Annotated in this window: 203 protein-coding genes and 3 tRNA genes (2 of these 206 only partly in view); 103 read left to right on the top strand and 103 right to left on the bottom strand. The window is 36.9% G+C overall.

The window, feature by feature from the left end; all coding sequences use genetic code 11:
* The 5 genes in view from J8L70_RS04515 to serS are tightly spaced (at most 8 nt apart) and all read left to right on the top strand, a layout consistent with a single transcriptional unit that may run on beyond the window.
* On the top strand, positions 1-2,167 hold the 3' portion of the coding sequence (locus J8L70_RS04515) for a DNA translocase FtsK 4TM domain-containing protein (protein ID WP_211054283.1). Its footprint begins 317 nt before the window's first position; the window shows 2,167 of its 2,484 coding nt (coding positions 318-2,484); the start codon falls outside the window, past its left edge; the stop codon is at positions 2,165-2,167.
* Positions 2,167-2,793 carry an outer membrane lipoprotein chaperone LolA gene (lolA, locus tag J8L70_RS04510; RefSeq protein ID WP_211054282.1) on the top strand — a complete coding sequence of 209 codons (627 nt, stop codon included), beginning with the start codon at positions 2,167-2,169 and terminating at the stop codon, positions 2,791-2,793. The genes J8L70_RS04515 and lolA overlap by 1 nt, the downstream gene beginning before the upstream one ends.
* On the top strand, positions 2,786-4,129 hold the full coding sequence (locus tag J8L70_RS04505; protein ID WP_211054281.1) for a replication-associated recombination protein A: 1,344 nt from the start codon (positions 2,786-2,788) through the stop codon (positions 4,127-4,129). Before lolA ends, J8L70_RS04505 begins: the two co-directional genes overlap by 8 nt.
* Positions 4,122-4,502 (top strand): fluoride efflux transporter CrcB, encoded by a 381-nt coding sequence (crcB, locus tag J8L70_RS04500; protein ID WP_211054280.1) that lies wholly within the window; start codon positions 4,122-4,124, stop codon positions 4,500-4,502. The genes J8L70_RS04505 and crcB overlap by 8 nt, the downstream gene beginning before the upstream one ends.
* Positions 4,503-4,510: 8 nt before the next feature.
* Positions 4,511-5,815 carry a serine--tRNA ligase gene (serS, locus tag J8L70_RS04495; RefSeq protein WP_211054279.1) on the top strand — a complete coding sequence of 435 codons (1,305 nt, stop codon included), beginning with the start codon at positions 4,511-4,513 and terminating at the stop codon, positions 5,813-5,815.
* Between the two features lie 66 nt (positions 5,816-5,881).
* Here the strand turns inward: serS and J8L70_RS04490 are convergent, their stop codons facing one another.
* On the bottom strand, positions 5,882-7,069 hold the full coding sequence (locus J8L70_RS04490; RefSeq protein WP_211054278.1) for a PQQ-dependent sugar dehydrogenase: 1,188 nt from the start codon (positions 7,067-7,069) through the stop codon (positions 5,882-5,884).
* Here J8L70_RS04490 and J8L70_RS04485 point away from each other — a divergent pair.
* Positions 7,054-7,506: a hypothetical protein gene (locus J8L70_RS04485; RefSeq protein WP_211054277.1), complete on the top strand. Its 453-nt coding sequence runs from the start codon at positions 7,054-7,056 to the stop codon at positions 7,504-7,506. The two genes, J8L70_RS04490 and J8L70_RS04485, sit on opposite strands and share 16 nt — an antisense overlap.
* Before the next feature lie 21 nt (positions 7,507-7,527).
* On the opposite strand, the gene J8L70_RS04480 is transcribed toward J8L70_RS04485, so the two are convergent.
* Complete coding sequence (locus tag J8L70_RS04480; RefSeq protein ID WP_211054276.1) at positions 7,528-8,730, bottom strand: Nramp family divalent metal transporter; 1,203 nt, start codon at positions 8,728-8,730, stop codon at positions 7,528-7,530.
* Positions 8,731-8,894: 164 nt separating this feature from the next.
* Entirely contained in the window at positions 8,895-10,154 is a 1,260-nt protein-coding gene (locus tag J8L70_RS04475) for a valine--pyruvate transaminase (RefSeq protein ID WP_211054275.1), read from the bottom strand.
* 247 nt (positions 10,155-10,401) lie between these two features.
* Between J8L70_RS04475 and J8L70_RS04470 the strand changes: the two genes are divergently transcribed.
* Together J8L70_RS04470 and J8L70_RS04465 are read left to right on the top strand one after the other, a co-directional pair.
* A complete protein-coding gene (locus tag J8L70_RS04470) occupies positions 10,402-11,454 on the top strand; it encodes an endonuclease/exonuclease/phosphatase family protein (protein ID WP_211054383.1) in 1,053 nt (350 codons plus the stop codon).
* 168 nt (positions 11,455-11,622) lie between these two features.
* A complete protein-coding gene (locus J8L70_RS04465) occupies positions 11,623-12,045 on the top strand; it encodes an MAPEG family protein (RefSeq protein ID WP_211054274.1) in 423 nt (140 codons plus the stop codon).
* 62 nt (positions 12,046-12,107) lie between these two features.
* Here the strand turns inward: J8L70_RS04465 and J8L70_RS04460 are convergent, their stop codons facing one another.
* From J8L70_RS04460 to J8L70_RS04450, 3 genes are all read right to left on the bottom strand, one after another.
* On the bottom strand, positions 12,108-13,955 hold the full coding sequence (locus tag J8L70_RS04460) for an ABC transporter ATP-binding protein (RefSeq protein ID WP_211054273.1): 1,848 nt from the start codon (positions 13,953-13,955) through the stop codon (positions 12,108-12,110).
* A 61-nt stretch (positions 13,956-14,016) separates the two neighbouring features.
* Positions 14,017-14,835 carry a hypothetical protein gene (locus J8L70_RS04455; protein ID WP_211054272.1) on the bottom strand — a complete coding sequence of 273 codons (819 nt, stop codon included), beginning with the start codon at positions 14,833-14,835 and terminating at the stop codon, positions 14,017-14,019.
* A 16-nt stretch (positions 14,836-14,851) separates the two neighbouring features.
* On the bottom strand, positions 14,852-15,631 hold the full coding sequence (locus tag J8L70_RS04450; RefSeq protein WP_211054271.1) for a hypothetical protein: 780 nt from the start codon (positions 15,629-15,631) through the stop codon (positions 14,852-14,854).
* Positions 15,632-15,749: 118 nt separating this feature from the next.
* On the opposite strand from J8L70_RS04450, the gene J8L70_RS04445 reads away from it, so the two are divergent.
* Entirely contained in the window at positions 15,750-17,150 is a 1,401-nt protein-coding gene (locus J8L70_RS04445; RefSeq protein WP_211054270.1) for a M28 family metallopeptidase, read from the top strand.
* A gap of 19 nt (positions 17,151-17,169) precedes the next feature.
* Here J8L70_RS04445 and J8L70_RS04440 read toward each other — a convergent pair whose 3' ends face one another.
* The 5 genes from J8L70_RS04440 to mnmA all read right to left on the bottom strand — a co-directional run bounded on the left by J8L70_RS04440 (position 17,170) and on the right by mnmA (position 22,160).
* The gene (locus J8L70_RS04440; RefSeq protein ID WP_211054382.1) at positions 17,170-17,628 is read right to left on the bottom strand and encodes a GNAT family N-acetyltransferase; all 459 of its coding nucleotides are present in this window, start codon (positions 17,626-17,628) and stop codon (positions 17,170-17,172) included.
* Between the two features lie 137 nt (positions 17,629-17,765).
* Positions 17,766-18,917 (bottom strand): cupin domain-containing protein, encoded by a 1,152-nt coding sequence (locus tag J8L70_RS04435; protein ID WP_211054269.1) that lies wholly within the window; start codon positions 18,915-18,917, stop codon positions 17,766-17,768.
* A gap of 141 nt (positions 18,918-19,058) precedes the next feature.
* The gene (gene purB, locus J8L70_RS04430; RefSeq protein WP_211054268.1) at positions 19,059-20,429 is read right to left on the bottom strand and encodes an adenylosuccinate lyase; all 1,371 of its coding nucleotides are present in this window, start codon (positions 20,427-20,429) and stop codon (positions 19,059-19,061) included.
* Positions 20,430-20,460: 31 nt separating this feature from the next.
* On the bottom strand, positions 20,461-21,063 hold the full coding sequence (gene hflD / locus J8L70_RS04425) for a high frequency lysogenization protein HflD (RefSeq protein WP_211054381.1): 603 nt from the start codon (positions 21,061-21,063) through the stop codon (positions 20,461-20,463).
* A complete protein-coding gene (gene mnmA / locus J8L70_RS04420) occupies positions 21,060-22,160 on the bottom strand; it encodes a tRNA 2-thiouridine(34) synthase MnmA (RefSeq protein WP_211054267.1) in 1,101 nt (366 codons plus the stop codon). The genes hflD and mnmA overlap by 4 nt, the downstream gene beginning before the upstream one ends.
* Before the next feature lie 340 nt (positions 22,161-22,500).
* Between mnmA and J8L70_RS04415 the strand changes: the two genes are divergently transcribed.
* Entirely contained in the window at positions 22,501-23,736 is a 1,236-nt protein-coding gene (locus J8L70_RS04415) for a sensor domain-containing diguanylate cyclase (protein WP_211054266.1), read from the top strand.
* A 10-nt stretch (positions 23,737-23,746) separates the two neighbouring features.
* Here the strand turns inward: J8L70_RS04415 and J8L70_RS04410 are convergent, their stop codons facing one another.
* The 7 genes from J8L70_RS04410 to J8L70_RS04380 are packed head-to-tail and all read right to left on the bottom strand — an operon-like array spanning position 23,747 to position 26,867.
* Positions 23,747-24,184, bottom strand: coding sequence for an NUDIX hydrolase (locus J8L70_RS04410; protein ID WP_211054265.1), 438 nt, complete (start codon positions 24,182-24,184; stop codon positions 23,747-23,749).
* Complete coding sequence (locus J8L70_RS04405; protein WP_211054264.1) at positions 24,177-24,842, bottom strand: pseudouridine synthase; 666 nt, start codon at positions 24,840-24,842, stop codon at positions 24,177-24,179. The genes J8L70_RS04410 and J8L70_RS04405 overlap by 8 nt, the downstream gene beginning before the upstream one ends.
* Positions 24,842-25,171, bottom strand: coding sequence for a TusE/DsrC/DsvC family sulfur relay protein (locus tag J8L70_RS04400; RefSeq protein ID WP_211054263.1), 330 nt, complete (start codon positions 25,169-25,171; stop codon positions 24,842-24,844). Before J8L70_RS04400 ends, J8L70_RS04405 begins: the two co-directional genes overlap by 1 nt.
* Positions 25,172-25,174: 3 nt before the next feature.
* Entirely contained in the window at positions 25,175-25,441 is a 267-nt protein-coding gene (locus tag J8L70_RS04395; protein ID WP_211054262.1) for a DsrH/TusB family sulfur metabolism protein, read from the bottom strand.
* Entirely contained in the window at positions 25,438-25,794 is a 357-nt protein-coding gene (tusC, locus tag J8L70_RS04390; RefSeq protein ID WP_211054261.1) for a sulfurtransferase complex subunit TusC, read from the bottom strand. The genes J8L70_RS04395 and tusC overlap by 4 nt, the downstream gene beginning before the upstream one ends.
* Positions 25,791-26,144 carry a sulfurtransferase complex subunit TusD gene (gene tusD, locus J8L70_RS04385; protein WP_211054260.1) on the bottom strand — a complete coding sequence of 118 codons (354 nt, stop codon included), beginning with the start codon at positions 26,142-26,144 and terminating at the stop codon, positions 25,791-25,793. The genes tusC and tusD overlap by 4 nt, the downstream gene beginning before the upstream one ends.
* A gap of 57 nt (positions 26,145-26,201) precedes the next feature.
* Positions 26,202-26,867 carry a Bax inhibitor-1/YccA family protein gene (locus J8L70_RS04380; protein ID WP_211054259.1) on the bottom strand — a complete coding sequence of 222 codons (666 nt, stop codon included), beginning with the start codon at positions 26,865-26,867 and terminating at the stop codon, positions 26,202-26,204.
* Between the two features lie 297 nt (positions 26,868-27,164).
* Here J8L70_RS04380 and J8L70_RS04375 point away from each other — a divergent pair.
* The 21 genes from J8L70_RS04375 to J8L70_RS04275 all read left to right on the top strand — a co-directional run bounded on the left by J8L70_RS04375 (position 27,165) and on the right by J8L70_RS04275 (position 56,197).
* Positions 27,165-27,255 (top strand) — tRNA-Ser (locus tag J8L70_RS04375).
* Positions 27,256-27,334: 79 nt separating this feature from the next.
* A tRNA-Ser gene (locus tag J8L70_RS04370) sits at positions 27,335-27,425 on the top strand.
* Positions 27,426-27,560: 135 nt separating this feature from the next.
* Positions 27,561-27,941 carry a hypothetical protein gene (locus J8L70_RS04365; RefSeq protein WP_211054258.1) on the top strand — a complete coding sequence of 127 codons (381 nt, stop codon included), beginning with the start codon at positions 27,561-27,563 and terminating at the stop codon, positions 27,939-27,941.
* 128 nt (positions 27,942-28,069) lie between these two features.
* On the top strand, positions 28,070-28,528 hold the full coding sequence (locus J8L70_RS04360) for a GAF domain-containing protein (protein WP_211054257.1): 459 nt from the start codon (positions 28,070-28,072) through the stop codon (positions 28,526-28,528).
* Entirely contained in the window at positions 28,528-28,806 is a 279-nt protein-coding gene (locus J8L70_RS04355) for a hypothetical protein (RefSeq protein ID WP_211054256.1), read from the top strand. The genes J8L70_RS04360 and J8L70_RS04355 overlap by 1 nt, the downstream gene beginning before the upstream one ends.
* A gap of 15 nt (positions 28,807-28,821) precedes the next feature.
* Entirely contained in the window at positions 28,822-29,466 is a 645-nt protein-coding gene (proQ, locus tag J8L70_RS04350; RefSeq protein ID WP_211054255.1) for an RNA chaperone ProQ, read from the top strand.
* 27 nt (positions 29,467-29,493) lie between these two features.
* Entirely contained in the window at positions 29,494-31,518 is a 2,025-nt protein-coding gene (gene prc / locus J8L70_RS04345; RefSeq protein WP_211054254.1) for a carboxy terminal-processing peptidase, read from the top strand.
* A 217-nt stretch (positions 31,519-31,735) separates the two neighbouring features.
* Positions 31,736-33,199, top strand: a complete 1,464-nt coding sequence (gene nhaC, locus J8L70_RS04340) for a Na+/H+ antiporter NhaC (protein WP_211054253.1) — start codon at positions 31,736-31,738, stop codon at positions 33,197-33,199.
* Positions 33,200-33,245: 46 nt separating this feature from the next.
* The gene (pepN, locus tag J8L70_RS04335; protein WP_211054252.1) at positions 33,246-35,837 is read left to right on the top strand and encodes an aminopeptidase N; all 2,592 of its coding nucleotides are present in this window, start codon (positions 33,246-33,248) and stop codon (positions 35,835-35,837) included.
* Positions 35,837-36,058, top strand: a complete 222-nt coding sequence (locus J8L70_RS04330; RefSeq protein ID WP_211054251.1) for a DUF2835 family protein — start codon at positions 35,837-35,839, stop codon at positions 36,056-36,058. The genes pepN and J8L70_RS04330 overlap by 1 nt, the downstream gene beginning before the upstream one ends.
* Positions 36,059-36,304: 246 nt before the next feature.
* Entirely contained in the window at positions 36,305-38,401 is a 2,097-nt protein-coding gene (locus J8L70_RS04325) for a DUF1302 domain-containing protein (protein ID WP_211054250.1), read from the top strand.
* Between the two features lie 13 nt (positions 38,402-38,414).
* Positions 38,415-39,779, top strand: a complete 1,365-nt coding sequence (locus J8L70_RS04320) for a DUF1329 domain-containing protein (RefSeq protein ID WP_211054249.1) — start codon at positions 38,415-38,417, stop codon at positions 39,777-39,779.
* A 111-nt stretch (positions 39,780-39,890) separates the two neighbouring features.
* Complete coding sequence (locus J8L70_RS04315) at positions 39,891-40,883, top strand: YCF48-related protein (protein WP_211054248.1); 993 nt, start codon at positions 39,891-39,893, stop codon at positions 40,881-40,883.
* The gene (locus J8L70_RS04310; RefSeq protein ID WP_211054247.1) at positions 40,883-43,213 is read left to right on the top strand and encodes an MMPL family transporter; all 2,331 of its coding nucleotides are present in this window, start codon (positions 40,883-40,885) and stop codon (positions 43,211-43,213) included. Before J8L70_RS04315 ends, J8L70_RS04310 begins: the two co-directional genes overlap by 1 nt.
* Before the next feature lie 205 nt (positions 43,214-43,418).
* A complete protein-coding gene (locus tag J8L70_RS04305) occupies positions 43,419-48,260 on the top strand; it encodes an NAD-glutamate dehydrogenase (RefSeq protein ID WP_211054246.1) in 4,842 nt (1,613 codons plus the stop codon).
* Positions 48,261-48,382: 122 nt separating this feature from the next.
* A complete protein-coding gene (gene pyrD / locus J8L70_RS04300) occupies positions 48,383-49,393 on the top strand; it encodes a quinone-dependent dihydroorotate dehydrogenase (RefSeq protein ID WP_211054245.1) in 1,011 nt (336 codons plus the stop codon).
* A gap of 123 nt (positions 49,394-49,516) precedes the next feature.
* Positions 49,517-50,047, top strand: a complete 531-nt coding sequence (locus J8L70_RS04295) for a cell division protein ZapC domain-containing protein (protein WP_211054244.1) — start codon at positions 49,517-49,519, stop codon at positions 50,045-50,047.
* 130 nt (positions 50,048-50,177) lie between these two features.
* A complete protein-coding gene (rlmKL, locus tag J8L70_RS04290) occupies positions 50,178-52,295 on the top strand; it encodes a bifunctional 23S rRNA (guanine(2069)-N(7))-methyltransferase RlmK/23S rRNA (guanine(2445)-N(2))-methyltransferase RlmL (protein ID WP_211054243.1) in 2,118 nt (705 codons plus the stop codon).
* Positions 52,288-52,524 (top strand): glutaredoxin family protein, encoded by a 237-nt coding sequence (locus tag J8L70_RS04285; protein ID WP_211054242.1) that lies wholly within the window; start codon positions 52,288-52,290, stop codon positions 52,522-52,524. Before rlmKL ends, J8L70_RS04285 begins: the two co-directional genes overlap by 8 nt.
* A gap of 14 nt (positions 52,525-52,538) precedes the next feature.
* Positions 52,539-54,452 carry an ABC transporter ATP-binding protein gene (locus tag J8L70_RS04280; RefSeq protein WP_211054241.1) on the top strand — a complete coding sequence of 638 codons (1,914 nt, stop codon included), beginning with the start codon at positions 52,539-52,541 and terminating at the stop codon, positions 54,450-54,452.
* A gap of 11 nt (positions 54,453-54,463) precedes the next feature.
* Complete coding sequence (locus tag J8L70_RS04275) at positions 54,464-56,197, top strand: DUF3466 family protein (protein WP_211054240.1); 1,734 nt, start codon at positions 54,464-54,466, stop codon at positions 56,195-56,197.
* 37 nt (positions 56,198-56,234) lie between these two features.
* Here the strand turns inward: J8L70_RS04275 and J8L70_RS04270 are convergent, their stop codons facing one another.
* Together J8L70_RS04270 and J8L70_RS04265 are read right to left on the bottom strand one after the other, a co-directional pair.
* A complete protein-coding gene (locus J8L70_RS04270; protein ID WP_211054239.1) occupies positions 56,235-57,401 on the bottom strand; it encodes a putative manganese transporter in 1,167 nt (388 codons plus the stop codon).
* Positions 57,402-57,472: 71 nt separating this feature from the next.
* Complete coding sequence (locus J8L70_RS04265) at positions 57,473-59,095, bottom strand: M28 family metallopeptidase (protein WP_211054238.1); 1,623 nt, start codon at positions 59,093-59,095, stop codon at positions 57,473-57,475.
* Between the two features lie 106 nt (positions 59,096-59,201).
* Between J8L70_RS04265 and J8L70_RS04260 the strand changes: the two genes are divergently transcribed.
* The 4 genes from J8L70_RS04260 (at position 59,202) to J8L70_RS04245 (ending at position 65,183) form a co-directional block, all read left to right on the top strand.
* Positions 59,202-60,014 (top strand): DUF3025 domain-containing protein, encoded by an 813-nt coding sequence (locus J8L70_RS04260; RefSeq protein WP_211054237.1) that lies wholly within the window; start codon positions 59,202-59,204, stop codon positions 60,012-60,014.
* Positions 60,011-60,799, top strand: coding sequence for an ATP-binding cassette domain-containing protein (locus J8L70_RS04255; RefSeq protein ID WP_211054236.1), 789 nt, complete (start codon positions 60,011-60,013; stop codon positions 60,797-60,799). The genes J8L70_RS04260 and J8L70_RS04255 overlap by 4 nt, the downstream gene beginning before the upstream one ends.
* Positions 60,792-62,000, top strand: coding sequence for an ABC transporter permease (locus J8L70_RS04250; RefSeq protein ID WP_211054235.1), 1,209 nt, complete (start codon positions 60,792-60,794; stop codon positions 61,998-62,000). The genes J8L70_RS04255 and J8L70_RS04250 overlap by 8 nt, the downstream gene beginning before the upstream one ends.
* Positions 62,001-62,129: 129 nt before the next feature.
* Entirely contained in the window at positions 62,130-65,183 is a 3,054-nt protein-coding gene (locus J8L70_RS04245; protein WP_247664679.1) for an ATP-binding protein, read from the top strand.
* Between the two features lie 59 nt (positions 65,184-65,242).
* Here the strand turns inward: J8L70_RS04245 and J8L70_RS04240 are convergent, their stop codons facing one another.
* The 4 genes from J8L70_RS04240 to J8L70_RS04225 all read right to left on the bottom strand — a co-directional run bounded on the left by J8L70_RS04240 (position 65,243) and on the right by J8L70_RS04225 (position 69,160).
* Positions 65,243-66,967, bottom strand: coding sequence for a proline--tRNA ligase (locus J8L70_RS04240; protein WP_211054234.1), 1,725 nt, complete (start codon positions 66,965-66,967; stop codon positions 65,243-65,245).
* Positions 66,968-67,055: 88 nt separating this feature from the next.
* Entirely contained in the window at positions 67,056-67,760 is a 705-nt protein-coding gene (tsaA, locus tag J8L70_RS04235; RefSeq protein WP_211054233.1) for a tRNA (N6-threonylcarbamoyladenosine(37)-N6)-methyltransferase TrmO, read from the bottom strand.
* A gap of 143 nt (positions 67,761-67,903) precedes the next feature.
* Entirely contained in the window at positions 67,904-68,473 is a 570-nt protein-coding gene (locus tag J8L70_RS04230; RefSeq protein WP_211054232.1) for an outer membrane beta-barrel protein, read from the bottom strand.
* A 222-nt stretch (positions 68,474-68,695) separates the two neighbouring features.
* Positions 68,696-69,160 (bottom strand): acyl-CoA thioesterase, encoded by a 465-nt coding sequence (locus tag J8L70_RS04225; RefSeq protein ID WP_211054231.1) that lies wholly within the window; start codon positions 69,158-69,160, stop codon positions 68,696-68,698.
* 198 nt (positions 69,161-69,358) lie between these two features.
* Between J8L70_RS04225 and J8L70_RS04220 the strand changes: the two genes are divergently transcribed.
* From J8L70_RS04220 to J8L70_RS04195, 6 genes are all read left to right on the top strand, one after another.
* Positions 69,359-69,811, top strand: a complete 453-nt coding sequence (locus J8L70_RS04220; RefSeq protein ID WP_211054230.1) for a DUF3859 domain-containing protein — start codon at positions 69,359-69,361, stop codon at positions 69,809-69,811.
* Between the two features lie 106 nt (positions 69,812-69,917).
* Positions 69,918-71,504: an ABC-F family ATPase gene (locus tag J8L70_RS04215; protein WP_211054379.1), complete on the top strand. Its 1,587-nt coding sequence runs from the start codon at positions 69,918-69,920 to the stop codon at positions 71,502-71,504.
* A gap of 326 nt (positions 71,505-71,830) precedes the next feature.
* Positions 71,831-72,313, top strand: coding sequence for a 5-(carboxyamino)imidazole ribonucleotide mutase (gene purE / locus J8L70_RS04210; RefSeq protein ID WP_211054229.1), 483 nt, complete (start codon positions 71,831-71,833; stop codon positions 72,311-72,313).
* 2 nt (positions 72,314-72,315) lie between these two features.
* Positions 72,316-73,464 (top strand): 5-(carboxyamino)imidazole ribonucleotide synthase, encoded by a 1,149-nt coding sequence (locus J8L70_RS04205; protein ID WP_211054228.1) that lies wholly within the window; start codon positions 72,316-72,318, stop codon positions 73,462-73,464.
* A gap of 165 nt (positions 73,465-73,629) precedes the next feature.
* Positions 73,630-74,793, top strand: coding sequence for an endonuclease/exonuclease/phosphatase family protein (locus J8L70_RS04200; protein ID WP_211054227.1), 1,164 nt, complete (start codon positions 73,630-73,632; stop codon positions 74,791-74,793).
* Positions 74,794-74,921: 128 nt separating this feature from the next.
* The gene (locus tag J8L70_RS04195) at positions 74,922-77,414 is read left to right on the top strand and encodes a prolyl oligopeptidase family serine peptidase (RefSeq protein WP_211054226.1); all 2,493 of its coding nucleotides are present in this window, start codon (positions 74,922-74,924) and stop codon (positions 77,412-77,414) included.
* A gap of 77 nt (positions 77,415-77,491) precedes the next feature.
* Here J8L70_RS04195 and rrtA read toward each other — a convergent pair whose 3' ends face one another.
* Positions 77,492-78,085 carry a rhombosortase gene (rrtA, locus tag J8L70_RS04190; RefSeq protein ID WP_211054225.1) on the bottom strand — a complete coding sequence of 198 codons (594 nt, stop codon included), beginning with the start codon at positions 78,083-78,085 and terminating at the stop codon, positions 77,492-77,494.
* Positions 78,086-78,173: 88 nt separating this feature from the next.
* Between rrtA and ggt the strand changes: the two genes are divergently transcribed.
* Both ggt and J8L70_RS04180 read left to right on the top strand, forming a co-directional pair.
* Complete coding sequence (gene ggt, locus J8L70_RS04185) at positions 78,174-79,943, top strand: gamma-glutamyltransferase (protein WP_211054224.1); 1,770 nt, start codon at positions 78,174-78,176, stop codon at positions 79,941-79,943.
* A gap of 133 nt (positions 79,944-80,076) precedes the next feature.
* Positions 80,077-81,771, top strand: a complete 1,695-nt coding sequence (locus J8L70_RS04180) for an NAD-dependent malic enzyme (protein WP_211054223.1) — start codon at positions 80,077-80,079, stop codon at positions 81,769-81,771.
* Positions 81,772-81,893: 122 nt separating this feature from the next.
* Here J8L70_RS04180 and J8L70_RS04175 read toward each other — a convergent pair whose 3' ends face one another.
* The gene (locus J8L70_RS04175) at positions 81,894-83,240 is read right to left on the bottom strand and encodes a DUF2254 domain-containing protein (RefSeq protein ID WP_211054222.1); all 1,347 of its coding nucleotides are present in this window, start codon (positions 83,238-83,240) and stop codon (positions 81,894-81,896) included.
* A 139-nt stretch (positions 83,241-83,379) separates the two neighbouring features.
* Between J8L70_RS04175 and J8L70_RS04170 the strand changes: the two genes are divergently transcribed.
* From J8L70_RS04170 to J8L70_RS04160, 3 genes are all read left to right on the top strand, one after another.
* Positions 83,380-83,757: an MAPEG family protein gene (locus tag J8L70_RS04170; RefSeq protein WP_211054221.1), complete on the top strand. Its 378-nt coding sequence runs from the start codon at positions 83,380-83,382 to the stop codon at positions 83,755-83,757.
* 78 nt (positions 83,758-83,835) lie between these two features.
* Entirely contained in the window at positions 83,836-84,480 is a 645-nt protein-coding gene (locus tag J8L70_RS04165; RefSeq protein ID WP_211054220.1) for a sulfotransferase, read from the top strand.
* Positions 84,481-84,560: 80 nt separating this feature from the next.
* Complete coding sequence (locus J8L70_RS04160) at positions 84,561-85,133, top strand: tRNA-(ms[2]io[6]A)-hydroxylase (RefSeq protein ID WP_211054219.1); 573 nt, start codon at positions 84,561-84,563, stop codon at positions 85,131-85,133.
* Between the two features lie 65 nt (positions 85,134-85,198).
* Here the strand turns inward: J8L70_RS04160 and J8L70_RS04155 are convergent, their stop codons facing one another.
* From J8L70_RS04155 to J8L70_RS04145, 3 genes are all read right to left on the bottom strand, one after another.
* A complete protein-coding gene (locus J8L70_RS04155; RefSeq protein ID WP_211054218.1) occupies positions 85,199-85,615 on the bottom strand; it encodes a VF530 family DNA-binding protein in 417 nt (138 codons plus the stop codon).
* A gap of 75 nt (positions 85,616-85,690) precedes the next feature.
* Entirely contained in the window at positions 85,691-86,689 is a 999-nt protein-coding gene (locus J8L70_RS04150; RefSeq protein WP_211054217.1) for an MDR family oxidoreductase, read from the bottom strand.
* A gap of 45 nt (positions 86,690-86,734) precedes the next feature.
* Entirely contained in the window at positions 86,735-87,370 is a 636-nt protein-coding gene (locus J8L70_RS04145) for a TetR/AcrR family transcriptional regulator (RefSeq protein WP_211054216.1), read from the bottom strand.
* Between the two features lie 275 nt (positions 87,371-87,645).
* Between J8L70_RS04145 and rmf the strand changes: the two genes are divergently transcribed.
* Positions 87,646-87,816 carry a ribosome modulation factor gene (gene rmf / locus J8L70_RS04140; protein WP_211054215.1) on the top strand — a complete coding sequence of 57 codons (171 nt, stop codon included), beginning with the start codon at positions 87,646-87,648 and terminating at the stop codon, positions 87,814-87,816.
* A gap of 50 nt (positions 87,817-87,866) precedes the next feature.
* On the opposite strand, the gene fabA is transcribed toward rmf, so the two are convergent.
* Positions 87,867-88,382 (bottom strand): bifunctional 3-hydroxydecanoyl-ACP dehydratase/trans-2-decenoyl-ACP isomerase, encoded by a 516-nt coding sequence (gene fabA, locus J8L70_RS04135; RefSeq protein WP_211054214.1) that lies wholly within the window; start codon positions 88,380-88,382, stop codon positions 87,867-87,869.
* A 204-nt stretch (positions 88,383-88,586) separates the two neighbouring features.
* Here fabA and J8L70_RS04130 point away from each other — a divergent pair, with 204 nt between their 5' ends.
* The 3 genes from J8L70_RS04130 to J8L70_RS04120 are packed head-to-tail and all read left to right on the top strand — an operon-like array spanning position 88,587 to position 90,692.
* Positions 88,587-89,444 carry a 6-carboxytetrahydropterin synthase gene (locus J8L70_RS04130; RefSeq protein WP_211054213.1) on the top strand — a complete coding sequence of 286 codons (858 nt, stop codon included), beginning with the start codon at positions 88,587-88,589 and terminating at the stop codon, positions 89,442-89,444.
* Positions 89,437-90,255, top strand: coding sequence for a M23 family metallopeptidase (locus J8L70_RS04125; RefSeq protein WP_211054212.1), 819 nt, complete (start codon positions 89,437-89,439; stop codon positions 90,253-90,255). Before J8L70_RS04130 ends, J8L70_RS04125 begins: the two co-directional genes overlap by 8 nt.
* A gap of 5 nt (positions 90,256-90,260) precedes the next feature.
* On the top strand, positions 90,261-90,692 hold the full coding sequence (locus J8L70_RS04120) for an acyl-CoA thioesterase (protein WP_211054211.1): 432 nt from the start codon (positions 90,261-90,263) through the stop codon (positions 90,690-90,692).
* A gap of 94 nt (positions 90,693-90,786) precedes the next feature.
* Here the strand turns inward: J8L70_RS04120 and J8L70_RS04115 are convergent, their stop codons facing one another.
* From J8L70_RS04115 to J8L70_RS04095, 5 genes are all read right to left on the bottom strand, one after another.
* Positions 90,787-92,109, bottom strand: a complete 1,323-nt coding sequence (locus tag J8L70_RS04115) for a Na+/H+ antiporter NhaC family protein (protein ID WP_211054210.1) — start codon at positions 92,107-92,109, stop codon at positions 90,787-90,789.
* An 8-nt stretch (positions 92,110-92,117) separates the two neighbouring features.
* Positions 92,118-94,082, bottom strand: coding sequence for a DUF3488 and transglutaminase-like domain-containing protein (locus J8L70_RS04110; protein WP_211054209.1), 1,965 nt, complete (start codon positions 94,080-94,082; stop codon positions 92,118-92,120).
* Complete coding sequence (locus J8L70_RS04105; protein ID WP_211054208.1) at positions 94,079-94,837, bottom strand: DUF58 domain-containing protein; 759 nt, start codon at positions 94,835-94,837, stop codon at positions 94,079-94,081. The genes J8L70_RS04110 and J8L70_RS04105 overlap by 4 nt, the downstream gene beginning before the upstream one ends.
* A gap of 224 nt (positions 94,838-95,061) precedes the next feature.
* Positions 95,062-95,967: a MoxR family ATPase gene (locus J8L70_RS04100; RefSeq protein ID WP_211054207.1), complete on the bottom strand. Its 906-nt coding sequence runs from the start codon at positions 95,965-95,967 to the stop codon at positions 95,062-95,064.
* An 8-nt stretch (positions 95,968-95,975) separates the two neighbouring features.
* A complete protein-coding gene (locus tag J8L70_RS04095) occupies positions 95,976-96,356 on the bottom strand; it encodes a response regulator (RefSeq protein ID WP_211054378.1) in 381 nt (126 codons plus the stop codon).
* 625 nt (positions 96,357-96,981) lie between these two features.
* On the opposite strand from J8L70_RS04095, the gene J8L70_RS04090 reads away from it, so the two are divergent.
* From J8L70_RS04090 to J8L70_RS04050, 9 genes are all read left to right on the top strand, one after another.
* Positions 96,982-97,818, top strand: a complete 837-nt coding sequence (locus J8L70_RS04090) for a hypothetical protein (protein ID WP_188161733.1) — start codon at positions 96,982-96,984, stop codon at positions 97,816-97,818.
* Positions 97,819-97,876: 58 nt separating this feature from the next.
* A complete protein-coding gene (locus J8L70_RS04085) occupies positions 97,877-99,067 on the top strand; it encodes an SIR2 family protein (RefSeq protein WP_211054206.1) in 1,191 nt (396 codons plus the stop codon).
* Positions 99,064-100,887, top strand: a complete 1,824-nt coding sequence (locus tag J8L70_RS04080) for an ATP-binding protein (protein WP_211054205.1) — start codon at positions 99,064-99,066, stop codon at positions 100,885-100,887. The genes J8L70_RS04085 and J8L70_RS04080 overlap by 4 nt, the downstream gene beginning before the upstream one ends.
* 595 nt (positions 100,888-101,482) lie before the next feature.
* On the top strand, positions 101,483-102,814 hold the full coding sequence (locus tag J8L70_RS04075; protein WP_211054204.1) for a hypothetical protein: 1,332 nt from the start codon (positions 101,483-101,485) through the stop codon (positions 102,812-102,814).
* A 144-nt stretch (positions 102,815-102,958) separates the two neighbouring features.
* Positions 102,959-104,263, top strand: coding sequence for a sugar ABC transporter substrate-binding protein (locus J8L70_RS04070; protein ID WP_211054203.1), 1,305 nt, complete (start codon positions 102,959-102,961; stop codon positions 104,261-104,263).
* A 118-nt stretch (positions 104,264-104,381) separates the two neighbouring features.
* The gene (locus J8L70_RS04065; RefSeq protein WP_211054202.1) at positions 104,382-105,254 is read left to right on the top strand and encodes a sugar ABC transporter permease; all 873 of its coding nucleotides are present in this window, start codon (positions 104,382-104,384) and stop codon (positions 105,252-105,254) included.
* 3 nt (positions 105,255-105,257) lie between these two features.
* On the top strand, positions 105,258-106,088 hold the full coding sequence (locus J8L70_RS04060) for a carbohydrate ABC transporter permease (RefSeq protein ID WP_211054201.1): 831 nt from the start codon (positions 105,258-105,260) through the stop codon (positions 106,086-106,088).
* Positions 106,089-106,099: 11 nt separating this feature from the next.
* Positions 106,100-107,101 carry an ABC transporter ATP-binding protein gene (locus tag J8L70_RS04055; protein ID WP_211054200.1) on the top strand — a complete coding sequence of 334 codons (1,002 nt, stop codon included), beginning with the start codon at positions 106,100-106,102 and terminating at the stop codon, positions 107,099-107,101.
* Positions 107,102-107,260: 159 nt separating this feature from the next.
* On the top strand, positions 107,261-108,220 hold the full coding sequence (locus tag J8L70_RS04050; RefSeq protein WP_211054199.1) for a sugar-binding transcriptional regulator: 960 nt from the start codon (positions 107,261-107,263) through the stop codon (positions 108,218-108,220).
* A gap of 600 nt (positions 108,221-108,820) precedes the next feature.
* Here J8L70_RS04050 and J8L70_RS04045 read toward each other — a convergent pair.
* Positions 108,821-109,312, bottom strand: coding sequence for a GNAT family N-acetyltransferase (locus J8L70_RS04045; protein ID WP_211054198.1), 492 nt, complete (start codon positions 109,310-109,312; stop codon positions 108,821-108,823).
* A gap of 74 nt (positions 109,313-109,386) precedes the next feature.
* Here J8L70_RS04045 and J8L70_RS04040 point away from each other — a divergent pair, with 74 nt between their 5' ends.
* The 3 genes from J8L70_RS04040 (at position 109,387) to gloA (ending at position 112,146) form a co-directional block, all read left to right on the top strand.
* Positions 109,387-109,584, top strand: coding sequence for a hypothetical protein (locus tag J8L70_RS04040; protein ID WP_211054197.1), 198 nt, complete (start codon positions 109,387-109,389; stop codon positions 109,582-109,584).
* A gap of 284 nt (positions 109,585-109,868) precedes the next feature.
* Positions 109,869-111,389 carry a hemolysin gene (locus J8L70_RS04035; RefSeq protein ID WP_211054196.1) on the top strand — a complete coding sequence of 507 codons (1,521 nt, stop codon included), beginning with the start codon at positions 109,869-109,871 and terminating at the stop codon, positions 111,387-111,389.
* 229 nt (positions 111,390-111,618) lie between these two features.
* On the top strand, positions 111,619-112,146 hold the full coding sequence (gene gloA / locus J8L70_RS04030; RefSeq protein ID WP_211054195.1) for a lactoylglutathione lyase: 528 nt from the start codon (positions 111,619-111,621) through the stop codon (positions 112,144-112,146).
* Between the two features lie 46 nt (positions 112,147-112,192).
* On the opposite strand, the gene J8L70_RS04025 is transcribed toward gloA, so the two are convergent.
* The 5 genes from J8L70_RS04025 to bioB all read right to left on the bottom strand — a co-directional run bounded on the left by J8L70_RS04025 (position 112,193) and on the right by bioB (position 117,486).
* On the bottom strand, positions 112,193-113,671 hold the full coding sequence (locus J8L70_RS04025) for an FAD-dependent oxidoreductase (RefSeq protein ID WP_247664677.1): 1,479 nt from the start codon (positions 113,669-113,671) through the stop codon (positions 112,193-112,195).
* Between the two features lie 102 nt (positions 113,672-113,773).
* Positions 113,774-114,460 (bottom strand): dethiobiotin synthase, encoded by a 687-nt coding sequence (bioD, locus tag J8L70_RS04020; protein WP_211054193.1) that lies wholly within the window; start codon positions 114,458-114,460, stop codon positions 113,774-113,776.
* 4 nt (positions 114,461-114,464) lie between these two features.
* The gene (locus tag J8L70_RS04015; protein WP_211054192.1) at positions 114,465-115,301 is read right to left on the bottom strand and encodes a methyltransferase domain-containing protein; all 837 of its coding nucleotides are present in this window, start codon (positions 115,299-115,301) and stop codon (positions 114,465-114,467) included.
* Positions 115,298-116,446, bottom strand: coding sequence for an 8-amino-7-oxononanoate synthase (locus J8L70_RS04010; RefSeq protein ID WP_211054191.1), 1,149 nt, complete (start codon positions 116,444-116,446; stop codon positions 115,298-115,300). The genes J8L70_RS04015 and J8L70_RS04010 overlap by 4 nt, the downstream gene beginning before the upstream one ends.
* Positions 116,443-117,486, bottom strand: a complete 1,044-nt coding sequence (bioB, locus tag J8L70_RS04005) for a biotin synthase BioB (RefSeq protein ID WP_211054377.1) — start codon at positions 117,484-117,486, stop codon at positions 116,443-116,445. The genes J8L70_RS04010 and bioB overlap by 4 nt, the downstream gene beginning before the upstream one ends.
* 96 nt (positions 117,487-117,582) lie before the next feature.
* Between bioB and bioA the strand changes: the two genes are divergently transcribed.
* From bioA to J8L70_RS03975, 6 genes are all read left to right on the top strand, one after another.
* Positions 117,583-118,884: an adenosylmethionine--8-amino-7-oxononanoate transaminase gene (bioA, locus tag J8L70_RS04000; RefSeq protein ID WP_211054190.1), complete on the top strand. Its 1,302-nt coding sequence runs from the start codon at positions 117,583-117,585 to the stop codon at positions 118,882-118,884.
* A gap of 223 nt (positions 118,885-119,107) precedes the next feature.
* On the top strand, positions 119,108-119,920 hold the full coding sequence (locus tag J8L70_RS03995; protein WP_211054189.1) for a hypothetical protein: 813 nt from the start codon (positions 119,108-119,110) through the stop codon (positions 119,918-119,920).
* Positions 119,921-120,958, top strand: coding sequence for an extracellular solute-binding protein (locus J8L70_RS03990; protein WP_211054188.1), 1,038 nt, complete (start codon positions 119,921-119,923; stop codon positions 120,956-120,958).
* Positions 120,958-122,457 carry an iron ABC transporter permease gene (locus J8L70_RS03985; RefSeq protein WP_211054187.1) on the top strand — a complete coding sequence of 500 codons (1,500 nt, stop codon included), beginning with the start codon at positions 120,958-120,960 and terminating at the stop codon, positions 122,455-122,457. The genes J8L70_RS03990 and J8L70_RS03985 overlap by 1 nt, the downstream gene beginning before the upstream one ends.
* 12 nt (positions 122,458-122,469) lie before the next feature.
* Positions 122,470-123,480: an ABC transporter ATP-binding protein gene (locus J8L70_RS03980; protein ID WP_211054186.1), complete on the top strand. Its 1,011-nt coding sequence runs from the start codon at positions 122,470-122,472 to the stop codon at positions 123,478-123,480.
* Positions 123,481-123,505: 25 nt separating this feature from the next.
* On the top strand, positions 123,506-124,135 hold the full coding sequence (locus tag J8L70_RS03975; RefSeq protein WP_211054185.1) for a Vat family streptogramin A O-acetyltransferase: 630 nt from the start codon (positions 123,506-123,508) through the stop codon (positions 124,133-124,135).
* Between the two features lies 1 nt (position 124,136).
* Here J8L70_RS03975 and J8L70_RS03970 read toward each other — a convergent pair whose 3' ends face one another.
* Positions 124,137-124,571 (bottom strand): ATP-binding protein, encoded by a 435-nt coding sequence (locus J8L70_RS03970; RefSeq protein ID WP_211054184.1) that lies wholly within the window; start codon positions 124,569-124,571, stop codon positions 124,137-124,139.
* 257 nt (positions 124,572-124,828) lie between these two features.
* Between J8L70_RS03970 and asnS the strand changes: the two genes are divergently transcribed.
* From asnS to J8L70_RS03955, 3 genes are all read left to right on the top strand, one after another.
* Positions 124,829-126,226 carry an asparagine--tRNA ligase gene (asnS, locus tag J8L70_RS03965; protein ID WP_211054183.1) on the top strand — a complete coding sequence of 466 codons (1,398 nt, stop codon included), beginning with the start codon at positions 124,829-124,831 and terminating at the stop codon, positions 126,224-126,226.
* Between the two features lie 228 nt (positions 126,227-126,454).
* Positions 126,455-126,889, top strand: a complete 435-nt coding sequence (locus tag J8L70_RS03960; protein ID WP_211054182.1) for a MerR family DNA-binding transcriptional regulator — start codon at positions 126,455-126,457, stop codon at positions 126,887-126,889.
* A 532-nt stretch (positions 126,890-127,421) separates the two neighbouring features.
* Complete coding sequence (locus J8L70_RS03955; RefSeq protein WP_211054181.1) at positions 127,422-128,300, top strand: LysR family transcriptional regulator; 879 nt, start codon at positions 127,422-127,424, stop codon at positions 128,298-128,300.
* A gap of 326 nt (positions 128,301-128,626) precedes the next feature.
* Here J8L70_RS03955 and msrA read toward each other — a convergent pair whose 3' ends face one another.
* Positions 128,627-129,907 (bottom strand): peptide-methionine (S)-S-oxide reductase MsrA, encoded by a 1,281-nt coding sequence (gene msrA / locus J8L70_RS03950; RefSeq protein WP_211054180.1) that lies wholly within the window; start codon positions 129,905-129,907, stop codon positions 128,627-128,629.
* 172 nt (positions 129,908-130,079) lie between these two features.
* On the opposite strand from msrA, the gene pxpB reads away from it, so the two are divergent.
* From pxpB to J8L70_RS03930, 4 genes are all read left to right on the top strand, one after another.
* Positions 130,080-130,745: a 5-oxoprolinase subunit PxpB gene (gene pxpB, locus J8L70_RS03945; RefSeq protein WP_211054179.1), complete on the top strand. Its 666-nt coding sequence runs from the start codon at positions 130,080-130,082 to the stop codon at positions 130,743-130,745.
* The gene (locus J8L70_RS03940; RefSeq protein WP_211054178.1) at positions 130,742-131,677 is read left to right on the top strand and encodes a biotin-dependent carboxyltransferase family protein; all 936 of its coding nucleotides are present in this window, start codon (positions 130,742-130,744) and stop codon (positions 131,675-131,677) included. Before pxpB ends, J8L70_RS03940 begins: the two co-directional genes overlap by 4 nt.
* Positions 131,678-132,010: 333 nt before the next feature.
* Positions 132,011-133,678, top strand: a complete 1,668-nt coding sequence (asnB, locus tag J8L70_RS03935; RefSeq protein ID WP_211054177.1) for an asparagine synthase B — start codon at positions 132,011-132,013, stop codon at positions 133,676-133,678.
* A gap of 408 nt (positions 133,679-134,086) precedes the next feature.
* Positions 134,087-135,679: a BCCT family transporter gene (locus J8L70_RS03930; protein ID WP_211054176.1), complete on the top strand. Its 1,593-nt coding sequence runs from the start codon at positions 134,087-134,089 to the stop codon at positions 135,677-135,679.
* A 176-nt stretch (positions 135,680-135,855) separates the two neighbouring features.
* Here the strand turns inward: J8L70_RS03930 and J8L70_RS03925 are convergent, their stop codons facing one another.
* The gene (locus tag J8L70_RS03925; protein ID WP_211054175.1) at positions 135,856-136,863 is read right to left on the bottom strand and encodes a rhodanese-related sulfurtransferase; all 1,008 of its coding nucleotides are present in this window, start codon (positions 136,861-136,863) and stop codon (positions 135,856-135,858) included.
* A 208-nt stretch (positions 136,864-137,071) separates the two neighbouring features.
* On the opposite strand from J8L70_RS03925, the gene J8L70_RS03920 reads away from it, so the two are divergent.
* Together J8L70_RS03920 and J8L70_RS03915 are read left to right on the top strand one after the other, a co-directional pair.
* Positions 137,072-138,400 carry a DEAD/DEAH box helicase gene (locus tag J8L70_RS03920; protein ID WP_211054174.1) on the top strand — a complete coding sequence of 443 codons (1,329 nt, stop codon included), beginning with the start codon at positions 137,072-137,074 and terminating at the stop codon, positions 138,398-138,400.
* Positions 138,401-138,402: 2 nt separating this feature from the next.
* Complete coding sequence (locus tag J8L70_RS03915; protein WP_211054173.1) at positions 138,403-139,233, top strand: S1-like domain-containing RNA-binding protein; 831 nt, start codon at positions 138,403-138,405, stop codon at positions 139,231-139,233.
* 37 nt (positions 139,234-139,270) lie between these two features.
* On the opposite strand, the gene J8L70_RS03910 is transcribed toward J8L70_RS03915, so the two are convergent.
* The 10 genes from J8L70_RS03910 to gyrA form a co-directional block, all read right to left on the bottom strand.
* Complete coding sequence (locus J8L70_RS03910; RefSeq protein ID WP_211054172.1) at positions 139,271-139,645, bottom strand: hypothetical protein; 375 nt, start codon at positions 139,643-139,645, stop codon at positions 139,271-139,273.
* 88 nt (positions 139,646-139,733) lie between these two features.
* Positions 139,734-140,441, bottom strand: a complete 708-nt coding sequence (gene pyrF / locus J8L70_RS03905) for an orotidine-5'-phosphate decarboxylase (RefSeq protein WP_211054171.1) — start codon at positions 140,439-140,441, stop codon at positions 139,734-139,736.
* Between the two features lie 40 nt (positions 140,442-140,481).
* On the bottom strand, positions 140,482-141,618 hold the full coding sequence (lapB, locus tag J8L70_RS03900) for a lipopolysaccharide assembly protein LapB (RefSeq protein WP_211054170.1): 1,137 nt from the start codon (positions 141,616-141,618) through the stop codon (positions 140,482-140,484).
* A gap of 2 nt (positions 141,619-141,620) precedes the next feature.
* On the bottom strand, positions 141,621-141,899 hold the full coding sequence (locus J8L70_RS03895; RefSeq protein ID WP_211054169.1) for a LapA family protein: 279 nt from the start codon (positions 141,897-141,899) through the stop codon (positions 141,621-141,623).
* Positions 141,900-141,919: 20 nt separating this feature from the next.
* Positions 141,920-142,207, bottom strand: coding sequence for an integration host factor subunit beta (ihfB, locus tag J8L70_RS03890; protein WP_211054168.1), 288 nt, complete (start codon positions 142,205-142,207; stop codon positions 141,920-141,922).
* 62 nt (positions 142,208-142,269) lie between these two features.
* Positions 142,270-143,937 carry a 30S ribosomal protein S1 gene (gene rpsA, locus J8L70_RS03885; RefSeq protein WP_211054167.1) on the bottom strand — a complete coding sequence of 556 codons (1,668 nt, stop codon included), beginning with the start codon at positions 143,935-143,937 and terminating at the stop codon, positions 142,270-142,272.
* Positions 143,938-144,033: 96 nt separating this feature from the next.
* Positions 144,034-144,744, bottom strand: coding sequence for a (d)CMP kinase (cmk, locus tag J8L70_RS03880; protein WP_211054166.1), 711 nt, complete (start codon positions 144,742-144,744; stop codon positions 144,034-144,036).
* Positions 144,745-144,851: 107 nt separating this feature from the next.
* Complete coding sequence (gene aroA, locus J8L70_RS03875; protein ID WP_211054165.1) at positions 144,852-146,129, bottom strand: 3-phosphoshikimate 1-carboxyvinyltransferase; 1,278 nt, start codon at positions 146,127-146,129, stop codon at positions 144,852-144,854.
* Positions 146,129-147,211, bottom strand: a complete 1,083-nt coding sequence (gene serC / locus J8L70_RS03870) for a 3-phosphoserine/phosphohydroxythreonine transaminase (RefSeq protein ID WP_211054164.1) — start codon at positions 147,209-147,211, stop codon at positions 146,129-146,131. Before serC ends, aroA begins: the two co-directional genes overlap by 1 nt.
* A gap of 106 nt (positions 147,212-147,317) precedes the next feature.
* A complete protein-coding gene (gene gyrA, locus J8L70_RS03865; protein ID WP_211054163.1) occupies positions 147,318-150,017 on the bottom strand; it encodes a DNA topoisomerase (ATP-hydrolyzing) subunit A in 2,700 nt (899 codons plus the stop codon).
* A gap of 178 nt (positions 150,018-150,195) precedes the next feature.
* Between gyrA and ubiG the strand changes: the two genes are divergently transcribed.
* The 6 genes from ubiG (at position 150,196) to J8L70_RS03835 (ending at position 156,864) form a co-directional block, all read left to right on the top strand.
* Positions 150,196-150,906, top strand: a complete 711-nt coding sequence (gene ubiG / locus J8L70_RS03860) for a bifunctional 2-polyprenyl-6-hydroxyphenol methylase/3-demethylubiquinol 3-O-methyltransferase UbiG (RefSeq protein WP_211054162.1) — start codon at positions 150,196-150,198, stop codon at positions 150,904-150,906.
* Positions 150,906-151,577 carry an HAD-IA family hydrolase gene (locus J8L70_RS03855; RefSeq protein WP_211054161.1) on the top strand — a complete coding sequence of 224 codons (672 nt, stop codon included), beginning with the start codon at positions 150,906-150,908 and terminating at the stop codon, positions 151,575-151,577. The genes ubiG and J8L70_RS03855 overlap by 1 nt, the downstream gene beginning before the upstream one ends.
* A gap of 411 nt (positions 151,578-151,988) precedes the next feature.
* Entirely contained in the window at positions 151,989-154,271 is a 2,283-nt protein-coding gene (gene nrdA, locus J8L70_RS03850; protein ID WP_211054160.1) for a class 1a ribonucleoside-diphosphate reductase subunit alpha, read from the top strand.
* A gap of 65 nt (positions 154,272-154,336) precedes the next feature.
* Positions 154,337-155,467: a class Ia ribonucleoside-diphosphate reductase subunit beta gene (gene nrdB / locus J8L70_RS03845; protein WP_211054159.1), complete on the top strand. Its 1,131-nt coding sequence runs from the start codon at positions 154,337-154,339 to the stop codon at positions 155,465-155,467.
* Positions 155,467-155,736, top strand: a complete 270-nt coding sequence (yfaE, locus tag J8L70_RS03840) for a class I ribonucleotide reductase maintenance protein YfaE (RefSeq protein ID WP_211054158.1) — start codon at positions 155,467-155,469, stop codon at positions 155,734-155,736. Before nrdB ends, yfaE begins: the two co-directional genes overlap by 1 nt.
* A gap of 132 nt (positions 155,737-155,868) precedes the next feature.
* The gene (locus tag J8L70_RS03835) at positions 155,869-156,864 is read left to right on the top strand and encodes an alpha/beta hydrolase (RefSeq protein WP_211054157.1); all 996 of its coding nucleotides are present in this window, start codon (positions 155,869-155,871) and stop codon (positions 156,862-156,864) included.
* 46 nt (positions 156,865-156,910) lie between these two features.
* Here J8L70_RS03835 and J8L70_RS03830 read toward each other — a convergent pair whose 3' ends face one another.
* Entirely contained in the window at positions 156,911-157,324 is a 414-nt protein-coding gene (locus tag J8L70_RS03830; RefSeq protein WP_211054156.1) for a tetratricopeptide repeat protein, read from the bottom strand.
* Between the two features lie 151 nt (positions 157,325-157,475).
* On the opposite strand from J8L70_RS03830, the gene J8L70_RS03825 reads away from it, so the two are divergent.
* Together J8L70_RS03825 and J8L70_RS03820 are read left to right on the top strand one after the other, a co-directional pair.
* Positions 157,476-157,874 (top strand): YkgJ family cysteine cluster protein, encoded by a 399-nt coding sequence (locus J8L70_RS03825; RefSeq protein WP_211054155.1) that lies wholly within the window; start codon positions 157,476-157,478, stop codon positions 157,872-157,874.
* Positions 157,875-158,009: 135 nt separating this feature from the next.
* Entirely contained in the window at positions 158,010-160,409 is a 2,400-nt protein-coding gene (locus tag J8L70_RS03820; protein ID WP_211054154.1) for a TonB-dependent receptor, read from the top strand.
* 280 nt (positions 160,410-160,689) lie between these two features.
* On the opposite strand, the gene J8L70_RS03815 is transcribed toward J8L70_RS03820, so the two are convergent.
* The 3 genes from J8L70_RS03815 to J8L70_RS03805 form a co-directional block, all read right to left on the bottom strand.
* On the bottom strand, positions 160,690-161,310 hold the full coding sequence (locus tag J8L70_RS03815) for an FKBP-type peptidyl-prolyl cis-trans isomerase (protein WP_211054153.1): 621 nt from the start codon (positions 161,308-161,310) through the stop codon (positions 160,690-160,692).
* 69 nt (positions 161,311-161,379) lie between these two features.
* Complete coding sequence (locus J8L70_RS03810) at positions 161,380-161,763, bottom strand: hypothetical protein (protein ID WP_211054152.1); 384 nt, start codon at positions 161,761-161,763, stop codon at positions 161,380-161,382.
* Between the two features lie 51 nt (positions 161,764-161,814).
* A tRNA-Ser gene (locus J8L70_RS03805) sits at positions 161,815-161,905 on the bottom strand.
* A gap of 168 nt (positions 161,906-162,073) precedes the next feature.
* Between J8L70_RS03805 and J8L70_RS03800 the strand changes: the two genes are divergently transcribed.
* The 5 genes from J8L70_RS03800 (at position 162,074) to fur (ending at position 164,568) form a co-directional block, all read left to right on the top strand.
* Positions 162,074-162,835 (top strand): alpha/beta fold hydrolase, encoded by a 762-nt coding sequence (locus J8L70_RS03800; protein WP_211054151.1) that lies wholly within the window; start codon positions 162,074-162,076, stop codon positions 162,833-162,835.
* Positions 162,836-162,924: 89 nt separating this feature from the next.
* Positions 162,925-163,146 carry a DUF2788 domain-containing protein gene (locus J8L70_RS03795; protein ID WP_211054150.1) on the top strand — a complete coding sequence of 74 codons (222 nt, stop codon included), beginning with the start codon at positions 162,925-162,927 and terminating at the stop codon, positions 163,144-163,146.
* A gap of 2 nt (positions 163,147-163,148) precedes the next feature.
* The gene (gene ybfE / locus J8L70_RS03790) at positions 163,149-163,427 is read left to right on the top strand and encodes a LexA regulated protein (protein ID WP_211054149.1); all 279 of its coding nucleotides are present in this window, start codon (positions 163,149-163,151) and stop codon (positions 163,425-163,427) included.
* Between the two features lie 12 nt (positions 163,428-163,439).
* Complete coding sequence (fldA, locus tag J8L70_RS03785; protein ID WP_211054148.1) at positions 163,440-163,967, top strand: flavodoxin FldA; 528 nt, start codon at positions 163,440-163,442, stop codon at positions 163,965-163,967.
* Between the two features lie 157 nt (positions 163,968-164,124).
* Positions 164,125-164,568, top strand: a complete 444-nt coding sequence (gene fur / locus J8L70_RS03780) for a ferric iron uptake transcriptional regulator (RefSeq protein WP_211054147.1) — start codon at positions 164,125-164,127, stop codon at positions 164,566-164,568.
* A gap of 68 nt (positions 164,569-164,636) precedes the next feature.
* Here the strand turns inward: fur and glnS are convergent, their stop codons facing one another.
* From glnS to sdhC, 9 genes are all read right to left on the bottom strand, one after another.
* Positions 164,637-166,301, bottom strand: a complete 1,665-nt coding sequence (glnS, locus tag J8L70_RS03775; RefSeq protein WP_211054146.1) for a glutamine--tRNA ligase — start codon at positions 166,299-166,301, stop codon at positions 164,637-164,639.
* A 293-nt stretch (positions 166,302-166,594) separates the two neighbouring features.
* A complete protein-coding gene (gene sucD, locus J8L70_RS03770; protein ID WP_211054145.1) occupies positions 166,595-167,467 on the bottom strand; it encodes a succinate--CoA ligase subunit alpha in 873 nt (290 codons plus the stop codon).
* Entirely contained in the window at positions 167,467-168,633 is a 1,167-nt protein-coding gene (gene sucC, locus J8L70_RS03765) for an ADP-forming succinate--CoA ligase subunit beta (protein ID WP_211054144.1), read from the bottom strand. Before sucC ends, sucD begins: the two co-directional genes overlap by 1 nt.
* A 176-nt stretch (positions 168,634-168,809) precedes the next feature.
* Positions 168,810-170,300 (bottom strand): 2-oxoglutarate dehydrogenase complex dihydrolipoyllysine-residue succinyltransferase, encoded by a 1,491-nt coding sequence (odhB, locus tag J8L70_RS03760; protein ID WP_211054143.1) that lies wholly within the window; start codon positions 170,298-170,300, stop codon positions 168,810-168,812.
* Positions 170,301-170,303: 3 nt separating this feature from the next.
* Positions 170,304-173,123: a 2-oxoglutarate dehydrogenase E1 component gene (gene sucA, locus J8L70_RS03755; protein WP_211054142.1), complete on the bottom strand. Its 2,820-nt coding sequence runs from the start codon at positions 173,121-173,123 to the stop codon at positions 170,304-170,306.
* An 89-nt stretch (positions 173,124-173,212) separates the two neighbouring features.
* Entirely contained in the window at positions 173,213-173,929 is a 717-nt protein-coding gene (locus J8L70_RS03750) for a succinate dehydrogenase iron-sulfur subunit (RefSeq protein WP_211054141.1), read from the bottom strand.
* A gap of 10 nt (positions 173,930-173,939) precedes the next feature.
* Entirely contained in the window at positions 173,940-175,712 is a 1,773-nt protein-coding gene (gene sdhA, locus J8L70_RS03745) for a succinate dehydrogenase flavoprotein subunit (protein WP_211054140.1), read from the bottom strand.
* Positions 175,713-176,060, bottom strand: coding sequence for a succinate dehydrogenase, hydrophobic membrane anchor protein (sdhD, locus tag J8L70_RS03740; protein ID WP_211054139.1), 348 nt, complete (start codon positions 176,058-176,060; stop codon positions 175,713-175,715).
* The gene (gene sdhC / locus J8L70_RS03735) at positions 176,051-176,428 is read right to left on the bottom strand and encodes a succinate dehydrogenase, cytochrome b556 subunit (protein WP_211054138.1); all 378 of its coding nucleotides are present in this window, start codon (positions 176,426-176,428) and stop codon (positions 176,051-176,053) included. Before sdhC ends, sdhD begins: the two co-directional genes overlap by 10 nt.
* 415 nt (positions 176,429-176,843) lie before the next feature.
* On the opposite strand from sdhC, the gene J8L70_RS03730 reads away from it, so the two are divergent.
* From J8L70_RS03730 to J8L70_RS03720, 3 genes are all read left to right on the top strand, one after another.
* A complete protein-coding gene (locus J8L70_RS03730) occupies positions 176,844-178,130 on the top strand; it encodes a citrate synthase (RefSeq protein ID WP_211054137.1) in 1,287 nt (428 codons plus the stop codon).
* 113 nt (positions 178,131-178,243) lie between these two features.
* Positions 178,244-179,470 carry a SufS family cysteine desulfurase gene (locus J8L70_RS03725; RefSeq protein WP_211054136.1) on the top strand — a complete coding sequence of 409 codons (1,227 nt, stop codon included), beginning with the start codon at positions 178,244-178,246 and terminating at the stop codon, positions 179,468-179,470.
* 13 nt (positions 179,471-179,483) lie between these two features.
* Positions 179,484-179,900: a SufE family protein gene (locus tag J8L70_RS03720; RefSeq protein ID WP_211054135.1), complete on the top strand. Its 417-nt coding sequence runs from the start codon at positions 179,484-179,486 to the stop codon at positions 179,898-179,900.
* A 9-nt stretch (positions 179,901-179,909) separates the two neighbouring features.
* Here the strand turns inward: J8L70_RS03720 and tcdA are convergent, their stop codons facing one another.
* The 7 genes from tcdA to J8L70_RS03685 are packed head-to-tail and all read right to left on the bottom strand — an operon-like array spanning position 179,910 to position 187,137.
* On the bottom strand, positions 179,910-180,704 hold the full coding sequence (gene tcdA, locus J8L70_RS03715) for a tRNA cyclic N6-threonylcarbamoyladenosine(37) synthase TcdA (protein WP_211054134.1): 795 nt from the start codon (positions 180,702-180,704) through the stop codon (positions 179,910-179,912).
* Positions 180,705-181,379 carry a TIGR01621 family pseudouridine synthase gene (locus J8L70_RS03710; RefSeq protein WP_211054133.1) on the bottom strand — a complete coding sequence of 225 codons (675 nt, stop codon included), beginning with the start codon at positions 181,377-181,379 and terminating at the stop codon, positions 180,705-180,707.
* 14 nt (positions 181,380-181,393) lie between these two features.
* Positions 181,394-182,149 (bottom strand): 3-deoxy-manno-octulosonate cytidylyltransferase, encoded by a 756-nt coding sequence (gene kdsB / locus J8L70_RS03705; RefSeq protein WP_211054132.1) that lies wholly within the window; start codon positions 182,147-182,149, stop codon positions 181,394-181,396.
* Complete coding sequence (locus J8L70_RS03700; RefSeq protein WP_211054131.1) at positions 182,137-182,334, bottom strand: Trm112 family protein; 198 nt, start codon at positions 182,332-182,334, stop codon at positions 182,137-182,139. Before J8L70_RS03700 ends, kdsB begins: the two co-directional genes overlap by 13 nt.
* Positions 182,324-183,304, bottom strand: coding sequence for a tetraacyldisaccharide 4'-kinase (gene lpxK / locus J8L70_RS03695; protein WP_211054130.1), 981 nt, complete (start codon positions 183,302-183,304; stop codon positions 182,324-182,326). Before lpxK ends, J8L70_RS03700 begins: the two co-directional genes overlap by 11 nt.
* A gap of 2 nt (positions 183,305-183,306) precedes the next feature.
* The gene (gene msbA / locus J8L70_RS03690; RefSeq protein ID WP_211054129.1) at positions 183,307-185,046 is read right to left on the bottom strand and encodes a lipid A export permease/ATP-binding protein MsbA; all 1,740 of its coding nucleotides are present in this window, start codon (positions 185,044-185,046) and stop codon (positions 183,307-183,309) included.
* A 60-nt stretch (positions 185,047-185,106) separates the two neighbouring features.
* Positions 185,107-187,137 (bottom strand): DNA internalization-related competence protein ComEC/Rec2, encoded by a 2,031-nt coding sequence (locus J8L70_RS03685; protein ID WP_348772128.1) that lies wholly within the window; start codon positions 187,135-187,137, stop codon positions 185,107-185,109.
* Positions 187,138-187,353: 216 nt separating this feature from the next.
* Here J8L70_RS03685 and J8L70_RS03680 point away from each other — a divergent pair, with 216 nt between their 5' ends.
* A complete protein-coding gene (locus J8L70_RS03680; protein WP_211054127.1) occupies positions 187,354-187,863 on the top strand; it encodes a DUF2062 domain-containing protein in 510 nt (169 codons plus the stop codon).
* A gap of 69 nt (positions 187,864-187,932) precedes the next feature.
* On the opposite strand, the gene astE is transcribed toward J8L70_RS03680, so the two are convergent.
* The 7 genes from astE to J8L70_RS03645 form a co-directional block, all read right to left on the bottom strand.
* Positions 187,933-188,988, bottom strand: coding sequence for a succinylglutamate desuccinylase (gene astE / locus J8L70_RS03675; protein ID WP_211054126.1), 1,056 nt, complete (start codon positions 188,986-188,988; stop codon positions 187,933-187,935).
* A gap of 68 nt (positions 188,989-189,056) precedes the next feature.
* Entirely contained in the window at positions 189,057-190,694 is a 1,638-nt protein-coding gene (gene pgm, locus J8L70_RS03670; RefSeq protein WP_211054125.1) for a phosphoglucomutase (alpha-D-glucose-1,6-bisphosphate-dependent), read from the bottom strand.
* Between the two features lie 9 nt (positions 190,695-190,703).
* Positions 190,704-191,285 (bottom strand): replication initiation negative regulator SeqA, encoded by a 582-nt coding sequence (gene seqA, locus J8L70_RS03665; protein WP_211054124.1) that lies wholly within the window; start codon positions 191,283-191,285, stop codon positions 190,704-190,706.
* A gap of 116 nt (positions 191,286-191,401) precedes the next feature.
* Complete coding sequence (locus tag J8L70_RS03660; protein ID WP_211054123.1) at positions 191,402-191,779, bottom strand: hypothetical protein; 378 nt, start codon at positions 191,777-191,779, stop codon at positions 191,402-191,404.
* Positions 191,780-192,012: 233 nt separating this feature from the next.
* Positions 192,013-192,561, bottom strand: coding sequence for an NAD(P)H nitroreductase (locus J8L70_RS03655; RefSeq protein ID WP_211054122.1), 549 nt, complete (start codon positions 192,559-192,561; stop codon positions 192,013-192,015).
* Between the two features lie 89 nt (positions 192,562-192,650).
* Positions 192,651-193,340, bottom strand: coding sequence for a DoxX family protein (locus J8L70_RS03650; RefSeq protein ID WP_211054121.1), 690 nt, complete (start codon positions 193,338-193,340; stop codon positions 192,651-192,653).
* A gap of 86 nt (positions 193,341-193,426) precedes the next feature.
* On the bottom strand, positions 193,427-195,388 hold the full coding sequence (locus J8L70_RS03645; RefSeq protein WP_211054120.1) for an NADPH-dependent 2,4-dienoyl-CoA reductase: 1,962 nt from the start codon (positions 195,386-195,388) through the stop codon (positions 193,427-193,429).
* Between the two features lie 197 nt (positions 195,389-195,585).
* On the opposite strand from J8L70_RS03645, the gene sppA reads away from it, so the two are divergent.
* Positions 195,586-197,451 (top strand): signal peptide peptidase SppA, encoded by a 1,866-nt coding sequence (gene sppA, locus J8L70_RS03640; RefSeq protein WP_211054119.1) that lies wholly within the window; start codon positions 195,586-195,588, stop codon positions 197,449-197,451.
* 69 nt (positions 197,452-197,520) lie between these two features.
* On the top strand, positions 197,521-198,531 hold the full coding sequence (gene ansA, locus J8L70_RS03635) for an asparaginase (protein WP_211054118.1): 1,011 nt from the start codon (positions 197,521-197,523) through the stop codon (positions 198,529-198,531).
* A gap of 63 nt (positions 198,532-198,594) precedes the next feature.
* Here the strand turns inward: ansA and gndA are convergent, their stop codons facing one another.
* The gene (gene gndA / locus J8L70_RS03630; protein WP_211054117.1) at positions 198,595-199,968 is read right to left on the bottom strand and encodes an NADP-dependent phosphogluconate dehydrogenase; all 1,374 of its coding nucleotides are present in this window, start codon (positions 199,966-199,968) and stop codon (positions 198,595-198,597) included.
* A gap of 453 nt (positions 199,969-200,421) precedes the next feature.
* Between gndA and pyk the strand changes: the two genes are divergently transcribed.
* A complete protein-coding gene (gene pyk / locus J8L70_RS03625; protein WP_211054116.1) occupies positions 200,422-201,858 on the top strand; it encodes a pyruvate kinase in 1,437 nt (478 codons plus the stop codon).
* Between the two features lie 68 nt (positions 201,859-201,926).
* Here pyk and J8L70_RS03620 read toward each other — a convergent pair whose 3' ends face one another.
* The 10 genes from J8L70_RS03620 to thrS form a co-directional block, all read right to left on the bottom strand.
* Positions 201,927-202,751 (bottom strand): LytTR family DNA-binding domain-containing protein, encoded by an 825-nt coding sequence (locus J8L70_RS03620; protein ID WP_211054115.1) that lies wholly within the window; start codon positions 202,749-202,751, stop codon positions 201,927-201,929.
* Positions 202,748-203,821: a histidine kinase gene (locus tag J8L70_RS03615; RefSeq protein ID WP_211054114.1), complete on the bottom strand. Its 1,074-nt coding sequence runs from the start codon at positions 203,819-203,821 to the stop codon at positions 202,748-202,750. The genes J8L70_RS03620 and J8L70_RS03615 overlap by 4 nt, the downstream gene beginning before the upstream one ends.
* Positions 203,822-203,980: 159 nt before the next feature.
* Positions 203,981-205,537, bottom strand: coding sequence for a SulP family inorganic anion transporter (locus J8L70_RS03610; RefSeq protein WP_211054113.1), 1,557 nt, complete (start codon positions 205,535-205,537; stop codon positions 203,981-203,983).
* Between the two features lie 111 nt (positions 205,538-205,648).
* Positions 205,649-206,107, bottom strand: coding sequence for an Lrp/AsnC family transcriptional regulator (locus J8L70_RS03605; protein WP_211054112.1), 459 nt, complete (start codon positions 206,105-206,107; stop codon positions 205,649-205,651).
* A gap of 101 nt (positions 206,108-206,208) precedes the next feature.
* Entirely contained in the window at positions 206,209-206,850 is a 642-nt protein-coding gene (locus J8L70_RS03600) for an MBL fold metallo-hydrolase (protein WP_211054111.1), read from the bottom strand.
* Between the two features lies 1 nt (position 206,851).
* Entirely contained in the window at positions 206,852-208,669 is a 1,818-nt protein-coding gene (locus J8L70_RS03595) for a M14 family metallopeptidase (protein WP_211054110.1), read from the bottom strand.
* Between the two features lie 163 nt (positions 208,670-208,832).
* Positions 208,833-209,195: a 50S ribosomal protein L20 gene (gene rplT, locus J8L70_RS03590; RefSeq protein WP_211054109.1), complete on the bottom strand. Its 363-nt coding sequence runs from the start codon at positions 209,193-209,195 to the stop codon at positions 208,833-208,835.
* Positions 209,196-209,210: 15 nt separating this feature from the next.
* The gene (gene rpmI, locus J8L70_RS03585; protein WP_004587840.1) at positions 209,211-209,411 is read right to left on the bottom strand and encodes a 50S ribosomal protein L35; all 201 of its coding nucleotides are present in this window, start codon (positions 209,409-209,411) and stop codon (positions 209,211-209,213) included.
* A gap of 211 nt (positions 209,412-209,622) precedes the next feature.
* The gene (gene infC / locus J8L70_RS03580) at positions 209,623-210,183 is read right to left on the bottom strand and encodes a translation initiation factor IF-3 (RefSeq protein ID WP_211054108.1); all 561 of its coding nucleotides are present in this window, start codon (positions 210,181-210,183) and stop codon (positions 209,623-209,625) included.
* Between the two features lie 62 nt (positions 210,184-210,245).
* The gene (thrS, locus tag J8L70_RS03575; RefSeq protein WP_211054107.1) at positions 210,246-212,156 is read right to left on the bottom strand and encodes a threonine--tRNA ligase; all 1,911 of its coding nucleotides are present in this window, start codon (positions 212,154-212,156) and stop codon (positions 210,246-210,248) included.
* A 418-nt stretch (positions 212,157-212,574) separates the two neighbouring features.
* Between thrS and J8L70_RS03570 the strand changes: the two genes are divergently transcribed.
* Entirely contained in the window at positions 212,575-213,021 is a 447-nt protein-coding gene (locus J8L70_RS03570; protein WP_211054106.1) for a DUF3010 family protein, read from the top strand.
* Positions 213,022-213,097: 76 nt separating this feature from the next.
* Here J8L70_RS03570 and J8L70_RS16130 read toward each other — a convergent pair whose 3' ends face one another.
* The 5 genes from J8L70_RS16130 to J8L70_RS03545 form a co-directional block, all read right to left on the bottom strand.
* A complete protein-coding gene (locus J8L70_RS16130) occupies positions 213,098-215,434 on the bottom strand; it encodes a response regulator (RefSeq protein ID WP_211054105.1) in 2,337 nt (778 codons plus the stop codon).
* A 170-nt stretch (positions 215,435-215,604) separates the two neighbouring features.
* Positions 215,605-216,849: a lipoprotein-releasing ABC transporter permease subunit gene (locus J8L70_RS03560; RefSeq protein ID WP_211054104.1), complete on the bottom strand. Its 1,245-nt coding sequence runs from the start codon at positions 216,847-216,849 to the stop codon at positions 215,605-215,607.
* Positions 216,839-217,537, bottom strand: a complete 699-nt coding sequence (gene lolD / locus J8L70_RS03555) for a lipoprotein-releasing ABC transporter ATP-binding protein LolD (protein ID WP_211054103.1) — start codon at positions 217,535-217,537, stop codon at positions 216,839-216,841. Before lolD ends, J8L70_RS03560 begins: the two co-directional genes overlap by 11 nt.
* Positions 217,530-218,747 carry a lipoprotein-releasing ABC transporter permease subunit gene (locus J8L70_RS03550; RefSeq protein ID WP_211054102.1) on the bottom strand — a complete coding sequence of 406 codons (1,218 nt, stop codon included), beginning with the start codon at positions 218,745-218,747 and terminating at the stop codon, positions 217,530-217,532. The genes lolD and J8L70_RS03550 overlap by 8 nt, the downstream gene beginning before the upstream one ends.
* Before the next feature lie 120 nt (positions 218,748-218,867).
* The gene (locus J8L70_RS03545) at positions 218,868-219,737 is read right to left on the bottom strand and encodes a LysR family transcriptional regulator (RefSeq protein ID WP_211054101.1); all 870 of its coding nucleotides are present in this window, start codon (positions 219,735-219,737) and stop codon (positions 218,868-218,870) included.
* A 127-nt stretch (positions 219,738-219,864) separates the two neighbouring features.
* Between J8L70_RS03545 and J8L70_RS03540 the strand changes: the two genes are divergently transcribed.
* Entirely contained in the window at positions 219,865-220,986 is a 1,122-nt protein-coding gene (locus J8L70_RS03540) for an S-(hydroxymethyl)glutathione dehydrogenase/class III alcohol dehydrogenase (protein WP_211054100.1), read from the top strand.
* Between the two features lie 65 nt (positions 220,987-221,051).
* Positions 221,052-221,894 (top strand): S-formylglutathione hydrolase, encoded by an 843-nt coding sequence (gene fghA, locus J8L70_RS03535; RefSeq protein ID WP_211054099.1) that lies wholly within the window; start codon positions 221,052-221,054, stop codon positions 221,892-221,894.
* Here the strand turns inward: fghA and J8L70_RS03530 are convergent.
* Positions 221,848-222,222, bottom strand: a complete 375-nt coding sequence (locus tag J8L70_RS03530; RefSeq protein ID WP_211054098.1) for a hypothetical protein — start codon at positions 222,220-222,222, stop codon at positions 221,848-221,850. The genes fghA and J8L70_RS03530 overlap by 47 nt on opposite strands.
* A gap of 252 nt (positions 222,223-222,474) precedes the next feature.
* On the opposite strand from J8L70_RS03530, the gene J8L70_RS03525 reads away from it, so the two are divergent.
* Together J8L70_RS03525 and J8L70_RS03520 are read left to right on the top strand one after the other, a co-directional pair.
* Positions 222,475-222,891: an MgtC/SapB family protein gene (locus J8L70_RS03525; protein ID WP_211054097.1), complete on the top strand. Its 417-nt coding sequence runs from the start codon at positions 222,475-222,477 to the stop codon at positions 222,889-222,891.
* Between the two features lie 145 nt (positions 222,892-223,036).
* Positions 223,037-224,221, top strand: coding sequence for an acyltransferase family protein (locus J8L70_RS03520; RefSeq protein ID WP_211054096.1), 1,185 nt, complete (start codon positions 223,037-223,039; stop codon positions 224,219-224,221).
* A gap of 59 nt (positions 224,222-224,280) precedes the next feature.
* On the opposite strand, the gene J8L70_RS03515 is transcribed toward J8L70_RS03520, so the two are convergent.
* The gene (locus J8L70_RS03515) at positions 224,281-225,306 is read right to left on the bottom strand and encodes an energy transducer TonB (protein ID WP_211054095.1); all 1,026 of its coding nucleotides are present in this window, start codon (positions 225,304-225,306) and stop codon (positions 224,281-224,283) included.
* Between the two features lie 173 nt (positions 225,307-225,479).
* Positions 225,480-227,387, bottom strand: coding sequence for a beta-ketoacyl synthase (locus J8L70_RS03510; RefSeq protein ID WP_211054094.1), 1,908 nt, complete (start codon positions 227,385-227,387; stop codon positions 225,480-225,482).
* A gap of 189 nt (positions 227,388-227,576) precedes the next feature.
* Here J8L70_RS03510 and J8L70_RS03505 point away from each other — a divergent pair, with 189 nt between their 5' ends.
* Entirely contained in the window at positions 227,577-228,524 is a 948-nt protein-coding gene (locus J8L70_RS03505; protein ID WP_211054376.1) for a helix-turn-helix domain-containing protein, read from the top strand.
* Positions 228,525-228,568: 44 nt separating this feature from the next.
* Here the strand turns inward: J8L70_RS03505 and J8L70_RS03500 are convergent, their stop codons facing one another.
* The 3 genes from J8L70_RS03500 to J8L70_RS03490 form a co-directional block, all read right to left on the bottom strand.
* Positions 228,569-228,904, bottom strand: a complete 336-nt coding sequence (locus J8L70_RS03500) for a zinc ribbon domain-containing protein YjdM (RefSeq protein WP_211054093.1) — start codon at positions 228,902-228,904, stop codon at positions 228,569-228,571.
* Between the two features lie 147 nt (positions 228,905-229,051).
* Positions 229,052-229,375, bottom strand: coding sequence for a hypothetical protein (locus tag J8L70_RS03495; RefSeq protein ID WP_211054092.1), 324 nt, complete (start codon positions 229,373-229,375; stop codon positions 229,052-229,054).
* A 199-nt stretch (positions 229,376-229,574) separates the two neighbouring features.
* Positions 229,575-230,686 carry the 3' portion of a glucan biosynthesis protein D gene (locus tag J8L70_RS03490; RefSeq protein WP_211054091.1) on the bottom strand. It continues 427 nt past the right edge of the window, so the window shows 1,112 of its 1,539 coding nt (coding positions 428-1,539); its start codon lies beyond the right edge, outside the window — the gene reads right to left on this strand; its stop codon occupies positions 229,575-229,577.

Below are 230,686 nucleotides of genomic sequence, written 5' to 3'. Positions count from 1 at the left end.
TGCTTTGTTTTTAACATCCGCATCTGCCATTTGCAGTATTAACTTTGATGATATTTACACTTTTTCTTCGGGAGGGGTTGTAGGTGATGTTATTGCAAGTGCCATGATGCCTGCTTTTAATTTTACCGGTACATCAATTTTATTATTGTGTTTTTTCTTTGCGGGTTTGACTTTATTTACCGGCGTATCTTGGGTTCAATGTGTTGATTATTTAGGTGATACGGTTGTTAGACTTTATCTTTTTTTAACAACATATTTAAAAGACTGGCTTAATCGAGAACGTGAGGCTAACAATCATGATAATGAGCTAGATGAACAAGCAAAAATCAGTGCTGAGCCTGAAGTTAAATCATCTAAACCTCAAATAAATAAGCCATTTATCGAACAACAACCTGCTGAACCTAATTCTGTTAATACTGGGTTTGTTCCTGCATTTGACGAAATAGATGATATTTTAGATCAAGAAATTACAACATTTAGTGCAATAGATGATGAGCCTATGGACACAGCCGCAGCGCTCAATGCGCTTGACCAAAGCCAAGTCATAGAGCCTGAAATTCAACCGACCACGGTTATTTCGCCAGCGCCCCCATTACCTAAAGCAAAACCAGCTTATCAGCCGCCACCTACCGCGAAAGAAAAGTTTGAACAGCTATTAGAGCAAGAGCCGCCAGCAGGCCCGCTCCCATCATTAGATTTATTAGATAGAGCAGATAAAGCCAAAAACCCAATTTCAGCGGAAGAGTTAGATGCGGTATCGCGATTGGTAGAAACAAAGTTACTTGATTTTAATGTACAAGCGGCTGTTGTTGGTGTTTACCCAGGTCCGGTTGTTACACGTTTTGAACTTGATTTAGCACCTGGAATAAAAGTATCAAAAATTACCGGCTTAGCGAAAGATTTAGCGCGTTCGCTTTCTGCCATAAGCGTACGTGTTGTCGAGGTTATTCCGGGTAAAACATATGTTGGAATAGAGCTACCGAATAAACACCGTGAGATAGTGCGTTTATCAGAAGTGATTGATGCCCCTAAATTTGAACAAAACCCATCACCATTAACGATGGTATTAGGTAAAGATATTGCCGGTGAGCCAGTATGTGCCGACTTAGGAAAAATGCCCCATTTATTAGTAGCGGGTACCACAGGTTCAGGTAAATCAGTGGGTGTTAATGTCATGATTTTAAGTTTGCTCTATAAATCTGGCCCTGAAGATGTCCGCATGATCATGATAGATCCAAAAATGCTTGAGTTATCGGTGTACGAAGGCATTCCACATTTATTGTGTGAAGTAGTCACCGATATGAAAGAAGCGGCCAATGCACTTCGTTGGTGTGTAGGAGAAATGGAACGTCGTTATAAATTAATGTCAGCGTTAGGTGTGCGTAATCTTAAAGGTTACAATCAAAAAGTACTTGATGCTAAAGAGGCGGGTTACCCGATCATGGACCCTCTTTTTAAAGATACAGATGGCATGAAAGATGGCCCTGATGAGCTTGATAAGCTCCCAAGTATTGTGGTTGTTATTGACGAATTTGCCGACATGATGATGATCGTTGGTAAGAAAGTTGAAGAATTAATTGCACGTATAGCACAAAAAGCCCGTGCTGCGGGTATTCACTTAGTGCTAGCAACGCAACGTCCATCAGTGGATGTAATAACCGGTTTAATAAAAGCAAACATACCTACAAGAATGGCGTTCCAGGTATCAAGTAAAATTGATTCGCGTACTATTTTAGATCAACAAGGTGCTGAAAACCTATTAGGCATGGGGGATATGTTGTATTTACCGCCGGGAACAAGTGTGCCGGTACGTGTACATGGCGCTTTTGTTGACGATCATGAAGTGCATGCTGTTGTCAGTGATTGGAAAGCACGTGGTAAACCAAATTATGTTGATGAAATATTAAATGGTGAAGCCACCGAAGATATTTTATTACCTGGTGAGGCAAGCGAAAATGCCGATGAAGAGTCAGATCCTCTTTATGATGAAGCGGTGTCATTTGTAATTGAAACAGGCAAGGTCTCTGTATCATCTGTTCAGCGTAAACTACGTGTTGGCTATAATCGAGCAGCACGTTTGGTTGAACAAATGGAAACTTCTGGCATTGTTAGCGCACCCGGACACAATGGTGCTCGTGATGTATTAGTGCCTAATGGAGCAAATTAATGAAAAAATTTAACCGTATATTATTAACACTTAGCTGCGTTTTTAGTGCATCCGTGTTTGCGGATGACACTCAAGCACTGCAAAATAAGTTAGCAACACTAAAGAGCTTTAAAGCACAGTTTGTACAGCAAGTAACAGATCATCAAGGTCAAGCTGTGATGCAAGGTACAGGGAGTATTGCTTTAAAGCAGCCAAGTATGATCCGCTGGCAACAAGTTTCGCCCGACGACACTTTGTTTGTATCGAATGGACAAAAAACGTATTACTTTGATAGTTTTGCTGAGCAAGTAACCATTATGGATACACGCAGTTTAATCGACTCAACTCCTTTTGTGTTACTTACTTCAAAAGATCCCAAGCAATGGGAAAAATACAATGTAATACAAACGGATAATGGTTTTAGTGTGACGCCAAATAAAGGCATTGAAAGTCAAGTTGAGCAACTCGACATAACCTTTAATGACAGCCAGCAAGGCTTAGCCTCATTAGTTGTTATGGATAATTCAGGTCAGCATTCTGAGTTTACTTTTAGTAACGCACAGGTAAATACAGTATTAGATACAAACACTTTTGAATTTACACCACCCGAGGGTGTTGAAATAGACGATCAGAGTAACGGTGAATAATTTAGGTTTTAATTTTGGGCCGGATGTGCGCCCATTAGCAGCGCGAATGCGCCCGACAACGTTAGATGGTTATATAGGGCAGCAACATTTATTAAGTACAGACAAGCCTCTGCATCAAGCGATTGTAGCAGGGCGTTGTCATAGTTTGATATTGTGGGGCCCTCCGGGTGTGGGTAAAACAACATTGGCTCAAATCATTGCTAATCATGCCGATGCTGCTTTAATACAGCTTTCAGCTGTCACAGCGGGTGTAAAAGATATTCGAGACAGTGTCATACAAGCGCAAGATAACTTAGCCTCCCGTGGACAGCGAACACTGATGTTTGTTGATGAAATACATCGTTTTAATAAATCGCAACAAGATGCATTTTTACCGCACATAGAAGATGGCACGTTTATTTTTGTAGGCGCTACCACAGAAAATCCTTCATTTGCCTTAAATAATGCGATTTTGTCTCGAGCCCGTGTTTATGTATTAAAATCACTTCAAGAGAGTGATTTATATAATGTTATAGACCGTGCTCTAAAGCTTGATGAGCAATTAAATCAAAAAAAAATAATTATTGCTGACAATGCTAAAAAAGCACTTTGCCAAGCCAGCGCAGGTGATGCACGTAAAGTACTGAACTTGTTAGAACAAGCAGTGGATTTAACAACTGATAAAAACGGCACATTAAATATTGATGAACACGTTCTAAGCCAAGTATTACCCACACATTTAGCAAAGTACGATAAAGGGGGAGATGAGTTTTACGATTTAATTTCCGCTTTTCATAAATCAGTGCGAGGGAGCTCGCCAGATGGTGCACTGTATTGGTATGCAAGAATTTTAGCTGGTGGAGGAGACCCTCTTTATGTTGCTAGGCGGTTGCTTGCTATTGCTACTGAAGATATTGGTAATGCCGATCCTCGTGCGATGGAAGTCGCACTCAATGCGTGGGATATTTTTCAACGCGTTGGCCCTAAAGAAGGTGAACGAGCAATTGCACAGGCAACACTTTATATGGCAAGTGCCCCTAAAAGTAATGCGGTGTATATGGCCTTTAACCAAGCCAAAGAGGATGCCAAAAATAAACCAAGTTATCCGGTACCAGAGCACTTACGTAATGCCCCAACAAGTTTAATGAAAGATTTAGGTTATGGGGCGCAATATCGCTATGCGCATAACGAAGAAGGTGCATTTGCAGCAGGTGAGAAGTATTTGCCGAGCGAGATACAACATACGCAATATTACGTGCCGACAGAGCGAGGCCTTGAGCAAAAAATTAAACAAAAGCTCGAATATTTAAAAGCGCGAGATGCACAAAGTCCAGTTAAGCGATACGAAAATGATTAAACTTTATATGATGATTGCCTTTGGTGGAGCATCTGGAGCCTGTTTACGGTTTTTTATTAGCGAAACCATGTTAAAACTACTCGGTAGGGGATTCCCTTTTGGGACGTTGACAGTTAATATTCTGGGTTCATTGTTAATGGGCATATTGTACGGTTTGATAGATAAACAAATTATCACGGTGAGCCCCGCCAAAACTCTTATTGGTATTGGCTTTTTAGGTGCGTTAACCACCTTCTCAACATTCTCAATGGATTCATTGTTGTTATTACAACAAGGCCACTTTATTAAAATGGCCCTTAATATCATCTTAAACGTGGTGGTGTGTATTTTTATGGCTTGGCTGGGCCTTCAGCTGGTAATGCAAAAAGGTTAAAAACTAACATGTTAGATTCTAAATTTTTACGACAAGACATTGAGCAAACTGCGGCACGTTTGGCTGCGCGTGGTTACGAACTTGATGTTGCAACACTTACAGAACTTGAAGAAAAACGCAAAACATTACAAGTAAAAACGCAAGAGCTTCAAAGTCAACGTAACGCCAGCGCAAAAGCCATTGGCCAAGCAAAAGCAAAAGGTGAAGACGCACAGCCACTGCTTGATGCAGTGGCAAATTTAGGTAGCGAATTAGACGCGACTAAAAAAGCGCAAGACGAAGTGTTAACCGCAATTAACGACATCGCACTAGCCATTCCAAACTTGCCAGATGAATCAGTACCAGCAGGTGCAGATGAAGACGACAATGTTGAAATACTTACTTGGGGCACGCCGAAAAAGTATGAGTTTGATGTAAAAGATCACGTAGATGTTGGGCAAGACCTAAACGGCTTAGACTTTGAAATGGGCGTTAAAATCAGTGGCGCACGCTTTACTGTAATGCGCGGCCAAGTAGCACGTATGCATCGTGCATTAACGCAATTTATGCTTGATACCCATATAGATAAAAATGGCTATACAGAAATGTATGTCCCTTATTTAGTTAACAGTGCAAGCTTGTACGGCACCAGCCAATTACCAAAATTTGCAGGTGATTTATTCCATACCTTAGGGCTTGTCGATGATGATGGGGTTCAACAAGCTGGTTTTAGCTTAATTCCTACCGCTGAAGTACCCCTAACAAATAGTGCACGAGATGAGATTTACGATGAAAGTGATTTGCCAATTCGTTTAACCGCACATACACCTTGTTTTAGAAGTGAAGCCGGCAGCTATGGGCGCGATACACGTGGTTTAATTCGTCAACACCAGTTTGATAAAGTCGAGCTTGTACAGCTTGTTAAGCCTGAGGATTCAATGCAAACCCTTGAAGAGCTAACAGGCCACGCGGAACAAATCTTACAAGCACTTGAGTTACCTTATCGTAAAGTTATTTTATGTATGGGTGATATGGGCTTTGGCGCAGCTAAAACGTATGACTTAGAAGTTTGGTTACCGGCACAAGACACATACCGAGAAATTTCATCATGTTCAAATATGGTTGATTTTCAAGCGCGCCGTATGCAAGCACGCTTTCGTCGTGAAGGTGCTAAAAAGCCAGAGCTATTACATACACTAAACGGTTCTGGTTTAGCGGTTGGTCGTACACTTGTTGCTATACTAGAAAACTACCAACAAGCCGATGGCTCGGTTGTAGTACCTGAAATTTTACGCCCTTACATGGGTGGACTTGAAGTGATAGGTAAACAATAATTTACCACGCTTAAGTGATTAAATTAACAAAGCCGCTGTTTATTATAAACCGCGGCTTTTTTTTTATTATTCGGGTTTAAATATCATCAGTTTTGCATCTTTCCCATCGGTTAATACAGCAATATTACCTTCAGTTGTTACATACACATTTCTTAATCTGCCCGATGCCTCTGGAAATACATGAGTCTGGGTAAACGCACCATCAGCTAAATTGACACTATAGAGTTTTTGATCGACCAATGTACTGATAAGTACCTGCTTTTGTAATGATGGAAAGGCAGTATATTTAGCACTGTAATACGCCATGCTTGATGGCGCGATTGAAGGAGTCCAATCCACACTTGGTTTTTGCATACCTTTATATTCGGTAAAGGGGGAAATTCGCGCTTGCGAGTAATCCCTACCATAAGTGATTACCGGCCATCCGTAATTAGTGCCTGGGGTTAAATAATTTAGCTCGTCGCCACCGGCGGGGCCATGCTCGTGGCTAATAATTTGCTGTGTATCATCATCGTACACTAAACCTTGTGGGTTTCGGTGACCGAGCGAATAAATAGCGTGTGCACGTGGGTTTGTATGATTAATAAAAGGGTTATCTTTAGGGGGCGTGCCATCTAGATGTATACGCAATATTTTACCCAGTTGGCTGGTGATCACTTGTGCTTGCTCTCTAAAATCAAAGCCATCTCCGGTTGAGAATAATAGCGTGTTGTCAGGTAAAATAAGAGCTCGCCCTGCATAATGTTGTGGTGTATTTTTATCTGTTGCGACTTTATAAATAACAGTGGGTTTTGAAAAGTGCGTACCATTAAACGACGTTTTAGCAATAACAAGGCGATTAGCCTGTGCATTGCCTTGGGCGTATGTAATAAAAACATTTTTTGAAGTATTAAAGTCGGGGGCGAGTACAATATCGAGCAAACCGCCTTGGCCAGCAACGTATAACCCTTCAAGATTTAAATTTACTCTTATTTGCTGATTGTCTTTTACAATTACGACGTGACCATCTCGCTCAGTAATTAACCATATGTCATTGGGCAGTTTTACCATACTCCAAGGCGAGTGTAAGTGATGAGCGAGTGTGTGAGTGTGGTATTGCACTTTAGGTAATATATTTGCATTAGCGATAGATGAAAAAAAACCGATAAACAAAAATAGCACTAATTGAGAGAGACGTTGTTTACGCTTCAAGCCTTTGCTAATGTAAGACAAAATTTTTACTGTAAATTGAGATAGCTGTGGCATTTTTAACACGTTTGCTTCCATCATTTTTAATTTCTTGGTTACTTGCATTTACTCTTGCTAGCTTGTTTCATAGTCAATACGTTGTCAATCAATTAGTTAATGTTGGCGTAGTGGTTAAGTTTAGTGATCGTATCAATTTAACCTTTGATGATTGGTTTGGCTTATTACCAACCTATGGCGCTATTATTGGTATTGCATTGGCGATTGCTTTTATTGTCACCGTTAAATTAAGTAAAAAATTGCCCAATTATACGATGGCATTATTTATTCTTGCGGGTGTCAGCGCTTTTGCCGTGATATTAGCTTTAATTGAATCGATTATGAATATTCATATTATTGCAGGTGCACGAGGGTGGGGGTTTTATATGCAATTACTGGCGGGCGGTATAGGTGGGGGGGTGTTTGCTAAGTTAATTCCCAGCTATCTGTGTCAAGCTGAGAACTAACTTATATTGATGTTTAAAAGGCTAATTAAAAATTAAGCTAAATAACTTATAACTACTCAAAGCAAAAATAAGTATTAAAACGGGGAGCGTAACGAGGTTTATAACCCAAGAACTGGTATAGCTTCCCATTACCGATTTTTTGTTTACAAGCCACACAAGGTAAGTGCTTATTATAGGCAATAATAAACCATTAGCGGCTTGTGCAAATATAATCACCGCCACAGGGTCTAAATTTAGTGATGCCACTACCGCACCAAATAATAAAATAACAATAGCGACGGCTTTAAAGCGGGCGTGTTTCATATCGCTAGACCAGCCTAACATTCCACATACAGCATACGCCCCTGCAATCGGTGCAGTGATTGCACTTGTTAACCCCGCAGAAAATAAACCAATTGCAAAAAAGTAATGGGCAGCATGACCAAGCAATGGCTCAAGTTGCACCGCCATGTTTGCTGCGCTAATTTTACCTGTATCAGTGCCATAAAATGCAACTGATGCGGTAGATAAAATCGCTAACGTGATTACACCGCCTAAGGTAATTGAGAGGCTAGTATCTAAATTATTTTGCTTTATTGATTTTTTAATATCACGACAACTATCGTGTTGCTTTGCTAGTACACCCGAATGTAGAAATAAATTATAAGGGACTATGGTTGTACCTATTAGTGCAAGTATTGTGGTAATTGAACCATCTGGTATTTTGGGTACAAAGCCATGCAATACATTACTTATTGCTGGACCTGCCATCACAAGGGTAGAGATAAAGACTAAACTCATTAAAATAACCAATAAGATCAGTATATTTTCAATCATTTTATGTTTACCACTAAACAATAATATTGCACTGAGTAATGCTAATAATGGAGTCCACAAATGAGCAGGGACCATAGGCAGTATCTCTATTAAACCTAAACTTGCCCCAGTTAAATTTCCTGCTTCATAGGCTGCACTCCCTACGCCAATAGCGCTAATAACTAAAATAACGGCAAGGGATTTGAACAGCGGGGTTTCGATATGAGCCCTAAGTGCTTGTGCTAAATCTTTTCCTGTTGCCAGGCCAAGTCGCGCCGCCATTGATTGAAGTAATATAGTGGCAATAATTGAAAATACTAATGTCCAAATTAATGCAAAACCAAAATTTGCACCTGCGACACTTGCCGTTGTAATAGTACCGGGGCCAATAAAGGCAGCGGTAACAAGTAATCCTGGTCCTAAACGCATATGTTAACCCTTATTTTTTGTTTTTCTGTGGTATTACAGCGAATAATAGCTAGATTAATATAGTCAGATCAATCTAGGTTTGTGGTATTACTTTACGCTAAGCAACCTTAATAAAACAGTTATTACAATAAAAAATAAAGGGTTATACATATAGTATTTCGTTTTTATAAAAGGGCTTTAATTGATTTTAGTCCTTTTTTTAACGTTGCTTCATCGGTAGCGTAGTTAATACGAATACATTGATGTTTATGCTCCCAGCTATCTTCTATGCCAATAAAAAAGTTATGTCCGGGTATAATATATATATCTTGTGCTTTTAATTGTTGATATACGTCTTCGCTTGTTAAGTGAGTATCTTTTAACCATAGCCACATAAAAAATGCGCCTTCAAGCTTATGTAAATAAACTGATGAATTAGCAAAAATGTCATTAAATAACGAAACGGCTACCTGTGCTTTTTGCTGATAATACGGAAGCACGGTGTTTTTACATAAAGGCAGAAGTTCGTTGTTGTTAATTAAGCGGGTAACAAGCGATGGACCCATGGCATTAGGTGATAACACCATTGCCCCATTTATACGGCCAATGGCTTGGATCATATCGCGATTAGCTAAGACAATACCCGTACGCAAACCTGGTAAACCTAATTTGGAAAGAGACATACATAAAATTATATTTGTATTCCATGTAAGGCTCGCTTGTGTATAAATACAGCCGGGAAAAGGGTCGCCATAGGCATTATCTATAATAAGTGGGATATTATACTTTTGCGCTAATGCATCGAGACGTTGCACTTCTTCGTCTGTAATAACATTCCCCGTTGGGTTAGTAGGACGAGAGACACACAATGCATTTATGCTGTTATCTGTTTCAAGCGTATTTTCAACGGCTTCGAAATCAATAATATATTTAAATTGCTTTGCATTATTGCCGGTATCTAAAATAGCGATGTGTGGTTTGATAGCCACAAACATGTCATCGCTTAACCCTTGATCCGCATAGCCAATATACTCAGGTGCAAGAGGAAATAATATACGCTTTGTGCTTCCGTCAGCCATTTTTCCAGCCAACATATTAAACAACACAAAAAAGTTAGCCTGACTGCCATTTCCTAATGCGATATTTTCGGCCGTTATAGGCCAATTAAACGCATTATTAAGTTGTGTTGCTAATGCGACTCTAAATTCATCATTACCTGTTGGCCCGTCGTAGGAGCCAAATACATGAGACATTTTGTCGGCGCTTATTAATGTGTTTAATTCATTTATAAAAATTTGATTAATTTGTGGAATTTGAGCGGGGTTACCCCCCCCTAACATGACGATATTAGGGTTGTTACTATTTTTTGCATTACCTAAGTCTTCCATTAACTGAGTAATACCATTAGGGCGTGTAAATTTAGTGCCAAAGTGTGAATAAATCATAATTTAAATAGATGCTGAGAATTAATAACGCAGTATAACGTAAATAAAAGGCTTAAATTGCATGATGAGAATTATTCACTTTTTAGGCTTTTATTAATGTTGGGAGTATAATAAATGGATATGAAAATATTAGGTTTATATTATCAGTAGTTTAAAATTAACATCACAAACCAATTACTTAAATGAACTACCTCAAAACGAAGAAGGTGAGTTAGTAGAGGCGATTATAAAAAATACTCAACTTAAAATAGCTACGTTTAATTTATTTAATTATCTTGAGCCACCAAATGCCTACTATGACTTTGAGCGAATTTATACCGCAGAGCAATGGCAAAGAAAACAACGTTGGATTGTTGATTACATCACTGAGACCCAACCCGATGTGATCGCATTTCAAGAGGTGTTTAGTATCGATTCGCTAAAAAAATTACTTTTAGAGAATGGCTACGAGTATTTTTCAACGGTTGATACACCTCAAATCATAGATGATTTTATCTATAAAAGTCCGGTCGTGGCGATAGCTGCTAAATATCCAATAGTTGAAGTAGCAGCCGTTGCCCACAGTCGTGAATATGTGAATGCGCTTGGTCTTAACCATGGTTTTGAATTTAGCCGTAAAGTACTTAGGGCGACAATCAATTTACCACATATTGGTTACACAGATTGTTATGTTGTGCACTTAAAGTCTAAGCGTTCAATGATTGAAATAGATGATGTTAATCATGCCTTGTCACCTGAAAAAAATATTATTGAAATATTAAAAGCGACAGTTGCGGGAGGGTGGGGCGCAACAATTCAACGCGGCAGTGAAGCCACATTATTAATGTTAGCAATGATTGAACAGCGTAAGAAAACTAATCAACCAATGATATTAATGGGGGATTTTAATAATGATTTAACTGATGGCGTGCTAAATCACTTATTAACGAACTCTTTGCGATTTGCGCCTCAAATGGATACCAAGGCTTACCTTGCAAAATATTGTTTAAATGATGCATGGAATTTATTTGAAAATAGTCGATTAAATCAAGCCATCCTCAGTGATTTGATAGCCGATACACAAGCTAATACTTTAAATACCGGCTTGGTACGTAAAGCAACACATTATTATGGTGCTAATAGTAATGTACTTGATTATATTTTATTGTCGTGTGAATTTGACTCACGTTGCCCCGATAACTTTTTTGATGTGAGTGAACATCATACTTACGATAGACATTTACTCAATCCAGAGTATGAAAAGGATGATTTAACAACCGATCATGCCGTAATATGTATCACATTAACTTTGCGTAACTAAAACAGTGTAGTTAAGCATGTAATTACGAGAATGTGATTTGTATTATTTACATTAACAGCCCGATGTAAAAAACAATAAACTTCAAAATCAAGTGTTTAGTGTTGGTGTTGAAATTGCTTAATAGTTCTTTAATCATATTTATAAGTAACAAAGCAAAGGAGCTCCCGTATGACATCTGCACTCATTTATACTTACACTGGCTTTTACATATATTTAATAATGTTAGTCACTCAATGGGCTGTGGCTACTTTTAGTAAAGCTAAGGCACCCAATGCCATACCCGGTAAAATCAGTGATGATTTATCACATGATAGCTTTATTTTCAGAGCTCATCGTACTTTTCATAACACGCTTGAAAATAGTGCATTATTTGTTGCGACTGTGTTGTTTGCTATGGCAATTAATTATCAAAGCATGGCGTTTTCGTTATGTGTTTGGGTGTATGTTATTGCACGTATAATTCATATGGTTTTATATTACGCCATTGCAACAGAGAAAAACCCAAGCCCTCGTACCTATTTTTTCTTAATCAGCTTATTAGCTAATTTAGTGATGTTAGTGTTAATAGGCATTCGGTTATACATGTATTAATTGAGGTGTTAAAACGAAGAATACACGGTCGTATTCTTCGCTTATATTCTTAATGCTTGCTTTTAATCTGTGGCAATAAAACCACCTGTTTGATGTGTCCAAAGGGATGCATAAATTCCCCCTTTAGCGATTAACTCTTCATGAGTTCCTTGCTCTGCAACCCCTCCGTTATCAAGTACAATCAGTCTATCCATTTGTGCAATGGTCGATAACCTATGTGCAATAGCAATAACGGTTTTGCCTGTCATTAAATCATCAAGACTTGCCTGAATCGTGGCTTCTACTTCAGAATCGAGTGCGCTGGTGGCTTCATCAAGTATTAAAATGGGGGCATTTTTTAATAATACACGAGCAATAGCGATACGTTGACGTTGTCCACCTGAAAGGGTGACACCGCGTTCTCCAACTTGCGCATCAAAGCCTTTATTACCTTCACTATCTTCTAAGTCATAAATGAACTCAAGGGCTTTAGCTTGTTGGGCAGCCTTTAGCATGTCAGTCTCGGTTGCATCTGGTCTACCATATAAAATATTGTCTTTTACAGAGCGATGAAGAAGAGAAGTATCTTGAGTTACCATCGCTATATATTTACGTAAACTCTCTTGAGTGACTTGGCGAATATCTTGGTCATCAATTTTTATATGACCTGAGTCTGTATCATAAAAACGAAGCAGTAAATTAACCAGTGTTGACTTACCTGCACCAGAGCGACCAACTAAACCAATTTTTTCGCCAGGTTTAATCGTTAAATTTAATCCATTCATCACTGGGCCACGATTTTTCTCGTTAGCCGCTTTGCCATAATTAAACGCTACATTTTTAAATTCGATCTTGCCATGATTCACTCTCAATGTATTTGCATTAGGGGCATCGTCAACCGTTATTGGGTTTGATAGTGTTTTCATTCCGTCTGTGGCTGTACCAATGTTTTCGAATAAACTGCTTATTTCCCACATGATCCATTGCGCCATACCGTTTAACCTTAATGATAAGCTAACAGCAATAGCGATTGCTCCAGCGCTAATGGCGCTCAATGACCACAAATATAATGATAAAGCGGCAACACTAAATACTAATAAATAGTTTAACGAGTTGATTGCAAAGTTAAGGCTTGTGACTAAGCGCATTTGCTTGTACACCGGTTGCAAAAACACATCCATACTTTGTTTTGCATATTGCTCTTCACGTTGAGTGTACGAAAATAGTTTAATTGTTGCTATGTTAGTGTAGCTATCAACAATGCGTCCGGTCATTTGTGAGCGTGCATTTGCTTGCGAGCTGGCAATTTTTTTAAGTTTAGGTACAAAATAAAGCTGTATCGCAGTATAAATTATTAGCCAAATAAGTAATGGCACCATTAAGCGCCAATCTGCTTCGGCAACTAAAAATACCATCGCACCAAAATACACGACAATGTACATCAAAACATCGAGCAATTTCATGACCGCTTCACGAACAGCTAATGATGTTTGCATTACTTTAGTGGCAATGCGTCCTGCAAATTCATTATGATAAAAACTAATACTTTGACGTAATAAATAGCGATGAGCAGACCAACGTATAGACATTGGATAATTGCCTAGTAACGCTTGATGTAAAATTGCGGCATGAAAAAAAACAACAATAGGTAATACAACTAGCAGCATAATAGCCATTTTTATAAGTTCAGGCTTTTTCTCTAAAAATAAGGTCTCCGGTGTGTAAATACTTAACCAGTCGACTAGCTCGCCCATATAACTAAATAATGATACTTCTAAGATGGCTAATAAAGCGGCGCTAATAGACATAAGAACTAAAGGAAGTTCCATGCCTTTTGTGTAATGTCGGCAAAATGCAAATAAAGTTGCGGGCGGTTGAGAAGGTTTTTCCTGAGGAAATGCGTTGGTCATTCTTTCAAATAATCGATACATTATAAAAACTTAAATGGTATAAAGGGAAATATCATACCATTTAAGTTAGGTTTTTAAATGATTAAAATGGGCGTGACAACGCAAAACCTTCGATCATATATAAGTCATCATATCGTAATCCGCCGTTACCATACGGGCGCTTGTGTGGGCCGGTATTACAATTAGCTAAAAAGTAAATGAGTGGCTGTTCACGCTTCATTCTAAAACTGGCATCTTTATAAACGAGTGTTTGCTGATTAAATTCGCCGCCTTTAACATATACATCGTATTTTTGTCCGCCTTGTTTTATTGGCGCGTTATTCACTACATACCAAATTTCATACCATGTATCGGGTTGTAAAGGTTTGGCCGATTGAGCACTGTTATAATTTCTTATGTTGGCATAGCCCTCATTTGTTTTAACCATTAAAGCACCATCATTTTTAAATCCATTAGATTCTGCTTTATCTGTCACTCTTAGGGTGGGTTCGAATGCGTCATAACCGTGTTTATTAATTTCATGCGGCTGTAAATTACTTAAACCAAAAGCATGGTTGTTTGGAAATGACTCTACATTAATACGCACATAAAACGTATATGTTTCACCAAGCTGGACAGGGGTAGGGAGCTTTTTATAACTGAGCGCTTTTCGATTACCAATAATGCCATCGGCGGCGGGTTTTTTTAATAGGTAATTATTTTCTATACTTTCAGTTTCGATAACCGTTACTTGTGGGTTGGCTATATGTGGCTTTGTTTGATTTTGTGTATCAACTTGATACCAACTCTTTAAATTTGTTTGAAAGTCGTCTATTTTTTCCCAATTATTAGTGACTGGGATCTGAGTACAGGCAACAGTAAAAGTGGCTAATATTAAAATGATCAGTGAACGTGCATACATAGTGGATACCTAAAAGTTATGGTTCGATAGCATGAATGGTTTTTATAGCTTGCGGTAATTCATGTGTAATTAGATTGAGTTTTTTATTTTCGCGTACATTATTTATGTTTACGTGCGTTAAAGGGGACTGACTGGCTAAAAGTACAATATTTTTGTATTGAGTAAATTCGATTAGTTTTATATACGGGAAATTCTGTTTAATTGTGCAAAGTAAATTTTGTAATTTTAACGGCGAATCAAAACTCAAATTAGCACTAATGATGGTGTTTATTTTAGCGCTAAATTTAAGTTGCTGCCAAAACTGCGCTGTTTCAATAAAATCTAAGTGCTGTTGATCACTAAATATATCAATTATTATTATATCGAATTGAGACGTGTTTGTTGCTAAATATGATTGTGCACATTGGTTAACAACTTTTGTTTCATTAGGTAAATTAAAATATTGTTGTGCTAATGCAATTATAGTCGGGTTCAGCTCTACGGTGGTGATAGCATTGAGTGAAATGAGCTTATTGTTGTGTAAATAGCGTAGTGTTCTATCAATATTTGCACATCCTAAACCTAAATTAAGTACTTTTAATTGTTGGGTTTGCTGTAATAAGAATAAAAGCAGCGATTTTATAATCGGTGAATAGGCAATCTCTGGCTGTGTTTTTTTGATTATTCCTTGTATTGACACATCACTAAATTTAAGCCAAAAGTAATCATCATTTTCATAAACGAATATATGGCCAAACTGACTGTTATTTTGATAAATAAGATACTGCGCGTTGCTTTGGTTAATTAAGTGTTGCATTTTCTTCTTCGTTGTAAGTTCAAATAGTGATACCGTTTTCTTGTCGCTTTATCTCAAAGCAGTTGCAGTAGGTATTGGCTTAGGTAAAGTTAAATGACTACTTTACTGGAATATAACAATGAATTTAGCTTTTAAAAATAATTTTAACAAATCATTACGCTATTGCTTTGTCACAACATGTACATTACTTGCTATCCCAAGCTTTGCAAGTAGTACCCTGACACAGCAACAGTCTTTACATGCGATTGCTGCAGATATTTCAGCAAACCGCCTTGAGCAAGATGTGTCTAAACTGGTGAGTTTTGGTACTCGTCATACCTTATCAGAAACTCAATCAGATACTAGAGGGATTGGCGCTGCTAGACGCTGGATTAAAGATGAGTTTGCGAAAATTTCAGCACAATGTGGTGGCTGCTTAGAAATTATAGAAGTTAAGCAAACTATCTCAGGTGAAAAGCGAATTCCTAACCCGGTAGAAGTGGTTAATATTATTGCGATTCAACGAGGAAAATCTGATCCTAATCGAATGGTTATTATGTCGGGTGATATAGACTCTCGGGTCAGTGATGTGATGGATTTTACCAGTGACTCACCTGGTGCAAATGATAATGCAACAGGCGTTGCAGGGGTGATAGAATCAGCACGGGTGTTGAGTAAATATAAGTTTAATGGCTCGATTGTTTATGCTGCGTTATCAGGTGAAGAGCAGGGGCTGTTTGGTGGTAAAATTTTAACGCAATATGCAATTGATCATAATTGGCAAGTTCATGGGGTATTGAATAACGACATGATTGGTAACATAGCAGGTGTAAATGGGGTGATTAATAACACCACAGCGCGCTTGTTCTCAGAAGGTACCCGTGTTGTAGAAACACCAGAACAAGCTCGTGTGCGTCGCTTTACTGGTGGTGAAGTGGATTCGGCAAGTCGAAACTTAGCTAGGTACATCGATAAAGTGGCTGATGACTATATTCCAAATTTAGATACTATGTTGGTATACCGCTTAGATAGATTTGGTCGAGGGGGGCACCACCGACCTTTTAACGATGCTGGGTTTGCCGCTATACGTATTATGGAAACGAATGAAAACTATAATCGACAGCATCAAGACTTACGTACAGAAAATGGGATTGAGTACGGTGATACAATTGCGGGCGTTGATTTTAATTATACAGCAAAACTGACATCTCTAAATGCGGTCAGTTTAGCTGCGATGGCGTGGGCTCCTGCGCCCCCTAAAAACGTTAAAATTAGTGGTGCAGTCTTACCAAGTACCACTTTAAGTTGGCAAGCGCAAAATAATGAGAATATTGCTGGATATAAAATTTATTGGCGTTACACCAGCGAACCACAATGGCAATATAGTCGGTTTGTAGGAAGTGTAAACACGGCAACGTTAGAAAACATTGTAATTGATAATTATTATTTTGGGGTTGCGGCTGTAAATAAACAAGGTATTGAGTCTCCTGTCGTATTCCCTGGAGATGTTGGGTCTTTTGATCATGCTATTACACCTTAATTCAGGGTATACCGGTTCATTAATGTACTAACGTAAATGGTGTAGTCTGAAAATGTGAAATGGGGCATTGTAGTTTTTGTCTTGCAATGCCTGCTTCCATAAATACATTGCCATTTGGATTGAAGCCGCTGTCGGTAAACTTTTTCACTTCTTGTAAAATACAATTTATGCTTATTTCTTTTAAACCATTTTGCTTGGCTATGGATACTAATTGATTTAATAAAGGTTGATAAACTTCGGGGATTCTATAATCAGGTAAAACAGCAACTCTACCAAGTAAGCCATCTGCGCACAGTCTACCCGTTGCAATTGGTTTGTTTAGCTTATCAGAAACTAATACATGATGTGCATGGTTATCTTTATGATCAAACTCTACTGTTTTAGGTATATGTAATTCATAAACAAACACCTTCTCTCGGATTTGTCGTAATATATTTTCGCACGTATGCCAGTTTACTTGTTTTACACAATAATCCATACCATCCACCAAACTAATAAACATATGTTGTTGCTATTAATAATGGCAAATAATAGTTATAAATCAAATCGTTCAGTAATTGGGTACAGCTGAATGAGCGTTAAAGATCATTTTAATAAAAGAAAATAGAGTGCAGACTACTCTGCACTAAACCAAATTCCTTGGTTAATAAGTGTTGTTAGTAATGTGATAAATTCCTCACTAGGAGATAAATTATATAACTCATTAGTTGCTACAATTAACTGATCGGTAAGGGCTCTTACAGCGGCTAAATCTGCTTTGTGTAAAAGGTAGTTTTCACCATTAATACTCAGCGTTATATCATCATTATTTAATTGATAAATAGCACGTGTTCCACCTAAGCGTTCAAGCTCTATATTTTCATGCTCAAGGGTATGCATTAACTGCTCTTCGCTAATTAAGTCTTCAAGCGGTGCAAGGTCCATTTCGTGCTTAGGTTGGCTCAATGTGGTACCTAGCCATTGATTAAAGAGTTCTTCATCTTCTAATAAGGATTTCATTAAGGCTTTAATATTGTTGACTTCAGCCTTAGTCACTTCGCCTTTAGATTTTCTTGGGGCTATATTGGCATCACAGTAACGCGTTTGGCCGCTATCTGTATCTATAATATGATCTGCAAAACTTGAGAGTAAATCTTGCTGATTAGGTGCCCTAAAGCCAATTGAATAGTTAATGGCATTTTCAACCGCATAGCCCTCATGAGGACAGCCCGGGGGAATATACAAAATGTCACCGGGTTGTAATATGCAATCAATTACAGCGTCAAATTGCTCAACCTGAAGTAAAATTTTGCTTTTTGTAAATTGTTTTAAGTTATTATCTTTTAAACCTACTCGCCAATGTCGACTTCCTTGGCCTTGTACGATAAATACATCATATTGATCTAGATGAGGGCCGACTCCACCTTGTGGGGTAGAATAACTTATCATTAAGTCGTCTATACGCCAATTAGGGATAAAACGAAAAGGTTCCAATAGCTGCGCAGCGTCGTTATGCCAATGATCTACAGCTTGCACTAACAAAGTGGAATTCGTAGGCGTTAATAACGAAAAGTCTTCAAACGGGCCTTGATGTGCTTGCCATTGATCGTTATGGTTTGTAATTAAGCGCGACTCTATACTTTCTTCCATCGCTAACCCTGCAAGCTCATTCGCATCAATAGGGTCAACAAAGTCAACAAATCCCTGTTTAATTAATAATGGCTTTTTTTGCCAATATTGAGATAAGAATGTCTCTATTGTTAAATCGTTAATTTTTAATTGATACATATAAATTACCTAGACACTGCAAGCATTGTAATTGCAATGTGTACTTTTGGTTAGTTTAATAACAAGAAGCAGAAGTTAAATACTATTTAAAACTAAAAAAGCGAAAGGCTAGCCTTTCGCTTTCATTATTGAGCTTAAAAATTAAGCTAAGTTATCGATGAACTCAACAGCACGACCAATATAATTGGCAGGTGTTAATTTTTTCATTTCAACTTTTGCGTGATCTGGCAAGTCTAATCCATCGATGAATTGAGCCATAATCTCTTGATTAACACGCTTACCACGGGTTAAATCTTTAAGCTTTTCATAGGGCTTTTCAATGCCATATTTACGCATGACTGTTTGGATCGGCTCTGCAAGTAATTCCCAGTTTTGATCTAACTCATCAAGCAAACGTTGCTCGTTAACTTCAAGCTTACTGACACCCTTTAGGGTTGATTGATAGGCAATAAGCGCATAACCCATACCTACACCTAAGTTACGTAATACGGTAGAATCTGTTAAGTCACGTTGCCAACGAGATACCGGCAATTTTTGCGCAAGATGTGAGAAAATTGCATTGGCTAAGCCTAAGTTACCTTCAGAGTTTTCAAAATCGATTGGGTTAACTTTATGTGGCATCGTTGATGAACCAATTTCACCCGCAATTGTTTTTTGTTTAAAGTGGTTTAATGCTATATAACCCCAAACGTCACGATCAAAATCTAACAATATAGTGTTGAAACGCGCAATGGCATCAAATAACTCTGCAATGTAATCATGCGGCTCTATTTGTGTTGTAAATGGGTTAAATGTTAAACCTAGGCTTGTCACAAAATTATCGGCATGAGTATGCCAATCATAGCTTGGGTAGGCGCTTAGGTGGGCATTATAATTTCCTACGGCACCGTTAATTTTACCTAGCATTTGTACTTGTGCAATTTGATCGCGTTGACGCTTTAAACGCATATACACATTAGCAAACTCTTTACCCATTGTTGATGGCGTCGCTGGCTGACCATGTGTACGCGTCATCATCGGAACGGCTTTATACTCTATCGCTTTTTCTTTGATGGCATTAAGAAGCTGGTCGCAATAAGGTAACAAAACATTGTCACGTGCCTGTGTAAGCATTAAACCATGCGAAAGGTTATTAATATCTTCTGAGGTACAAGCAAAGTGAATAAATTCGTTAATTGCGTGTAACTCTTCGTTATTAGCAACTTTTTCTTTTAATAAATATTCAACGGCTTTTACATCGTGATTAGTTGTACGCTCAATATCTTTAACTCGTTGTGCATCTGCTTCACTAAAGTTATCAACAATCGCGTTTAATAATTCGTTTGCTTGTTCGCTAAATGCAGGGACTTCTTGTATTTCGCTTGCTTCAGCTAAGGCTTGTAACCAACGCACTTCAACGGTAACGCGGTATTTAATTAAGCCAAATTCGCTGAAAATACTGCGTAGTTCAGTGGTTTTGCTGCCGTAGCGACCATCCACTGGAGAGATAGCGGTTAACGCTGAAAGCTCCATAATAACTCCTAATTTTAGTTTGAACGATAATTTATATATGTGTATTTGCTATGGCGAGTATTTTTCTTTTTGCAAAGAAAAATTGACGGCGTTTACCGCCCATTTGACGCCATAATACAGCGGCACGAATTCCACTTAACAATAAAGTACGAATTTTGTTTTGGGTATGCTGCTGTTTTAATAACTCGGGTTTACCATAAACCTGTATTCGATGCCCAAGGGGGCTCAGCACCGACGAGTATATATCTGCTAAACCGGCAACAACGGTGTCATCGGTTATAGAGAAATGATCTAAGCGTCGATGAATATCATCGATGCGTTTTGCTAATTCATTTAATGCATTTTTATTGTTATTTAATACACGCTCTAGCTGCATTAGGCTGCTAACGTATTTAACAATTTCTACGTCCTTTTGCGCACCCGCTGTTAGTTGAGAATGCAACACTTTGTAGCCATCAGATAAACTGTCAGTATCTTTGTATATATCTTCAGGAGAAGGGGGAGACATTTCAATGATACTATTTAATAGCACTTTAAATTGCTGCTCGTTACAACTACCAAATTGAGCGATCTTCTGTACTTGTTTTGCTGCAAGACACATAGCCGCAAGCGCCATTACTTGGTGTTCCATTATTTGATCACCGAATCAATAATACCGCCACCTAAACAGACATCATCGGCATAAAAAACAGCAGATTGTCCGGGTGTGACTGCTTTTTGTGGTTCATCAAACAACACGCGGGCAATATCGTCTTCGCCGACTAACAGCGTACAATTTATATCTTCTTGGCGATAACGCGTTTTAACGGTACAGCGTGTGGTGCCTTTTGGACCCATTCGATCAACCCAGTGTAATTGGTTTGCATTAAACCCATTACTATAAAGGCGAGGGTGATCTTTACCTTGGCCGACAACAAGCACATTGCGCTCTATTAATTTATCAACGACATACCAAGGCTCTCCAGAGCCTTCTTTCATGCCACCAATTAACAATCCTTTACGCTGGCCTAGTGTGTGGTACATAAGACCTTCATGTTGGCCCAACACATTGCCTTCGGTATCTTCTATGTCGCCAGGTTGTGCGGGTAAAAACTTTTGTAAAAAGTCTTTAAATTTTCGCTCACCAATAAAGCAGATACCGGTACTGTCTTTTTTATCGTGGGTAATTAAGTCTTGTTCTTCAGCTATTTTACGTACTTCGGGTTTTGCAATGTCGCCCACTGGGAATAAGGTTTGTGCAATATGTTCATGGCTTAATGTATACAGAAAATAACTTTGATCTTTGTTGTCATCTAAACCGCGACACATAACATATTTATCATCACGTAATTGACGACGCACATAATGCCCCGTTGCAATAAAGTCAGCCCCAAGTGCTTGAGCTGCAAATTCTAAAAAGGCTTTAAATTTAATTTCTTTATTACACATTATATCGGGGTTAGGTGTACGACCAGCTTTGTATTCAGCTAAAAAATACTCAAAAACATTGTCCCAGTATTCAGATGCAAAGTTGACAGTGTGAAGCTCAATACCGAGTTTATCGCAAACCGCTTGTGCATCTTTTAAATCTTCTGCTGCTGCACAATATTCGTCATTATCATCTTCTTCCCAGTTTTTCATAAACAGGCCTTCAACTTGATAACCTTGCTGTTGCAATAAGTAGGCTGAAACTGAAGAATCTACACCGCCGGACATCCCAACAATGACTTTAATATGACTATTTTCGCTCATTAATAATTTCGCTTATACAAATGACTGATAAAACCTTAGATAAGGCCGGGATTATAGCACGTATTTATCGCTCGCTAAAAGATGATATCCGCCTAATACACAGAAATAATATTTTATATTATATAGCGTTATTATTTAATTTTATCTGATTTAAATCATTGCTTAGATGGCTTGGGTATAAACGAAAAAAGATAAATACAACATAAAGGATTAGTTATATGGTTGTATAAATTTATTTTATAGATACAATAAATTAAACATTGTATCGAATTTAAGTGCTGCAAACCAGTGATTGTACAGTTTTATGGGATTGTTGGTGCGTTATTATAAGGATGTATAAATGAAATACGATATTCAAATGAAAAAGGTGAAGAGCTTTATTGATTTACATGCCAAAGCGCTTAATAATGATTCGAGTAATGAAATAATAAAAAATGAAGCATATTTACTTTTCTATCAATCAATTAAAGTATCTAACCCGCCTATATACGAGGATCCGAATCCTATTTCACAATTTTTTTTAAGATTAAAGCATGGTTATCACGGTGATTTAAAAAATATACTTAGCATTGTTGAGTTATTAGAAAATTGGTGGTTGGAGTGGCATTTTTCATTAATTATGCAAGCAAAGCTTAATCAACTTAACCCGCAGAAAATAGATAATAGTGATGCGCTTGATTTAAATGAGCAGAGTCATTTTAATCACCTTTTTGCACATATTCCTATTCCTATTTGTAATGTGTCTTTAAAAACAGGCAAGGTGATCCGAATTAATCAACGCTTCACTGATGTGTTAGGTTACACATTAGAGGATATTCCAGATATAGATACTTGGTTTGTTGTTGCTTACCCCGATAGCCATTATCGTAATTATGTCATTTCGTTATGGAATGAAGCTATAAAAGTTAAATCAATAGAAAATAAAAATAACGATGTTAATAATTATTGTATTCGCTGTAAGTGCGGTGAAGAAAAAATGATGGATGTTTCAGGTATTGTTATTGGTGATGAATATATGGCCGTGTTTAGTGATGCAACAGAACATCTGCAAGCAAAGGAAATTTTAACCACAATGGCTTTTTTAGACTCACTCACTAAAATTGCTAATCGTCGAAGGTTTGACGAACTACTTAATCAAGAGTTTAAAAAAGCGGTAGTTAGCAAAACAGACTTATCACTTATCATGATTGACATCGATAACTTTAAATTATTTAACGATCGTTACGGACATGTGGCAGGCGATAAATGTATTCATGATATCGCACAACAAATCGCTGCTGAGGTTTCTCGTACTGAAGATTTTGTTGCGCGTTATGGAGGGGAGGAGTTTGCAGTATTGTTACCTAATACAGACCTAAAAGGCGCTTTGTTCGTTGCAGAACAAATACAAAAAGCCGTAGAGAATTTAGCAATTGCACACCTTGATAGTTTTACTGGCGTTGTTTCTATTAGCATGGGAATAGCAATGATTAATGAGCAGATTAAAACGCAAACATTATTAGTTGATGCTGCTGATAGCGCTTTATATTATGCAAAAAAACAAGGTAGAAATTGTATTGCTTTGAGTAAACATTAAAGCAGGGTAGCTAGTCGGTAATAAAGTCTAAAGAGATGTGTGGCTTAATTAAACTATCTTCAATGCATTTTAAAACTAACGGGCTACGAAGCGGTAAATGCTGGATTTCATCAAGTGAAAACCAATCGGCACTGATAATATCTTGATCTTGCGGCGACGTGAATTTAGGCTCTGTTGTTAATAAAAAATTGAAGCAAAAACGTAAATAATGTACTCCATTAGGGGCGTGAAAATTATAAATACCTAACAATGACGTTGCCTGTAATATTAAACCAGTTTCTTCAAAAAGCTCACGTTGTGCAGCGTCTATTAATGTCTCATCTTTTTCTAGATGCCCTGCAGGTTGGTTGTAACAAATCCTTTGCGTAAACTTATCTCGTTCTTTAACCAGTAAAAATTTATTTTTATAACTTACAATTGCTGCAACGGTTACGTTAGGTTTATGCATGTTCGTTAACTACTTTGTATTGTCCATTGTCAATATCTTTTAAAGTATATTGCCCGATGCTATAACGAATTAATCGCAAAGTAGGGTGACCAACATGGGCCGTCATTCTTCTAACTTGACGATTTCTACCTTCTGTCAGTGTAATACTTAACCAACTGGTGGGGATTGCTTTTCGTTCTCGAACCGCGGGGGTACGAGGCCATAAAGAAGGTGCTGGCATTCTTTTTATGTGTGCAGGTAGTGTTAAACCATCTTTGAGATTTACGCCATTAGTTAACGAATTAATTGCATTATCATCAGGGATCCCTTCAACTTGCACCCAGTACGTTTTACTGGTTTTTTTATTAGGGGCTGTGAGTTTATTTTGTAATTTTCCGCAATTTGTTAATAATAATAGACCTTCACTATCTCTATCTAACCGACCTGCGGCATAAACGTCTTTAACATCAATATAATCGCTTAGTGTGGCTCGGTTATTCTCATCTGTAAATTGGCACAATACATCAAAGGGTTTATTAAAAAGCACTATTTTTCGTTCATGCTCAGGTATTGCAGGTTTAATATCGCGCTTTTGATTTAGCGGCTTTTTTACTTTACCACGAGAGTAACTGCGACCTGTTGTACGCTTGGTTGTTGCTGGCTTTTTATTATTTTGCATTAGATACACCGGGCTGGTTTTGGTAAGCCAGCAATTTTTGTTGCCTGTTTAGCGGGGCCTTTTGGAAATAACTTATACAAATACATGCTGTTTCCCTTATCTTCGCCTAATGCTTTAGCCATTGCTTTTACCAGCATTCTAATTGCGGGGCTGGTGCCGTATTCAATATAAAAATTTCTAACAAATAATATAACTTCCCAATGTTGCTCTGTTAAAGTGATATTTTCTTGGTCAGCAAGAAGCAATGCTAACTCTTCAGTCCATAAAGTGTGGTCAAGTAAATAGCCTTGTTTATCGGTGGCTACTGGGGTGTTATTTATTTCAAGCATATGTTACCAAGTAATTGATTGGTGGGTTGTTACACATAAATCTACAAATTCAGTATAGCTAATAAGTTGATCAATCGATGTATAATTAACTGCACGGGCTAATGCATCTTCTTCTAGCAAAAGTAAGGTCGGTGATAGTTGACGAAATTGGGTTATATCGTAACAAGCATCGCTAACTAATAGAATATTATCATGTGGCTGTATGATGTTTATTAATTGTTCAATAGAATAATAATTTACTGGTTTAGAAAAAATATGTAACGTCGTCATAAGGTCACCACGTACTGTTGACGTTGGATTAATTGTTGTTGCTGTTGAAAATTTAAACTACTCGCTTGGATAATGAGATCATCTGTGCTTAAGCCATAATCAAAAAGTGATTTTTCGCAAACATAAATGTTTTCTACATCATAAATCTCAAGTGTTTTTATATTTTTAAAAAAATCTTTCATCCCTAGGGACTCAGTCGATTGCTGCGCCTTTAAATTAAGCACGGCAGAACCACTTAATAACCAGCTGATGTTTTGATCAACAGCGGCAAAAATAAGCGCCATATCCAGTGCATCGCGTGTATGCATGTTATGAAATGGGCTCGATTTGCTCATTATTAAAATATTTTTCATTTAAACTGTACCCATTTATCCGCATCACTTGCTAGCATGGCAAATTCGGCTAAACCAGCCACATTAAATACACCCGTATTTTCTATATCTAATCCACGTTTTTGTGCTGCAGTAATACAAAACGTCAGGTTAATACCTAAATTGGCTATATTTTGCCATAGAGAGGGTATATTTAATTCATCGGTTGCTAATTCAAAAGTAGGTGAAGCGTGAAAAACGGCATCTTGATATAAAAAAATAGTGTTAACCGTGTGCCCTTGATTAATACATGCATTTACAAATTTAGCTAAGCGCTGAGTGGTATCATGATCTGAAGGTGCGCTATGCATAGATATTACAAACTGAGCCAAAACAGTGATCCCATAAAAAAGCCCCAATTAAGGGGCTATTTTAACAGAACTATTTAATTAGTCATCACTTGCGCCAAGAAGGTGAAGTAAAGAAGTAAATAAATTATATACATTTAAATATAAAGAAACGGTTGCACGGATATAATTAGTTTCACCGCCGTTAATTATTCTGCTGGTATCAAATAAAATGAGACCCGACATGATTAATACTACAGCAGCATTCATTGCCATGAAGACCAGTGTACTACCTAAAAAGATATTAACGATGCTCGCGATGATAACAACGATTAAGCCAACCGTTAAAAAACCACCCATAAATGAGAAGTCTTTTTTAGTGTTAAGTGCATAAGCAGATAAACCGAAGAATATTAACGCGGTTGAACCTAAAGCTTGCATAATCAGCATAGGACCATTTGGCATTGCTGCATAATAGTTAAGCATTGGTCCAAGGCCTGCGCCCATTAAACCAGTAAAGGCAAATACCCAGTACACGCCTGATGCAGACTCGGCTTTTTTGTTAATTACAAATAACAGACCAAATGAAATTAATGAAAATACTAATCCCATAAAATAAGGTAATTGCATTGCCATTGAAATACCCGCGGTAACAGCGCTAAAAGCTAACGTCATACCAAGTAGTAGATAGGTATTTTTAAGCACCTTATTTGTTTCTGTTGTCGTCATTACTGGCTTTGCAGTAGTAAACGAATTATTAAATGCCATTGTTAAACTCCTAGAGTTAATAAGTTTTTATAATTTACTATTAGTAAGATTATCAATTCTTATATATTTGGGCAAACGTTTGTAGTTCAATAGTAAAAACGCATTTTATTTTAAGCCTAATATAAGGCTACTTTAAGATAACGGCTCGTGTGGGTTGTAATATGATATTTCACTTGAGTTAAAAATAAACGGTTTGTTTTAACATTATACAAATTAGTGTTTTTTTAAGCAGTTAAACAGTTTTTTTAAAAAAAAGCTTCACAAAAGCCCAGGCTTTCCCTATTATGCAGGCCGTGCGGAGAGATGGCAGAGTGGTCGAATGCACCGGTCTTGAAAACCGGCATAGGTTTGTAGCCTATCTAGGGTTCAAATCCCTATCTCTCCACCATCTAATTTTTATTTAATTGTACCTTGTACGATTAAATTTATAGTTAAAAATACACTCTTATTTTTAACTTATGTGTTTTGGAGAGATGGCAGAGTGGTCGAATGCACCGGTCTTGAAAACCGGCATGGGTTTGTAGCCCATCTAGGGTTCAAATCCCTATCTCTCCACCATTATTTAAACCCACTATTTTATAGTGGGTTTTTTTATGTCTTAAATTCACTATTTACGACTATAGTCTCGCTTTATCCTTTTACTTGCTTAGTGCATGCTTAACTTGAACTAAGTTTAACGTTGAAGGATGACTTATGAAGCATCAACTGGCTAAAAGTGTAGGGCTTTCTTTATTATCCCCTATCATTATGGGAACGGTATTAGGGTGCTATTACGCGATTATTTTACCGAGTAACCCAATTAATACTTTTTTTCAATTATTAATTAATGCAATCGCCAATGCACATATTGTTGGCTTGACTATGGCTGCATTTGTTGTCCCCGGATATTTACTTATGTTTAGGTACGCAAAAGTAAATTATTCAGGCGTTCTTACATTAGGGCTTTTAGGTGGTGCCGTGTTTAGCTTTTTATTAAGTGCCAGTAATGGAGAAATATTTTTAATAAATAGTATTATGTCTGGATTAGCTGCAGGTTTGTTTTTGTTCGGATTACGCAATTATAAACAAAAGTAATTGCAGAAATATTGAGCATATGCACTGTAAATCAATGCATTTTCCCTTTTTTTCCCGCCAAAAGGTTCCAATTTTTATTTACAAAGAGTACCTTTACCCACTGTATGTTTTATAAGAAGTAGTTTGGTATGAAAAAAGTTGAATTTTACCAGTCATTAGTAAAGCAAACTGAATCGTTAATTGCTGACGAATCAAATGTAATTGCTAATATGGCTAATATTAGTGCATTGTTATTTAATTCATTAGATGATGTTAATTGGGCTGGTTTTTACTTTTTAGATTCGCCAACAGAATTAGTTCTTGGTCCGTTTCAAGGAAATCCTGCATGTATTCGAATCCCTGTAGGGAAAGGTGTATGTGGAACTGCTGCTGCAACGTTAAGGACTCAATTAATTGAAGATGTGCATGCATTTGAGGGACATATTGCGTGCGATGCTGCATCGAATAGCGAAATAGTGATTCCTATTTTAAAAGAGGGGAATTTAATTGCTGTTTTAGATATTGATAGTCCTACTATTGCACGATTTGATATGGATGATAAAACAGGTTTAGAGGCATTAGTTAAGTGCTTTGAGGCCTGTTTATAATGAAAGATTTGCTAAATGTTCAAGACTACCTGTTTGCGATTGTCGATGTAGGCGATTGGGAAGGGGAAGAAGAACGTGTTGCAGAAACACTCAATGATTTAATTCACATTGCATGGGAACGTCTACCAGATGATTTGGAATGTGAATTAATCGATGAAATTATTAATGGTATTTGGGAACACCTTCGAGGTGATTTAGCGGTAATTGAAGCTGATTTCGAAGAGTTGACCGACTGGGTAACACACTATGTTGATTCGTCTTTAGACGAAAAGGTATAAAAAATAGGTTCTAAAATGGAAACCACAAACAAGCTAAAAGATATAAAAGAAGTATTGGAGTTCTTATACCAAGAATTTCCACAATGTTTTAAACAAAAAGACGGTATTAAACCGCTTAAAGTCGGTATATTTAAAGATATAGCTGAACGAATTGAAGGCTCTGAAAAAGTAAGCAAGACACAAGTACGTCAAGCTCTTAGAAAGTACACTTCAAATTGGCGTTATCTTGAAGCCGTAACCAAGTCTGATTTTCGTATTGACCTTGATGGTAATCAAGGTGAAAAAGTAGAACAAGAACATATTGACCATGCTCAAAAAGCGTTAGAAGAAAGCCGAGCTAAGCTAGCTAAACGTAAAAAGCAACAACGTCCACGTCAAGATTCTGAAGCTAAATCTTTTAAGAAAAAACCAGCACACACTGCAAAATCTGGCGATAAAAGAAACACATCGTCTAACAAAGCAGCAACTCCAGCAAAGCGCTCTGGAAAAGTTGAACCTTTGCCTGCAAGTGAGGTCAAGGTTAATAATAAGGTTAAAGTTAAACTTGGCCAAGCACTTGTTAATGCAGTCATTACTGAAGTAAACAAAGAAGAAATTCATGTTGAATTAGTAACAGGTATGCAAGTAAAAACAAAAGCTGACAGCTTATATATCATATAAGCTGCTACTAAAATTAAGGAGTTGTGTATGAGTAAAAAGTTTACGCTCATTCCGTTAGTTGCTACCCTGTTTTCAGGTTCATTATTAGCGTCTGTCGATGCTGTTAACATTGATGACTTACCGGTTTTAAAGCAAGAAAGTCAACATAGCACAGCCAGTAAACGAGTCGCGAACTTATTTGCTCGTTCTCATTATACTCCTGTTCGTTTTAACGATGAATTATCTGCAAAGGTATTTGATCGTTATCTCGATTCCCTCGATTTTAATAAAAGCATATTTTTGGCAAGTGATATTGCTGCGTTTCAAAAGTACAAAAATGATTTTGATAATGCATTAACAACAGGAAAACTTGGCTTTACCTATGATATTTTCAATCTCAGTTTACAACGTCGTTTTGAACGCTATGATTACTCATTAGCATTACTCGAAACGCCGATGTCGTTTGAAAAACCAGACGAGTACTTCTTTGATAGAGAAGATGCAAGCTGGCCTACGACACAAGCTGAATTAGATGAAATTTGGCGTGAGCGTGTAAAATACGATGCCCTACGTTTAAAAATGACGGGTAAAGATTGGGAAGGCATTAAAAAAGTTTTAGTTAAGCGTTATAAAAATGCTCAAAAACGTTTAGTGCAATCAAATTCTGAAGATGCTTTTCAAATTGTCATGAATTCTTTGGCGCGTAGTATTGAAGCGCATACTTCTTATTTATCACCTCGACGTGCTGAACAGTTTAAGATGGATATGGATCTTGAGCTAGAAGGTATCGGTGCTGTATTGAGCCCCGATGAGGATTATACTGTTATACGTAGCTTAGTCCCTGGGGGCCCTGCGGATAAAACAGATCAGATTAAAGCCGACGATAGAATTATTGGTGTTGCACAAGATGGCAAAGAATTTGTTGATGTGATTGGCTGGCGTTTAGATGATGTGGTTGATTTGATTAAAGGCCCTAAAGGTACCAAGGTTCGACTACAGTATTTAAAAGGTGTTGATGATCATGGTACACCAAAAGTGGTTGAGATTGTTCGTGATAAAATTCGATTAGAAGATCGCGCTGCAAAATCAGAAGTCTTTGAAGCTCAATACTCTAATTTAACCACTAAAATTGGGGTGATTGAAATACCTGGATTTTATAATAATCTTTCTAAAGATGTTAAAGTTGAGTTGGCTAAATTAAAAGAAGAAAATGTAGCCGGTATTATTATTGATTTACGCCAAAATGGCGGTGGGTCGTTATATGAAGCGACTCAATTATCGGGTTTGTTTTTTGATCAAGGCCCTGTAGTACAAATACATACTTCGAATAACCGTGTAGAGCAGCAAAAAGACAGAGACGGGGTTACCTATTATGATGGACCATTAACGGTATTAGTTGATCGTTATAGTGCGTCAGCCTCTGAAATTTTTGCCGCAGCAATGCAAGATTATGGTCGTGCAGTGATTATTGGTGAACAAACCTTTGGTAAAGGGACGGTTCAACAACACAAAGGGTTAGCTCGTGCGTATGACTTATTTGAAAACCCATTTGGTAGTGTGCAATATACGATAGCTAAGTTTTATCGAATTAATGGCGGTAGCACACAACACAAAGGTGTCATTCCTGATATTTCATTTCCATCAGCGATTGATCCCGCACAGTGGGGTGAAAGTAAACAAGACAATGCATTACCTTGGGATAGCATAGCAAGGGCTCAATATAGCAAGCTCGGTAATTTAACACCGATGATAAGTTATCTACAAAAACAGCATGATGAAAGAATTAAAACAGAACCTGAATTCAATTATGTATTAGATGACATTACTCGCTATAACGAAGAAAAAGATAAAAAAACAATATCTTTAGTTGAAAGTACACGCTTAAAAGAAAAAGATGACGGTGAAGCACGTGCACTTAAACGCACAAATCAACGTCTTGTTCGATTAGGTGAAAAAGAAATAGAAAATTTAGATGATGCCCCTGAGGTTCTTGATAAATTAGACCCGTTTTTAGAAGAAACAGCGCTAATTATGCAAGATTACATTAACTTTAGTCGTGTCGCCAAAAAGTAAAATATTTACTTTTTATAAAAAAAGGTGCTTCTAGCACCTTTTTTTTGCTTTATTTTAAATTGTATAAATAAAACTATTTTAGTTGCACGAATAGCCAATTAATTATATTCATTTAATATTACTTAATGGTTATAATAATTTATATAACAATTACATTGAGTTTAAACTCTTGTAAAACAATAAAAATTAACACATAAAGTGTGTAGGAGTTTCTCAATTGGAACCAACTGAACAGATTAAATTAAAAACCCCAAGTTTCTTTGATGCTTTAGTGCCTATAACCGTTTTGATTTGTTTATTAGGGGCTGCTGTTTACTTATTTGGAGACGATTCTTCATCGGGGCCAAACCAAATTGCTTTATTATTCGCAACTTTTGCTGCTGCTTTAGTTGGTTTAAAAAATGGCTATACTTGGAAAAAATTAGAGGAGGCGATGATTGAAGGTATTACATTATCGCTAGGCGCTATTTTAATCCTATTGATGGTTGGCGCCTTAATAGGTACATGGCTTTTGTCTGGTACTGTTCCCACCCTTATTTATTATGGCTTACAAGTTATAAACCCAAGTTGGTTTTATGCCGCTAGTTGCTTAATTTGTGGCATTGTTGCAATGAGTATTGGTAGTTCATGGACTACAGCGGCTACCATTGGTGTTGCTTTACTTGGGGTTGCTACCGGATTAGGGTTAGATCAAACGGTCACTGCAGGAGCTGTTATTTCTGGGGCTTATTTTGGTGATAAATTAAGCCCACTTTCAGAAACAACTAACTTAGCCCCCGCTGTTGTTGGCGCTGATTTGTTTGAACATATACATCATATGCTATGGACCACTGTACCGAGTTTCGTAATTGCTTTAATCATTTTTATTGTTATGGGTTTTAATGCAACAGCGACAACTGAAGCAGGGCGTTTAGATGAAATAACACTAATACTCGAACAAAACTTTAACATTGGTTTTGAAATGCTAATTCCGTTAGTTGTTTTATTAGTATTAGCAATTAGAAAAATGCCCGCATTTCCAGCGATTGCAATTGGTGCAGTAGTGGGGGCAATTTGGGCTATGTTATTTCAAACTGATTTGATCGCTACACAATTAGATAGAACGCAAGGTGAGTTAGTTGGGTATTTTAAACTTATTTGGACTACTTTCTTTGATGGGTTTAGCATTTCGACCAACGATGAAAAAATGGACTCATTACTCAGTGGGGGTGGAATGTCGGGCATGCTTACCACAACATGGTTAATTATGACTGCATTGATGTTTGGCGCTATTATGGAAAAAACAGGGCTATTAGATATTTTTGTTCAAAGTATTTTAAAAATAGCTAAAAGTACGGGGTCATTGGTTGCTTCAACTATCGCTACATGTATCGGGACTAATTTAGTTGCTGCTGATCAATATATTGCAATTGTTGTCCCTGGTCGTATGTTTAAAGAAGAATATAAAAACCGAGGACTAAAGCCGGTTAATTTATCGCGTACACTTGAAGATGGTGGCACAATTACAAGCCCATTAATTCCATGGAATACCTGTGGTGCTTATATGCAAAGTGTATTACTTATAAACCCATTTGATTATGCACTTTATGCTTTCTTTAATTTAATTAACCCCGTGTTAGCTATTATCTATGCCTACTTAGGTATTAAAATTTTACGTATAAAGCCAAAACAATCAGTTTAATTTTATTTATGACTCCCAGTGCGGAGTCTTTTTTTTGGAGTGAACAGTGAGCGCTATTTCTAAACCAACAGCACAATATTTAAAAGATTATAAAGCTCCCAATTTTACTATTAATCATACAGATCTTACTTTTGAACTCGATTCGAATGAGACAATTGTTAGTTCAAAATTAAATGTAGAAAGGGTTTCAAGTGATAATTCGGCATTGGTTTTGGATGGTATCGATTTAACGTTTATTAGCTTAAAAGTGGATTCAAAAGACTACGCTGATTACACATTAACTGATGAGCAGTTAATTATTAATAATCTCCCAACGCATTGTCTGCTTGAAATAGTAAATAAAATATCACCCCAGACGAACACTTCACTTGAAGGTTTATATTTAACTGCTGGCGCATATTGTACTCAGTGTGAAGCGCAGGGTTTTCGAAAAATCACTTATTATATGGACCGCCCTGACGTTCTATCAAGTTTTGATGTGATGATTATTGCACAGAAGAAACTGCCTCACTTATTATCTAATGGTAATATGCTTGACTCAGGCGAGCTCGCTGATGGGCGTCATTATGCTAAATGGCAAGATCCTTTTAAAAAACCAAGTTATCTATTTGCTTTAGTGGCGGGGGATTTTGATGTTGTTAATGACACTTATATCACGCAAAGTGGTCGCAGTGTTGAGCTTGCTTTATTTGTTGATAAAGGCAATCTAGATAAAACTCATCATGCCTTAGCATCATTAAAAAAAGCAATGCAATGGGATGAAGAGCGTTTTAACCTTGAATACGATTTAGATATTTATATGATTGTAGCCGTTGATTTTTTTAATATGGGCGCAATGGAAAATAAAGGCTTAAATGTATTTAACAGTAAATGTGTATTAGCCAATCAAGAAACAGCAACAGATAAAGACTTTCATACCATTGAATCGATAGTTGGTCATGAGTATTTTCATAATTGGACCGGTAACCGCGTAACGTGCCGCGATTGGTTTCAATTATCTCTAAAAGAAGGGTTAACTGTTTTTAGAGATCAAGAATTTAGCAGTGATTTAGGATCACGGGCTTTAAATAGAATTGATGCAGTAAAAGTAATGCGTACACATCAATTTAATGAAGATTCAGGACCGATGTCACACCCAATTCGCCCTGAAAAAGTGATTGAAATGAATAACTTTTACACAGTAACTGTTTATGACAAAGGCGCTGAAGTTATTCGTATGATGCATACTTTACTCGGAGAACAAAACTTCCAAAAAGGAATGGATTTATACTTTGATCGTCATGATGGTCAAGCTGTAACGTGTGATGATTTTGTCAGCGCGATGAGCGATGCTTCTGCAATAGATTTAACGCAATTTAAATTATGGTACAGCCAAGCTGGTACAGCGAAGCTAGTTGTATCACAACAATATGATGAAGCTAATAATTGTTTTAGTTTAACGATTGAGCAAAATAGTCCAGAGAACTTCCCTGAGAATAAACCTTTACATATTCCATTTGCAATTGAGCTACTCGATAATAAAGGTAATCATATTACGCCAGTTCAAGACAATGAGAAAACAGGGGGGGTACTTGATGTGACAAAACAATCACAAACATTCCACTTTGTTGAACTATCACATCGCCCAGTGTGTGTATTGCTTGAAGACTTTTCAGCACCTTGTTTACTCGAACAAAATACCAGTGATGAAGATTTATTGCATATTATGCGTTTTGCACGCAGTGAATTTTCTCGTTGGGATGCACAACAGCAACTTTTTATTAATCAAATTAAACTCGCTGTTGATGATGAAAGCGTCGAATTGAGTACCGCGCTGATTGATGCTCTAGCATTACTTGTTAGTGAACAAAAGGGCGACTTAGCCTTGATTGCGGAATTATTAAAGCTTCCGAGCTTTGATACATTAGCTGCCCATTATGAGGTAATACCTGTTGAAAAATTAGTCGGTGCTATTTCGCGCTTTGAGCTTCAATTAGCAACACAACTGAACAAGGTACTATTATCTTGTTATGAGCAATTGCATGATGATGGCTCTGTTAGTGCTGATGCTGTTGCTGTTAGAGCCCTTAAGCAAGTATGTTTACATTATTTAGCTCAAACAGAATCAGAACAAGCTGCGGCATTATTAAATGATGCGGCAAAGTCTAATAATATGACAAATGTTCTTGCTGCATTAAGTGCGTTAGTGAAAGCCGAACACCCTTTAGCGAAAAAATTACTAGATATATTTGACAGTCAATGGCGTCATGATGTTCTTGTTATGGATAAATGGTTTGCCTTACAAGCTATGCAGCCCAATGATAATGCAGTAGATAATATTATTGCTTTATACGAGCATCCTTGTTTTGACTTTTCAAACCCGAACAGAGTGCGAGCATTAGTGGGTAGTTTTAGTCATTTTAATACCGCTCAATTTCATCGTGCAGATTTTAGCGGCTATAAGTTGTTAGGTGATTTATTGATTAAATTAAATGCGATAAATCCGCAAAATGCATCAAGAATGCTAACTCCCTTTATGTCATGGAAACGTTATGATAAAAAACGAGGGCAGGCTATGAGAATCCAACTTCAAAGATTAGCCGACTTAGCGCAATTGAGCGATGATTTATATGAAAAGGTAACAAAAGCGTTAGCCTAGTGATTGAATATTATTTTTCATTAAACTTTAGTTATAAACACTGTATGGACTATTACAATGGTAAGTATACGTCTGTACAAGTGACAGAAGATGGCGGTAAACATATTCGTTTTAGCGCTAGTCATTTACGGCCTTTTATTTCTAGTTTAGGAGTAAGAGGTCGTTTTAGATTAATATTAACTTCCCAAAACCAGTTTGTACGGCTTGAAAAAGTGGCTTAAAAACCCACTTCCTTCCCTTTAATAGATAAAAATATTGCTTAATTGTTAATTAGAATTTGTTCTATTGTTAATTTGCGTGTATAAATTATCTGGTACGACGTCTTACGTTAACGTAAATATTTAGCTGAAAAATAGATAGATCTTAATTATGTATGATATATTTAACTAAATATTTACAGGTATTTTATATTTTTATACTGACAATTTGACCACACAAATAATGACCCGCCACAAGGGGGATACACAATGTTAAAAAAATCGCTTTTTGTTAAAAACAAAATTGCATTAGGTTTAACGACTGCAATGTTAGGCTTTACAACCGCTACCGTTCAAGCCGTAAGCTTCGAAGCGGGTGGCTTTGATATTACATTTGATTCTACTTTTTCTTATGGACAAAGTATTCGTGTAGAAGATAGAGATTTTTCGTTAATTGGTAAAAGTAATAATCCTGCTTTTAATTGGCAAGGTTACAATGCTGTTACGAATACCGTTTATACAGCGCAAGATGTATGGGCTCAACCAGGATCTTATTCAAATAACGGTGACGCGGGTAACTTAAATTTTGATAGTGGAGATTCTTTTTCACGTTTATTAAAAGGGACTCATGATTTATCGATAAGCAAAGATAACTATGGCTTGTTCACTCGCTTTATGTATTTTTATGACTTTGCTTTGATGGATGGCGATTATGCATATACAAACCCTACGTCAGGTGACACGGTTGACCCTTGTGATGATGTAGACACGAAAGCGCAAAGTTGTGCTGATATTCGTTTACTCGATGCTTATGTTTGGGCAAATTTTGATTTAAATGATGGTCAAAACCCTTTATCGATTAAATTAGGTCAACAAGTAGTTAACTGGGGTGAAAGCACGCTTATTTCACACGGTATTAATGTAAACCCTGTAGATATTGACCGTTTAAAAGCCCCTGGTGCTGAATTAAAAGAAGCATTTATCCCTGTGGGTATGTTATGGGCCTCGTTAGGTATAACTGAAAATATCACTTTAGAAGGTTTTTATCAGTACCAATGGCATGAAACACGTTTACCGGCCTCTGGCAGCTATTTTTCTACTAACGATTTTGCTGCGGATAATGGGTATCAACAAAATGTACAATTAGGATTTACGTCTAACCCAGATATTGATTTAGCGTTTTTAACCGATAGTTTAAATAATCTCGTCACGAGCTATGCGCAGGTTGCTGCCGCAAGTGGCATTGACCCTAGCAGTGCTGAAGGGCAAACATTACTCGCCACCATGTACTTAGCATACCCATCTAAAGTTGCGCTAAAAGGTAAAGGCAGCGAAGGTGAAATTGAGCCAGAAGATGGTGGTCAGTACGGTTTACGTTTAGGGCTATTTTTACCTGAGTTAAACGACACTGAAGTTGCTTTTTATCATGTTAATTACCATAGCCGTAGACCCTTAGTTTCTGGTCGAGTCTCTGATTTTACTACAAGTGCGCTACAAGCTGATTTAGCAATGATTTCATCGACTACAATCACTGAAGATAATATTCATGAATTAGCTGCTTTTTCGTTAGCTAAAAATGAATACCCTGAAGATATTAAGCTATACGGTTTAAGTTTTAATACAACGATTGGTGAAACTGCATTTGCAGGTGAATTTACTTTTCGTAAAGATGAACCTCTGCAAGTTGATGATGTTGAGTTATTATATGCAGCGGTCCCTGAACAGCTCGCTTATGCCGGTTTACGTCCAGAACTTGCCGGTATTTCACAACTTAGTGTAGGTGATAACACTAACTTTGTTGCACCAGGTGAATTAGCGCAAGGTTTCATTGAGCGTGATACATCACAAATACAATTTACTGCCACCCATTTGTTTGGCCCTTCTTTAGGCGCTGATAGTTGGGCTGTTGTTGGTGAAGTGGGTGTCGTTCAAATTCATGATATGCCTGATTATGACGTAATGAGATTAAACGTATCTGGTACAGGTAGAAGTGGCGTTATTACCGGCCCCGGTACAAGCGATTACTCAACACTTCATTTAGGTCTTTCAAATGGACCTGAAGAAAAACAATTTGCTACCGCTTCTTCTTGGGGTTATAGACTCATAGCAAAGGGTGACTATTATAATTTGTATAATGGAATTAATTTTTCACCACGATTTGTATTTTCTCATGATGTAAATGGTAATACCCCCGATCCTATGTTCTTGTTTATTGAAGATCGTAAATCATTGGGTGTAACAGCAAACTTCAATTACCAAAATGCATGGTCACTCGATGTTAGCTACAACTCTTTTTGGGGCGGTGGTGATACAAATACCTTTGCTGATCGTGACTACATTTCATTTAATTTAAAATATTCTATTTAAGGGCATTGTGATTATGTTTAAAAAGCCTACTTTGATTGCTACCGCATTTTGCAGCTTGTTTTCAACTTCTGCTGTGTTAGCTAAAATTTCTGCTGAAGATGCAGCGCGTTTGGGTCAAGACTTAACTCCATTAGGCGCACAATTAGCTGCTAATGAAGACGGGTCTATTCCTGCTTGGAATGGCGGTATTACTCAAGCACCCAAAGGATACGAACAAGGAATGCATCATATTGATCCCTATGCTGCAGAAAAACCTTTATTTACTATAGATAAATCAAACATAGCTCAATACAAAGATAATTTGAGCCCTGGTCAGATAGCGTTATTTGAAGCTTACCCAGATAGTTTTAAGATGCCTGTTTATAAAACACATCGCTCGGCGTCATACCCACAGTTTGTTTACGATGCCACTAAAAAGTACGCGACTTCTGCAGAGTTAGTAGAAGGGGGTAACGGAATAAAAAATACTGCAATTGGTATTCCTTTCCCAATCCCAAAAACTGGCTTAGAAGCAATTTGGAATCACTTGTTACGTTATCGTGGTTTATCTATTGAACGCTTTGGTGGCCAAGCTGCACCAACTGCATCGGGTTCGTATAACTATGTTGGCTTTGATGAGAAATTATTAGTTAAATACTCAGATCCAAGTGCAACTGCTGAGCAGTTACAAGATTCAAATATTTTATTTAAATTTAAGCAAAAAGTAACTAAACCAGCCCGTTTAGCCGGAACAGCATTGCTTGTTCATGAAACAATGGATCAGATTTTAACGCCACGCCAAGCGTGGACTTATAATTCAGGTCAACGTCGTGTTCGCCGTGCACCAAATGTTGCATATGATGCTCCAGGAACTGCGTCAGATAGTTTACGTACGACCGATGATTTCGATATGTTTAATGGCTCACCTAATCGTTACACTTGGACCTTAAAAGGTAAAAAAGAGCTTTATATTCCTTATAACAGCTACAAGTTACATAGTGACGCGTTAGAATATGATGATATTTTAAAACCTGGTCACATCAATCCACAGCATACTCGATATGAAAAGCATCGCGTTTGGGTTGTTGAGGCTAATTTAAAAGACGATACACGCCATATTTACAAAAAACGTGTTTTCTATATCGATGAAGATAGCTGGCAAGTACAAGTTGCCGATATATATGATAACCGTGACCAACTATATCGCGTTGCTATGGCGTATGGTTTAAATTATTACGAAGTACCAACACAGTGGAGTACTTTAGAGGTTTATCATGATTTAAACTCTCGTCGCTATTTAGCTATCGGTTTAGATAACCAAGAAAAGATGTATGATTTTTCAGGTTCATTTAAAGATAATGAATTTACTTCTAGCGCACTTCGTCGCGAAGGTCGTTAACTTTATTAGGCACTAAACAGTATTGTGTTTAGTGCCTAGCATTTCCATATGTTTGTTATTCTCAACAAGCTTTACTCATACAATCTCTCATAGTACAAAGCGAATATATTTATGAAGTTTTTTGTTTGCGCTACACTTTTAATTAGCTCAGTATCACTTGCCAATGAGCTACCTTTACCTGCTATTAGTGCTTCTCAAGCACAAAATACCTTATTAACCGATATTACAAAAACAACAAATCAGTTTGTAGCTGTTGGCAAGCATGGCACGGTTATTACCAGTTCCAACGCACTGGATTGGAAGCAGGCTGAGCATGTACCTACTCAAGCTTTACTAACCGCTGTTGATTTTAGTGATGCCGATAATGGGTGGGCATGTGGCCACGATGCTACAATTATTCATACTGGCGATGGGGGTGACAGTTGGGAACTTCAACAGTTTTTGCCGGCACTTGATAAACCGTGTTTAGACATTCTTTTTACTACTAACTCAATGGGTTTTGCCGTTGGGGCTTATGGTATGTTTTATCAAACTCTCGATGGTGGTAAGCAATGGCAGCCTCGCTTTTTATCATCATTACTTTACCCAGAAGATCAAGCATATTTAGATGATTTAAAAATTAATGACCCTGAAGGCTATGCTATTGAGACAGCTTCTATTTTACCTCATTTTAACCGGATCGAAAAAACGCCTACAGGTCTAATGATTGTCGGTGAGATGGGGGTAATGGCACACAGTAATGATAATGGTCAATCGTGGCAGCGATTAGATGAAATTTACCCAGGCTCTTTTTTTGCTTTAAATGAAAATAATACACAACGAGTTGTTGCTGGGTTACGCGGTAATATTTTTACCCAATCTTCAGCGGGTGGTCAATGGGAGCATATTAAAAATACAAAAACGGCTACGATTAACAGCATCATCAGTTATAACAACTCTTGGTTATTACTTGCAAATAGTGGTGTTATTTATACTTTATCTGAAAACCAATTAACGTATCAGCAAAATGCGGATGCAAAGTCTATTTTATCCGCTGTTGTCGACAAAAATAAATTAATAATGACAACCGAAAACGGTATTAAAGTGAAGGAGTTAACCCCTTAATGCGCGCTTTTTTAAATTCTATAGAACAGGTTGTGTTTAAAAACCGCTTGTTAATGGTTATTTTGTTTGTAGTTATTACCTGTGGGTTGTTTTATAAGGCAACACACATTCAACTAGATGCTTCATTTAATAAAAATATCCCGCTAAATCATGATTATATGAAAGTATACACAAAACATGAAAAACAGTTTGGTGGGGCAAACAGCATCTTAATTTCGGTTTGTGATGCAAATGGTAATATCTTTAATCCTGAATTTTTTCAGCAGTTAAAGGCTGTTCACGATCAGTTATATTTTATACCCGGCGTGAATCGTCCATTAGTTAACTCCATCTTTTCACCGAGTGCACGTTTTGTTGAAGTGGTTGAAGATGGTTTTGCCGGGGGGCCAATTATTCCCGCTAATTTTAAACCAAATGAACAAGGCTTAAGTGTTGTAAAACAAAATATTGAAAAAGCAAAAGTAGTGGGACGGATGATTGCCAGTGATTACTCTTGTGCCATGGTAAGTGCGCAATTGCTTGAAACTGACCCCCAAACTCAAGAAAAATTAGATACTTTAGCTTTTTCAGACAAACTAGAGTCGCAATTAAGAGAGCCTTTGAGTACTGAAAATGTCAGCATTCATATTATAGGCTTTGCTAAAATGGCAGGCGATATTGCTGAGGGAGCAAAAGGGGTTTTAGTGTTTTTTGCTATTGCCATTGCCTTTACTTTTATTATGGTTTGGCTATTTTGTGGCAGTTTAAAACTCACCATTTTACCGGTGATTTGTTCAATTATTGCAGTGGTTTGGCAATTGGGTTTGCTTTCTAGTTTAGGTTTTGGGCTTGATCCTATGTCTATCCTCGTGCCATTTTTAGTTTTTGCCATTGGGGTTAGTCATGGTGTGCAAATGATTAATGCAATTGGTAAAAAAGTGAGCGAAGGGAGCGATACTTATTCGTGTTGTAAAGCGAGTTTTACTGCGTTGTTAATACCTGGGGGTATCGCATTACTATCTGACACGGTTGGTTTTTTAACGTTATTAACTATCGATATTGGAATTATTAGAGAATTAGCGATTACCGCAAGCTTAGGGGTTGCAGTCATTATCTTTACTAATTTAATTTTATTGCCTGTGTGGGCCTCTTATATGCACTTTGAAAATACAGTCCATATACAAGCGGGCAATAAAGAAAAACCGAATACTTTTGATTTATTAAGACATATCTTAGTAAAAGCAACAGATAGAAAAAATGCGTCTGTAATCATTGGCTTTACGTTAGTGTTATTTGCTTTTGGCTATTACCAAGCAGATAAAATGAAAATTGGTGATTTACATGCCGGTGCACCTTCTTTACACCAAGATGCGCGTTATAACCAAGATACATTTTTAATTTCAGATAGGTATACAATATCTTCAGATATTCTAAAAGTCATTGTAGAAGCATACCCTGCGGCCTGTACTGAACATGATGTTATGCAACGTATTTCACGTTTTCAATACAAGATTGAAAATGTAAATGGTGTGCAATCTGCAGTAAGTTTAAGCTCTGTGGCACAATCAGTGAATGCCGGTTATAACGAGGGGAATTTGAAATGGCAAAGTCTTCCACGTAATTCAGCGAGTTTGGTTCAAGCAACATCACGTGTAGAAACAAGTACAGGGTTACTTAACGGCGATTGCTCTGTTATGCCAATCATCATATTTTTGGAAGATCATAAAGCGCAAACGATCAATCATGTTATCGATAAAATTAAACATTTTAGTGAACAAAAAAATACAAGCACACTGGCGTTTAAACTCGCTTCAGGGCCTGTAGGTGTTATGGCCGCTACAAACGAATCGGTGGCTGCTGCACAAATTCCTATGATGCTTTATGTATATGGCGCGGTGATTATTTTATGTTTAATTAGTTTTAGAAGTGTAAAAGCGACTATTGCCGTCGTTTTGCCTCTTTATATAGTCTCGACTTTAGCGCAAGCATTAATGGTTCAATTGGAAATAGGACTAACGGTATCTACCTTGCCTGTTATCGCACTTGGTGTTGGTATTGGGGTTGATTATGGGATCTATATATTGTCATCGATGATGGGGCAGTTAAAACATAATGTACCATTGGCAGTAGCCTATAGAAATGCACTTGTAGAACGTGGTAGTGCGGTGTTGTTTACGGGTATTACACTGGCAATTGGAGTAAGCACATGGATATTTTCCGATCTTAAGTTTCAGGTCGATATGGGAATTTTACTTACCTTTATGTTTTTAGTGAATATGATAGGTGCCGTGGTGTTACTTCCGGCAATTGGTAGTTTCTTGTGGACCGACCAGAAAAATAAAAGTGAATAATTTTGCTGTAAAATAGCGTGTATACTAATTTATATCTATATTTTGTGAATAGTTGAGCAAATAGTTGAAATGCTTAAAATCTTTTCATCAAAAAGGCTGTTCATTAGCTGTAAAAGGGTTAGAATTTATCTGACTCCACACATTTATAAATAGCTGTACACGTATACTGCTTTAAATAAAGCAGTAACAGATTAAGGAATATACAATGACACGAAATGTAGGCCAAGCTTCGGTTATCTTAGATAATGTCTGTAAGCTTATTCAAAAAAAAGTTCATGCTGACAGTGTGTTACTCGTTGAAAGTTTTGCCAAATCCTTGTACAGCAATATGTCTAAACAAGATTTGGCTAATCGCAATGACAGTGACTTATACGGGGCTGCATTAAGCCTTTGGAATTCGCTAGAAAAAAACACGACTGATAGTGCGACTATTCGTGTTTTTAACCCTGAAGTATCAAAAGATGGATGGCAATCTTCACACACGATTGTTGAAATCATCGCAAAAGATATGCCTTTTTTAGTCGATTCGGTACGTATGGCAATGACGCGTCAAAATATTGCGTCGCATTTATTACTCCATTGCCCGTTAAAAATTAAACGCGATACTCATTGTAAAATTACTGCGTTATCAAATTTAAAAGATCAGCAAGAATTATCCTCGACTAAAACCGTATTTTTTATTGAAATTGACCGTTTAACTGATGAAGAGGTTATTGCCTCTTTTAAAACAGAACTTGAATCTGTTTTAGTTGATGTGTCGGTTGCGGTTGAAGATTGGCAACCTACACGTAAAAAGCTGATTGAAGTCACTAAACAGCTGGCTAAAAGAACGAATGTAAAAAATAAAAGTGAACAAGAAGAAACAATCGAGTTTTTAGACTGGTTAGCAAAAGATAATTTCACTTTAATGGGTTATCGCCAATACGAATTATCTCCTGTGCAAGGTGATTATGAATTAAGCGGGTTAATGGATACCAGCTTAGGTTTGATGAAACATACAACGGAAGAACATTCGCGTTTATTATCTGAATTACCCGAAGTAGCTAGATTAGAAGCTCGTAGTGCTAATTTATTAATATTAACTAAAACGAACTCGGTATCACGGGTACATCGTCCTGCTCATATTGATTACGTGGGTATAAAACGTTTCGATGATGAAGGTAATGTTATTGGTGAAGATAGATTTATCGGGTTATTTTCTTCGAGTTTTTATAATAACAGCGCAGCAGATGTTCCGGTTCTAAAAAGTAAAATTAATCGCATAATGGAACAATGTGTATTTGCAAAAGGCACACATGCTTACAAAGCGGTACTTAATATTTTAGAAACGTATCCTCGAGATGAGTTACTTCAAGCGCGCGAAGATGAATTGCTAGATGTAGCAACCGGTGTTTTACAAGTTCAAGAGCGTGATATGTGTCGTCTATTTGTTCGTAAAGATGCATATGGTCGATTCTTTTCTTGTATGGTGTATGTTCCCCGCGAGCGTTATAACACCGCACTGCGTTATGAAACACAAAGTATTTTAGCAAATGCGTTTAATTCTGACGAAAAAGTTGAATTTACTACTTTCTTTTCTGAGTCAACACTGGCGAGAACACATTATACCGTTCGTGTGACCGATAATAATATTGAATATAAAGTGAAAGACATCGAAAATAACTTAATAGAAGCGGCCCGTACCTGGGAAGATAAATTACAATCAGCATTATTAGAAGCGGTAGGTGAAGCTCGCGGCAATGAACTCAATAGAAAGTACGCAACTGCCTTTGCACGCTCTTATAAAGATGAAGTTTTACCAAGTGCTGCTGTAGTCGATATTGAAAAGCTAGAACTGCTTAGTGACGAAAACAAATTAGAGATGTTGTTTTACCGTCCACAAGAAGAAGCCAATACAAACCTTGTTCGTTTGAGCTTGTTTCATAAAGACGAACCTATTCATTTATCTGATGTAATGCCAATGCTCGAAAACTTTGGTTTACGTGTGATTGGTGAAACCCCTTATTCTGTTAAAACCAGTGATGGTCGAATTAACTGGATTATGGACTTCTCTATGCTTATTGATAGCAAAGGGATGGCCGATTTTGATCAAGTTTCTGCACGTTTTCGTGCTGCACTAACAAATGTATGGAATAACCGTTTAGAAAATGACGGATTTAATCGTCTGGTATTAATGGGCGGATTAACAGGCCGTGAAGCTTCTATATTACGTGCTTATGCTAAATATATGCGCCAAATTGGGGTGACTTTTTCACAAAGTTACATAGAAAGCACATTTGCAAATTATCCTAATATTGCAGCGCAGTTAGTTAAACTGTTTTCAACTAAGTTTTGTGTTAAAAATCCAAGTAGTGAAAAAGCATTTGAAAAGCTGACAAATCAAATTTACCTTGCGCTTGAGAATGTAGCAAATCTTGATGATGACCGAATTATACGTTATTACGTTGATATGGTCGCAGCAACATTACGTACTAACTATTATCAAAAAGACAGCACTGGAGAATTTAAATCTTATATTTCGTTTAAAGTGCAGCCTAGTTTAATCCCTGATATGCCATTGCCTCTTCCGGCATTTGAGATATTTGTATACTCACCACGTGTTGAAGGTGTTCATTTACGCGGTGGTAAAGTGGCACGTGGCGGATTACGTTGGTCAGATAGACGCGAAGATTTCCGTACTGAGGTTTTAGGTTTAGTAAAAGCCCAACAAGTTAAAAATACCGTGATAGTTCCAGTGGGCTCTAAAGGCGGTTTTGTTTGTAAACAATTACCAAGTGGACGAGACGCGTTTATAAAAGAAGGCCAAGAATGTTATAAAATATTTATTCGTGGCTTATTAGATATCACGGATAATATTCTTCGTGGTGAAGTTGTCCCTCCTATTGATGTTGTTCGACATGATGAAGATGACCCGTATTTAGTGGTCGCTGCAGATAAAGGGACCGCCACTTTCTCTGATATTGCGAACGGTATTGCAGATGAATACAAATTTTGGCTAGGGGATGCATTTGCATCAGGTGGCTCAGTCGGTTATGACCATAAGAAAATGGGGATCACGGCTAAAGGGGCGTGGGAATCAGTAAAACGTCATTTTCGCGAAATGGAAATAGATTGCCAAACTACCGATTTTACAGCGGTTGCTATCGGTGATATGGCCGGTGATGTATTTGGTAATGGTATGCTACTTTCAAAGCATATTCGTTTGCAGGTTGCTTTTAATCACTTACATATTTTTGTTGATCCAAATCCTGATTCTGCCACGACCTATCCTGAGCGTGAGCGCTTGTTTAATTTACCGCGTTCATCGTGGGAAGATTATAATAAAGATTTAATTTCAGCTGGCGGGGGGATCTTCTCGCGAGCAGCTAAGTCTATCTCTCTTAGTCCAGAAATGAAGAAAATGCTAGGCACTAAAAAAGCCACTATGACGCCAAATGAATTAATTAAAGCATCATTAATGATGGAATTTGATTTGCTTTGGAATGGGGGTATCGGTACTTATATTAAACATTCAAAAGAAACCGATGCCGATGTAGGTGACCGTGCAAATGATGCATTGAGAATTAATGGCTCACAACTGGGTGCTAAAATTTTAGGCGAAGGCGGAAACCTAGGAGCTACACAATTAGGTCGCATTGAATTTGCTGCAAAAGGCGGGCGTGTTAATACCGACTTTATTGACAATGTTGGTGGTGTAGCGTGTTCAGATAACGAAGTTAATATTAAAATATTACTTAATGGTTTAGTTGCTGAGGGTGATTTAACACGTAAGCAACGTGATACATTATTGTATTCAATGACAGATGAAGTTTCTGAGTTAGTTTTAAACGATTGTTACCGCCAAACTCATACATTATCAATTACTCAATCTAAAGGTGTGTCTACCCTTAAAGAAAAAGTAAGGTTTATTCATGCACTTGAAAAAGATGGTAAGCTAAACCGTGCCATTGAGTTTATTCCTTCAGATGAAGAATTAGCCGAACGAGCAGCCGCGGGTAAAGATCTCACTAGACCTGAGTTATCAGTATTGGTTTCGTATGCAAAAATGGTTCTTAAAGAATCATTAGTGACAACCGAAATTACTGAAAACCCTTACTATCGTCAATTATTAGTTAATTCGTTTCCATTACCTCTTCGTGAAAAATTTAACGAAGCTATGGATAACCATCCGCTTCGTAAAGAAATTATTGCCACTAAATTAGCAAATAACATTGTTAATGATATGGGGCTAAATTTCATGGTTCGTATGCATGAAGAGACTGGGGCGTCAGAAGCTGAAATTGCAATTTGTTATTCTATCGCCAGTGCGATTTTTAATATGCCTGAGCTATGGACGAAAATTAGTGATTTAGATAACCAAATTCCAGCCACTGTGCAAACAGAAATGTTGTATCAACTTCGTCGTACCGTAAGGCGTGCAACACGTTGGTTCTTACGTCATCGCAATAAGTCTCTTAGTATTTCACAAGCGATTGAATACTTTGAACCAACCTTTGCAGATTTAAGTGCTAACTTGACCACTTATATGGAACAAACAGAAGCAACGCGTATTGTTACTGAGTCTGAAAAGCTAGTACAAAGTGGCGTACCGTTACCTATAGCTGAACGAATTGTTGCTTTATCAAGCGTATTTTCGGCGATGGATTTAGCTGAAATAGCGAACAGTTCTGGGCGTGGTATTTCAATGGTTGCTAATACCTACTTTAAATTAGGTGCTCATATGGGGCTGCATTGGTTCTTAGAACAAATCACTAAACAACCAGTTGCTAATCATTGGCAAGCACTTGCAAGGGCATCTAATCGAGAAGAGCTTGATTGGCAGCAACGCATTCTTTCTGAAGTTGTTTTAAATAGCTTTGAAGGTGATGAGAAAAACGTAGATGCGCAGATAGACGAATGGATGGAGCTCAATGAACAATTACTTCGTCGTTGGAAACAAATGCTTACAGAGTTTAAAACATCTCAAAGCCATGATTTTGCGAAATTCTCAGTTGCCCTTAGAGAGCTTATGTTATTAAGCCATAATTGTGATACATCAAACTGTTAAAATGAATTATTTTTATTATTAGATATCATTAATTCAATATAAGTTAGTTGTAAAATTGTTATACAATACCCCAGCCTTGACTGGGGTATTTTTTTGTCTGAAATAAATAAGAGGAATATTACATGTTTTACGATTTAGCTCGCCGTTTTATGTTTACTCAAGATGCAGAGTGGGCACATGAATTTGCTCTTAATAATTTACGCCGTTATGCCAATACCCCAATTAGTGCAGCATGGAAGCAAAGTATAGAAAATAAGCCGGTTAATTTTTTAGGATTAGAATTTAAAAACCCGGTTGGGCTGGCTGCAGGATTAGATAAAGACGCACAGTGCATAGATGCATTTGGCCAAATGGGCTTTGGTTTTGTTGAAGTAGGAACCGTGACCCCTAAAGCGCAAATAGGCAATGAGAAACCACGTATATTTAGATTACCTGAATCGAATGCAATTATTAATCGAATGGGCTTTAACAATAAAGGGGTCGATAATTTAGTTAATAATGTAAAAGCCTCTCACTATAAAGGCATTTTAGGTATTAATATTGGTAAAAATAAAGATACGCCTAATGAGAAAGGAAAAGATGACTATATTCACTGTATGCGTAAAGTATTTGAACATGCATCCTATATTACCGTTAATATCTCATCTCCTAACACGCCTGGATTACGAGATTTACAATATGGCGAAGCGCTAGATGACTTACTCCAATCTTTGAAAAATGAACAATTAGACTTAATTGCACATCATAATAAGCACGTACCTATGCTTGTAAAAATAGCTCCCGATTTAGATGATATTCAAATTCAACAAGTCAGTGAGTCACTGCTTTCAAATAAGATTGATGGTGTTATTGCCACTAATACAACATTGTCTCGTGCAGCAGTTCAAGGACAGCAATATGCTCAAGAGGCTGGTGGGTTATCTGGTCAGCCGGTTAGAACTCGCTCAAATGAAGTAGTGGCTGAACTTAAACGATTAACCAAAGGCCAGTTGCCCATAATTGGTGTGGGTGGGATTGATGATGTGGCATCAGCCCACGAAAAGTTTGATGCAGGTGCGCAATTAGTACAAGTTTATACCGGATTTATTTACAAAGGACCTAAATTAGTTAAATCGATCGTTAATAGCTTATAAGGATCAGTTATCTAAGCTTTTGATCATTAAATAAATGTTCTAAGAAAATATTTAATAAATGATTAAAAGCAAGTATACTTTGTATTCAAGTTTTAATTATTTTGCAATAAAAGTGAGTAGGACATGTTACAAGCATCAAAAAAATGGAAGTGGATTGCTTGTCCAGTTAAAAATCGTTTACTTATTGATTTAGGTGATGATATGCAATTGTGTACCCCATACAAACTGCGCCAGCTTACTCACTTTGTTAAATCAAATCCGAACTTTAGCCTTGAAGATGCGGGTTTTTATCAACAAGTATTTCACTACCTCGCAAGTTTTAATATTTGGAATGAGGCACAAATATGCCAAATTGCACTCAATGCAACCGCGGTTAAATTTTATTTACAACCTGTATTAGCGAAAAGTTGGTTTTTTAAACAGTACACAGCCAAAGATCCCAGCGTAGAAGCTATTGTTAAATTAGTATCTAAAGAGCAATCAGGTGATTTTTTAATTATTGACCACGAAAAAGATGCCTCTGTATGTATAAACCTCAGCAAAACATTCTCTTTAGATGAAAATTTAAGTTTAGAGCAGTTTGAAGTGATTAAAGTATTAAATAATCGCGTCCATCCTATTTTGCATCACAACAGTTCCATCCAATCAGCCTAAGCTTTTGCTTCCAGCAAATTTATAGAATCTATTTTACCTCGTATTTTATTTAAATGAGCCTTTGTTTTGGCGTGTTTGTGTAACAACCTATGATATAATCCTGCGCAATTAGCTATTAAGGGTTACTACTTTGCAATTTATCGCACTTACTTCTATCGGAATCGAAAATTTATTAGTTGAAGAACTTACTGAACTTGGCGCAGCAGTGTCTAAGCAAACGGTTGGATCTGTTCGCTTTGAGGCGGATTCATTATTGGCACAAAAAGTCTGTTTATCAAGTCGTTTTGCCACTCGTATTTTGATGCTCATTGAAGAAAAAGAAGGCGTAAATGATAAAGAAAGCCTTTATAACTTTGCACGATTACAACCTTGGCAAGAGTGGTTTGGCCCTTCGCAAACTTTTGCTGTTGATTTTAATGGGACTAATGACGCATTAAAAAATACTCAGTTTTCGGGCTTAGTGATAAAAGATGCCATTGTAGATTATTTTAATGATCTTTATGAACAACGTCCTAATGTTGATAAACAAAATGCCAATGTAAGAGTTGTTGCCAGACTAAGCCGACAAGGCGTCGCAATGTATATTGACTATTCGGGTCCTCGACTTTCAGAGCGTGGTTATCGTCAAGGTCAAGGTAAGGCGCCAATCAAAGAACATTTAGCTGCGGCAATCATTAAACGCAGTGGCTGGCTTGATGATGTAAAGCAACCACTTTTCGATCCCTGTTGTGGTGCCGGTACTATTTTAATTGAAGCTGCTGGTATGGCGCGTAATGAAGCCCCTGGTTTATTTAGAGAAGGTTTTGCATTTGAGCGTTTGCCAAGTTTTCGTGCTGCAAAATATAAAGCATTAAAAGAAGCGTTATTTGATCAAATAACAGATCCTAAATTATGGCTTATTGGGCATGATTATGATGCAAATGTACTTAATAAAGCGATTGAAAATGCAGAACGTGCTGAATTAGATTCTGTCATTAAATTTAAACAAAGTGATGCAACAAAACTCACTGCGGTGGCTAAACTGCCAGGAGTGGTTATTTCTAATTTACCTTATGGTGAACGTATTGGATCGATGGCTGAGTTGGTTGATTTACATCGCAGTTTAGGTGTGGGCTTTAAAAAGCATTTTAATCACTGGAAACTCGCCTTGTTAGGGATGGATGAAAGCTTATTTAAACTTTTAAAATTAGTTAAGCAAAAGCGCTATAAGTTTAAAAATGGGCCATTAGATGTTGAATTAAATTTATATCAATTAAATGATAAGCAAGTCAGTTTAACCACTGAAGATAAACCGGCACTTAACTTTGAAGGTTCTATTTCATTTGCTAACCGACTTAAAAAGAATAAACAAGGTTTAAAAAATTGGTTAAAGCAAAATCAAGTACATGCATATCGTGTTTATGACGCTGATATCCCTGAATATAATGTTGCTGTTGATATATACGATGATTCAGCTGTTATCTTTGAATATGCTGCACCGAAAGAAATAGATGACAAAACAGCACAAAAGCGCTTACAAGATGTAATTACATTAACAGCCCAACAATTAAATATTTCACCCGATAAAATTGCTGTGAAAGTGCGTAAAAAACAAAAAGGCGATGAACAATATACCCCTGCAGCTAAACAAAATAAAACACAAGTGGTTGAAGAGTTTGGTGCTAAGTTTAAAGTTAATTTATTTGATTATTTAGATACAGGTCTGTTTTTAGATCACCGCTTAGCCCGTCGGTATATACAAGAAAATGCGAAAGATAAGCGTTTTTTAAACTTATTTGCTTATACAGGCACGGCATCCGTTCATGCAGCACTAGGTGGCGCAAAAGCGATTACCACGGTTGATTTATCTAAGACATATTTGAAGTGGGGGCAAGATAACTTTGATCTTAATAATATTAGCAATACCCGTTACCGCTTCGAACAAGCCGATTGTTTAAAATGGCTTGAATATGCTACCTCTCAATATGATTTAATCTTTTTAGATCCACCAACGTTTTCAAATTCAAAAAGAATGAAAGATGCATTTGATGTGCAACAAGATCATATTAAATTACTAACGTGGGTGAAAAAGATTTTAAGCCCATCGGGTACTTTAATTTTTTCTAATAACAAACGCGGCTTTGTAATGGATGAAGTAGGATTAATTGGCCTTGGACTTAAAGCGATTAATATTTCTGATAAAACATTATCACCTGACTTTAAAAGAAATAAGCAAATCCATAATAGTTGGTTAATTACACATGGCTAATTTGACTTTATATCACACAGATGGCTGTCATTTATGTGAAAACGCGTTGGCAATTATTAGCGCTATATTAACTGATGATAAGTTGTTATTGGTTGATATTATTAGTGATGAAGATTTAATAAAACAGTATCAAACAACGATACCGGTATTAAAGTCTGACAACGAAAAACAGCTTTTTTGGCCTTTTGATGAAAGTGCTGTCATTGAATTTCTTAGAAAAGAAAAATAAGAGTAAAAATAACTATGGATTTAATTCGAATTTCTAAAGCCCAATTAGCTTACGGTACACATCCTTTATTAGATAATGCAGATGCAGTCATTGAAAGTGGAGAAAGGGTATGTATTGTTGGGCGTAATGGTGCAGGTAAATCTACTTTATTAAAAGTGCTCGACGGGCAAGTAACCTTAGATGATGGTGAAATTAACCAGCTAGGTGGATTAAAAATTTCACGTCTTGAGCAAGATCCCCCAAAAGGTGCAAACGGGACGGTGTTTGATTATGTTGCCCAAGGTATGCCTGACATTGCTAATCTTTTAATCGATTATCATCATGTTAGTAATGAATTGCAAACTGACTGCACTGATAAGTTATTAAATAAATTAGAACGCTTATCAACCCAATTAGAAGCAGCAGATGGTTGGCGTTTTGATAGTCGGATACAATTAGTATTAACGCGTTTAGAGCTTACGCCTGAAGCAAAACTAGAATCTCTATCGGGTGGCTGGCTTAGAAAAGTGGCTTTAGCAAGAGCCTTAGTGAGTGAACCTGACTTATTACTACTTGACGAACCGACTAACCATTTAGATATGACTAGCGTTATGTGGTTAGAGCAGTTTTTAAAAGAATTTAAAGGCGGTATCGTATTTATATCACATGACCGTGCGTTTATACGTGCTGTTGCCACGCGGATTTTAGATTTAGATCGTGGCAAGTTAATTTCATACCCTGGTGACTATGCAACGTATTTAGAACAAAAAGCACATGATATAAAAGTTGAAGAAGCACAAAATGCGTTGTTTGATAAACGTTTAGCTGAAGAAGAAGCTTGGATCCGGCAGGGCGTTAAAGCACGAAGAACGCGCAACGAAGGGCGAGTGCGAGAACTAAAACAACTAAGAAATGAGCGTAAACAACGAATTGATCAAGTCGGTAAAACTGACTTTAATATCGAGAGTGCAGATCGCTCGGGTAAACTTGTTTTTGAGGCAAAACATTTAAATCATGCATTTAAAGATAAAGTTATTGCAGATGACTTTTCTACGTTAGTTATGCGCGGCGATCGAATTGGACTGGTTGGTCCAAATGGTATTGGTAAAACCACGCTATTGAAGTTGTTATTTGGTGATTTAAAAGCGGATTCTGGTGATATTAAACAAGGTGTTAATTTAGAGTTTGCTTATTTTGACCAATATCGAGAGAAACTCGATGAAGAAGCGACGGTTCAAGATAATGTAGCCGAAGGCAAACAAGAAGTCATGATGGGAGGGCGTTCACGCCATGTGTTAGGTTACCTGCAAGACTTCTTATTTCCGCCAGCACGTGCACGCACACCGGTAAAAGCGTTGTCGGGTGGTGAAAAAAATAGATTATTATTAGCTAAGTTATTTTTAAAACCTTCTAATATCCTCGTGTTAGATGAACCAACAAATGACTTAGATATTGAAACATTAGAACTATTAGAAGACATTATTAATCAATATCAAGGGACGGTTTTAATTGTAAGCCATGACCGTGAATTTATTGATAATACTTGTTCTAGTGTTTGGGCTTTTGAAGGCAAGGGTATCGTCACTGATATTGTTGGTGGTTATAGTGATTACGAAGACTTTGTTAATTACAAAGCTGACCAACTAAAGAAAGTGCAGCAACAAGCGACTAAAAGTGAACCTAAAGCGACAGCTGCTCCGGTTAAAAAAGAAAATAAAAATAATAAATTGTCTTATAAGTTGAAGCTTGAGTTAGAGCAACTACCTGGAAAAATGGAACAACTTGAGGTCGATATAGAAAAACAACAATTAATTGTTAGCGATCCCGACTTTTTTAAGAAAGACAGTGAAACAACGACTAAGCAATTGAACCATTTAGCAAAACTTGAGTCTGACCTTGAAGCCGCTTTTGAGCGCTGGGAAGAACTTGAAGAATTAAAGAATCAGTAGTAAGGATTAAAATGAAATATAAATTACTCGCTGCCAGTATTATAGCGACATTAAGTAACTCAGTAACCGCAGCCACTTATGAATTAACTGAACTAGGCACTACTGAAGATGCAAAGCATGCTTATATTACCGATGTGAGCGAAGGTGGACATATTATTGGTGTGGTTACAGGTATTTATAACTTACCCATTGATATTAGTTATCTAGATTTTGCTGATAGTCTTTTTACTACAAGTTATTCTTCTGCTGAAGCAAATTATGAATTAATCGATCAGGAAATTAGTTTTACATTAGATGACATTCAATATAACGATGCGATTTATTCTAATGCTGATGCGCATAGTTTTATGGTAAGTATAATTTCTAGTTTAACGAGTAATTTTGAATACCAAAAATTAGGTTCCCTTTATGGTGTGAATTATGATGATGGTACTGTTACAGAACAAGTATTGTTTGATGAAGAGTCGCCTGATTTTGATGGTTTAACTCGTTCAACGACTAATTTATATAATGCAGTAAGTCGTGATGGTGTAAAAGTAGGTTGGGGTAGTGCACCTTATGAAAAAGTAGAGTTTACACCTGAAGATGAAGATGATGAAGAAGTATGGTTTACCCGTGAATTTATAGAGCGTGGGATCATTATTGCCTCAAACGGCGATAAAGTTGAAATAGTCCCTGAATTTGACGACTACGGCGGTACAAGTCGAGCCAATGATATTGTAAGAACCAGCGATGGTTATATTGTGGTCGGTAATGTTTCAACAGGAATACCTGATGACCGCCTAGAAAATATTGAAGATAACTGTGATGAAGAAGATGAGCCTTTACAAGCATGTATTGAATCTTTAAATATTAGTTCGTCTTCTGGTGTGTTTGATAAGCGCGCAGTAAAATGGGAATTTGATACTTCATTTAATATTACGTCTACTGAAATACTAGGTTTAGGCTTAGCCATTACCGATGATGAAGATTATGCATTTACAAGTACAGCGCTCGCAGTAAATGAAAACGGTATTGCTGTGGGTACATCTCATGTTAGATACAAAGATAGTGATACACGTATTACTATGCCGGTGTTTTATAAAGATGGTGAGGTTGTTGAACTACTTGATCAAGATGATGATTGGGAATCAGGTAAGGCGTTAGCTATTAACGATAATGATGTTATTGTTGGTTATGGCGCACGATTTGACAATTCTACTTATGTAGAAAAGTTTTTTTATTATGATATTGCCACCGGTAACACAGTTTTCCCGAACGATTATTTCTCAAGCTCTAGCTCTTATGCTAATGATATTAATAATCAAGGTTATATTGTCGGTGAAGGTGAAGTGGGTTTAACTGATTCAACACGTAATAAAGAAGCCTTTATTTATCAAATCGGTGAAGATGAAATTACTAATCTTAACGATTTATTACCGTGTTATGAAGATGACGGAGAAACTGAATATAGATACACCGTTGCTGAAGCAAAAGTGATTAATGATAATAACGAAATTTTTGGTGTTGCAACCAAAACAGTCGAAAAAACCGATTCTTTAGGTAATATAGAAACAGATATAAACGGTGATATAGAATACGAAAGTATTGTAGTGCCAGTTAAGTTAACACCTTTAGAAAATGGCAGTGTCGAAAACTGTGTTGCAGTAGAAGCTGAAACATTTGAAAGAAGTTCTGCTAGTTTTCATTGGTTTGGTTTACTGTTATTACCATTGGTTGGTTTAAGGCGAGTATTTAGATTTTAATTAAAAAAAACCCAGTTTTATAGCTGGGTTTTTTATTTTATAAGCCAACAAAATATAAACCATATCCAATTATAAAAGCGGGTATGGCTGTATATATGGTGGCAATAATGGCAGCTTTAGGGGCCATTGCTATTGCTGGGAACAATGCATCACCATCATTAGATATTGCATTTGCAGCTAATGCGCTAAATGGAATATAGCCTTGAATATAAAGAGTTGTAACAATGATTTGCGGTCCACACCCTGGTAATAATCCAATACAAAGTGCAATCAACGGCGCCCAATAAACATTTTCTAAAAACCAATGATGTAAGTCTAGTCCTACAACATTAATTAAAATTTCAAAAAGCATAAACGAGGCGACAACCCATGCGCTGACAAAATGGGTATCTTGAATAACTTTTATAAACTTAGAGGGCGGAGATGGTTTTTTATCTTCGCTAGTTATATCTTGGTAGGTTTGACCCTTGTTTGAAAATGCCCAAACAGTAATGACGATAATACCCATAGCAGCCCCAAAATAGCTGACTATTAAATCAGCATCTTTTGTTATTAAAGAAAAATCAGCATTGACGGCAATGGCTATAGCAATAATGAAGCTGGGTATGAGTGTTACTTTCCACAGAGGTTTACTTAAATTTATTAAAAAAGGCGACGTACACTCTGTTGATTCTTGTGTTATTACTTTTTCGGGTATTAAAAATCTATTTTGATGTAATAAATTTACAAGCCATCCTGTTACAGTCCCAACAGTTAGGCCTATTGCCATAATCAGTAAGCCTTCTTTGGGCTTTGTTGCAAGTAATAAAAATGCCGCATCTCCCATTGTTGCTGCCAAAACGGCAGTCACAGCGCCAAAACTAGCCTGTCTTTTTGTAAATTGTGTAACAACAATAATAGCACCACCACAGCCAGGGAGAGCACCTAAAACAGAAGCAAATAAAACTTCAAGGACAGGAGATTTGGATCTTAAATAGTTTAATTCAAATTGTGGGAATTTATCGATTACGTAATAGTATAAAAGCAATGTTACAGCTACGAACACAGTAACTTGAAAGAAAGCATCACTTAATGCAGTGATTGTGTGTAATTGTAAAGAAGGTAAACATAAACACACTAAGACAACGAGAGGTAAAAATAGACGTTTGTTTTGAGAGACTAAATTAAGTGATACAAATAAAGGTTTTGCCAGCGACAGTGTCATACAGTATTACCAAAAATAAAGAATGATAATACTGTACGATACAATTAAATGATAATCAATATCATTTGCATTTACTTTCTTTGAAACTCAGAGGTTTTATACCATGCTGGCCATTGTACTTGCTCAGAAATATCTAACCCTACTTGATAAAATAGTTGTAAGTCTTGTACTGCTCCAGATAAATTCCATTCATCACGGTAGCGATCACAAGGTTGATGGTAACAACCGCGCAAAATTAAACTCATACGTTTTCTATAGTTAGCTGTAATTTCATCGATAGGTTGAGTTCCTCCACCAGCGTACATAGCTGGTACACCCATATTTGCAAAAGCAAAATGATCTGAACGATAATATCCACCTGATGATGGTTTAGGATCTCCTGATATTGTTCGGTTTTGTAGCAATGCGGCTTTTGTTAATAAATCATCCATTTCTGATTTACCTATACCAACTACACTGATATCTTTTACTCCACCTAATAAATTTAGACTGTCCATATTGATATTAGCCACTGTTTTTTGGGCTGGGATAACAGGGGAGTTAGCGTAAAATTTTGATCCCAGTAAGCCTTGCTCTTCGGCTGTTACAGCAAGAAATGTAATAGAGCGTTTAGGCGCAACAGGTAATTTTGTAAATGCTTGTGCTACTTCGATAAGTCCGGCTGTACCCGATGCGTTATCATGCGCACCGTTATAAATTTGGTCTCCTTTACGAGATGTATCAGTGCCTAGGTGATCCCAGTGCGCCGAATAGATCACATGTTCATCAGGTTGTTCACTACCTTGTAAAGTTGCAATGAAATTATATGAAATTGATTTTTTAATCGTATTTTTAACCGTAACACTTGCTTTAAGGTTTCCTAAATCAACATGATATGCACTTTGTGCGGCTTTATTTTTTTCTTCATCAAAGTTCAACCCTGCGTTTGCAAAGATCTCTGTAGCAACCTGATGTGTTATCCAACCTTCAACAGCGACTCTGTCCATGTTGTTATTATCTTTTTGAAATCCGAATTGCTCGCCACTCCACGAATTTTCAACAACAGACCAAGGGTAAGAGGCCGGAGCGGTTTCGTGAATGATGATTGCACCAGCGGCGCCTTGACGGCTTGCTTCTTCATATTTATAAGTCCAACGGCCATAATAAGTCATTGCGTCACCAGTAAATAAAGCTGGATCTTTAGTGGCAAACCCTGGATCGTTTACAAGCATGACCACTGTTTTACCTTTAACGTCTAACCCTTCGTAATCATTCCAGTTGTATTCTGGTGCATTAACACCATAACCCACAAATATCAGGTCTGACTTATCGATTGATTGAAGTTCACTGATACGTGAGCTTCCCATCACCATATCTTTTTTATATTGATAGTTTTTATCGCCTATAGTTAATACCATATTCGAATCCGCTTCTAAAGATACAAGCGGGACTTCTTGTAAATAACTATCACCATTACCTGGCTTTAAGCCAAGCGCTTTAAATTGTTGTGTTAAATAATCTAAGGTTAATTTTTCGCCAGCAGAAGAAGGCGCACGACCTCCAAATTCATCAGATGCTAACACTTTAATATGTTCAGCAAGTTCGGATGCTTTGATACTGTTATAAGCTGCAGTGATATCGTTTGCTGAATTTGTTGTAGCACACCCGCTTAGCAATGAGGTTATGACGATAGCAATAGAAGAAAATCTTTTCATATTTAATCTTTTGTTGTTTTAAGTACTGTTAGTATATGAAGATCTATTAATTAGAACCAGCTTTTACGGTAAACTTGTATATAAATATTAAAAAATAAAGTTAAAAATGAAGCGATTTACTCCTTTAGAAAATTTTCAGACTGAATGTCTAAAAATAGGTGCATTTTCACACCTGCAACGGTTATTTAGCATTGATAAGCTAACGAATTGGCCTTCAAATCAATGGTTTTCACAATATTTAAATGCGGTAAATGAAAATAACATCCCCATTGAGTTTGTTGATGATGCAGAAATTGATTACAAGCAGCGTTACTATGAACAAGTTATTTATGAAACAGGGCAAGTACCTACTCGAAAAGAGAACTGGCATGACTTATTTGGTGGATTTATATGGTGCTTGTTTCCTAAAACCAAAGCATTAATAAATAGTCGTCATGTTGATGAAATTGAATTAGCTGGTAATTTAAATCGAACAAAACACAGAAACGCATTAACATTATTTGATGAATGTGCCGTTATACTCGCGGTGTCTGAAAGTCATTGGAGTACGCTATTAAAAGAGCATCAATGGCAAAAGGCATTTGTTGAGTTACGAGCAAATTGGGGTGAATCTATTAATGCATTTATGTTTGGCCATGCTAACTACGAAATGCTTACTAAACCCTATATAGGATTAACGGGTAAGGCTTTTTTTGTCCCGGTAAATGATGATTTCTTTACTAAAAAATTAATTCAGCAGTATGCAATTATTGATGACGCCCTATATCAAATGATAAAAAATGAAGGAAGCTTAAGTGATAACAAATCACTATCACCTTTGCCCTTATTAGGCATACCGGGTTGGTATGACGACAATAAAGATCCAACTTTTTATAATAATACCGATTACTTTAGGCCTAAACCAAGGAAACAAAAATGATTACAGTGAGCGGCTTACAAAAAAAGTTTAAGCGCACCAAAGATCACAAAAAAGATCACGCTCACATAATTGACCCTCGTGAAGATAGTCAATATTTCCACAGTGTACGAAATGTATCATTTAGTTGTAAAAAAGGGGAGGTTCTTGGTCTTATTGGGCCCAATGGCGCTGGTAAAACAACGACACTGAGAATGCTTTCAACCGCTTTAACACCGGATGCGGGAAGTATTTATATTAATCAAACTAATATCGTACAAAAACCTGTTTATGGACGAAAGTCTATAGGTTTTTTATCGGGTAGTACTGGCCTATATGGGCGTTTAACGGTGAAAGAAAACATAGCGTATTTTGCTAAACTTCATGGAATGTCGAAACAGAACATAATTAATCGATGTGATGAATTATTTTCTTTGCTTGATATGCATAGTTTTGTTGATAAACGAGCAGATAGCTTATCTACTGGTATGAAACAAAAAGCAAATATTGCACGTGCAGTAGTTCATTCCCCAGATGTTGTGGTGTTAGACGAGCCTACAACCGGGTTAGATATTATGACAACGCAAACGGTTATTTCTTTTATTTTAAGTTTAAAAGAGCAAGGCATTCCGGTTATTTTTTCCACTCATCATTTAGATGAAATTGCGCAGCTGTGCGATAGTGTTACGGTCATTAATAAAGGGATTAGTTGTTTTTCTGATAGTGTCGATGAATTTAAAAAACAAGGGAAGAGTGAACATTTAAACAAAGCTTTTTTAACTATTTTATCGGAGCATAACCATGTTTGAAGTTTATAAAAAAGAGTTAAAAGAGTTATTACGCGATAAAAAAACATTATTATTTGTTGTTGCATTACCTGTAATTGTTTTTCCCATTTTATTTGCTGTTATGGCATTTCTTACTTCTCAAGCTGCATTACAAGCAGAACAAAAAGTGCATACTTACGCGATTATAAATGGTGAATTTGCTCCTGATTTTACAGACACCATTTTTTATCATAAAAGCTTTAAATTATTCGAAAGGGGTAATGCATTTAAGACCATTGAAGAACTTAAATTAGCAATAAAACGCGGTGAGATTGATATGGGGATTTATATCCCTAAAAATACAGAAAAAGCACTGGATAATTATGAAACAACGACTTGGCAAGTTGTATTTAATGATGCTAAATCTATTAATTTTCTATATCAGCGTATTCAAAAATTAGTCCAAGATTACAGTGATAATCTACAAAAAAATAAATTAATTCAATTAGGTCTACAACTAAAACAGCAGCAAGCAATTTTAAACCCTATTATAGTTAAAAAAGTCGATACTTCAGATAAACGTGAGAATTTAGGTGAGAAACTAGGTGGTTTTTTACCGTATTTATTAGTCCCTTTAGTTTTAATGGGAGCAACATACCCGGCAATTGATTTAGGTGCAGGTGAAAAGGAACGAGGTACTTTAGAAACCCTATTATTAACGCCAATTACACGTACACAGCTTGTATTAGGCAAATTTTTAACACTATTAACGACATCGATTGCTTCGACCCTTATCACCGTGAGCAGTATGGGAGCATGGATTGCCTTGGCATTATCATTTACCGATCTAGATATTATCGCCAGCGCATTTAGCCGCTTAGTGTTACTTGATTTAATTTTGATCTTTATTTTATTATTACCGCTTGCCGCTATTTTTTCAGCTATCGCATTAGCCATTTCTATTTACGCACGTAGTTTTAAAGAGGCACAAAATTACATGGCACCATTGAGTATCGTGGTGTTTTTTCCCGTGATGATTTCATTAATGCCTAACATGGAATTAACGTCAAAAACGGCTTTTATCCCAATAACTAATGTATCTTTAGCAATAAAAGAAATTGTTAAAGGAACCGTAGACTTTACATATATTGGGTATATTTTTATCGCAACGGTGATTACGGCCGGATTATTATTATTATTTTGTGTTCGTTGGTTTACTAAAGAACATGTATTATTTAGATAGAGAATAATAAAATAACAGTATTTTTTATCTATAAATAAAGCACTTATCTAAAGTATATGAAAGTAAACGCTATAAATTATTTATTAATCCTCTATACTAAAACCATTGCATAAATATTGAGATTATCTTTTGAATTATAACCTTTTTTTTACTTCTGCTAAAAGCTGGCGACTATTACTAATATGTTGCCTGATCTTTTTTATTATTGCAGTTCCTGCGGTTTATATTTTTGAAAAACAAATCCGAGAAGATATATATCAATCTCACCTTATTCAGTTACAACGCGAGCTTGATACAAAAGTGTTGGCAATAGAAAAACATTTTCAAGATAGTGTGATTGAAACCCGTTTTTTAAATGTAACGCCACCTATTTTAGGGATAACTCGCGCTAATCAAAACAATCAAATTGATCCTTTATTAAATACCCATGTAGAAATATGGCGAGATAGACTCAGTAGTATTTTTTCTGGTTTTATGCAAACTGACAAAAGCATCACTCAAGCACGTTATATTACACTAGCTGATGGTGGCCATGAATTTGTACGAGTAGATCGTTTTTTAAATAAAGTAGTGCGTATTGAAGATGATAAACTTCAAATGAAAGGTCAACGCGATTATGTTCTTAAGGCCAGTATGCTTGATGAAAATCAAGTGTATATCTCACCCATTAATTATAATCGTGAAAACGGCGTCATCCAACAACCTTTCGTTAGTACTTATCGGGTTGCAAAACCTGTTTTTAATGATAAAAGACAAGTGTTTGCAATTTTAGTACTAAATTATGATGCAGAACCTTTATTTAAAAGTCTAACGTTTTCGTCGCCTAAATATGTTCAGCACTATTTATTAAACAGCCATGGTGAATATTTATATCATCCACAGAAAGAATTTCGTTTTGGCTTTGAATTTAATGATTCAAAAAAATGGATTTTAGATTTTAATAAAAACCAAAATATGAGCGTGAATAACACGTTAGCTTTTCATGATTTACCAGACTCTTTTTATCTAAAAAGTAAAATAGAATTTAATAATGACATTGCAATGCTCCCTTTAGAGCTTGCTGTGAGTGTTAATACAGATATTTTGTTAGCCGAAATCTCAAAACGTAGAACAAATTTTGCCTTATTGTTATTGGTATTTTTTACTGTATTTATTTTTGTTACGTTAATGTACCAGCGCTACATTAATAGAAAGCTTTTGATTAGTTCTTTAAAAGAACAAAATAGTAAAGTGATAGAAGATTCGCTTGATGCTATTTTTACTTTGAATGTGCAAGGTAATATTGTTCAATTTAATCAAACCGCGAAGCAAATATTTGGTAACAAATTAAATGATACGTCACTGCAATTTGAATCTATGTTTTCATTAGATGATATCGATACGAGTTGTATAAAAGAAACCTTAGAAAAAGGCTCTAAAATGCCTTTTGAGGCCATTTACATTGATGGTTACGGGAATAAACAGTTCTTTTCGATTACGTTAACGCGAATTTTTGACGTTTATAATAGTTGTTATCAAGTTGCGGCCATTCTACGTAATATTAGTTCGTTAAAACATACCCAATCTCAGCTAGAGAGTTTAAATAGCACGTTAGAGCTCAAAGTCTCTCAGCGAACGATAGAATTAGAGCGTGCTATTGACCAAGCGTTAGCTGCGAGTCAGGCAAAAAGTGATTTTGTAGCAAATATCTCTCATGAAATAAGAACGCCGATGAATGGTGTTCTTGGTATGTTAGAAATGCTCAAAGAAGATTCATTAACTGAGCAACAACACCATTATTTAAAATTAGCTAACAGTAGTGCTAATTCGTTAATGTCATTGATAAATGATATTTTAGATTTTTCTAAAATAGAAGCAGGTAAGTTAGATATTGATAATCACACATTCGATGTTATTACCGTATGTAGTGATATGATTAATTCCCTCGCTTTACAAGGCCAACGTAAAGGGCTTGAAGTATTTCTTAATACGCAAAATGTCGTCGATCGTTTAGTCATCGGTGATAGCCATAGATTAAAACAAATATTAATTAACCTATTAAACAACGCCTTTAAATTTACACACAAAGGTGAGGTTAGCCTAACATTAGATACAAAATATATTACTGAAAGTAAGCTTTTAATGAGTTTTACAATTCAAGACTCAGGAATAGGCATTGACTCTGAGAATATAGATAAGCTATTTGATGTATTTACGCAAGAAGACTCAAGTACAACTCGTCATTTTGGTGGGACAGGGCTAGGTCTTTCTATTTGTAAGAAGCTTGCTCAGTTAATGGGGGGCAATATTACGGTTCAAAGTCGTAAAGGGGAAGGGAGTACATTTATAGCCTCTGTTGAATTACATGTTGCAGCCCAGAAAAAGCTCAATCAAGCGATACAGCTGGCAAATGAAATTGATGTTGCCGCGTTGATTGCAAGAGATAATGTGTTTAACAACGTATGTCAATTATTAGAACAAACATGCAATGTTAAAAACGATAAAATTGTAAGATTAGATTACTACAGCGAACATAGCGCTTTTGATGCTGATTTATTAGTGCTTGATGATGAACACCCACAACTTGACGATCTAATTAAGTATTGTGAGCAACAGAATAAAAAATATGTATTAATATTACGCGACTTAGTGTCAACTAAGCAGTCGAAAAAAATGTACCCAGATTACGTTAACATCTTAAATAAACCACTAACACAAGATGAGTTTAGCTATAAATTGGCCAATATTTTTGGTATGTGTGGTGAATACATTGTTCAGCCCACAAAAATGTCGCAACAAAGTAAAGCGCAAATTAACTTGTCAAACTATCGTGTTTTATTAGTTGATGACAACATGATTAATATAGAAGTAGCAAAAGCGATTTTAAAATCTACAAACATTGCAATTACAACGGCCTCAGATGGGGTAGAAGCACTAGATGAGTTAAATAGTAATCAAGCACAAGCTTTTGATTTAATTTTAATGGATTGCCAAATGCCCAATTTAGATGGCTACGATACAACAACGGCAATTCGAAACGCTAAAGCAGGGAGTGATTATATTCATATTCCAATCATAGCGATGACAGCAAGTGCGATGCAAGGTGACAGAGAACGTTGTTTAGCTGCTGGAATGAATGATTATATTACAAAGCCTATTAAACCAGACACACTTAAGAATAAGCTTGTTACTTGGCTTAATTAACGCAATTTTTAATGAAAAAAAAAACCGCTTATTAAGCGGTTTTTTTATACACTATTAAATTAACTTTTTACAGTATTTACAATCATTTCAATAGCCGTGTCTAAATCAAGCATTAGCTTTTCACCAGTATGGCGATTTTTAAGCTCAACTTTGTTTTCATCAAGATTACGCTCTCCAATCACTAATGTGTATGGCACACCGATTAATTCCATATCGTTAAACATCACACCAGGGCGCTCTTTTCTATCGTCAAATAATACATCTAAACCGGCATCTTTTAGTCCTTGATATAGGTTGTTGGCGATATCAGGAATGCGGTGAGATTTGTGCATATTCATCGGTACAATTGCTAAATCAAATGGGGCAATTGGTTGTGGCCACTTTATACCGTATTGATCGTTATTTTGCTCAATAGCGGCAGCAACGATACGTGAAACCCCAATACCATAACAACCCATCGTCATTATTTGGTTTTTACCCGTTTCGCTTAAAACGCCGGCTTTCATTGCTTGTGAGTACTTTGTACCTAATTGGAAAATATGACCAACTTCAATACCACGCTTAATTTGTAAAACACCATTACCACATGGGCTCGGATCGCCTTCAACAATGTTACGAATATCTGCAACAATATAGTCTGTAACATCACGATCCCAATTAATACCGCTAAAGTGTTCATCGTCTTTATTGGCACCGGCGACAAAATCAGCCATAACATTTGCCGTTCTATCGACAATAATAGAGATAGAAAGACCGACCGGTCCAAGTGAACCCGGTTTAGCGCCAATGTTGGCCACGATATCTTGTTCGGTTGCCATTTCTAAAGGGCTATGAATTAAAGGGTGGTTTTGTGCTTTCAACTCATTTAATTCATGATCACCACGTAGTACTAAAGCAACTAATGGACGATTTCCCTGTTCATCTTCTACACCGTAAACGATTAAGGTTTTAACACTTTTATGTGGTTTTACACCGTAATGCTTTTTAAGTTCCGCTATTGTTTTAGCGTCAGGGGTGGCAAAGGTATTTAACTCTTTACTTGGCTCTGCTCGTACTTGACTAGGTGCAACAGCTTCTGCCTTTTCTATATTGGCGGCATAGTCACTTTGATCGCTAAATGCGATAGCATCTTCACCCGATTCAGCTAATACATGAAACTCATGTGAAACACTGCCACCAATAGAACCGGTATCAGCAATAACAGGTCGATAATCTAAATTTAAGCGTTCGAAGATATTACAGTATGCTTTGTGCATTGCTTTATATGTATTGTCTAAACATGCTTCGCTTAAATGAAATGAATAGGCATCTTTCATGGTAAATTCACGCGCACGCATTACACCAAAACGAGGGCGGCGTTCATCACGTACTTTAGTTTGTACTTGATACAAAGTGATAGGTAGCTGTTTGTAGCTACTTATTTCTTTACGTACAAAATCAGTGATGACTTCTTCATGCGTTGGCCCTAAAGCAAAAGTGCGGTTATGGCGGTCACTAAATCGAATCAGTTCTGGGCCAAATTCACCCCAGCGTCCAGACTCTTCCCATAAATCGGCCGGTTGAATAACAGGCATTAGCATTTCAATTGCACCTGCTTTATCCATTTCTTCACGGACAATTGTTTCTACTTTACGTAGTACGCGTAAACCCGATGGTAACCATGTGTATAAACCTGATGCAACGCGGCGTATCATGCCGGCTCTTAGCATAAGTTGATGCGATACTATTTCAGCATCTGAAGGGGTTTCTTTAAGTGTTGCGAGTATATATTGACTGGTACGCATGAATCTTCCGAAATATATTATTAAAATACGTTATTAACTATCAATTCTATCAGCGCTTTCATTTACACAAAAGCGATAACTTTGGATTTTAGCTTTTTTCTATTTGAGTGACTAAATTTGTATCCCCAACAACTTGCCAACGAATATTAAAGTCGTATAACGTCATCCCATAACTTTGTTGCGCATTTTTTTGTTTTTTATAAGCAGGGCGTGGGTCTTGCTTTAATACATTGGTTATAAATTGTGTAAGTTCGGGGTACTCAATTTGTTGCGCAATAAAATTTAATACACTAGGTTCAAATTCTACGTGCATATCAGTTTGAGGCTCACAATCAGCAAAGCCAGCGCTTGCTTGGGGTAGTGCATCTGAATAAGGTAAATAAGGTTTGATATCTAAAATGGGGGTGCCATCAAGCAAATCTATACCCGATAACAATAAACTGAGTTGACCATTTTTATATTCTATTGCATCAAGTTGTACTGCACTCATGCCGATTGCATTTGGCCTAAACGTCGCACGGGTTGCAAATACACCTTTACGTTCATTGCCACCTAAACGAGGAGGGCGCACCATCGGTGAATAGCCTTTATCTGCCGTACCATGAAAGCGAAATATTAACCAAATGTGGCTGAAATCATCTAAACCACGAACGAACTCTTCACGGTTAAATTCTTTTTCGAAGATTAACTTAGCTTTTGCTTGAGGAACTAAACGGGGTTGTCTAGGAATTGCAAACTTTTGTTTATAGGCAGAGCTAATATGGCCAATAGCTGAAATACAATATTCTGTCATAATCAATGATAAAAAATAATTTTGACTATTCTAACGCTTACGAGCGAGTGAGTATATATTGTTTGCTTATATATAAATTTCGTACTGTATTTAAAGTGATGTAATGCCCCTAGTAGTATATAAGACGACTAGGGGCAGGGATATTAAAACATATATTGAATAGAGACAGAGGCAACATCCATATCCGTTTCTATATCATGCTCTAATTGATAGCGTTCATACTCTAAACGCATTTGAACATCTTGTGTAAATGCATATTCTAAACCAGCGCCCATAAAGGTATCCCCCCCATCTAATGAGGTCGTTACCTCTCCTACAGCGCTAGATTGTGTATAGTCGGCATCCCATTCTAACCAACCACCTTTAGCGTAAATAGAAAAGTTTTCGGTTAAAGGGGCGCTTAAACGTGCGGCTAATGATACCCCATCAATTTCTGCACTATTATCAATATCACTAATTTCATCAAAGTTTTGGTATGCAAGCTCAACACTAAAATATTGATTAAATTGTGTGCCGATGTAACCTTTTAGCATTTGCGAGTCGTCGTCAAAATCCATGTCGTTTTCTGGATTGTTCGATTCAAATGCATATTGGCCATAGCCAATACCTGTGTATATACTTGGGGAGTTTTGCTCATACGTATCTGCAAATACTGAATGACTAAAAGCAAATGTTGATAATGCGAGAGTACTTAAAGCGATTGCTTTTTTCATGTGAAGCTCCTGTGAAAATATAAAAAATGAAAAGAAAAAATCAAAATTCATTTTTTATATTGCATTGAGTATGCCAACACATGGTTGAGTAATTATTGAACTATATGAAAGGGAAATAGGTACATTTAGTACATTAAAACGACAAATCAATAAAGTGTAAAAAATTAATACGTAACTTTTACACTATAAATGCTTAATTTTTACAGAGTTATTTAACGCAAATTACACTTTATGTAATAAGTTTTCTGTTTCTATCGCAATTTCTTTCATTTTTATTGCATAATTTTCTATTTTTTTATCTTCATCGGTTATAGCTTCATATGAGGGCACTGCAATTGGATAGCCTGTTTCATCCATTGCAATAAAACTAATTACACAATGATTTGTTTCTACTAAGTTTTGAGTTTTAGGATCGCCACAGCGAACTTGAATAAAAATTTGCATACTGGTTTTACCGGTATGGGCAATTTTTGCCTCAACTTCTACAATTTGTCCGACTAAAATCGGGCGCCTAAATTTTACACCTGCAACTGACACGGTTACACAATAATGACCACTCCAACCAGCAGCACATGCATACCCAGCCTGATCTATCCACTTCATCACTACACCACCATGTACTTTTCCACCAAAATTTACATCGGTTGGCTCGGCTAAAAAACGAAATATAACTTTTGACGACGGCATATTATTTCTCTTTCTAATTAACATTAACAAATAGCATAGCTTAACAGACGGACTAAATCGCCTGAATTTTATGCATGTATATAAATTAAATCAGGTTTATTTACTTTTTTAAAAAAACGGCTTATTTGAAACACACTATCAGTAAAACAGTTTAAAATAATAAATTAAATACCTTTGAGTTAACTATATATACAAACTATGGCGAAAAATAAATCTGAAATTAAAATTCATAGTTACGGAATTTATAAAAATTGGGATTCACAAACAAAAGAGTTACCACAAATAATCGAATTTACTACAACGGTAAATGCGAGTTTAGATGTTGAATTTGGTTTTATTATTAATGTAAAAAAAGCCAAAGGACTAAGGTTAGAGTATTGTATATATCACCCGAATATTCCTGATGAAGAAGGTGGTGTATTACCTCCTTTTTCAGGGCATGTGTACATTAAAAGTAATAATTGGGATTTTTATTTAGGCGATACGATATGGCTGCCCATAGAAACTAAACTGGGTGCTTGGCGCATGAGTGTTGAAATAAACCAAAAGGTAGTGGCAGAAAAAACCTTTCATGTTGTACAACGTGAACAACAATCTGAAATTGAGTTTTGGCAAAAGCGAGGTTACTCGCAAAAAATTAACGCCAAATAAAACGCAATTAACCATTATTGACGATTAAACTTAAATAGAAAAAGCGTAGTATTTGGTTTAAACTGCCGCAAAATAAATTCCATCTATTCCCTTGGAGGGTAGCGCTATCATTAGTACAGCAAATATCACCATGCAATTCGGTGCTAAACCATTATTTGAAAATATTTCAGCAAAATTTGGCGACGGTAATCGCTACGGTCTTATTGGTGCCAATGGCTGTGGTAAATCAACGTTTATGAAAATATTAAGTGGAGAATTAGAACCCTCTGCAGGTAATGTCAGTACTGATCCTAATGAGCGTGTTGCAAAACTTAATCAAGACCAATTTGCTTATGAAGAATACTCTGTGGTTGATACCGTTATTATGGGCCATAAAGAGCTTTGGAATGTAAAAAAAGAACGTGACCGTATTTATAGCTTACCTGAGATGAGCGAAGAAGACGGGATGAAAGTGGCCGATCTTGAAACCGAATTTGCAGAAATGGATGGGTATTCTGCAGAGTCTAAGGCGGGTGAGTTATTATTAGGTGTTGGTATTGGTACTGAGCAACATTATGGACCTATGTCAGAAATTGCTCCAGGTTTTAAATTGCGGGTACTATTAGCGCAAGTGCTATTTTCTGATCCCGAAATTATGCTACTCGATGAACCGACCAATAACTTAGATATTTACACGATTAAATGGTTAGAAGATGTTTTAAACCAACGTAATTGTACGATGATTATAATTTCGCATGACCGTCATTTTTTAAACTCTGTCTGTACTCATATGGCCGATATTGATTACGGTGAGTTACGTATATACCCAGGCAATTATGATGAGTATATGTTTGCAGCAACGCAAGCTCGCGAACGTTTATTAAGTGAAAATGCGAAAAAGAAAAATCAAATAGCTGAATTACAACAGTTTGTTTCGCGATTCTCAGCAAACGCATCTAAGGCTAAGCAAGCAACATCGCGTGCAAAACAAATCGATAAAATTCAGTTAGACGAAGTAAAAGCATCTTCTCGTCAAACACCATTCATTCGTTTTGAACAAGAAAAGCAATTATTCAGAAATGCGCTAGAAATGAGCAATTTAACTCAAGGCTTTGAAGAAACATTATTTAGCGGTTTAGAAGGTTTAGTTGAAGTAGGCGAGCGTATTGCGATTATTGGTGAAAATGGCGTAGGTAAAACAACGTTATTAAATACTTTAGCAGGACGATTAGCGCCAAAGCAAGGTGAGTTTAAATTCTCAGAGAATGCAAACATTGGCTATTATGCTCAAGATCATGCTGATGATTTTGAAAAAGACATTAATTTATTTCAATGGATGGAACAATGGCAACAAGAAGGCGATGACGAACAAGTTGTCCGTAGTTTCTTAGGGCGCATGCTATTTTCTCAAAATGATATTAAAAAGTCTGTAAAAGTAATATCGGGTGGTGAGCAAGGACGTATGCTGTTTGGAAAGTTAATGATGCATAAGCCTAATATCTTATTAATGGATGAACCGACAAACCATATGGATATGGAATCGATTGAAGCACTTAATTTGGCCCTTGAAGCATACGAAGGCACATTACTGTTTGTTTCTCACGATAGACAGTTTGTATCATCTATAGCAACCCGTATTTGGGAAATTAAAGACGGTAAAGTTATCGACTTTAGAGGAACTTACAGCGAATATCTTGCAAGCCAAAATACTTAAAGGTTTGTAGTTACTTTTAAAAGCCATGCTAAGCATGGCTTTTTTGTTTGTATTGGTTAGAAACATAAATAACGTTAAATAGTCATGTATTATTTTGTACCAAATGAACACGTATTTTTGTTCCTGTAATCTATTAAACGCATTTTTATTAAATAAGTTCGCTTTCACTTACAGTGCATTTATTAGCTTGTAATTCATGCTTTGAATAAATAATTTTTAATTGAAACTGAAACTCGCATATTGATGTTATTTGGGTATAATACCGCGCATAAACCGGACATAAGTCCGCATTAGTGAATAAATAAGTATATTAAACAGGAGTAGTTATGACAGTTGGCATTATTATGGGTTCTAAGTCAGATTGGCCAACCATGCAACATGCAGTGCAAATGTTAGAAAAGTTTGGTATCGATTATGAAACTAAAGTGGTCTCTGCACACCGAACTCCACAACTGTTAGCCGATTATGCAAGCACAGCGAGTGAACGTGGTATTAAAGTAATTATTGCTGGTGCTGGTGGCGCTGCTCATTTACCTGGAATGGCGGCTGCATTCACATCGTTACCTGTTTTAGGTGTTCCCGTAAAGTCTAAAACATTAAATGGTGTCGACTCTTTATTATCTATTTGCCAAATGCCTAAAGGTGTTGCTGTGGGTACACTTGCTATTGGTGATGCTGGCGCTGCCAATGCTGGATTATTAGCGGCACAAATTTTAGGTTGTCAAAATCCTGATATTTTCGAGAAAATAGAAGCTTTTCGTAAAGAACAAACCGATACCATTTTAGCTAACCCTAATCCTGCAGAGTAATAATGAATATTTTAATTTTAGGTGCTGGTCAATTAGCGCGAATGATGAGTTTAGCGGGGGCCCCGCTTAATTTGAATGTGATTGCTTTTGATGTTGGCAGCAACTCTATTGTTCATCCATTAACGGGTGAAATTTATACTCAAACACTTGAGCAGGCAATCGAAAACGCAGATGCAATTACCGCTGAGTTTGAACACATTCCTGACGATGTTTTAACATTATGTAGTCAAAGCAACAAATTCTATCCTGGTAAAGCTGCAATTAAAACTGGGGGCGATCGTGCTTTAGAGAAAGCGTTGCTTGATAAAACACACGTTAAATGTGCTCCTTATCAATTAATCACCGAAAAATCACATTTATTATCTGCTATAAATGAGCTAGGTAAACCATTAGTGATTAAAACGTGCCAAGCCGGTTACGACGGTAAAGGGCAGTGGCGGTTAACTGATGAAAACCAAATAGATACTATTTGGTCACAAATGGATGCCTTTATTCAATCTGGAACTGAGCTGCAACCTCACACTATCATTGCAGAAAAAATGATCCCGTTTGATCGTGAAGTGTCTATCATTGGTGCGCGTGATAAACACGGTAATATAGCTTTGTATCCGTTAACTGAGAACGAACATACCAACGGTGTACTGACCTTATCTATTGCCGGTAAAGAAATGTCAGCCCTAACGCAGCAAGCAAACGATGCCTTTATTAAAATTGCTGAAGAACTTGATTATGTAGGTGTACTTGCGATCGAATTTTTTGACATTAGCGGAACGTTATTAGTCAATGAAATAGCACCTCGGGTTCATAATTCAGGACACTGGACTCAACAGGGGTGTCATTGCAGTCAATTTGAAAATCATATGCGTGCTATTGCAGGTTTACCTTTAGGAAATACTGAGTTAAAACACATCACAGCAATGATTAATGTATTAGGGCAAGCTGCTATTCCTACAGCGATTTTACACGTTAGTGATTTAACAAGTCATTGGTATGGTAAAACGGTTAAGCCTGGGCGAAAAATGGGGCATATCAATGTATCAGCAAATACTTTAAACGAACTTGCTGAAAAGTTAAGCCTGTTAACTGAAGATTTAACACAGGAAAGTTATCCTGGTTTATTTAAAGCTGCTTCTGAACTACTCATAAAATAGTTTAACTGAGTGTATTTATCTTTATGTTTAACACCGCTCAATAATAAATACGCTTTATATAGATTTTCTAAAATGCTGGGTTTTCCCAGCATTTTTTATTTGTGTGGCGTATGTCCTAAAAAGTATGGAATAATAACTTTGTTCCTTTTTTTATTAGTGACTAAAATGAAAAATAATTTAATTAAATCAATAATGATTACAGCAAGTATGCTGTCGATTAATAGTTTTGCTTCTCAAACAGTTCGTATTGCCACGTTTAATGTCAGTATGGATGCGACAAATTATACCCCTAAAGGCCAAATGGTTAAGGCTGATGCCCTTGTTACTGCACTAGAGTCTAATCATCAACAGATAAAAAACATTGCTGAGATCATTCAGCGTGTACGTCCTAATGTGCTGCTTTTAAATGAATTTGATTATGTGGATAAACAAGCGGGTATTGATGTTTTTGTTAACAATTACCTTAAAGTAAGTCAAAAGCAACAACAACCCATTGATTACCCATATATATACTTAGCACCGGTTAACACCGGGGTGCCCTCTGGCTTTGATTTAGATAATAACGGTAAAGTTACCGACAATATGGGGGATGCTTATGGTTTTGGTTTTTTCCCTGGGCACTATGCTATGGTTTTATTATCTCAATACCCGATAGACTTTGACAAAGCCCGCACATTTCAAAAATTTAAAACTAAAGATATGCCTAATGCACAAATTCCTGTTAATCCCAGTACTAATGAAAATTGGTACAGTGCGCAAGAATTAGACGCAATTAGATTAAGCTCAAAATCATTTTGGGATGTACCTATTATTATAGATGATAAGCCTTTGCATATTTTAGCTTCTCATCCTACTCCTCCTGTTTTTGACGGACCAGAGGATAGAAATGGGATGCGTAACCACAATGAAGTACGCTTAGTGGCTGATTATGTGTTAAATAAAAATTATATTTATGATGATAAGGGGATTAAAGGGGGCTTAGATACACAATCACGTTTTGTAATTTTAGGTGATTTAAATGCAGCACCCATCGGTGATAAAGCAAGAGTTGATACAACCGATCAACTGCTTAAAAATAAAATGATCAATGCAAGCTATGTTCCGCAAAGCGAAGGAGCAAAGCAAGAGTACATAAAACCGTATGCGAAAAACTATACAGCAAATTGGCAAGCGCGTGTAGATTATGTTTTGCCTTCTAACTATGGTTTGCAAATACAACAAGGGGGGGTGTTTTGGCCCATGAAATCGAGCCCTCTTTATCGCTTAATTAAAGATAGAAATGCATCGAGCGATCACAGAATGGTATGGCTTGATATTACCGTTAAATAGATAATACATGAAACATCTACTTTAATGAGGGGTTTATCTTATAAATTGGATGTTTATCTAAAATAATTGCAATTAACAAAGTGCTTCTGATTTAATATATTTAATTATAAAAACAGATAAGAAGCACTATGTCTTTTCATATTACCGCAAAAAAATCGTTACTTGCCATTGGTATTTCTACTTCACTTTTCTTAACGGGTTGTGCATCATCTAGCTCTGCAGAACAGCCAAACCAGGTTAGCAATATTTCACCTGAAGTGATTTTAAGTGCAGAGGTTGGCTCAGAAAAAATTTCTTTAAAGCAAGCAATGGCACACCCAGATTGGATTTCAAGAAAAGCAGAGAGTGCTTACTTCTTGGCAGATTCAAGTTCAATAATTTACCGTCAAAAACAAGCAGGAAATGAACTGCGAGATACGTTTATACAAAATATAAATAGCACCGAGGCAAAAAAAATAGCGGTTGCTGATTTGCATACAGTCGGCGCTAAAAACAGCGTTTATTCGAATAACAAACAATTACAAGCATATACTTTTCAGGGCAATGTTTTTGTAAAAAATATTGCTGAAAATAAAATTACTCAAATAACGCGAAGTACCGCTAAAGCTTTTAAACCGCAGTTTTTAAACGACGGTAATCTTGTTTATCGTACGGGAAGTACAATTGTTTATGTTGATCTTAATACAGGGCTAAGCCGAGATTTAGTGAGCTTAAAACTTGCAGATAAACCTAAAGGTATACAAGCACCTTCTACTTACATTGCAAAAGAGCAACATAAATTAATTGACTACATAGCTCTACAGCATAAAAACAAATTAGACCGACAAGCACAACAAAAGCAGTTAAAAGAAAAAAACCAAACGATTAATTCATCGGTTTTTTATTTAGGGGCTAATAAATCGATTGATGAAATGGTTTTATCACCTAGCGGTGATTCATTAATCGTGGTTATTAAAGATAAATCATCGTGGCGCAGTGATACTGACATTATGCCGCATTATGTTACTGACGATGCGACTATAAAGCCTGTAAAAGTGAGACGCCGTATCGCAGATGCTAAATCCTCTGGTTCACAATTTATATATATTGATCTGACGACGAATGAGCAACAGACATTAAAATTAGATACTTTACCTGGTTTTGATGAAGATGTTTTAGCTTCGGTAAAAGAACAAAACTATAAACGTGAAGGTAAAAAATATACATCAAAGAAAGCGCCAAGAGATATTAATTTAGTTATGGATTGGAGTTCGTCACAGCCTTTAATTAAATACAATAGCGATGGAAGCCAAGTGGCACTCATGCTTGAGGCATGGGATAACAAAGATCGTTGGCTAGCAACGGTAGATGTGAAGAATAATAAACTGGTTTCACAACATCGCCTACATGACGATGCGTGGATTGCTTATTCATTCAATGAGTTTGGTTGGTTAAATAATTCAGACACATTATATTATCTATCTGAAGAAACAGGTTATAGTCAGCTTTATAAAAAATCATTAAACGGCAAAGCGGTTGCCTTAACCTCAGGCATGTATGAAGTTTCAAGCTTAACTTTAAGTGACAATAATGAAATCTATTATAAAGCGAATGTTGAACACCCCGGCTTATACGAAATTTACAAAGTTGATTTACAAACTAAAAAATCGGTTCAAATAACCAATCTTGATGGTATGACTGATTATAACTTGAGCCCTGATGGCAAAAAGCTATTACTTACCCATTCTAAAATAAGTCGTCCTGAAGAGTTATACGTTAAAGATTTAGCAGACATTAATGTGCCAGCAAAACAGTTAACCCATACTGTTTCAGAACAATTTTTAGCAACAAAACTGACAATCCCTAAAATAATTGCCGTGCCGTCAAGTCATACAGAACAACCTATCTACGCCAAAGTGTATTACCCAGCCGATTACAAAGAAGGTGAAACCGGTAAAAATCGCAAAGCGGTTATTTTTAATCATGGTGCAGGGTATTTGCAAAACTCACATATGGGGTGGTCAGTTTACTTTAGAGAATTTATGTTTCATTCTTTATTAGCAGATGAAGGCTATATTGTAATGGATATGGATTATCGTGCATCTAAAGGCTATGGGCGCGATTGGCGTACGGCTATTTATCGTCAAATGGGGACTCCTGAAACTCAAGATTTAGTAGATGGTGTTAAGTGGTTAAGTGATAATGCGAATGTTGATACAGATGCTGTAGGCACTTATGGTGGCTCGTATGGTGGTTTTATGACGTTTATGGCGTTATTTACCGCGCCTGATTTATTTCAATCTGGGGCAGCACTACGACCGGTTTCAGATTGGGCCCATTATAATACGGGCTATACGGCTAACATACTTAATACACCCGATGTCGATCCCATTGCTTATGAGCGCAGTTCACCTATATATTTTGCAGAAGGTTTAACTAAGCCTTTATTAATAAATGCACCTATGGTGGATGATAATGTGTTTTTTCAAGACTCTGTACGTTTAGTGCAACGATTAATTGAACTAGAAAAAACCGACTTTGAAACAGCAATATTCCCCGTTGAGCCACATGGTTTTAAACAGCCATCGAGTTGGTTAGATGAATATCGCCGAATTTATAAGTTGTTTAAAGAAACACTATAGAAACTAGAGGGGGGGATTCACTCCCCTAGATTAACGCACTTGTATTATTGAGCGTGATATTAAACGCGTAAATTTGATTAAATTTTCGCGTTTAACTTTTTAATTAATGCTATTAATATCGGTGTAGCGAGAACAACCCCTCCCACAGCACCAATCAGATGAGCATCAATTGCTACCGTTGAGTCAATCATTTTAGCAATGTCTGAACTTGGGCCATTTATTTGCTCATGTGCAATTTTAAGCCAAATTCCAATAAATAATAAAATACCCGATTTTAACCCTAACTGTATATCTTTAATGGCTCCCCATACTATAACACCATGTAAGAGTGCGCTAAGACCGGTATAAATAGAAATATCAGGGCATAACCAATAAACCCCTAAACCACACCATAAAGCCAAGCTGGTAATATTAAAGCAATAACGCTTAGGTGAGGTGTACTCGCCATGCAAAAGCCAAATTAAAATCACACCGGTACTATTTAAAAAATAATGCATCCAATTTGCATGGACAAACTGACTGGTGAAAATACGCCAAAGTTCGCCATTATTTATATTGTTACGGTTAAACTCTAAAATACTATTTAAATCAAATGCAGCAAATACAAAGCTAATCAGTAAAAGCGTTAAAGGAGGACATGAATATCGATATTGCAATGGTAAATTAAACATTTATGTTCTTTTTTGTATTTTATTTTTGCATATTGTGCCCGTTTAATTTTAATATGCAATTACGTCTTTTTCTTTTAGCGATTTATATATGCAATTAAAATTAACTTCACTGATTATTATAAGCTTACTATCATCTTTCCCTGCTTTAGCTAAGTCAAAACCTATTGAAACACGAGAGCCAGAAGCGGGTATTAATTATATCGATAAAAAAGCCGTTTTGGGGCAAAAATATATGGTTGCCTCAGCCAATCCTTATGCATCAAAAGCCGGTCGAGATATTCTACAACAAGGAGGGAGTGCGATTGATGCAGCAATAGCCACTCAATTAGTCCTTACGTTAGTCGAGCCCCAATCATCTGGCATTGGTGGTGGGACTTTTATGCTTTATTACAATAAAGACAACGATAAAATAACAAGTTTTGATGGCAGGGAGACAGCCCCTTCAGGTGCTGATGAGAATTTATTTTTAAATCAACATGGTAAAGCTGTTAAGTGGATTGAAGCGGTTGTTGGCGGGCGTTCTGTCGGGGTACCTGGGATTTTACATGCGTTTGCTAAAGCACATAAGCAATATGGTAAACTTCCTTGGAGTGCTTTATTTAAACCGGCAATCGAACTCTCAGAAAAAGGATTTATAGTTTCTGAGCGCTTACATGGCTTGTTAGCGAGAGAATTAAATCCCGGTGTTTTAAAAATGCCTGTAATACATGAGTACTTTTATCCCGATGGTAAATTAATAGAAGCGGGTACGGTTAAAAAAAATCAACCGCTTGCAGATTTATATAAATCTATTGCAAAACAGGGTGTTGATGCGTTTTACAAAGGAAGTAATGCTGACAAATTAGTTGATGCAGTGCAAAATTCACCTATTGCCCCCGGTACGTTATCTAAATTAGATTTGGTTAATTTTAAAAGCAAAGAGCGTGATGCCGTTTGTATTAGCTATCACAGTTATAAAGTGTGCTCTATGGCGCCACCAAGTAGTGGCGGAGTCGCCGTGTTACAAATATTAGGCTTGCTTGAAAATAAAAACATGTCAGCGATAAAACCTAATTCTGAACAAGCCATACATTATTTCACCCAAGCTTCTCGTATTGCTTTTGCTGATAGAAATGTATACATGGGGGATCCTGACTTTACCGATGTGCCTACTCAAGAGTTACTCGATAAACAATATATTAGTAAACGTGCAAAACTAATAACCGAAGTTGATAAAGTAGCGACTCCAGGTGAACCTCGTAAGTACTTAAGTTACGCACCGGATGATTCTTATGAACTTCCATCTACCTCGCATGTTTCTATTATTGATTCATTTGGTAATGCGGTATCAATGACCAGTTCTATCGAGATGGCCTTTGGTTCTACGGTGATGGTTAATGGCTATATTTTAAATAACCAATTAACTGACTTTTCACTTTCACCACGCAAAAACGGCAAGTTAGTTGCTAACCGAGTTGAGTCAGGTAAGCGACCGCGTAGTTCTATGTCGCCAGTGATGGTATTCAATGGTGATGGTAGCTTACGTTTAGTGGTGGGCTCGCCAGGTGGCAGCCGTATTATCGATTATGTAGCACAAGTTGTTATAGGTGTTCTTGATTGGGATTTATCCGCGCAGGAGGCCATTAATTTACCTAGAGTGACCAATAGAAATGACTATACAAGTCTTGAAAAGGGGACTGAACTTTCTGCTATCGCGAGTAAATTAACTAAACGCGGACACAAAGTTAGATTGATAGACTTAAACTCTGGATTACATGCCGTTGAAGTTAAAGATAATATGCTAGTTGGTGGAGCAGATCCTCGAAGAGAAGGGGTTGCTATCTCTGAATTAACTCAGCCTACCAGTATAAAATTCTAATTTTTATATAAGCATAACGTGAAAGTTATATGTTATGCTTATTTTTAATTTATATTGATTTAATTCATGATGTTTTTGCAAATAATTGCATTAATTTCATTATATTTACCGACAGCATACTAAGCTTGGAAACATGACAACTAAAACAGATCCTAATTATCTTTATATTCCTTATTCAGGTCCGGGTTTAATTGAAACTCCGCTTTTAAATAAAGGCAGTGCGTTTACTAAAAATGAACGTGAAAACTTTAATTTAGCTGGGTTATTACCTCCGCGATATGAAACCATTGAAGAGCAAGTTGAGCGTTGTTACCAACAGTACTCAAGCTTTAGTGATAATTTAAATAAACATATTTATTTGCGTGCAATTCAAGATAATAACGAAACATTATTTTATCGTTTAGTACGAGATCATATTGAAGAAATGATGCCTATTATTTATACCCCAACAGTGGGTGATGCGTGTGAAAAATTCTCTGATATTTATCGCAGCGCGCGTGGTTTATTTATTTCGTATGATGAACGCTATCAAATAGACGATATTTTACGAAATGCGACAAAGGGTAAAGTAAAAGTCATTGTTGTCACTGATGGTGAACGTATTTTAGGGTTAGGCGATCAGGGCATTGGTGGAATGGGTATTCCAATCGGTAAATTATCTTTATATACCGCCTGTGGTGGTATTAGCCCTGCTTATACATTGCCTATTATGCTCGATGTCGGAACAAATAACGAAAAGCTTTTAAACGATCCTATGTATATGGGGGCGCGTCATAAGCGTATAGCACAAGATGAGTATGACGAGTTTTTAGAGTTATTTATTAAAGCGGTTAAACGCAGATGGCCAAGTGTATTACTACAATTTGAAGATTTTGCACAACCTAATGCAATGCCATTACTAAAACGCTACCGTAACGAAATTTGTAGCTTTAACGATGATATACAAGGTACTGCAGCAGTAACTGTAGGTTCTTTATTGGCAGCATGTCGTGTTAAAAATGCAAAATTGAGCGATCAAAAAGTGGTTTTTGTCGGAGCAGGCTCAGCCGGCTGTGGTATAGCAGAACAAATTATTAGCCAAATGGTAAGTGAAGGCATTGATGATGCTCAAGCGCGTAGCCAAGTGTTTATGGTTGATAGATTTGGTTTGTTAACTGAGGGCATGCAAGGATTACGTGATTTTCAACAAGCGCTGACGCAATCCAATACAAATTTAGAACAATGGCAATACAGCGGTGAATACGCCTCTTTATTAGATGTGATGCACTGTGCAAAACCAGATATTCTAATTGGTGTATCAGGTCAACCTGGTTTGTTCACCGAGCAAGTTATTAGAGCAATGCACACCAACTGTGAACAACCGATTATTTTTCCGTTAAGTAATCCTTCAAAGCAAGTTGAAGCCCATCCAGAAGATGTTATTAAATGGACCGATGGGAAAGCGATCGTTGCCACCGGTAGCCCTTTTGGTACTGTTAAATACAATGAGCAAGAGTATTTAATCCCGCAATGTAACAATAGTTATATTTTTCCGGGTATTGGCTTAGGTGTTATCGCAGCTAAAGCTAAACGTATTACCGATGAAATGTTAAGTGTATCGAGTGAAATGTTAGCTCAAAGCTCTCCAAGAGCGAATACTGGTAACGGTAGTTTATTACCGGCTTTAACTGAAATAGAAAGCTTAAGTAAGCAAATCGCATTTGCAGTGGCGAAAAAAGCGATAGAGCAGGGAGTTGCACTGGAAATTTCGGATGAAGGTTTAAGAAAAGCCATCGATAAAAATTATTGGTTACCAGAGTACCGAAATTATAAACGTTGTAGTATTTAACAATACAAACTAACAACACAAACTAAAAAAACAAGCTTCGGCTTGTTTTTTTAGTGCTGTAATATTTTAAAATAATCATTACTACTCATTCAATGCGCTTTACAGAGCATCTCAAAGCCCTGTTAATGTTTATTAAACCGAGCAACTAATAAGTTTCCTTGTTGCTCACTTATTCGGGCAATTGATTTTAGCATATTGTTAATTTCAATTCGGTCGTATTGGTTTGTCACATTTTCATTAATATCATCAACTATCGCATTTAAATAATTAAATAAGCTATTTCTTGCGGCTAAATTCTCATGGGCAATAAATAAAATGTTTTTAAATGCCTCTAATACATTGGTCATCACATAGGCATCTGATTTTGCATAATTACGTAATGGGGTAAAGTTATCGTGCAGTAATTCAGAAAAACTGGTTTCGTGAATATACAAAAGTGGGGATTTATCGCTGTGTTTATATGAGTAATTAATATCACTTATCGACAACCTTTCTATTAATATAATACTGAGCATGTCGATAGCTTTTACCGCCGTACCAGGATCGTTTATTCCCGGACTCATGGCTTTAACCGCTATTTCTGATATTTGTGTTAAGCCATATCGATAATGATCGCTTATGTATTCTTCAATATAAAAAATAAAGCAATCAAGTACTGATTTGAGCAATGCTTCATCTTTGCTGATATCTTTATCACACTTTAAAAATGGATAGCCTTTAACCGTAAAATAGCCTTGGTTTACGACGATATAAATTTTTAAGTCATGCTTTGCTAAAATGGCACACAATTTATCGCTATGTACACCTTTAAAATAGCCTTCAGTTATACTATTTACGGCATGCCAGTGTGTAAAATCGGGAAAATGCTCATTAGGCGTGTCTTGTTGTTTTTGTTGTATTGAGCGGATTTCGCTTTTTGTTTGCTTAAACAATCCGTTTAATACGTTATCTACTTGAATGGCCTTAGAAATAGAGTGGATAAAAAATACAAATAAGCCTAATGAAATAAGGCCAAAGCTTAATGAAAACAAAATACCCAAAGAAGGAATTGCATTACTATCATTACTGAGTTTATTAATGTTTATCAACATAATAATAGAATAAATAATACTCCCTAAATAAAAGCCTAAAACCAGTTGGTGTGACTTTCTGGTGATTAAGCCAGGTACAACACGGGGTGATAAACTTGCACTTGCTGAGTTTAAAACCACCATCACCATTGAAAAGCTAAATACAGTTAACGAAATGATGCTACCAGCAAGCGTACTTAAAATGGTTCGTGCGTTTTCAGCGCTATCGACTAAAAGTACGGCTATTTCAGACTTTAGTGATTTAATGATATCAAGGTATTCAATAGACATTGTAAAAAGGGCAAAGGCTAAAAATAAAACGGATATCATCGATGGATAGAAACCAATACTGTTTATGATTTCTCTGTATCGATCGGCTACTTTTCTAGGTACAAACATTTGAGGCCTTTTTTGCAATAGTTTTAACATTCATATATGTATATTGCTAACAATAACATAAATATAAGGCTTACTGTTTTACTTAGTTATTGCGATTACTATGCTAATATAAGTAAAAATTAATTTAAGGAATTATGTTTTGATTATTTCATTTTATGCTGCATTACTTGCATTTATCTACGTATACTTAAGTATTAATGTTGTTAAAGTTCGTAAAGCAAACCAAATATCATTAGGTACTGATAACAATGAAAACCTACTGCGTGCCACTCGTGCCCATGGTAATTTTATTGAGTACGTTCCTTTTGCTTTAATCCTCATTTTTTTAGTTGAATATCAAGGCACAAGTAGCTACTACATTCATGCATTAGGTGTATTGTTTGTCATTGGTCGAATTTGCCATTTAACAGCCATTCAACAGGGGACTTTTCAGCTAAGAGTGGTCGGTATGCTATCTACATTTGCAACACTTGCGATAAGTGCTGGGATTTTATTAGTTTCAAGTTTTATACAATAATATAAGAGTATCAGTGGTTAATTGCTTCTGATACTTTGTAAATTCTGTTATATCAATTAATTACTAAAGTTATATTAAATGAATCAAGACAATAAAATATTTGTAATCGGACTACCACGTACCGGCACAACAAGTGTTTGCAATGCTTTATTAAACCTCAATATATTTACAGCACATACCGCTTATACTGAAAAATGTTTTGCTCAGGCTCAAGCCCTAGCAGACACACCTATTTTCAACGATTTTATCTATTTAGATACCCTGTATCCACATTCAAAATTTATCTACCTAGAGCGTGATTTATCTAAATGGCTTCCTTCTATAAGGCAGCTATTGTTACGAATGCACACTAACTTAACCCGCTCTGATGGCGGATTCAATATTCATATAAAACGCTGTTTTTTAAATACGTTTGATAACTTAACCCTCTCTAATATTAATAGTGATGATTATTTAACTGATTGTTATAAAAAGCATATATCAAATGTAAAAGCGTACTTTATAAACAGACCCGATGACATTTTATTTATCGATATTGCTAATGATAAAAGTTACCGTGATTTTTGCCAGTTTTTAAACGTAGAGCAAACTCTAAGCAATGATTTTCAGTTGTTAAATGCTGGTGGAAAAGTAACGGCATGGAATTCGATTAAGCATGAATTTAAAATAGACTCCACAGCTAAAGGCAAAATAGATAAGCATATCTATCCAGATACAATTTAAATAGCTTAATTCTTAACGACTAAACAAGATTTTTATGGTGTTTTACGCTAAAATGCGGCAAATTTTTTTAGGGTATAATCATGTTTGAATTAAAATACAACACGCCTTTTGAATGGACTGACGCTGTCATGGCCGACTTTAATACGTTTTTACAAGATCATGCTGCTGCAGAAAAAAAAGCATCGGGTATGGCAATCTCAATGTTGTCGCATTACCCCGATAAACCTAAATTAGTAAAAGCAATGACAGACTTAGCTCTAGAAGAGTTAATTCACTTTAAACAAGTTTTAAAGTTACTAACCGAGCGAGATACGACGTTAGGAGATGATAAAAAAGACCCTTATATTAAAAAAATACGTGCATTGTTTCGCCACGGTAAAGATGGCTTTTTAATGGATCGTTTACTCGTTGGTGGTGTGATTGAGGCACGTGGACATGAACGTTTTTCTTTAGTAGCACAAGCGTTACCTGAGGGCAGAGATAAAGATTTTTATGTGGCGATAGCTAAATCTGAAGAAAAACATAAAAACTTATTTGTTGAACTCGCATACGAATATTTTGATAAAGAAGAGGTTGATATTCGCTTAGAAGAGCTTCTTGTCGCTGAGGCCGAAATTTGTGCAAGCATTCCGTTTACTGCTGCATTGCATTGATTTTAATGACTGTTTGATAATAAAAAAGCCAGCTTAAAGAAGCTGGCTTTTTTATTTTTAATTTGCTAATTACCCCAAGGATTACTTGGATTTGAACGTTGTTTACGTGTACGCGCTCTGTCTTTAGCCTCTTTTTTAGCTTGTATTCGTTTTGCATCACTAAAACTAAGCTCACAGGGTTCACCCGGTTTGTGATCACTTGGGATCACACGGTCACGGGGTGGTAATTCATACTGAACATCATCTGGTTTAGGTAAGTTTTTTAAGCGATACAAATAAAAGTTTTCTACTTTATCTTGAGCCCACTGTGTTTTACGTAAAAATTTTACCGTTGACTTTATATCAGGATTTTTATTAAAACAGTTTATTTGTAAATAAGCATATAATAACTCCCAACCATATTGCTCAACGAGTTGTTCGACTACTTGTTCTAGCTTTACACCTTGAAGAGGGTTGTTGCCATATATTTCTTGGTTGCTCATTACTTGTCTCCTGATAATAAATACCTGAGTATTATAAATTTATTAACAGGAGTTAGATAGTAAAACTCAAAACAATTAGCCATTGATATTACAATTAACAACAATACGACCGCGCACATCACCTTTCATAAGTCGATTTGCGTGTTCAATCGTATCAGCTAACTTTATTTCAGTTGAGATCTCATCTAAATAATCACTGCTAACCAATTGCGCTAAACGACTCCACGCTTCGATTCTGTCTGCTTTAGGGCGCATTACACTATCAATACCAATTAATGTAATACCACGTAAAATAAATGGGGCTACTGAAGCGGGTAATTCCATTCCTTGCGCTAAGCCACACGCACTCACTGCACCAGCATACTTTAATGAAGCACAAACATTGGCAAGGGTATGACTGCCAACACAATCGATTGCACCACCGTAACGTTCTTTTTGTAGTGGTTTGCCAGGGGTTGATAAATCTGTACGCGAAATTACAGTTTTAGTACCTAAATATTTAAGGTAATCTGATTGTTCTAATCGACCAGTAGATGCAACAACATCATAGCCAAGCTGGTTGAGTAAATAAATAGCAAAACTTCCAACACCGCCATTGGCACCTGTCACTAATATTTCGCCACTATCAGGTTTAATACCGTGTTTTTCTAATGCAATAATACTTAACATGGCGGTATAGCCAGCGGTACCAATTTGCATTACTTGCTTAAGCGATAAAGAATCGGGTAGGGGGATCAGCCAGTCGCTCTTTAAATGTGCGCGTTGAGAAAGGCCCCCCCAATATTTTTCTCCAACAGAATAACCATTTAATATGACCTTTTGCCCGGCTGTAAATTCATTAGAAGCACTACTAATAACTTCACCGGCTAAATCAATACCGGGGATCATCGGAAATTCTCTTACTACAGGACCTTGGCCTGTAATTGCCAAACCATCTTTATAATTTAATGTACTAAAGGCTACATCAATAGCGACATCAAATTGTGGGAGATCGTTAACCGCAACCGTTTTATATTCTGCGGTATATTCATCATTTACATTATTTATAACAACTGCTTTTATTGATTCACTCATAAAATACCTTTTAGACCGATCGTCTTTAAATAATTAAAAAAAACATTAAGTTAATAATGCACGTAAAAACATTTCTGTATATAACGTAAGAGGTTTGTGAGACTTAGTTAACTTTGCGCGCATGACTGCACCTTCCCATCCAATCCAAAAATACTCACTCATTAAATCAGTATCGACTGAGCTGGCAATAGTGTGTTGTTGTTTTGCTTCATCTAAACACGCTTTTAGTAATTGTTGCCACGATTTATAACTTTGGGCTAAACGTTGTGTCAATTCATCGTCTAGGTGGTTTAATTCTTGGTTTAAATTTCCAACTAAACAACCGCGTCTAAAGTTATACTTTTGCATGCCAAGCACAGCGCTTTGGGTAAAATTAACGATGCGTTCAAGAGGGGGAACATCGTATTGTTGTAAAGAACTTTTTAACTTTGCAATAAAGTACTCATCGTAAGCTTGCACTAAGGCTAAACCAAATAGATGTTTACTTTTAAAGTAATGATAAAAAGAACCCTTGGGTACCTTAGCTTGTTTTAAAATTGTATCTAAGCCTGTCGCACTAAATCCATATTCGGTTAATATTTCTAAACCCGTACGGATGAGTAACGCCTTGGTGTCAGCGTTATCTCGGGCTATTTTTGGTGGTCTGCCACGACGTACTTTAGTTGATGTATTTTTAAGCATTAATTTATATTAGACCGATTGTCTTTAATTAATCAAGTGAAAAAAGTTATATTTTTAAAATACACTGGCTGAACTTTAAATACACGTGTATGTCGTAAATTAGGTAGTTAATAAAATAGATCTATTATTTTAAAATAATTATTGGCATTCAATTGTTTAGTTATTGTCAAATTATTTAATTATTTTTTTAATTGGCATATATCTATTTTTTAACTATTTATTAGTTGAAGTTAAAATTTTCTACGAATATAAAATGAAAGTTGAGGATATTACTGATGAAAAGACAGAAAAGAGATCGTTTAGAAAGAGCTCATTCTCAAGGTTTTAAAGCGGGTTTAGCCGGACGTTCTAAAGAAATATGCCCTTATCAACAAACCGATCCAAAATCGCAATGGTTAGGTGGCTGGCGTGAAGCAATTGATTCTCGAAACTTATATAAAACATGATATAAATTTGTAGTTAAAAAGGCCTTAAAGGCCTTTTTACGTAATGCTTTTTAAAAAGCACTGGTGTCTTGGAATAAACCAACTTTTAAATCTTTCGCTTCATAGATAACACGGCCATCTACTTCGACAGTACCATCAGCCATACCCATAAATAATTTACGTTTAATAACGCGTTTCATATCTAAACGATAAGTCACTTTTTTTGCCGTTGGTAATACTTGTCCTGTGAATTTAACTTCGCCCACACCTAGTGCGCGGCCTAAACCAGGACCACCAGACCAACCTAAGAAAAATCCAACTAATTGCCACATAGCATCAAGCCCTAAACAACCTGGCATTACAGGGTCACCTTTAAAGTGACAATCAAAAAACCAAAGACTCGGGTCAATATCTAGCTCAGCAATGATTTCACCTTTACCATGGGTTCCGCCATCATCATTTATTTTTATTATACGGTCCATCATTAACATGTTATCACTAGGTAATCGGCAGTTACCTTCGCCGAACATTTCACCTTGACCACATAAAACGAGTTCTTCTTTTGTATAGCTATTTTTAGGTTCCATAATACTTATCTTTACTTATAAATTATGAGTTACTTTAGCGTACACTTGTAAGCCAAACAACTCTGAACAGTTAAAAATATGAATGACCTGCCTGTTTTTTGTCCACTTAACTTAAGCAACTTGATTTTAAGCTATAAAATCGGGCAATTAACATCATAAGGCTTTATAATTCCATCTGACTTATAACCAGTGTAAAGGTAGTTTATGATCCTTTTTGTTGATTCACTCACAGTGATAGATTTTTCTTTTTTATGTAGTAAACGTGGCGCAGTAGGAGAAAGCTGGCTAGTTGATTTAACATTACATGGAAAACTAAACGACGAATCAATGGTTTTAGATTTTGGCCTCGTAAAAAAACAAATCAAAGGCATTATAGATAACTGCATTGATCATCGATTAGCCGTTCCAAATTTAGAAAATACTAAAATTGAAAAATTTGAGCACCATACAACTTTAGATTGTAATTACGGTGAGAATTATCATTTAGCAATGAGTGCACCAAATCAAGCTTATTGCTTTATAGATGCTGATGAAGTGTCGATTGAGTCGGTTAAACAATTTTTAATTGCGACGATATTACCCCAATTACCAACAAATATAGAAAAAATTGATATTGATTTACAACCAGAGCACAGTAAAAGCTTTTATTATCACTATAGCCACGGTTTAAAAAAACATGATGGAAATTGTCAGCGAATAATCCATGGGCATCGTTCACAAATCGGCATTAGTTTAGATGGTATTAGTATGCCGAGATTACAAAAGGAATGGTCATTAAAATGGCAGGATATTTATTTAGCAACCGCTGAAGATAAAATACAAAGCAATGAATTAGTTCATATTAAAGCAAAAACCGGCGATGTATGTTTTGCTTATACATCAGCTCAAGGTTATTTTGAAATGGCAATTAGTGAGCAACGATGTGACATATTGCCAATAGACACGACGGTTGAATGTATTGCTGATTATTTATCTTCTCAAGTTAAAATGAGTTACCCTGATAAAAAAGTTAAAGTTACGGCATATGAAGGTGTTGGCAAAGGAGCAATTAGTTATGCATAAGTCATTAGTTATGAGTGCGGTGTTTTTATTAACGTCATTACAAGTTAATGCATTAGAATTAAAAGGGCACTTAACTCAAGGTGGATTAGTGACCGCAAAGCTAGAGAATGTTAAATCGGTCAGTTTAAATGATAAAAACTTAAAGCTGTCAAATGATGGCGTTTTTGTATTTGGTTTTGGCAGAGATGCTAAAACTAAGCATACGTTATCATGGGTCGATAATGACAATATGACTCACCATCAAGAACTAATGATTACAAAACGTGATTATAAAATAGATAAAATTACCGGTGTAGCTCAAAAATATGTTTCACCCCCTAAATCTGTATCACAAAGGATTAGCGCTGAGGCAAAAGCCGTAAGAAAAGCACGAGAAATCAACTCTGATTTATTGTTTTTCTTAGATCCTGTTTTAAAGCCAGCGAAAGGTCGGATTTCGGGAATTTATGGCAGCCAGCGTTACTTTAATGGTGAACCTAGACGCCCTCATTTTGGCTTAGATATAGCGAATAAAACCGGCTCACCTGTACATGCACCGCTTAGCGGCACGGTGGTATTTGCTCAAAGTGATTTATATTACTCTGGCGGCACCTTAATTATTGATCATGGTCACGGTGTGACGTCTACTTATATTCATCTTAGTAAGCTTGATGTAAAAGTTGGCGATGAAATTAAGCAAGGTCATAAAATTGCTGAAATAGGGGCAACTGGTAGGGTAACTGGCCCTCACTTAGATTGGCGTTTTAACTGGCATGGCGAACGTTTAGATCCTGCGTTATTAATGCAGGATAAATTAGCAAGTAACAAGTAGGCGTTATGAATAATAATAATAAAGCCGCCATAATTGCACAGCGGATTGAAAGCTCAATAACTCATGTCACTAAAGCTATTTTTCCTGGTCGGACTAATCATCATAACACCTTATTTGGTGGTGATGCCTTGGCTTGGATGGACGAAGTGGCATTTATTGCAGCAACACGATTTTGTAGAAAACCTTTGGTTACAATCTTATCAGAAAGGGTTGAGTTTAAAGAAGCGATACCATCAGGATGCTTTGCTGAGCTAATTGCCAAAGTGATACATGTTGGTAATACAAGTTTAAAAGTAGAAGTAAAAGTACTTTTAGAAACAATGCATAATGATGAAAAAAGAATGGCAATAACTGGCGGTTTTACTTTTGTTGCTGTTGATGAAAAACAAAAACCAATCCCTATTATTTGTGAAGAAATTTTAAACGGATTTGAATAGAAATATAAGCTATGGTTTATCATAGCTTATATCTTTGAAAAGAACACATCATACAGTTTTGTAGCTATAAATTAATCTTAGCGTCCAATGGTTACTATAAAACCATTGCTGCTATCCAACCGAATATAAGTAATGGAATATTAAAGTGTATAAAGGTAGGGACAACCGAATCCCAAATATGATCATGCTGTGCATCAGCATTTAAACCCGAAGTTGGGCCTAATGTTGAATCAGAAGCAGGGGAGCCTGCATCACCTAATGCTCCAGCAGTACCGACTAGCGCTGCCGTAGCCATTACTGAAAAACCGAGTTCTAAACATAGTGGGACAAATAACGTGGCAATAATAGGTACTGTTGAAAATGAACTACCTATGCCCATTGTGATCATTAAACCAACGAGTAAAATTACAGCTGCTGCAAGGGGTTTATTACCCATAAATATCTCTGCTGCACTATGAACTAAAGAGTCTACATGCCCAGTTGCTTGCATTACCGCAGCAAAACCTTGTGCTGAAATCATGATGAAACCAATCATAGCCATCATAGCAACGCCCTTAGAAAACACGTCGCCATTTTCTTCCCACTTTACTACACCAAAAATAGTAAAAATTACAACGCCAACTAAACCGCCAAGGATCATAGAGCCACTTATGTTTTGTGCAAATAACGATGCAGCAACGGCTAAAACACCAACCAATATAACTTTTTTAGGGTTATCTATTGGTTTTGTTTCTTCATTAATTGTTAATTCGCTTTTGTTGTAAGTACGTGGTTTTCTATAGCTAATAAAAACAGCGATTAATAATCCAATAAACATCCCGATAGCCGGTATTATCATTGCAAGCGGGACCTGATTATTCACAATAGCCAGTCCATTATCGATTAAGTTTTTATGTAAAATAGAATACAGGTAAATGCCACCAAAACCATAAGGCAATACCATGTACGATGTGGCTAAACCAAAGGTAAGAATACAGGCTATTGCGCGTCTATTTAATTTAAGTTTATTAAATATGATAAGCAATGGAGGGATTAATATCGGTATAAAAGCAATGTGTACCGGTATTAAGTTTTGTGAAGCAATTGCACACATTAATATGATAAACAATATGAAATAACTAATTAATGTTTCATTGTTAGTATTGGTGTTGTTTACTTTTAGCAATAATTTACTGGCTAAAATTCGAGTTAAGCCTGATTTTGAAATTGCCACAGCAAATGCGCCTAGCATGGCATAACTTAACGCGATTTCAGCGCCAGAGGATAAACCGGAGTTAAATGCATCTAGGCTTTCTTTTAAACCTAAACCAGCCGTTAATCCGGCAATTAAAGCACTAATTGTCATCGCTACAATGACGTTAACTCTTACTAATGTTAAAACTAACATTAGTAAAACGCCTAATATTACTGCATTCATATATTTCTCTATTTACTGTTTTTTATTAAGTTTATCAGATTAATAGCCTGATTTTTTCGTTGTTTTGTATATGCCTGTTGTTGATAACGAATTTGTACAAATAAATCATTAAATTGTTCAAAATAAGGCTTGTTACCAGGGCGCTGCTGCGCAAAATAGCTTAACTTTTGCTGCGGGGAATAATGTTCAGGTGAAATAATGTTTTTCTTAGCCATTATTTTCACAAGCGTTTCATACTCTTTAACAATTCCTATGGCTTTCTCTTTTTTGACAGGAAAATTAAGATAAACAAAATAAATACCAATGATTACGCATAATACACCAACGCAAAATAAAGGAACCAACCAAATATTTTTCTCGCCAAATAGTCGCTTTAAAAAATCGCGTTGTTTTTGTTTATCAAAGCCAACAACCCAGCTGCTCCACTTATAATCTAAATTTTCTAGCTTTATTCTAATGTAATTAATGACAGCAAAGTCACTTAAACTCACTAAACCAAAATCTAGGTTTGATTTAAACTCATCACTAATTTGTTGTAATTGCGAAAGTGAACCATTTAAACGCATTGGCGCAACAGTACTTGTTGCATCAAATATTTGCCAACCGGTTCCAGTTAGATATATTTCAACCCAAGCATGAGCGTCGTATTGTCTAATAGAATAATAATTATCACTACTATTATATTCTCCTCCTAAATATCCACTTACTACGCGAGCAGGGATCCCAGCTGTTCTAAACATAAATGCCGCGGCACTTGCATAATGTCCACAAAACCCACGTTTTGAATCAAACATAAATTGATCAATGGTATTTTCACCCGTTAAAGGCGGGGGAGTGAGTGTGTAACTAAAAAGCTGATCTTTAAAATATAATTGTAGCGCAGATACAAATTCGGCATCTGAACCCACACTATTTCTTAACTTATGGGCTAAAGCTTGAGTTTGTGAATTGTAAGTATTACTTATCGATAAATAGCGTTTAACCTGTTCCTTTGAAAGTGTATCTGTATTTAGCGCGGCGCTACTCACTGAGTATTGAAACTTGGCACTTTGCGGTTTTCTCTTAATTAAAGTGCCTTCAAAAGTACTTTTAACATTTTTATGTTCACTCGATGAATAATTTAATCCGTATAACCACATATTTGCATTAGGTTCGACAATAATTGAATAGTCACTTTCAGCAGTTAACCGCTTTTTAATATTATTAACTTGGTAGGGCCGAGAATATTTTGAAGTTTGCCATGTATTATTCACAAATTGGTCGTGAATAAGTGCTCGCCAATAGAGTGGATGCGTTGAAGGCTTTGGCTTATTAAATTTAGCTCTAAAAACAAGTTCATCAGAGTTTGAAAGCTTCGCAATATCAAAAGGGTTTATTTGTTCATTAAGTCCAGTTTTAGCTACTTTAGGACTCGGTAATTGCCAAAACGCGGGGAGTTTTGGTAAAAATAGCAGTAAAAATATCGCAATGGGTAATCCAAATAAAACCATTTTAATACTACCCAAAAATGCTTTTTTAAATTTATGAGTAGAGTCAATTAAAGCCAGTACGGCAAAGTTTAAAACAAATAACAGGCTCACTATCACGGTAGTGATAATTCCTTGATCGAATAAGTAAATAGCTGATAAACAAAAGAAGTTTAATGTCGTCACCGTTTGATAGTTTTTCTTAGTGTGCGCTTGGAGTAATTTAAAAATAGTTCCCATTATTAACATTGCTACAAATAAATTAACGGTATCTTTAAAGCCAACACTATAAAACATAACAACTAATGAAATAGCGGCAAGTATGTTTAACTTTCGTGTTTTAGGCTTTGCGTTATTTACAATTGATAAGTAAATATTCCAAGCACCTAATAACGCTAAAATAATTATAAATAATGGAGAGAAAAAACTCAGTAATAATAAGATCAAACACATATTTATACTGCTAAGAGTTATATTTATAAGTGAATGATTATTTAATTCGCTCATACATTCTCTTCAAACTGACTAAGCATGGTTAAAAAACGTGATTTTTCATCTAAACGTGTATCTACACAAACTGCTTTAACTCCTAACTTTAGCGTAAAGTTTATATTGCTTTCATATGCATCGTTAATTAAAAAACATAACTTACTTAAGCGTTGTTCGCTGGAGCCTTGCATTTGGTTAAAATCAAATACCGTGTGTATCGATTCATTATCAATAAATTGCTTTGCCATTAAGCTTTGCGTTTTTGCATAATGACGCCAAGAAATTCTTTGTAGACCCATTTCAGGTGAATGCTTTATAAGTTGATTAAAATCATCTGAGCCTAAAAGCTGATTTTTAAAATCAGTATTTTCACTTGCCTGCATCGTGTTTAATTCATTATTAAAGGGATTAATTTTTTTAGGGTAAATAGCAACGCACTCTTGTGTATCGATATAACTCCAAGCCGTAATTAAACCAAATGGAAAGTGACTTGCTATTTTAACTCTGGGTAAACTATAAAATCCGCGATTTTTAAAAGGCAGGGGTAAATTAAGCTCTGTTATTTTTTCGTCAATGTTTTCACAGTCGCTATTATAGCGTTTGTCATATGCATAACTTAACGTCACCCCTTGGCAAGTTGAGTCAGTGGTTAAATTAAATATCATGTGAGGTGATTGTGCGGCGTAAGTCGGAATGGTGTTTAGCATCGACACCGTTAACCCTTTAATATTGCTATAGCCGGCTAAAAGTGAAATGAGTAAAACGATAAACATTAAATAGGCCATTACTAAAATTAAATTATTTTGATAATTAACAGCCATAATAAAATTTAGCAGAGCGACCAGGAAAAAAAAGGCACCTAACACAGACGGCAAAATATAAATGTTGTTATGAGACAAGGTAATAGTGCGTTTTTTATGTTTTTGTTTGAGTAACTTATTTTGCAAAGTGACTTTGATATTGTTAAAAATAGACGCGCGCTGTTTTTGCATTTAGATTATACCGGAACTGCAACAGTACTAATCAAATTAGTTAATTGAATTTTATCTGCTTTATTATGTAAACCTAAGCGATGTTCACTAACGTACGGAAATACAATTTGTACGTCATTTGGTGTAACGTAATTACGCCCCTCAATATAAGCCCACGCTTTTGCTGCTTTGGTTAATGCAATGCTTGCACGAGGAGACAAAGGCGTCGCAAATATGGTTTCTTTTCGAGTGGCATTAACTAAATCTAAAATATAGTTAATAACAGGCACGCTTAAGATCACTTGTTCAATTTCTTGTTGTATTAAACTTAAGTCGTCTGCATTAATTTGACATGAGATGTCGGATACATCGGTTTTGCCCGTTCCCATAATTAGCTTTTTTTCAGCTTCTTTGCTGGGATAACCTAAACTTATACGCATAAAAAAGCGATCAAGCTGTGACTCTGGTAATGCAAATGTGCCAGACTGATTTAAAGGGTTTTGAGTTGCAATAACAAAAAAGGGGGTGGGTAGCGAATACTTGTGACCATCTACAGTCACTTGTTTTTCTTCCATTGCTTCTAATAACGCACTTTGTGTTTTTGGTCCGGCTCGGTTAATTTCATCGGCCAATAATACTTGTGTAAACACAGGCCCTTTATGAAAAGTAAACGTATGATCTTTTGCATTAAAAATATTAGTGCCTAAAATATCACTCGGCAGTAGATCACTGGTAAATTGTACCCGTTTATAATTTAAGCCCAATACCAATGATAACGTGTGGGAAAGGGTTGTTTTACCCATCCCGGGTAAGTCTTCAATCAGTAAATGTCCCTTACTAAAAATACAGGTAAGCGATAGTTTTATTTCATGTTCTTTATCGAGAATGACGCGAGATATATCAGTTATAATTTTATTTACTACGCTGTGCATTGTAATCCTTAAGTCAGTTCTAAACGCTTCATAACAGTATCTACTTTTTTTGCATTAAAAGGTTTTTCTAAAAACTCTTTTGCAACAATCTCCCAACTATTTTGCACCACTTCTAAACTATTATGTCCACTGCACATTACAATGAAAACCGTTGGGAAATGTTCATTAACATACGCAATTATTTCATCACAATGCGTACTAGGCAGATCGATATCTAAAAAAATAACTTTTGGTAATTTACTGTGGATTGTAGATTTAACTTGCGATACATCACAACATTCAAATATATTTTCAAAGCCTTGATTAGTTAAAATAGTATTAAGTTCATCATAACTTTCTTTTACATCATCAATGATTAAAATAGGCTCTAAAGGACGTACAAATTCCATGTTTTGATACAACATAATAATTCAAAATGTGAATTTTATACTAAGCTAACCGCCAGCTAACCACAAGAAAATTTATACAGTACTCATCACACGTTTTTATACCGCCACTTTTATCGGTATTGGTTTGTATTTATGTGCTTTCTCATTCGGTTTTGGAATGGTTTTTCACAGAGCTGAAATAGTGGGCCATGTGTGTAGTGACATAGTTAATTTAGCAAGGGCTACAGAGGAGGTGGTTTTTATCTAATTTATGTTTTTCTCATAGGTGTTGAAATTTAAGTGTGGCTAATACGTTAATCCAGTATCTTTTTTTGAACTTAATATAGTACGGATAGCGGTTTTTATTATAGTACATATTAAGAGTGCCCTTAAAGCCATGTTCTGCACTAAAGATGTAGTAAGGCGGTTATAAGCGAATAGCGGTCATTCAGGGGGAGCTATAGTTAGCTCAGTAATCCTCAGAGAAAACTATCACTTTTAAAATAACCTTTACTAGGCTTAATATTTATAGGTGGCAATAACTTACACTATTTGCTATTAATAGAAGCTCATGAAATAAGGACGTTTTCGCGCAAAATAGGGAAAGTGTCCGCTAATAAAGATGTTAGCAGCCAAAGGAGTTTAAATGACACTTGTACTTGCTGGTCATAGTTCAGGAGGATTTGAAGAAGGGATTTATTTTGCATCAGACTCCCATATCACACAGAACAACCATGTCTTAGTTAAAGGCTTTAAAAAAGTAATTGAGATTCCAATTCGTGTTAAAGGATTAAATTTTTGTGGTGAGTGGTTTAATGGTTACTCAGGCAATAGTTATCAAGGTGCTTGTAGTGTTGCGTTTGCTGGAAGCTCTTTAGTTGCTCAGCATCTGATTAATTCAATGAAGAACCATTTAACAGAGCTATTTCCTACTTATTACAATGATAGTTATCAAATAGTGATGTCTTGTGAAACTAATAAGCACCTAAGACAAACTGATTATGACGACTCTATGTTTTTAGATAGTCACTTAGACACAATTTTGACCGCCGAGTATGTATCTCAAGTAATCTGCCATTCTATTGAAGCAGTATTAAACAAAGCTAGAGAGCATTGCTCTATGAGCCGGTTGTTTACTGCTTATCAGGCAGAGTTTATTTTAGGTGTGCAATGTCCTCAAACCCGAGAGTATCATTTATATCAATATGAAATTGTTCCAGACCAAGAGTTAGGAGCTAAAGTTGAGATAACCAGAGTTAATCAAAATGAACTAGCAGTAATTGGCGCAAAGAAATTTAAAGACGATGCTCTAATTGAGTTAGCGCAATGTGAAGGTGAAGAAAAACCCTCAGAAAAAATATTTCGGTTTCTTAATAGTGTAATTGAGAGTGAAACAAGTATAGGAAACAACGGGATAGGTAAACCAAGTGGTTTGTATAATCTACAAGGTAGTATTCTAACTAGAATTGGATTTGAGCGTTAATGCGATTCACACCTGCACCTAATTGAGTATTCTATAGCGAAAATATTGAGAGAAACTTATGGAAGAATTTAACAATAGATTGGAAAACTTGAAGCAGCTTTTAAGCTCGCAAAGCAGACAAAATTGGCTTTTTGGGGCTGGAATAAGCTTCGGTTCAAAAATACCTTTGATGTATCCATTGACTAATCGCGTTGAGGAAATCATCCAAGAATATTCAGGTGCTAAAGAAAAAAATATTTTGGCTTCTTTAAAAGAGGACCTAACCGAAGACTGCCATGTTGAACATTACTTGAGCCACTTAGGTGATCTGCTCGCTATCGCGGAGCGCTCAAAACAAAAAACCGCATACCTTGGCGCTAATAGTTATACATCTGATGAGTTAAAACAGCTATATCTAGAAATCATTAAGGCTATTGGTGGGATTATTAGATATGGATATGTGGGTGCCAATGCTAACTACGGGGTAGAAGAGGAAGTTGGCAAAGCAGAAAATCCAATTATTGAAATAAAACCTCATTTTGAATTTATAGAAGCATTATTGATTAGCCAATCAAATCTAGAGCGACGCTCAAAAACAACATTTTTTACTACTAATTACGACACATTACTAGAGGATGCCTTAGCTCTACACAAAAAAGTTGTATGCGATGGATTTTCAGGAGGTGCTGTAGGTTTTTGGAATGCCGAAAAAGAGTTTTCAAATACCGCTATAGATTCAAATACCTATCATCTATATAAACTACATGGTTCGATAGATTGGCACCGAGATAATAATTTAGGGCTAGTGCGTGCACGGTATGGAACTAAATATTTATCAGACCCTGCAAATATTATGATTTACCCTCAAGCAACAAAATATGTAGAAACGCAGAAAGATCCATTTGCCAGTTTATTTCTAGGTTTACGAAAAACTCTCATGAATGGTCAGCAAAATACATTAATTACTTGTGGCTACAGCTTTGGGGATGACCATATTAACGCTGAAATAGAAAGTGCGTTAAGAAGTGAAGCTAACCAAACGACAGTTATTGCTTTTATTCAAGAAGCACCGAAAGGTGGAGTCGTTATTAATAAAACCTTAGATGCTTGGCTTTGCTGTCCTAAGATTGGTTCTAGAGTGTATGTCGCTGGTGAATTGGGAATTTATCATAATTCAACAACTCCTTTGGCTGAATCTGATGATAGTAAATATACATGGTGGCGTTTTGATGGACTAACTCAATTCATAAAAACAGGGGACGTATCATGAATAATGTTTTCCAAGCAAGGACAGAGCTAAAAATCGGGAAAATTATTGAGGTATCCGGTAATAATTTACGTATAGAAATTGATGATAATGTGAACGAATTGATTCGTGCTGTTGATGGGCAAGTTTATTCCGTGGGCCAAATGGGTAGTATCATTAAAGTTCATTTTGGCAGAAAGCTACTATTTGCTTTTGTTAGGTCGCTTAAAATGAGATCAGAGTTGATTTCTGATGACACTAGTCAAATAATTAATGCTGCGGATGATGCTCGTATTTTAGAAGCTGACTTGTTTGGTCAAGGAATATGGTCTAACAAAAATTCTCAACTTCATTTTTCCCGTGGTGTTGAGACTTATCCCTTGCCCCTTCAAAGTGCTTATATCTGCCTTAATGATGAACTAGAGGCTGTATATAAAGCTGCGGAATCGAATGCTCAAGATGAAGCCATCACTCCTATGGTACCCATAGGTAATTACATCGGTGGTAACAATGCAATATGCAGAGCAAATATTGATAAACTCTTTGGTCATCACTTTGCAATATTAGGGTCTACAGGTTCCGGTAAATCAGGAACAGTTGCTTCAATTTTACATTCTGTTTTAGATCATGAGCCAGAAGGTACAACATTGAAGCCCAGAATTGTAATGATTGATCCACATGGTGAATATGCTAGTGCTTTTGGTGATAGGGCAAAAGTATACCGAGCATATAATGATGCTTCTGTAGTCGATCATGAAGCAGAGCTTTTAAAATTGCCTTATTGGCTGATGTCTAGTGATGAATTGAGATCATTGATTATTGGTAAGACTGAACACGAGGCTACATCTCAAAACAATATTATTTACGAGGCAATCACTTACGCTAGATTACTTGAAGCCGGATATGTTCAGGATATCGGAGCAGAGCCAAATGGAGGGGCTGAAGCAGCACTCAGCGTCGATAAAACTGAAGAGCAGGTTTTGAATTTTGATAGAGATAAGCCAGTTCCGTTTAAGTTGACACAATTTGTAAAGCACATTGACAAGGTTCAGGGCCGTAAGGCGGGGAAACAAGATCATTTAGCGGCATCTGTAGGCCGAGATAAAGTTGATAATATACTTAAAAAACTCAAAGTCCTTCGTTCCAACCCTCAACTTAGTTTTTTATTGAAAGAATATACTGAGGAGTCTTCGCCTAAGCTACAGGAAATATTGTCACAATTTGTAGGTGAAGCGGATGGGAAAGATATCCGTATTATCGATATATCAGGTCTCCCAAACGAAGTAGCCGGACCGTTGACAGCATTAATATCTCGCCTTCTATTTCAATACAAGCTCTGGCAAACAAGGGATGAAAGAGAGAAAGACCCTGTACTATTTGTCTGTGAAGAAGCACATCGTTATGTCCCGAATCATGGCGAAGCACAATATAAAGAAGCTCAAGATGCTATTCGACGGATTGCAAAAGAAGGTCGAAAATACGGGCTAGGGCTAGGTCTTATTTCTCAAAGGCCTTCGGATGTTGAAAGTACAGTTCTTTCTCAGTGTAACTCTTGGATTGTTCTTAGGTTGTCGAATTCCAGTGATCAAGAGCATGTATCAAAGTTTTTACCTGATAGCTTAAGCGGTTTAACCAAAATGTTATCAGCCCTTACAAGACGAGAAGCTATATTTGTTGGTGAGGCCGCAGCACTTCCAAGTAGAATTCGAATTCGAGAGCTATCACCTGAACAATTACCCAATTCTAACGATATTAAATTTGCAAGTGGATGGTCGAATGACGCGATCCAAGAAGCTGACTTAATGACAATTGTAAATCGATGGTGTGGAACTACGGGGGAGTAATTCAGTAATGTTGGCGAGCAAAGCTTTAACGAGGCAATTCTGTCGGACTCGCTTTGCTCGCTGCAAATTACAGTGTTACCACTGTCCGCTAATGGCACTAAGCCGAAATTCGGTAAAGAGCTATAACCACTTATTGAGATTAGCTCAAGAAAATATTAATTGATTGGTTAAACGGCTCTTTACTCATAAAACACTTCTTATTAGAGCTAAAATGTAACTCATTGGCTGCCTAGTTGGTATAAGAAGTCCGCATCTACAACACCTCGCTATACATAATGCCTCATTCCAGAACTGATTGAGAAAAACCACATTTAAGTTAACAACCTTCATTAAATTTCCTGTTTCTTTCTCCTATTATTTACATTAGCAAAATAAAACGCTCTCAATTTTTATTTTAATTACTTTAATAACAGTAAGTTAGTTATTAAATCTCGACAATGTAAAATAAATGTAATTAAAGATATTGACTCAAATATCGTTTTTTGGGAATATGCTCAACAGATGGGCCGATACACATATATGCAATTTAGTTCGCTTTTGCATTTACTGCCCACGACACACTGGTAAACACGACACACTATATAGAGAGATTATTATGATGAATAATAAGAAAACAAAATTTGCTTTAAGTTTTGTAGCTGCTGCAATGGCTACAACTTTACCAGCTCATGCTGAATCATCTAACTTTTTAGATCGCTTAGAAGTTAACTTTTTAGCAATGCAAAACTTTCAATCAATTCAAGCTAAAGACGGTGCTTTTAGACCAGAAGACGAAGAACAATCTTCGGGCTTTGGTCGTATTAGAGCTAACTTAATGCTGAAATTTCATATTAATGAATTCATCACTGCTGATATTGATATTGCTGAAGAGCCTAATGACTTTGGTGGCGGTGATCGCGATTTCTCATTTCATAATGATTTTGCTGGTGTCGAATTTGATTTATTAGGGTTGTATGGCAAACCAAGCGAAGATGAAAATTTGACATTAAGACTGGGTAATATTGGTGCGGCTCCTTTTCAGTTTAAAGGTTTCCAAGATGGGGCAGACAATCAGGGCAATGCACTGATTGGTAATGGTATGACCGATTACGCTACAGCCGAAAATGGTGTTCAATTAAGCTATACTAAAACGTTCGATGATGGTGTATTACAAAGCTACAATGTTGCTGGTCATATAACTACGTCAAGTTTTGGTGAGGCTTTTCAAGAAGATCGCGGCTTTAATTATCGCTTACAAGGTACCTTAGAGTTTGCCGGTGGCTTTAAAGCTGGATTAAACTTATTTCAAGCAAATCAAGGTGACCAACTTAGATTTGAAAACGGCATAGCAAGCATGGATGGCCTAACCACCACCAATTATCGCTTTGGTGATGGTGAAAATTATAATTTCTCAGCTTCACCATCAAATGAACGTGATACCCATGTTGGTATTATGCCTGGTTTAGACCAATCAATTATTCAGTTAAACCTTGCTTATCAACCTTCTGATGAAACCAGTATTATATTAATGTTTGGTCAATCGTCAGATGATTACACATTTGCAGATACAGCTGGTAATGCAGTTGCTGGTATCACATATTTTGGTGATTCAGATGGAATTTTAGATGCTGATGGCACAACGTATGATGCAACAAGCGTTATTAAAGGTGATTCATCAGTACAATATTTTGTTATCGAAGCACAACAATACATCATTCCGCAAAAACTTTACCTAGCAGCTCGTTACGGTGAAGCAGAAAATACTTCAGATCTTATTTCTCAACATGACAATACAGTAGAGCGTTTACAGGTATCTGCTGGTTATTGGTTCGACGAAAAAACGTTAATAAAAGTCGAATATGTTAACCAAGAAGAAGGTGTTAACTCAGGTGGCCAAATTGGCGCTGGGTTCTCAGGCTTTACTTCTGAGTTGTCAGTTAAGTTTTAAATACGCGCCATAGTATGGCAATAACAATAAACACATTAATGCTTAATTTTTAAATTAAGTGTCGTTTAGTGTATTTAAATTTTTACTTTATTCATCACTAAGGGCCAACGCCCTTGGTGAATGAAATAGTATGAGGAATAAAAAATGAAAACAAAACTACTTACATTAGCTTGTTGTTTAATGAGCTTAAATGCCTTTTCAAAAGAAACCATTACTATTGCCACTGTAAATAATGGTGACATGATCACCATGAAAGAACTAAGCAGTGATTTTGAAGCCAAAAACCCTGATATAGAACTTAAATGGGTAACACTTGAAGAGAATATTTTACGTCAACGCGTTACCACCGATGTGGCTACTAAAGGCGGCCAATATGATGTAATGACGATAGGGACGTATGAAGTTCCTATATGGGGTAAGCAAAGTTGGCTTAAGGAATTAAACAACTTAGGTGAAAATTATGATGTGGATGATATTTTACCTGCTATTCGTAGTGGCTTAACCGTCGACAATAAACTTTATGCCGCTCCTTTTTATGGCGAAAGTTCAATGGTTATGTATCGTAAAGACCTTATGGAAAAAGCGGGCTTAACAATGCCAAAAGCGCCTTCTTGGGATTTTATTAAAACCGCAGCAAAAGCGATGAATGATAAAAAAGCAGGTGTATCTGGGATTTGCTTAAGAGGTAAAGCCGGTTGGGGTGAAAATGTTGCGCTGATCACTGCAATGTCTAATTCATTTGGTGCTCGCTGGTTTGATGAGAACTGGAAACCACAGTTTAATACGCCTCAATGGAAAGCAACCTTACAATATTATGTAGATATAATGAAAGAGTATGGCCCTGCAGGTTCATCTGCAAATGGGTTTAATGAAAACTTAGCCTTATTTCAAACGGGTAAATGTGGTATTTGGATTGATGCAACCGTAGCTGGTGCATTTGTTACTAACATCGTTGATTCAGATGTAGCAGATAAAGTTGGATTTGCATTAGCACCAGATAACAATTTAGGTAAGCGAGGAAATTGGCTTTGGTCTTGGACTTTAGCAGTACCTGCTAGCAGCAAAAAATCAGAGTCGGCTATGAAGTTTATTAGCTGGGCTACTTCTAAAGACTACACTCAGTTAGTTGCTAAACAAAAAGGGTGGGCAAAAGTACCGCCAGGTACACGTACTTCACTTTATAAAAATAGTAACTACATGGAATCAGCGCCATTTGCACAAATTACCCTTGAGTCAATTGAATCTGCTGATCCTAAAAACCCAACGGTTCAACCAGTGCCTTATGTAGGCATGCAATTTGTCGCTATTCCTGAGTTTCAAGGGATAGGAACAGCGGTTGGACAGCAGTTTTCTGCCGCCTTAGCAGGTCAAATGACTGTCGATCAAGCCTTACAATCTTCACAACGCTTAGTAGAAAGAGCAATGCGAAAAGCACGCTACCCTAAGTAAAAAAGCAGTTAGGCTTTTTATTAGCCTAACTTTATTTTTGCCAACTCGATAACTATTAATACCCAAGCGATAGTCACGTATTGCTTAATACCGAGTTGGCTCTTTTAAGGTTTTCATTATGGCAACAACTCAATCACGATCACTTGCAAAGATAATGTTACTGCCATCTATCATATTATTATTATGTTGGATGTTAGTTCCACTTTGTATGACTTTATATTATTCATTTATTGACTATAACTTGCTTATACCGGGGGGCAATGAATTTATAGGTTTTTTAAATTATGAATTTTTCTTAACCGATCCGGCATTTACAGAATCATTTTTTAACACATTACTTTTAGTTACAGGTGTACTATTCATTACAATAGCGGGTGGCATTGGTCTGGCTATTTTATTAGATCAAGCTATTTGGGGACGTAATTATGTTCGTATTATGGTACTTGCTCCATTTTTTGTAATGCCAACAGTATCTGCACTGGTGTGGAAAAATATGTTTATGAACCCTGTTAATGGCTTATTTGCACATTTAGCTATATGGCTTGGTTTTGAACCCATTGATTTTTTTGCTCAAATTCCTTTGTTATCAATTATTATTATTGTTTCTTGGCAATGGTTACCTTTTGCTGCGTTAATTTTATTAACCGCGATACAGTCGCTTGATAGAGAACAATTAGAAGCGGCCGATTTAGATGGGGCAGGACCTTTTAGTAAATTTATTTATATTGTTTTACCTCACTTATCACGGGCTGTTACGGCAGTAATTTTAATTGAAACAATATTTTTGCTGTCTATTTTCGCCGAAATATTAGTCACAACGGGCGGTGGCCCAGGATATGCCTCTACTAATATAACTTACTTGATTTATACCCAATCATTACTTCAATACGATGTAGGTGGTGGTTCAGCTGGCGGTATAGTCGCCGTAATAATTGCAAACATAGTGGCTATTTTCTTAATGCGACTTATTGGTAAGAACTTAGAGGGTTAAATTATGGCGATTAAAAGCACTGCTCAATCTAAATTGATTTACACAATTTTGGCTTGGACCATTAGTGGTATGATTTTTTTTCCAATCTTTTGGACATTTCTTACCAGTTTTAAAACAGAAGCCGAAGCAATAGCATCTAACCCGAGTTTATTTGCATTTGATTGGACATTACAAAACTATAGCGATGTTTTGTCTCGTTCACCTTACTTTATGCACTTTTGGAACTCAGTGGTTATTTCTATAGGGTCAAGTTTAATAGGCCTATTAATAGCAATCCCTGCGGCATGGTCAATGGCATTTGTACAAACTCAACGTACTAAAAATGTATTGATGTGGATGTTATCTACCAAAATGCTTCCTCCGGTAGGTGTATTAATCCCGATTTATTTGTTGTACAGAGACTTTGCCTTATTAGATACAAAACTAGGTTTAGTCATCATCATGACAATGATTAATTTACCAATCATGGTATGGATGCTTTATACCTACTTTAGAGAAATTCCAAACGAAATATTAGAAGCTTCCCGTATGGATGGTGCAACGATTGGTGAGGAAATTTTTCATGTTCTTTTACCTATAGCATTACCCGGTATTGCATCTACTTTATTATTAAATGTGATTTTATCGTGGAATGAAGCTTTTTGGACACTAATTTTAACGGCGGCAAATGCCGCACCGTTAACAGCATTTATTGCAAGTTACTCAAGCCCCGAAGGACTATTTTACGCCAAATTATCAGCCGCATCTGCGATGGCCATTGTGCCAATACTGATCCTTGGTTGGTTTAGTCAAAAACAGTTAGTACGTGGTTTAAGCTTTGGTGCAGTAAAATAGGAGATAAGATTATGGGTAGTATTACATTAAAAAAAGTAACAAAAAACTTCGATAAAGTTAACGTTATCAAACCCTTAGATTTAGAAATTAAAGATGGCGAGTTTATTGTTTTCGTAGGTCCATCGGGTTGTGGTAAATCAACTTTACTTAGAATGATTGCCGGTTTAGAAGATACCACAAGTGGCACCATTGAAATTGACGCTAAAGATGCAACAGATACACCTCCGGCTAAACGTGGTTTAGCTATGGTGTTTCAATCTTATGCACTTTACCCACACATGAGCGTAAAAAATAATATTGCGTTTCCATTAAAAAGAGCAAAAGTACCTGAGCAAGAAATCGAAAACAAAATTGCACAAGCAGCCAAAATTTTAAATTTAACTGAGTATTTAGATAGAAAACCTGGCCAATTATCAGGGGGTCAACGTCAGCGAGTTGCTATTGGTCGCGCTATTGTTCGCCAACCAAGTGCTTTTTTATTTGATGAACCTTTATCAAACCTCGATGCATCTTTACGTGTAAATATGCGTTTAGAAATATCTGAGCTGCATAAAAGCTTAAAAACAACAATGATTTATGTAACACATGATCAGGTTGAAGCAATGACAATGGCTGATAGAATTGCGGTATTTAATGGCGGTATTATTGAACAAGTCGGCACACCACTTGAGTTATATAAAAATCCAGTGAATAAATTTGTTGCGGGTTTTATTGGTTCACCAAAAATGAATTTTATTGCGGTTGACGAAAAAGATAATTTTAACGCAGATTCAATTGGTATTAGGCCAGAGCATTTTATCTTATCAAGGGAGCAGGGCACGTGGGCTGGTAAAGTCGGTGTTGTTGAACATTTAGGCTCTGAAACGTTTTTGCATATCGAGCTAAATGATGGCACAACAGTCACTGTAAAAGCCGATGGCGATTGTGAGTTTGATTACGACGATGAGGTTTTTTTAACGGCTAATGAAAGTAAAATACATCGATTTAATAAAGATGGTACCTCAATAATGTAAATTTTAATAAGGCCTCTAATTATAGAGGCCTTTTCTTTACAAAAGTTATTATTAAACAAGTATTTATTTTTGGTCAGTGGTATATTGCGAAATTATTTTCAGATCCACTTATCGTATCAATGGTGAATATACATTGATTTTAAAAATTAAGAGGTAATTGTGGTTAAATTATCAAATTCAGAAATTCGTAAGCTTGATGATGCTGCCAGAGCAGGGTGGCTGTATTATGTTGCAGGCAAAACACAAGATGAAATTGCCAGAAAATTAAATGTTTCACGCCAATCTGCTCAACGAATGGTTGCTTTATCGGTTAGCCAAGGATTAATAAAAGTACGTTTAGACCATCCAATTGGAAAATGTATGGATTTAGCAGAAAAAATTAAAACTCGTTTTAATTTACAGTCTTGTGAAGTCGTGCCTAGTGATCCTGAAAATAGCGACTCGACCATTGGTCTTGCACAAGCTGGTGCCGCTGAAATTGAACGTCAATTAAAAGCTTTAGATCCTAAAGTTGTTGCTTTAGGTACCGGCCGGGTATTGCGTTCGTGTGTTGATGAATTAAAAAACATGGATTGTGAACAACATAAAATTGTCGCCATGCTTGGTAATATGACTTTAGATGGTTCAGCATCACCTTACGATGTTGTCGTTCGTATGGCTGAACATATAAAAGCAAAACATTATCCTATGCCTTTGCCCGTTTTACCAAGGACCAAAGAAGAACGTATCCAACTGCAATCACAACATAGTGTAGCCAATAATTTAGAGTTAGCTAAAAATGCCGATGCCACATTTGTGGGTGTTGGTAATTTAGGATTTAATTCACCGATTCATTTAGATGGGTTTTTAAATCAAACCGAATTAGATGACTTACAAAAACAAGGTGCTGTTGGCGAGTTAATTAGCTGGGTTTACGATAAAAATGGTCAGTTATTAGATTGTGCAATTAATGAAAGAGTTGCAAGTACACCTTTAAGCATTAACCCTGAAAAACCTGTTTTTGCCATTGCGGCCGGAGAAGATAAAGTATTTTCTATATTGGGCGCACTCAGGTCTAAAATGATTAATGGCCTAATAACCAACGAATATACAGCCGAAAGAATATTAAGTTTAGATTAATTACTATTAAAAGGTTTATGTTGTTTTTTCATTGATGACAGCACACCCATTAATGTCCGATACTATTCAGTATTGGACATTAATAACGAAGATACGCATAAGGTAAGTGAGTAGATATAGCTGTTTATCTAAGTATATAGTAACTACCTATAATTTATATTATGTTAAATTGCATGTTTTATACAATATACCAAACACAAACTACTACTCCCACAGCTAAACTTCATAAGTATAAAGCGTATAGATTATCGAAGTTTCTCGCCTAGTAAGCAAAATGAAAACCATAAAATTCAATTCTAGCGATACCCGCTTATTTAAGGACTATAAATTAAGGACTATAAAATGGTTTTAATAAACGCTATTTATTTTTAATGACTAAACTGTTGCCAGCCAAAAATTATATTAGCTGTATCTTCAAAAGCTTAGAACTAAAACCTAGAACTAAAACCTAGAACGCGTAATGAATATAAACATAAAGCTTACACGTTTATTTATCGCTTATTAGCCCTTTGCCTATAAAGCTATGAGTAACACCGCGTTTTAGTCCAGTAATTAAAGTTAACTTAAAACATAATTTTAATGGTAATAATCCTCTATGTATTACCGATTAAATAATTGATAAATATTATATGTATTATCACTTTTTTGAATTTTAAAACCATGCTTTAGCAATAACTGTTCTGATTGGTTGTTAAATTTAGATACCTTCGCATATATGGTTTTTAAATTTAAATAGTGAATTGCTGCAGGTATAAATTCTTTTAGTGTTTCGCTCATATACCCTTGATGCCAAAAATGAGGAGTTAATTCAAAACCTATATAGGCACTATTAGCTTGAATTTTATAAAGGCCACACGTGCCAATTAACTCACCATTCGTATTATGTTCAATTGCTGCTCGAATGGTTTTTCCTTCGTAATTCCCTTCAATATCGCCTTGAATTAACAGTTTTATATCTGTTTTTGAAAGCGGTATTTTATAATCATTATATTGGGCTACTTTAAATTCATTTAAAATATTATATAATCCAGGCCCATGTTTATGAGAAATTAAGTTTAATGTAATTCGATGTGATTTAATTGGCAAAAACATAAATTTTAATTTACTAAGCAATGTATAATAAATATTATAAATTAATATTTATATATAAGCTAAAACGGTGTTTTATGAGTGATGAATTTAAAGTTATACAACCTACTACTACCGTGTATTGTAAAGACCGAGGCGAAGGCTGGACTTTAACGGGTATAACTAATATTAATGAATACACTTCAGTTATGTTTAATGGCGTAAGACACACATTACCTGCGAAAGAAATAATTAACACATTATTACCCGCGCAATTAGAAAGAGAAAATAATTAACATATTACAGTCCTTTTTAACTAGAAAACCCCCTCATCTGCATTTATATTTACCATGATTTATAACTAGATGAATTTAATTTTATCGGTCGATTGTTTACTTGTTACATACTTTTGTTTAATTTTGTTGCTATTTTTAACACATGTTAGATAATTACGATATAAGGTTGAAGTATATAATGGATGCGTTTGCTTTTATGGACTAAAGCAATATGAAATTAACATAATATTAATTTTATAATTTACTTCAGTTAATTTTAAATATAATTTTCGGAGTAAATTATTATGCTTAAATCAGCATTTAAATTAGCAATCACTGCAACAGCAGTTTTAACAAGCTTAAATATTCAAACAGCTTATGCAAACGAATGTACAGGTCAAATATATGGAATTAATTCTGGCCGCGGTGAAACCGGTATTGTATTTCAATTAAATGAAGGTGAAGCGCAAACGTTAGCTCACTCTAAAGCTGAGTTTAGTTCTGCTGCAATGGCATTTGATTCACATAATAATCGCTTATATTACATTGCTGCACCAAGACCATATGAATATCAGGTAGATACAAGTCACCTTGATTTAAATAGTACAGAAAAAGAGTCACTTCCTATAAGTGGTAGTAAATTTAAATATACCCGTTTAGCTTATGTAGATTTAGCAACAAACGAGCATACCATCGTCGGTTATACCAAATCAGTTTATCGTTTAGTGTATGATTCTGAAAATAAAAGGTTGTTAGGGTCTTACACAGATAAAGTATATGCGATTGACCCAGAAACTGCCGAATATGACCTATTAGGTGAGTTATCAGGCGTAAGCTCTGATGGCATTTGGCGTGGCGACATGGTGTATAAAGACGGCCAACTTATTTTAGTAACAAGTTCAGATATTTATAGTGTTAACCTTGATACTTTACAAGCTACTAAATTGTCTGAACATAACTTAACTACGGTCACTGGTGCTTCGTTAAATCAAAGCGGTGATATTATTTTAAGTCGAACTTTAATTACTGACTTTGGCTATTCTAATAAATCACAATTATATAAAGTAAATGAAACAACGGGTAAAACATGTCACGTTGCTGATGTACCTGTACGCATTGATGATTTAGCTACCGATACAAATGCAGGTGTATCATGCTATGCAACGCCTATATGTGATGTAATTGACGAGCCTACTATTTCTTTAAATGCACAAGTAGATAACGTAGTTGAAGGTGAAACTCTGTCATACACTTTAACGTTAAGCCATGCTTATGATGCAGATAGTGAAATTTTAGTTTCAACAATCTCAGGGACAGCCGATAGTAGTGATTATGATTATGAAGAGCAAACTGTCACTATTCTAGCGGGCGAAACGTCGGTTGAAATTGCAATTCCAACTTATAATAATGAAGAATACAGCGATTCAAAAACGTTTACAGTGACCGCTTCGGGTAAATTAAATGCAACGGGTGATGCAACTGCACCAGCGACCATTGAAAATGATGATGCCCAGTGTACAGATACCAAGTTTTATAAGTTTGATTACTCATTTATCAGAGAAAACTCAAACTTTAACAATGATTGGGGTTTATCAATCAATGGTACATTTGTAAAACTATTAGATGAATATGGTGCTTCAGGTAGTTATGAAACAGAAGTTTCAAACAGCATTAGATATGCTCTTGCTGTGAATGGCGATACCAATAATTTAAAAACCAACTATAAAGTATCTGGTTCTACTCAGTACTGGGAAGATCAAAATGATACCGATTTTAATGACTTTGTTGTAAATGTATCACTAAGTCAGTTTACTGAATGTAAATAATCAATTTATATTTTGATTCAATAAAACCATATAGCCAGTTAATGTGATTAGCTGGCTAATTTTTTTAAAGTACTAAAACTTATCTATTTCCCCCCTGCCGTCTTGAAAATTATTTTTGATAATGCCCTAATTAGTAATAGAAAAAGTTATACTTATTCATGGTTTAATTAATGGTTTATCACCTAATCAATTTTTTATATACGTACCACATCAAGTAATAGGGATCTGTATGTCTAGTTTTAAAGAGTCTGAAACACAAATCGAACAAGCAACGCAAGGGTATGTTATGCAGCAAACAATGTTGCGTATAAAAGACCCTGAACCATCTTTAGCGTTTTATCAAAATGTATTAGGAATGAAATTACTTGGTAAATATGACTTTCCTAGCATGAAGTTCACACTTTATTTTCTAGGCTATGAGCAAGAAATTCCAAATGATGACGATAAAACCAATACACAATGGGTGTTTGGGCGCCCTGCTTTAATTGAATTAACACATAATTGGGGAAGCGAAAACGACCCAAGCTTTAAAGGCTATCATGACGGGAATTCTGATCCTCGTGGATTTGGTCATATTGGTATCAGTGTTCCTGATGTTTATGCCGCCTGTGAGCGTTTTACTAAGTATGATGTTGAATTTGTAAAAAAACCTGATGATGGTTCAATGAAGGGGCTTGCATTTATTAAAGATCCTGATGGATATTGGATAGAAATTTTATCGCCTGAGGGGATCACCGATATAATCTTATCTCAATAAATAGCTATAACGTTAATTAAGCCAGAGTCATTCTGGCTTAATGTTATTAGCTTTTCGATAATGTTAACTCATTTAAATTACAATTAACTAAGCCCATATTGACGGGAAATCCTCTATCTAGTGCCAATTGTTGTGCTTTTTTATCTATGGTTGATTGTTTTACCTGCTTTAAATATTTCCAATTATGATGAAATCTATTTTCTTCATCCGAAGCGTCTATTGCTATAAACAAATTGGTTTGCAGCGAATACACAATTTCGTCTGCAGCATTTAATGTTGATGATGCTTTTACGTTTTCGGCGCGAGCATAATTTATTTCAGGGTATATTTGTACATTCGTTACACGTAACGTTTCGTCATTACCGGGGATTTGCTGACCGCCATATAAAGCATTATTCACTGTTTTTGCATTATTAAAGCGAGGCATAAATTCACTCACATGATTAATTGCTTGTTGGCTTCGAGAAATTAAACTTTCAGACTCCCAACCATTTTCAATATAATTTATATATTTTTTCGGTAATTTGGGCTGTGATGTATGTTTATTCGAATCAACTAAACCATCATTAAATAAAGTTATCGATTCTGTCATTCCATGTATTTGAAAATAACCATTTGGGTAAGGTGTTAATTGTGCCATACCCTGCGGTGTTCCCCTTTCACCATATATCACAATTTCGGGAAGTAACCCTTCATTTGATTGCCAGCTAGTAATGTAAGATGATTTAAACTCAACCATACGATTCACTTCAACACCGACCATGTCATCAATTTCGCCAGTTCTAAAACCACAGGCATTAATTAAGTAGTCAACCTCGATTGTTTCTGTATTTTGCTTTGTATCTTGTTGATACTCTATTAGCCACTTGTTTTGTTGTAAGTTATTATTAAGTACTTGTTTTACATTGGTATTAATAAATACATGTGCGTTTTTATATTGTTCTAAAGCAAAATGTGCTGACGCAGATAAACGAAATATATTCCAACCATATTCTTTAACCGCAATTACAGGGAATTGTAATTTATTTAAATCCATGTATTTGGCAGCTGGGATCAACCACTCATCTAATGTAGATGGGTGTGCTGCGGGTTGTTTTTTTGATAATTCAAGCAGCTGTTTTTTATCGTAAAGCTTATAATATTCACTGGGCTCACCTAACACTTTATTGTTGTGATCCTTATCAATGAGCTCACGATATGCATTCGTTAATTTGTTAAGTCGGGGAATTAAATCCAGTGGCGAATTATTATCTCTTATAGGCACTGCAAATACGGTAGGACGCGCATCAATACTAAATGGATATAACCTTAGTATATCAATGCTTTGTTGTAATAAATTGATACAGTCTTGATCGGGTATTTCGCGATATAAATTACCACCGGCATGCAAATGACACATAGGTGGCCCATTTATTAAGGATGCATTTTTTTCAAAAATAAATGTCTCTAAGCCTAATGCAGCAAGGCGAATTGCAATTGTTGACCCTGCGGTGCCGCCACCTAAGATCCCCACCCTTTTCTTCATAGTATTACCCATATTTAGATAAGCTAAATAAATTTTTAATCATTATAAATAAAAACACCAACCTATTGTTAAACTTACGCAAATAATCAGTAATAATTTTATCTAACTATGCGCTATTGCTAAATTTTCTAACAACGTTTTATAAATTTTTAATTTAGGTGTTGTTTCACTATACGGACTAATAGCTAAAATAGGAAACGGAAGTACCTGCTTGAGTGTGTCTAGGTTATCTTGATAATTAAGCATATTGGGGTCGATTTCGTTAGCAATCCAACCGATGCAATTCACCCCTTGGGCTTTAATGTGCTCTGCTGTTAAAATTGCATGATTTAAACAGCCTAGTTTCATACCAACCACTAAAATAACGTCTAAGTTTTCTGACTTAACCCAGTTGTATAAATAGTCAGTACTACTTATGGGTAAAGCCCAGCCTCCAGCACCTTCGGTAAGAATATAATCAGGCTTTTGTTTATGAACATTTTTATATGCATCGGCAAGCTTTGCTTGAGTAATTGATTGTCCCGATTGTTTTGCGGCAATATGTGGTGCAATGGCTGGAGCAAATGCAAAAGGATTAACGATATCGTATTTTGCACTCACCGATGCACTTTCCATCAACATCAATGCATCTGCATTGACTAATTGATCAAATGCAATTTCACATCCCGCGGCAATGGGTTTATACCCAATGGCACGCTTATTATGTTGCGCTAACAGTTTTAATAATAAACTGGTGACGTGTGTTTTACCTGCATCGGTATCTGTGGCGGTTATAAAAATTTCTTTCACGGGTTTACCTTTCTTTTTTTAGCGATAATAGTACCACATGATAAGACACACACGCTTGATTGTTAGATATAGGATAGGCATCACACACTTTTTTTAACGCTGATTTAGTTAATAAACCTTTTCGACAGTGTTGATGATTGACGTTAGAAGCACCAATTGCTTTTATTGAGTTAAGTGCTTGAAATGGCGTATCGTATTTATCAATGTAGATCTTTTTGTTACATCGGGTAATATTAAAACCTGCATTAAGTACATCTTTTATAACCGAATCGTCATCATTAAAACTATTTATATGATGATCGTTATCAATAACACGAAATGCCTGCTGAATTTCTGTTAATGAACCTGATACTAAAACACTTACATAAACATGGCCATCGGGTTTTAATATTGTATATAAATTTTCTACCAACTGCCTAAAGTTGCTAGACCATTGCACTGCAAAGTTACTAAAAATAGTATCAAAACTCTCTGGTAAAAATGGCAGCTTATCCATGTCAGCGCATATTTTATGACTACAAATTTTATGGTTATTAATAGCATCCCGGTTTAACATTGCTAAGCTTAAATCCATCGCTATAACGTTTTTAAATCTAGCCTGTAATTGCTCTGTATTTACTAGCGGACCTGCGCCTAAATCTAAACAAACAGTATCATTAATGCCATTATCATGTGAAATAATATTGAATAGATCGCTGGCAGCCTGTTTTTGAACGCAAGCAGAGTTTTCATAATGATTTGCTGCATTTGAAAACTTTATTCCTGTGGCAATGGTACTGCTTATGTTCACATTTTGTTTTAAGGTTTTTAAGTGGTTTACTTTTAAAATGGCGGTTTTCATTTTATTGCACTACTTAAATGCTTTATTAGCAACGCAATATCATCTTTGCTGTGCTCACAAGTAAGCGTTACTCTTAACCTTGATGTATTATGCGCAACGGTTGGCGGGCGTATCGCACTAACCCAAATGCCCTTATTTTTTAAGCTGTTTGCTGCATCAAGCGTTTGTTGCGGACACCCCAGTATAATAGGTTGGATTGCAGTATTCGATGGCATCATTGCGATGTTGTTTTTGTGTGCTAAATTTTTAAAATAATTAATATTACAATGAAGCTTTTCGCGCTTTTCAGTGGCTAGAATCACCTGTTTAATTCGTGCAAGTGTTAAATTCGCTAACAATGGCGACATCGCTGTAGAGTAAATATAATCACGATTATATTGCACCATATAATCAATAAAATCACGATTACCTAGTATACACGCCCCGCTACTTGCAATTGCTTTACCAAAGGTGATCACTAATATATCGGGTAATTCTTGTTGGCTTAGTCCATCACAACTACCTAATCCATGCTCACCAATGACACCAAATCCGTGAGCATCGTCTATTAGTAACCAGGCATTATGTTTTTTAGCCAGTGCGCATAATTCTTTTAATGGTGCTTTATCACCATCCATAGAAAAAACACCTTCACTGACAATTAGTTTATTGTCAGCTTTAGATTTTTCTAATCGGGAGCGTAAGTGATTTAAATCATTATGCTTAAATCTTACTAATGCACTATGAGCATGCACAGCACCATCAACCAAACTTGCATGGCTGAGTTTATCTAAAAATACAGCGCTGTTGTTAGACACGGTTTTATCATTAAATAATGCCTTTATAATACTGCTATTGGCACTAAACCCGCTATTGAATAACATCGCAGCTTCATAACCAAGTGTTGTCGATAAATAATCTTCAAGTGCCACATGTTGTGCGTGATAGCCTGTTACTAATGACGAACTATGACTACCTAAAGCCTGCTCATCCACATTTAAACTATGGTGACTAAAGCCTAAGTAATCATTACTTGAAAAATTAATATATTCTTTATCTTCGACAACAATACGACGTGCATCCGCATCAGTAATAATATTTCTTTTACGCAATAAAGCGTCTTGCTTACGCTTTAGCAAATGCTGATTTATGTATTGAAAACTCATGAAGCTGGGTAAAACAGTTGCGAACTTGCTTTATCAGCAACTTGAGACGAAATAGATGCTGCTACCGCTTCATCTGAATACTCTTTTCGCGTTTCAGGGTTCATCCCTAATTTTTTTATTAGGTTCATATCAGAATCAGCTTCAGGGTTATCTGTCGTTAATAGTTTATCGCCATAAAAAATGGAGTTTGCGCCGGCAAAAAAACACAGTGATTGCATTTGTTCGTTCATATCATTTCGCCCTGCAGATAGGCGTACATAACTTTTAGGCATCATAATACGCGCACACGCAATGGTTCTGATAAAATCAAAGTTATCTAAATCGTCTACATTTTCAAGGGGGGTCCCTTTTACTTTTACCAACATATTTATAGGTACACTTTCGGGCTGCTGTGGCAAATTAGCTAATTGCATTAACAAACCGTAACGATCTTTAGCTTGCTCCCCCATGCCTACAATACCGCCGGAACAAACTTTCATCCCCGCATCTCGTACATGGCTAATGGTGTTTAATCTATCTTCGAAGGTACGGGTTGAAATTATTTGCTCGTAATACTCTGCAGATGTATCCAGATTATGATTATAATAATCTAAACCGGCACTACTTAGTTCGTGGGCTTTTTCGTTACTGAGTTTTCCAAGCGTCATACAGGTTTCTAAGCCTAGCTCTTTTACTTGTTTAACCATTTGTGAAATGTAAGGCATATCCCTATCTTTTGGATCCGACCATGCAGCTCCCATACAAAACCGAGTCGCCCCTTTTTGTTTCGCAAGTCGTGCTTTCTCTACAACTTTTTCTACTTCAATTAAACGTTCACGCTCTAAATCAGTTTTATAATGTGCTGATTGTGGACAGTATTTACAGTCTTCGGGACACGCTCCAGTTTTAATAGAGAGTAAAGTTGAGATTTGTACTTCATTAGGATTGAAATTAGCACGATGCAGCGATGCAGCTTTAAATAATAAATCATTAAATGGCATTTCAAATAAAGCTTTTACCTCTGCATGAGTCCAATTGTGTCGTACATCAGTACATTGCATAATATTCTCTTTGATTTTATTGTCATCAGTAATATTGGCTAAGTCTAAAACTTCAAGTACCATTGTCAACCAAGAGAATAACTAACTAGGTTACATGTGAGCAATAAACGCACTATCGATTTAAATTTTGATCGTGAACACATTTGGCATCCCTATACATCAATGACTCAGCCAATACCTGTCTACCCTGTGACCTATGCTCAAGATAATGTTATTTATCTCGAATCAGGTGAAGCGCTCATAGATGGTATGGCATCATGGTGGAGCGCCATTCATGGATATAATCACCCTGTAATTAATCAAGCTATGATTGCGCAAATTAATTGCATGAGTCACATAATGTTTGGCGGTATGACCCATAAAAGTGCTGTTGAACTATGTAAAAAGTTAGTCGCAATAACACCTCAAAGCTTAAATAAAGTGTTTTTAGCCGACAGTGGCTCTATTAGTGTTGAAGTTGCGATAAAAATGGCAATGCAATATTGGTTAAGCAAAGGCGTTAAAACAAAACAAAAATTAATGACACCGTTTAAGGGCTATCATGGTGATACGTTCGCAGCGATGAGCGTTTGTGATCCCATTAACTCTATGCACAGTTTATATAAAGGCTTTTTACCTGAGCATGTATTTGTCCCTGCGCCGGTCAGTAAATTTTCAGGTACTTTTGCGAAACACGAAGCACAAGAGCTCGAACGTTACTTTATTAATCATCACCATCAAGTAGCGGCTTTTATCATTGAACCCATTGTACAAAATGCTGGGGGCATGAATTTTTACCATCCCGAGTATTTATCGACGGTGCGTAAGCTATGTACTCAATACAATGTACTTTTAATTTGTGATGAAATAGCAACAGGCTTTGGCCGTACAGGAAAACTGTTTGCTATTGAACATGCCAATATTGAACCTGATATATTATGTATAGGTAAAGCATTAACCGGTGGTAATTTAACATTAGCGGCCACCTTAACTAATGAAAAAATTGCAACGGGTATAAGTGAAGGTGAAGCCGGTGTTTTAATGCATGGCCCTACTTTTATGGGAAACCCATTGGCATGTGCCGCAGCATGTGCAAGCATCGATATATTAATGGCGCAAAATTGGCCACAACAAATAAAACGAATTAATACACAACTACAACAATTAAATGAATGCAAAAAATTAAATTCAGTCGCTGATGTGAGAATTTTAGGCGCAATTGGGGTTGTTGAATTAACCAAAGATGTGGGTGATATTAATGTAGCTAAAATACAAGCTTATTTTGTTGAACAAGGTGTATGGATTCGCCCATTTGGACAGTTAATATATTTAATGCCACCTTATATAAGCGACAACGAAAGTATAAATACCTTATGCACCAGTATTTATAATGCAATAAATGAGCATCATTTTAATTAAGCTTCTTCAGCGTCGTGTAATAAAAAGTAAACAATGTAAGTTAAATATTAGTCACAATACATATCTAAAACAGGCTGTTAACAACACACTTTTTTTTTACATTAACGTAGTGTAATAATTAAGTTTTTATTTAATTTAGCATACGGCTACTTATTGATCTGGTGGTTTAATGCGGATATGATAATGTCTATCATTTACAATTACCTTATTGGACCCACTTGTTATGAAATCATTATTTAATCCAGCTAAAACACTAGGTGTAAGCCTTTTTATTGCCTCTGCTTTTATGGCTCAACCAGTCCTTGCTAATGGCCCTATCGGTGAGCATGTAAACCATCTTCAAGAAAACCTAACAACATATGCAGAAGATGTTGAGTGGATGGTAAATAAAGTTGATACCATGGTAAACGATTACGATAAAAAAGGCGCAAAGTCAGTTAAGTCTGATGATTTGATAGAATACTGGGAATCTGTAAAATTCCATAGTGCTATAGAAACCAATTACGTGCCTGTCTACGCTTCAATTTGGCAAGGTATTTATGGCGTAAAAATGGCTATCGACAATGGGAAACCTGCACAAGAAGTACGCAAGCAACAACATGCAATGAACATTGCCTTGTGGCAAGGCCTTGGTGCTGTTAAGCTTGCTGCAAAATTCCAGCAAAATGGCTTACTTAAAACAGTAAAAGCCACTGCAACAAAAGAAATGACGCAAAGCGCAACCATCGACGAAATTAAACATAAGTTAGACCGTGTTGTTGCTAAATATGCTGAGCGTTTACAAGATGAAGCAACTGAAATTGTTCATGATACGTACTTACACCTTTTTGAAGGTGTAGAAGGTACATTAATTGAGCAAGATGCCAAGCTTGTTGAAGTGCTGGAAAAAGATTTTAATGTTACATTACCACAAGCAATAAAAAATGATAAAGGCGTAGATTCTGTACGTAACGTGGTAGTAGATATGCAAACTAAACTAGATCGCGCTAAAAAGTTAATTCAAAAAGCTGAAAAGTCGCGTAAGGATGTTTTTTAAGTGAAGCGTAGAACCTTTATTCAAGGTTTAGCTGCATTAGGGGTAGTTGGCTCTTTGCCACTACCTCTTAGTGCCATAGCCAGTGAAATTGCAAACCCGGTATCAGTCGATAACTTACCAAAATTAAAAGGTGATTTAACCCTTTATTTAGGTCGTGGTGAAGGTGGCTTATACGAAAATGTATTACAAGCAATTGAAAAACGTAATCCTGATTTAAATCTTGCGATTCGTCGAGGCCCAACGGCTGCACTTGCTAATACCATTGTTGCAGAAGCTAAAGCGGGAGTGAAACGTGCTGATTTATTTTGGGCGGTTGATTCAGGTGCTATTGGTTTAGTAACTGACGCTGGGTTGGCGCAACCTATACCAACCGATTTATCGTCTCAATTACAACCTCAATTTAGATACCCTGCTTGGGCGCCTATCACAGGTCGTATCAGAACATTACCTTATAACACCTCTCGTTTAACCAAAGATCAAATACCGACCAGTATAATGGAAATTGCAGATAGTGATTTATCGATTGGTTGGGCACCTGCGTATGCCTCTTTTCAGTCTTTTGTGACTGCAATGCGCATTTTAGAAGGTGATGATAAAACAGCCAAATGGCTTAAAAAGATCAAAAAACGAGCTAAAACGTATGCCGGTGAACTCGGTGTGGTTATGGCGGTAGAGCGCGGTGAAGTTGATATTGGTTTTGCTAATCATTATTACACATTACGTTTAAAATCAGGTAAACCTGATGCAAATCTTGACTTAGCATTTACCCAACAAGATGCAGGCTGTTTAGTTAACGCTTCTGGTATTTTATCGTTATCTAACGATCCTCTTGCGAGTAACTTTATGCGCTACTTACTTACTAAAGAAGTGCAAGAATACTTAGCAACACAAGCCTATGAAATTCCGCTTGTCAATGGTATTTCTCAACCTACAGGCTTACCGCCGCTTGCCAGTATTTCACCGCCGAAAGTTGATTTAACCCAATTGGCCGATTTACGCCCAACTATAGATTTAATGCGAAATAACGGCGTTTTATAATGCGAATCCCTTTTTCTTACCCAATGGCGCTGCTAGCAGCGCTCATTACACTTACTCCTGTTTTTATACTAATTACACTTGCCAGTGATGCGACTTCTGTTTTTGATAGTCATAATTTAAAAATATTAGGCAATACACTTTCTTTAATGGGTTTAACTGTAGTGGGGTCTATTTTAGTCGGTGTTCCTTTAGCGTTTATTAGCGCTTATGTTCAACTGCCTTTTAAAAGACTATGGCTTGTTATATTTGCCGCCCCTTTGGCTATTCCAAGCTATATTGGTGCATTTACTTTATATGCAGCATTTGGCCCAGGCGGCGAAATTAATAATTTATTAGGTTTTTCAACGCCCGCGATGTATGGCTTACCTGGTGCAGCCATTGTAATGACTTTATATACCTTTCCATTTGTAATGATGACCACCCGCTCTTCGTTATTGAGCTTAGATGCCAGTATGGTTAATGCAGCCCGAACACTGGGTATGAGCATGAGACAATGTGTATTTAAAGTTATTTTACCTCGTGTAATCAATGGGATTGCAGCAGGATCACTTCTTGTTGCTTTGTATACGTTGTCGGATTTTGGGACTCCAGCCATGATGCGACTTGATACATTTACCCGTGTTATTTATGTTGAATACAATGCGTTTGCATTAGGGCGAGCAGCCATGCTTTCGTTACAACTTATGGTTATTGTTGGTTTTTTATTATTAATAGAGTCTCAAATTAAAACGGCCACTGAGCGCCATGGTCGCCCACTGAATTTGTTTGCAAATAAATGGCAATTAACCGCCATATTTAGTGTGTTTGCACCAGTATTATTTTTGGCCATAGGTTTACCTTTAGCGATATTTTTTGTTTGGCTATATCGCGATGGCTTTAGTGCTTTTGATTTCACCATAGCGTGGAATTCGGCTTATGCCTCTGCTATTGCAGCTATTGTTGCTGTTATTGTGGCCATTCCGGTTGCGAATGCAGCCTTATCAGGTAAAACAGGTAAGGTATTTGAACGTGTTACTTATTTTGGTTTTGGTATACCTGGCATTGTAATGGGAACTGCATTGGTTTACGGCGGGCTTCAGTTGCCCTTTTTATATCAAACCCTAGGCCTGTTAATCATTGCATATATGTTACGTTTTTTACCGCTTGCAGTGGGCTCTATTAGAACAAGTACTGAGCATTTAGACCCCAGTTTAGTTAAATCAGCACGTGTATTAGGCGCCAGCCCTCGTGAAGCGTTTACACGCATTACATTACCCCTTACAATGCGCGGAATTATTGCCGGTGCAGCATTAGTTTTTTTAGAGTCTATGCGAGAGTTAGAAGCCACCTTATTGCTAGGACCGACAGGATTTGAAACATTATCGACCTATTTATGGCGTGTTTACGAGGCTGGATATTTTGGCCGTGCAGCTATTCCTGGGCTTCTTTTAGTATTGATATCAGCGTGTGGCCTAGCCATTATGATGTCTGGCGAAAAACGTAACCAAATCGACCATTAAGGATTTATTCTCATGTTATCTGTAAGTCAGTTGTCTATAGATTACGGCAAAACTCGCGTTGTAAATGATTTAAATATCTCACTTGAAAAAAGTGAAATCCTTATGCTTGTAGGTCCAACTGGTTGTGGAAAAAGTACAATTTTACAAGCACTGGCTGGTTTAATCCCAATAAGTGAAGGCGAAATAAAGCTAGGGAAATGGTCTGCAACACCTAAACAGCTTGTACCACCAGAAAAACGTAGTGTTGGCATGGTTTTTCAAGACTTCGCTTTATTTCCACATTTAACCGTTGTGCAAAATATCTGCTTTAGATTAAAAGAATCAAGTATTGCAGATCATTGGATTAAACTATTAGGTTTAGAAGAGTTTAGAGATAAAAAGCCAGCCACGTTATCTGGTGGACAAAAACAGCGCGTTGCATTGGCCCGAACTTTAGCGCACCAGCCAGACTTTGTATTACTCGATGAACCTTTATCAAACCTAGATGCCGCTTTAAAAGATATGTTACGTTGGGATATACGTAATGCCTTAAAACAAGCCGGAGTACCCGCTATCTGGGTGACTCATGATCAAGAAGAAGCACTGTCTATTGGCGATCGAGTGGGTATTTTAAAATCAGGTCAAATACAACAAATTGATACTCCCGAACGATGCTTTAGTGTACCAAGTAATCGTTTTGTTGCTCGATTTTTAGGTGAAGCCAGTTTTATAGAGGGTAAACTTAAAGAAGGAATAGCAACCACCCGTATTGGTAATGCACCGGCACATGGGATTGACTGCGATGAATCAATCGTCGATGTTTTACTTAGACCTGACGATATACAGCTAATACAAAATACACAAACAGCAAACGGGCGTGTGATTTGGGTTCGATTTGAAGGAGGTAGCCGATTATGCGCTGTCCAACTTCAATGTAACACAGTGGTGACCAGCCGAGTGAGCCATGAAGTCGTTGTTAATATAGGTGATGAGGTATTTGTAAGTATTAATACAACACACCCATTGGCTGTATATAGTAAATAATGGATTTTGAGTAGGAGGGATATACATGAGGGGACCAAACCCAGATACACCCTACCCTATGGTTGGTTTTAATCAAGTCGGTTTTTTAAAAAACTTTATTAAATCAAACAATATACATGTTGGTGATTACACTTATTTTGATGATCCTAATGGACCTGAGAACTTTGAAAATAATGTGCTTTACCACTTTGATTTTATAGGCGATAAACTCATTATTGGTAAGTTTTGTGCCATAGCTAAAAATGTCACTTTTATAATGAATGGCGCAAACCATGCAAATAGTGGGTTTACCACTTACCCATTTTATATATTTGGTAATGGTTGGGAAAAAGCAGCACCGGCGGCTAATACATTACCATTTAAAGGAAACACTGAAATAGGCAATGACGTATGGATTGGTTACGACGCTACTATCATGCCGGGTATTAAAATTGGCCATGGTGCTATTATAGCGAGCAAATCGGTGGTAACTAAAGATGTCCCCAGCTACAGCGTGGTAGGCGGTAATCCTGCAAAAGTAATTAAAATGCGCTTTGATCAAGCGACAATCGCCGACTTAGAATCAATTGCTTGGTGGGATTGGCCAATTGAAAAGATCTCAAAAAACTTAATCGCTATAACCCATAACGATTTAAGTAAACTAAAAAGCCTTTAGTCTACCATTCAAACATATACGCCATTTTACTAATCGTTTTTAAAGGAATTTGGTGACTATTACGCTTTGCATATAAATGCTGTAACGATTTATCTTTAATCTCACCGACAATGACTTCTTTCACTTGATAACCTAACGCAACAGCAGCTTGTGTATAAGCAATAAATTCCCATTTTTTGATATTCGTGTTATCAACAATAACTAAAGGTATATTTTGCGCTAATGCATTTATAAAGCGTGCTAAATTTAAATTATGGTATTGCGATAATTTAAACTTATCAAAATGATAATCGCCCTGCTCGTTTTCAAAATAATCGTCTGTAGAGCAAATTAAATATTGGCTGTCGTCAGCACCGGCCATTTCATCCGCTAAGTTTTGTGCATAATATGACTTACCGCTTCCAGGTAATCCACGTAATATAAATACTTGTTTCATAACTTCCATTAATATTAATTTTTGTTGTTAGATAATTTCTTAGTAATCATGCCACAAATTTGTACTTTTTAAGAGAGTGAAATACCAAATAATCAGATATACACCCTTTATTTGACTAAAAAATAATCGCTTGTGCAAAAACTTATAAAGAGTTGCCTGCAAATGTTTTTTTATTTGCAGTTACTAGGTAAGATACAAGGTTCAAGTGCAAAGCACAGATTAATTTATATTAGGCAACTTATATCATTGGAGTGAAGATGAGCCATTTAGCGATTACAGAGCTATTAAAAGGCAACGTTGCGGAAGACAGCCAAGTTACAGTAAAAGGCTGGATCCGTACTCGCCGCGATTCAAAAGCAGGAATATCATTTTTAGCCGTTCATGACGGTTCGTGTTTTGATCCTATTCAAGCGGTAGTACCTAATTCACTGAATAATTATGACGAAGTAACAAGCTTAACTGCGGGTTGTTCTGTTTCAGTAACTGGTGTGTTAGTTAAATCTGCAGGTAAAGGCCAGTCTTTCGAAATACAAGCAAATAGCGTGACAGTTTTAGGCTGGGTAGAAAACCCGGATTCTTACCCAATGGCCGCTAAACGTCACAGCATTGAGTATCTACGTGAACATGCGCATTTACGCCCGCGTACAAATATGATTGGTGCCGTAACACGTGTACGTAACTGTTTAGCACAAGCTATACATCGTTTTTATCACGAGCAAGGTTTTTATTGGATCAGTACTCCTATAATTACAGCGAGTGATTGTGAAGGTGCCGGTGAAATGTTTCAAGTTTCAACACTTGATATGCAAAACTTACCTCGCACAGATAAAGGTGATGTAGATTACAGTGAAGATTTTTTCGGTAAAGAAGCTTTCTTAACGGTTTCTGGCCAATTAAATGGCGAAACATATGCTTCAGCGATGTCTAAAATCTATACGTTTGGCCCTACTTTTAGAGCAGAAAACTCAAACACGTCACGTCATTTAGCCGAGTTCTGGATGGTTGAACCTGAAGTCGCATTTGCCGATTTAGAAGATATCGCTAAACTTGCCGAAAATATGCTTAAGTATGTGTTTAAGGCCGTATTAGAAGAGCGTCGTGATGATATGGAGTTCTTTGCTTTACGTGTTGAAAAAACAGCAATCAGTCGTTTAGAAGAATTTGTTGAAAAAGACTTTGCTCAAGTAGATTATACTGATGCCGTTGAAATCTTAAAAAACTGTGGCAAAAAGTTTGAATATGCTGTTGATTGGGGTGTTGATTTACAATCTGAGCACGAACGTTACCTAGCTGAAGAGCACTTTAAGGCGCCGGTTGTTATTAAAAATTACCCACGTGACATAAAAGCATTTTACATGCGTCAAAATGAAGACGGCAAAACAGTTGCGGCTATGGATGTAGTTGCCCCAGGTATTGGCGAAATCATTGGCGGTTCTCAGCGTGAAGAACGTTTAGATGTACTTGATGCCAGACTAGAAGAAATGGGTCTAAATAAAGAAGATTACAGTTGGTACCGTGACTTACGTAAGTACGGCAGTGTACCTCATTCAGGATTTGGTTTAGGTTTTGAACGTCTTGTTGCTTATGTAACAGGTATGGGTAACGTTCGCGATGTAATTGCGTTCCCTCGTACCAAAGGTAGTGCAACTTACTAACTACTCGCTTTACAAAAACCAGCCTATATAGGCTGGTTTTTTGTTCATACTATCTTGTATTAATTTATACTATTGTTACTGAACTCAGTTAACATTACCTAATAACTCATCATTGCCAACTTCATCTATCGATTAATTTCACCGAGTATGTTAAATTCCTAGCCATAAATTTTACCTTTACGTAAAGTGTGGTTATATTTATACAATATGACCAAGGTATACATAAATATGAAAGAAGAAATAGAAACCACATTTGCAAACTCTGCTGCTCAATCTAAAACAAGTGAGCAAACCTTTAGCATTAGCCAGCTTGCTAAAGAGTTTAGCATCACTACTCGGTCGATTAGATTTTATGAAGATGAAGGTTTAATAACCCCTGAACGTAAAGGTCAAACAAGGATTTATACTAAGCGAGATAAAGTTCGCTTAAAACTTATTTTAAGAGGTAAACGTTTAGGTTTTTCATTAGCAGAGACTGGACGACTATTTGAGTTATATGATGCAGATAATTCAAGCGCAAAACAATTAGCAACAATGATTAAGCTAATTAGTGAAAAGAAAGCTGATTTATCCCAGCAAATGGAAGATATAAAGGTTGTTTTAATGGAGTTAGTCACTGCTGAAAAACGCTGTAAAGAAACTTTAAGTAAAATTAATCAATGAATTAAATTGCAAATCCTATTCTTCGTCATTAAATTACACTAACCGTTAAATTTAATCACATGATTGATGTAACTATTTATAAAGCGCGTTGCACAAGCGCTTTAAGATAGATATTATGTATATTAAAGCGTGTAACGTTTTAATAAATATTAAAATCTATAAATAACATTGCGTTTGTTTATTAAAATAGGTATATCATTAAATATTAAATTTTTAATCTGAAAAATAACAACAGCTAAAAAACAATTAACTAAGATTGAAAATTGTACCGTCCTCATTCCCAGTGCCGTAGGCGCTGAGTTACCCAAAATCCCTCGCAAGAGGGATTTTTTTTAACTTTATTTTGAACAAGATCCATTAACTTCAGCATAATTAATTTAACTTCTATGATTTATGCACTATATTGTAATATTAATGCACCATCATTGTGATATGATTTACTTTGTATATTATAACTATATGATGTTATTGTATTTATTTTTTGGTTCGAATTTTGCCTATTAGGCATTCTATAAATTAATTATTGGAAAACATGCAAACACCTATACGTGGCCTACGATCTTTTTGCGTAGCAGCAAGAAGTTTAAGTTTTAAACATGCAGCAAATGAGTTGTATTTAACTCCTTCGGCTGTCAGTCATCAGATAAAACAGCTGGAAGAGCAGCTTGGTATCGAGTTGTTTCATCGGCAAACGCGTTCTATCAGTTTAACCGCTGCAGGTAAGAATTTTTTTGATGCGATTTCGCCTTTGATAGGTGCATTAGAAAGTACAATCAATGAATTTAGTCAAATGCAGCAAAATGTAAATTTAACGATTACATTACCTGAATTCTTTGCTAGCGAATTATTAATGCCTAAATTAAGTGAATGGACTTCAGAGCACCCTAATATTAATTTACAAATGGATACGCTTAAAACGAGAAAAGAACTAACACGCCATAGTGATTTATCGATTATTTTATCATCCAGTAAACCTCCTGAAGGGCTAGCAACAGAATTATTTGCACTTGAATATATCCCTGCCTGTAACAAAGAATTGCACTCGCAATGGCGTAATGAACATCGCCAAGCTTTAAATCAACTGCCATTAATACTTCATAAAGCACGACCTTGGGCATGGCACCAATGGGCCGAAAAAAATGGGATTAAAGATTTTTCTCCAAAACAAATTATACAAATAGATAGTATGTTTGGTGTTGCAAGAGCTGCCCAACAGGGGATGGGAATTGCACTTATCCCTTTGCCAATTAGCCAAAGTTGGCTAGATGAAAAACTAATTTGGAAATTATTCGATCAACCACTTACAACAAAAGATAAGTATTACTTGGTACAACATGAAGCAAGTACACCAAACCAGCCCTTAAATATATTTGCAAAATGGATGGTATCTACCTTTCAGGCAAAAAGTTAATTTATTAAAAAGCCCCTGTTTTGGGGCTTAATCTAGCTCTTATCTATACTTAGCATATATTTTATTCTCATATTACTTAATGCTGAGATAACTTAGTTATTTTCATCTATTAAATTTGATTTGATCGTTTGTGAAGTCGCCTTTCAAGCTATAACATGCTTTTGTTGAAATACATGAACCATTAATATATTTATCTGCTTAATTAAAGCGAATAGTAAAGTAAAATATTTTTTGTTTATGTATAAATTTAGCTTAAGCAACCACTTAAGCTAAACTGATTTTATCAGCTCAAGCCTAACCCTTGAGCTGACTTTTCAACATAAATATTAACGCGGAATAAATTCTAATACAGTGGCATTTATACAATACCTATCTTGCCCTTTAGGTCCTTCCCTTTCAAAAACATGACCTAAATGTATCCCCGTACTTTTTGAGCGTAGCTCCGTACGTTTCATTCCCCAACTACTATCATCGTGCTCAGTAACACTATTATTTATGGGTTTTGTAAATGAAAGCCAACCAGTCCCTGAATTAAACCTATCGCGGGTATCAAATAATGGCTCTCCACTTAGCTTATCGACAAATACTCCATCGGGTGTATCTTTAAATACTTTATACTCTTTACAGTAAGGGCGGTCAGTTTTAGCATTAAACGCGACTTTATATGCATAAGTGTTGCCTAATTTAAACTTACCTAACGCTTTATAAAAATCGGGCGAACTCATATAGCCTGGGTGTGCATAAACTTCACTGCCATTTTCTAAAAATAGGATTGTAGGCGTTGCCCAAGTCGCTGATTTTATCTTTAAACCCTGTAGTTGATTAGCATGACGAAAACTCATATTAATTGTGCCTTTATAGCTATTCGCGACTTCTTTTTTAAATTTTTCACAATATGGGCAATAGCTTTGTGAATCGATAACCACGATTTGTTTACCTATAAGTAATGATGAGTTGTCGACCTTATTTTCTTCACTATTTTTAAACTTAACACCGGTAGTTGTTTGCGGGCATGACGCATTGGGGTTTTTCTGTAAATAATTTTGATGATATTGCTCTGCTGGAAAAAACGAAGTTAACGGCTTTATATCCGTCTGTATTTGCTCAAAGCCTGCATTATCAAGTAATTGTTGATATGAGTTTTTTACTTTTATTGCTACTTCAGCTTGTTGCTCAGTCGTTGTGAGTATAATTGAGCGATACTGAGTGCCGATATCAGTACCTTGCTTATTTTTTTGTGTAGGATCGTGGTTTTCAAAAAAATGTTGCAACAACGCATCTGTAGAAATGATATTACTGTTGTATGTGATCTGCACAACTTCAGCATAGTTATTTTCATCGTACCGACGTGCTTGATTAGTTATGTTTTTATAATTGGCTTCAAAACCATGTCCATCTGCATAACCTGATTCAGCATCGATAACCCCTGGGATTGACTCAAAACGCTTCTCTACTCCCCAAAAACACCCTGCCCCTAACACAATTTTTTTAATGTGCATGGTTGCTTTGCTAGTTTGTTGGTGTACTTTTTCCATCGATAAAGCGTTAGTATTTGAACTTAAAAGCATTGTGATGATAATAATGAATATTGAATAAAAGCGTGCCATAAAAACCTCTCTTTAATTACTTAGTGAATAAGACCTGTAACAAAGAAAATTCATTTCAATAAATTTATAGACTCAGCAGTCTAATTTATTAACACGGTAAAATTAGTTTATTCTTAAACAATTAATGTTTAGTGTGATAGCGTAAAAATAAATGAGTAAGAATGTTAGTACTATGAAAATAAAACCACTAATATCTATTGTTAATAATAATACTGTATTGATAGATGCCACTAACAATGCTGGAAACACTCTTCAAATTCAAAAGTATATTTGGACTTTGGCTGATAAATTAAAACGTAATTTTGAGTGCATTGATTTAGTACCGGCTATGAATACTCTCACACTTTATTTTGATGCATTAATAATTGATGATGAGTGTATTAACGCCATCTCTTATATTTGTAATAATACGACCGCCGGTAATTTTACGTCACGCAAACATATCATCGAAACTCATTATAATGGTGAGGATATCGACACCGTTGCTAAGTATCATAATATGTCTGTCGAGACGTTAATTAAGGTTCATTCGAACGCGATATATCATGTTTTATTTTTAGGTTTTCAGCCTGGGTTTGCATACCTGCACGGGTTATGTCCCTCAATACACACCCCTAGACGCTCTGAACCAAGACTTAAGGTGCCAAAAGGCGCTATTGCTATAGGCGCAACTCAAACAGGTATATATCCAGCGGATTCTCCTGGTGGGTGGCATATCATCGCCCATACAACATCATCTTTATTCGATATTACTAATGACGCTAGGCCCTGCTTGTTTGAACCCGGTGATACGATTCAATTTAAACCAATCGGTCTTAATGATAAGGAGCAACTATGATTGAAATTATTAAGCCTGGAATATTACTCACAGTGCAAGATGCTGGCAGAAATGGTTACCGGCATTTAGGAGTAAGTAAGGCCGGTTGTTTAGACCCTATCGCACAAAAAGTAGCGAATAAACTTATTGGTAATAATGAGAATGCTGCCGTTTTAGAGCTCTCGTATGGGCTTGCTCAAATCAAATTTCATGCTCAAACAGTCATAGCCCTAACAGGCGCAGACTTAGGGGCTAAACTTGACTCTTCTCCCATATATCATGGATGGAATTATGAAATCAATAAAGGGCAAACTCTGACATTCGCAAGTTCAAAAAATGGATTAACGGCTTATATTGCAATACAAGGAGGCCTGTGTGTTCAGCCTGTGATGGGATCGGCTGCAACGGACCTCACTGCAAATTTTGGTGGATTTAAAGGCCGTTCGTTAAACGCAGGTGATAAATTGCTTATTAACAATACACAGCACAGTGAATTTATAAAAATGGGAGCTGTTTTATTAAATTCGCGTAACCATATTCGGCTTCACCCTAGCATTCATCATAAAATATTAGGCGATGAATTAATTAATCAATTTATAGATTCTACCTATACCATGAGCGAGCACAGTAATAGGATGGGTGCTCGTTTAAGTACTGATGTTGAGGGACGCTTAGCACATAAACATTCTCTAAAATCTTTAGCTGTTGCACCTGGTTCAATTCAGCTACCGCCCAATGGTAAGCCTATAATTTTATTAAATGACTGCCAAACAACCGGAGGATACCCATTGCTGGGAACTGTTATAGCAGCAGATATTCATTATTTTGCTCAAATAAAGCCAAGCGATACAATCAGTTTCGAATATGTCGATTTAAATCAATCTAAACAGGCTTTATTAGAACAACGAGCTTACTTAGCAAAATTAACTTATGCGATAAATAATAAAAACTGAAACGGCAGCTAAATGACTCTCTAAGCGCCATTGAATTTTATTGATACATATGAAAATAAGCGATAAATAGTTAAAGTCAGCTGTGGCGTTTATTTTCAGCAATGTGTGCAATAGAGACTAAAAATTGCACATTGTTTTCAATATCTTGACTGAAAAACTAGCATTATTAGCGGGTATTTAATGTATTCTAAATATCATAAACCCAATAATGCATGAATTATTCTAAATAATTAGTAAAAGCAGTGTGACTTAGGTAAATATTTCTGTTAAAACAGAGGTTCGCAGTTTGACATGCAGTCTAGCTGCAATCATATATAGGAATGAGGAGTTACTATGTGTTCAATTTTTGGTGTTTTAGACATAAAGTCTGATGCCGCCCAATTGCGTACTCAAGCAATTGAAATGTCAAAATTATTACGTCACCGAGGACCTGATTGGTCTGGTGTGTATTCATCTGAGAAAGCAATTTTAGTGCACGAACGTCTAGCAATTGTAGGCGTATCTAGCGGTGCACAACCTCTATATAACCCAGAAAAAACCAATATTCTTGCTGTTAATGGTGAAATTTATAACCATAAAGAGTTAGCGAGTGAACTTGAGGTTGATTTTAAATTTCAAACACAATCTGATTGTGAAGTTATTTTAGCGCTTTATAAACAAAAAGGGCCTGAGTTTTTAGATGATCTAAATGGTATCTTTGCATTTTGTTTATACGACGAAGAACAAGATGCTTACTTAATAGGCCGCGACCACATTGGTATTATCCCACTTTATACCGGGCATGACGAACATGGTAATTTTTATGTTGCATCTGAACTAAAAGCCTTAGCGCCTATTTGTAAACATATCGAAGAGTTTCCACCAGGACATTACCTGTATAGTAAAGAGGGTAAATTAACCCCTTATTACAAACGTGATTGGCAAAGCTTTGAAGCCGTAAAAGATAACGATGCTCAAGCCGAAGACGTTAAAGATGCCCTAGAAAGTGCAGTTAAACGCCAACTCATGTGTGATGTACCTTATGGTGTGTTACTTTCTGGTGGTTTAGATTCGTCAGTTATTTCAGCAATCACACAACGTTTTGCAGCAAAACGTGTTGAAGATAATGATGAAAGCGATGCTTGGTGGCCAAAACTTCATTCATTTTCAGTTGGCCTTGAAGGCTCGCCTGATTTAGCCGCAGCACAGAAAGTTGCAGATATGATTGGAACGATTCACCACCCTATTCACTTTACTATCCAAGAAGGTATTGATGCCTTACGTGAAGTGATTTACCACATAGAAACTTACGATGTTACAACAATTAGAGCATCGACCCCAATGTATTTAATGGCGCGCCAAATAAAAGCAATGGGGATTAAAATGGTTCTATCTGGCGAGGGTGCTGATGAACTATTTGGTGGGTATTTATACTTCCATAAAGCACCTAATGCTCAAGAGTTTCATGAGGAATTAAACCGTAAAGTATCAAAACTACATATGTTTGACTGTTTACGTGCTAACAAATCAATGGCAGCTTGGGGTGTAGAAGCTCGCGTGCCTTTCTTAGATAAAGAGTTTGTTGATATTGCTATGCGCACAAACCCACAAGCTAAAATGTGTACAGATGGTAAAATTGAAAAGCATATTTTACGTGAAGGGTTTGATGGCTACCTTCCTGAAGAAGTATTATGGCGTCAAAAAGAACAGTTTTCTGATGGTGTAGGTTATAGTTGGATTGATACTTTAAAAGAATTTGTTGCCGAGCAAGTAAGCGACCAAGATTTAGAAAATGCAAAGTACAAATACCCTATTAATACACCAGATTCTAAAGAAGCATACTACTATCGCACCATTTTTGAAGGTCACTTCCCTGGGGACGCTGCTGCTAAATGTGTTCCACATGGAAAATCTGTAGCATGTTCAACTCCTGAAGCACTTGCATGGGATGAATCATTCCAAAACAATGCCGATCCATCGGGCCGTGCTGCCGGCGTTCATAATGATGCCTATAAAGGTTAAACTTAACTACTTTTTATAAACACTAAAAGCACTATTTAATATAGTGCTTTTTTATTTGTCTTATTTAAAACAAGTAGCAATAAGCACATAACTGTCACTCAGTCTGTTTTCCTACTTTCCATTGTAATCACTTTTCTTTATATAGTTATTTAAAATACATTAAATTATAAAGTACTTAAGAATATAAAGACGCCGGTCATTTTTCCTTTAAACTCATTTCAATTCTAATAATTTACAAAATAAAATACTAATATCGTTTTTTATAAATTTATCCCTGATAATTCATTTACTTTTGCAGCTATGTTTATACACTGGTTATAAATATAGTTAGAATTGAAATTAAAAATAGTTTTAAAGTACGATATAAAAACAATTTAATTACCGTATGGATAAATAAATAGGCCTTAAATGAGCATACAAAAAGATAAGTATAATATTGATAATACTGATTACACTATTGGACAGGACAATGTGCAAAAATGGGGATTTGATATTCACAATCCTGTTTTTGGTTTTAGCACTGGATTAATTTTATTATTTTTAGTTTTAGTATTAACTGCTGATCCAAAAGCGGTAAACACTCTGCTTAATGGTATAAAAAATGACATTATTCAAAGCTTTGACGTTTTGTTTATGTGGGCAACAAACTTCTTTGTTTTATTTTGTTTAGCCTTAATTGTCTCCCCTTTTGGGAAAATTAGATTAGGTGGTGATTCTGCTCAACCGGATCACTCCTTTATTTCGTGGCTTGCCATGTTATTTGCGGCAGGGATGGGTATTGGGTTAATGTTTTGGGGAGTTGCGGAGCCTGTAGCATACTACACAAACTGGTTTGGTACGCCTTTAAATGTAACCCCTCAAACCCCTGAAGCTGCTAAATTAGCAATGGGTGCAACCCTGTTTCATTGGGGCCTTCATCCGTGGGCTATTTACGCAGTAGTGGCACTCTCTTTAGCATTTTTTACTTATAACAAAGGGCTCCCACTGTCTATACGCTCTATCTTTTATCCCATTTTAGGTGAGCGTACATGGGGGTGGCCTGGTCATATTATCGATATTTTAGCCGTATTAGCGACTTTATTTGGCTTAGCTACGTCATTGGGTTTAGGAGCGCAACAAGCTGCTGCTGGGATTAATCACGTATTTGGTTTAAAAAATGATTTATCGTTACAAATAGCAATTATTATCGGTGTCACAACGCTTGCAATTATATCTGTTATACGTGGGATACATGGTGGCGTTAAATTATTGAGCAACCTTAATATGCTCATAGCAATGTTATTGCTTATATTTGTGTGCATTGTTGGATTTTCGGTAAGTATGGATAATGTCTCAACTACTTTATTCGGGTATATAGAAAATATAATTCCTTTAAGTAACCCTCATCAACGAGAAGACGAAGCTTGGATGCACAGCTGGACTGTATTTTACTGGGCATGGTGGATTTCTTGGTCACCATTCGTTGGAATGTTTATTGCCCGAGTTTCTAAAGGGAGAACAATTCGAGAATTTTTAATAGCGGTATTACTCATTCCTACTTTAGTTACTTTGTTATGGATGTCTATATATGGCGGCATTGCGATTGATCAAGTTAAACAAGGCATAGGCTCACTAGCTATTGATGGCTTAAAAGAAGTCCCCTTAGCTATGTTTTCAATGTTTGACGAATTACCAATGACAGATATTATTTCTTCTATTGCTGTTATATTGATCCTTGTATTTTTCGTCACTTCATCTGATTCTGGATCATTAGTCATCGATTCAATAACCGCAGGTGGGAAAGTCGATGCACCCATACCTCAACGTATTTTTTGGGCTTCAGTAGAAGGAGCGATAGCCGCAGCGCTTTTATGGATTGGCGGTGAAAATGCAATAGGAGCACTTCAAGCTGGTACCATATCAACCGGGTTACCTTTCACAATTATTTTAATAATTATGTGTTTTAGCTTAGTGTTAGGGCTTCGTACAGAACCTAGCTATAAGAAAGGGCTTCGTGATTAATTTACGATTGTTGTCACTATTTAATTTTGTTTAAGCTAGCTTTTTATATCCCGCTTAACAACATATAGACCTTTTGGTCTAAATAGGTATTTAATAAATGTAGTAAATATTTTATATCAGTGACATTGCTAGGAATAAACCACTTAGTTATAACTAAGTGGTTTAATTTAATCAGATTATTTCGCGCGTTGCGCTTGTTTGATTGCTTGTTTCTTATCTTTACGTTGCTTTAACACCGCTTGCGCTTCGTTACCTATGTGTCCTTCACCTCTTGCTTGTGCAAGTTCAATTTGTTTTTGACGTTCAGCAAAACGGGCTCTTTGTTCATCAGTCACATTATCAATACAATGATGACACGATACGCCTTCTGCATACTCAGGCTTTAGCTTTTCTTCTTCTGTAATAGGCATACGACAAGCATGACATTGATCATAAGCCCCTTTTTGTAGGTCGTGATCGACTGCCACTCGATTATCAAAAACAAAACATTCACCTTCCCACATGGTTTCTTCTTGGGGTACTTCCTCAAGGTATTTTAAAATACCTCCTTCTAAGTGGTATACCTCATCAAATCCCTGCTCTTTCATGTAAGCTGTTGATTTTTCGCAGCGTATACCCCCAGTGCAAAACATAGCAACTTTTTTATGTTTTTCTGGATCTAGGTTTTCTTTTGCCCACTGAGGGAATTCTCTAAATGTTTTTGTATTGGGATCGACTGCATTTTGGAATGTACCAATTTCAATTTCATAATCATTTCGAGTGTCAATTAAAACAACATCAGGGTCAGAGATAAGTGCGTTCCAATCTTTAGGTTTTACATAACTACCAACAACTTTTAAAGGATCAACACCTTCAACACCCATAGTGACAATTTCATTTTTTAATTTTACTTTAGTACGATAAAACGGGCATTCATCGTCAAATGATTCTTTGGTAACAATATTATCTAAATGTTCTTGTTTATCGAGCCAGCTTAGTAAATTATCGATGCTTTCACGCTTGGCCGAAACCGTACCGTTAATACCTTCAGCTGCAAGTAATAAAGTACCGCGTACATCATTTTTTTGCATAACATCAAGTAATGGTTCGCGCAGTGCCTCAAAATTCGGTAACGAGACAAATTTATAAAGAGCACAAACAACATAATGTTGGTCAGTCACATATTTCTTATCAATAGCAGTCATTATAGTTTTCCTATTTTGCTTTGGTGCCAAAAGTGGCAATAACCGAATCGTAAATCCGGCGCATATGGGGCGCGTATTTTACGCTTTTTAAAATTAAATGCAAAAAATCAGTTTATAATTTCTATTTTGCTATTAGCAACCTGTCTGTGTACGTTATAATAACCAAACTAAACGTTACCGAATTTTGCTTATTTTGGAGAAATACACATTGCAGTTTACTGATCTTGGGATTGATACTCGCCTTGAAACACAACTAGCACATCAGGGGATCACCCAGCCCACCGACATTCAAGCGCATGCAGTGCCAACAGCACTAGCAGGGCATGATATATTCGCTCAGTCAAAAACTGGGTCGGGCAAAACATTAGCGTTTTTATTACCAGCTGTACAGCGAGTAATGAAACAAAAAGCGCTCAGTAAACGTGATCCACGGGTATTAATTGTTGCCCCAACTCGTGAACTTGCTACGCAGGTATTTACCCAACTACGTTTATTGATAGCTGGCACAGCCATTAAATCAGTAAAAATTTTGGGGGGTGAAAACTTTAACGATCAGATAAAAGCGCTACGAAATGACCCTCAATTTGTCATTGCAACCCCTGGTCGCCTTGCTGATCATATCACTAAGCGCTCATTACAATTAAGCGGTTTAGAGTTACTCATTTTTGATGAGGCAGATCGTATTTTAGATTTAGGCTTTACTGAACAATTAAAATTAATAAACGAGCAAGCCAATCATCGTTTGCGCCAAACATTGTTATTTTCAGCAACATTAGATCATGCTCAAGTTGATGCTCTATCACGTAATTTATTAAAAAAACCAAAGCAAATTGCGCTTAGTGCCGCTAACGAGCAACACAGTGATATTAAGCAAACCTTGTATTTAGCTGATCATCTTGATCATAAAGAGGCTTTACTTGAACACTTTTTAACACAAGATAATGTGGGTCAATGTATTATTTTCACGGCCACGCGTGCAGATACAAGTCGTTTAAGTGAGTCATTAAATGCCAAAGGATTTAAATCTGTCGCGTTAGCGGGCGATTTAACACAAAATAAACGCCTAGATATTATGGATGCGTTTAGCCGCGAAAACTTTAAAATATTAATTACAACCGATGTTGCCTCACGTGGTTTAGATTTACTCAGTGTAACCCATGTAATTAATTTTGACTTACCAAAGCACGCCGAAGAATATGTTCATCGTATTGGTCGCACTGGCCGAGCTGGCTTTAAAGGTAACGCACTATCGTTAGTTGGCCCAAAAGATTGGCTAAGTTACTTAGCAATAAAATCATTTTTAAATGATGAGCTAACATTCTCAAGTGTTGATGGTTTAAAGGCTAAATTTAAAGGTCTAAAAGAGAAAAAACCAGTATCAGCATCTGGCAAAAATAAAGCACAGCCTGCTCTTACGAAAAAGCCAGCATTTAAACGTAAAACAAAACCTAAAAAACCGACGGCGCCTATTAAAGCCCCCCTAAATATCGATGGTGATACACCCATGCGCCGTAAAAAAAAGACTGAGCAGGAATAATTATGAGTTACCTTGGCACCACACAAACCTTATTTGTAAAAGAAGTTAGTAACGAAGGCGCATACCTAGATGGTCATGATTTAGGCGAAGTTTTTTTACCTAAACATGAAATAAAAGATGAATTAGAAGCTGGTGATAGTATTAGTGTTTTTATTTTTTTAGATAATGCTAATTTACCTACAGCAACAGTAAAAAAACCCCATGCTCAAGTAGGTGAATACGCCCTACTACGTGTTAAAGAAATTAATAGCATTGGCGCTTTTTTAGATTGGGGATTAGAAAAAGATGTACTTGCCCCTTTTAATGAACAAAAACCAAAGATGCAAGAAGGTCACTCTTACTTAATTCGATTGTATTTAGATAACGCAAGCCAACGTATTTGTGCATCATCTAACTTTAATCGATTTTTATCAAAAGATTTACCTGAGTATGAAAAGTTAGAAGAAGTTGATTTGATTGTCGCTGGTAAAACGGATATCGGTTATAAAGTATTAATCAACGAAGCACATTTTGGTGTTGTTTTTTATAATATGGTTTTTAAAAGCCTCTTTGTAGGTCAAAAACTCAAAGGTTATATTCAAAAAGTACGTGACGATGGAAAAATTGATGTTTTACTAGAAAAGCCAGGAATGGGTAAAGTAAGTGAACTTGGTGATAAAATACTAGAGAAGTTAAAAAACGAAGGTGGAGTACTTGCACTAGGTGATAAATCAGATCCTGAAGCAATAAAGCGTATATTTTCTACCAGTAAAGCAAACTACAAAAAGGCGATTGGTGGGTTATTTAAACAAGGTTTAATTGATATAGAAGCGAAATCCATTCGCTTAAAATAATGGTATAAATAATAGCGCATACAATTGTGTGCGTTTATTAACCTACGATATACTTATACGGTAAAGCACAGTGCTTATACTGCTGAGAATAATCTAACACAATGTCTTTTGATTGCAGATTTAGTGGAGCAAGTCTAAAAATCTTATCTGCACATTGTGCTTTATTGTTTTCATGCTGAGTTATGCATTCATCAATACTAACATTTTGAAACTCTAAAACTTCTTCATTAACATAGCATAAATGTTGTGCATATTTATCCATAGTTTCTTTAAAATCAAAGATATTAACCGGGTAACTAGAAATTATATCTGTCACTAAACTAGCCCCTTCATAAACTTTACTTGAAAATACATATTTATTAACTGAGAAAAATGCAATAAAAATACAAGTAGAACCAAAAATCAACTTCAAATCAAACCCTTACTACTAGAATTCATTTTATTAATGTACCATAAATAAATAATAATAAAAGGGTTTGGACCTTTTTTATTGCTTTTTGTTAATTAAAAATACTTTTGTTAACATCTTCTAAAACAAGGCTAGGATTAGAGGCTTGTGTAATCGGTCTACCTATCACTAAATAGTCACTACCCGCATCAATAGCCTGCTTAGGAGTCATAATTCTCTTTTGATCTCCAGCATCACTCCCCTGCGGTCGGATCCCAGGAGTTATTAACTTAAATGACTGACCCAATTCAGCTTTTAGTACACTCGCTTCTTGAGCAGAACAAACAACACCATCTAAGCCAGCTTCTTTTGTTAATTTAGCTAAATACATTACTTGCTCTTGTGGGGATTTTGTTATGCCCAATCGCTTAAGTTGAGCTTCATCCATACTGGTTAAAACTGTAACTGCAATCAGTAGAGGTGCTTTATCACCAAACTCATTAAGAGCTTGCTTTGCTTTTTCCATCATCTCTAATCCACCTGATGCATGCACATTAACCATCCATACGCCCAATTTAGCCGCTGCAGTAACTGCTTTAGCAACCGTATTCGGGATGTCATGAAATTTTAAATCTAGAAAAACATCAAAACCTAAATCAATTAACTCTTTAACAAAATCAGGACCGAAATACGTAAACATTTCTTTTCCGACTTTGAGTCTGCAGGTATCAGGTGATAATTGTTTTACAAAATCAAGTGCGGTTTGTTTTTCATCATAATCTAATGCTATGAGGACTTTTTTGTTATCTTCTAAAGACATAAATATCCTATGTATGGAGGGGGTATAAAAAAGTTGTCAGCTAGAAACCGTCGATTCCTCTTGCGGGGACAATTGTTTCCCAATGTTTACAAGAAGGACAATTCCAATAAATTGTGTGGCTTGTAAAACCACAATGCTGACATTGAAAATCAGGTTTTTTAGAAATATACGCTGTGACTAATTTATCAATTTGATCTAACACATCCGCATTATTACTATGTTGCTTTGCCATTAATTGTAATAAAAAACTAAAGCCGCGTATGGTTGGTTGACGTTTTAAGCTATCGGTTAAAAATTCAAAGGCTTGCTTATTTTGCCCTTGCTCTAATAGAGCCTGACAATGTTTAATTTTTATTAACACGCCCCCTTTCTCGATTAACTCTAATAATAGTTCGTGAAATTGGCTGGTTAAATTTAATTCTTTATAACTTAAAGATAATTCTTCAATAAATAATGGAGCACAAAAAGTAAATTGATTAATTAATTCGCGCCAATAATAAATTGCTTTTACAAAATCCTGTTGGTTAAATGCAAATAACCCTAATTCATACAAGGGGCGAATAGCTTTTTTATTTAAGCTGATAGCCTTGCGCATTATTTGGTGATCTTCACTGGTAAGTGCAATTTCACAGTAAAAGTTGGCTATCGCTTTAATATGTTGTGCTTTAGTGAACAGTTCACTGTGGGCTTCAAACATATTAATGCCCTTTTCCCACTCGCGTGTTTGCGAATATAAAGTAATAATTGGGTCAAGCGCTTCTTCATGCCCTGCTTTTACTAACCAAACTAAATGCTCTTCAGCACTATCTAGTAGACCCGCCATAATATAGTCTTCAGCTAATTCAAGCCGACTATTTGCAGCTTGTTGCTCATCTAAGCTAGGGTGCTTAAGCAATAATTCATGGATTTTAATAGCACGATCTAATTCACCACGACGGCGAAACATAGTCGCTAATGTTGAGTAATGATCGACAGAGTCAGCGGACACTTCAAGTAATTTTATTAAGTGTTCTAAGCCTTGGTCTTCTTCGCGGTCCAGTAAAAATTTTAAACCTTTACTGTATTCAGATGTGATTTGACGATTAACTTGATGAGCATGATTTCGGGCACTATTTTTACCCATAATCCAGCCATATCCTGCTGCTACGGGCAATAGTAAAAACAAAAGCTCAATCATAATTAAATTTCTTTATTAGCTGAGAGCTTTTTATTATTTTCGGGTGTTAATTGTTTTTTAAGTTGGTAATTTTGCCATTTTAATTGCGAAAACATTTTAAAACTTAATAAACATCCTATGGCTACCCCTACTAAAAAACATAGGCTAATAATCACAGCTAAAGGTAATGTACTACTAGCAATAATATAGTTAACTTGTGTCAATTGTGGATTTTGCGATCCAAGAACAAATGCACAAATTAAGCATATTGCTACCAGGATAAATTTTAATACCCTAAACAAATAACAACTCCAAATGGTAACTAGGCAATACTCGCGTTAACACGGTCTCTTAATTCTTTGCCTGGTTTAAAATGAGGTACATGCTTGCCTTCTAATTCAACTGTATCACCTGTTTTAGGATTACGACCAGTACGAGGAGCACGAAAGTGTAATGAGAAACTACCAAAACCACGGATTTCAATTCTATCTGATGTAGATAATGATCCGGCCATTTGTTCAAGAATTTCTTTTACTGCATTTTCAACATCTTTAATAGGTACATGAGCATGTTGTTCGGCAAGGGTTTCTATCAATTCTGACTTAGTCATAGCATTTCCTTAAGGATAATAAAGGAAGGGCTAAATGCCCTTCCAATCGAAAGACTAACTAATTAGTCTTTTTGTGCATTTGCGAAAGCAGCTGCCATTGCGTTTTCAAACACTGGCTCTTCTTTCTTAAGCTTCTCTAGTACTTCTTTCTCTTCTGCTTCGAAAAGAGCTTTAACAGATAAGCTTAAAGTGCGGTTCTTACGATCAACACCAACGTATTTAGCTTCGATTTCAGCGCCTACAGAAACAACAGTCGTTGCATCTTCAACACGTTCTTGAGCGATATCAGCTACACGGATGTAACCTTCAACGCCTTCGATTAGCTCAACAGTTGCGCCTTTCGCATCAACTTCAGTCACTTTACCTTTAACAATAGCACCTTTTTTGTTTGCATCAAGGTAGTTATTGAATGGGTCAGCTTCGATTTGTTTAACACCTAGAGAAATACGTTCACGCTCTGGGTCAACTTGTAATACGATAGCAGTGATTTCGTCGCCTTTCTTGAATTCACGCACAGCTTCTTCGCCAGGTGTATTCCAAGAAATATCTGAAAGGTGTACAAGACCATCAATTCCACCGTCAAGACCGATAAAGATACCGAAGTCAGTGATTGATTTGATCTTACCAGTAACTTGATCGCCTTTGTTTTGAAGACGAGCAAATTCTTGCCAAGGATTAGCAATACATTGCTTAAGACCAAGAGAAATACGACGACGTTCTTCGTCAATTTCTAAAACCATAACTTCTACGTTGTCGCCAAGGCTTACAACTTTAGAAGGATGGATGTTCTTGTTAGTCCAATCCATTTCAGAAACGTGTACTAAACCTTCAACACCTTCTTCGATTTCTACGAAACAACCGTAGTCAGTAAGGTTAGTTACACGACCAGAAAGTTTAGAACCTTCAGGGTAACGACCAGCGATAGCTGCCCATGGATCTTCACCAAGCTGTTTAAGGCCTAGAGATACACGAGTTTTATCTTTGTCGAATTTAAGAACTTTAACTGCGATTTCGTCGCCAACATTAACGATTTCTGAAGGGTGCTTAACACGCTTCCACGCCATATCAGTAATGTGTAGTAAACCATCAACACCACCAAGATCAACGAATGCACCGTAGTCTGTAAGGTTCTTAACGATACCTTTAACTTCTTGACCTTCAACAAGGTTAGCAAGAAGCTCTTCACGTTCTTGTGAGTTTTCTGATTCGATAACTGCACGACGTGAAACAACAACGTTGTTACGTTTTTGATCAAGCTTGATTACTTTAAATTCAAGCTCTTTGCCTTCAAGGTGAGTTGTGTCACGTACTGGACGAACATCAACAAGTGAACCAGGTAGGAAAGCACGAATTGTATCAACTTCAACAGTGAAACCGCCTTTAACTTTACCGTTGATAATACCAGTAACAGTTTCTTGCTCTTCACATGCTTTTTCAAGACGGATCCATGCTTCGTGACGTTTAGCTTTCTCACGAGAAAGGATAGTTTCACCGAAACCATCTTCAATTGCATCAAGTGCAACATCTACTTCGTCACCAACAGCAACTTCTAGTTCACCAGCAGCATTTTTGAATTGCTCTGCAGGGATAGCACTTTCTGATTTAAGACCAGCATCTACAAGTACAATGTTATTCTCAATTGAGATTACTGTACCTTTAACAATAGAGCCTTGCTCTGCTTCAAAACCCTTTAGGCTTTCTTCAAATAACTGCGCAAAATTTTCTGACATACGAATATACGTCTCATATATTAATACCAATTAGCAACCATGCTGCATGGGGTTGTTAAAATTGCACTGGCATCCTGCTGGTGCATAAAATAATGTTTAACTTCGTTTAGGAAGTTTACCTTGTGAAATTGCAATATCGACTAAAGTCATAACTTTATCAAATACTTGCTGAGCATTAAGCTCGCTTGTATCAATCTCAATTGCATCTTCTGCAGGCACAAGCGGCGCCACTTCACGATTCATATCGCGATCATCGCGTGCTTGTATATCTTGTAATAGACCACTTAGTGTAACATCAAGGCCGCGCGCATTCAACTCAACATACCTTCTACGTGCACGCTCCTGTGCACTTGCAGTTAAGTATATTTTTAATGGGGCTGTATCAAAAACCACAGTTCCCATATCACGACCATCTGCGATTAAGCCATTTTCTGTTTTAAATGCGCGTTGACGACGTAATAATGCTTCGCGAACGCGCGGTAAAGAGGCTACTTTTGAAGCTGCAGAGCCGACTTCTTCATTACGAATTGTCGTTGTAACATCTTCACCTTCTAAAATAACTTTACCTGCATTAGTTTGTGCATCAACTAAAAACTGAACATCTAAATTTGCAGCCAAAGGTACAAGGGCTTCTTCATTATCTAAAGCAATTTGATGATGTAATGCAGCCAATGATAAGACACGGTATATTGCCCCACTATCAAGTACATCCCATCCTAATTTCTCAGCTAATAAGCGACAAACAGTTCCTTTTCCTGAACCACTTGGACCATCAACGGTGATTACGGGCATTAATAACGCCTGCATTTATAACCTCCTGCAATGCACACCAAAATAAACCGCGGTATTATACGCCAGATAAAAAATTAAATCCGCTTTTAGTATGTAACTTTTTATATTTAAATAAATATAGCTTATTCACTTACAGATTTAAGTACTTCAAAAAAAGTCGGGAACGTTTTAAAAGTGCATTTAGGATCATTAATCGTAATGACATGCCCACCAACAGCAACCATTGCAAAACACATTGCAATGCGATGATCATCATAGGTATCAATGGCAACGTCATTAAACGAAGAAGGTGGATTAATTTCTATAAAATCATGCCCTTCAACAACATCAGCACCGAGCTTCTTAAGTTCTGTCGCCATCGCATAAAGTCTATCGGTTTCTTTTACACGCCAATTATAAATATTACGAATAGCAGTCGGTCCTTTAGCAAAAAGGGCCACCGTTGCTAACGTCATCGCAGCATCAGGAATAGCATTGGCATCAATATCAACCCCTTTTAGTTCCCCTTTACGGACCACTAGACGTTCATCATACCAATCTATTTTGGCGCCAACTTGCTCCATTACTTTTGCAAAACCAATATCACCTTGAACTGATTTAGCGCCCACCCCTTTTATCTCTATTTCACCACCGGCTATTGCCGCCGCGGCCACAAAATACGATGCAGATGAGGCATCCCCTTCAACCATAATGCGTGAAAGTGCTTGATATTGTTGACCTCCTTTAACATTAAATACAGTATAATTATTATGTTCAACTGTAATGCCAAAGCGCGCCATAACATCAAGCGTGATGTCTATATAAGGTTTTGATACTAACGTCCCTTTAATATGTATTTCAGTATCACCACTGAACAAAGGCGCAGCCATTAATAATGCAGTTAAAAACTGACTTGAAATACTGCCATCAATTTCTACTTTACCACCCCTGATTTGACCGCCTGAGATTTTTAAAGGAGGGTAATCTAAATGTTTGGTATATTTAACCTGTCCACCGAGTGCTGTTAATGCTTCAACCAAGTGACCGATTGGGCGCTCTTCCATGCGTGGTTCACCAATGAGTTCATAGTCACCCTTGATAGCACTTAACACCGCAGTTAATGGACGATAAGCAGTTCCTGCATTACCTAAAAATAAAGGCTCTGCTGGGGTTTCGAATACGCCACCCACCCCTTCAACGGTTGCCACTGTTCGTGCTTCGTTCAGGGTAACAGTTACACCCAGTAGCTTTAAGGCGCCTAACATATGACGAATGTCATCGCTATCTAATAAATTTTCTACAACCGTTGTTCCTTTAGCTAAAGCAGCTAAAAGTAAAATACGGTTTGAAAGGCTTTTAGAGCCCGGTAATGTAACCGTACCATTTACACTAGAAATTGGTTCTAAACGTAATTGTTCCATTAGCTGTTCTCCTGTGCAAATTTCGCCATAAAGTCAACTAATGCTTGCACACCTTCTATCGGCATAGCGTTATAGATACTAGCGCGCATGCCGCCGACGATTCTATGTCCTTCAAGAGCTAATAAGCCGGCATCTTTTGATTGCTCTACAAACAGTGCATTTAAACTCTCATCGTTAAGCCAAAAAGGCACATTCATACGTGAGCGACAGTGCTTTGCTACTTTATTTGAATAAAAATCTGACTCATCTATAAAATCATATAATAAGTTTGCTTTAGCAATATTTTGTGCTTGCATTGCGCCTACACCACCGCTTTTTTCTAGCCAATCAAATACTTCAGCTGCTAGATACCAAGCAAATGTAGGTGGAGTATTAAACATACTGCCTTGCTTTGCTTCTAAGGCGTAATCAAAAATCCCTGGCTTGGGCAACCCTGTACGGCTTAATAAGGTTTTACGTACAATGACTATAGAAATACCTGAAGGACCAATATTCTTTTGTGCCCCGGCATAAATTAAATCAAATTTGTTTACATCTATTTCGCGAGATAAAATAGTTGATGACATATCAGCGACAATGGGGGCTGTTGGATGAGAAGGCACATCAAAAATCTCTAATCCATCGACGGTCTCATTAGGGCAATAATGAATATATGATGCATCTTTTGGTAGCTTCCACTCGTTAACGGGTGCTATTGAGAACTCATCTTCACTATCATTTCGTACATTGATTGATGTTGCGTCAGTAAACTTTTGAGCTTCGGTTGTTGCACTTTTTGACCATACACCATTTTCACAATACACTGCCGTTTTGTTATCTAAATGAAGATTCAGTGGTACGGCAGCAAATTGGCCACGCCCTCCTCCGTGCATAAATAGCACTTCAAATTCATCACTGATATTCATTAACCGACGAAGGCTTGCTTCACATTTTTCAGTTAATGCCAAAAAATCACTACTTCGATGGCTTATTTCCATCACAGAGACACCTAGGTCTTGCCAATCTAAAAACTCTTGTTGCGCTTTTTTCATAACAGCCGGCGGTAACATCGCCGGGCCTGCACAGAAATTATATTTACTCATTACCTTTGCCTCATTCCAGTAATTTAAACTGCTTAATTATTTAAAGTATTATTAATTTTTTTCAACATCATTAAAAAAAGCGGCCTTAGCCGCTTTTTTTTAATTGTTATTCAGAAGGTGGATTATCATCCACACTATCTTCTATAACAGCTTCAGTAGCCTCAACGTCTATAATTGAAGTATCTTCTAACTCGTCAACTTCAATTTCTTCTATACGTTGTAAACCAACTACCTGCTCTTCGTCAATAGTTCTTATTAGAATAACACCTTGAGTATTACGTCCAACAGTAGAAACTTCGTTAACGCGTGTTCTTACTAATGTACCACGGTTTGAAATAATCATTATTTCATCGTTGTCATCAACTTGAACAGCGCCAACAACAGAACCATTACGCTCACTGACTTTAATCGAAACCACACCTTGCGTAGCACGGCTCTTCGACGGGTAATCAGCAAGTTGAGTACGTTTCCCATACCCATTCTCGGTTACCGTCAATATAGCGCCGTCTGTTTTAGGTACTATTAAAGAAACGACACGTTGCTCATCGGCCATTTTAATACCGCGAACACCCGTTGCTGTACGACCCATTGGACGTACACCTTTAAACTTAATTTCTGGGTTACCTTGCTCATCTAGAACCGGTGTTCCATTTTCATCAAGCACTGGGGTTTCTTCAGCTTCTTTAAAGCGGACTACTTTACCGGCATCAGTAAATAACATAATTTCGTTACTGCCGTCAGTAATATCTACGCCAATTAAGCTATCGCCTTCATTTAAGTTAACAGCAATAATACCGCTTGCACGTTGACGACTGTAGGCAGTTAATGGTGTTTTCTTAACAGTACCAAATGCGGTTGCCATGAAGATGTATTTATCTTCTTCGTACTCACGTACTGGTAAAATCGCAGTAATACGTTCGTCGTCTTCAAGTGGTAATAAGTTTACAATTGGCTTACCACGAGCAGCACGACTCGCTAGCGGTAATTGATATACTTTAAGCCAGTATAAACGCCCCGCTGTTGAGAAACATAAAATCGTATCATGGGTATTAGCAACAAGTAATCGTTCAATGAAATCTTCATCTTTCATTTTAGTCGCTGACTTACCTTTACCGCCACGACGCTGTGCTTCGTAATCAGACAGTGCTTGGTACTTAACATAGCCTTCATGAGAAAGTGTCACAACAACATCTTCTTCATTGATAAGGTCTTCTAGGCTAATATCATGCGCTGCAGCATTAATTTCAGTACGGCGTTCATCACCATATTGCTCTTTTATCTCAACTAATTCATCACGGATAACTTCCATTAAACGCTCTGGGCTTGCCAAAATAAGTAATAACTCTGCAATAAGATCGAGTAGTGCTTGGTATTCGCTTAAGATTTTTTCGTGTTCTAAACCCGTTAACTTATGCAAACGTAAGTCTAATATTGCCTGAGCTTGTTGCTCAGAAATATAGTATTGACCATCACGAATACCTAAATCAGCTGCGAGCCAATCTGGACGAGCCACATTGTCTTCACCCGCTTTTTCAAGCATGGCTTGAACATTACCTAATTCCCACGGACGTGCTGTTAGCGCAACTTTCGCTTCAGCAGGTGTCGGCGACTTACGAATAAGTTCGATAATTGGGTCAATGTTAGCAAGTGCAATTGCTAAACCTTCGAGGGTATGTGCACGGTCGCGGGCTTTACGTAAATCAAAAACAGTACGACGAGTAACAACTTCACGACGGTGAATAATGAACTCTTCAAGCATTTCTTTTAGGTTGAAACACTTAGGCTGGTTGTTAATTAACGCAACCATATTCATACCAAACACAGTTTGTAACTGAGTTTGAGAATATAAATTGTTTAATATCACTTCACCTACGTCACCACGTTTAATCTCAATAACGATACGCATACCGTCTTTATCAGATTCATCACGCAGCGCACTAATGCCTTCAATTTTTTTATCTTTAACAAGTTCAGCTATTTTTTCGATTAACCGAGCTTTGTTTACTTGATAAGGGATCTCGTGAACAATAATTGTTTCGCGACCGGTTTTTTCATCGGTTTCGATGTCGGCGCGAGCACGCATGTACACTTTACCGCGGCCCGTTAAGTAGGCTTGTTCAATCCCTTTTTTACCATTAATAATAGCGGCAGTTGGGAAATCAGGCCCAGGAATATAATCCATTAATTCATGAATCGTTAAATCTGGGTTTTGGATAAGCGCTAAACAACCATTTACCACCTCTGTTAAGTTGTGAGGAGGAATGTTTGTTGCCATACCCACGGCAATACCCGAAGAACCATTAACTAATAGGTTAGGTACTTTAGTAGGTAATACATCAGGAATTTGTTCTGTTCCATCATAGTTAGGAACAAAATCAACAGTCTCTTTTTCAAGGTCAGCTAAAAGTTCATGCGACATTTTTGCCATACGTACTTCGGTATAACGCATTGCAGCCGCTGAATCACCATCAACCGAACCGAAGTTACCTTGACCATCTACTAACATATAACGTAGAGAAAATGGCTGTGCCATACGAACAATAGTGTCATAAACTGCACTATCGCCATGGGGGTGGTATTTACCGATTACGTCACCAACCACACGGGCTGATTTTTTGTAAGGCTTGTTCCAATCATTACTAAGCTCGTTCATTGCAAACAAAACGCGGCGGTGAACAGGTTTTAAACCATCACGTACGTCTGGTAATGCACGTCCTACAATTACACTCATTGCATAATCTAAGTAGGAGTTTTTTAACTCGTCTTCAATATTGACTGGCAGAATTTCATTGGCGAGATCAGTCATTTGATATCACATTCCTTCAGTATCTGCTCTTTATAACCCGGTATTAGGTATTAAGAGTGTTTGTTATTATTACTAAGCAACTATGCTACCACAATTAATTTTAATTTACAGGCGCAAAACTTTGCGATTTATCAATTTAGGCCTATATAATGGCCTCAGACTGACGAGGGAGTATTTTATGACCGTACATCAAAATGTAGATAACGCTGAAATAGCAAAATTTGAAGCCATCGCTGAGCGTTGGTGGGACCAAGATGGTGAATTTAAACCATTGCATGAAATCAACCCTCTACGATTAGATTTTATTGCTAATAAATGTAAAGGGTTATTCGATAAAGAAACTTTAGATGTAGGCTGCGGTGGTGGCATACTAAGTGAAAGCATGGCACGAATGGGAGCCATTGTGACGGGAATTGATATGGGCCAAGAGCCATTGACCGTTGCAAAATTACATAGTTTAGAAACAGGCGTGGCCGTTGATTATATCAAAGTTCCCGCTGAAGAATTTGCACAACAACACCCTGCTCGCTTTGATACTATAACTTGTATGGAAATGCTTGAGCATGTTCCAGATCCAGCATCGATAATTCATGCTGTTGCTGAGCTTGCAAAACCTGGCGCAGATGTTTTTTTCTCAACGTTAAATAAAACACCTAAAGCCTATTTATTAGCTATTGTTGGTGCAGAGAAAATATTGAAGATGGTACCTGAAGGTACTCATGATCATAAAAAGTTTATAAAACCGGCCCAGTTAATTAGTTGGGCAGAACAAGCAGGTTTAAAAGTTAGAGCCAGCGCTGGTTTAACTTATAACCCTATTTCTAAGCAATATAAGCTTAATGATGATGTGAGTGTTAATTATATTCTTCACTTTGAGAAACTAAAATAATGATTAAGCCAAACTCAACCCGCCAATATGATGCTTTTTTATTTGATTTAGATGGCACTTTATTAGATACAGCAGATGATTTAGGTGCAGCTTTAAATACAGTACTTAAAAATAATGACATGCAGGTTGTGCCAAAACATATTTACACACCTGTGGCTTCTAATGGTGCGAACGGTTTATTAGAAGCCGGTTATAAAGCGTTATGGCCCAAACAAAATCAAAGTTTATTACGTCAACAGCTCCTAGATGCTTATGCCGACAACATCGCGGTATATACTCAGTGCTTTAAGGGTGTTGAGTTATTACTTGAGCAGCTAGATCACAATGGGATCAAATGGGGGATCATGACAAACAAACCCGGCTTTTTAACAACCCCATTGGTTAAAGCGATACCAGCATTAAGGCATGCAAAGGTTGTTGTCAGTGGAGATACTTTAGCAGTTGCAAAACCTTTCCCTGATCCGCTGTTATACTGTGCCGATTTATTGCAGGTTGAACCAAAGCGGTGTTTATATATTGGTGATGCTGAGCGTGACATACAAGCAGGTAAAGCTGCAAACATGGATACAGCAACCGCGCTATGGGGTTATATCCCTAGTTTGTCTGAAGCCTTGGCCTGGAACGCGACTTTTAACTGGCAAACACCTTTAGATGGAATTAACAATATATAGTGCGTGAGCAACTATTAAACACTACATATTGTGATTGTGTTAGTTTTTAAACAAAGCTTGATGATAAAAAAAGCAAGCAAAATATATTTTAAAAATAGTGATATTTAAAAGATATTTAGTTGATTTTTGCTAATTTCAACTTAATCGTTTCACTAAAGGTTAATGCCTACTAACACAATCATGTTATCCCAAACTTATCCACATAATAGGGTAAATCTGTCCCTTGCAAATCATCTCGTACCACACTATCTTGTGATCTCTAAATTAAACAACACCAGATATTGTGGCCAAATGTTATTCAATTAAATTTGTGTAATATACAAAACTAATAATAAATGAACGTTCATCTTGTATTTAAAGATGTAAGTCATTGGCCAATTTACATATTTCCCAAAGGAAACAGGCAAAACTATGAATCAACAGTTATCTGTGAGCAAACGTGATGGACGCAAAGAACTTCTTGATCTTGATAAGATCCATCGTGTTATTGAATGGGCAGCCGAAGGGCTTAACAATGTATCCGTTTCACAAGTTGAATTAAAATCACATATTCAATTTTATGATGGTATTCGTACCGAAGATATTCACGAAACGATTATTAAAGCTGCTGCCGATCAGATATCTAAAGAGTCGCCTGATTATCAATATTTAGCAGCGCGATTAGCTGTGTTCCATTTGCGTAAAAAAGCATATGGCCAATTTGAACCACCTCGTTTATTTGATCACGTGACTAAAATGGTTGCTGATAAACGTTATGATGCCCATTTATTAGTTGATTACACTGAACAAGAATTAGATGAGCTTGATGATTATTTAGATCATGCTCGCGATCTTAATTTCAGCTATGCCGCAGTAAAACAACTTGAAGGTAAATACTTAGTTCAAAACCGAGTAACTGGTGAAATATATGAAAGCGCACAGTTTTTATATATCTTAGTGGCTGCAAGTTTGTTTTCAGATTACCCACGAGACACACGTATCGATTACATTAAACGTTTTTATGATGCGGTCTCGTTATTTAAAATTTCATTACCAACACCAATTATGTCGGGTGTGCGTACCCCTACTCGTCAATTTAGTTCATGTGTTTTGATTGAATGTGGCGATAGCTTAGATTCAATCAATGCAGCCTCATCTGCAATTGTTAAGTATGTTTCACAACGAGCTGGTATTGGTATTAATGCGGGGCGTATTCGTGCATTAGGTAGCCCAATTCGTAACGGCGAAGCATACCACACAGGGTGTATTCCGTTTTATAAGCATTTTCAAACGGCTGTTAAAAGTTGTTCACAAGGTGGTGTGCGTGGTGGCGCAGCGACGCTGTTTTATCCATTATGGCACCTTGAAGTTGAAAACTTGCTAGTACTTAAAAATAACCGTGGTGTAGATGATAACCGCGTACGTCATTTAGATTACGGTGTGCAGTTTAATAAACTGATGTATTCTCGATTAATTAAAGATGATTACATTACATTATTCAGCCCTTCTGATGTACCAGGACTCTATGATGCGTTTTTTGAAGACCAAGCAAAATTTGACGAGCTATATGTAAAATATGAGCAAGATGAGTCTATTCGTAAAAAACGTATTAAGGCGATTGAGTTGTTCTCTATGTTTGCACAAGAACGTGCTAGCACGGGTCGTATTTATTTACAAAACGTAGATCACTGTAATACACATAGCCCATTTATTTCTACCGTGGCACCAATTCGCCAATCTAACTTATGTTTAGAAATTGCTTTACCTACTAAACCACTTAACAATGTAAATGATGAAGATGGCGAAATTGCGCTGTGTACACTCTCTGCATTTAACTTAGGTGCGATAGAGTCATTAGATGAATTAGAAGAATTGGCTGAACTTGCTGTTCGTGCTTTAGATAACTTACTTGATTTTCAAGACTACCCCGTACCAGCGGCAAAAAATGCAACCATGGGACGTCGAACTCTTGGAATAGGTGTAATTAACTTTGCCTATTACTTAGCTAAAAATGGTAAACGTTATTCTGATGGTAGTGCAAATGCACTCACTCATAAAACATTCGAAGCAATTCAATATTATTTGATGAAAGCGTCTAATGAACTTGCAAAAGAGCGTGGTGCTTGTCCTAAATTTAACGAAACGACGTATTCACAAGGTATTATGCCAACCGATACGTACAAACGTGATTTAGATAAAATTTGTGATGAGCCGTTACACTTAGATTGGAATTCGTTACGTGCCAGCATTGTTGAACACGGCATGCGTAACTCAACCCTAAGTGCATTAATGCCATCAGAAACATCATCGCAAATATCAAATGCGACAAATGGTATTGAGCCACCACGTGGTCATATTAGTGTTAAAGCCAGTAAAGATGGTATTTTAAAACAAGTTGTACCTGAATATCAGCGTTTAAAAGATAATTATGAATTGCTTTGGGATATTCCTTCAAATGATGGTTACCTACAGCTTGTTGGTATCATGCAGAAGTTCATTGACCAAACTATATCTGCTAACACAAATTATGATCCTAATAACTACGAAGGTGGTAAAGTACCGATGAAGGTCTTACTAAAAGATTTATTGGGTGCATATAAATTGGGTGTTAAAACTCTGTATTACCATAACACTCGTGATGGAGCCTCAGACGCGCAAGAAGATAAACCTGAAGTTGAAGATGACGACTGTGCAGGCGGCGCGTGTAAAATATAATTTTACTGTTTTAGTTTAAGCGGGCGATTGCCCGCTTTATTTTGTTAGATTTTTGAGTGATAACTATGTCTTATACTACTTTCAGCCGTAAACATAATAACCAAATGCAAGAGCCGATGTTTTTTGGTCAAACCGTTAACGTTTCTCGTTATGATCAACAAAAATATCCTATTTTTGAAAAGTTAATAGAAAAACAATTATCATTTTTTTGGCGTCCAGAAGAAGTAGATGTAAGTAAAGACCGCTTAGATTTTCAAGCATTACCCGAACACGAAAAACATATATTTCTTAGTAATTTAAAATATCAAACCTTACTTGATAGTGTTCAAGGGCGTTCTCCTAACGTAGCTCTACTTCCTATTGTATCTATCCCTGAATTAGAAACATGGATAGAAACGTGGGCGTTTAGTGAAACCATTCATAGCCGCTCTTACACGCATATTATTCGTAATGTAACACAATCGCCTGAACTTATTTTTGACGACATTGTAAGTAACGACAAAATTAGTGAACGCGCTGATGCGGTAACCACTTATTACGATGATCTTATTAATTCGGTGTCTTTGTATAATTTATACGGAGAAGGAAAGCATGAGATAAATGGTAATACCGTGGTGGTTAATTTATTTGAACTTAAGAAAAAACTGTACCTGGCAATGATGTCGGTAAATATTCTTGAGGCAATTCGTTTTTATGTCAGCTTTGCTTGTTCGTTTGCATTTGCTGAGCGTGAAGTGATGGAAGGTAATGCTAAAATTATTAAACTCATTGCTCGTGATGAAGCACTTCATTTATCTGGTACACAACACATTTTAAATATAATGCAAGAAGGCAAAGACGACCCTGAAATGGCCATTGTTGCGGCCCAGTGCCAAGACGAAGCGATTGCTATGTTTGTTGAAGCAGCCGAGCAAGAAAAAGAATGGGCTGAATACTTATTTAAAGATGGATCAATGATTGGTTTAAATAAACATATTTTATGCCAATATGTTGAATACATTACTAATGCACGTATGACTGCAATTGGCTTGCCTGCTCAATTTGAAAACAACAGTAACCCTATTCCATGGATTAATTCATGGCTTGTATCTGATAACGTACAAGTTGCGCCTCAAGAGGCTGAAATTAGCTCTTACCTTGTTGGTCAAATAGATTCACAAGTTGATGCATCTGATTTTGGTGATTTTGATTTATAATGTCTGAAAAAATGCCTGCAAGTATTACACTTGCGGCCACGGGCCAGTGTATAGAATTTAAAGCTGGTGATCAGTGTGCTCTACAATGTTTAGAAACAAAAAAAATACCTGTTTCATATCAATGCCGCGAAGGTTATTGCGGCGCCTGTAGAGCCACTTTAATTGCTGGAAACGTGCATTATAATGAAGAGCCATTAGCTTTTGTGCGCGAAGGTGAAATTTTATTATGTTGTTGTAAACCTAACGGTGCGATTACAATCAATATTTAATTAAAGTGACTACGACTCCCCCACTTTTAAATTTTTTACTATTAGTTATATTTCAATGAATTAAAAATATCTTTTAGCAGGTCTCTTTAATATCTATATAAATCATGCTTACCTGCTAATAGGCTAATTTTAATGCACATACCTCGTGACACCCTTAGATCAAATCCAGTCGTTATTTCTGCACTATTATTTTTAATACTAATTGTAAGTAAGACGACTTTCGCTCACTCGGCTTCAACGGTTAACGCTGTATGGCCTAGTAAAACAAGCTATCACTATGTTGAGGTATACGGTAAAAAAATATTCTATCGTGAAGCTGGTAAACAGCATAAACAAACTATTGTGTTATTACATGGCTACCCTGCTTCATCTCATAGCTATCGTGAGCTTATTCCATTGTTATCAGGACGATTTCATGTAATTGCTCCTGATTATTTGGGCTCTGGTTATAGCGCACGCCCTGATCCAAACACACATAAATACACTTTTGATTTACTTGCCAAGTATACAAGCGGATTATTAAAGACATTAAAAATTGATAATTACAGTCTATATATGCAAGATTTTGGTGCACCTGTTGGGTATAAAATGCTGTTAAAGGATCCCAATAAATTAGAAGCCTTAATTGTACAAAATGCCAATGCTTACCTTGCAGGCCTTACCCCACAAAGGCAACAGTTTTTTAAACAAGCGAATTTAGATAAAAGCAACGATCAACATAAAAAGCTATATTCATTTACCTCAACAGAGGCCATAATTAACAAACAATACTTAAGAGATGTACAAAATAAACCAGATATCATGAGCCCAGATAGTTGGACACACGATCTTCATTTTTTAAGTACTGAGTCGGATAGGCTAATACAAGTACAACTATTTAAAGATTATTATAATAACCTTCTTGAGTATCCGAAGTGGCAGGCATATTTAAGGCAGTATCAACCCCCAACACTAATTGTATGGGGTAAAAATGATCCGGCATTTATTGCACCCGGCGCTAAGGCATATCTACAAGATGTACCAAAAGCACAATTACATTTACTTGATGCTGGGCATTTTAGTGTAGAAGAAAAACCAGTTGAAATTGCACAATATATTACCGAATTTTTATTAAGTTTAAAAAAGTAACACTGCATTGCAGGGCAACGTCAAACGCGTTGCCCTGCTATTTAATTTATGAAATAGACGAAAGTAATGCTGCTATGTCTGTTTTTAATTCTTTATCTTGAATTTTATTTGCACTTATTTTCGCATCATTTAAGTTTTTAAGTGCTTTATCTTTTTGACCTAATTCTATTTGTAAACCTGCCATCGCAAAAGCGATAGATGACAAATGATCTTTATTATTTATAGCCATCGCTTTATTAAGTGCAATTTCATAAATAGTTAATGCCTCGTCATAATCATCTGTAAAGTCGGCTAAAGTTTCCCATTGTACTGGGTGATCTTTCGTTGTATTGTCATTTTCGACACAAATCTTTTTTAATTGTGAATACAGTAAATCAAATTGCTTTTGATTCTTTTTTTGCGCAGCAAGCATCAGTGACTCTGCTAATGTGTGTACAGATTTATAAATTTTAGTATTCATTTTTACCCTAATATTTTTAACAACAAGAGATACATCGCGATAATCAATCAGCTTAACGGTAAATAATTACTTTAAAATATCTATTATCTGCAATGTAAGATCATTATATTGCACTGTTATCCGTTACGGCAATCTAAACATAGGCATGCTAATGAAAGAATGTAACCAATGTGGTAAATGTTGCACTAAATATGGCGGAGAAGATTTAGATGTTTCAGAAGAAGAGATAGCACTTTGGGAATTATTTAATCCTGATATTTATGCATATGTTAAAAACCAACAAATATGGTTTGACCCAGATACAGGCGTTAAATTAACTCAGTGTCCATTTTTAACACTTATCGAAAAAAAATCAGCAAACGATAAAGACAAATATATCTGTGATATCTATTTAGACCGACCAGACGATTGTAAACATTACCCTAGCTTAATAACAGAAATGATCCGTGATGAGTGTGAAATGATAGAGCCTTGCGATATAGAACACCAATTTAAAGCACAAAAAAAGCTCGACATCATTATGATAGATAGCCGCCACAGTAAGCGCTAAGGTAATTATAAATGTTATTTATCGTACATAGAGGTCATTGAGCGCAAAGCAAGTTAGTGATGGTATAACATCATTGTTTTGATAAATATGATTTGATATATTATAGCATATTATTAAAACCACAAAACGATACAAATGACAAAGCTAACTCTCATTTCTACCGCAGTATTATCTGCTTTATGTTCATACTCTACACTAGCCGCAACTGTTAACGGCAAAGTAGTTGATGACAAAAATCAACCTATTAAAAATGCTACTGTACATTTACATGGTAAAACACAAAGTGTACAAACTAACCTAAAAGGTGAGTTTAGTATTGATGTAGATGCTAAAAGCCAACTTCATATCAGTAAAGATAATTATGTTGATTCACGTATTGCTGTCAATGATTCATCTAATAATGTAACGGTTTCTTTAGTCCCTACATCAGTAGAAACTGTAGTGGTATACGCCTCTGCATTACATAAAAACAGTTTAGAAATGATTTCACCGGTAAGCGTTTTAAGTGGTGATGAATTAAAAAATAAATCGCAAGCAACCTTAGGTGAAACTTTAAAAAGCTTACCGGGTGTCAATGCGAGCTACTTTGGTCCTGTATCATCAAGTCCAATCATTCGTGGTTTAGATGGTCCTCGAGTTAAAATTACTTCAAATGGTTTAGATGCAAGCGATGCATCGCGTGTTGGTCCCGATCATGCTACATCAAGTGATAGCTTAGCTGCAGAACAAATTGAAGTGCTTCGTGGTCCAAGTACCCTACTTTATGGTTCGGGTGCAATTGGTGGTGTTGTCAATGTTGTTGATAACCGCATTCCAACTAGCGCATTAACTGAGCTTTCTGGTGCAGCTGAATATAGCCACGATACAGTATCAAATTCAAACACGGTCGCTGCTAAATTAGAAACAGGCAACAATGGTTTTAACTTTCATTTTGATGGCACTAAACGCAGTGGTGACGATTACGAAACCCCTACATTTAGTGTTGAAGATGATGATGGCGATATAGAAACGCTAAACTCAGTAGAAAACACTTTCATTGACAGTGAAACATTTAACTTTGGTACAAGTTATGTCGGTGAACACCTAACTGTTGGCTTTTCATACGGTAGTATAGATACTGAGTATGGTATTCCTGGTCATGAACATGATCATGAGCATGAAGAGGAAGAAGAAGATCATGATGATGAAGATCATGATGAAGAAGACCATGATGATGAAGATCATGATGAAGAGGAAGAAGAAAGTGTTTATGCTCATTTAGAGCAAGACCGTTACCAAGCTCTTTTAAGTTATTCACTTCATAATAACTGGATCGAAAGCATTAACTTAAGATTAGGTTATACCGATTATTCACATAGTGAAATTGAAGATGGTGCAATTGGTACTACTTTTACTAATGAAACCACTGAAGCACGTTTAAACATAGAACACAAACTTGCTGATTGGCATGGTATGATTGGCTATCACTATAGCGATTCTGATTATGATGCAATTGGTGAAGAAGCTTTCACACCTGCCAGTGTAACGACCTCGCATGCATTATATTTACTTGAAGAGCGTGATTTTTCAGATGTTACCGTTGAGTTAGGTGCACGAATTGAAGACTACCAAATAGACAGTGATGTTACTGAATACGAGCATAGTCATGATGATGAAGAAGATCATGATGAGCACGAAGAAGCCGTTGCATACAATGAAAGCTTCACTAATGTAAGTGCCTCTATTGGCGCAATATGGAATTATACACCGGGACAAAGCTTCTCAGCGAGTTTATCGCATTCAGAGCGTGCCCCTTTATCTGCTGAGTTGTTATCGAACGGTATACACATAGCAACGGGTGTATATGAGCTTGGTCTTGGCTATCATATTGAAGATAATGAGATACATTTTGAGCCTGAAGACATTAAACAAGAAAAATCAACGAACTTTGATATAAGCTTTAGACGCTTTACTGGTGACTTTGGTTATACAGTGAACTTTTTCTACAATGATATTAAAAACTTTTATTATCAAGAAAATACAGGGCTTATGTACGACGAAGAAGATGGCTTAGAATCTGCAGAAGAAGCACATGATGATGCAATTGCTGTTTATCAATTTAACAGTAAAGATGCACAGCTATATGGTTTTGAGTTCGATGCTCATTATAAAGTAAATAATGATGCAACAATTAAAGTTTTTGGTGATTCAACCCGTGCTAAGTTAAAAGATGATAATGGTAATTTACCCCGTATTCCTTCTAATAAATTAGGCTCAGAGCTACAGTATGATTTAGGTGATTTACGCTTTACTCTAACGGGCACACATTACTTTGAACAAACTGATATTACTGAATATGAAACAAGTACGAAAAGTTATACGTTGTTCGATGCAAGTGCAAATTATCAACTTGATCTTGGCGGTATAGACACGCAAATATATCTAAATATTGATAACCTAACTGATGAATTAGGCTTTGTTCATAGCTCATTTATTAAAGATATTGCTCCATTACCGGGTCGTAACTTGCGCTTAGGTGTACGTGGTTATTTTTAATGTAATAGCTCTTAGTTACTGATGTCGATAAAACCAAGTGGTTAATTGACATATTAAAGCCAGATATAAAGCACTTTATATCTGGCTTTTTTTATGGATAATTTTCAACATTTACACTTTCACCCCCTTCTCTTGTGGCTCTTTTAGCGTATTAATAATCGTTAATGCCTCAGTATATTCATACCCGTGTCTATTAACGCCAATAAGCAATATTGCTGATAAAATTTAAGCATAAAAAAACCGCATTATAAAATGCGGTTTTAGTAACGTTTAATAAAAATTAAGAAACGATTTCGTGTAATTCAACATCAAAGATAAGTGTTGAGTAAGGTGCAATTGCAGCACCTGCGCCACGTTCACCGTAAGCAAGCTCACTAGGAACGTATATACGCCATTTAGTACCAACAGTCATCATTTGAAGTGCTTCAGTCCAACCTTTGATAACGCCACCTACTGGGAATTCAGCAGCTTGACCACGTTCGTATGAACTATCAAAAACGGTACCGTTAATTAATGTACCGTGGTAATCAACACGTACTGTTGATTCTGCAGTTGGCTTTTCGCCTTCACCTGCATTAAGTACTTCGTATTGAAGACCAGATTCTGTAACAGTGATTTCTGGACGCTTTGCATTTTCAGCTAAAAAGGCAACGCCTTCTGCTGAAAGTACTTTAGACTCTTCTTCACGGCGCGCTTGAATTTCAGTGTTGATTTTTTCAAAAGCAGCTTGGATCTCAGGGATCTCTACTTGAAACTCACCACCGGCATACGCATCTTTCATGCCTTCAAACACTGAATTAAGGTTTAAACCTTCAAAAGGGTTTGCTTTAAGTTGCTCACCCATTTGTAAACCAATACCATAGCTTGCTTTTTCAGCATCTGTTGTAAAATTATCTGACATAATGTGTTTTTCACGTTTTATTAGTTAAAAGACATGTATATGCTAACATAAAATAAATCGTGTTTGGTGCTAGTTTTTGGTGAGTTTTCGCTTAATCATACCAACAATAAAGGTACAAATAGGTAAAGTGCATAAAATACCAGCAAGTAGTTTAAATTCTAATAAACCAGTAGTACCAAACAATATTAAAGGCACAACTATTAGCCCCACTGTACCAATCACAATAGAGGCAATGATAGGCCAAAACTTGTCATATTTAGTGATTAAATGTGCAACTAACACATTAAAGCCTAGCGCATAAAAAAACGCGGTGATGATTTCATTTTCTGGCTGTGCATCTGCTGCCATTCTAACCATTAAACTGCTAGAGCTTTGATAACAATAACCAAACACAATCCAAATTAATACATGTTTAATAACTCTTTGGCTACGTGTTAAATTATTCGCTGACATTTATATTCTCCACAAAGCAAAAAACCGCCAATAGGCGGTTTTTTTAAATAATGGTGGAGAGATAGGGATTTGAACCCTAGATGGGCTACAAACCCATGCCGGTTTTCAAGACCGGTGCATTCGACCACTCTGCCATCTCTCCGACGCGCTGAATAATAGGGATATTCGCGTAAGTTGTAAAGAGATAATTGAAGAAAAATAGATAAATAATATTATTAAACAATTAATGAGTTTAATTTACCCATTTTTAGTATTATTACATGATTAGAATTTTCGTATTAAATTAAGTACAAATCACATGGGTAAAACAATGTTATTAAATTATAAACAAATAGGCACTGGTGAAGATGTTATTTTAATCCACGGTTTGTTTGGCTCATTAGAAAACTTAAACGTGATCGCTAAGCCACTCAGTGAACATTATAAAGTCACCAATGTAGATTTAAGAAATCATGGTGGTTCTTTTCATAGTCCACAAATGAATTATGAAGCAATGGCAGATGATATTTGTAGTTTAATGGACTCATTAGGAATTAAAAAAGCGCATATTATTGGCCACTCCATGGGAGGTAAGGTCGCCATGCAACTTGCTTTAACGCACAGTGATAAAATAAACAAATTAGTTGTGTTAGATATTGCGCCTGTTGAATACCCTGCCCGACACACAAAAATCATTCATGCATTAAAACATGTCCAAGAAAAACAAGTAAATGATAGAAAACAGGCTGATTTACTCATGCAGCCTTTTATCGAAGAATTAGGTGTGCGCCAATTTTTACTTAAAAGTTTAACTAAAAATGAAAATAACGAATACCATTGGCGTTTCAATTTAGCCGTATTAGATGAAAAATATCGCACGATCACCGCTAATGTTAATGAAAACAATTCTTGTTTATGTGATACTCTATTTATCAAAGGAAATGATTCTGACTATATATTACCAGAACATAAAGATGCTATTATTTCCCGATTTAAAAATACCAGTGTAAAAATCATCCATGGTGCAGGTCATTGGTTACATGCGCAAAAACCACAGGCTGTTAATAAAATAATCCAAGATTTTTTAAACTAATTTTTATCACTGAATTTCAATTATCGGGCTAAATATACATATATTTTTATGCTATAGTATGCGCCGTTTAATTTAAAGGTTATACGCTAATGGTCAGTCAGTTTATTAATGAATTTGATACGATCGGTCTTTACTTTGGCTTAGCAGGTATATTTATTTTTATCGGCATGGCAATTAAAGACGTTCTCAAAAGTGGCAATGTGCCTAAGTTTGGCCGTTATATTGTATGGCTTGTATTATTTTTAGGTTGCTCTGGCTTTATAGCTAAAGGACTTATACAGATATTTTGGCAAGGTGCGGGTGTAGGTTAAGCATGGCCAAATCAGAAACAGATAGAACAACACTTGATTTATTTGAATATGAAAAGCGACCTGGTAGGCCTAAAACGAACCCCTTACCACGGGATATGCAATTAAAAGTAAATAAACGTAATCAAGTTAAAAGAGATAAGGCGCGTGGTTTAAAACGCGTAGAGTTTAAAGTTTCATCACAGCTATATCAGGCTTTAAGTGATATGGCAGACGCGCAAAACATTAGCCGAAGCGCATTGATCGAGACAATTTTACAAGAAAGATTGGCTATTGATACATAAAAGGTTTAATTCATGGCAAGTGTAGGTATTTTTTTCGGAAGTGATACGGGTAACACAGAGCACGTAGCAAAAATGATCCAAAAAGAATTGGGTAAAAAGCTTGTTGCTGTGCATGATATTGCAAAAAGCTCAAAAGAGCAGATTGCTGAATTTGATTTGATCTTGTTTGGTATACCAACTTGGTATTATGGCGAAGCTCAATGTGATTGGGATGACTTTTTCCCAGAACTAGAAGAAGTTGATTTCGATGGCAAATTAGTTGCTATTTTCGGTTGCGGAGACCAAGAAGACTATGCTGAGTACTTCTTAGATGCAATGGGTATGATCAACGATATCGTGACCGAACGTGGTGCTATTGTTGTTGGAAACTGGCCAACAGAAGGTTATGACTTTGAAGCATCTAAAGGCATGGCTGATGACAATCACTTTGTAGGTTTAGGTATTGACGAAGACCGTCAACCAGAATTAACAGAGCAGCGCGTTAAGGCTTGGAGTGCTCAAGTGTATGAAGAAATGTGCTTAAGTGAATTAGCTGATTAATTAGCTACCTGTATATTTTAAATATTTATCGCTAACAAACATTTGCTTAGCGATAATTCTACTTTGCACTTATTGCATTTGCACGTTATCCTAAGGTTGATAAATTAATTAATACCTTGGTGTTAAGTGTTCACACTATAAAATTGAGACAGATTTAATGACTGATCATAATTTGGAACTAAAAAAAGCCGGCTTAAAAGTAACTTTGCCGCGAATTAAAATATTAGAGATTTTACAATCTCCAGATAACCAACACATCAGCGCTGAAGATGTTTACAAAATTTTATTAGACCTTGGTGAAGAAATCGGTTTAGCCACGGTATACCGTGTATTAAACCAATTTGATGATGCTGGTATTGTAAGCCGTCACCATTTTGAAGGCGGTAAATCTGTTTTTGAATTGTCAGGTAGCACGCACCACGACCATTTAGTCTGTCTTAAATGTGGCAAAGTAGTCGAATTTGAAGATGATTTAATCGAAAATCGTCAGCTTGAAATTGCACAAGCCAATGGCATTAAACTAACAAACCATTCTCTGTATCTATATGGCGAATGTGATGATAAAGAACAATGCAAAAGCTTCGCTGAAAGCAATAGCTAAATACAATTAAAAAACCTGCTAAATAGCAGGTTTTTTTATAACTAAAATAAACTTAAACTAATCGTGTTTTAGTTTTTTTCAACTTTAGCCCAAGAATCTCTCAAACCAACGGTTTGATTAAACACCAAAGCCTCAGATTTAGTATCTCTTGAGAAATAGCCTGTTCTTTCAAATTGAAAGCCCTGCCCTAGCTGCGAATCAGCTAAAGACTTTTCAAGTTTAGCGTGAGTAAGCACAACTAATGACTCTGGGTTCAATGTAGTTTCAAATTCTTCAGCTGCGCCAGGATTTGGTACATTAAACAATCTATCGTAAAGACGGACTTCTGCTGTTACAGATTCAGGAGCAGACACCCAATGGATAACCCCTTTTACTTTGCGGCCATCACTTGGATTTTTTCCTAACGTCTCGTCATCATAACTACAGTAAATAGTGGTTATTTCGTCATTTTCGTCTTTTTCAACACGGTTTGCTTTAATAACATAAGCGCCGCGTAAACGAACTTCTTTATCAAGTACTAAACGCTTAAATTTATTATTAGCAGACTCTCTAAAATCTTCGCGTTCAATATAAAGTTCGCGAGTAAACGGAACTTCACGACGACCCATTTCTTCTTTATTTGGGTGATTTGCAACGCAGAGTGTTTCGATGTTATCAACAGGATAGTTTTCTATTACGACTTTCACTGGATCTAATACAGCCATTGCTCTAGGTGCATTTTCGTTTAGATCATCTCGAATACACGCCTCTAGCATTCCCATTTCTACCATGTTTTCTTGCTTAGTTACGCCGATACGTAAACAAAACTCACGAATAGAAGCCGGTGTATAGCCGCGACGTCTTAAACCCGCGATAGTAGGCATACGGGGATCATCCCAACCTTCAACAAAGTTATTAATAACTAAGTTATTAAGCTTACGCTTAGACATAATTGTATATTCAAGGTTTAACCTTGAAAACTCAATTTGTTGAGGGTGGCATTCTAGACTGATATTATCAAGTACCCAATCATACAACCGACGATTATCTTGGAATTCAAGCGTACATAATGAATGTGTAATACCTTCTAACGCATCAGAAATACAATGCGTAAAATCGTACATAGGGTAAATACACCATTTATCAGCAGTTTGGTGGTGATGCGCAAAACGCACACGATATATAATTGGATCGCGTAAAACCATAAACGAACTAGCCATATCAATTTTGGCGCGTAATACACACTCGCCTTCTTTGAATTCGCCTGCTCGCATTTTTTCAAACAATGCTAAGTTTTCATCAACAGTGGTATCGCGATATGGGCTATTTTTACCTGGCTCTTTTAATGTACCACGGTATTCACGTGCTTCATCGGCAGATAAAAAGCACACATATGCTAAGCCTTTTTCGATAAGTTCTACAGCGTAACCATATAAAGTATCAAAATAGTTTGAAGAATATTTAATGTCGCCATCCCAATTAAAACCTAACCATTTAACATCTTCTTTTATAGAATTAACGTAGTTAATGTCTTCTTTTTCAGGGTTAGTATCGTCAAAGCGGAGATTACATTGACCATTATAATCTTGGGCAATACCAAAATTTAAACAAATAGATTTAGCATGACCTATATGCAAAAAGCCATTAGGCTCAGGTGGGAAACGGGTATGCGTTGAAGCATGTTTTCCAGCTGCTAAATCTTCATTAATACGTGTTCTAATAAAGTTACTTGGGCGATTCTCGATTTCCGCCATAGGAGTCTGATCCTCTGAATAATGCGTGATAACAAAACTAAGCCATTATTACAAAAAGCAGCTCTAACATACAGTACTACCTGCGTTTATATTTAAATTCGATTGGTTAAATACGTCATTAAATGAATAGAGAAAAAGAATGGGTTCACGTTAATCTGATTTTTAAGCAATATACTCTGAAGCTAAAAAATATAAGAAAAGTATTTAAGAAGCCGATAGATAATAATGAATTAAAATAAATGCAAAAAAAAGACCCGCAAAGCGGGCCTTTATTAAGAAAATTTAAGCGGTAATTACCAGCCTGTTTTTTCTTTAAGTGCTTTACCGATTTCAGCTAGAGAGCGAACTGTTTTAACGCCCGCAGCTTCTAGTGCAGCAAATTTCTCATCAGCAGTACCTTTACCGCCAGCGATAATTGCGCCAGCATGACCCATACGCTTACCTTCTGGTGCAGTAACACCAGCAATGTAAGATACAACAGGTTTAGTAACGTTAGCTTTGATGTATTCTGCAGCTTCTTCTTCTGCAGTACCACCAATTTCACCAATCATTACGATTGCTTCAGTTTGTGGATCTTTTTCGAACATTTCTAAAACGTCGATAAAGTTAGTACCAGGGATTGGATCACCACCAATACCTACACAAGTAGATTGACCAAAGCCAGCATCAGTAGTTTGCTTAACCGCTTCGTACGTTAAAGTACCAGAGCGTGAAACAATACCTACTTTACCTGGTTTATGGATATGGCCAGGCATGATACCAATTTTTGTCTCACCTGGTGTGATAACACCTGGACAGTTAGGACCGATCATACGAACACCAGAGTTATCAAGTTTAACTTTAACGTCAACCATGTCTAGTGTTGGGATACCTTCAGTGATACAAACGATTAGTTCGATACCAGCGTCGATAGCTTCTAAGATTGCATCTTTACAAAAAGGTGCTGGTACATAGATAACTGAAGCGGTAGCACCAGTTTCTTTTACTGCATCACGAACTGTATTAAATACAGGTAAACCAAGATGAGTTTGACCACCTTTACCAGGGCTTACACCACCAACCATTTGTGTACCGTACTCAAGCGCTTGCTCTGAGTGGAAAGTACCTTGGCCACCGGTGAAACCTTGACAGATAACTTTTGTATCTTTATTGATTAATACAGACATTATTTGCCCTCCGCAGCAGCTACAACTTTCTCAGCAGCGTCTGTTAGTGATTCAGCAGCGATGATGTTTAAATCAGATTTAGCAAGTACTTCACGACCAAGCTCTGCATTAGTACCTTCTAAACGTACAACTACAGGAACGCTTACACCTACTTCTTTAACTGCACCAATGATACCTTCAGCAATCATGTCACAACGTACGATACCACCAAAGATGTTAACTAAAACAGCTTTAACATTGTCGTCAGAAAGAATGATTTTAAATGCTTCAGAAACACGCTCTTTAGTCGCGCCGCCACCTACATCTAGGAAGTTAGCTGGTTTGCCGCCATGTAGGTTTACGATATCCATCGTACCCATTGCAAGGCCTGCACCGTTAACCATACAGCCAACGTTACCATCAAGTGCTACGTAGTTAAGTTCAAAACTTGCAGCATGTGCTTCACGCGCATCTTCTTGAGATGGATCGTGCATTTCACGGATTTTAGGTTGACGGTAAAGTGCATTTCCGTCGATACCGATTTTACCGTCTAGACAGTGAAGGTTACCTTCGTCTGTAATTACTAACGGGTTGATTTCTAATAATGCAAAATCAAAGTCGTTAAACATGTTACCAAGACCCATAAAGATCTTAACAAATTGCTTCATTTGTGTAGGATTAAGACCTAATTTAAAGCCTAACTCACGTGCTTGGTAAGCTTGAGGACCTACAAGTGGGTCAATCTCAGCTTTATGAATAAGCTCTGGAGTTTCTTCAGCAACAGTTTCAATTTCAACACCGCCTTCAGTAGACGCCATGAAAACAACTTTACGAGAAGCACGGTCAACAACTGCACCTAGGTACAATTCGTTTGCAATATCTGTACAGCTTTCTACTAAAATTTTAGCAACTGGCTGACCTTTTTCGTCTGTTTGGTAAGTAACTAAGTTTTTACCTAACCAGTTAGCAGCAAATGCTTTAACGTCGTCGATTGTTTTAACTAGCTTTACACCGCCAGCTTTACCACGTCCACCTGCGTGAACCTGAGTTTTAACAACCCACATATCGCCGCCAATTTTTTCAGCAGCAGCAGCAGCTTCTTCAGGTGTATCGCAAGCGAAACCTTGAGAAACTGGTAAACCATATTCGGCAAAAAGTTGTTTTGCCTGATACTCATGCAAATTCATGATGCTTTATCCAATTTTTTATACTAAAAGAGCTGAATATTTATGCAAATACCCAACTATCCCAAATTGCGCACCTAGTATAGATCCCAAGGCTTAACATGAAAACCCCAGTTGCAATAAAGGCGCAAAAAAAAAGCTGTGAACACGGTTCACAGCTTACATTTTATACTACTTGATTAAACATCTAGTAGTAAACGTGTTGGATCTTCAAGTAACTCTTTAATAGTTACTAAGAAACCAACAGATTCTTTACCATCAATTTGACGGTGATCGTACGACAGTGCTAAATACATCATTGGTAAAATTTCAACTTTACCATTAACTGCCATCGGACGTTCTTGGATTTTATGCATACCCAAGATTGAAGACTGAGGTAGGTTGATAATCGGCGTAGAAAGTAATGAACCGAATACACCACCGTTAGTAATTGTGAAATTACCGCCAGTCATGTCATCTAGTGTTAGCTTACCATCACGGCCTTTAAGTGCTAATTCACGAATACCTTTTTCAATTTCAGCAACTGATAACTTATCGCAATCTTTAAGTACCGGAGTCACTAAGCCACGAGGCGTAGATACTGCGATGCTGATATCGAAATAGTTGTGATAAACAATATCATCACCATCAATCGATGCATTTACTTCAGGGAAACGTTTAAGCGCTTCAGTAACGGCTTTAACATAAAAAGACATAAAACCTAAACGAATACCATGACGCTTTTCAAATACTTCTTGGTACTGCTTACGAAGGTCCATGATTGGTTTCATGTTCACTTCGTTAAAAGTGGTTAACATTGCAGTTGAGTTTTTAGCTTCTAATAAACGGTTTGCAATTGTTTTACGTAAACGCGTCATAGGAACACGTTTTTGCGTACGGTCACCCATAGGTGCTGGAGCTGGAGCCGATTTAGCCGCTGGTGCCGGTGCTTTTAAGAATGTATCTACATCTTCTTTAGTAACACGGCCATTTTTACCTGACCCTTTAATTTTAGAAGCATCTAAGCCTTTTTCTGCAATTAAACGACGTACAGATGGTGTTAACACATCTGAACTATCTGAAGAATCACTGGCAGCTGGTGCTGCTTGTGCAGGTGTTGATGCCGCAGGTGCTGCACCCGCTTTAACGTTACCAATAACTTGTTCGCCAAGTACAGTATCGCCCTCAGCGTTAAGCTGCTCGCCCATAATACCGTCTTCTTGAGCTACAACTTCAAGAACAACTTTATCAGTTTCAATGTCTACCAAGTTTTGATCACGTGTAACCGCTTCACCTGGTTGTACATGCCATGTAGCAATTGTTGCGTCTGCAACTGATTCTGGAAGTACAGGTACTTTAATATCCACTTCTTTACCTTCTGATGCTGGTGCTGATGGCGCCGCTGGCGCGTTATCTTTAGACTCTGGTGCAGCTGCTGAATCAGGTGCTGCCTGTGCATCACCTAATAAACCAATTACTTGGTCGCCTAATACAGTTTCACCTTCGGCTTGTGAAATATCAGTAATAACACCGTCATTAGGTGCAACTACTTCTAAAACCACTTTATCTGTTTCAATATCGACTAAGTTCTGATCGCGGCTTACTTTATCACCAACGCTAACATGCCATGTCGCAACGGTAGCATCAGCAACCGACTCAGGCAGAACAGGAACTTTAATTTCTGTGCTCATTGCTTATCCTTTCTTGTCTATAGTAAGCGCATCGGCAACGAGCGCTTGTTGTTCTTTAGTATGTACCGACATATATCCACATGCAGGTGACGCTGATGCTTTACGACCAGCATAAGTTAATTTAGCGCCCGCTGGAATAGCGTCTACAAAATGATGTTGTGAACAATACCAAGCACCTTGGTTTTGTGGCTCTTCTTGACACCAAACAAAATCTTTAACATGTTGATAGTTGGCCATAATAGCTTCCATTTCAGCATGTGGGAATGGATATAACTGTTCCACACGAACGATGGCAACATTATTAAGCTCAAGCTTACGACGTTCTTGTAAAAGTTCGTAATAAACTTTACCACTACAAAATACAACACGTTCAACTTTATCAGCAGCAATGTCATCAATTTCGTCAATCATATTATGGAAAACACCTTCAGAAAGTTCTTCTAAAGACGATACCGCTAATGGATGACGTAATAATGACTTAGGCGTCATTACAATCAATGGACGACGTAATGGTCTAACCGACTGACGACGTAGCATTGCATAAACTTGCGCAGGTGTAGATGGAACACATACTTGCATATTATGATCAGCACATAACTGTAAAAAACGTTCTAAGCGTGCTGAGCTATGTTCAGGCCCTTGCCCTTCATAACCATGCGGTAACAAAATAGTAAGGCCACATAAACGTCCCCACTTTTGCTCACCTGAGCTTAAGAATTGGTCAAATACAACTTGAGCACCATTAGCAAAGTCACCAAATTGTGCTTCCCATAATACTAATGAAGTAGGCTCTGCCGTTGCATAACCATATTCAAAAGCAAGAACCGCTTCTTCAGATAATACTGAGTCAAATACCTCAAAAGTACCTTGTTCTTCACTAAGGTGCTGTAATGGTAAGTAAGTAGAACCATCTGTTTGATTATGTACCACAGCATGACGATGGAAGAATGTACCACGACCAGAATCTTGACCTGTTAAACGTATATCGGTACCTTCGGCTGCGATAGTTGCATAAGCGAGTGTTTCAGCCATACCCCAATCAAGCGGTTTATCACCTGAGGCCATCGCTTTACGATCGTCATATATTTTCTTTACACGAGACTGCGCTTTATGACTTTCTGGATATGAAGAAACAAGTTCACCAAAATGCTTTAGTTTTTCAACTGAAATACTTGCATCATAATCAACACTCCAGTCATGACCTACATACTTAGACCAATCTGATGAATGAGAAGTTACTGGCTGAATTTCTTCAACAACACAATTACCATCATCTAATCCATTACGATAATCATCTGCTAACGCTTTAATTTCACTTTCAGTAAATGAACCTTCAGCAATTAGTTGATCTGCGTAAATTAAACGTGGCACAGGGTGCTTTTTAATTTTTTGGTACATAATTGGCTGTGTTGCATTTGGCTCATCAGCTTCATTATGTCCGTGGCGACGGTAACACACTAAATCGATTACTACATCACGCTTAAACTGGTTTCTAAAATCAAGGGCAATTTGAGTTACAAACGCAACCGCTTCTGGATCATCAGAGTTAACGTGGAAAATAGGAGACTGAACCATTTTTGCAATGTCAGTACAGTAATCGGTAGAACGTACATCGTCTTTTTTACTTGTTGTAAAACCAACTTGGTTGTTTACAACAATACGAATACTACCACCACAACTAAATGCATTAGTTTGAGATAAGTTAAATGTTTCTTGTACAACACCTTGACCAGCAATCGCAGAATCACCATGAATAGTGATTGGCAATGCTTTAATGCCTGAGCTATCGCCAAGACGGTCTAAACGAGCACGTACAGAGCCCATTACTACTGGGTTAACAATCTCAAGGTGTGACGGGTTAAAAGCTAGCGCCATATGAACATTACCACCTTTGGTAGCAAAGTCAGACGAATAACCCATGTGGTATTTAACATCACCAGAGCTTAATGTATCTTTATGTTTCCCGGCAAACTCATCAAACAACTCTGATGGATTTTTACCCAGCACATTTACAAGCACATTTAATCGACCACGGTGAGCCATACCAATAACCGCTTCTTGTTGACCGCTTTCACCGGCACGATGAATAAGCTCTTTCAACATTGGTACTAACGCATCACCACCTTCAAGTGAGAAGCGCTTAGCACCCGGGAATTTAGCCCCTAAATATTTTTCAAGGCCATCAGCTGCCGTTAATCCTTTGAGGATTCGTAGCTTTTCATTCTTTTCGAATTTTGGCATTGATTGAACAGATTCTAGACGTTGTTGTAACCAACGCTTTTCTTCTGTTGATGTGATGTGCATATATTCAGCACCGACAGAACCACAATACGTAGTTTTAAGTGCCTGATATAACTCACCCAAAGGCATAGTATCGCGGCCTACGGCAAACGATCCTACGTTAAACTCGCGGTCAAAATCAGCTTTAGATAAATCGTGGTATTCTAGCTCTAAATCTCTAACACGTTCACGTTGCCAAATACCTAATGGATCTAGGTTTGCATTTTGGTGACCACGGAAACGGAAAGCATTAATAAGTTGCAGTACTTTGACCTGTTTATGATCAGAACCACCGCCCTCTGCTACCACTACTTCTCTATGCTTGTTTTTAGCAAGCGCCGCAAATTGTGAACGAACTTCAGAATGTTTAACTTCAACATTCACACCCTCTACTTTAGGTAGTTGTTCGAACACTTCTCGCCATTCTTCTGGCACCGAAGTCGCATCATCTAAATACGCTTCATAAAGCTCTTCTACATAAGCAACGTTACCGCCGTTTAAATGTGAAGATTCTAGCCATGCCTTCATCACACCTTCGTGCATTTATAAGCCCTTTTCTTTAGCGCAGAAATTATTTGTTATAATTACAAGATGGCTAAAAAAACTTAGCCATCTTACGGTTATATCTATAATTAAACCGCTCGGTTTAATAACATAGATTTTATATGCCCAATTGCCTTGGTTGGATTAAGGCCCTTAGGACACACGCTAACACAGTTCATTATACTGTGACAACGGAACACACTGAACGCATCGTCTAAGTCTGCTAAACGTTCTTCAGTTGCAGTATCTCGGCTATCTGCCAAGAAACGGTAAGCATGAAGAAGGCCTGCTGGACCGATGAACTTGTCTGGATTCCACCAGAACGAAGGACATGATGTCGAACAACATGCACATAAAATACACTCATAAAGACCATCTAACTTATCACGTTCTTCGATAGATTGAAGACGCTCACCAGCCGCAGGCTGATCATTTATTAGGTACGGTTTAACTTTTTCGTATTGAGTGTAGAACTGACTCATGTCAATAACAAGGTCACGAACCACAGGTAAGCCCGGTAAAGGACGAATTACTATTTTACCTTTGCCACCTTTTTGTAGCGTAGATAATGGAGTAATACAGGCTAAACCATTTTTACCATTCATGTTAACGCCATCAGAACCACACACACCTTCACGGCATGAACGACGAAATGATAATGTTGGATCTTGCTCTTTTAATAATAAAAGTGCATCCAAGACCATCATGTCCTGACCTTCCTCTGTTTGCAAAGAATATTCTTGCATACGCGGCGCGTTATCAACATCTGGATTGTAACGATAAACTGAAAATTGTACTTGTGCCATCGTCTCGCTCCTAGTATGTACGTGCTTTAGGTGGGAAAGCTTCACGCGTTTTCGGCGCGTAGTTAACATCACGTTTGCTCATTTCATCCGTATTTGGATTATAAATTGAGTGACATAACCAATTCGTATCATCACGATCTGGGAAGTCAAAACGAGAATGCGCACCACGGCTTTCAGTACGGAAGTTTGCAGCTACTGCTGTAGAGTAAGCTGTTTCCATTAAGTTATCTAGCTCAAGACATTCGATACGTTGTGTGTTGAAGTCTGATGATTTGTCATCAAGACGAGCATGTTGTAAACGTTCACGAATTTCTTTTAATTCAGTTAGACCTGCAGCCATCGAATCACCTTCACGGAAAACCGAGAAGTTTAATTGCATACACTGTTGAAGGTCTTTCTTAATTTGAACTGGATCTTCACCTTGACCAACCGTTGAATTTTCCCAACGATTAAAACGCGCAAGAGACGCTTCTAAGTCAGACTCTGACGCGGCTTTAGATACTTCAACATCTTTAAGGTATTTACCTAAGAAGTTACCAGCAGCACGGCCAAATACAACTAAATCAAGTAATGAGTTACCGCCAAGGCGATTTGCACCGTGTACAGATACACACGCAATCTCACCAACAGCAAATAAACCTTCAACAACAGTTTCATTGCCATTAGCATCAATTTGTAATGCTTGACCATTCACATTAGTTGGTACACCACCCATCATATAATGACAAGTTGGGATAACTGGAATTGGTTCTTTAGCAGGGTCAACGTGAGCAAATGTTTTCGCTAGATCACATACACCAGGTAGACGTAAATTAAGTGTTTCTTCACCTAAATGGTCTAGCTTAAGTTTAATATGAGGACCTAAAGGACCGTCACAACCACGACCTTCACGAATCTCTGTCATCATTGAACGAGCAACAACATCGCGAGATGCTAAATCTTTTGCGTTAGGTGCATAACGTTCCATGAAACGTTCGCCATCTTTATTTAAAAGATAACCCCCTTCACCACGACAACCTTCTGTTACAAGCGTACCTGCTCCAGCGATTCCGGTAGGGTGAAATTGCCACATTTCCATGTCTTGCATAGAAATACCAGCACGGGCCGCCATACCTACACCATCACCGGTATTGATATGCGCATTTGTTGTTGATGCAAATATACGCCCTGCACCACCTGTCGCTAATACAACTGCTTTAGATTTGAAATAAGTGATTTCACCGGTTTCAATATCAATAGCAGTACAACCTACGACATCACCATTATCGTTCTTAACTAAATCTAATGCATACCATTCAGAAAATACATTAGTTTTGTTTTTAACGTTTTGTTGGTAAAGAAGGTGTAATAATGCGTGACCGGTACGGTCAGCAGCTGCAGCAGTACGCGCAGCTTGTTCACCACCAAAGTTTTTCGATTGACCACCGAAAGGACGTTGGTAAACACGGCCATTTTCAAAACGAGAAAATGGTAGTCCCATGTTTTCTAATTCAGTAATTGCTTCAGGACCGGTTTGACACATATATTCGATAGCGTCTTGGTCACCGATAAAATCGGAACCTTTAACGGTATCGTACATATGCCATTCCCAGTTATCTTCATGTGAGTTACCAAGCGCTACAGTAATACCACCCTGTGCAGATACAGTGTGCGAGCGAGTTGGAAATACTTTAGAGATTAAAGCACATGTTTTACCTGATTCTGTAATTGCAAGCGCGGCACGCATACCCGCACCACCTGCGCCAATTACAACGGCATCAAATTCACGAACAGAATAATTCACTTAAACACCCCACAAAACGATGAGACCAATTGCTACATAAGCAAGGGCCATCAAGTTTAATACAAAGCCTAATGCCGCACGTAACTGTGCATTTTTAACGTAATCTGTTAAAACTTGCCAAAGGCCAATGCGGGTATGAACCATAATGCAAACCAGAGTTACTAAAGTAAACCCTTTCATTGCTAGGTTAGAGAAGAGGCCCGTCCAGGCTTCGAAAGTGACTTCTGGTGTTGCTAAGAAATAGCCAATAATAAAAATTGCGTATGCAGTGATTATTAAAGCTGTTGTACGTAAAGATACGAAATCTTGTACACCATCACGTTTTAGAGTTGCTTGATTTAACACCATATCCACACTCCTGCCAATACAGCAAATACAACGCCTAAAGCCATTGCAATTTTAGCGCTGATATTTCCTGATTCAAGTTCTTCCCAATGTCCCATATCCATAATCATATGACGGATACCACCAATTAAATGGTAACCTAATACAGAAACAGTGCCCCAAGCTATAAATTTGGCAATAAATCCGCTAAACAGACCCTTGACGAATTCAAAACCATCAGCTGAAGAAAGAGACTCTGACCAAGCCCAAATGACAAACGTTAAAGCAAAAAATAATGCAACACCGGTGACGCGGTGAAAAATTGACGCTTTAGCCGTTGCCGGCATTGATATAGTTGTTAGATCTAGATTTACAGGTCTTTGCTTTTTCACAGTTACTTGCCCATCTTGCCCACAGTGGAGCTCATCTACTTGTTATTCTAAACCCACTAAAAAATTTAGTGGAACTATCAAAGTAAAAATATTAATCCATTATAAAATCACAAAAATGCAAAATTAAGATGTAAAACATATTTACCAAAATACAATATGGTTAAAAAACCTTGGTTAGTATATCTAGCCCTAAGTCTTTTTACAATTCTTGATTAGTTAGAGTCGTTTGCGAATTAGCCATTGGTATAATGTTTTTTATTTTTTCGAATATTTATTATACAAAAATGCATAATGATTATAAAAATTGACTTTAACCCCCTCTTTCAAGTTAAAATGAGTGGATGTGCTTAAGACAGTTTTCAGAACTTAAAAAATCAGAAAATCAAATATAGTTATCTTAATAGGAGATACATAGATGGCAGATAAGAAAGCCACAGTCCAAATTGATGGACTAGATTCAATAGAACTTCCAATTTATCAAGGCACCGCGGGCCAAGATGTAATCGATGTACGTACTTTAGGTTCACATGGTTACTTTACTTACGACCCAGGTTTTATGTCTACTGGTTCTTGTGAATCTGCAATCACTTATATTGATGGTGGTAAAGGTATCTTACTTCATCGTGGTTACCCAATTGAGCAACTAGCAGATAGCTCAAACTATGTAGAACTATGTTATTTACTATTAAATGGCGAGTTACCTACTGAAGAACAACTTGCTGTATTCTCAAAAGAAATTACAACTAGCACTATGCTAGATCAAAAAATTGCTAACTTCTTCCAAGGTTTCCGTTTTGACGCTCACCCTATGGCAATGCTGTGTGGTGTTGTTGGCGCATTATCTTCTTTTTACCATGAAGACTTAGATATTACTGATGCAAATCAACGTCAAAGTAGCGCGATTAAATTAGTTGCTAAATTACCAACTATTGCAGCGATGGCTTACAAAACAAACGTAGGTCAACCATTTGTTTACCCTCGTAACGATTTAAGCTACGCAGAAAACTTCTTACATATGATGTTCTCTGTACCAGCTGAAGAATACAAAGTTAATCCAATTACTGCTAAAGCAATGGATAAAATCTTCATGCTTCATGCAGATCATGAACAAAATGCATCTACTTCTACAGTACGTCTTGCGGGTTCTTCAGGTGCAAATCCATATGCATGTATTGCAGCGGGTATCGCATCACTTTGGGGACCTGCTCACGGTGGCGCAAACGAAGCATGTTTAAACATGTTAGAAGAGATTGGTTCAGTTGATCGCATTGATGAATACGTTGCAAAAGCAAAAGACAAATCTGACCCATTCCGTTTAATGGGCTTTGGTCACCGTGTTTACAAAAACTTCGATCCACGTGCTACAGTAATGCGTCAAACATGTCATGAAGTTTTAGCAGAGCTTAATATCCAAGATCCATTGCTTGATATCGCAATGAAGCTAGAACAAATTGCACTTGAAGACCCGTACTTTGTTGAGAAGAAACTATACCCTAACGTAGATTTCTACTCAGGTATCATCTTAAAAGCAATTGGTATTCCTACTAGCATGTTTACAGTTATCTTCGCGATGGCTCGTACTGTGGGTTGGATTTCTCATTGGGATGAAATGTTATCTCAACCAGGTCACAAAATCAGTCGTCCACGTCAGTTATATACTGGTGAGACACATCGTGATTTTGTATCTGCTGATAAACGCTAATCACGTTATATCTTATAAAAGGCCGCATTTGCGGCCTTTTTTGTTTCGTAATACTTGAGTAATAATTTAAAGCTATTACAATCTCTGCCTTTATTAAATAAACTAAATTAATCATGCCAGATAAATCATTTGATATTAATCTTATAAGAAAAGACTTTCCTACTTTAAATCAGATGGTTAATGAACACCCTTTGGTCTACCTTGACTCTGCTGCAACCACACAAAAACCACAGTATGTCATTGATAAAACAACTGAGTATTATCAGTTACTCAATGCGAATGTTCACCGAGGCAAGCACTTTTTGAGTGAACAAGTCACGACTCAATACGAACAAGCACGTCTCAATATCGCTGCCTATTTTAATGTACAGGCGAAAGAAATAGTGTGGACAAAAGGGGCTACAGAATCCATTAATTTAATAGCTCATGGTTTAACATCGAAGCTTAACGATAATGATACTGTCATGATCAGTCCATTAGAACATCACGCTAATATTGTACCGTGGCAGGTTTTATCTCAAAAAACAGGAGCTGATTTAAAAGCGTTACCTTTAAACCCCGATGCTACTTTTGATATTGATGCCTGTTGTGACTTTATACGAGAACATAAACCAAGCGTACTTGCGCTTACTCATGTCTCTAATACCTTGGGTAATATTACTAATATAGCCCCTTTAATTAACGCTGCAAAAGCGATTGGCTCATTGGTCGTTATTGATGGTGCGCAAGCGGCTATGCATTTAAAACCTGATTTAGCCGCGCTAGATTGTGACTTTTATGTATGCTCTGCACACAAAATGTTAGGGCCTACGGGAGTGGGTGTGCTTTATGGCAAGTACTCTATTTTAAATACACTAGATCCCTACCAAACCGGTGGCGAAATGATAGAAACTGTCACCTTAAATCATTCAACTTACCGTTGTGCACCAGCAAAATTTGAAACTGGAACACCTAATATAGCGGGTGTTTTAGGTTTTTCAGCTGCTATTGATTATTTAAATTCACTAAACCACAGAGAAATTTGTGATTACGAAGCGAATTTGTTTAGATACGCCTCAGAAAAATTGGTAAGAATAAAGGGTATAACCATTTACAGCAGCCTATCTGACAATATTGGTACACTTTGCTTTAATTATAAAAATGAACACCCTTATGATTTGTCAACTTTACTTGACAGTTTTGGCATTGCAGTAAGATCTGGTCACCACTGTACACAACCATTAATGGCACATTTAAAGTTAAATGGCAGTGTAAGAGCCAGTTTTTGTTTTTATAATACCTACGAAGATGTTGATAATTTCATCAATTCACTGCATGAATGTCTCGAAATGTTAGATTAATAAGGAATTAACAATGACAAAAACGTATAAAAAGCTTAGCCAATCTATCGAAAATGCAGCCACATGGCAGCAAAAATACCGAGAAATAATGCTTTTAGGTAAAACCTTACCGCCATTAAATGATATTTTAAAAACATCCGATGCATTAGTTCCAGGTTGTGAGAGCAAAGTATGGATGTATATTGATTTTGACCTTACCGAAAATACATTATTGGTAATAGGTGATTCGGATACCAGAATTATAAAAGGCTTACTAGCTCTTATACTTGCGATGTATAACGGGTTAACGCCTCAGCAAATTTTAACGATTAATGCATTTGCTGAGTTTGAAAAATTAGGTTTAATTAAACACTTAAGTGCGTCGCGAGGGAACGGTGTTAAAGCTATGGTAGATAAAATTCATACCACGGCGTTAACTAAAGTTAGTTAACTTCGTTAACTAACTATTTCGTTGTTTTTTGTCTAAATATTTTCGCATCGCTTTGGCGGCCACAAAAAAACCAAAACTTCCTGTGATCATAGTCACAGAGCCAAACCCATTATTGCAATCCATATTCATGCTGCCATCAGCATTTTGCTTTGCATGACACACACTTCCATCATTACCTGGATAGACAAGCTGTTCGGTAGAGTATACACAATCAATATTGAATTTTCGTTTAGGGTTATTACTAAAATTATATTGCTTACGTAAAATATAACGTACTTTGGCTAACAAAGGATCTTGAGTCGTTTTTGCAACATCGCCAAACGTTATTTTACTGGGATCAGTTTGTCCGCCAGCACCACCGGTGGTAATAATCGGTAATTTATTACGTTTACAATGGGCAATTAATGCTGCTTTCTCTTTTACTGCATCAATACAGTCAATAACATAATCATAATTATTAATATGTTCTTGGATATTATCTAACGTGATAAAGTCATCAATAATATGAATATTACATTCAGGATTAATTAATTCACAGCGCTCTTTCATTGCATCGACTTTAGCTTTACCGATACTTCCAGATAAAGCATGCACTTGTCGATTTACATTAGTGGCGCATATATCATCTAAATCTATAAGCGTTATATTACCTATTCCACTTCTGACCAAAGCTTCTGCAACCCAACTCCCTACTCCTCCAATACCAACAACACAAAAATGAGCATCTTGTAACCAAGAAAATTGCTTTTCACCATATAAGCGCTTAATGCCGCCAAAACGTATATCTGTTACTGTTTCAGTCATTTACCAATCCAATTGCCATGGGTTTTCCCACATTTTAAATTCTTTTTCATCAAGTAGAGCTAAAAACTCATCGCCTTGTTTAGGGCGTAAACTAATAGAAATTCTCTGTTCTAACCAATCAAAACTTAGCGCATAAGCATGAAGATAAGTACGTGAAGACGCTGTGCCACTATAGGCGGTATCACCGAGTATTGGCGCACTTATGCTTTTCATTGCTACCCGTAATTGGTGTGTTTTACCACTGTAGGGTTTTAGTATATAAGCTCGATAACCAGGCTTGTAATTTAGTGAATAAAAACGAGTAATAGCGGGATTAATTTTTGTTGTTAATAATTTAAAAGTCCCACGGCGACTTTTATCCATATCCCCTTTTATCCATCCTTGTTTTTTCTTTGGCTTTTTATCACTAATCGCTAAATAATATTTATTAATTAGGTGCTCACTAAAAAGGGATGTAAATTTTGCAGCAGCGAGCTTATTACGCGCAAGTATAATTAAACCCGAAGTCACTTTATCTAATCGATGAACCGAAAATAACTTTTCATTTAATTGTTGTTCTGCTTGAACAACAAAACCAGCTTGTTCTTCACTATGAAAACTCATCCCTTGTGGTTTTTCTATAATATAAAAATCGCTATGTGAAAAAACAACATTCAGTTCATCATAGTTATTCATTTTCAATTTCACTATTATAAACTTTTAATATAATTAATGACTTTTTCTAAGTCCTCAGGTGTATCAACACCAGCATGAGGTGCAATTTTAGCTTGTTCAATCTTTATTTTATAACCATGGTAAAGAACACGTAATTGCTCTAGTGACTCCAATACTTCTAATGGCGAAATACTCAGTGCGATATATTGTTTAATAAACCCAGCTCTATAAGCATAAATGCCGACATGGCGTTGGAATTGACTTAAATCTAGCTGAGATTTTTTTTCTAACATGCTACTACGATCAAAAGGTATGCTGGCACGAGAAAAGTACAATGCATTTTTATTAATATCACTAATGACTTTCACTGCGTTAGGATTAAAAACCTCATCGTCACACTCAATAGCAACACTTAACGTAGCCATTGGCGCATCATCATCGGTTATTAACTGCGCCACTTGAGAAACATTTTCAGGCGCAAGTAACGGCTCATCACCTTGCACATTAACAATGATTGTCTCATTGGGTAGGTTTAATAAGTCAACTACTTCAGCTAATCGTTCTGTACCAGATTGGTGATCGTCTCGCGTCATAATTACGTCATCTGTAAAGCCTTTAACAATGTCGTAAACTTTTTGATGATCGGTTGCGATAACCACTTTCGACGCCCCCGATAAACATGCTTTTTCATAAACATGCTCAATCATGGGTTTACCACAAATATCAGCCAATGGTTTACCCGGCAAACGACTCGATGCATAACGAGCGGGAATGACGACTATGAATTCCACTGATCAACCTCTTCTTGGCTCAATTCTCGAGCTTCATTTTCAAGTAATACGGGAATATCATCACGTATAGGGTATGCAAGTTTAGCAGCAGTACTGATCAATTCATCATTGGGTTTATCAAATTTAAGCTTTCCTTTACATACAGGACAAGCGATTATTTCAAGTAGTTTTGTATCAAAGGCCATTAAGGATCCCTTTTTGTTTTAATAGTATATTTAACTCATTCACAACGCTCTGTGTCGGCTTTGCATTAACAGGTAAGTAATACCAGTTCGCTTTGGCAAAACCGCGACATTTAACTGCGTCTTTTTCAGTCATGAGTACATAATCATCACCAAATTTTGAGAAATCATCCGCTTTATATGCATAATGATCTCGAAAATGATGTGTAGATAAAAGCGTTATTCCCTGTTGCTGTATCGAATGCTCAAAACGTTTAGGATTACCAATGGCACTGACAACATGGGCTTTTATGCATTTATTTTCTAGTTTTTGTCCGTTATACACACTAATAAAGGCACTGGGCTCAAGTTGATAACTATGTTCACTATTGCCCCCATTTTCAACAACTAAATCAACCTCTTTTAAGCGTTGCTTAGTTTCTCGTAAGGGGCCTGCGGGCATGAGCAACCCATTCCCAAATTGCCTTTGACTATCTACAATGCAACATTCGATAGTACGAGGCATTTTATAATGCTGCATACCATCATCAGAAATGATCACATCAAGTTCAAATTTCTGCTCTAATAATTCTATACTGTGTTGTCTATTTGGCCCAACGGCAATAGGACACTGCAAACGCTGAAACATTAATACAGGTTCATCACCGGCTTCTACTGTGGTACTTTTTTCGGTCACTAAATAAGGATAACTTGGTGCTTGCGCCCCATAACCACGGCTTATAATCCCCACTTTTAAACCTTTAGCGGTTAAATGCGAATAAAGCCACAGTACAAATGGCGTTTTACCATTTCCACCCACTGAAATATTGCCTATAACGATAATCGGGGTATTTGCAGTAAAAGCTCGCAATACATTAAATTTATAAAGCTGCTTTCTTAAGTTAGAAATAAACCAGAATAACGCCGAAAAAGGCAGTAATATCAAGTTTATTAACCCAAAAGGCTTAAACCAACTTTGTTCAATTTTACTCATTATTAATCGCCAAACTGCATTTTACATAACGCTGCATACGTACCCTGATTTGCTAATAACTGCTTATGATCACCACTTTCAATTACACTACCATTATCAATAACATAAATTTTATCACTATGCTCTATAGTCGATAATCGATGCGCTATGACAATAGATGTTTTATTTTTCATTAGGCTATCTAGCGCTTCTTGAATCAGTTTTTCAGATTCAGTATCCAGTGCAGAAGTCGCTTCATCTAAAATTAAAATTGGCGCATCTTTTAAAATGGCTCGCGCAATAGCAATACGCTGACGCTGTCCACCCGAAAGCATCACTCCATTTTCACCCACCATGGTATGTAAACCATCGGGTAAGTCTTTTACAAACTCCCATACATGCGCTTGTTTAGCCACGGCTATTATTTCGTCTTCATTTATATCTCTATCTAACGCATAGCTAATGTTATTTGCAATAGTATCGTTAAATAACACGACCTGCTGCGACACTAGCGCGAACTGACGTCTAAGATCAGTTAACTTATAATCGGCTATCGATATACCATCGAGTTTAATTTCACTACCGGGTTCTAAATCATAATAACGTGGTAATAAATTTGAAATAGTTGACTTGCCTGAACCAGAACGACCCACTAAAGCGATACTTTCACCGGCATGAATTTTTATAGACAGTTTATTTAACACCGGCTCTGATTTTGTTGGGTATTTAAAGGTGACATCTGACACCTCGATTTCGCCTTTGACTTTTGTCACCGACAATGTCCCTGTATCTCTCTCAACTTGTTCATCTAATATCATAAAAATACTTTGCGCTGCTGATATACCACGTTGTAAATCACTATTTACATTTGCAAGCTGCTTTAATGGACGCAGTAACATCATCATAGATGAAATCAGTACCATAAAATCGCCCGACGTAATGGTATCTATCATCGAAGGCATTGAGACTACCCATAAAATTACTGCCATCGCACTGGCAGCCAAAATTTGAATAATAGAGACGCTTAATGCTTTAGTTGCATCCATTTTGATTCGTTGCTGGCGATTATGGTTATTTATTTTTGCAAATTGTTCTATTTCTTGTGTTTGCCCACCAAAGCCATGAATCACTTTGTGACCACTTAACATTTGTTCAGAACTGCGAGTCACTTGGCCCATGGCTGATTGTATATTTTTCGAAATATGTCTAAAGCGCTTTGACACCACAGATACAATAATCGCAACTAATGGAATTATAATCAAAAAGATTAACGATAACTGCCAACTGGTGTAAAACATCACCGCTAATAAAAATACAACAAATGCCCCTTCGCGCACGACGATTAATAATGCTTTTGTAATGGCTTGTTGAACTTGTTCAGTGTCAAAGGTAATTTTAGAAATTAAATCACCGGTTGAGTTTTTATCATGAAATGAAACTGGCAAATGCAAAATGTGTTCAAATAATTGTTGGCGAAGCGCTCTAACAACCTGTGAGCCAACATAACTTAATGTATAAGAAGAAATATAATTAAATATCCCGCGGCCTAATACTAGCGCCACCACAACAAATGGTGCGTATTTTAAAACTTCAGCATTACGTTGATTCAATCCTTGGTCAATAAAAGGTTTCATTAATTGAATAAATAACGCATCCATGGCTGAATAACCAATCATACCTACAACAGCCAAAATTGCCGTCGCTTTATAGGCCCCAACATAAGAGATAAGACGCTTGTATATTTGTGTAGTAGTTTGACTCATAACACTCTCTAAAACCATTTTCAGTGTGTATTGTATCCTTGAGCAAGATAAAACTAAACGTCAATCTTTGATAAACCAATAACTTTCGTCTTCTCTTGCTGTTTCTATAATCAATTTATTAGCAAAAAACTTAATTCTGACTTGCCCATGTTGACCAGTGATATATTGCTTAGCAAAAATTTGATTAAAACGCGCTACAACGTCTTTGTTAGGAAATTGCCATTGCCCTTTATATGCACTCGAATGAATTACAATTGATGGCATAACAGCATTAATAAACGCAGTACTTGAAGATGTTTTTGAGCCATGGTGTGCACTTATTAAAACAGTACTATTTAAATGTTTATTCTCATTTAGCAAATACTTTTCGCGCCGTTTTGAAATATCGCCGGTTAATAAAACACTAAAATGATTATTCGATACACGGATCACACACGAATTATCATTTTTATCTTTTAAGTCAACACTGTTAAAACTTTTAATCTGAACTTGGCTATCTAATACAACCTGCTGTGTAACGCAGTGCTTATCTACTCCTTTAGGATGGAATGTAGCAAAACTTTGTTTATAACCGGCGTTAAGAAAGTGACTTAACCCTCCTCGGTGATCATTATCGCTATGACTTAAAACCGAATAATTCACTGTTAACTGATTCTTTTTAATGTAGGGTAATAAAACATTATTAATACGGCTAAATCGATTAAAATAGCTTGGGCCAAAGTCATACACAAATGCAGAGTTATTTTCTGTTATTAATACCATTAACCCATGGCCTACATCAAAAACATTAAGCTCCCACTGAGCACGTTCAATAAACATCACATTGAACACCCACGTCAATAGTGGGATTAAAATGAGCTTTTTTACAGGGCTTAAGGCAAATAATAAACAAAGATAGCTCATCACAACATCAAACAGCGACATTTTTTCAAATGAATACCATTGCCATTTTTTAGGTATTTGTATTAAGCATTCATATATAAATTGACACCCTGTATCAAGGAGTGTTACAAGCACTGATAAATCCACCATACTACTGATGAGGATCACAACAAATAAAGCAGGCATTAACACAACAGATACAAAGCCGATAGCAATAAGATTAATAATCAACCCGACAATACTTACGCCATTAAAGAAATACAGCGATAATGGTAATAAACCAATAAATAATGCGAGTTGAATAACAAATAACGACACTATACTTCTAAAGGGCCCTGTGTGACCTCCCCCCTTTTTCTCTATTACGAAAAAAATAATGGCTACAGCAATAAAAGAGAAATACAAACCGGGATTAAGTACAGCAAATGGATTAAATAACAGTAAAATAACTAACGCAAATAAGATAGTACGCCAGCGCATTGCGTTTTTCGAAAAATAATAAAGTAATAAATAACAGCCCAACATAAGTAGTGCACGAGATGCAGAGACTAAAAAATCACTCAAATACACATATATAAAGGCCAATAAAAACCCAAAACCACTATACAATATTGATATATTTACATGCTGTGTGAATGAAATATTTAATGATAGAAGTAAATACTTAGCTAGCAAAAAACCAAAGCCAAATACTAAACCAATATGTAACCCAGAAATTGCCAATAAATGACTTAGCCCCAAGTGCTGTAATAGCTCTTTATCGTTGAAGGCTATATGGGATTTATCCCCAGTAAGTAATGCAAAATATAACCAATGTAATTGGGTATTTTTAAATGTATTTATAACATAATTACGATAATTCTCTTTTTGTCCTTTTTCTGAAGCTGTAATTTTTCCCATACTATTATTAACGACTTTCCCCTTGAAAAATATGCGCTGAGTAAATGCGAATATATGCGGATCATAATTAACAAAGTTTTTAATCGTACGGTAAGGTTTTAAAACAACCTCAGCATTAAAACTGTCACCTCGATTAAGTGTAAAGTCATTCGTTATGCTTAATAATGTATGTGGCGCGGTAAATTGATTGAAATGTTTATCTGCTAATACCATGATTTTAGCTTTTACATATTGCGGTGATTGCTGTGAGATAACCTCCGAAACACTTAACCTGACTGTGACTGGTTGATTTTCAGCCAAATCTTCCATGTTAAATTGATAGAAAGTAAAAAAATGTACACCAACAACGCATATAGCGAAAATAAAGCCTAACAATACAAGTGAAAACGGCTTAAAATAGCCCGCTATAAACACAATGGATATTGTAATTATAATAAACTCGACAGTTTGATAATAAAATACAGTGACAAAAATACCTGTAACAAATCCACAGCTTAACAATACAGATGCATATGGTTGCTTTAAATGCCTAAAAAAACGATCCAACGGTTTTTACCCGATCCAAATAAAATAAGACATCACAAGTCACTTCGGATTTTTGGATATCTATTACAAGATGCAAATTTATGGCACTTAAACAGGCGTTCAGCGCGCGGGGCTTTTGCTATTGGCTTATTTTTTGCCTTCATCCCTGTTCCTTTCCAAATGGTTCTTGCTGCTGCTGCAGCGATAATATTTAGAGTAAATCTTCCTATTTCAGTGGTTTTAGTTTGGATCACCAATCCATTAACTATGCCGCCTATTTTTTATTGCTCTTACCTTGTCGGCACATTAGTGCTTAACCAGCCCGAGCAACATTTTGCCTTTCATCCTACATGGGAGTGGTTTGTACAAAGTTTAACGACAATTGGCCCTGCATTTTTAGTCGGCTCATTAGTTTGTGCAACGATTGCTGCAGTCATTGGTTACGTTGGTATAAATTTATTATGGCGCCACTCGGTGTTAAAAGCTAAAGCCGCTAAAAAGAAAAAGTAATTATTTAAGTATAGACAAAAAAACCCAATTTTTTACAATTGGGTTTTTTATCGCAATTAATAAATATAACTAGATTAATTTTTCAGATATATCAATAGGGACAACGGTTAAGAGCGCACGCTGGCCTAGTGCAACATTCGCATTTGGGAAAATGATAGCCTCACCTTCTACATCAGCATAATACGAAGTTTCACCATCAGTTGCTAACAATGCACCTTTGCTAAAGCCGGTAAAGTTTTCAGCATCATCCGAAAAAGGAAAACTAAATATTTCTGCTGTACGATTAATCGTACGATGAACGGTAAATATTTCGAAGTCTGATACATTAAACTCGTAATAATCTACAGTTTCTTGAGTCAACAACCCTATCAGCGTCGATTTTATTTTACTAAATCGAGCCATGTCGTTTTCCCCAAAGGGTTTTACCTGTCCAAGCTCAATAGTAAATGAATCTGCACCATGAACAAATGACGAATAATAACTAAACGTTGTTGCAGATGATTTCATTAATAAAACCGTATTTACGCCACAGCTCAATAAAAATTGAAATTGAGACTTTTTCCATGGTTTACCATGCAGATAGGGATAAACTGCAAATTTTTCGTTTTTTGAACCACGAATAGCGGTATGTAAATCATAATGAAAGCGCTCGCTTTGAGCATCTCCACGAGCATAAAAATCACTGACATACAGTTCTAATTTTTTTGCTCTTATTCGTTCATTATTCATCGCTACACCCGCCATTGTATGGTGGCCATTAAACAAACGATTTAAATTCTCTTCAACAAATCGTAACCCGATATTTATTGATTTTGGATTACCAAAAATAAAAAGGACACGCTGTGTTATAACTAATTCTTCTTTTAATATATTTCGGATTAACTCATCACAAATTTCGATTGGCGCTGTTTCATTACCATGAACTGCACTTGATAAAACAATATCTTTTGTAGTTTTTGTCGTGGGAATAAATTCAATAACGCCCGTATCATGTACTTTAACCAAAGTGCCATTTTTTAATGCAAATTCAGCACTCGCTAAATACCATTCATGTTCGCGAGTTAAAGATAAAAAATCACCGCTATTTTTAAGCTTATCTATATAAGAAGTCGTTTCGCTATTCATAAATAATCCATATTTTGTAAACAAAAAAACGGCTGAAATTTCAGCCGTTTTTATTTAATTTATTGTCGTTAGCTAATCACTGAATCTACCAGTATTTTTGCTTCTTTTTCAAGCAGCGCTAAATGCTCTTCGCCTTTAAACGACTCAAGGTATATTTTATAAATATCCTCAGTGCCTGATGGACGTGCAGCAAACCAACCATTTTCAGTAACCACTTTTAAACCACCAATCGCCGCATTATTGCCAGGCGCATGAGTGAGCTTTTGTAAAATAGGCTCACCTGCCAATGTTTCGGCTTTAACATTATCGGCACTAAGTGCTTTTAAGCGATCTTTTTGCGTACTGCTTGCAGGTGCATCAATACGTTTATAAATAGGTGAACCAAATTCAGCTTCTAATTCTTTATATAAAGCAGAAGGCGTTTTCCCGGTAACCGCTAAAATTTCAGCAGCTAAGAGGCCCATAATAAAGCCGTCTTTGTCAGTACACCATACACTGCCATCAAAACGTAAAAACGCAGCACCAGCACTCTCTTCACCACCAAAGGCGAGTGTCCCTGTGCTTAACCCATCAACAAACCATTTAAAGCCGACAGGCACTTCTTTTACTTTTCGGTTATTTCGAGCCACAACTCTATCAATCATCGAGCTAGATACTAATGTTTTACCGATTTCTACACTGCTATCCCACTGACGGTGGTTTATTAAATAATCAATTGCTACGGCTAAAAAGTGATTTGGGTTCATTAGCCCATCAGGGGTAACAATTCCGTGTCTATCGTAATCAGGGTCATTACCTATCGATAAATCAAACTCATCTTTTAAAGCAATCAGATTACTCATTGCATAAGGTGATGAACAATCCATACGGATTTTGCCGTCTTTATCTAGTGGCATAAAACCAAAGCATGGATCAACTACGTTATTAACCACGGTTAAATCTAAATTATACGTTTTTGCGATAACGGGCCAAAAGTTAATACCTGAACCACCTAAAGGGTCGATACCAATTTTTAGTTTTGCATTGGCAATGGCTTCTAGATTAACGATATTTTTTAAATCATCAATATAAGGCGTCATTAAGTCTTCGTATTTAATAAAGCCAGAACGAGACGCTTTAGCAAAAGGAAATAATTCAACTTCAACTAAATCTTCTAATAGTAATTTGTTTGCTCTGTCTTCAATCCATTTAGTTACATCGGTATCAGCAGGTCCGCCATTAGGTGGATTATACTTAAAGCCACCGTCTTGTGGTGGATTATGCGAAGGTGTAACAACAATACCGTCGGCCACTTCGTTTGGATGTAGTTTGTTATAGCTGACAATCGCATGACTAATGACTGGGGTTGGCGTGTAATCGTCATTTTCTTGCGTGATCACCTGAACTTCATTGGCCACTAAGACTTCGACAGCTGAATTAAAAGCCGCTTCACTTAAAGCATGAGTATCTTTGCCTAAAAATAAGGGGCCAAAAATATCATTTTGCTTTCGATAATCACAAATAGCCTGAGTAATAGCTAAAATATGTGACTCATTAAATTTTACATTTAACGAGCAACCACGATGCCCAGACGTACCAAAAGCAACACAATGCTCAGGGTTAACCTCAAGATCAGGTTCATTTAAATAATACGCCGAAATTAATTTAGGTACATTGATTAATGCTGATTGTGGTGCAGTTTTACCTGCTCCTGGATGAATAGCCATTTAATTTCCTTACAGATAGTCGCGGATTTTCTCTGCTTGCTCTTCGCTATAACCTAAGCTTAAAGCAACTTCATGTAACATCATTTTTTTACGTGTCGTATTAGAATTAGTCATTACCCAATATTCGCTATCGGTAATGTTTTTAGGATTCATACTGCTACCACTATTTACTAACTCTTCTTTGCTGGTGGCAAAATAGACTCGGTCACGCCCTTTTATATCCAAAACGCAGGTAAAACTCGGTTTATGCGTACGATATAAGGCACTTAAAATAAACAAGAATCGACCCACCACCCCTTTTTGCATTGCTAGCTCTTCTTTATTAAGAATGTTAAACACATTTTCATTATCTTGTTTAACAATAACAGCTGCATCTAATGATTTTTTTGCGCTTTTAGCTTGAGTTGATGCGGTGTTAGATGAAGGGATATCAGGTGTGTTAGGGGCCAACTCATTTAAAGTAGAATTTTGATTATTAACACTATTTAGATTTAGTAAACGACGTAAAATAGTAGATGCACTTTCTCCAATGCTTTGCGTATTACTTGCAATATATTGATATAACTCATCGTCTATGTCGATTTTTTTCATGTTTATCCTGAGATTAAGGGTCACATTTATTCTTTGTAGCAGATTATACCCAAACCAATAATAAATGCGAGCAACATGCTTATGTCATAGTTAACTAAAAGAGTTAAATACTCATATTAATAATATTGCTTCGGCTTTTTAGCAATAAATGAGCAAATAAGACAAATTAAAGTACTTAGAGCAACAATGACACCCGCTTGAAAAATAAGATCAATACTATGTAAACTATGTTTAGGGGCTACAACGAGAAAAAACACCGGTAATATACTGACAATCGCAACATAAAAAGTGATCTTAAATGCTCTTAAAAAATCAAAGCGTTTAGATTGTTGCATCCATATTGTTAACAAACCTAATAAAACTAAACTTGCAACCGCAAAAAAATAAGGCGTTTGCGTACTAACCGCAACATAAAACGTGCTAAATGCACCAACAATGGCCCAGATTGACCATGCTAGCCAGTTTTCTTTTTCTTTTAGAAATAAATTACCCATAGTGTTTAAACTTCTTTTATTTTTAGAGTTTTTAATCGTTAAATAACTATTGAAATTGACGAAATAATCAATGCCATTTCATCATACTTATATAATAGATAGCTTACAATAATGTAAACTTATACAGTAAAATGTTAATCAACGCTTTTAATTGACCAAAATAGCATCAATTAGTTCACTATAACGGATGCTATTCACAAAAATAGCTCGCGAATAATCCAGAGTAACCACACTTATAAATCAGTAAAATAGTGCTCGGCCTTATGACGTGGAGACTTTTTGCACGAAACTTCAGGGGTTCCTAAATATAAATACCCTACAATTTCATCGTCAACTGATAGGTTTAACGCTTCTTTTACCGCACTACTTTGAGCAAAATACCCCGTACGCCATATCCCTCCTAACCCTTGTGCAAATGCGGCTTGCTGCATCGCCAAAACGCTACATGCCGCACTTTGTACTTGCTCAATACGAGGTACTTTTGGGTGTGATTGATATTTAGCAATAGCGATAATGATCATAGGTGCGCGCAAAGGTAACTCTTTAGCACGATTAATTGTTTTTTCTTCTTGTTGCTCTAATTGCGCACTTTTATAATAAATGTCACCTAATGTATGTCGTGCTTCGCCCTGTACTATAATAAATTGCCAAGGCGCAATACACCCATGGTCAGGGACACGCAAAGCAGCACGTTTAATTATATCTAATTGGCTTGCACAAGGACCAGGCGTTGTTAACTTAGCATCAGATTGGCGGTGTAAAAGCAGTTCTATCGCATCCATAACATTCTCTAATAATACAAAAAATATAGGGTATCATTTAAAGAGATCACAAATCATTATGAAACTGCCCGTTAGCCGTTTTTTTTCAGTTACTGTTTCTGTTTAACTATTAAATAAAGCCAGTAATCAAAGCTAACAAAGCGTCCACCACCGGTAAAAAACAAACTTAATAACATCGCAAAATACATAGCCGAAAATTCTATTCCGTTATTTAAAATGACCGGATTTCCTTTTTCATATAAGTATTGCGTATTTCCGTGTTCTTGAACAATGTCACGAATAATCGTCATTCTTTGTTTTACTGCTAACGAGTTTTCCAAGCTTTCTTTGGCACCTGGAATTGCAAACCATTCTAATGCCTGTGCAGCACTGGTTGTGGGGTTAGTTGGCGCAACAGCAAACCAACCATTATGCCAATGCACCGTTGTTGCAGCAACCACCATAGTAAACATTAATGGAATACTTACCAATCGGGTAAATAACCCAAAGAGCAATAACCAGCCACCAATAAACTCACTCCAACCTGCTAAAAAAGCGAGTAAACTAGGAAAAGGTAAGCCCAAGCCCCATTCGCTATTTCCAAACCACTGTATAACATCGTTAGAGGCTAAGAAAAAATCGATAAAACCAGTAGGTTCTCCGCTCATAGCGAGTTTATTAAAACCAGCAATAATCATTACCGGTGCCAAAATTAAACGCAGTAATAAAGCTGGGACCCCATCTAAAAAACTGAGTTTTTTTATACTTACCTGATATAAATTAATAATATTTTTTGTCATTGCGATCTTCCTATTTTGCATTTATTTATAGTGCATAAATAGCAAGACCGCCTGTTATTTTATGTCATTGCACATATTTAAATCGTTTAAATTTTAATTGCTACTTGCAAAGCTTCATAAATGGCTCGTTTTGCATCAATAGCAGATGCTAATTTAGCGCCACCAATGATATGTACATTCGCATTTTCTTTATGCTCAGCCATACACTCACTATTTGAGACTTGCCCAATACAGGCAATAACAGTATCAACCACTAATGTTTGCTTTTTTCCTGCAACAGAAATAGTTAATCCATTTTTATCAAAGCGTTGATACTGACATTGTGCAATTTGAGTAACATTATGTTGCTTGGCGACTTGTCGGTGTATCCACCCTGTCGTTTTACCTAGTTCACTGCCAAAACGTCCTTCGCTACGTTTTAACATATAAAGCTCATAAGGGGCTTTATGCGTTGTTACTTCACACTCTATTCCCCATTGTGACTTAAAGTCATCGATACTTTGATTCTTTTGCTCAGTTAAAAATGCAACCATATCAAACCCAATTCCCCCGGCGCCTAATATAGCAATCGATTGACCTAATTGAACTTCACCGCGAATAACTTCATCATAAGAATAAACACGTTTATCATCTGCACACGCAATATTTGCTTCACGAGGTCTTACGCCAGTGGCAAATACAACATCGTCATATTCATTAAGCATCGTATTTTCAAACTCTGTTGAAAGCAGCAGTTTTACCTTTAAACGTTTAAGTTCATTAATAAAATAAGTTAAGGTGTAATTGAAGTCTTCTTTACCGGGTATCTGCATGGCTAAGTTAAACTGGCCACCCATTTCACTTTTTTTCTCTATTAACGTCACGTTATGGCCTTTTTTTGCTAGATAACAACTTGCCGATAAGCCAGCAGGTCCAGCCCCAACCACTAACACATTTTTTACGGTTGCCGTTTTGTTTAATGGATAATCTAGCTCAAAGGCAGCTTGTGGATTTACCAAGCAAGTTGCGCGCTTATTTTTAAACACATGATCTAAACATCCTTGATTACAGCCAATACATACATTTATTTCTTTACTTTTATCTGCATCGTATTTATTAAAAAAATCAGGGTCGGCCAGTAAAGGACGGGCCATTGAAATTAAATCAGCTTCATTTGCTGCCAATATCGCATTTGCAATATCGGGAGTATTGATTCGGTTTACAGCAATAACAGGGATATTAACAACCTCTTTAAGTCGTTTAGATGCTTCTTTAAATGCCCCCGCTGGTACCATACTCGCTATCGTAGGTACACGCGCTTCATGCCACCCTATACCGGTATTAAATATATCAACCCCTGCTTTTTCTAGGGCAATTGCTTGCTGTGTCACTTCATCGGCTGTAGAGCCATTTGGAATTAAATCGATTACCGACAACCTAAAAATAATTAAAAACGAAGCCGATACTTTTTCTCTCACCGTATTCACGATTTCAAGTGCTAATCGCATTCGGTTTTCTAAACTTCCCCCGTAATTATCGCTACGTTTATTGGTATGGGGAGCCATAAACTCATTGATTAAATACCCCTCCGAACCCATAATTTCGACACCGTCATACCCTGCTTTTTCGGCCATATATGCAGAATGAGCAAAATCTTTGATCGTTTTCTTTATTGAACTAACGCTCATTTCTTTTGGTTTGTAAGGATTTATCGGCGCTTTAATAGCACTTGGCGCTTGATTAAATGGGTGATAAGCGTATCGGCCAGCATGTAGAAGCTGTAAACAAATTTTACCCCCTTCTTTATGTACTGCATCGGTATACGCTTTATGTTTAAATACATCATAGTAACTATTAAATGACGATGAAATTGGGGTAAGTTTACCACGAAGGTTAGGGCTGTAGCCGCCGGTGATAATTAACGCCACGCCCCCTTTTGCTCGAGCCTTGTAAAATTCACGAAGACGCTTTCGATTATGCCAGCCTTCTTCTAAACCGGTATGCATTGATCCCATTACTAAACGGTTTTTTAAATGTGTGTGTTTTAATTTTAATTGTTGTTCTAACATTGTCATGCCCCAATAACTGGTCTTACCTGTATTAATTATAATATTGCTTTAATAACTACCAAGAAGCAATAAAAGCGTCAGAATAATTCATTTAAATCTCACTTATAAACACTTCGTTACGATTTAACTATTAAATAAACTGATTTTCTACGATAAGATGAAATGAATATAATAGTCACAAAAATTAAGGAGCTATTTTGATAGCTAAGTTTTTTAAAGGTATTTGGGTTGGTTTAAACTTTTCTCGCCGCTTACTTCTCAATATTTTATTTTTAATATTAATTGTTTTTTTCTTTATTGCTATTAGCAGTGATGACGACACCATTGTTATCGAAGATAATTCCGTTTTACGTTTAAACTTAAACGGTACTATTGTTGAAGAAAAAACATATGTAGATCCAGTATCGGCAGCCATTAATGATGCCACTGCTAACAACGATCAACCGGCAGAAATTTTATTAGATGATATTGTCGATGTAATAAAAGCAGCAGCAAATGATACTCGTATTAGTATTTTACTTCTCGATTTACAAGAAATGCCAAAGGCTCATTTAAATAAATTGAAACAAATTACTGATGCCATCGATATCTTTAAGCAAACCGGTAAACAAGTAATTGCAACTGGTTATTATTATACCCAAGCCCAATATTATATTGCTGCACACGCCGATGAAATATCTATGCACCCTTATGGCAGCATTGGAATTGAAGGCTTTGGTGTATACCCAATGTACTTTAAAGAAGCATTAGAAAAATTAAAAGTCACCCAGCATATATTTAGAGTAGGTACATTTAAATCGGCTGTAGAGCCTTTTATTCGTAACACCATGTCTGATGCTGCAAAAGAGGCTAATAAAGTATGGCTCTCTGCTTTATGGACACAATACAAACATGATGTTGCTGCAAATAGACCATTTGATGAATCTAATTTCATAGAAACCTTAGATCAACTCCAAGAAAAAATGAGTGAAGTTTCAGGCGACTATGGTAAATTTGCTTTGGAGAATAAATGGGTTGATTCGTTAAAATCAAATCAGCAAATACGCCAGCAACTAATTGATTTAGTAGGGACTGAAGAGACAGGTAAAACATTTAAACAAATTTCGTTTAATGATTATTTAGCCGTCGTAAAACCCCCCATTGTTTTTGATAACCCAATCACAGAAAAAATCGCGGTGGTTGTTGCAAAAGGCACCATTGTTGATGGTGAGCGCCCTGCCGGTGAAATTGGAGGCGATTCTACAGCGAAGTTACTTCGTGAAGCGCGTTTTGATGATAAAGTTAAAGCCGTGGTATTAAGAATTGATTCCGGTGGTGGCAGCATGTTTGCATCAGAGGTAATTCGTGCTGAAGTGCTTGCTTTAAAAGCCGCAGGAAAACCGGTGATTGCATCAATGAGTTCAGTCGCTGCCTCTGGTGGTTATTGGATTGCTTCTGCTGCAAATGAAATTTGGGCAGCACCAAGTACAATTACAGGTTCAATTGGTGTGTTTGGTAGCTTTATGACCTTTGAAAATTCGCTTGCAGAGCTAGGCGTTTATTCTGATGGTGTAGCAACAACTGAACTTGCCGGTTTATCTATCGTACGCCCTTTAGATGATAAAATGGCGCAGATTATTCAATTAAGCATAGAGCAAGCATATTCTCGATTTTTAGAAGTCGTTGCAGATGCTCGTAATATGACACCAGAGCAAGTTGATAAAATTGCCCAAGGGCGTGTTTGGATTGCATCACAAGCTCAAAAGTTAGGCCTCATTGATAAATTAGGTAATAAGCAAGATGCTATCGAAGCTGCCGCAGCACTTGCTCAACTTGATAATTACGAAGTTAAGACAATAAAACAAAGCTTAAGCCCGCAGCAACAAATGCTACAAGAAATATTAGGTACGGCCGCTGTCAAGTCGGTTATCAACTCACATAACCCTATGAGCTCGATGCTTAGTAAAAATACAAATATTAAAGGGGTACTTAATCATTTAACTGAGCAAGTAAATAGCCTTGATGACTTTAATGACCCTCAAGGTATCTATGCACGCTGCTTAGTGTGTAAAGTTACACAATGATAACGCGGTACATTAACACCACGGTGATTTAAAGCTATACTAAGCCCAGTTTTTTTACTGGGCTTTTTTATGAAACGCAAACGTATTTATATCGCTTATACCGGCGGTACTATTGGTATGAAAAAATCAAGCCGAGGTTATATCCCCGCTGATGGTTTTTTAACTCAAACGGTTGAGAATAACGCTGAATTTACGCGTGATGAAATGCCGTTATTTGATATTCACGAATACTCACCGCTTATAGACTCATCAGATATGTCCCCTGCCCATTGGCAATTGATTGCGGATGATATTCAAAGTAAATATCAGCAGTACGATGGCTTTGTTGTATTGCACGGCACCGATACAATGGCATATACCGCCTCGGCGTTGTCATTTATGTTTGAAAATTTAACAAAGCCCGTGATTGTAACTGGCTCTCAAATCCCCCTGTCTGAATTACGCTCTGACGGGCAAGTTAATTTATTAAACGCTATGTTTTTAGCGGCAAACTACCCGATTGCAGAAGTTAGTTTGTTTTTTAATAATCAACTATTTAGAGGAAATCGCGCCACTAAAGCACACGCTGACGGTTTTAATGCGTTTACTTCACCTAACTTAGACCCTCTTGCTTTATCAGGGATTAATATAAAGCTTATTCAAGGGCAATTAAGCCCCTATGTCGACAATAAATTACAAGTCACTAAAATTACACCTCAAGCTATTGGCGTACTCTATTTATATCCTGGGATCAGTAAAGATGTAGTAAAGAGCTTAGTGAATGACAATATAAAGGCGCTCGTGTTACTCAGCTTTGGTGTGGGTAATGCCCCGCAAGATCCCGCATTTTTATCTATATTAAGTGATGCTTACAAGCGGGGGATGTGTATTATTAATTTAACCCAATGTTTAAAAGGTCATGTAAATATGGGGGGCTATGCAACGGGTAATGCTCTGTTAAATATAGGTGTGATCAGTGGGTACGATATGACACTTGAAGCCTGTTTAACAAAATTACATTATTTATTTAGTCAAAAGCTAGAAATAGAAACTATCCGTCATTTAATGCAAGATAACTTACGTGGTGAACTAACTCGTTAATTTTTTAAAGCCAATAAAAAAGCACGCTTAGCAGCGTGCTTTTAAAACAAAATGGCTTAATAATTAACGTACTTTTGCGTCAATATCAACCAAGTCAGTTAAATGACAAGACTCACCACCATGGGTTTTAATACCATGTTCGCCAAAGTAATCACGTTGTGCTTGTACTAAATGACCATTACTTGAAGTGGTTAAAGTGGCAATGTAGGTTTGTGTTGCACTTAACACTGGAAATGCTAAACCTGTCATCATCGCCTGAGCAGTAATTTTACGCAGCGCTAATGCTTCTTGCTCCAGTGAATCAATATATTCAACACCCTGCTCTACACTATCTAGGTAGTCTGCACGAATAATACAACCTGCACGCCAAGTTTGTAATGTTTTAGATAAGTCGACTTTCCATTGATGAGTGCGCGAAGCACCTTTAATTAACGCTAATCCCTGACGGTAAGCCGATAAACTCGCTAACGTAAATGCTTGCTTTAATTCATCAAGATCAATTTCAACTGACGATGTTGTTTTCTCGGCGTAAGTCATTTCTTTTGCGGCGGTGGTATCGCCAGCATTAGTTAAATGACGAGCTTGCACAGCTGCCACTAATGAAGGAACCGCAATACCTAATTCAAGCGCATTTTGTGCAGTCCACAGTCCAGTTCCTTTCGCGCCAACTTTATTATCAATTAAATCAACTAAGGCTTCGTTATTGTTGGTTTCAAGCGTTAAAATATGACTAGAAATTGCTAATAAGTAACTATTTAACTCACCTTGAGCCCATTCGTTAAATACCTCAGCAACTTGCTTTGGTGTACGCCCAGTGCCTAAACGGAGTAATTGATAAATTTCTGCGATTAACTGCATCAGCGCATATTCAATACCGTTATGTACCATTTTTACAAAATGACCACTTGCCGATTGACCCACTCGCGCAAAACACGACTCACCCTGATAACTTGCCGCTACTTTTTCAAACCAAGGTGAAATACGCTCCCAGCCACCTTCAGAGCCACTGGCCATCATTGCCGGCCCGTGTCGAGCACCTTCGGCACCACCAGAAATACCCATGGTGGCAAATTCAAATTTATTTTGATATTTAAGTTTGCGTGAAATGCCGTCTTTATAATTACTATTACCACAATCGACGATAATATCGCTTGAAGCCACGCCCGCTTCTATTAATTGATTGCACACTAAATCAACTAACTCACCGGCAGGAACTAATAATAAAATAGAGCGAGGGGTATCTAAACGCCTAACCATATCCCCTAAATCTGAAACAATATGTAGACGCTCAGCTGTGCCTTGAGTTTTTGCACAACTTAATAACTCTTCTCCCGCGTGTGGATTTTTGTCATAAGCGACCAGTGTAATGCCTTTTTCAATCAAGTTTAGGGCAAGATTTTTACCCATAACGCCTAACCCTACTAATGCAACTTGCATTTAGTGTCCTCCTCGGTAACAACTATTTGGTTAGTGAATTAAATAATACCGGAGGCAGTATACTTATCTAGCTCAAAAATTGCGAATAAAGATACAATAATTCAATGTTTTTAAGGCAAATTTTATAATCAAAATTAAAATACGTATTGTTTAAAAATTTAACGCATAAAACGTGAGTTTACCTCGTTAAAAAACTGTTAAATAAACAGCTGTAAGCATGATTATAATTGCTTTTTATATTGACCATCCTTGACACCGGTGTCATAATATTGCAACAAAAATTTTGTATAAATAAACACAAGATTTATAATTGTTTTGTAATTTTTTTGCTATGTTCTTTATTCATTTTATTATTTGTTTGCTTTAATAAATTACTATTGAACAGTAAACCAGATTAGAAAAACAAAATAACCGTTAACTAGCTTACAGATTGTGAGCACACAGGAGAATTTGATGCTAAGACGCACAAAAATAGTCGCTACCCTTGGACCTGCTACCGATAGAGATAATAACTTAGAAAAAATCATTCGCGCTGGTGCAAATGTTGTTCGATTAAACTTCTCGCATGGTGTAGCACAAGATCATAAAGACCGTGCACAAGCTGTACGCGATATTGCAAAGAACTTAGGTAAACATATTGCGATTTTAGCTGATTTACAAGGTCCTAAAATTCGTGTTTCTACTTTTAAAGAAGGTAAAGTTAACCTTACCGTTGGCGCTAAATTTACATTAGACGCAAAAATGGAAAAAGGCGAAGGCGATGTCAATGCTGTTGGTATTGATTACAAAGAATTACCACAAGATGTACAACAAGGCGATTTACTTTTATTAAACGATGGTTTAATCCAGTTAACGGTTGAAAGCGTTGTTGATCATTTAGTTCATTGTACTGTAACTGTTGGTGGTGTTTTATCTAACAATAAAGGTATCAACCGTTTAGGCGGTGGCCTTACCGCTCCAGCATTTACTGAAAAAGATAAAGAAGATTTAATTACCGCAGCAGAAATCGAAGTAGATTATATTGCCGTGTCATTTCCACGCAGTGGTGATGACATGCGTTATGTACGTTCTTTAGCAGAAGCAGCGGGCTCAAATGCACAGCTACTTGCTAAAATAGAACGCGCTGAAGCGGTTGAAACACAAGAAGCCGTAGATGATATTGTTCTTGCTTCAGATGCTGTTATGGTTGCACGTGGTGATTTAGGTGTAGAAATTGGTGATGCAGCGCTTATGGGCAAGCAGAAACTAATTATTCGTCGTGCACGTGCATTAAATCGTACTGTTGTTACTGCAACGCAAATGATGGAATCAATGATTGATAACCCGATGCCGACCCGTGCCGAAGTTATGGACGTGGCAAACTCAGTTCTTGATGGAACGGATGCAGTGATGCTTTCTGCTGAAACAGCGGCCGGTGATTACCCAGAAGAAACTGTTGCGACAATGGCGCGTGTTTGTTTAGGTGCTGAATCTCAAAAAGAAACACATGTTTCTAAGCATCGTTTAGATAGCCGTTTTTCAAATAACGCTGAGTCTATTGCTTTATCAGCAATGTATGCAGCAAACCACTTAGATTCAGTAAAAGCCATTATCACACTGACTGAATCAGGTAGTACCGCTAAACTTATGTCACGTATTAGCTCTGGCTTACCAATTTATTCATTGTCACGTCATGCAAGTACATTAGGTCAAACTGCACTTTACCGTGGTGTTTACCCTGTATTTTTTGACTCAACAAAAACAGAAAAAGACGGCATGGTTCAAGCTGCTCTTGATACACTTGTGGCACAGGAATCGTTAAAGTCTGGCGATACTGTGATTATCACTCATGGTGATTCAATGGAAACTGTGGGCGCTACTAATACCATGAAGATTGTAACGGTTTCTTAAACCCATTACTTTATTCATTAAAAAAGCGAGCTAATTAGCTCGCTTTTTTTATATTCAACGCTATTTAATTAGCTAGCCAATGCTGCTTTTACCTTATCTCGATAACTACGGCTTACTTTAAGCTCTTGTCCATTATCAAGCACTAATAAATATTCACCACTGACCTGTGTTACCAATTTGCTGATTTGTTTTGTATTTACAATGGCACTTCGGTGAACACGTACAAATAATTGTGGGTCTAACTCTTGCTCTAATTCTTTCATTGTTTTTCGCAAGATATGTGTTTGGCCATCTTGGCAATGTAAACACATATAGTCACCCGCAGCATCAATCCACTGAATAGTAACAATAGGGACTCTAATAATTTCGCCTTGCTCTTTTACAGCCAATGATTCAGGGTAACGGCGATCATTTAAGGTATCGCCTGTGGCTAATTTCTTTAATATTTCTTCACAGTTATTACCCGTAATGCCCGCTACAAAACTAGCTAATTTCTTTTTGTGCGCATTATCTTGCTGTGTTTTTAAATAACTATGTACTTTTTCAACGGCTTGTTTTAAACGATTATCATCAACCGGTTTTAAAATGTAATCCAACGCATGAATTTCAAATGCTTTTACTGCAAATTGGTCAAATGCTGTAACAAAAACAATCGCTGGTAGCGCTTTAATACTTTGGCTTAAATTACGTGCCACTTCAAAACCATTCATTACAGGCATTTGAATATCTAAAAAAACTAAATCTATTGTTTGTGTCTGACAAACATTAATTGCCTCTTGCCCCGAGCTGCATAACGATACCACTTCGATTTCATCATACTCAGCGAGTCTTACTGCTAAACCTTTACGCGCTAAAGGTTCATCATCAACAATTAAAGTCTTTATTTTGTTCATTTTTTTATTGCCTTTTCGAACGGTATGCGCAGATTTATTTTTAATCCACTTGGCGTATTATGTGATAATACAAACGAGTAATTATTTTCATAGAGTGTTTTTAAACGATCTTTTGTATTAGCAACACCTACACCTTGTGCATTTATTAATTGACCATTTTTAAGCTCAGTGCCTGGGCCATTATCACTGACTTCAAGTAATAATTCATTAGCAAAAACTTGGGCTTTTATATCAATCAACCCACCTTGCATTAAGTGCGCTATGGCATACTTAATTGAATTTTCAATCAGTGGCTGCAAAATTAAACTAGGTACGAGCGCTTGTTTAGCCTCATTGCTAATATCGACATTAACTTGAAGGCGCTCATCAAATCGAACGCGTTCTATTTCAAGGTACAACATTAAAGCGTGTAACTCTTGCTCTAGGGGGACCTTTTTAATGGGGTCCGTATTGAGGGTATACCTTAAAAAGTCACTCAAACGAGAGACCATTAAGTTAGCATCTTTATTTTCTTTTACCAAAACTAAAGTTGAAATTGCATTTAAGGTATTAAATAAAAAATGGGGGTTTAGTTGATAACGCAGCATCTTTAGTTGTGCTTCATGGGCCATTGTGGTGGCTTTTAACGCTTTTTGTCGTTCACTTTGTAATAATTGATAATACTTAATACCAAAGTACAAGCCGCTCCAACATAAAATAATATAAACAGAGTCTAACCCTTGTTTAAGATAATAAAACCATTCTGTAGGTCTGTAACCGTGTCTATATATTTCCCATAAGTTAAACTTTTGTACCACAGCCCATAATGTCCCCGTGATATACGATGAACCAAATACTGCAAACATTAAAACCCAAGGTGATGCATTCCAAATTTTGCGATAAACATAACGAAGTGGCACCGTCATTAAACAGCCTGCATACGCATTTAAAATAATGACGAAAATATAAATATCTCGCATTTCAAATACTTTAGAGCCTATATAATTAACCAACGCATACCCAAGCCAACCTGCTATTTGCAGAAGCCAAAAAAAACGTTGCCTATTATCAATTAATGTTTGCCAGTTCAAAATATACTTAATACCTTTTATTAATGCTTTTATTATAACGACATACAGGCTTGCATAATACTGCTAACCATCTTAATTTTTTATGACCTTACCGCAAATAAAAAGGCGAAAGAGTTATACTCTTTCGCCTTTATGAATGTTGTAACAACGTTATGCTAACTATGCCAGCTTATCTGATGCCACTTTATAGGTTGGATCTTCAATCACATTCACTTCAACTAAATCGCGTGCTTTGTGAAGTAATTGAGTACAGTCTTTACTTAAATGACGTAAGTGTAACTGTTTACCAGCCTTCGCGTATTTAACTGCCAGTGAATCAATCGCCTCTATAGCGCTATGATCCGAAACACGGCTAAATTTAAATTCAACAATAACATTATTAGGATCATTTTTTATATCAAATAATTCTGCAAATTTTTTCACTGAACCAAAAAATAGTGGGCCATGTAATTCATATACTTTAACGCCCTCTTTATCTATGTAGTTAGTTGTATAAATGTGTTTTGCATGTTGCCAAGCAAATACAAGTGCAGACACAATCACCCCCACACACACAGCAATCGCCAAATCGGTAGCAACAGTAACACCAGACACTAATACAATAACAAAGGCATCGGCTAAAGGTACGCGTTTCATCATTTTAAAACTTGCCCATTCGAAGGTACCAAGCACAACCATAAACATCACCCCAACTAAAGCAGCAAGTGGGATCATTTCAATAAGGCCAGAGGCAAAAATGATAAAAGCAAGAAGCATTAATGCAGCACTAATCCCTGATAAGCGCGAACGACCACCAGAGTTAATGTTAATCATTGATTGTCCAATCATGGCACAGCCACCCATTGCACCAAAAAAGCCACACGTGACATTTGCAGCACCTTGGCCAATACATTCTTTGTTACTTTGACCACGTGTTTCTGTGATCTCATCAATTAAAGTTAATGTTAGTAATGATTCAATTAAACCAATAGCAGCTAAAATTAATGCATAGGGAAAAATAATTTGCAGTGTTTCTAAATTAAATGGCACCATTGGAATATGAAACTGCGGTAAACCGCCAGCAATAGTGGCAGCATCATTACCTGTCATCCCTTTTAGGAAGTCAAGTACAGTACGAGTTTCTAAATCAAAACCTAGCACAATCGCCGTAACGGTAACTATAGCGACTAATGAAGAAGGCACCGCGGTTGTTAATTTAGGTAAAAAATGAATAATAGCCATCGTTAAAGCGACTAAAGCAAGCATGATCATTAAAGGTTCTGTTGCTAACCATTGTTGCCCGCCAGCACCATCGGGGACTTTAAACTGCCCTAACTGTGCTAAAAATATAACAATAGCTAACCCATTCACAAAACCTAGCATCACTGGATGAGGAACCATTCTAATAAACTTACCGAGTTTAAACACGCCAGCCAGTATTTGTAATATCCCCATAAGTAAGACAGTCGCAAATAGATACTCAACCCCATGATCCAGTACCAAGCTAACCATAACAACGGCTAATGCTCCCGTAGCACCCGAAATCATGCCAGGTCTACCACCAAAAATTGCGGTAATTAAACCAACAATAAATGCAGCATATAAACCAACTAAAGGTTCAACATTTGCTACAAAAGCAAACGCAACAGCTTCTGGTATAAGGGCTAAAGCGACCGTTAAACCAGACAGAATATCGTTTTTAGCAGAGCTTGGCGCTTTGCTTAATAAGTTAAACATTGAGTTCCTCAAATGTATTTGTTACAGGGATAAAAAAAGCGCTAAATTGTAGCAAATTAGCGCTTATTTAACAATTAGCTAAACCCCTAAAGAGGTTCTAAACATTGAATATTATAGTGGTAAAGATGTACTGCGTTTTACACATGTCATCGTTACATTTGAGTGTACTTCTTGTACATACTCTAAACTGAGTAAATTATCACGAACAAAATGTTCATAACCGGCTATGCCTTGTGAAATAATTCGTAGCATAAAGTCCATTGTTCCAGCCATAGTGTAACACTCAGTCACTTCATCATAGCTTAAAATCAGCTTCTCAAATTCAGCTAAATTATTACGGCCATGACTTGATAAGCGAACATGAGCATAGACCAACATGTCAAAACCAAGCTTTTTTTCATCCAAAATTGCCACTTTACTTTTAATGTAGCCATCTTGTTCAAGCTTAGCGATACGACGCCAGCAAGGTGATTGTGATAGACCTACTTTATCGGCGATATCGGCCGTTGATAAACTAGCGTCTTGCTGTAATAGTGCCAAAATCTGGCGATCAACGTGATTAAGAGACATTTTATTTCTTATTTTGCTTATAAACTGGTTAAATTATACAACTATTTTTAAAAGTAGTCTGTATATTTTTAGTCTTAATATTTATAAGTTAGCTCAATTTGTTAGCCAAAATGCCCACTAATAAATGGATTTGTACTCTTTTCATCACCCACTGTGGTATTCAAACCGTGCCCAGCCATAATAATGGTCTTATCGGGTAAACACATAATCTGTTGCTTTATCGATGTTAAAAGCTGCTCTGTATTCCCCTGTGGAAAGTCTGTACGCCCTATCGCACCTTTAAAAATAACATCTCCAACAATCACACATTGTTGTTGTTCTTGATAAAACACAATATGTCCCGGTGTATGTCCTGGACAATGTTTTACTAAAAACTCCAGCTCACCCACCTTTACACTATCTAAGTCATTCAAGTACTTAGTTGGATAAAAAGGAGCTTTAGCTGCAAAGCCAAACATTTGGGCTTGCATTGGCAAATTTTCAAACCAGAAATGTTCATCTTTATGCGGTCCAAGTATATCTACATCATAGGTTTTACATAGAATATCAGCCACTCCTACATGATCTAAATGACCATGTGTTAACCAAATAGCCTGGATTTCTACACGATGACTAGCCACCTGTGCCGTTATTTTATCAACATCACCACCGGGGTCGACAATCACCGCTTTATTCGTCTTTTTACACACTATAATTCGACAATTTTGCGCAAAAGGGGTCACAGGTACCGTAATTACATGCATCTTATATTTCTTTATCTTTTTGATTCAATATTATAGGCGGCTGTTCAAAACTCATTAAAATGGGGTATTTTAAATAATGACTATCGTAAAACGGACTATGTTGATACAACCACTGCAAACGCGCATCCGCATCATTTGCAAAGGTGCTGTCTTCGTCTATTTTCTTTTTAAATTGTGCGGCTAAATTAGGATCACTTTCTAACATTTTTTTAGCGTAAGGCAATAATGCATAGTTTTCCATGTATTCAGTACGCTGAAAAAGGGTATTAAATTCACCCCAAGAAAAAAATGAATCTGGGGCTTCAGGGTGCAATAAATGAACAGCGAGTTCACCCGCAGCTTGTTGCGTCTCTACCGAATACCAGCCATCTAAATTCATATTAGTCGCTGCAATTAAATCAAAACTCGCCGATACTCTAAAACGCCCTTCAAATGGTGCCGAGGCAAAAGTATGCTCAGTGACGACAGCTTGCTTTAAAGGCTGAGTATTCGCTCCTGATAACTGGGTCACCTCAACACCATGCAATTTTAGCTTTTGTACAATATCGCTATACACCGGCGGAATTAAAAAAGCCTTAGGTACGGTTACGGTTGTTACGACTTCTTTTTGCCAATAAATTGATAAGTCGGTGTAATTTTTTACTTTCCCTAAATATGTAACTTCTTGTTGGCCAGATAGTTCATTAAAACTTTTTGCATACTCAATGCCTTTAAAGGCTATTTTATCTGCTGTTTTAGAGTAACGTCTTTGTACAACAAGCTCTTTAGGCACGAAGGATTGCTCTTTATCAACTGCATCTTGTAATTGTTGACTGTGTAAAGAAAGCGCTTCGATAGCACCATCTAAAAATACATAAGTCCCCAAAACACGCTGTTTATAAGGTTTTAATGAATGATTTTCAACTAAGATGGTTGGTAACGATTTAAGATCGCCCCACCCGTTTGAAAAACGAGGCGTTGCAACCCACCCAGCGAGCCCTTTACTAAACTCTCGCTTATCCATCACAAAGACTAGCGGGCCAGGGATATGCCCTTTTTTAGTAAGAGCATTGTCTATAGTTGGTTTAAACAGAGTATCAAGAACGCTTGAAACAGCCGGTGATTCACTGGCAAACACAGGGTTGTAACCATACGTAACATCGTATTGATAATCGGCCCCATCGGTTACGTGTATATCGACATATAAATCAGGATTAAATTCATTGATCACTTCTAACACCGACTTAATTTCAGGCGTGTCTAATTTTGTGTAATCACGATTTAAATTTAAATTATTTGCGTTGGTTCTAAATCCCATTTTACTCGGTCCACGCTGATTTATACGATTAAATGCACTACTTCGCTCGTGGCCATCTACATTTAAAATGGGGATAAATAAAATATTTACTTTTTTGAGTAAATCTCTACGCTTACCTGTCGCAATATCGCGCAGTAACATAAAACCAGCATCTTTACCGTCTATTTCACCACTATGAATACCCGCTTGTATTAATAGAGTTGGCTTTTTACTATGTTGTAATTCTTTTGCTGTAAAATGCCCATGTTCATTCGCAACAAGCATTTTAATTGCACGTTGAGAGTGACTATAGCCAATATTTTTTATGGTGAATTGTGTTGGGTTAGCAGCAACTAAACGATCGACAAAGTCCATCGTTTGTAAGTAATCAGGCGATCGCTTACCTTGAGATAACTCAAATACCGTGGTTAATGGGCCTTCATCCTGCATTAACGCTAAACTATCACCTTGCCATGGTAGTAAAGGAGGTAAGTGACTATTAAACACAGTACTGGCAGACAAAAATAGTAACGTTGTGAGCATTGTTTTCTCAGGCTAACTTTTAATATAATAAATTATATCAAGTTACACATAATTAAAGAGAAAACTGCGGTGATTCAACAAGAAAATGCGCTGTAGTTATGTGCTAAATTATAGACACAAAAAAAGGAGCCTAGGGCTCCTTTTTACTACTTATTTAAAAAACTTAAGCTGCCGCTAGGCCTTCTTTAGCTTTTTCAACAAGTGCTGCAAATGCAACTTGGTCGTAAACAGCGATATCTGCAAGGATCTTACGATCGATTTCTACAGATGTCTTTTTAAGACCATTGATAAAACGGCTGTAAGACAGACCATTTTGACGTGAAGCTGCATTGATACGAGCAATCCATAATTGACGGAATGTACGTTTCTTAGCACGACGGTCACGGTAAGCGTATTGACCCGCTTTAGTAACAGCCTGGAAAGCTACGCGGTAAACACGTGAACGTGCTCCGTAGTAACCTTTAGCTTGCTTTAATACTTTTTTGTGACGTGCACGTGCGATAACACCGCGTTTAACTCTTGCCATTTCTAAAAACCCCTATTAAGCGAATGGTAACATACGTGAAACTAGACCATGGTCATTTTTATGAACCATCATCTTAGGACGTAGGTGTAACTTACGCTTAGAAGTTTTCTTAGTCAGAATGTGACGAAGATGCGCTTGTTTACGCTTGAAACCGCCAGAAGCAGTTTTCTTGAAACGCTTAGCTGCGCCTCTGTGACTTTTTAGCTTATAAGCCATTGCAATAACTCCAAATGTATTGCTTTAAAATTAGTAAGTAGGCGTGAGGTATATTGCTATAACTCCACTTTATAAGGCCTAGCTTACTGCCATGTTCCGGTGAAAGCCCAATAAAAATATTGCAGCCTTACTTAAACCGGTTAACTCAGGTGAATATTCGCATATTACTTGCAGACCTGAGCTAAATTCGGTGCGCATTATCGCTTAAAAATTACTTTTTAGCAATAGGGGCCATCATCATAACCATTTGACGACCTTCAACACGATTTGGGAAAGATTCAACAACAGCTAAATCTTCTAAATCGCCTTTAACGCGATTTAATAACTCGATACCAATTTCTTGGTGCGCCATTTCACGGCCACGGAAACGAATCGTTATCTTTGCTTTATCGCCAGCTTCTAAGAACTTACGTAAGTTGCGAAGCTTAACCTGATAGTCACCTTCATCCGTACCAGGACGGAATTTGATTTCTTTAATCTGGATTTGCTTTTGCTTCTTCTTCTGCTCTTTTAGTTCTTTGCTTTTTTCAAAGATGAACTTACCGTAGTCCATAACCTTACAAACAGGCGGCTCAGCATTTGGGCTGATCTCTACAAGATCAACACCCGCGGCGTCAGCCATTGCTTGTGCGTCTTTTAATGACTGAATACCAGCTTGTTCGCCTTCAATGTCAATTAAACGAACTTCTTGTGCTGTGATTTCTTCGTTAATACGATTTTTTTGAGCTGTTTGTTGCCCTTTCTTGCCGCCTCTAATGGTACGTTCCTCCAAGAATATCAATAATATAAGCGTGTAGTTTGGCTGTTTGCATATGCCCTACACGCTCGATTTTTTTACTGTCGACTTTTAATTTCAGCGCTAATTTTAGCGACAAAATCATCAACATTAAATTTGCCTAAGTCTTCACCTGTACGCGTACGTACAGCAACTTCTTGTTGTTCAACTTCTTTATCGCCAACAACTAATAAGTATGGAATGCGCTTAAGTGTATGCTCACGGATTTTAAAGCCAATCTTCTCATTTCTCAAGTCGGCAGCCGCTCTAATTCCAAGTTTATTTAATTTTTGTACAATTTCATGCACATAATCAGCTTGTTTATCGGTAATATTCATAATTACCACCTGCTTTGGCGCAAGCCAAGTCGGAAATAAACCAGCATACTCTTCTGTTAGAATACCAATAAAACGTTCAATCGAACCTAAAATAGCACGGTGAATCATCACTGGCGTACGACGTTCGTTGTTTTCAGCTACATAAGTAGCGCCTAAACGCCCTGGTAGTGCAAAATCTAACTGCACTGTACCACATTGCCACGCTCTGTCTAAGCAATCGTACAAAGTAAATTCAATTTTAGGACCATAGAAAGCCCCTTCACCAGGAAGGTAATCAAATTCTATATCATTTGCTTTAAGTGCATCAGCTAATGCTAACTCAGCTTTATCCCACACTTCATCATCGCCAATGCGTTTTTCTGGACGAGTAGAAAGCTTAACCACTATTTTATCAAAGCCGAAAGTTTCATAGGTATCGTAAACCATTTTAATACACGTTGATACTTCATCCATTACCTGCTCTTCGGTACAGAAAACGTGAGCATCATCTTGGGTAAAGCCACGTACACGCATTAATCCATGGAGTGCGCCCGATGGTTCATTACGATGACAACAACCAAATTCAGCCATACGAAGAGGTAAATCGCGGTATGATTTTAAACCTTGATTAAATATTTGAACATGCCCTGGGCAGTTCATCGGTTTAATTGCGTATTCACGCTTTTCAGATTCAGTGGTAAACATTGCATCTGAATATTTTTCCCAATGACCTGATTTTTCCCATAATGAACGGTCCATCATCATTGGACCTTTTACTTCTTCGTAATCGTATTGACGTAATTTTTCACGAACAAATTCTTCTAGCTCGCGGTAAATACTCCAACCATCATTATGCCAAAACACCATACCAGGTGCTTCTTCTTGCCAGTGCCATAAATCTAATGCTTTACCAATACGACGGTGATCACGTTTTTCAGCTTCTTCAAGGCGTTTTAAATAAGCCTTTAGTTGCTTTTTGTCGCCCCACGCTGTGCCGTAAATACGCTGTAGCATTTTATTATCTGAGTCACCACGCCAATAAGCACCAGCCACTTTCATTATTTTAAAGTTTTGACAGAACTTCATGTTCGGTACGTGCGGACCACGACACATGTCAATATATTCTTCGTGATGGTATAAACCTGGGCGATCATCTTTTGCGATATTTTCGTCAAGGATTTCAATTTTATAGCTTTCGCCACGCGCTTCAAACGCATCGCGAGCTTCTTGCCAGCTCACTGTTTTCTTTACTACATCGTAGTTAGTTTTAGCCAGCTGCATCATGCGTTTTTCTATCGCATCTAAATCATCTTGGCTTAAAGAGTGTTCCATATCAATATCATAGTAAAAACCATTATCGATAGTTGGACCAATCGCCATTTTCGCTTCTGGGAAAAGTTGTTTTACAGCATGACCGATTAAGTGTGCGCAAGAATGGCGAATTATCTCAAGACCATCTTCATCTTTTGCGGTGATAATTTCTAAACGCGAATCTTCGTTAATTAAATCACATGCATCAACACGCTCACCATTAACACGACCGGCGATGGTTGCTTTTGCTAAACCAGGGCCAATATCGGCGGCAACATCTAAAGTACTAACAGGGTTTTCAAAACTACGTTGGCTTCCATCAGGAAGAGTAATAACTGGCATTCTAAATCCTTACTACAGTGGTGACACCTACAATGCATCACGTGTATGTCTAATAAATTAAAAAATTATTTTTAATGTTTAAATGCAATCATAAAATAGGCTGCAATTAATCATTAATTATCAATGACTCGACAACGCTTTTACGAATAAGCATTGACTATATCGGTTTTAAATTACCTAAAACCTTTGTTACCGTTGAGTCTCATCAGCAACAAAAAAGTATTGTCGCGTGATGTGGTTTTAAATACAAGGCTAAAACCTACATTATTGCTTTATCAGCCATCATTTATGTAAATAGTTTTAAAAGAGACTTAACCTGCACATGAAAAATCTATACTGTTTATTACTTAGCGATACACTCGCATTTATTAGCATCTAAGGTATAATGCCGGTAATTAAGTTAGACAAGAGAATTGTAATGAGAACATGTGGTGTAGAAATTACCGGTAGTGACGTACTACTTTGTATTTTATCTAAAGATAATGATGTATTTGATATTCGTGACGTTCGTCAAACTCGCTTTACTTTAGGTAACGGCAACGACACCGAAATAATGCGTAAATTTCAGTTTGATTTTGCAAAATTAATGCAAGATTACCAAATCGATTCTGTTGCAATTCGTGAGCGTCAACCTAAAGGTAAATTTGCCGGCAGTGCCAAAGGGTTTAAAATGGAAACAGCCATTCAATTAATTGACAACCTAGACGTGCGTGTTTTTTCAACCACTGAAGTTAAAGAGCAATTAAAACGTAACCCTATTCCTATTGCTTTTGAAGAAACCGGTCTTAAAAAATACCAAGAAAATGCTTTTGTTACTGCCTACGTTTATATCATGAAAAAAACCTATCGCAGCGATGAAATGTAAATTTAAGGTTTAGTAAATAACTTTAAAAACGCAGTTTATACTGCGTTTTTTAATACCTTAAATATGCGGGCTCACACTAATTATTTTTTGTTAACCACTTTTCTAATTTATTCTTTAATAACTCATAATCCAACGGTTTCCCCATATAGTCATTCATCCCAGAATCAAAACACGCTTGAATGTCTTTTTGTAGCACATTCGCAGTAACCGCTATAATCGGGATTGCTTGCCACTGAGTACTTTCTCTTATTTTTTTAGTGGCGCTTACGCCATCTAAATTGGGCATATGCATATCCATTAAAATCAAATCAAAATGATGCTTTTCAAGTGCTGCAATACCTTGTAATCCATCATTAGCGATACTTACTTTTAAGTTAAGCTTTAATAGCATGGCTTTTATAACCATTTGATTGACTAGATTATCTTCAACTAATAAAATATGACCAGATAAAAGTGCAGAAGGCTTGTTTTCCTCAACAGGAGTGTTGTCATTAGCACCTAATAAAACAGGAAGGACAAATTCAACTTCACAGCCTTCGTTAAGTTTAGATCGGATCTCAATCTGCCCATCAAGTAATGAAACCAGCTCTTTACAAAGGCTTAAACCTAATCCTCCCCCGCCAAAGACTCGCGTGTTACTTTCATCAGCTTGCTTAAAACTTTCAAAGACCAGCTTTAATTTATCTTCACTAATACCAATCCCTGTATCTAACACGCAAAATCGTATATCCGCTTTATTTCCCTTAATTTCTGAATAAATACGAACACAAATTCTCCCATGCTCAGTAAACTTTAAGCTATTACTAATTAAATGTATTAATAATTGTTTAATATAGCCTTTATCTATAATAATCATTAAATCTGGTTGTTCAATTTCCCACTCTATTGGCAACTTAGTCTCATTATTTTGCATCGTAACAACTGCCATTACCTGCGATTTTAAATCAGATAATTTGACAGGTTCATTGTTAAGAACCACTTCCCCCGATTCTAACTTAGCCATATCCAATACATTATTAATTAATGCAATTAAGTACTGAGTACTTTGTAAGCCCCCTTTTATTAATTTATGCTGTTCGTCGGCTAGTGAGGTTTTATTTAATAATTGTAATACACCAAAAACCCCATTTAATGGGGTGCGTATTTCATGACTAATATTAGCGACAAAACGACTTTTTGTCGCTAAAGCATGCTCTGCTTTTGTTGTTGCAAGTTCAAATGCCTGCGTCCTATTTCTAACACGCTTTTCTAATTGAGTTTCGCGCAGTGATAACTCTTTACGCATCGCGACAAACGTTGACGCCAACTTACCTAATTCGTCACCTCGTTTTGTAATGACTTTATAATCATAATCGCCTTTTGAAAGCGCATGGGATGCATTAGTTAAATCATTAATAGGACGGTAAATATATCGAGATAACCAAAGTGCAATGATTACTAAAATGACAAGAACGGCTGAAAAAAACAGCCATAACATGTCTTTTAAATATTTAATATCAGAGAATATAACGGCGTTAGGAATGATGACCGCAATACTATAACCCGTTGAGTTTATTGGAGCATAAAACACATGTTGATCGGTATTTGTGTCTGATTCATGCATTTCAACAAACCCGATTTCTGCATTTACCATAGCCCTCCCAACGTTTTTAATTTGTTGATTTGATTCAGTTAAAATTTTATGTTTAACCGTAACCTTTTCACCAATATCGTTTAAAACCCAGTCATCTCCAGCTTTTAGTAAATGCAGTACTTTTTCTTTATCCCAATGATACATATAAGTACCAGTGCGTGAAACAAGCATAAATTTAACCCGTCGGTCCATCGAGTTAATCACCTTATCTTGAACGACTTGAACCAAACGATCTATTTCATGCCATGCAATACTCCCGCCTAATAAACCGAGCACTTGTTGCTTATCACTTAATACACTTGCACTAATTACAATTTGTTTGACGCCAGTCGTATATGAAATCATCGGTTCAGATACATACACAACCGATTTGTTGGCAACATTCTCGCCTACGGTTTTCTGCCAGTAATCTCTTTTAGCTATTGAACGAGGCAAAGAATTAGCTAAATCATCATTAAAGGTACGTTTAAATCCCTGTTTAGGGTTACCTCCTTCGGTGTTATAAAAATGCCCTTGATGATCCCCAACAATAAACTTTTCAAAATCACCTGCGTAGCTTTTTTTCTCAGCAATAAGGTAATCGCGCATAAAGGGGAAGTTCATAGAAGTAATACGAGGGTCCTTGGCCATCATTGCGACATGGACCATGTGTTTAGAAAAGTAATTATTAAATATATTCGCTGCATTAACCACTTTTGTTTGTGCTGCAATAATATTCAAACGCTTAGCTTGTTCAGTACTATGACTAAAGACAAATAAAAAAACGATGAATAACGGCACAAGAGAACATAACAAAAAAATTGAGATTAGCCGTGTTTTTAACTGCATATAGGTACAAGCATTAACCAAGATAGTTTTAGCTTAGTCTATGCGTTAAAATTATACTAATTATTGAAAGTGATAAAAATAGAGGCTGCTACGATTGCAGCGGCCTCTTTAAATAAAGGGGATTAGTTACCCAATACTTTAGCAGGATCAACACGTGTTGCTTGCCATGCAGGATAAATAGTAGCGATAATTGCCAGGGTAAACGTGACTAAAACAGTAATACCAATATCTTTAAGTACTAATTTACTCGGTAAAAACTCAATAAAATAAGCGCCTTGTAGCGGGTTTTCACCAAATAATTGACTACACCACCTAAATATTTCACTGATATTGATAGCCAATACCACCCCAACAAAGCAGCCTAATAAAACCCCAATAAATGCCTGAGTCAGGCCTTGCATCACAAAAGTGGCTAAAATAGTACTGTCTTTGGCACCCATGGTTTTTAAAATAGCAATATTGCCTTGTTTTTCACGCACTTCCATAACTAAAGACGACACTATATTAAAGCTTGCTACCGCAATAATTAAAAATACTACAATGTATACAATCGTCCTGACCATTTGAATATCTTGGTACAAACTGCCTTGCGTTCTAAACCAGCTAGACACATACACATAATCAGGAATTGATTGACCTACTTTCATTGCGATGGCATGCGCCGAAAAAACATCGTTCACTTTTAAACGTAACCCAGTTACTTGACCTTGTTCATAGCCAAGCACTTGCTGTGCTTTAGTTAAGCTAATAAACGCAGCGGTATTATCAATAGGTCCACCCATTCTAATAATACCAGAGAGGGTTAATGTAACTCGTTTGGGAGCCAATATTGAAGAACTGTTATTGTTAATTTGAGGCAATAACAACGTAATGCTATCTCCCTCTTGCGCATTTAATTGTTTAACAATTTGCTGCCCTAATATAATTTCATCATTTGCTAATTGATTAACCAATGTTCCTTTGGTGAATTGATTAATTGCTGATACGTGTGATTCTAACGAAGTGTCTACGCCTCTAAGCTCAATCGCTTTTAATTCCCCTTTATATTGCGCCATGCCATTTACAGCAATAAAAGGAGCGGCGGCTTCAACCTGAGGCTGCTCTGCTAACTGCTTCACTTTATTTTGCCAATCATCAATAGGCTTGTTTGGTGCCACATATTCAACTTGAGGCACCACACTTAAAAGTCGGTGTACTAGCTGCTGCTCAAAGCCGTTAATAACCGACAAAGCAACAATTAATACTGCAACCCCCAGCAATATGCCAATAGTAGACGCTTTGGCTATAAAGCTAACAAAGCCATTTTTTTCGTCTTTGTGGCCTGAATAGGCGCGAAATCGTTTACTTAAAAATGCACTAAGCAACATAACTGGACTCTTTAATCGCTAATTTACCATCATCTAAATAAGCGATTTTACCTAGTTTATCGGCCAGCTCTAAATCATGAGTAACAACGACAAAACTGGTATTTAAGCTTTTATTTAATTCGTTGATTAAATCATAAATCTTAATTGCATTTTGCTTATCTAAATTACCCGTAGGTTCATCAGCAAGGACTAAAGCAGGTTTTGTTACCAATGCCCGAGCAATCGCTACACGTTGGCGCTCTCCCCCTGACAAGGCCGATGGTTTATGGTCACCACGATGTCCAAGTCCTACTTTTTCTAACATATCAGTGGCTTGATTTTTTGCCGATTTAGCATTCATGCCTTTAATTAACAACGGCATCGCCACATTTTCTAATGCCGTAAATTCCATTAATAAATGATGAAATTGGTAAATAAAGCCCAGGTTTTCATTTCTAAACGCGGCTTGTTCACCTCGTGATAGAGCTGCAACGTGTTGATTTTTTATTTTTGCAGACCCAGCCGTTGGCGTATCTAAAGTGCCTAATATATGCAACAACGTACTTTTTCCTGAACCCGAGCTACCAACAATGGCAAGCATATCGCCTTGTTTAAGCGCTAAATCAACCCCTTTGAGCACTTCAACTTTATTAACACCATCTTGATAAACTTTGCTTAACTTTTCGCAGCTAATAACTAAATCATTCATATCTTAATACCTCTGCCGGTTTAATGTTTGCTGCTTTGCGGGCAGGATAAATAGTGGCAATAAAACTCATTAATACACTTAAGATGCAAAACAAGCTTAAGCTTAAAGGATCAAATTTTACCGGTAATTGCGCACCGGCTAACAAATTAAGCCTAATAAATGCCAATATTTCATTTATATACGAGCTTAATAACAGGCCTAAAACCGAGCCAATTGCGGTTCCAATAAAACCATTATAAAGCCCCTGCACCATAAACACTTTTTGCACTTGCCCGGGGGTTAATCCTAATGTTTGCAAAATAGCAACTTCGCTTTGCTTTTCACTTACCATCATCGTTAGCGCAGACACAATATTAAAAACCGCAACTAATACAATAAGCGCTAATAACATCGACATAATCCGCTTTTCCATTGCCACAGCCGCAAACAAAGTGCCTTGGCTACTGCGCCAATCGGTTACTTCAAAGTTATTTAATAGCTTATGATTGTCATTTAAAAATGGAGCTAGCTGAAAAGGCTCGTGCAAGGAAATACTTAAATTAGGCGCAATATTTTTATCTAGCTTTAATACTCGCTGTACCGAATCACCACTGGTAAAAGCTAAAGCAGTGTCAATTTCAGAACCTGTGTCAAAAATAGCCGAAATAGTAAACAATCGTTGGCTCGGCACTCGCCCAAGCGGTGTATAAGACGATGCACCGGGAATAATAACGCGAATTTTACTCCCCAAGCCCACACCTAATTTCCTACTTAAATAACGGCTTATCGCAATATGATACTTTGTATTTAGCACGGTTTGCCAATTACCCTGTACTACTTTATCGGTAATCTTATAAAACGATTCACTTTGTCTATATAACCCTTGTAATAACACCCCGTGTAAATCATGATTGGTTTGTAAAATACTTTCTGCATGGCGGTATAAACTAACACGCTCAACATAAGGTGAGTTTTCGAGCGTTACTTTTAACTTTTCAATATCTGCGCTATTGCTTGAACTAGCCTTCACTTCAACATGAGGAATTAAACCTAGCATATTTGTTTTAAGGCTATTTTCAAAACCGTTCATCACACTGCTAACCGTAAATAGCGCCATTAAACCAATAGCAATCCCAGCAATAGAAAAAAATGAAATAAACGATATAAACGCATTACCTTTTGAGGAGCGACTATACCTCAGCCCTATAAACAGGCTAACCGGTTGAAACATATAATTTTAAACACATGATCAGAACACATAAAGTTATAATAACACGTTATAACGACAATTGAATATGAAGAAAACAGCATTACTCGCTTTACAAAATAAATTATAAGCTAATGATATTTATCAGCTTAACCCAACTAATAAATAATCTAATAAGGCCCTAACATTCGTTGCTACAAATTGGCGCGGCGGATATACGCCCCATACACCTTCTTGTTTTGGCTGGTACGTAGTTAAAATAGGGATAAGTTCGCCATTTTTTAATTCATTTTTAATGTAATAATCAGGAAGCTGAACAATTCCGAGTCCTTTTTTAGCAGCATCTACTAACGACCACCCACTATTACACGCTAAACGCCCTGCAATTTTAATGTGCTTATCACGGCCATTTTCATTGACACGCCAATACCGGCTATTGCCAATTAAACACTGATGATTATTCAGTTCACCTACGGTATGTGGCTCACCAAAATGTGATAAATACTTGGCCGATGCACACATAATAAAACGCCTTTGGCTCAGCTTTCGGGCCTTTAAGCTCGAATCTTTTAAATGCCCTAATCGAATAGCAAGATCATATCCTCCTTCAAGTAAGTTTTCTTGCTCATTAGTTAACGTTGCAATAACTTCAACCTCGCGATGTATCTGCATAAAACTATGCACAAGGGGCATGATAAAGCTTTCACCATACATCACTGGGGCCGTGAGCTTTATTTTGCCCTTAGGGATCGTTTGTATGGTGGCCAGTTGTTGTGTGGCATCATCCATTGCATGCTGCAAATGCTGTGCTTGGTGTAAGAAATCCTCCCCCTCTTTCGTTAACACGACCTTACGTGTTGTACGGGTCAGTAATTGTGTATTTAAGCGCTGCTCTAATGCCGTTACATGGCGACTAATATGCGCCACCGACAGCCCTAATACTTTTGCAGCAGCCGTAAAGCTCCCTTCTTCGCCTACCGCAATAAATTCATCTATGCCATCCCAACGCGCCATTATTACCATACTGTAAAAGTGTTTTAATAAAATAGAGATTATCATTCATTATGAAACAAATACAATAAACACATCACCCAAATATATGGGTCATATTTTATTTTTTACCACTACAAAGGATAAACACATGTCTGAATTTATAAAATCGAAAGCCGCTATTGCATGGGGCCCAAATCAACCATTAAGTGTTGAAGAAGTCGATGTCATGATGCCTAAGAAAGGCGAAGTAATGGTAAAAATTACTGCCACAGGCGTTTGTCATACCGATGCATTTACCTTATCAGGCGAAGATCCCGAAGGTATCTTCCCTGCAATTTTAGGTCACGAAGGCGCCGGTGTTGTCTATGCCGTAGGCGAAGGTGTAGAAAGTGTGGAAGTCGGTGATCATGTTATTCCTCTGTACACCGCAGAATGTGGTGTATGTAAAATGTGTACCTCAGGAAAAACTAATTTATGTTCGGCTGTACGCGAAACACAAGGCAAAGGATTAATGCCAGATGGCACAACCCGCTTTTTTAAAGATGGTGAACCAATATACCACTACATGGGCACATCTACATTTTCTGAGTACACCGTGTTACCTGAAATCTCACTTGCTAAGGTGAATAAAGAAGCGTCACTTGAAGAAATTTGTTTATTAGGATGCGGTGTGACCACGGGAATGGGCGCAGTCACCAATACAGCAAAAGTACAAAAAGGCGATACCGTTGCAATATTTGGCTTAGGTGGGATTGGTTTATCTGCCATTATTGGTGCAAAAATGGCAGGGGCTTCACGCATTATAGGCATCGATATCAACACCTCTAAATTCGACCTTGCTACGAAGCTAGGCGCAACCGATTTAATTAATCCAAAAGATTTTGATAAACCAATTCAAGATGTCATTGTAGAAATGACCGATGGAGGTGTAGATTATTCTTTTGAATGTATCGGTAATGTTGATGTTATGCGCTCAGCCTTAGAGTGTTGTCATAAGGGCTGGGGAGAATCAGTGATTATTGGAGTCGCAGGCGCAGGACAAGAAATAGCAACCCGCCCTTTCCAATTAGTTACAGGTAGAGTGTGGCGCGGTAGTGCATTTGGTGGCGTAAAAGGACGCTCTCAACTTCCTGAAATTGTTGAACGTTATATGGCGGGTGAATTTGCGCTAAACGACTTTATTACGCATACCATGGGCCTTGAAGAAATTAATGATGCGTTTGATTTAATGCACGAAGGTAAAAGTATTCGTACAGTCATCCATTATTAATACAAATACGTCAACAGCTTATAAAAGTCGTAAAATTTAAATGTTTGCGGCTTTTAAGGATTTTTATGTTAGAGAATATCTCAAGTACAAAAGTAGCCGGTGGTTGGCATAAGCAATATACCCATACTGCAACAAGTACACATTGCACTATGCGCTTTGCGGTATTTTTACCTCCAGGTGCAAGTGAAACAAACAAAGTACCCGTGCTTTATTGGCTATCGGGCTTAACCTGTACCGACGAAAACTTTATGCAAAAAGCCGGCGCGTTTAAAAAAGCCGCTGAGCTAGGTATTGCAATCGTTGCACCCGATACCAGCCCGCGTGGAGAAAACGTGCCCGATGAAGACGGTTACGACTTTGCTCAAGGTGCTGGGTTTTATCTCAATGCAACACAAGCACCTTACAACACCCATTTTAATATGTACGACTATGTCGTTGATGAGCTTCCCACGCTTATCGAGCAGCATTTTCCGATAACAAGTACTAAAGCCATTAGTGGTCATTCAATGGGCGGACACGGGGCTTTAATGGTTGCACTTAAAAACCCAAAAGCATATGTAAGCGCTTCTGCGTTTAGCCCAATAGTTAACCCAATGAATTGCCCTTGGGGCATAAAAGCGTTTACAGGCTATTTAGGCAACGATAAATCGCTTTGGGCGCAATACGATACATGCGAACTTATGAAGCTAGCTAAACAAGGTGATTACTTACCTATGTTAGCCACTCAAGGAAGCGCTGACGGTTTTTTAGAAGCGCAGCTTAAACCACAAAACCTAGTGGCTGTAGCCCACGAAAACGGTTACCCGTTAACATTTGAAATACAAGAAGGGTACGATCATAGTTACTTTTTTATCAGTAGCTTTATTGACCAACACTTATTATTTCATAGTCAGTTTTTGACTGCGTAGCCTCATTAGTGTGTAGATCTGACTTATCGACTTCTACACACTCTTTCAAAACTTTATTCACTTGCCTGCATACTTGTACAGTATTGCCCTCACCTTTTACTAAATTGATCAGTAAAGAATCTATTTTCAATCCAATATTAGTAAAACTAAACCCATTTTTGTCTGTAGGGACAGGCGCTAGTGGGTTTTTATAAGGCTCTGAACGAGCAGGACTATTACTATATTGATTATCACGTGCATTTGATTGTGCCTGGCCGTCAATGATGGCACCAGCGACGGTGCAGCCACTTAAATAAATAATACATAAAAATAGAGTGAGCGTTCTCATTGTTTATCCTGATCAAAGCATTAGCTAAATTATATACAATTTTAAAAGCAACATTGTAAGAATATGTAATATTAAAAATTTTACATGGCTATAACTAATTAATATTGAAAATCAATGTAAGTGACTATGTAAACTTTTCAGACTGCCATAGTTTAACTTATCAAAGAATGATTTAAGCGACTGATTTATAGCAATTTAAATTTTGGCGTATCCTTTGCTGTATGTTTGCATACTTTAGCAATAGGAATCATAATGGAAATAGATTTACAGTGGAACGAAATTACCGATAACTTAATACAGCTAGGGATAGCCTACCTATTAGCCCTCCCTATGGCATACGACAGAGAAAAAAGTCACGATGGCGCAGGTTTACGTACATTTCCTTTAGTCGCCGTAGCATCGTGCGGTTATGCATTAATTGCCCTATCAGTATTACCTGGTGCAGAAGCACAGTCTAAAATGCTACAAGGCATTATTACTGGCATTGGCTTTATTGGCGGTGGCGCAATTTTAAAAAATAATAAAACAACATATGGTACAGCAACAGCTGCGAGTATCTGGAATATGGGGTTAATTGGTATCGCTGTGGCTTATAACCGCTATGAAATCGCCATTGTGTTAGCTGTCATTAATTTTATAACGCTCAGATACGTTAAAAAATTTAAGTAACCAGATGTTTGGCTCATCCCAACCTTAGCTTATGTTAATTAAATACAGGTGATGATTACTTAACATTTAATCTATTCATTCTCGCGTAACGTTATTGTATCACATATAATAACGGCAAATTTTTATCACCTATTTGAACTTAGTTATGTCGATCACAGCCTCATTCCCTCGATTACATCACATTGATTTACTTCGAGGTATTATCATTATTTTTATGGTTATAGACCATGGTATGTATTATTGTCTAAATTATTCAGTGACCGATCCGATGACTATTCCAGGCACGGATCCCCTTACCTTTTTTACACGTTTCGTTTCGCACTTTTGCGCGCCCTTATTTGTATTTTTAGCGGGGTTGTCGGCGGCTATAACCGAGCATAAATACATCTGTACCAAAGCATTCTCACAAAACTTGATTATCCGCGGTTTGGTACTTATTTTGTTTGAATTTACAATTGTCTCATGGTCATGGAGCTTTAATCCATTATACCCAATGTTGTACGCACAAGTTATTTGGGCAATTGGCTGGGGGTTTGTCATGTTGGGGCTACTACGTTTACTTGGTTTGCGTACACTATTTATTACCGGATTGTTATTAGTGTTTGGCCATAATATATTTGATGGCGTACGCTTTGAGCCTAATACTCTGGCAAATACGCTTTGGTCTATAGCACATCAAAAAAATGTACTCGAACTGCCTTTGGATTTTAAAATCAGAACAACCTACCCGGTAGCTCCCATTGTGGGCTTAATGGCACTTGCTTATTGCGCCGGTGTTTATTACAAAGCAAAACAATACAACGCAAAAGCAATGAGCCACGCAGCTTTGCTCGGTGTAAGTTGCTTATCGTTGTATGCAATACTACGCGGTTTTAATTTATATGGTGATACTTCAATATTTAGCATCCACAATAATACTTTTGATACCGTTATGTCGTTTTTAAACCCAACCAAATATCCGCTGTCATTACAGTTTATGCTTTTAACCGTAGGTTTAGGTCTTATCGCACTGTGGCTCTTAAGCTACCTAAAAGCTAACTTTTCACGGGGGTTTTTACAAGTCCTTGGTAAAACCAGTATGTTTTCATACCTTGTGCATTTATATTTGTTGCATGCAATTGCGTGGTTGCTTATTCCTGTTTTAGGGCTTAATTTTAGCGATATGACCTACGGCGAAACTTTAGTCGGCCTGCCACCAGCATATGGAATGAGCTACGTAGCTACACTTACTTTTATAGCCGTCGTTATTGGGCTTACCACTTTACTGGCTAAGCGCTACATGACTTGGAAACGTAACAACAAACACAGCTTAATTGCTAAATACATTTAAAAACAAAAACCCCGCATAATATTGCGGGGTTTTAGTTAGTAAACCTGTGCAATCACTATTTATAAAAAGCGCTTACCACTTTGTTTAATTGTGACTGTTTGAGCTTGAGCGCTTTTAATTAATAACCCACAGCGCAAGTCGTTTTGCGAAATTACAATTTTATCAATAGCGCTTGTGTCGTAATCCACTACTTTATTTTCACACCGAAGCTGCACTTTAGATAAAGGCTTGTCTGTTGTTAATTCAACTTCACTTTTAGATAATAATGGTAAAACAGCCTGATCAGGCTCAAGTGAAATTTGTTGATTTATTACACCCGAACTTTTATATATGTCGTTCACCTGCGCTACTAGCTGCGCTTTGTTTTGCTCTGAAAATGTTAAAGACTTAATATCATCTAATGCTTCAATCGCATCGTAAGCGCGCACGTAATCTTGTTTTGATATAAACCACTGCAGTGCATTTTTAATCACTCGCTTTTTAATTTGATCGGGTAAGTTATCCCTAAATAAAAACGCTTCATATATAGACTTATCAAAACTTTTCCAATCTTGAACAAAATAGCTATGTTGGCTTTTAAGCCACGCGAGTAAAACAATTTCAACGGTATTTTTAGTGTGCTCGCTTTCTAATTCGCTAATATAAGTTTTAGCTTCATCAAGTTTTTTAGCTTCAATTAATTTACTCGCTTTCTCGTAGTTATTAAAAAAACCAAGTGATGGTTGGTCATTTGAAAAGCTAGCGTGTAAGTTTTGCGAACTAACAGTAATGCTTTTAGCTGTTGAGATAGCACCGCCATTAAGTTGTGCGCTTTTATAATTAAGCTTAGAAATGTAATCGATGGCTTCTCTTTGATATAGTTTATGCCCTACCGTCGCTACAATTTCGATATCACTCACTTGCCCGTTTTCATCTACTACATAACTGCTTAGGTTAATCCCTTCTAACCTTGATGCTCGCGGTGAAGTATTTGTAAGCTGATCATAGTTTTTATTAATTACTTTAGCAGGTACAAAGTCATCTGCTAAAGCTGATAAGTGAATAAAAGTAGTTGCTAAAGAAAGTACCAGTAGAGATTTTTTCATTAATTTATCCATCCTAGATTGCTTTTCTAATATAGAAACAAAGATGATTCATAAATGCAAGATAATAAACAACTAACACGGTGGTTTTTTAATCAACTTTAATTTACTTAATAAAAGTCCACTGACATAAAAAAGGCGCCTTAAACAGCGCCTTGGAATTCAAGTATGTGTGCTTAAAACATATCTTGATAGGAGTGGTTTGTACTAAACGAAATCGCTTTATCAAAGCCTGGTAGTTCAATACCGTCTTCGCCAATAACAATGTCATTATCATCAATCAATCCATCACCAAAACGATAAACTAATTCGTACTGGCCTAAATCTGCTTGCGATTTATAATCATTTTGCGCAACGCTTACTGCTTTATTTTTTTCAGCATAATCAGCCATTACTTTATCGCCATGGCGTTTAGCAAGCATTTTTAAAGTCACTTTTGCACTTAAAATAGTCGCCGTTGCATTATTACCACCAAAGCCTTTTGAATTTATAAATGCAATTTCCATATCATCACATGTGTAATGGCTGTTGCGTATATCAAGATGCGCGTTGTAAACATCATCAGCTACTTTATCAATCGTGGTAATTCCAGGCATAATATTATGACTAAATACGCCCAGTGCTATCGCTAGTTGATCGCCACTTGCAGGCGCAATTGTATGGCCAACAAACGCCTTTGGCGCAGTCACTTTCCAATTATCTATAGCAAATGTTTGCGCTACTTTATGATAAATTAACGACTCAGTGACACGGTTTTGCGGTGTACTCGACCCATGCGCTAAAATAAAACTTTTCTGCTGTAATGCTTCTTTACCTAACAAGCTGCTAGCAAGCGCTGCCGATTTTGCCATCGTAATATAATTACCAGGCCCTGGAGAGGTAATCGATTTTTTTACCCCATCGGCGTTAACAAATACATCGGGGACACTACCCATAATGTCTGCACCTAGCTCGAGTGCTAAGGCATCATCCATTAAAATAGCAACTTGTGCCCCTTCGCCCAAAGTAAAACCACAGTTTTCACCAAATGGACGGCTACTTTTTGTGTAATTAGGCTCTTCATCAGAGCTTAAACCATCTAATCGACGTAAACCTTCAACATTCGCGAGGGCACTCATATTACCAAAACCTTCAACTACTTCGGGAGTGATAGCACATTCAACACTCGCTACAATGGCTACACGAGTACGTCCCGCTTGAATGTCATTCACAGCCGCACGTAAATTATATAAAAACGTAGCACACGCGCCTGAAGTAGAAAACGTTGTGCCGACATTCCCAGTAACATAAGCATTAATAAAATCGGTCGGCATTGTATTTAAGCCAAGCGCTAATTGCTTAGTACTTACGCGTTCACCTTGTTGACGTGCTTTTATTAAACCACCAAGGCCTTTATCGTCCATTTGGCCAATAACAGAAGCCGAATAGGTACCAATTTTATCAGGCTCAACACTATTCATAATATATTGCCAAGCAAGGCCCGTTGATTTAATTGCATCGGTAGCGGCAAAAATAGTGGCTTGTAAACCACGTGGTTGATAACGACTGTTATACATAGCCGCTGGATCAAACCCTTTAGGCAACTGTCCTGCCGATTTAATTGGGTTATCACGTGTCGAATCGTGTTTAATCGCAATATCGGCGGCAATAGTAACTTTTACTTTTTTATCTTGCAGCGTCTCTACTTGCCAACTAGCAGGAACCGGGTTGGGTAAATCACGTGCACGCGTTTCAAATACAATGGCATTATCATCCGACGCTGTTAATGTCATTTTTTGCTGCCACGGTGTTGCATCTACATCAAAATGTTCGCGTTCTATTTTACGAATAAGCGTACCGGCGATGATTTGTTTGCCAAAACGAGTTTCTATTTCGTCTGCGCAGACACTGTTACCTTGTTGATCTTGTAATTGTCCATCTACAACACTAACTAAATTCATTAAAGTGGCGAGGCCTAAAAATGTATCATTACGATCTTGCTTATTTAAAGCATCTAACACGATACGACGATAACCTTGATGAAAAGAAGTACGCCCAGCAGCATTAATGCCACCCATGCCCACTATTACGGGTAATGCAGTCATAATTAACCTTTAAAAACGTGTTATGAGAATATGCAGTAAGTTTAAATGGAATAGCATTGCTAAATTGTGCTTTAATAGCCAAATATTCAGCATAAATAGCCATAACTTACTGGTCGGAGCATCTACTTGTCGCAAATACAGCACCAAAGCGCATTAAATATAGCCATTAGTACTTATCCTCAACTATTAATGACCAGCTTAACCTTGCCAATAGAAATGCTAAGAGCCGGTGAAGCATTTGCAAAGGGGCATTTAAATAAAGATGAGTTTAGATCATTAAATATCACGTTAGTCGCCGAACAACCTCACGCTATAGCCACTCGTTCAGGGGTATCAATTATGCCCGACTGCACCACAGAGCAAGCTCCCGATTGTGATTTAATTATCGTCCCGGGGATTTGGCGAAATCCACGCCCCGTAGTGCATGCTAATAAATTGATTGTTAAATGGTTAAAAAATAGTTTTGCAAAAGGCAGTCAACTTGTTGGCGTAGGGACAGGCAATTGCTTTATTGCACAAGCAGGCTTGCTCGATGGCCATCCAGCAACCACTCACTGGCATTACGCTAAGCAGTTTAGTCGTGACTATCCACAAGTATTACTCAAACCTGATTTTTTTATAACCCAGTCTGAGCGTTTATATACGGTAGCGAGTTTAAATGCACTCGCCGATGTTATTGTGCATATTATTAGCCAATATTATGGAAAAGCCGCTGCACAGCATGTAGAGCGTAATTTTTCGCACGAAATACGTAAACCATACGAAGAGCAACGTTATTTAGAAGGCGCAGTTGATAAGCACCCCGATGAGCTTATTGCACAAATACAGTTTTGGCTAAAAACGAACTTGGCCTCGTCGCTTAACTTACAGCAAGTTGCTGACCAATTCAGTTTAAGTTACCGTACATTTACTCGCCGTTTTAAGCAGGCTACAAATCAAAGTGCAGTACAATATTGGCAACAGCTCAGAGTAGAAGCTGCCAAGGAATTGCTCGCGTCATCTAATTTGTCTATTCAAGAAGTGGCATTAGAAGTCGGTTATAACGATCAGGGGCATTTAACCCGAGTGTTTAAAAAAGTACTTTATCAAACCCCAAGCGCCTACCGTAAAGTAGTCAGACGAAAACTGTTTGGCTAATGTCATACCAAACAGTTAAACATTATAATTACATCACGTGTCTGTTAAGCCTTTTTTACAAACTTAGCCGTTACCATCATTTCGCCAATCCCATTGACTTTACAGTCAAGTTCATGATCTTTTTTCTCAAGTACACGACGAACAATTGCTTTAGTCCCAATTTTTATTACTTGGGAGCTGCCTTTAATTTTTAAATCTTTAGCAATCGTCACTTTATCACCGTCGTTTAATAATGTTCCATTGGCATCTTTAACGATAATAGACTCATCGTCATCTGTATGATGAGGGTTCCATTGATAGGCACATTCTGGGCAAATTAATAATTGTTGATCGGCATAAACATATTCGCATTGGCATTGTGGGCAATTAGGCTGTGACATAAGGGCTTCTTATTTATTTATCGTAATGTGATTATAACAATTCAAAGCCCCCATTTGCTGCCTTTTTATTTAGAATCGCTAAATACACAACAAAAAAATATATGTCCTATTTATAGCCTTTACCTTTTAAAACCAAAAAGCAGAAAGTTACTTAATGCTTGGCCTTAACTTAGTTGCCTTATTTAAAGCCCACCAGCCAATAACCATACTCATTAAAATTCTAATAGGAAAATAAATTAATGCGGGGATAGAAAACAGCCATGTTGCAACACCTTTAGGCATAACTATAAATGCGATTGATTTAACCCAATAAATATACGTGACGTAATTTTTTAAAAATTCATCCAATGAAATAGCCATCGATACAAAGTCAGTACTCGCCACAAGCCATAAAGCATAGAGTCCTAAACCCGCATCGCCAAAGCTCCCTATCACACTGGAGTAGCCAATAAATAATAAAAATCGACGCACTTTATAACTCCCTTTCTAAAGAATGTTGTTTTGTGATTTACCATCAAATCGACAAAATTTAAACGCATGCCCAAACACGATTACTTCTTAGCAAATAGTCAGTATAAATGAGATTAAATACATTAAAAAGATTGTATGTGTAATAGAGTGATGACTATAACAGTGCGACACATTATAGCCATCAATTTCAATATAACGATTATTTTATAGTTACTGTGGCATCACTGACCCATGTTTCACTAATAACCTCATCTTTTTTATTGGTTAAATAAGCACGTATACTCACTGGATTTTTATTTGTTTGTTTATAATCAAAAGTTAATCGCCATTGATTGGTACCAACTACCGGGTAAACACCAATGGGTTCAAGTATTTCACCGTTATTTGCTTCAACAACAGGCTTAATATCACCGTGACTATCTAGCCCCTTTAATACAGGCCCAGTAAAATCAATAACCATTTTATTGACGCCCTCGGGGATAGGCTGTCCAGGAATACCACCTAAACCCTGTCGTGTATTTACCACACTGGCTAACTTATTAGATTTAGGGTCCAGTGGACGCCACTGGATATCATATGAAAATGTAAATTCATCCCCTTTACGTGCTGGCTTTTCGGGGACCCAATAAGCAACGATATTATCGAAGGTTTCATCTTTAGTTGGAATTTCAATTAATTGAACCGCCCCTTTGCCCCATTCTCCAATAGGTTTAACCCATGCTGATGCACGTTTATTATAAAATACCCCATCGTCTTGGTAATTATTAAAATCACGGTCTCGTTGAATTAAGCCAAATCCTTGTGGGTTTTCATCAAAAAAACTATTGGTCGACACTGATTCTGGGTTATTGAGCGGACGCCATATATGCTGTCCTGCTCCTGTATGAATAGCAACACCATCACTGTCGTGTATTTCTGGACGCCAATCTTTGGCTTTAGTTTTATCTTTTTCTGAATACCAATACATGCTAGTTAACGGTGCAATGCCTAAACGCTTAACATCGGCTCGCATATATAAATTTGCATTAACCGAAGTGATATGCCCTTTTGCCTTTTTGTTATCTTTAGTTAAACCAAATCGGTAAGCCCCCGTAATAGAAGGTCCTTCAAGCAATGCCCAAACCGATACACTTTCATCGTTATTTTGCGCTGGACCAATCCAAAATGCAGAAAACCGTGGAAACTCTTCAGGCTCACTCATTCCTGTATTAATCGCGATCCCCCTTGCTGATAAACCATATTGTCCCTCGCTACCATCGGTACGAAAATAAGACGCACCTAAAAACGACACCCAATCGGGCTTCATATCTG

The organism is Pseudoalteromonas sp. MMG010 (genome assembly GCF_018100905.1).
In the GTDB taxonomy this organism is placed as follows: Bacteria; Pseudomonadota; Gammaproteobacteria; order Enterobacterales; family Alteromonadaceae; genus Pseudoalteromonas.
This window is presented reverse-complemented; position numbering and strand designations above follow the sequence as displayed.

What these genes read in the sequence shown, in the direction of transcription:
- prc (WP_211054254.1), top strand. Translation starts at nt 29,494, where the DNA reads ATGAGTAAAAAGTTTACGCTCATTCCGTTAGTTGCTACCCTGTTTTCA.
- sdhD (WP_211054139.1), bottom strand. Translation starts at nt 176,060, where the DNA reads ATGGTGTTAAATCAAGCAACTCTAAAACGTGATGGTGTACAAGATTTC.
- J8L70_RS03685 (WP_348772128.1), bottom strand. Translation starts at nt 187,137, where the DNA reads ATGGAAGATTTGGCTGAAAATCAACCAGTCACAGTCAGGTTAAGTGTT.
- asnS (WP_211054183.1), top strand. Translation starts at nt 124,829, where the DNA reads ATGAGCCATTTAGCGATTACAGAGCTATTAAAAGGCAACGTTGCGGAA.
- J8L70_RS04255 (WP_211054236.1), top strand. Translation starts at nt 60,011, where the DNA reads ATGATTACAGTGAGCGGCTTACAAAAAAAGTTTAAGCGCACCAAAGAT.
- gloA (WP_211054195.1), top strand. Translation starts at nt 111,619, where the DNA reads ATGTCTAGTTTTAAAGAGTCTGAAACACAAATCGAACAAGCAACGCAA.
- asnB (WP_211054177.1), top strand. Translation starts at nt 132,011, where the DNA reads ATGTGTTCAATTTTTGGTGTTTTAGACATAAAGTCTGATGCCGCCCAA.
- gndA (WP_211054117.1), bottom strand. Translation starts at nt 199,968, where the DNA reads ATGCAAGTTGCATTAGTAGGGTTAGGCGTTATGGGTAAAAATCTTGCC.
- J8L70_RS03750 (WP_211054141.1), bottom strand. Translation starts at nt 173,929, where the DNA reads ATGGCACAAGTACAATTTTCAGTTTATCGTTACAATCCAGATGTTGAT.
- J8L70_RS04100 (WP_211054207.1), bottom strand. Translation starts at nt 95,967, where the DNA reads ATGCACAGCGTAGTAAATAAAATTATAACTGATATATCTCGCGTCATT.
- lapB (WP_211054170.1), bottom strand. Translation starts at nt 141,618, where the DNA reads ATGATTGAGCTTTTGTTTTTACTATTGCCCGTAGCAGCAGGATATGGC.
- lolD (WP_211054103.1), bottom strand. Translation starts at nt 217,537, where the DNA reads ATGAATGATTTAGTTATTAGCTGCGAAAAGTTAAGCAAAGTTTATCAA.
- proQ (WP_211054255.1), top strand. Translation starts at nt 28,822, where the DNA reads ATGGAAACCACAAACAAGCTAAAAGATATAAAAGAAGTATTGGAGTTC.
- J8L70_RS04055 (WP_211054200.1), top strand. Translation starts at nt 106,100, where the DNA reads ATGGGTAGTATTACATTAAAAAAAGTAACAAAAAACTTCGATAAAGTT.
- J8L70_RS03515 (WP_211054095.1), bottom strand. Translation starts at nt 225,306, where the DNA reads ATGAAAAAATCTCTACTGGTACTTTCTTTAGCAACTACTTTTATTCAC.
- J8L70_RS03975 (WP_211054185.1), top strand. Translation starts at nt 123,506, where the DNA reads ATGAGGGGACCAAACCCAGATACACCCTACCCTATGGTTGGTTTTAAT.
- J8L70_RS04010 (WP_211054191.1), bottom strand. Translation starts at nt 116,446, where the DNA reads ATGAGTTTTCAATACATAAATCAGCATTTGCTAAAGCGTAAGCAAGAC.
- J8L70_RS03955 (WP_211054181.1), top strand. Translation starts at nt 127,422, where the DNA reads ATGCAAACACCTATACGTGGCCTACGATCTTTTTGCGTAGCAGCAAGA.
- pyrF (WP_211054171.1), bottom strand. Translation starts at nt 140,441, where the DNA reads ATGTCTTTAGAAGATAACAAAAAAGTCCTCATAGCATTAGATTATGAT.
- nrdA (WP_211054160.1), top strand. Translation starts at nt 151,989, where the DNA reads ATGAATCAACAGTTATCTGTGAGCAAACGTGATGGACGCAAAGAACTT.
- J8L70_RS04455 (WP_211054272.1), bottom strand. Translation starts at nt 14,835, where the DNA reads ATGTATGCACGTTCACTGATCATTTTAATATTAGCCACTTTTACTGTT.
- J8L70_RS04090 (WP_188161733.1), top strand. Translation starts at nt 96,982, where the DNA reads ATGACACTTGTACTTGCTGGTCATAGTTCAGGAGGATTTGAAGAAGGG.
- pyrD (WP_211054245.1), top strand. Translation starts at nt 48,383, where the DNA reads ATGTTTTACGATTTAGCTCGCCGTTTTATGTTTACTCAAGATGCAGAG.
- J8L70_RS04280 (WP_211054241.1), top strand. Translation starts at nt 52,539, where the DNA reads ATGGATTTAATTCGAATTTCTAAAGCCCAATTAGCTTACGGTACACAT.
- J8L70_RS04305 (WP_211054246.1), top strand. Translation starts at nt 43,419, where the DNA reads ATGACACGAAATGTAGGCCAAGCTTCGGTTATCTTAGATAATGTCTGT.
- J8L70_RS03710 (WP_211054133.1), bottom strand. Translation starts at nt 181,379, where the DNA reads ATGAATAACTATGATGAACTGAATGTTGTTTTTTCACATAGCGATTTT.
- J8L70_RS03925 (WP_211054175.1), bottom strand. Translation starts at nt 136,863, where the DNA reads ATGACTGCTATTGATAAGAAATATGTGACTGACCAACATTATGTTGTT.
- J8L70_RS04095 (WP_211054378.1), bottom strand. Translation starts at nt 96,356, where the DNA reads ATGGAATTTGTACGTCCTTTAGAGCCTATTTTAATCATTGATGATGTA.
- lolA (WP_211054282.1), top strand. Translation starts at nt 2,167, where the DNA reads ATGAAAAAATTTAACCGTATATTATTAACACTTAGCTGCGTTTTTAGT.
- J8L70_RS04150 (WP_211054217.1), bottom strand. Translation starts at nt 86,689, where the DNA reads ATGAGTGAATCAATAAAAGCAGTTGTTATAAATAATGTAAATGATGAA.
- J8L70_RS04040 (WP_211054197.1), top strand. Translation starts at nt 109,387, where the DNA reads ATGAGTGATGAATTTAAAGTTATACAACCTACTACTACCGTGTATTGT.
- J8L70_RS03830 (WP_211054156.1), bottom strand. Translation starts at nt 157,324, where the DNA reads ATGAATACTAAAATTTATAAATCTGTACACACATTAGCAGAGTCACTG.
- J8L70_RS04200 (WP_211054227.1), top strand. Translation starts at nt 73,630, where the DNA reads ATGAAAAATAATTTAATTAAATCAATAATGATTACAGCAAGTATGCTG.
- ggt (WP_211054224.1), top strand. Translation starts at nt 78,174, where the DNA reads ATGCAATTAAAATTAACTTCACTGATTATTATAAGCTTACTATCATCT.
- mnmA (WP_211054267.1), bottom strand. Translation starts at nt 22,160, where the DNA reads ATGAGCGAAAATAGTCATATTAAAGTCATTGTTGGGATGTCCGGCGGT.
- J8L70_RS04165 (WP_211054220.1), top strand. Translation starts at nt 83,836, where the DNA reads ATGAATCAAGACAATAAAATATTTGTAATCGGACTACCACGTACCGGC.
- J8L70_RS03680 (WP_211054127.1), top strand. Translation starts at nt 187,354, where the DNA reads ATGCCTAAAAAAACGATCCAACGGTTTTTACCCGATCCAAATAAAATA.
- J8L70_RS04260 (WP_211054237.1), top strand. Translation starts at nt 59,202, where the DNA reads ATGAAGCGATTTACTCCTTTAGAAAATTTTCAGACTGAATGTCTAAAA.
- rrtA (WP_211054225.1), bottom strand. Translation starts at nt 78,085, where the DNA reads ATGTTTAATTTACCATTGCAATATCGATATTCATGTCCTCCTTTAACG.
- ihfB (WP_211054168.1), bottom strand. Translation starts at nt 142,207, where the DNA reads ATGACTAAGTCAGAATTGATAGAAACCCTTGCCGAACAACATGCTCAT.
- J8L70_RS04405 (WP_211054264.1), bottom strand. Translation starts at nt 24,842, where the DNA reads ATGCAAAATAATAAAAAGCCAGCAACAACCAAGCGTACAACAGGTCGC.
- J8L70_RS04145 (WP_211054216.1), bottom strand. Translation starts at nt 87,370, where the DNA reads ATGCTTAAAAATACATCAACTAAAGTACGTCGTGGCAGACCACCAAAA.
- J8L70_RS04400 (WP_211054263.1), bottom strand. Translation starts at nt 25,171, where the DNA reads ATGCTTGAAATAAATAACACCCCAGTAGCCACCGATAAACAAGGCTAT.
- J8L70_RS04240 (WP_211054234.1), bottom strand. Translation starts at nt 66,967, where the DNA reads ATGCGTACCAGTCAATATATACTCGCAACACTTAAAGAAACCCCTTCA.
- J8L70_RS04130 (WP_211054213.1), top strand. Translation starts at nt 88,587, where the DNA reads ATGATCCTTTTTGTTGATTCACTCACAGTGATAGATTTTTCTTTTTTA.
- J8L70_RS04045 (WP_211054198.1), bottom strand. Translation starts at nt 109,312, where the DNA reads ATGTTTTTGCCAATTAAATCACATCGAATTACATTAAACTTAATTTCT.
- J8L70_RS04380 (WP_211054259.1), bottom strand. Translation starts at nt 26,867, where the DNA reads ATGGCATTTAATAATTCGTTTACTACTGCAAAGCCAGTAATGACGACA.
- J8L70_RS03700 (WP_211054131.1), bottom strand. Translation starts at nt 182,334, where the DNA reads ATGGCCTTTGATACAAAACTACTTGAAATAATCGCTTGTCCTGTATGT.
- fldA (WP_211054148.1), top strand. Translation starts at nt 163,440, where the DNA reads ATGGCAAGTGTAGGTATTTTTTTCGGAAGTGATACGGGTAACACAGAG.
- J8L70_RS04465 (WP_211054274.1), top strand. Translation starts at nt 11,623, where the DNA reads ATGACATCTGCACTCATTTATACTTACACTGGCTTTTACATATATTTA.
- tcdA (WP_211054134.1), bottom strand. Translation starts at nt 180,704, where the DNA reads ATGACTGAAACAGTAACAGATATACGTTTTGGCGGCATTAAGCGCTTA.
- J8L70_RS03540 (WP_211054100.1), top strand. Translation starts at nt 219,865, where the DNA reads ATGTCTGAATTTATAAAATCGAAAGCCGCTATTGCATGGGGCCCAAAT.
- J8L70_RS03940 (WP_211054178.1), top strand. Translation starts at nt 130,742, where the DNA reads ATGATTGAAATTATTAAGCCTGGAATATTACTCACAGTGCAAGATGCT.
- J8L70_RS03610 (WP_211054113.1), bottom strand. Translation starts at nt 205,537, where the DNA reads ATGTTTAACTTATTAAGCAAAGCGCCAAGCTCTGCTAAAAACGATATT.
- sucA (WP_211054142.1), bottom strand. Translation starts at nt 173,123, where the DNA reads ATGCACGAAGGTGTGATGAAGGCATGGCTAGAATCTTCACATTTAAAC.
- fur (WP_211054147.1), top strand. Translation starts at nt 164,125, where the DNA reads ATGACTGATCATAATTTGGAACTAAAAAAAGCCGGCTTAAAAGTAACT.
- seqA (WP_211054124.1), bottom strand. Translation starts at nt 191,285, where the DNA reads ATGAAAAAAATCGACATAGACGATGAGTTATATCAATATATTGCAAGT.
- J8L70_RS04275 (WP_211054240.1), top strand. Translation starts at nt 54,464, where the DNA reads ATGAAATATAAATTACTCGCTGCCAGTATTATAGCGACATTAAGTAAC.
- J8L70_RS03970 (WP_211054184.1), bottom strand. Translation starts at nt 124,571, where the DNA reads ATGAAACAAGTATTTATATTACGTGGATTACCTGGAAGCGGTAAGTCA.
- J8L70_RS04225 (WP_211054231.1), bottom strand. Translation starts at nt 69,160, where the DNA reads ATGCCGTCGTCAAAAGTTATATTTCGTTTTTTAGCCGAGCCAACCGAT.
- J8L70_RS03985 (WP_211054187.1), top strand. Translation starts at nt 120,958, where the DNA reads ATGCGAATCCCTTTTTCTTACCCAATGGCGCTGCTAGCAGCGCTCATT.
- J8L70_RS03560 (WP_211054104.1), bottom strand. Translation starts at nt 216,849, where the DNA reads ATGTTGCTTAGTGCATTTTTAAGTAAACGATTTCGCGCCTATTCAGGC.
- thrS (WP_211054107.1), bottom strand. Translation starts at nt 212,156, where the DNA reads ATGCCAGTTATTACTCTTCCTGATGGAAGCCAACGTAGTTTTGAAAAC.
- J8L70_RS04410 (WP_211054265.1), bottom strand. Translation starts at nt 24,184, where the DNA reads ATGCATAAACCTAACGTAACCGTTGCAGCAATTGTAAGTTATAAAAAT.
- J8L70_RS04195 (WP_211054226.1), top strand. Translation starts at nt 74,922, where the DNA reads ATGTCTTTTCATATTACCGCAAAAAAATCGTTACTTGCCATTGGTATT.
- J8L70_RS03800 (WP_211054151.1), top strand. Translation starts at nt 162,074, where the DNA reads ATGTTATTAAATTATAAACAAATAGGCACTGGTGAAGATGTTATTTTA.
- J8L70_RS03915 (WP_211054173.1), top strand. Translation starts at nt 138,403, where the DNA reads ATGAGTTACCTTGGCACCACACAAACCTTATTTGTAAAAGAAGTTAGT.
- sucC (WP_211054144.1), bottom strand. Translation starts at nt 168,633, where the DNA reads ATGAATTTGCATGAGTATCAGGCAAAACAACTTTTTGCCGAATATGGT.
- J8L70_RS04155 (WP_211054218.1), bottom strand. Translation starts at nt 85,615, where the DNA reads ATGAGCAACCAAGAAATATATGGCAACAACCCTCTTCAAGGTGTAAAG.
- J8L70_RS03595 (WP_211054110.1), bottom strand. Translation starts at nt 208,669, where the DNA reads ATGCTCACAACGTTACTATTTTTGTCTGCCAGTACTGTGTTTAATAGT.
- J8L70_RS03825 (WP_211054155.1), top strand. Translation starts at nt 157,476, where the DNA reads ATGAAAGAATGTAACCAATGTGGTAAATGTTGCACTAAATATGGCGGA.
- J8L70_RS03520 (WP_211054096.1), top strand. Translation starts at nt 223,037, where the DNA reads ATGTCGATCACAGCCTCATTCCCTCGATTACATCACATTGATTTACTT.
- J8L70_RS03795 (WP_211054150.1), top strand. Translation starts at nt 162,925, where the DNA reads ATGGTCAGTCAGTTTATTAATGAATTTGATACGATCGGTCTTTACTTT.
- ybfE (WP_211054149.1), top strand. Translation starts at nt 163,149, where the DNA reads ATGGCCAAATCAGAAACAGATAGAACAACACTTGATTTATTTGAATAT.
- J8L70_RS04175 (WP_211054222.1), bottom strand. Translation starts at nt 83,240, where the DNA reads ATGTTTGTACCTAGAAAAGTAGCCGATCGATACAGAGAAATCATAAAC.
- J8L70_RS03660 (WP_211054123.1), bottom strand. Translation starts at nt 191,779, where the DNA reads ATGGGTAATTTATTTCTAAAAGAAAAAGAAAACTGGCTAGCATGGTCA.
- J8L70_RS03550 (WP_211054102.1), bottom strand. Translation starts at nt 218,747, where the DNA reads ATGTTTCAACCGGTTAGCCTGTTTATAGGGCTGAGGTATAGTCGCTCC.
- fghA (WP_211054099.1), top strand. Translation starts at nt 221,052, where the DNA reads ATGTTAGAGAATATCTCAAGTACAAAAGTAGCCGGTGGTTGGCATAAG.
- nrdB (WP_211054159.1), top strand. Translation starts at nt 154,337, where the DNA reads ATGTCTTATACTACTTTCAGCCGTAAACATAATAACCAAATGCAAGAG.
- J8L70_RS04310 (WP_211054247.1), top strand. Translation starts at nt 40,883, where the DNA reads ATGCGCGCTTTTTTAAATTCTATAGAACAGGTTGTGTTTAAAAACCGC.
- J8L70_RS04475 (WP_211054275.1), bottom strand. Translation starts at nt 10,154, where the DNA reads ATGATTTATTCACACTTTGGCACTAAATTTACACGCCCTAATGGTATT.
- serS (WP_211054279.1), top strand. Translation starts at nt 4,511, where the DNA reads ATGTTAGATTCTAAATTTTTACGACAAGACATTGAGCAAACTGCGGCA.
- J8L70_RS04295 (WP_211054244.1), top strand. Translation starts at nt 49,517, where the DNA reads ATGTTACAAGCATCAAAAAAATGGAAGTGGATTGCTTGTCCAGTTAAA.
- astE (WP_211054126.1), bottom strand. Translation starts at nt 188,988, where the DNA reads ATGAATAGCGAAACGACTTCTTATATAGATAAGCTTAAAAATAGCGGT.
- bioB (WP_211054377.1), bottom strand. Translation starts at nt 117,486, where the DNA reads ATGCAATGTACTGATGTACGACACAATTGGACTCATGCAGAGGTAAAA.
- J8L70_RS04355 (WP_211054256.1), top strand. Translation starts at nt 28,528, where the DNA reads ATGAAAGATTTGCTAAATGTTCAAGACTACCTGTTTGCGATTGTCGAT.
- J8L70_RS04060 (WP_211054201.1), top strand. Translation starts at nt 105,258, where the DNA reads ATGGCGATTAAAAGCACTGCTCAATCTAAATTGATTTACACAATTTTG.
- J8L70_RS03650 (WP_211054121.1), bottom strand. Translation starts at nt 193,340, where the DNA reads ATGACAAAAAATATTATTAATTTATATCAGGTAAGTATAAAAAAACTC.
- J8L70_RS04320 (WP_211054249.1), top strand. Translation starts at nt 38,415, where the DNA reads ATGTTTAAAAAGCCTACTTTGATTGCTACCGCATTTTGCAGCTTGTTT.
- J8L70_RS03620 (WP_211054115.1), bottom strand. Translation starts at nt 202,751, where the DNA reads ATGAACAAAATAAAGACTTTAATTGTTGATGATGAACCTTTAGCGCGT.
- J8L70_RS03510 (WP_211054094.1), bottom strand. Translation starts at nt 227,387, where the DNA reads ATGACTGCATTACCCGTAATAGTGGGCATGGGTGGCATTAATGCTGCT.
- purE (WP_211054229.1), top strand. Translation starts at nt 71,831, where the DNA reads ATGACAGTTGGCATTATTATGGGTTCTAAGTCAGATTGGCCAACCATG.
- J8L70_RS03645 (WP_211054120.1), bottom strand. Translation starts at nt 195,388, where the DNA reads ATGTTAGAACAACAATTAAAATTAAAACACACACATTTAAAAAACCGT.
- J8L70_RS04115 (WP_211054210.1), bottom strand. Translation starts at nt 92,109, where the DNA reads ATGAATGCAGTAATATTAGGCGTTTTACTAATGTTAGTTTTAACATTA.
- tusC (WP_211054261.1), bottom strand. Translation starts at nt 25,794, where the DNA reads ATGAAAAATATTTTAATAATGAGCAAATCGAGCCCATTTCATAACATG.
- J8L70_RS04365 (WP_211054258.1), top strand. Translation starts at nt 27,561, where the DNA reads ATGAAGCATCAACTGGCTAAAAGTGTAGGGCTTTCTTTATTATCCCCT.
- lpxK (WP_211054130.1), bottom strand. Translation starts at nt 183,304, where the DNA reads ATGAGTAAAATTGAACAAAGTTGGTTTAAGCCTTTTGGGTTAATAAAC.
- J8L70_RS04450 (WP_211054271.1), bottom strand. Translation starts at nt 15,631, where the DNA reads ATGCAACACTTAATTAACCAAAGCAACGCGCAGTATCTTATTTATCAA.
- glnS (WP_211054146.1), bottom strand. Translation starts at nt 166,301, where the DNA reads ATGGCGGAAATCGAGAATCGCCCAAGTAACTTTATTAGAACACGTATT.
- J8L70_RS04120 (WP_211054211.1), top strand. Translation starts at nt 90,261, where the DNA reads ATGAATAATAATAATAAAGCCGCCATAATTGCACAGCGGATTGAAAGC.
- J8L70_RS04015 (WP_211054192.1), bottom strand. Translation starts at nt 115,301, where the DNA reads ATGAAAACCGCCATTTTAAAAGTAAACCACTTAAAAACCTTAAAACAA.
- msbA (WP_211054129.1), bottom strand. Translation starts at nt 185,046, where the DNA reads ATGAGTCAAACTACTACACAAATATACAAGCGTCTTATCTCTTATGTT.
- J8L70_RS04205 (WP_211054228.1), top strand. Translation starts at nt 72,316, where the DNA reads ATGAATATTTTAATTTTAGGTGCTGGTCAATTAGCGCGAATGATGAGT.
- J8L70_RS04440 (WP_211054382.1), bottom strand. Translation starts at nt 17,628, where the DNA reads ATGGATTATTGTGTAAAACAAGTAAACTGGCATACGTGCGAAAATATA.
- J8L70_RS04435 (WP_211054269.1), bottom strand. Translation starts at nt 18,917, where the DNA reads ATGTATCAATTAAAAATTAACGATTTAACAATAGAGACATTCTTATCT.
- J8L70_RS04285 (WP_211054242.1), top strand. Translation starts at nt 52,288, where the DNA reads ATGGCTAATTTGACTTTATATCACACAGATGGCTGTCATTTATGTGAA.
- J8L70_RS04395 (WP_211054262.1), bottom strand. Translation starts at nt 25,441, where the DNA reads ATGACGACGTTACATATTTTTTCTAAACCAGTAAATTATTATTCTATT.
- purB (WP_211054268.1), bottom strand. Translation starts at nt 20,429, where the DNA reads ATGGAGCTTTCAGCGTTAACCGCTATCTCTCCAGTGGATGGTCGCTAC.
- J8L70_RS04445 (WP_211054270.1), top strand. Translation starts at nt 15,750, where the DNA reads ATGAATTTAGCTTTTAAAAATAATTTTAACAAATCATTACGCTATTGC.
- J8L70_RS03730 (WP_211054137.1), top strand. Translation starts at nt 176,844, where the DNA reads ATGGCAGATAAGAAAGCCACAGTCCAAATTGATGGACTAGATTCAATA.
- J8L70_RS03500 (WP_211054093.1), bottom strand. Translation starts at nt 228,904, where the DNA reads ATGTCACAGCCTAATTGCCCACAATGCCAATGCGAATATGTTTATGCC.
- J8L70_RS03655 (WP_211054122.1), bottom strand. Translation starts at nt 192,561, where the DNA reads ATGGATGCGATAGAACTGCTTTTACACCGCCAATCTGATGCTAAGTTA.
- J8L70_RS03530 (WP_211054098.1), bottom strand. Translation starts at nt 222,222, where the DNA reads ATGAGAACGCTCACTCTATTTTTATGTATTATTTATTTAAGTGGCTGC.
- cmk (WP_211054166.1), bottom strand. Translation starts at nt 144,744, where the DNA reads ATGCAGGCGTTATTAATGCCCGTAATCACCGTTGATGGTCCAAGTGGT.
- J8L70_RS04460 (WP_211054273.1), bottom strand. Translation starts at nt 13,955, where the DNA reads ATGTATCGATTATTTGAAAGAATGACCAACGCATTTCCTCAGGAAAAA.
- J8L70_RS03600 (WP_211054111.1), bottom strand. Translation starts at nt 206,850, where the DNA reads ATGCATGTAATTACGGTACCTGTGACCCCTTTTGCGCAAAATTGTCGA.
- J8L70_RS03525 (WP_211054097.1), top strand. Translation starts at nt 222,475, where the DNA reads ATGGAAATAGATTTACAGTGGAACGAAATTACCGATAACTTAATACAG.
- pyk (WP_211054116.1), top strand. Translation starts at nt 200,422, where the DNA reads ATGCTAAGACGCACAAAAATAGTCGCTACCCTTGGACCTGCTACCGAT.
- J8L70_RS03995 (WP_211054189.1), top strand. Translation starts at nt 119,108, where the DNA reads ATGAAATCATTATTTAATCCAGCTAAAACACTAGGTGTAAGCCTTTTT.
- J8L70_RS04105 (WP_211054208.1), bottom strand. Translation starts at nt 94,837, where the DNA reads ATGTTTATCGTTTTACTCATTTCACTTTTAGCCGGCTATAGCAATATT.
- J8L70_RS04075 (WP_211054204.1), top strand. Translation starts at nt 101,483, where the DNA reads ATGATGAATAATAAGAAAACAAAATTTGCTTTAAGTTTTGTAGCTGCT.
- tsaA (WP_211054233.1), bottom strand. Translation starts at nt 67,760, where the DNA reads ATGACAGAATATTGTATTTCAGCTATTGGCCATATTAGCTCTGCCTAT.
- J8L70_RS03570 (WP_211054106.1), top strand. Translation starts at nt 212,575, where the DNA reads ATGAGAACATGTGGTGTAGAAATTACCGGTAGTGACGTACTACTTTGT.
- J8L70_RS04250 (WP_211054235.1), top strand. Translation starts at nt 60,792, where the DNA reads ATGTTTGAAGTTTATAAAAAAGAGTTAAAAGAGTTATTACGCGATAAA.
- J8L70_RS04065 (WP_211054202.1), top strand. Translation starts at nt 104,382, where the DNA reads ATGGCAACAACTCAATCACGATCACTTGCAAAGATAATGTTACTGCCA.
- J8L70_RS03930 (WP_211054176.1), top strand. Translation starts at nt 134,087, where the DNA reads ATGAGCATACAAAAAGATAAGTATAATATTGATAATACTGATTACACT.
- J8L70_RS04110 (WP_211054209.1), bottom strand. Translation starts at nt 94,082, where the DNA reads ATGAGCGAATTAAATAATCATTCACTTATAAATATAACTCTTAGCAGT.
- J8L70_RS04035 (WP_211054196.1), top strand. Translation starts at nt 109,869, where the DNA reads ATGCTTAAATCAGCATTTAAATTAGCAATCACTGCAACAGCAGTTTTA.
- J8L70_RS03820 (WP_211054154.1), top strand. Translation starts at nt 158,010, where the DNA reads ATGACAAAGCTAACTCTCATTTCTACCGCAGTATTATCTGCTTTATGT.
- J8L70_RS04025 (WP_247664677.1), bottom strand. Translation starts at nt 113,671, where the DNA reads ATGAAGAAAAGGGTGGGGATCTTAGGTGGCGGCACCGCAGGGTCAACA.
- J8L70_RS04315 (WP_211054248.1), top strand. Translation starts at nt 39,891, where the DNA reads ATGAAGTTTTTTGTTTGCGCTACACTTTTAATTAGCTCAGTATCACTT.
- J8L70_RS03960 (WP_211054182.1), top strand. Translation starts at nt 126,455, where the DNA reads ATGAAAGAAGAAATAGAAACCACATTTGCAAACTCTGCTGCTCAATCT.
- J8L70_RS04125 (WP_211054212.1), top strand. Translation starts at nt 89,437, where the DNA reads ATGCATAAGTCATTAGTTATGAGTGCGGTGTTTTTATTAACGTCATTA.
- J8L70_RS04230 (WP_211054232.1), bottom strand. Translation starts at nt 68,473, where the DNA reads ATGAAAAAAGCAATCGCTTTAAGTACTCTCGCATTATCAACATTTGCT.
- J8L70_RS03505 (WP_211054376.1), top strand. Translation starts at nt 227,577, where the DNA reads ATGACCAGCTTAACCTTGCCAATAGAAATGCTAAGAGCCGGTGAAGCA.
- J8L70_RS03720 (WP_211054135.1), top strand. Translation starts at nt 179,484, where the DNA reads ATGACAAAAACGTATAAAAAGCTTAGCCAATCTATCGAAAATGCAGCC.
- fabA (WP_211054214.1), bottom strand. Translation starts at nt 88,382, where the DNA reads ATGGAACCTAAAAATAGCTATACAAAAGAAGAACTCGTTTTATGTGGT.
- odhB (WP_211054143.1), bottom strand. Translation starts at nt 170,300, where the DNA reads ATGAGCACAGAAATTAAAGTTCCTGTTCTGCCTGAGTCGGTTGCTGAT.
- J8L70_RS03835 (WP_211054157.1), top strand. Translation starts at nt 155,869, where the DNA reads ATGCACATACCTCGTGACACCCTTAGATCAAATCCAGTCGTTATTTCT.
- pxpB (WP_211054179.1), top strand. Translation starts at nt 130,080, where the DNA reads ATGAAAATAAAACCACTAATATCTATTGTTAATAATAATACTGTATTG.
- J8L70_RS03980 (WP_211054186.1), top strand. Translation starts at nt 122,470, where the DNA reads ATGTTATCTGTAAGTCAGTTGTCTATAGATTACGGCAAAACTCGCGTT.
- J8L70_RS04480 (WP_211054276.1), bottom strand. Translation starts at nt 8,730, where the DNA reads ATGCGTTTAGGACCAGGATTACTTGTTACCGCTGCCTTTATTGGCCCC.
- J8L70_RS03725 (WP_211054136.1), top strand. Translation starts at nt 178,244, where the DNA reads ATGCCAGATAAATCATTTGATATTAATCTTATAAGAAAAGACTTTCCT.
- pgm (WP_211054125.1), bottom strand. Translation starts at nt 190,694, where the DNA reads ATGGCTATTCATCCAGGAGCAGGTAAAACTGCACCACAATCAGCATTA.
- J8L70_RS04070 (WP_211054203.1), top strand. Translation starts at nt 102,959, where the DNA reads ATGAAAACAAAACTACTTACATTAGCTTGTTGTTTAATGAGCTTAAAT.
- rpmI (WP_004587840.1), bottom strand. Translation starts at nt 209,411, where the DNA reads ATGGCTTATAAGCTAAAAAGTCACAGAGGCGCAGCTAAGCGTTTCAAG.
- J8L70_RS03810 (WP_211054152.1), bottom strand. Translation starts at nt 161,763, where the DNA reads ATGTCAGCGAATAATTTAACACGTAGCCAAAGAGTTATTAAACATGTA.
- msrA (WP_211054180.1), bottom strand. Translation starts at nt 129,907, where the DNA reads ATGGCACGCTTTTATTCAATATTCATTATTATCATCACAATGCTTTTA.
- ansA (WP_211054118.1), top strand. Translation starts at nt 197,521, where the DNA reads ATGAAACGCAAACGTATTTATATCGCTTATACCGGCGGTACTATTGGT.
- J8L70_RS04085 (WP_211054206.1), top strand. Translation starts at nt 97,877, where the DNA reads ATGGAAGAATTTAACAATAGATTGGAAAACTTGAAGCAGCTTTTAAGC.
- rmf (WP_211054215.1), top strand. Translation starts at nt 87,646, where the DNA reads ATGAAAAGACAGAAAAGAGATCGTTTAGAAAGAGCTCATTCTCAAGGT.
- crcB (WP_211054280.1), top strand. Translation starts at nt 4,122, where the DNA reads ATGATTAAACTTTATATGATGATTGCCTTTGGTGGAGCATCTGGAGCC.
- J8L70_RS03545 (WP_211054101.1), bottom strand. Translation starts at nt 219,737, where the DNA reads ATGGCGCGTTGGGATGGCATAGATGAATTTATTGCGGTAGGCGAAGAA.
- ubiG (WP_211054162.1), top strand. Translation starts at nt 150,196, where the DNA reads ATGACCGTACATCAAAATGTAGATAACGCTGAAATAGCAAAATTTGAA.
- sucD (WP_211054145.1), bottom strand. Translation starts at nt 167,467, where the DNA reads ATGTCTGTATTAATCAATAAAGATACAAAAGTTATCTGTCAAGGTTTC.
- J8L70_RS04415 (WP_211054266.1), top strand. Translation starts at nt 22,501, where the DNA reads ATGAAATACGATATTCAAATGAAAAAGGTGAAGAGCTTTATTGATTTA.
- J8L70_RS03855 (WP_211054161.1), top strand. Translation starts at nt 150,906, where the DNA reads ATGATTAAGCCAAACTCAACCCGCCAATATGATGCTTTTTTATTTGAT.
- yfaE (WP_211054158.1), top strand. Translation starts at nt 155,467, where the DNA reads ATGTCTGAAAAAATGCCTGCAAGTATTACACTTGCGGCCACGGGCCAG.
- rpsA (WP_211054167.1), bottom strand. Translation starts at nt 143,937, where the DNA reads ATGTCAGAAAATTTTGCGCAGTTATTTGAAGAAAGCCTAAAGGGTTTT.
- J8L70_RS04270 (WP_211054239.1), bottom strand. Translation starts at nt 57,401, where the DNA reads ATGACACTGTCGCTGGCAAAACCTTTATTTGTATCACTTAATTTAGTC.
- J8L70_RS04220 (WP_211054230.1), top strand. Translation starts at nt 69,359, where the DNA reads ATGGCGAAAAATAAATCTGAAATTAAAATTCATAGTTACGGAATTTAT.
- J8L70_RS04265 (WP_211054238.1), bottom strand. Translation starts at nt 59,095, where the DNA reads ATGAAAAGATTTTCTTCTATTGCTATCGTCATAACCTCATTGCTAAGC.
- aroA (WP_211054165.1), bottom strand. Translation starts at nt 146,129, where the DNA reads ATGGAACAATTACGTTTAGAACCAATTTCTAGTGTAAATGGTACGGTT.
- J8L70_RS04080 (WP_211054205.1), top strand. Translation starts at nt 99,064, where the DNA reads ATGAATAATGTTTTCCAAGCAAGGACAGAGCTAAAAATCGGGAAAATT.
- J8L70_RS04160 (WP_211054219.1), top strand. Translation starts at nt 84,561, where the DNA reads ATGTTTGAATTAAAATACAACACGCCTTTTGAATGGACTGACGCTGTC.
- J8L70_RS04360 (WP_211054257.1), top strand. Translation starts at nt 28,070, where the DNA reads ATGAAAAAAGTTGAATTTTACCAGTCATTAGTAAAGCAAACTGAATCG.
- rplT (WP_211054109.1), bottom strand. Translation starts at nt 209,195, where the DNA reads ATGGCAAGAGTTAAACGCGGTGTTATCGCACGTGCACGTCACAAAAAA.
- J8L70_RS03815 (WP_211054153.1), bottom strand. Translation starts at nt 161,310, where the DNA reads ATGTCAGATAATTTTACAACAGATGCTGAAAAAGCAAGCTATGGTATT.
- serC (WP_211054164.1), bottom strand. Translation starts at nt 147,211, where the DNA reads ATGAGTAAATATAATTTCTGTGCAGGCCCGGCGATGTTACCGCCGGCT.
- J8L70_RS03605 (WP_211054112.1), bottom strand. Translation starts at nt 206,107, where the DNA reads ATGTCTCTTAATCACGTTGATCGCCAGATTTTGGCACTATTACAGCAA.
- J8L70_RS04180 (WP_211054223.1), top strand. Translation starts at nt 80,077, where the DNA reads ATGACAACTAAAACAGATCCTAATTATCTTTATATTCCTTATTCAGGT.
- J8L70_RS04325 (WP_211054250.1), top strand. Translation starts at nt 36,305, where the DNA reads ATGTTAAAAAAATCGCTTTTTGTTAAAAACAAAATTGCATTAGGTTTA.
- gyrA (WP_211054163.1), bottom strand. Translation starts at nt 150,017, where the DNA reads ATGACTGATCTCGCCAATGAAATTCTGCCAGTCAATATTGAAGACGAG.